Origin of the sequence: Undibacterium sp. Di24W (assembly GCF_049340325.1) — a bacterium.
In the GTDB taxonomy this organism is placed as follows: domain Bacteria; phylum Pseudomonadota; class Gammaproteobacteria; order Burkholderiales; family Burkholderiaceae_D; genus Undibacterium.
Map to the genome: position 1 here is coordinate 57672 of NZ_JBMPOP010000006.1, position 230686 is coordinate 288357.

Annotated in this window: 187 protein-coding genes and 1 pseudogene (2 of these 188 only partly in view); 109 read left to right on the forward strand and 79 right to left on the reverse strand. The window is 47.2% G+C overall.

The features are described from left to right. The 3 genes from ACO0KZ_RS13795 to ACO0KZ_RS13805 form a co-directional block, all read right to left on the reverse strand. A protein-coding gene (locus tag ACO0KZ_RS13795) for an SPFH domain-containing protein (RefSeq protein WP_422996155.1) crosses the window boundary here: on the reverse strand, window positions 1-1652 show its 5' portion. The gene continues 463 nt to the left of window position 1, outside the view; only the first 1652 of its 2115 coding nucleotides appear in the window; the start codon lies at window positions 1650-1652; the stop codon falls past the left edge of the window. Window positions 1653-1922: 270 nt separating this feature from the next. Next, window positions 1923-2393 (reverse strand): 2OG-Fe(II) oxygenase, encoded by a 471-nt coding sequence (locus ACO0KZ_RS13800; protein ID WP_422996157.1) that lies wholly within the window; start codon window positions 2391-2393, stop codon window positions 1923-1925. Between the two features lie 273 nt (window positions 2394-2666). After that, entirely contained in the window at window positions 2667-3377 is a 711-nt protein-coding gene (locus ACO0KZ_RS13805) for a hypothetical protein (RefSeq protein ID WP_422996159.1), read from the reverse strand. Window positions 3378-3692: 315 nt separating this feature from the next. On the opposite strand from ACO0KZ_RS13805, the gene ACO0KZ_RS13810 reads away from it, so the two are divergent. From ACO0KZ_RS13810 to ACO0KZ_RS13820, 3 genes are read left to right on the forward strand one after another with little or no spacing between them, the layout of a single operon-like run. After that, window positions 3693-4508, forward strand: a complete 816-nt coding sequence (locus ACO0KZ_RS13810) for a class I SAM-dependent methyltransferase (RefSeq protein ID WP_422996161.1) — start codon at window positions 3693-3695, stop codon at window positions 4506-4508. Between the two features lie 36 nt (window positions 4509-4544). Next, window positions 4545-5225 (forward strand): hypothetical protein, encoded by a 681-nt coding sequence (locus ACO0KZ_RS13815; RefSeq protein ID WP_422996163.1) that lies wholly within the window; start codon window positions 4545-4547, stop codon window positions 5223-5225. Window positions 5226-5260: 35 nt separating this feature from the next. Then, window positions 5261-5776, forward strand: a complete 516-nt coding sequence (locus tag ACO0KZ_RS13820; protein ID WP_422996165.1) for a GNAT family N-acetyltransferase — start codon at window positions 5261-5263, stop codon at window positions 5774-5776. A gap of 88 nt (window positions 5777-5864) precedes the next feature. Here the strand turns inward: ACO0KZ_RS13820 and ACO0KZ_RS13825 are convergent, their stop codons facing one another. Continuing rightward, a complete protein-coding gene (locus ACO0KZ_RS13825; protein WP_422996167.1) occupies window positions 5865-6500 on the reverse strand; it encodes a LysE family translocator in 636 nt (211 codons plus the stop codon). Between the two features lie 131 nt (window positions 6501-6631). Here ACO0KZ_RS13825 and ACO0KZ_RS13830 point away from each other — a divergent pair, with 131 nt between their 5' ends. Next, window positions 6632-7087, forward strand: a complete 456-nt coding sequence (locus ACO0KZ_RS13830; protein WP_422996169.1) for an Lrp/AsnC family transcriptional regulator — start codon at window positions 6632-6634, stop codon at window positions 7085-7087. Between the two features lie 117 nt (window positions 7088-7204). Here ACO0KZ_RS13830 and ACO0KZ_RS13835 read toward each other — a convergent pair whose 3' ends face one another. Further along, window positions 7205-8026, reverse strand: a complete 822-nt coding sequence (locus ACO0KZ_RS13835; RefSeq protein WP_422996171.1) for a substrate-binding periplasmic protein — start codon at window positions 8024-8026, stop codon at window positions 7205-7207. A gap of 463 nt (window positions 8027-8489) precedes the next feature. On the opposite strand from ACO0KZ_RS13835, the gene ACO0KZ_RS13840 reads away from it, so the two are divergent. The 7 genes from ACO0KZ_RS13840 (at window position 8490) to ACO0KZ_RS13870 (ending at window position 13383) form a co-directional block, all read left to right on the forward strand. Then, window positions 8490-9128, forward strand: a complete 639-nt coding sequence (locus tag ACO0KZ_RS13840) for a Vat family streptogramin A O-acetyltransferase (RefSeq protein ID WP_422996173.1) — start codon at window positions 8490-8492, stop codon at window positions 9126-9128. Window positions 9129-9193: 65 nt separating this feature from the next. Beyond that, window positions 9194-9592 carry an ACT domain-containing protein gene (locus ACO0KZ_RS13845; RefSeq protein WP_422996175.1) on the forward strand — a complete coding sequence of 133 codons (399 nt, stop codon included), beginning with the start codon at window positions 9194-9196 and terminating at the stop codon, window positions 9590-9592. A 96-nt stretch (window positions 9593-9688) separates the two neighbouring features. Continuing rightward, window positions 9689-10057 (forward strand): NINE protein, encoded by a 369-nt coding sequence (locus ACO0KZ_RS13850; protein ID WP_422996177.1) that lies wholly within the window; start codon window positions 9689-9691, stop codon window positions 10055-10057. Between the two features lie 71 nt (window positions 10058-10128). After that, window positions 10129-10626 carry a GNAT family N-acetyltransferase gene (locus tag ACO0KZ_RS13855; RefSeq protein WP_422996179.1) on the forward strand — a complete coding sequence of 166 codons (498 nt, stop codon included), beginning with the start codon at window positions 10129-10131 and terminating at the stop codon, window positions 10624-10626. A gap of 79 nt (window positions 10627-10705) precedes the next feature. Next, the gene (sugE, locus tag ACO0KZ_RS13860) at window positions 10706-11026 is read left to right on the forward strand and encodes a quaternary ammonium compound efflux SMR transporter SugE (RefSeq protein WP_422996181.1); all 321 of its coding nucleotides are present in this window, start codon (window positions 10706-10708) and stop codon (window positions 11024-11026) included. A 47-nt stretch (window positions 11027-11073) separates the two neighbouring features. Next, window positions 11074-11466: a VOC family protein gene (locus ACO0KZ_RS13865; RefSeq protein WP_422996183.1), complete on the forward strand. Its 393-nt coding sequence runs from the start codon at window positions 11074-11076 to the stop codon at window positions 11464-11466. Between the two features lie 330 nt (window positions 11467-11796). Beyond that, the gene (locus ACO0KZ_RS13870; RefSeq protein ID WP_422996185.1) at window positions 11797-13383 is read left to right on the forward strand and encodes a methyl-accepting chemotaxis protein; all 1587 of its coding nucleotides are present in this window, start codon (window positions 11797-11799) and stop codon (window positions 13381-13383) included. Between the two features lie 252 nt (window positions 13384-13635). On the opposite strand, the gene ACO0KZ_RS13875 is transcribed toward ACO0KZ_RS13870, so the two are convergent. The 7 genes from ACO0KZ_RS13875 to ACO0KZ_RS13905 form a co-directional block, all read right to left on the reverse strand. Next, a complete protein-coding gene (locus ACO0KZ_RS13875) occupies window positions 13636-14712 on the reverse strand; it encodes a branched-chain amino acid ABC transporter permease (RefSeq protein WP_422996186.1) in 1077 nt (358 codons plus the stop codon). A 51-nt stretch (window positions 14713-14763) separates the two neighbouring features. Continuing rightward, window positions 14764-15780 carry a branched-chain amino acid ABC transporter permease gene (locus tag ACO0KZ_RS13880; protein WP_422996187.1) on the reverse strand — a complete coding sequence of 339 codons (1017 nt, stop codon included), beginning with the start codon at window positions 15778-15780 and terminating at the stop codon, window positions 14764-14766. 312 nt (window positions 15781-16092) lie between these two features. Next, window positions 16093-16827 (reverse strand): ABC transporter ATP-binding protein, encoded by a 735-nt coding sequence (locus ACO0KZ_RS13885; protein ID WP_422996189.1) that lies wholly within the window; start codon window positions 16825-16827, stop codon window positions 16093-16095. Continuing rightward, window positions 16820-17608 (reverse strand): ABC transporter ATP-binding protein, encoded by a 789-nt coding sequence (locus ACO0KZ_RS13890; RefSeq protein ID WP_422996191.1) that lies wholly within the window; start codon window positions 17606-17608, stop codon window positions 16820-16822. The genes ACO0KZ_RS13885 and ACO0KZ_RS13890 overlap by 8 nt, the downstream gene beginning before the upstream one ends. 7 nt (window positions 17609-17615) lie before the next feature. Continuing rightward, window positions 17616-18848, reverse strand: coding sequence for a substrate-binding domain-containing protein (locus tag ACO0KZ_RS13895; RefSeq protein ID WP_422996193.1), 1233 nt, complete (start codon window positions 18846-18848; stop codon window positions 17616-17618). 45 nt (window positions 18849-18893) lie between these two features. Further along, complete coding sequence (locus ACO0KZ_RS13900) at window positions 18894-19766, reverse strand: alpha/beta fold hydrolase (protein WP_422996195.1); 873 nt, start codon at window positions 19764-19766, stop codon at window positions 18894-18896. A gap of 244 nt (window positions 19767-20010) precedes the next feature. Then, window positions 20011-22296, reverse strand: coding sequence for a TonB-dependent receptor (locus ACO0KZ_RS13905; protein ID WP_422996197.1), 2286 nt, complete (start codon window positions 22294-22296; stop codon window positions 20011-20013). Window positions 22297-22822: 526 nt separating this feature from the next. Here ACO0KZ_RS13905 and ACO0KZ_RS13910 point away from each other — a divergent pair. The 3 genes from ACO0KZ_RS13910 (at window position 22823) to pbpC (ending at window position 26871) form a co-directional block, all read left to right on the forward strand. Continuing rightward, window positions 22823-23725 carry a LysR family transcriptional regulator gene (locus ACO0KZ_RS13910; protein ID WP_422996199.1) on the forward strand — a complete coding sequence of 301 codons (903 nt, stop codon included), beginning with the start codon at window positions 22823-22825 and terminating at the stop codon, window positions 23723-23725. A gap of 125 nt (window positions 23726-23850) precedes the next feature. Then, on the forward strand, window positions 23851-24306 hold the full coding sequence (locus tag ACO0KZ_RS13915; RefSeq protein ID WP_422996201.1) for a hypothetical protein: 456 nt from the start codon (window positions 23851-23853) through the stop codon (window positions 24304-24306). Between the two features lie 156 nt (window positions 24307-24462). After that, window positions 24463-26871 carry a penicillin-binding protein 1C gene (pbpC, locus tag ACO0KZ_RS13920; RefSeq protein ID WP_422996203.1) on the forward strand — a complete coding sequence of 803 codons (2409 nt, stop codon included), beginning with the start codon at window positions 24463-24465 and terminating at the stop codon, window positions 26869-26871. 14 nt (window positions 26872-26885) lie between these two features. Here the strand turns inward: pbpC and ACO0KZ_RS13925 are convergent, their stop codons facing one another. Next, window positions 26886-27494, reverse strand: a complete 609-nt coding sequence (locus ACO0KZ_RS13925) for a hypothetical protein (RefSeq protein WP_422996205.1) — start codon at window positions 27492-27494, stop codon at window positions 26886-26888. Between the two features lie 192 nt (window positions 27495-27686). Between ACO0KZ_RS13925 and ACO0KZ_RS13930 the strand changes: the two genes are divergently transcribed. Beyond that, window positions 27687-28142, forward strand: a complete 456-nt coding sequence (locus tag ACO0KZ_RS13930; protein WP_422996207.1) for an FKBP-type peptidyl-prolyl cis-trans isomerase — start codon at window positions 27687-27689, stop codon at window positions 28140-28142. Between the two features lie 77 nt (window positions 28143-28219). On the opposite strand, the gene ACO0KZ_RS13935 is transcribed toward ACO0KZ_RS13930, so the two are convergent. Next, window positions 28220-28963 (reverse strand): helix-turn-helix domain-containing protein, encoded by a 744-nt coding sequence (locus tag ACO0KZ_RS13935; protein WP_422996209.1) that lies wholly within the window; start codon window positions 28961-28963, stop codon window positions 28220-28222. 188 nt (window positions 28964-29151) lie between these two features. On the opposite strand from ACO0KZ_RS13935, the gene ACO0KZ_RS13940 reads away from it, so the two are divergent. Then, complete coding sequence (locus ACO0KZ_RS13940; RefSeq protein ID WP_422996211.1) at window positions 29152-29907, forward strand: hypothetical protein; 756 nt, start codon at window positions 29152-29154, stop codon at window positions 29905-29907. On the opposite strand, the gene ACO0KZ_RS13945 is transcribed toward ACO0KZ_RS13940, so the two are convergent. Together ACO0KZ_RS13945 and ACO0KZ_RS13950 are read right to left on the reverse strand one after the other, a co-directional pair. Next, window positions 29904-30806, reverse strand: coding sequence for a DMT family transporter (locus ACO0KZ_RS13945; protein WP_422996213.1), 903 nt, complete (start codon window positions 30804-30806; stop codon window positions 29904-29906). The genes ACO0KZ_RS13940 and ACO0KZ_RS13945 overlap by 4 nt on opposite strands. Window positions 30807-30887: 81 nt before the next feature. Further along, window positions 30888-31955, reverse strand: a complete 1068-nt coding sequence (locus ACO0KZ_RS13950; protein ID WP_422996215.1) for an MBL fold metallo-hydrolase — start codon at window positions 31953-31955, stop codon at window positions 30888-30890. 211 nt (window positions 31956-32166) lie between these two features. On the opposite strand from ACO0KZ_RS13950, the gene ACO0KZ_RS13955 reads away from it, so the two are divergent. From ACO0KZ_RS13955 to ACO0KZ_RS14060, 22 genes are all read left to right on the forward strand, one after another. Next, window positions 32167-32568 (forward strand): MerR family transcriptional regulator, encoded by a 402-nt coding sequence (locus tag ACO0KZ_RS13955; protein ID WP_422996217.1) that lies wholly within the window; start codon window positions 32167-32169, stop codon window positions 32566-32568. A 209-nt stretch (window positions 32569-32777) separates the two neighbouring features. Further along, complete coding sequence (locus ACO0KZ_RS13960; protein ID WP_422996219.1) at window positions 32778-33962, forward strand: isovaleryl-CoA dehydrogenase; 1185 nt, start codon at window positions 32778-32780, stop codon at window positions 33960-33962. 208 nt (window positions 33963-34170) lie between these two features. Continuing rightward, window positions 34171-35937 carry a bifunctional isocitrate dehydrogenase kinase/phosphatase gene (aceK, locus tag ACO0KZ_RS13965; protein ID WP_422996221.1) on the forward strand — a complete coding sequence of 589 codons (1767 nt, stop codon included), beginning with the start codon at window positions 34171-34173 and terminating at the stop codon, window positions 35935-35937. A gap of 292 nt (window positions 35938-36229) precedes the next feature. After that, on the forward strand, window positions 36230-37426 hold the full coding sequence (locus ACO0KZ_RS13970; protein ID WP_422996223.1) for an acetyl-CoA C-acetyltransferase: 1197 nt from the start codon (window positions 36230-36232) through the stop codon (window positions 37424-37426). A gap of 253 nt (window positions 37427-37679) precedes the next feature. Beyond that, window positions 37680-38348: an SDR family oxidoreductase gene (locus ACO0KZ_RS13975; RefSeq protein ID WP_422996225.1), complete on the forward strand. Its 669-nt coding sequence runs from the start codon at window positions 37680-37682 to the stop codon at window positions 38346-38348. A 211-nt stretch (window positions 38349-38559) separates the two neighbouring features. After that, window positions 38560-39693, forward strand: coding sequence for an acyl-CoA dehydrogenase family protein (locus ACO0KZ_RS13980; protein ID WP_422996227.1), 1134 nt, complete (start codon window positions 38560-38562; stop codon window positions 39691-39693). Window positions 39694-39939: 246 nt separating this feature from the next. After that, on the forward strand, window positions 39940-40545 hold the full coding sequence (locus tag ACO0KZ_RS13985) for a 2-hydroxychromene-2-carboxylate isomerase (protein WP_422996229.1): 606 nt from the start codon (window positions 39940-39942) through the stop codon (window positions 40543-40545). Window positions 40546-40656: 111 nt separating this feature from the next. Next, the gene (locus ACO0KZ_RS13990) at window positions 40657-41055 is read left to right on the forward strand and encodes a rhodanese-like domain-containing protein (protein WP_422996231.1); all 399 of its coding nucleotides are present in this window, start codon (window positions 40657-40659) and stop codon (window positions 41053-41055) included. A 102-nt stretch (window positions 41056-41157) separates the two neighbouring features. Then, window positions 41158-41535 carry a YchJ family protein gene (locus ACO0KZ_RS13995; RefSeq protein ID WP_422996233.1) on the forward strand — a complete coding sequence of 126 codons (378 nt, stop codon included), beginning with the start codon at window positions 41158-41160 and terminating at the stop codon, window positions 41533-41535. 151 nt (window positions 41536-41686) lie between these two features. Beyond that, complete coding sequence (locus tag ACO0KZ_RS14000; protein ID WP_422996235.1) at window positions 41687-43309, forward strand: carboxyl transferase domain-containing protein; 1623 nt, start codon at window positions 41687-41689, stop codon at window positions 43307-43309. A 200-nt stretch (window positions 43310-43509) separates the two neighbouring features. Next, window positions 43510-44313 (forward strand): enoyl-CoA hydratase/isomerase family protein, encoded by an 804-nt coding sequence (locus tag ACO0KZ_RS14005; protein WP_422996237.1) that lies wholly within the window; start codon window positions 43510-43512, stop codon window positions 44311-44313. Between the two features lie 311 nt (window positions 44314-44624). Next, window positions 44625-45998, forward strand: a complete 1374-nt coding sequence (gene bioA / locus ACO0KZ_RS14010) for an adenosylmethionine--8-amino-7-oxononanoate transaminase (protein WP_422996239.1) — start codon at window positions 44625-44627, stop codon at window positions 45996-45998. Further along, on the forward strand, window positions 45995-47179 hold the full coding sequence (bioF, locus tag ACO0KZ_RS14015) for an 8-amino-7-oxononanoate synthase (RefSeq protein WP_422996241.1): 1185 nt from the start codon (window positions 45995-45997) through the stop codon (window positions 47177-47179). The genes bioA and bioF overlap by 4 nt, the downstream gene beginning before the upstream one ends. 232 nt (window positions 47180-47411) lie before the next feature. Then, window positions 47412-48098, forward strand: coding sequence for a dethiobiotin synthase (gene bioD, locus ACO0KZ_RS14020; protein ID WP_422996243.1), 687 nt, complete (start codon window positions 47412-47414; stop codon window positions 48096-48098). 20 nt (window positions 48099-48118) lie between these two features. Further along, the gene (gene bioB, locus ACO0KZ_RS14025) at window positions 48119-49165 is read left to right on the forward strand and encodes a biotin synthase BioB (RefSeq protein ID WP_422996624.1); all 1047 of its coding nucleotides are present in this window, start codon (window positions 48119-48121) and stop codon (window positions 49163-49165) included. 25 nt (window positions 49166-49190) lie between these two features. Further along, entirely contained in the window at window positions 49191-49424 is a 234-nt protein-coding gene (locus tag ACO0KZ_RS14030; RefSeq protein WP_422996245.1) for a hypothetical protein, read from the forward strand. Between the two features lie 23 nt (window positions 49425-49447). After that, complete coding sequence (locus ACO0KZ_RS14035; RefSeq protein ID WP_422996247.1) at window positions 49448-51442, forward strand: acetyl/propionyl/methylcrotonyl-CoA carboxylase subunit alpha; 1995 nt, start codon at window positions 49448-49450, stop codon at window positions 51440-51442. 57 nt (window positions 51443-51499) lie between these two features. Beyond that, the gene (locus ACO0KZ_RS14040; protein WP_422996249.1) at window positions 51500-51871 is read left to right on the forward strand and encodes an endonuclease domain-containing protein; all 372 of its coding nucleotides are present in this window, start codon (window positions 51500-51502) and stop codon (window positions 51869-51871) included. 160 nt (window positions 51872-52031) lie between these two features. Next, complete coding sequence (locus ACO0KZ_RS14045; RefSeq protein WP_422996251.1) at window positions 52032-52961, forward strand: 2-hydroxyacid dehydrogenase; 930 nt, start codon at window positions 52032-52034, stop codon at window positions 52959-52961. Between the two features lie 2 nt (window positions 52962-52963). Continuing rightward, entirely contained in the window at window positions 52964-53896 is a 933-nt protein-coding gene (locus tag ACO0KZ_RS14050; RefSeq protein WP_422996253.1) for a hydroxymethylglutaryl-CoA lyase, read from the forward strand. An 8-nt stretch (window positions 53897-53904) separates the two neighbouring features. Next, window positions 53905-54969 carry an acyltransferase family protein gene (locus tag ACO0KZ_RS14055; RefSeq protein ID WP_422996255.1) on the forward strand — a complete coding sequence of 355 codons (1065 nt, stop codon included), beginning with the start codon at window positions 53905-53907 and terminating at the stop codon, window positions 54967-54969. 144 nt (window positions 54970-55113) lie between these two features. Next, window positions 55114-55905 carry a TIGR00266 family protein gene (locus tag ACO0KZ_RS14060; protein ID WP_315486238.1) on the forward strand — a complete coding sequence of 264 codons (792 nt, stop codon included), beginning with the start codon at window positions 55114-55116 and terminating at the stop codon, window positions 55903-55905. Between the two features lie 95 nt (window positions 55906-56000). Here ACO0KZ_RS14060 and ACO0KZ_RS14065 read toward each other — a convergent pair whose 3' ends face one another. The 4 genes from ACO0KZ_RS14065 to ACO0KZ_RS14080 form a co-directional block, all read right to left on the reverse strand. Then, complete coding sequence (locus ACO0KZ_RS14065; protein ID WP_422996257.1) at window positions 56001-65105, reverse strand: DUF4347 domain-containing protein; 9105 nt, start codon at window positions 65103-65105, stop codon at window positions 56001-56003. Further along, the gene (locus ACO0KZ_RS14070; protein ID WP_422996259.1) at window positions 65102-65950 is read right to left on the reverse strand and encodes a sulfotransferase family protein; all 849 of its coding nucleotides are present in this window, start codon (window positions 65948-65950) and stop codon (window positions 65102-65104) included. The genes ACO0KZ_RS14065 and ACO0KZ_RS14070 overlap by 4 nt, the downstream gene beginning before the upstream one ends. Before the next feature lie 6 nt (window positions 65951-65956). After that, a complete protein-coding gene (gene cysC / locus ACO0KZ_RS14075; protein ID WP_422996261.1) occupies window positions 65957-66499 on the reverse strand; it encodes an adenylyl-sulfate kinase in 543 nt (180 codons plus the stop codon). A gap of 324 nt (window positions 66500-66823) precedes the next feature. Next, a complete protein-coding gene (locus ACO0KZ_RS14080; protein ID WP_422996263.1) occupies window positions 66824-67141 on the reverse strand; it encodes a DUF6916 family protein in 318 nt (105 codons plus the stop codon). A gap of 212 nt (window positions 67142-67353) precedes the next feature. Here ACO0KZ_RS14080 and ACO0KZ_RS14085 point away from each other — a divergent pair, with 212 nt between their 5' ends. From ACO0KZ_RS14085 to ACO0KZ_RS14105, 5 genes are all read left to right on the forward strand, one after another. After that, window positions 67354-67839, forward strand: a complete 486-nt coding sequence (locus ACO0KZ_RS14085) for a GNAT family N-acetyltransferase (protein WP_422996265.1) — start codon at window positions 67354-67356, stop codon at window positions 67837-67839. A 49-nt stretch (window positions 67840-67888) separates the two neighbouring features. After that, the gene (locus ACO0KZ_RS14090) at window positions 67889-68617 is read left to right on the forward strand and encodes an aspartyl/asparaginyl beta-hydroxylase domain-containing protein (protein ID WP_422996268.1); all 729 of its coding nucleotides are present in this window, start codon (window positions 67889-67891) and stop codon (window positions 68615-68617) included. A 204-nt stretch (window positions 68618-68821) separates the two neighbouring features. Further along, the gene (locus tag ACO0KZ_RS14095; RefSeq protein WP_422996270.1) at window positions 68822-69505 is read left to right on the forward strand and encodes a phage tail protein; all 684 of its coding nucleotides are present in this window, start codon (window positions 68822-68824) and stop codon (window positions 69503-69505) included. 257 nt (window positions 69506-69762) lie between these two features. Then, on the forward strand, window positions 69763-71907 hold the full coding sequence (locus ACO0KZ_RS14100) for a S41 family peptidase (RefSeq protein WP_422996272.1): 2145 nt from the start codon (window positions 69763-69765) through the stop codon (window positions 71905-71907). Between the two features lie 260 nt (window positions 71908-72167). Further along, window positions 72168-72782 (forward strand): DUF4124 domain-containing protein, encoded by a 615-nt coding sequence (locus tag ACO0KZ_RS14105; RefSeq protein WP_422996274.1) that lies wholly within the window; start codon window positions 72168-72170, stop codon window positions 72780-72782. 16 nt (window positions 72783-72798) lie between these two features. On the opposite strand, the gene gshA is transcribed toward ACO0KZ_RS14105, so the two are convergent. Then, the gene (gene gshA / locus ACO0KZ_RS14110) at window positions 72799-74394 is read right to left on the reverse strand and encodes a glutamate--cysteine ligase (protein ID WP_422996626.1); all 1596 of its coding nucleotides are present in this window, start codon (window positions 74392-74394) and stop codon (window positions 72799-72801) included. Between the two features lie 356 nt (window positions 74395-74750). Here gshA and ACO0KZ_RS14115 point away from each other — a divergent pair, with 356 nt between their 5' ends. Further along, window positions 74751-76031: an Hsp70 family protein gene (locus ACO0KZ_RS14115; protein WP_422996628.1), complete on the forward strand. Its 1281-nt coding sequence runs from the start codon at window positions 74751-74753 to the stop codon at window positions 76029-76031. A gap of 155 nt (window positions 76032-76186) precedes the next feature. After that, on the forward strand, window positions 76187-78412 hold the full coding sequence (locus ACO0KZ_RS14120) for a bifunctional diguanylate cyclase/phosphodiesterase (RefSeq protein ID WP_422996276.1): 2226 nt from the start codon (window positions 76187-76189) through the stop codon (window positions 78410-78412). 42 nt (window positions 78413-78454) lie between these two features. Here the strand turns inward: ACO0KZ_RS14120 and queC are convergent, their stop codons facing one another. The 3 genes from queC to ACO0KZ_RS14135 form a co-directional block, all read right to left on the reverse strand. Next, window positions 78455-79162 (reverse strand): 7-cyano-7-deazaguanine synthase QueC, encoded by a 708-nt coding sequence (gene queC / locus ACO0KZ_RS14125; protein ID WP_422996278.1) that lies wholly within the window; start codon window positions 79160-79162, stop codon window positions 78455-78457. A 137-nt stretch (window positions 79163-79299) separates the two neighbouring features. Continuing rightward, entirely contained in the window at window positions 79300-80076 is a 777-nt protein-coding gene (locus ACO0KZ_RS14130) for a DUF3108 domain-containing protein (RefSeq protein WP_422996280.1), read from the reverse strand. Then, window positions 80066-81190, reverse strand: a complete 1125-nt coding sequence (locus ACO0KZ_RS14135) for a DUF3108 domain-containing protein (protein ID WP_422996282.1) — start codon at window positions 81188-81190, stop codon at window positions 80066-80068. Before ACO0KZ_RS14135 ends, ACO0KZ_RS14130 begins: the two co-directional genes overlap by 11 nt. Window positions 81191-81320: 130 nt before the next feature. Here ACO0KZ_RS14135 and ACO0KZ_RS14140 point away from each other — a divergent pair, with 130 nt between their 5' ends. Beyond that, a complete protein-coding gene (locus tag ACO0KZ_RS14140) occupies window positions 81321-82178 on the forward strand; it encodes a PhaM family polyhydroxyalkanoate granule multifunctional regulatory protein (protein WP_422996284.1) in 858 nt (285 codons plus the stop codon). Window positions 82179-82302: 124 nt separating this feature from the next. Here ACO0KZ_RS14140 and ACO0KZ_RS14145 read toward each other — a convergent pair whose 3' ends face one another. Further along, window positions 82303-82839 carry a glutathione peroxidase gene (locus ACO0KZ_RS14145; RefSeq protein WP_422996630.1) on the reverse strand — a complete coding sequence of 179 codons (537 nt, stop codon included), beginning with the start codon at window positions 82837-82839 and terminating at the stop codon, window positions 82303-82305. Between the two features lie 160 nt (window positions 82840-82999). Between ACO0KZ_RS14145 and rfaE2 the strand changes: the two genes are divergently transcribed. After that, window positions 83000-83476 carry a D-glycero-beta-D-manno-heptose 1-phosphate adenylyltransferase gene (gene rfaE2 / locus ACO0KZ_RS14150; protein ID WP_422996286.1) on the forward strand — a complete coding sequence of 159 codons (477 nt, stop codon included), beginning with the start codon at window positions 83000-83002 and terminating at the stop codon, window positions 83474-83476. 67 nt (window positions 83477-83543) lie between these two features. Here rfaE2 and trmL read toward each other — a convergent pair whose 3' ends face one another. The 3 genes and pseudogenes from trmL to ACO0KZ_RS14165 form a co-directional block, all read right to left on the reverse strand. After that, entirely contained in the window at window positions 83544-84014 is a 471-nt protein-coding gene (gene trmL / locus ACO0KZ_RS14155; protein ID WP_314863746.1) for a tRNA (uridine(34)/cytosine(34)/5-carboxymethylaminomethyluridine(34)-2'-O)-methyltransferase TrmL, read from the reverse strand. Window positions 84015-84115: 101 nt separating this feature from the next. Continuing rightward, window positions 84116-84646, reverse strand: coding sequence for a ComF family protein (locus ACO0KZ_RS14160; protein ID WP_422996633.1), 531 nt, complete (start codon window positions 84644-84646; stop codon window positions 84116-84118). A gap of 9 nt (window positions 84647-84655) precedes the next feature. Further along, window positions 84656-84868 (reverse strand): annotated as a pseudogene (locus ACO0KZ_RS14165) (double zinc ribbon domain-containing protein); the annotation flags it as partial. A 202-nt stretch (window positions 84869-85070) separates the two neighbouring features. On the opposite strand from ACO0KZ_RS14165, the gene ACO0KZ_RS14170 reads away from it, so the two are divergent. The 7 genes from ACO0KZ_RS14170 (at window position 85071) to ACO0KZ_RS14200 (ending at window position 90981) form a co-directional block, all read left to right on the forward strand. Then, on the forward strand, window positions 85071-85997 hold the full coding sequence (locus ACO0KZ_RS14170; RefSeq protein ID WP_422996288.1) for a methyltransferase domain-containing protein: 927 nt from the start codon (window positions 85071-85073) through the stop codon (window positions 85995-85997). Window positions 85998-86231: 234 nt separating this feature from the next. Next, a complete protein-coding gene (gene coxB / locus ACO0KZ_RS14175) occupies window positions 86232-87422 on the forward strand; it encodes a cytochrome c oxidase subunit II (protein WP_422996290.1) in 1191 nt (396 codons plus the stop codon). 17 nt (window positions 87423-87439) lie between these two features. After that, entirely contained in the window at window positions 87440-89044 is a 1605-nt protein-coding gene (gene ctaD, locus ACO0KZ_RS14180; protein WP_422996292.1) for a cytochrome c oxidase subunit I, read from the forward strand. Between the two features lie 64 nt (window positions 89045-89108). Next, window positions 89109-89213, forward strand: coding sequence for a cytochrome oxidase small assembly protein (locus tag ACO0KZ_RS14185; protein WP_422996294.1), 105 nt, complete (start codon window positions 89109-89111; stop codon window positions 89211-89213). An 18-nt stretch (window positions 89214-89231) separates the two neighbouring features. Continuing rightward, on the forward strand, window positions 89232-89834 hold the full coding sequence (locus ACO0KZ_RS14190; RefSeq protein WP_422996296.1) for a cytochrome c oxidase assembly protein: 603 nt from the start codon (window positions 89232-89234) through the stop codon (window positions 89832-89834). Between the two features lie 14 nt (window positions 89835-89848). Next, window positions 89849-90064 (forward strand): DUF2970 domain-containing protein, encoded by a 216-nt coding sequence (locus ACO0KZ_RS14195; RefSeq protein WP_422996298.1) that lies wholly within the window; start codon window positions 89849-89851, stop codon window positions 90062-90064. Between the two features lie 56 nt (window positions 90065-90120). After that, on the forward strand, window positions 90121-90981 hold the full coding sequence (locus ACO0KZ_RS14200) for a cytochrome c oxidase subunit 3 (protein WP_422996300.1): 861 nt from the start codon (window positions 90121-90123) through the stop codon (window positions 90979-90981). Window positions 90982-91072: 91 nt separating this feature from the next. Here the strand turns inward: ACO0KZ_RS14200 and ACO0KZ_RS14205 are convergent, their stop codons facing one another. Next, window positions 91073-91273, reverse strand: coding sequence for a twin transmembrane helix small protein (locus tag ACO0KZ_RS14205; RefSeq protein ID WP_422996635.1), 201 nt, complete (start codon window positions 91271-91273; stop codon window positions 91073-91075). 32 nt (window positions 91274-91305) lie between these two features. Here ACO0KZ_RS14205 and ACO0KZ_RS14210 point away from each other — a divergent pair, with 32 nt between their 5' ends. Genes ACO0KZ_RS14210 through ACO0KZ_RS14230 form a run of 5 tightly spaced genes read left to right on the forward strand, consistent with a single transcriptional unit; the run spans window position 91306 to window position 95267 of the window. Continuing rightward, complete coding sequence (locus tag ACO0KZ_RS14210; RefSeq protein WP_422996302.1) at window positions 91306-92025, forward strand: SURF1 family protein; 720 nt, start codon at window positions 91306-91308, stop codon at window positions 92023-92025. 55 nt (window positions 92026-92080) lie between these two features. Beyond that, entirely contained in the window at window positions 92081-92602 is a 522-nt protein-coding gene (locus tag ACO0KZ_RS14215; protein WP_422996637.1) for an SCO family protein, read from the forward strand. Between the two features lie 60 nt (window positions 92603-92662). Further along, window positions 92663-93715, forward strand: coding sequence for a COX15/CtaA family protein (locus ACO0KZ_RS14220; protein WP_422996304.1), 1053 nt, complete (start codon window positions 92663-92665; stop codon window positions 93713-93715). A 51-nt stretch (window positions 93716-93766) separates the two neighbouring features. Next, on the forward strand, window positions 93767-94651 hold the full coding sequence (gene cyoE, locus ACO0KZ_RS14225; protein WP_422996306.1) for a heme o synthase: 885 nt from the start codon (window positions 93767-93769) through the stop codon (window positions 94649-94651). A 28-nt stretch (window positions 94652-94679) separates the two neighbouring features. Continuing rightward, window positions 94680-95267: an SCO family protein gene (locus ACO0KZ_RS14230; RefSeq protein WP_422996639.1), complete on the forward strand. Its 588-nt coding sequence runs from the start codon at window positions 94680-94682 to the stop codon at window positions 95265-95267. Window positions 95268-95367: 100 nt separating this feature from the next. Here ACO0KZ_RS14230 and rpoH read toward each other — a convergent pair whose 3' ends face one another. From rpoH to ftsY, 4 genes are all read right to left on the reverse strand, one after another. Continuing rightward, on the reverse strand, window positions 95368-96267 hold the full coding sequence (gene rpoH, locus ACO0KZ_RS14235; RefSeq protein ID WP_422996308.1) for an RNA polymerase sigma factor RpoH: 900 nt from the start codon (window positions 96265-96267) through the stop codon (window positions 95368-95370). A 231-nt stretch (window positions 96268-96498) separates the two neighbouring features. Further along, on the reverse strand, window positions 96499-97416 hold the full coding sequence (locus tag ACO0KZ_RS14240; protein WP_422996310.1) for a cell division protein FtsX: 918 nt from the start codon (window positions 97414-97416) through the stop codon (window positions 96499-96501). Window positions 97417-97444: 28 nt separating this feature from the next. Next, the gene (locus ACO0KZ_RS14245) at window positions 97445-98173 is read right to left on the reverse strand and encodes a cell division ATP-binding protein FtsE (protein WP_422996312.1); all 729 of its coding nucleotides are present in this window, start codon (window positions 98171-98173) and stop codon (window positions 97445-97447) included. Between the two features lie 45 nt (window positions 98174-98218). Beyond that, window positions 98219-99322 carry a signal recognition particle-docking protein FtsY gene (ftsY, locus tag ACO0KZ_RS14250; RefSeq protein WP_422996314.1) on the reverse strand — a complete coding sequence of 368 codons (1104 nt, stop codon included), beginning with the start codon at window positions 99320-99322 and terminating at the stop codon, window positions 98219-98221. A gap of 197 nt (window positions 99323-99519) precedes the next feature. Here ftsY and rsmD point away from each other — a divergent pair, with 197 nt between their 5' ends. The 3 genes from rsmD to ACO0KZ_RS14265 all read left to right on the forward strand — a co-directional run bounded on the left by rsmD (window position 99520) and on the right by ACO0KZ_RS14265 (window position 101082). Further along, window positions 99520-100215: a 16S rRNA (guanine(966)-N(2))-methyltransferase RsmD gene (gene rsmD / locus ACO0KZ_RS14255; protein WP_422996316.1), complete on the forward strand. Its 696-nt coding sequence runs from the start codon at window positions 99520-99522 to the stop codon at window positions 100213-100215. Between the two features lie 107 nt (window positions 100216-100322). After that, complete coding sequence (gene coaD / locus ACO0KZ_RS14260; protein WP_390211647.1) at window positions 100323-100811, forward strand: pantetheine-phosphate adenylyltransferase; 489 nt, start codon at window positions 100323-100325, stop codon at window positions 100809-100811. 10 nt (window positions 100812-100821) lie between these two features. Then, window positions 100822-101082, forward strand: a complete 261-nt coding sequence (locus tag ACO0KZ_RS14265) for a YfhL family 4Fe-4S dicluster ferredoxin (RefSeq protein WP_314862689.1) — start codon at window positions 100822-100824, stop codon at window positions 101080-101082. Window positions 101083-101120: 38 nt separating this feature from the next. Here the strand turns inward: ACO0KZ_RS14265 and ACO0KZ_RS14270 are convergent, their stop codons facing one another. Continuing rightward, the gene (locus ACO0KZ_RS14270; protein WP_422996319.1) at window positions 101121-102254 is read right to left on the reverse strand and encodes a DUF484 family protein; all 1134 of its coding nucleotides are present in this window, start codon (window positions 102252-102254) and stop codon (window positions 101121-101123) included. Window positions 102255-102361: 107 nt separating this feature from the next. On the opposite strand from ACO0KZ_RS14270, the gene ACO0KZ_RS14275 reads away from it, so the two are divergent. Both ACO0KZ_RS14275 and ACO0KZ_RS14280 read left to right on the forward strand, forming a co-directional pair. Next, window positions 102362-103144 carry a hypothetical protein gene (locus ACO0KZ_RS14275; protein ID WP_422996321.1) on the forward strand — a complete coding sequence of 261 codons (783 nt, stop codon included), beginning with the start codon at window positions 102362-102364 and terminating at the stop codon, window positions 103142-103144. A gap of 213 nt (window positions 103145-103357) precedes the next feature. Beyond that, entirely contained in the window at window positions 103358-103786 is a 429-nt protein-coding gene (locus ACO0KZ_RS14280; RefSeq protein WP_422996323.1) for a hypothetical protein, read from the forward strand. A 222-nt stretch (window positions 103787-104008) separates the two neighbouring features. Here ACO0KZ_RS14280 and ACO0KZ_RS14285 read toward each other — a convergent pair whose 3' ends face one another. Then, window positions 104009-105655 carry an NINE protein gene (locus ACO0KZ_RS14285; RefSeq protein ID WP_422996325.1) on the reverse strand — a complete coding sequence of 549 codons (1647 nt, stop codon included), beginning with the start codon at window positions 105653-105655 and terminating at the stop codon, window positions 104009-104011. Window positions 105656-105914: 259 nt separating this feature from the next. Between ACO0KZ_RS14285 and ACO0KZ_RS14290 the strand changes: the two genes are divergently transcribed. After that, window positions 105915-106091 (forward strand): hypothetical protein, encoded by a 177-nt coding sequence (locus ACO0KZ_RS14290; protein WP_422996327.1) that lies wholly within the window; start codon window positions 105915-105917, stop codon window positions 106089-106091. Window positions 106092-106343: 252 nt separating this feature from the next. Here the strand turns inward: ACO0KZ_RS14290 and ychF are convergent, their stop codons facing one another. After that, a complete protein-coding gene (gene ychF, locus ACO0KZ_RS14295) occupies window positions 106344-107435 on the reverse strand; it encodes a redox-regulated ATPase YchF (protein WP_422996329.1) in 1092 nt (363 codons plus the stop codon). A 135-nt stretch (window positions 107436-107570) separates the two neighbouring features. Continuing rightward, window positions 107571-108956 (reverse strand): MATE family efflux transporter, encoded by a 1386-nt coding sequence (locus tag ACO0KZ_RS14300; RefSeq protein ID WP_422996331.1) that lies wholly within the window; start codon window positions 108954-108956, stop codon window positions 107571-107573. A 194-nt stretch (window positions 108957-109150) separates the two neighbouring features. On the opposite strand from ACO0KZ_RS14300, the gene ACO0KZ_RS14305 reads away from it, so the two are divergent. The 4 genes from ACO0KZ_RS14305 to ACO0KZ_RS14320 all read left to right on the forward strand — a co-directional run bounded on the left by ACO0KZ_RS14305 (window position 109151) and on the right by ACO0KZ_RS14320 (window position 114422). Beyond that, complete coding sequence (locus ACO0KZ_RS14305; RefSeq protein WP_422996333.1) at window positions 109151-110110, forward strand: SPFH domain-containing protein; 960 nt, start codon at window positions 109151-109153, stop codon at window positions 110108-110110. Between the two features lie 167 nt (window positions 110111-110277). Further along, window positions 110278-110742 carry a hypothetical protein gene (locus ACO0KZ_RS14310; protein WP_422996335.1) on the forward strand — a complete coding sequence of 155 codons (465 nt, stop codon included), beginning with the start codon at window positions 110278-110280 and terminating at the stop codon, window positions 110740-110742. A gap of 36 nt (window positions 110743-110778) precedes the next feature. After that, window positions 110779-110973: a hypothetical protein gene (locus ACO0KZ_RS14315; protein ID WP_422996337.1), complete on the forward strand. Its 195-nt coding sequence runs from the start codon at window positions 110779-110781 to the stop codon at window positions 110971-110973. Between the two features lie 653 nt (window positions 110974-111626). After that, window positions 111627-114422, forward strand: coding sequence for a TonB-dependent receptor plug domain-containing protein (locus ACO0KZ_RS14320; protein WP_422996339.1), 2796 nt, complete (start codon window positions 111627-111629; stop codon window positions 114420-114422). A gap of 119 nt (window positions 114423-114541) precedes the next feature. Here ACO0KZ_RS14320 and pth read toward each other — a convergent pair whose 3' ends face one another. Further along, window positions 114542-115120 (reverse strand): aminoacyl-tRNA hydrolase, encoded by a 579-nt coding sequence (gene pth, locus ACO0KZ_RS14325; protein WP_422996341.1) that lies wholly within the window; start codon window positions 115118-115120, stop codon window positions 114542-114544. Between the two features lie 81 nt (window positions 115121-115201). Continuing rightward, a complete protein-coding gene (gene uvrA / locus ACO0KZ_RS14330; RefSeq protein WP_422996641.1) occupies window positions 115202-118069 on the reverse strand; it encodes an excinuclease ABC subunit UvrA in 2868 nt (955 codons plus the stop codon). A 370-nt stretch (window positions 118070-118439) separates the two neighbouring features. On the opposite strand from uvrA, the gene ACO0KZ_RS14335 reads away from it, so the two are divergent. Together ACO0KZ_RS14335 and ssb are read left to right on the forward strand one after the other, a co-directional pair. Continuing rightward, the gene (locus ACO0KZ_RS14335) at window positions 118440-119687 is read left to right on the forward strand and encodes an MFS transporter (RefSeq protein WP_422996343.1); all 1248 of its coding nucleotides are present in this window, start codon (window positions 118440-118442) and stop codon (window positions 119685-119687) included. Between the two features lie 117 nt (window positions 119688-119804). Then, window positions 119805-120317, forward strand: coding sequence for a single-stranded DNA-binding protein (ssb, locus tag ACO0KZ_RS14340; protein ID WP_422996345.1), 513 nt, complete (start codon window positions 119805-119807; stop codon window positions 120315-120317). Window positions 120318-120610: 293 nt separating this feature from the next. Here the strand turns inward: ssb and ACO0KZ_RS14345 are convergent, their stop codons facing one another. Then, on the reverse strand, window positions 120611-121036 hold the full coding sequence (locus ACO0KZ_RS14345) for a hypothetical protein (protein ID WP_422996347.1): 426 nt from the start codon (window positions 121034-121036) through the stop codon (window positions 120611-120613). Window positions 121037-121543: 507 nt separating this feature from the next. Further along, on the reverse strand, window positions 121544-121978 hold the full coding sequence (locus ACO0KZ_RS14350; protein ID WP_422996643.1) for an Lrp/AsnC family transcriptional regulator: 435 nt from the start codon (window positions 121976-121978) through the stop codon (window positions 121544-121546). A gap of 335 nt (window positions 121979-122313) precedes the next feature. On the opposite strand from ACO0KZ_RS14350, the gene ACO0KZ_RS14355 reads away from it, so the two are divergent. Both ACO0KZ_RS14355 and ACO0KZ_RS14360 read left to right on the forward strand, forming a co-directional pair. Next, the gene (locus tag ACO0KZ_RS14355) at window positions 122314-123387 is read left to right on the forward strand and encodes an ornithine cyclodeaminase (protein ID WP_422996645.1); all 1074 of its coding nucleotides are present in this window, start codon (window positions 122314-122316) and stop codon (window positions 123385-123387) included. Window positions 123388-123651: 264 nt separating this feature from the next. Then, window positions 123652-123978: a hypothetical protein gene (locus tag ACO0KZ_RS14360; protein WP_422996349.1), complete on the forward strand. Its 327-nt coding sequence runs from the start codon at window positions 123652-123654 to the stop codon at window positions 123976-123978. Between the two features lie 49 nt (window positions 123979-124027). Here the strand turns inward: ACO0KZ_RS14360 and ACO0KZ_RS14365 are convergent, their stop codons facing one another. Beyond that, window positions 124028-125224 carry a tetratricopeptide repeat protein gene (locus tag ACO0KZ_RS14365; protein ID WP_422996351.1) on the reverse strand — a complete coding sequence of 399 codons (1197 nt, stop codon included), beginning with the start codon at window positions 125222-125224 and terminating at the stop codon, window positions 124028-124030. Between the two features lie 273 nt (window positions 125225-125497). Between ACO0KZ_RS14365 and ACO0KZ_RS14370 the strand changes: the two genes are divergently transcribed. After that, on the forward strand, window positions 125498-127570 hold the full coding sequence (locus ACO0KZ_RS14370; protein ID WP_422996353.1) for an esterase-like activity of phytase family protein: 2073 nt from the start codon (window positions 125498-125500) through the stop codon (window positions 127568-127570). An 86-nt stretch (window positions 127571-127656) separates the two neighbouring features. Here ACO0KZ_RS14370 and ACO0KZ_RS14375 read toward each other — a convergent pair whose 3' ends face one another. Continuing rightward, a complete protein-coding gene (locus ACO0KZ_RS14375) occupies window positions 127657-128295 on the reverse strand; it encodes an NAD(P)-dependent oxidoreductase (RefSeq protein ID WP_422996355.1) in 639 nt (212 codons plus the stop codon). A 200-nt stretch (window positions 128296-128495) separates the two neighbouring features. Between ACO0KZ_RS14375 and ACO0KZ_RS14380 the strand changes: the two genes are divergently transcribed. After that, window positions 128496-129398: a LysR family transcriptional regulator gene (locus ACO0KZ_RS14380; RefSeq protein WP_422996357.1), complete on the forward strand. Its 903-nt coding sequence runs from the start codon at window positions 128496-128498 to the stop codon at window positions 129396-129398. Between the two features lie 90 nt (window positions 129399-129488). Here ACO0KZ_RS14380 and ACO0KZ_RS14385 read toward each other — a convergent pair whose 3' ends face one another. The 8 genes from ACO0KZ_RS14385 to ACO0KZ_RS14420 all read right to left on the reverse strand — a co-directional run bounded on the left by ACO0KZ_RS14385 (window position 129489) and on the right by ACO0KZ_RS14420 (window position 140803). Beyond that, window positions 129489-132374 carry a molybdopterin-dependent oxidoreductase gene (locus tag ACO0KZ_RS14385; RefSeq protein ID WP_422996359.1) on the reverse strand — a complete coding sequence of 962 codons (2886 nt, stop codon included), beginning with the start codon at window positions 132372-132374 and terminating at the stop codon, window positions 129489-129491. 15 nt (window positions 132375-132389) lie between these two features. After that, window positions 132390-132734: a nitrite reductase small subunit NirD gene (gene nirD, locus ACO0KZ_RS14390; RefSeq protein WP_422996361.1), complete on the reverse strand. Its 345-nt coding sequence runs from the start codon at window positions 132732-132734 to the stop codon at window positions 132390-132392. Between the two features lie 218 nt (window positions 132735-132952). Further along, on the reverse strand, window positions 132953-135382 hold the full coding sequence (nirB, locus tag ACO0KZ_RS14395; protein ID WP_422996363.1) for a nitrite reductase large subunit NirB: 2430 nt from the start codon (window positions 135380-135382) through the stop codon (window positions 132953-132955). 40 nt (window positions 135383-135422) lie between these two features. Further along, window positions 135423-136190 carry an ABC transporter ATP-binding protein gene (locus tag ACO0KZ_RS14400; RefSeq protein ID WP_422996647.1) on the reverse strand — a complete coding sequence of 256 codons (768 nt, stop codon included), beginning with the start codon at window positions 136188-136190 and terminating at the stop codon, window positions 135423-135425. A 107-nt stretch (window positions 136191-136297) separates the two neighbouring features. Continuing rightward, window positions 136298-137104 carry a nitrate ABC transporter permease gene (gene ntrB / locus ACO0KZ_RS14405; protein WP_422996649.1) on the reverse strand — a complete coding sequence of 269 codons (807 nt, stop codon included), beginning with the start codon at window positions 137102-137104 and terminating at the stop codon, window positions 136298-136300. Window positions 137105-137242: 138 nt separating this feature from the next. Then, window positions 137243-138439: a CmpA/NrtA family ABC transporter substrate-binding protein gene (locus ACO0KZ_RS14410; protein ID WP_422996651.1), complete on the reverse strand. Its 1197-nt coding sequence runs from the start codon at window positions 138437-138439 to the stop codon at window positions 137243-137245. A 494-nt stretch (window positions 138440-138933) separates the two neighbouring features. After that, on the reverse strand, window positions 138934-139530 hold the full coding sequence (locus tag ACO0KZ_RS14415) for an ANTAR domain-containing response regulator (RefSeq protein WP_315485874.1): 597 nt from the start codon (window positions 139528-139530) through the stop codon (window positions 138934-138936). 241 nt (window positions 139531-139771) lie between these two features. Continuing rightward, window positions 139772-140803 carry a DUF475 domain-containing protein gene (locus ACO0KZ_RS14420; protein WP_422996365.1) on the reverse strand — a complete coding sequence of 344 codons (1032 nt, stop codon included), beginning with the start codon at window positions 140801-140803 and terminating at the stop codon, window positions 139772-139774. 257 nt (window positions 140804-141060) lie between these two features. On the opposite strand from ACO0KZ_RS14420, the gene ACO0KZ_RS14425 reads away from it, so the two are divergent. Next, window positions 141061-141471 carry a hypothetical protein gene (locus ACO0KZ_RS14425; protein ID WP_422996367.1) on the forward strand — a complete coding sequence of 137 codons (411 nt, stop codon included), beginning with the start codon at window positions 141061-141063 and terminating at the stop codon, window positions 141469-141471. A gap of 141 nt (window positions 141472-141612) precedes the next feature. Here the strand turns inward: ACO0KZ_RS14425 and ACO0KZ_RS14430 are convergent, their stop codons facing one another. After that, window positions 141613-143154: a DUF4214 domain-containing protein gene (locus ACO0KZ_RS14430; protein ID WP_422996369.1), complete on the reverse strand. Its 1542-nt coding sequence runs from the start codon at window positions 143152-143154 to the stop codon at window positions 141613-141615. Window positions 143155-143497: 343 nt separating this feature from the next. On the opposite strand from ACO0KZ_RS14430, the gene ACO0KZ_RS14435 reads away from it, so the two are divergent. Continuing rightward, entirely contained in the window at window positions 143498-144211 is a 714-nt protein-coding gene (locus ACO0KZ_RS14435) for a transposase (protein ID WP_422996371.1), read from the forward strand. A 20-nt stretch (window positions 144212-144231) separates the two neighbouring features. On the opposite strand, the gene ACO0KZ_RS14440 is transcribed toward ACO0KZ_RS14435, so the two are convergent. Both ACO0KZ_RS14440 and ACO0KZ_RS14445 read right to left on the reverse strand, forming a co-directional pair. Next, a complete protein-coding gene (locus ACO0KZ_RS14440; protein WP_422996373.1) occupies window positions 144232-144942 on the reverse strand; it encodes a hypothetical protein in 711 nt (236 codons plus the stop codon). Window positions 144943-145101: 159 nt separating this feature from the next. After that, window positions 145102-145677 carry a YSC84-related protein gene (locus tag ACO0KZ_RS14445; protein WP_422996375.1) on the reverse strand — a complete coding sequence of 192 codons (576 nt, stop codon included), beginning with the start codon at window positions 145675-145677 and terminating at the stop codon, window positions 145102-145104. A 219-nt stretch (window positions 145678-145896) separates the two neighbouring features. Here ACO0KZ_RS14445 and ACO0KZ_RS14450 point away from each other — a divergent pair, with 219 nt between their 5' ends. Further along, on the forward strand, window positions 145897-147573 hold the full coding sequence (locus ACO0KZ_RS14450; protein WP_422996377.1) for an amidohydrolase: 1677 nt from the start codon (window positions 145897-145899) through the stop codon (window positions 147571-147573). 35 nt (window positions 147574-147608) lie between these two features. Here ACO0KZ_RS14450 and ACO0KZ_RS14455 read toward each other — a convergent pair whose 3' ends face one another. Both ACO0KZ_RS14455 and ACO0KZ_RS14460 read right to left on the reverse strand, forming a co-directional pair. Beyond that, window positions 147609-149111 carry a DUF3999 family protein gene (locus ACO0KZ_RS14455; RefSeq protein ID WP_422996379.1) on the reverse strand — a complete coding sequence of 501 codons (1503 nt, stop codon included), beginning with the start codon at window positions 149109-149111 and terminating at the stop codon, window positions 147609-147611. After that, window positions 149104-153042 (reverse strand): DUF2339 domain-containing protein, encoded by a 3939-nt coding sequence (locus ACO0KZ_RS14460; RefSeq protein WP_422996381.1) that lies wholly within the window; start codon window positions 153040-153042, stop codon window positions 149104-149106. The genes ACO0KZ_RS14455 and ACO0KZ_RS14460 overlap by 8 nt, the downstream gene beginning before the upstream one ends. Before the next feature lie 302 nt (window positions 153043-153344). Here ACO0KZ_RS14460 and ACO0KZ_RS14465 point away from each other — a divergent pair, with 302 nt between their 5' ends. Next, window positions 153345-154688, forward strand: a complete 1344-nt coding sequence (locus ACO0KZ_RS14465) for an acyltransferase family protein (RefSeq protein WP_422996383.1) — start codon at window positions 153345-153347, stop codon at window positions 154686-154688. 74 nt (window positions 154689-154762) lie between these two features. On the opposite strand, the gene ACO0KZ_RS14470 is transcribed toward ACO0KZ_RS14465, so the two are convergent. Beyond that, complete coding sequence (locus tag ACO0KZ_RS14470) at window positions 154763-155665, reverse strand: MipA/OmpV family protein (RefSeq protein WP_422996385.1); 903 nt, start codon at window positions 155663-155665, stop codon at window positions 154763-154765. Between the two features lie 250 nt (window positions 155666-155915). After that, on the reverse strand, window positions 155916-156314 hold the full coding sequence (arfB, locus tag ACO0KZ_RS14475; protein WP_422996387.1) for an alternative ribosome rescue aminoacyl-tRNA hydrolase ArfB: 399 nt from the start codon (window positions 156312-156314) through the stop codon (window positions 155916-155918). 188 nt (window positions 156315-156502) lie between these two features. On the opposite strand from arfB, the gene ACO0KZ_RS14480 reads away from it, so the two are divergent. Both ACO0KZ_RS14480 and ACO0KZ_RS14485 read left to right on the forward strand, forming a co-directional pair. Next, entirely contained in the window at window positions 156503-157864 is a 1362-nt protein-coding gene (locus ACO0KZ_RS14480) for a hypothetical protein (RefSeq protein ID WP_422996389.1), read from the forward strand. A 206-nt stretch (window positions 157865-158070) separates the two neighbouring features. After that, a complete protein-coding gene (locus tag ACO0KZ_RS14485) occupies window positions 158071-161706 on the forward strand; it encodes a two-component regulator propeller domain-containing protein (RefSeq protein WP_422996391.1) in 3636 nt (1211 codons plus the stop codon). Window positions 161707-161755: 49 nt separating this feature from the next. Here the strand turns inward: ACO0KZ_RS14485 and ACO0KZ_RS14490 are convergent, their stop codons facing one another. Together ACO0KZ_RS14490 and ACO0KZ_RS14495 are read right to left on the reverse strand one after the other, a co-directional pair. Beyond that, entirely contained in the window at window positions 161756-162151 is a 396-nt protein-coding gene (locus tag ACO0KZ_RS14490) for a VOC family protein (RefSeq protein ID WP_422996393.1), read from the reverse strand. 391 nt (window positions 162152-162542) lie between these two features. Further along, on the reverse strand, window positions 162543-163487 hold the full coding sequence (locus ACO0KZ_RS14495; RefSeq protein WP_422996395.1) for an NADP-dependent oxidoreductase: 945 nt from the start codon (window positions 163485-163487) through the stop codon (window positions 162543-162545). A gap of 166 nt (window positions 163488-163653) precedes the next feature. On the opposite strand from ACO0KZ_RS14495, the gene ACO0KZ_RS14500 reads away from it, so the two are divergent. Together ACO0KZ_RS14500 and ACO0KZ_RS14505 are read left to right on the forward strand one after the other, a co-directional pair. Further along, complete coding sequence (locus ACO0KZ_RS14500) at window positions 163654-164586, forward strand: LysR family transcriptional regulator (RefSeq protein WP_422996397.1); 933 nt, start codon at window positions 163654-163656, stop codon at window positions 164584-164586. 116 nt (window positions 164587-164702) lie between these two features. Beyond that, on the forward strand, window positions 164703-165455 hold the full coding sequence (locus ACO0KZ_RS14505; protein WP_422996399.1) for a hypothetical protein: 753 nt from the start codon (window positions 164703-164705) through the stop codon (window positions 165453-165455). 18 nt (window positions 165456-165473) lie between these two features. Here ACO0KZ_RS14505 and ACO0KZ_RS14510 read toward each other — a convergent pair whose 3' ends face one another. Beyond that, entirely contained in the window at window positions 165474-166562 is a 1089-nt protein-coding gene (locus ACO0KZ_RS14510; protein ID WP_422996401.1) for a helix-turn-helix domain-containing protein, read from the reverse strand. Between the two features lie 213 nt (window positions 166563-166775). On the opposite strand from ACO0KZ_RS14510, the gene ACO0KZ_RS14515 reads away from it, so the two are divergent. Continuing rightward, complete coding sequence (locus ACO0KZ_RS14515; RefSeq protein WP_422996403.1) at window positions 166776-168305, forward strand: amidohydrolase family protein; 1530 nt, start codon at window positions 166776-166778, stop codon at window positions 168303-168305. A gap of 110 nt (window positions 168306-168415) precedes the next feature. On the opposite strand, the gene ACO0KZ_RS14520 is transcribed toward ACO0KZ_RS14515, so the two are convergent. After that, window positions 168416-169537: a DUF4214 domain-containing protein gene (locus tag ACO0KZ_RS14520; RefSeq protein WP_422996405.1), complete on the reverse strand. Its 1122-nt coding sequence runs from the start codon at window positions 169535-169537 to the stop codon at window positions 168416-168418. A gap of 600 nt (window positions 169538-170137) precedes the next feature. Between ACO0KZ_RS14520 and ACO0KZ_RS14525 the strand changes: the two genes are divergently transcribed. The 3 genes from ACO0KZ_RS14525 (at window position 170138) to ACO0KZ_RS14535 (ending at window position 173099) form a co-directional block, all read left to right on the forward strand. Then, complete coding sequence (locus ACO0KZ_RS14525) at window positions 170138-170548, forward strand: hypothetical protein (RefSeq protein ID WP_422996407.1); 411 nt, start codon at window positions 170138-170140, stop codon at window positions 170546-170548. Then, entirely contained in the window at window positions 170545-171513 is a 969-nt protein-coding gene (locus tag ACO0KZ_RS14530; RefSeq protein WP_422996409.1) for a CapA family protein, read from the forward strand. The genes ACO0KZ_RS14525 and ACO0KZ_RS14530 overlap by 4 nt, the downstream gene beginning before the upstream one ends. Before the next feature lie 269 nt (window positions 171514-171782). Beyond that, entirely contained in the window at window positions 171783-173099 is a 1317-nt protein-coding gene (locus tag ACO0KZ_RS14535; RefSeq protein ID WP_422996411.1) for a M20 metallopeptidase family protein, read from the forward strand. A 318-nt stretch (window positions 173100-173417) separates the two neighbouring features. Here the strand turns inward: ACO0KZ_RS14535 and ACO0KZ_RS14540 are convergent, their stop codons facing one another. Then, entirely contained in the window at window positions 173418-174629 is a 1212-nt protein-coding gene (locus tag ACO0KZ_RS14540) for a serine hydrolase domain-containing protein (RefSeq protein WP_422996413.1), read from the reverse strand. Window positions 174630-174873: 244 nt separating this feature from the next. Here ACO0KZ_RS14540 and ACO0KZ_RS14545 point away from each other — a divergent pair, with 244 nt between their 5' ends. The 3 genes from ACO0KZ_RS14545 (at window position 174874) to ACO0KZ_RS14555 (ending at window position 179442) form a co-directional block, all read left to right on the forward strand. Next, the gene (locus tag ACO0KZ_RS14545) at window positions 174874-176046 is read left to right on the forward strand and encodes a WD40/YVTN/BNR-like repeat-containing protein (protein WP_422996415.1); all 1173 of its coding nucleotides are present in this window, start codon (window positions 174874-174876) and stop codon (window positions 176044-176046) included. A gap of 405 nt (window positions 176047-176451) precedes the next feature. Beyond that, window positions 176452-178515, forward strand: a complete 2064-nt coding sequence (locus tag ACO0KZ_RS14550; protein WP_422996417.1) for a bifunctional 2',3'-cyclic-nucleotide 2'-phosphodiesterase/3'-nucleotidase — start codon at window positions 176452-176454, stop codon at window positions 178513-178515. Between the two features lie 135 nt (window positions 178516-178650). After that, window positions 178651-179442 (forward strand): tetratricopeptide repeat protein, encoded by a 792-nt coding sequence (locus tag ACO0KZ_RS14555; protein ID WP_422996419.1) that lies wholly within the window; start codon window positions 178651-178653, stop codon window positions 179440-179442. 127 nt (window positions 179443-179569) lie between these two features. Here the strand turns inward: ACO0KZ_RS14555 and ACO0KZ_RS14560 are convergent, their stop codons facing one another. From ACO0KZ_RS14560 to ACO0KZ_RS14570, 3 genes are all read right to left on the reverse strand, one after another. Next, the gene (locus ACO0KZ_RS14560) at window positions 179570-179731 is read right to left on the reverse strand and encodes a hypothetical protein (protein WP_422996421.1); all 162 of its coding nucleotides are present in this window, start codon (window positions 179729-179731) and stop codon (window positions 179570-179572) included. Between the two features lie 15 nt (window positions 179732-179746). Beyond that, window positions 179747-180178: an EamA family transporter gene (locus ACO0KZ_RS14565; RefSeq protein ID WP_422996423.1), complete on the reverse strand. Its 432-nt coding sequence runs from the start codon at window positions 180176-180178 to the stop codon at window positions 179747-179749. A 102-nt stretch (window positions 180179-180280) separates the two neighbouring features. Continuing rightward, complete coding sequence (locus ACO0KZ_RS14570) at window positions 180281-180556, reverse strand: hypothetical protein (RefSeq protein ID WP_422996425.1); 276 nt, start codon at window positions 180554-180556, stop codon at window positions 180281-180283. A 675-nt stretch (window positions 180557-181231) separates the two neighbouring features. On the opposite strand from ACO0KZ_RS14570, the gene ACO0KZ_RS14575 reads away from it, so the two are divergent. The 4 genes from ACO0KZ_RS14575 to ACO0KZ_RS14590 all read left to right on the forward strand — a co-directional run bounded on the left by ACO0KZ_RS14575 (window position 181232) and on the right by ACO0KZ_RS14590 (window position 189532). Next, window positions 181232-185914, forward strand: a complete 4683-nt coding sequence (locus tag ACO0KZ_RS14575) for a glutamate synthase-related protein (RefSeq protein ID WP_422996427.1) — start codon at window positions 181232-181234, stop codon at window positions 185912-185914. A gap of 253 nt (window positions 185915-186167) precedes the next feature. Next, window positions 186168-187631, forward strand: a complete 1464-nt coding sequence (locus tag ACO0KZ_RS14580; RefSeq protein ID WP_422996429.1) for a glutamate synthase subunit beta — start codon at window positions 186168-186170, stop codon at window positions 187629-187631. 576 nt (window positions 187632-188207) lie between these two features. Further along, window positions 188208-189041, forward strand: a complete 834-nt coding sequence (locus tag ACO0KZ_RS14585; RefSeq protein ID WP_422996431.1) for a hypothetical protein — start codon at window positions 188208-188210, stop codon at window positions 189039-189041. 92 nt (window positions 189042-189133) lie between these two features. After that, window positions 189134-189532 (forward strand): hypothetical protein, encoded by a 399-nt coding sequence (locus ACO0KZ_RS14590; RefSeq protein ID WP_422996433.1) that lies wholly within the window; start codon window positions 189134-189136, stop codon window positions 189530-189532. Here the strand turns inward: ACO0KZ_RS14590 and ACO0KZ_RS14595 are convergent. The 6 genes from ACO0KZ_RS14595 to ACO0KZ_RS14620 form a co-directional block, all read right to left on the reverse strand. Next, the gene (locus ACO0KZ_RS14595) at window positions 189469-190662 is read right to left on the reverse strand and encodes an acetate/propionate family kinase (protein ID WP_422996435.1); all 1194 of its coding nucleotides are present in this window, start codon (window positions 190660-190662) and stop codon (window positions 189469-189471) included. The two genes, ACO0KZ_RS14590 and ACO0KZ_RS14595, sit on opposite strands and share 64 nt — an antisense overlap. A gap of 49 nt (window positions 190663-190711) precedes the next feature. Next, window positions 190712-192121 (reverse strand): bifunctional enoyl-CoA hydratase/phosphate acetyltransferase, encoded by a 1410-nt coding sequence (locus tag ACO0KZ_RS14600; RefSeq protein ID WP_422996437.1) that lies wholly within the window; start codon window positions 192119-192121, stop codon window positions 190712-190714. A 516-nt stretch (window positions 192122-192637) separates the two neighbouring features. Next, a complete protein-coding gene (locus ACO0KZ_RS14605; RefSeq protein ID WP_422996439.1) occupies window positions 192638-194518 on the reverse strand; it encodes a PHA/PHB synthase family protein in 1881 nt (626 codons plus the stop codon). A 13-nt stretch (window positions 194519-194531) separates the two neighbouring features. Next, window positions 194532-195335: an enoyl-ACP reductase FabI gene (fabI, locus tag ACO0KZ_RS14610; RefSeq protein ID WP_422996441.1), complete on the reverse strand. Its 804-nt coding sequence runs from the start codon at window positions 195333-195335 to the stop codon at window positions 194532-194534. Then, window positions 195332-196969: a PEP/pyruvate-binding domain-containing protein gene (locus ACO0KZ_RS14615; RefSeq protein ID WP_422996443.1), complete on the reverse strand. Its 1638-nt coding sequence runs from the start codon at window positions 196967-196969 to the stop codon at window positions 195332-195334. Before ACO0KZ_RS14615 ends, fabI begins: the two co-directional genes overlap by 4 nt. Further along, complete coding sequence (locus ACO0KZ_RS14620; protein WP_422996445.1) at window positions 196969-198918, reverse strand: phosphate transport regulator; 1950 nt, start codon at window positions 198916-198918, stop codon at window positions 196969-196971. Before ACO0KZ_RS14620 ends, ACO0KZ_RS14615 begins: the two co-directional genes overlap by 1 nt. Window positions 198919-199224: 306 nt before the next feature. Between ACO0KZ_RS14620 and ACO0KZ_RS14625 the strand changes: the two genes are divergently transcribed. After that, window positions 199225-199689, forward strand: coding sequence for a hypothetical protein (locus ACO0KZ_RS14625; RefSeq protein WP_422996447.1), 465 nt, complete (start codon window positions 199225-199227; stop codon window positions 199687-199689). A gap of 18 nt (window positions 199690-199707) precedes the next feature. Here the strand turns inward: ACO0KZ_RS14625 and ACO0KZ_RS14630 are convergent, their stop codons facing one another. From ACO0KZ_RS14630 to ACO0KZ_RS14640, 3 genes are read right to left on the reverse strand one after another with little or no spacing between them, the layout of a single operon-like run. Next, on the reverse strand, window positions 199708-201078 hold the full coding sequence (locus ACO0KZ_RS14630) for a hypothetical protein (RefSeq protein WP_422996449.1): 1371 nt from the start codon (window positions 201076-201078) through the stop codon (window positions 199708-199710). Window positions 201079-201096: 18 nt separating this feature from the next. Further along, on the reverse strand, window positions 201097-202041 hold the full coding sequence (locus ACO0KZ_RS14635) for an ABC transporter ATP-binding protein (protein ID WP_422996451.1): 945 nt from the start codon (window positions 202039-202041) through the stop codon (window positions 201097-201099). Continuing rightward, window positions 202031-202426, reverse strand: coding sequence for a GntR family transcriptional regulator (locus tag ACO0KZ_RS14640; protein ID WP_422996453.1), 396 nt, complete (start codon window positions 202424-202426; stop codon window positions 202031-202033). The genes ACO0KZ_RS14635 and ACO0KZ_RS14640 overlap by 11 nt, the downstream gene beginning before the upstream one ends. A gap of 888 nt (window positions 202427-203314) precedes the next feature. Between ACO0KZ_RS14640 and ACO0KZ_RS14645 the strand changes: the two genes are divergently transcribed. Both ACO0KZ_RS14645 and ACO0KZ_RS14650 read left to right on the forward strand, forming a co-directional pair. Then, entirely contained in the window at window positions 203315-204154 is an 840-nt protein-coding gene (locus ACO0KZ_RS14645; RefSeq protein ID WP_422996455.1) for a phosphate/phosphite/phosphonate ABC transporter substrate-binding protein, read from the forward strand. Between the two features lie 236 nt (window positions 204155-204390). Further along, window positions 204391-206079: a PAS domain S-box protein gene (locus tag ACO0KZ_RS14650; RefSeq protein WP_422996457.1), complete on the forward strand. Its 1689-nt coding sequence runs from the start codon at window positions 204391-204393 to the stop codon at window positions 206077-206079. Window positions 206080-206136: 57 nt separating this feature from the next. On the opposite strand, the gene lpdA is transcribed toward ACO0KZ_RS14650, so the two are convergent. The 4 genes from lpdA to ACO0KZ_RS14670 form a co-directional block, all read right to left on the reverse strand. Further along, window positions 206137-207546: a dihydrolipoyl dehydrogenase gene (gene lpdA / locus ACO0KZ_RS14655; RefSeq protein ID WP_422996654.1), complete on the reverse strand. Its 1410-nt coding sequence runs from the start codon at window positions 207544-207546 to the stop codon at window positions 206137-206139. A 213-nt stretch (window positions 207547-207759) separates the two neighbouring features. Further along, window positions 207760-209079 carry a dihydrolipoamide acetyltransferase family protein gene (locus ACO0KZ_RS14660; RefSeq protein WP_422996459.1) on the reverse strand — a complete coding sequence of 440 codons (1320 nt, stop codon included), beginning with the start codon at window positions 209077-209079 and terminating at the stop codon, window positions 207760-207762. A gap of 1 nt (window position 209080) precedes the next feature. Next, entirely contained in the window at window positions 209081-210118 is a 1038-nt protein-coding gene (locus ACO0KZ_RS14665) for an alpha-ketoacid dehydrogenase subunit beta (RefSeq protein WP_422996461.1), read from the reverse strand. A 3-nt stretch (window positions 210119-210121) separates the two neighbouring features. Next, window positions 210122-211354: a 3-methyl-2-oxobutanoate dehydrogenase (2-methylpropanoyl-transferring) subunit alpha gene (locus tag ACO0KZ_RS14670; RefSeq protein WP_422996463.1), complete on the reverse strand. Its 1233-nt coding sequence runs from the start codon at window positions 211352-211354 to the stop codon at window positions 210122-210124. A gap of 375 nt (window positions 211355-211729) precedes the next feature. On the opposite strand from ACO0KZ_RS14670, the gene ACO0KZ_RS14675 reads away from it, so the two are divergent. From ACO0KZ_RS14675 to ACO0KZ_RS14730, 12 genes are all read left to right on the forward strand, one after another. Then, on the forward strand, window positions 211730-212806 hold the full coding sequence (locus ACO0KZ_RS14675) for a response regulator (RefSeq protein WP_422996465.1): 1077 nt from the start codon (window positions 211730-211732) through the stop codon (window positions 212804-212806). Further along, entirely contained in the window at window positions 212803-213456 is a 654-nt protein-coding gene (locus ACO0KZ_RS14680; protein WP_422996467.1) for a response regulator, read from the forward strand. Before ACO0KZ_RS14675 ends, ACO0KZ_RS14680 begins: the two co-directional genes overlap by 4 nt. 240 nt (window positions 213457-213696) lie before the next feature. Further along, on the forward strand, window positions 213697-214116 hold the full coding sequence (locus ACO0KZ_RS14685) for a response regulator (RefSeq protein ID WP_422996469.1): 420 nt from the start codon (window positions 213697-213699) through the stop codon (window positions 214114-214116). Window positions 214117-214171: 55 nt separating this feature from the next. After that, window positions 214172-214453, forward strand: coding sequence for an STAS domain-containing protein (locus ACO0KZ_RS14690; protein WP_422996471.1), 282 nt, complete (start codon window positions 214172-214174; stop codon window positions 214451-214453). A gap of 269 nt (window positions 214454-214722) precedes the next feature. Next, window positions 214723-217830: a methyl-accepting chemotaxis protein gene (locus ACO0KZ_RS14695; protein ID WP_422996473.1), complete on the forward strand. Its 3108-nt coding sequence runs from the start codon at window positions 214723-214725 to the stop codon at window positions 217828-217830. A gap of 9 nt (window positions 217831-217839) precedes the next feature. Beyond that, window positions 217840-218427 carry a chemotaxis protein CheW gene (locus ACO0KZ_RS14700; RefSeq protein WP_422996475.1) on the forward strand — a complete coding sequence of 196 codons (588 nt, stop codon included), beginning with the start codon at window positions 217840-217842 and terminating at the stop codon, window positions 218425-218427. Window positions 218428-218481: 54 nt separating this feature from the next. After that, entirely contained in the window at window positions 218482-220602 is a 2121-nt protein-coding gene (locus tag ACO0KZ_RS14705; protein ID WP_422996477.1) for a putative bifunctional diguanylate cyclase/phosphodiesterase, read from the forward strand. 75 nt (window positions 220603-220677) lie between these two features. Continuing rightward, a complete protein-coding gene (locus ACO0KZ_RS14710) occupies window positions 220678-223251 on the forward strand; it encodes a histidine kinase dimerization/phosphoacceptor domain -containing protein (RefSeq protein ID WP_422996479.1) in 2574 nt (857 codons plus the stop codon). Beyond that, a complete protein-coding gene (locus ACO0KZ_RS14715; RefSeq protein ID WP_422996481.1) occupies window positions 223248-226118 on the forward strand; it encodes a PAS domain S-box protein in 2871 nt (956 codons plus the stop codon). Before ACO0KZ_RS14710 ends, ACO0KZ_RS14715 begins: the two co-directional genes overlap by 4 nt. Window positions 226119-226175: 57 nt before the next feature. Beyond that, window positions 226176-227663: a sensor histidine kinase gene (locus ACO0KZ_RS14720; protein WP_422996483.1), complete on the forward strand. Its 1488-nt coding sequence runs from the start codon at window positions 226176-226178 to the stop codon at window positions 227661-227663. Window positions 227664-227734: 71 nt separating this feature from the next. Next, window positions 227735-230548 (forward strand): response regulator, encoded by a 2814-nt coding sequence (locus ACO0KZ_RS14725; RefSeq protein WP_422996485.1) that lies wholly within the window; start codon window positions 227735-227737, stop codon window positions 230546-230548. A 65-nt stretch (window positions 230549-230613) separates the two neighbouring features. Further along, window positions 230614-230686, forward strand: the 5' portion of a protein-coding gene (locus tag ACO0KZ_RS14730; RefSeq protein WP_422996487.1) for a response regulator. It continues 350 nt past the right edge of the window; the window shows 73 of its 423 coding nt (coding positions 1-73); it begins with the start codon at window positions 230614-230616; its stop codon lies off the right edge, out of view.

The window sequence follows — 230686 nt, forward strand, 5'->3', positions numbered from 1 at the left end:
GATTGCGTGTCGGCGATCGCTTGGGCTTGCGCCAATTCCTTGCGTGCTACCTGCGCCAATTGCTGCGTTTTGAAAGTCACTTGTTCCTGCTCGGCGATCTTTCTGTCAGTCAGTGTCTTCATCAGGGCATCTGGTGGCGAGATATCACCGATGAGCGTATCAACCGCGACGACATTGTATTCGCGCAGGGCTTCAGCGATGCGGTTCTTGGCATCAGATTGACGTTGCGCGCGACCTTTTAAAAAGTCGATCACATCTGAACCTTGCGCTGTATTGCGGAAGTAATTGCCTATGGTCGGTTCCAATACTTGCGTGACCAGATTCGCCACATTACCAAAGCGCGCGATGACTTTTGGCGCATCGGTACGCGGGATGTGAATGATCTGCGACACGTCCAGATTAAAGGTGAAACCGTCCGAGCTACGCACTGTAATCGTCGACAAATTTTTATCCAAGTTATGCGCTTCAGTTTTACCCGTCGCCCAGTTTAAGACCACGTTGGCAGTTGGTACGCATTCGACTTTATGGGTGTATGGATTGATAGGATATTTGCCTGGATCGAGCGGCTCTACCCACACACCTTTCTGGCTTTTTCTAACCAGATTGCCGTGCTTAAAACTGTCGCCAGTGACGTCTTCTCCTTCGCCACCAACATAGGCGATGACGACACCAGCATTGGCAATAGGTACTTTAGTCATCTCGACGATCTCTACCGTCGCGAACATAGGATTGATAAAGTAACGACCGGCCAAAATGACTTGTTCTTGCAAGCCTTTATAGCCACCCGCATCGATAAACGCTTGTCCATGCTGGTACATATTGTGATTCGCGATTTCTTTACCCGCGATTTCACCAGTGTTAAGTGGTGCGCCTTCCTTGGTCGTGACAACACCTACCATATTGTCTGGAACGTCGATGACATTCACCGCTTTCACGCTGAACAGTCGCGGATTGATACGGTACTGACCATTTGGTACGACCGAGATTTGCGGGCCACGTTCACCGCCGCCGTTTAAGAAGGCCTGTGCATCCTGAAACATATTCGATTCAACATGACGCGCCAGCACGCGACCGTTCGGAATTGGCGAGCCGCCATGAGCTTCGACGATACCGATCTGATTTTTCTCGATAGACGTGACTGGTTCTTTGCTCACGCGGAATAGCAAAGTATTGATACGATACGAGCCCTCAGGTACTACTAAACCTTGCGGGCCACGTTGGCCACCACCGGATAAAAAGGCGCGGGCGTCCTGATACATATCGCAATCGACATGCTTACCGATGATGTCGCCGTCGTTCAAGGGACTACCATCACGTGATTCCACCATGCCGATGAAATTCTCAGGGATGATCGTTAATTCTGCATTCACAACTGTGTATTGCCACGGCCATAAAGCGTAGTGTACGCCAGACGCCAGGGTATCGACTTGGTCGCCCGCTTCGCCGTTTAAGGCCACGATTTTTCCTGGTGGCAGATCTTTGTGATCGCCCCATAGAACAAATTTCTTAGTTACCAGACCGATCATATTGTCGGGGATGATAATGACACCAAAAAACCAAAGTACACGCCGCCATGCAAGTACGAGTAACACCAACACCACTACCCATGTGTAGGACCAAGGCAATGCACCCACATTCTCAAAACCATTCATTTTATACTCCCTCAATTGGATGTTAACGAGACCGCCATCAGCCGTATCGAAATCAACAGAGATATTCTTTATGTCGTTTGTTGACCCTGCTGCAGCGACTAATGCAACGGTTCGTGTGAGCAGTATAGTAATTGAATGTTTTTCAACAATGGCAAATTTTTGAATTTTTAACCAGCCGGTTTTTGTTGATTAATTGCTTGATCAGGTATGCAGAATTGTGTGATCGAAAAAACTTTCGAGCTGGATCGGTGAAAGTTGATGCATGAATTCTTAAGCGTTTGCGCGCCGTCGAAACCAACCAGTTAGTGACATTCTGTCCCGCGTCGCTGGTAAGACCTCATGTAGCATCTCGGCCGATAGAAATACCACCATGCGGCAAGCTATTGGTGAAATGTCTTGCGTCGGACAATCTAGCGGATACAGGCGCAGAGCGCCGCCCTCGTCGGTTTGCCAGTGATCGTTCAGATAAATCACGATAGAAATAGTGCGGGCATCATCATTGTGAAAACGATCCACATGTTTGCTATACGACGCTCCGGGTGGGTAGAATGAAAAATGGCTCTCGTAGTTATCCAATCCTAAATACAAAGTTTGATTTAGTAAGACTCGTATCTGTTCCATCATCCCTAAATAGGCGTCACATGCAATCGATTGCCCGGCATGCAGCCAGGCGATTTGGTCGCTGCGTATTCTCGCTTGTAGAGTCGTTTGAGTACCTTGACCGACACGCGCGAGTGTCAAGACATTCATCTCACGTAAAGCGATGCACTCTGCCGCTAAGAGTGCATTGAGTTCTTTCGATAAAAAAAGATTGTGTTGTGACCAGCCATGTTGGACTAAGTTGTCGCACAGGGTGGTAAGCGCCGGACTGGAAAGAACGGGGGGACGTCCCCGATACAAGGTGAGTGAAATAAACTGCCTCTTTTAGGATTGAGATAATCGTGCATGTGCATCGTTTGACCCAAAAAAGAGGGGAGTTTTTTGTTCATAGTGGCTACAAAAAGTTTGACTCGGCTATTCACCCAGTAGCGCTAAAGTGTCCTGCCATTGTGCCATCCAAGGCATCAGAAATTCATGTTCCATGAATACGCGCTTCAGACGCGACATAGGTACCCGGTAATTGTCATTCAAACCTAGAGCTAACGTCACAGGATTCCATAACCATTTATTCTTTGCCGCTTTAGCACTGCTTTTAATGCGCGCACCTTCGTCGCCGAAAATTGCTTCGCCATTCATTAAAGCCACTTCGAAATTGATCTTCACCAAGCTAGCAAATGCGAGTATGGCCTGTTCTTTGATGATGCCTTTGTTCGACTCCACTATGATTGGCTTTTGCTCCTTGGCAGGCAGCGCGTCTTTCTTTATTTGTTCCAACAGACGGTTCAAATCTTTACGAAGAAAACGCAAATCGTCTAAGGGCGCGCGTATGCCGGGGGATGGTAACTGGATCGCGATCTTATCGGCATCTTTGGTCATGGTAATCAGCACGTCTGCGCTACCTGCGGCTAATCTTTGTGTGTCACCTTGAAAAAATATAGGCGCTGCATAACCGCCATTGGCATCACCGAATAATTCTGGAAACTGATCGTTATAGTCCAACCAAACATAGGGCGTAATACCGTATTCGATTAAGCTCGCTAAGCGCCATGCATTGCCAGTTTGCTCCTGTAGCCAAGTGCAGGCTTCTGCCAGCGTCGCGCGGTAGGCTAAGTCGGGATGGTTCATGGAAAGCTCTTAGAAGAAGTGAGAAGAAATACCTTGATTGGACATCCTCTTTGTCCTGCGGTATGAGAAGACGATTATAGGCTAGTGCAGAACGTTTGGATATGCTTATCGACGCTTAGGGCTGACATAACCGTCAAGCTCAAGTCAAGTTGCGTCAAAGTGTAAAGTTTCTAGAGAAAAAAAACAGTCAGAAGGCATAACAATAAAGCTATGCAGATATAAATTGCATTATGATGTCATTTGATTTCTTGCTAGCTGGGCACATCACAGTGCTATTGCTTCAATCAAACTTAGAAAAAACACAGAAGGATACACATGAAAAATTGGATTTACGCCGTATTGATGGCCACAGTCACCGCAGCCGCATTATCTAGTCCTGTGTACGCAGAAGATGCAGCATTAAAAGCGGCGGTGGCAGCACCTACCCGGAACAAAGATAATGCGACCCGTGATGCGGCGCGTCACCCTTATGAAACTTTGAGTTTCTTTGGAATTAAACCGACCATGACGGTCGTAGAATTAGTGCCTGAAGGTGGCTGGTACACCGAAATTTTGGCACCGTATTTGCGTGCGAATGGGTCTTTGATTGGTGCCGGTGATCCTTTGACGGAAGATCAAGAAGGTTTCTATACGCGTCTATTTAAGAAGCTGCTGGACTCGAATCCTGCGGTCTACGATAAAGTAAAGATGGGTGTGTTTCAACCATCAAAGAAGAAATTTGATTTTGCCAAAGATGGCAGTATCGATATGGTCTTGACTTTCCGCAATGTACACAATTGGGTGAATAAAGGCGATGAAGACGTACGTGCTGCTTTCAAGGCGGTTTTTGCCAGTCTGAAATCGGGTGGCGTATTTGGTGTGGTTGATCATCGTTTGCCGGCGGGTATGCGTCAGGCGCCGGATGCACGCGGTGGTTATGTACATGAATCTTATGTCATTCGTTTGGCGGAAGAAGCGGGTTTTAAATTGGCCGCCAAATCAGAAGTTAATGCTAACCCTAAAGATTTGGCGGATTATCACAATGGCGTCTGGTCTTTGCCGCCATCATTCGCAAATGGCGAGCACAATCGCGCTCGCTATGCGGCGATAGGCGAAAGTGATCGCATGACCTTGAAGTTCGTAAAACCTTAATCACCAATCAACCGACATCTTTATTTCACATAAAAAATGATCAAACAAAATTTATTAATTTCGCTGTTTGCTGTGTTGGCAGCCAGTGCAACTTTGACCAATGTCACTCAAGCGCAAACCACAGTCAAAGGTATGGAAACCGTCGGCGTAAAAATCGGTGACACACAAGCTGAGATGGAACTGGCATTAAAAAATGAAGGTTACTATTTTTGGCGTAAGAGTAACTTTAAGGCCGAAGCAGGTTTACCTGAGCGTATAGCCACCGCCCACTACAAGAAAGATGGTAGAAATTTAGAGCCTGATTTCTTAATGGTGGCATTTAGTTCGGTGACGTCTAAAGTCGTTGCGCTTAGTCGCAGTGAACGTTATAACGTGGAAGTTCTGGTTCCTGACCTAGTGAAAAATATGTCGGCGAAATATGGCACACCCGCCGCCGTGCGCGGTACTACCGAGGCCTCATGGGTAGAGAAACGTATTGGTAAAGACGCTACACCTTTGACGCAGTGCGAAGCGGCAGCGGGTTTGCAAATCAATTATGCTGCGACGATAGACAACTACGCCAACTGTAAACGTGCAGTGCGCTTGGCAATGAGTCCAGGATCAAAACCGCAAATCGTCTGGAGAATGACGCTTAATCTGGTCGATTTCGAGACCATGTATGATGAAGCTGTGCAATTAAGAAATGCTTTGAAAGACAAAGTCGATATCAAGCCTTAATGAATTAATTCGGCATTTTGAATTGTTGTGACCTTATGAAAATCCTGGGAACTTCCCGCTTGAGTTTGCGCCAAATGTCGGTCGATGATGCCGAGTTTATGTTGGCCTTACTCAACGATCCTTCTTGGTTGCGTTTTATCGGGGATCGTGGCGTTCGCACACTCGAGGATGCGCGCGATTATATTCTGCAGGGGGCGATGGCCAACTATGCGCGATTCGGCTATGGTTTCTATGTGGTCGAATTGAAGGACGCAGGAATCGCGATTGGCATGTGCGGCTTGGCAAAGCGCGATTACCTTGAGCACGCCGATCTCGGCTTTGCCTTTTTGCCCGCTTATTGGGGGCAAGGATATGCGTTTGAAGCTGCCGCCGCGACCCTACACTATGCGAAGCAGCAATTGCATTTGCCTCGCATTTTGGCAACGACTCGCCTAGACAATTTATCCTCTTCCAAATTGCTGGAAAAGTTAGGCATGCGTTTGGATAAGATCATCATGCATCCAGACGGAGACCGGGAATTGAAGTTGTATGAGATTGATTTGACCTCGTGAGCTATTTGTACGCGATCGCTAATTGGCTTACCTATGCACCGAGCTCGGCACGCAAAAAGCACACAACTTAGCGGCAACTAAGCGGCAACTAAGCGCGCATCAAACCGCTATACAAAGTTAAGATGGCGGCAGCGATCAATAAGACGCCGATACCTTTTGCCAATATCGCGTTGGTGCGTGGTTTGTTTGCCAAAACATGCTGTGCCTGTACTGCCATGATCGCGACAGTACCGTACACGATGAGTTGCGTACCTGCCGTAATGAGTGACAAGACGCTGGTTTGTATCCATATCGAATCGCCATCACGTCGTATGAATTGTGGAAAGATAGCGAGCATGAAGATGTAGGCTTTGGGATTGAGCATACAAGTTGCAACGGCTCCCATAAAACTCTTTTGCAAATTCGCGGTACCATGTCTTGCATCAAGGCTGGCCAAGGCATTGACTTGAATTAAGCCCCAGCCTAACCAGGCAACATAGGCAGCTCCGGCGATGAGCATGGTATGGTAAGCCCAGGGAATCAAAGTAAGGACGGCGCTGACGCCTGTCGCCCCTATGATCATATGGAAAATGCCGCCTACCATCGTGCCAGCCACTGCCGCGAAGCCAGCACGATAACCACCTTTCATGCTACTACCCATCACGTAAGCCATATCCATCCCGGGTAAAATAATGACGCCGGAGATGACTAAAAAATACAGCCACAGATTGCTCGTTCCGCTCATGTAATTTCCTTTCGTTCAGTCTAGAGTTTGAGCGGTCTATGTTAGAGTGCCATGCAGCAGAGCACCATGCGAAGTTGAAGGTTTTAGATTTAGAACTCCGACATAATCGAAAGTCTTTTGAGAGGTTTGCTTTGAAGTTTGAAATTGACAGCTATGACCGGAAAATTCTTGCGCTTTTGCAAAGCGATGCACGCTTGAGTTTTTCTGAAATTGGGCGACGCATACATCTGACTTCACCAGCGGTCGCAGAGCGCGTCAGGCGCCTGGAGGAAGCACAAATACTGCAAGGCTTTACTTCACGCTTGAATTTACGCGCCCTTGGTTATAGTTTTGAAGCGCTAATTCATATCACCGTTGATTCGCATGCGGCGCTTGATCAATGGACGCAACAACATCCTGAGGTTCTGGGTTTGTATGCAACTACCGGAGAGCAATGTGCGATGATGCGGGTGGCGGTAGTGGCACCAGAACATCTTCAGAGTCTGATCCTATCGTTAGGGAAAATCGGGAAGACACAAACCTCGATTGTGCTTTCAACGCAATGTGCCGACCGTGAGATAGTGCCAGCGGATCAAATTACATGGTAGTGATTCTGTTATCTTAATTACCTGCTGAGAATGGCGTACCACTATAAAGTAAAATAGGTACTAACCAGATCGTAATCAATCGAATATCCTGACGATCCATAAAGATTCTTGCCTGAATTAGTTGAGTACTTTGATCAGTTTTGTTAGTTCGCCGGTTTTGAATCCTCGTTTAATGGCAGCATCAATTTGTTGCATCTCTTTTTCAAATTGACCTTTGGCGCTGGCAAAATGAATGGTGTCATAAAACATGGGTGTTTTGGACACGTAAAACGTTTTGCCTAATAATTCTGGGTCGCGCAAGTCGGGAATATAAGTTTGGTGTAGATACGTCAAGAATTGTTCCTGTTTATCAAATTGAACTAATCCCCACAGCAATACATCGGAGCGTTTCGCGATGAGTTTTCTGAAGCGTGCGGACGCTTGCGCTGAGTCTTCATCGATCTTGAATATTTTATTTTTCGCTAGTTCAAACTCCATACCATGACTGACACCTCGTTCGATACTGACTGTTTTGTTCTTTAAATCCGCTACCGAGTTTAATGGAATTTGTGGTTCACCATACGCGATCGCCCAGATACGTGAACTCAATACGGTTTCGGAATAGCGATAACGGGTAAGACGCTCGGGAGATTTGGAAAAACCCCAGATGATGCCTTTGCCATCCAGTGTCATTTGCTTTGCACGATTCCAGGGCACGGAGACAGCCATTAAGCGCATGTCCGTGTTTTCTGCTAAATAGTGCAGAACATTGCGCAAGCCCACGCCGACTGGCTGCAGTCGGCCTTTGGCGTCTAATTGTTCTTGCACATACACGGTGATGATAGGGGTTGCTGTTGTCTTATTTTCTTCCGTACTTACAGTATCTGCAATCAAGGCATAGACGTCTTTCATCATGCTGCAAGAGCAGATTAGACAAAGTGCAGTAAGAAAACGTTTCATATATCATTCCCTAGCTAGCGCAAGAAGATATTATCCTAAGTTGAACACCACTGAAAGCAGATTTTATTTGTGTTTTCAAGGCTTATCCTGGCAAAGCAGCGGCCTCTCATTGTTGTTATTTTAGACACTTAAGTGAAGTCTTATCTGGATAGATTAGGCATCCTTAGCCATTCAGATGTGGCGTTAAGCTTGCGGTAAGCTCTTCCTCGCCTCTTTGTATGCGTTTGGTATTATGATGATAAGCAGCGTAGAGTAGGGATATAGCGAGTGCAGGTGCTTTGAGCTAAGTCAGGATTTTGACTAATTCGATTTACTTTATAAGTCAGTTCACTCTAGAAACTTGGCACCTGTTTATTGGGCGCGCAAAACGTTCGACGCTCTCGGTGGCTAAATTTTTCTTATAACTCTTTTTGATCTTGATAGTAAAATTCGATAAACAGCTAATGTTCGCTAGGAGTTCAATTTGTTTGGTCCTGATCCTCTCAACCCACATCCTATGCCGGGTTTTCCACAAGTTTGCTTTATAAAAAACAAGATTCAAAATCCCGCAATTATTGTGGGTGACTACACCTATTATGATGATCCCGATGGCGCGGAAAACTTTGAACGCAATGTGCTTTATCATTTTCCTTTTATCGGCGATAAACTCGTGATCGGAAAGTTTTGTGCAATTGCACGCGGTGTCCGGTTCATTATGAATGGTGCTAATCATCCTATGTCTGGCTTCTCTACTTATCCCTTTTACATATTTGGTGGTGGCTGGGAGGCGGCCGCACCTGAGGCAGGCGAGTTGCCGTTTAAGGGGGATACCTTGATCGGCAATGATGTTTGGATAGGTTACGATAGTCTCATTATGCCGGGTGTGAAAATCGGCGATGGCGCTATCATTTCTTCGCGCTCCGTGGTGACGCGTGATGTCGCAGCTTACACTGTCGTTGGTGGTAATCCGGCGCAGCCTATTAAACAAAGATTCGATGCCGACGTGGTTGTCCAATTACTGAATATTGCGTGGTGGAATTGGCCTGTGCAGAAAATTAGCCAACATTTAAAGGCGATTACTGCAGGTGATATTGCAGCGCTCAAGCAGGCGGCGCTTTCTTAAATGACGTCGAGTGTTTGAAAATTTTTGTAAAGTGGGCGGCACAGTGATATTCACAGTGGAAGTATATGATGGCAATTTCTGATCTAAATGTGCTGTTAAAAAACATGAGCCCTGAGTTGAATGAGGGGCAGTATGTTTTTGTGAGCTTGCCGTTGAATTCTGATGTACCTTGGAGTCAAACCATAGCGGCTATCCGCGAGCAAGAGGGGTGGTCTATTGTATTGGAGGTTAGTCTCGCTCAGCGCTTGGGGTTTGCTTCCGACTACTTATGTTCTTGGATTACCTTGAACGTGAATTCAGACTTAGCGGCAATAGGTTTGACTGCCGCATTTTCTACTGCGCTAGGACAGGCTGGAATTAGCTGCAATGTCGTCGCAGGCAAGCAGCATGATCATATTTTTGTACCTAGTCATCAGGCGCAGCTGGCGATGGAATGTCTGTCGCAATTGCAGCGATCTTCATAGCTCAACTGCGATATTGGATCTGCTTAACTAAGTAACTCGTAGTTGTACCAACATAACACTGACACGCAGTCGTACTTAATTTGTTAAGGATAAGAAATGACTGAAACTGGTTTCAACAGTAATGCCAAAACATGTGATGAAAAATACTGTATGGATTGTGGTTCGCTGATTAAATTGAAAGCCGAGATCTGCCCAAAATGTGGTGTGCGCCAAATGGCCGCGCCCGTATCGAGTAATATTGGTGCGGTGGCACCGAATGGTAAAAGCAAAATTGCGGCAGCCTTATTCGCGATATTTCTAGGTTGGATGGGGGCGCATAAATTCTATCTGGGAAGTGTGGGGTGGGGTGTCGTCTACCTGCTCTTCTTCTGGACAGGGATTCCTGCATTCGTCAGTTTTATTGAATTTATTCTACTGTTGACCATGAGTGACGAGGCTTTCAATCAGAAGTATGGACAGCTTTGAATTGGTTCAATTTTTATTTTTAGACTTGGAAACGACTTGTTGCAACGATGACTCAGCTTAAAATTCGGCAAATGCAGGCATCAGATTTTGACAGCGTGATGTTGATACAGGCGGCATGCTATTCAGGGGATATTCCTGAATCGCGCAACTCTTTGCAGGCGAAGTTCGATGCCAGCTCCGAGACTTGTTTGATTGCCCAATGTGAAGATCAGGTTCTCGCTTACTTGTTTGCTTTGCCTTGGCTGTCGACCGCGCCGCCAAGTTTGAACGCCAGTACTTGCCACCTTCCGGTTAATCCAGATTGCTTGTATTTGCACGACTTGTCAGTCTCGCCCCATCTTCGAAACACAGGAGCTGGAGCTGCTTTGGTCAGGATGTTTTTTGAATTGCAGCAGCAAGCAGGATTACCTTCCGCTTGCCTAGTTGCCGTACAAAACTCGGCGCCATTTTGGCGTCGCTTTGGATTTGAAGTGACTCAGGGCGATGCTGTCTTGGCGGAAAAACTCGCCAGTTACGGTGCCGATGCCCGCTTTATGCAACGGCAAGCAACGCTAACTCCCGTGATGTAAACTAGTACGGTGGGGACGACCTCACTGTGGGCAAACTTCATCGGGGACGACCCCAGTTCTAAATCGATAAAGGATAGTCATGAATTGGTTAATTCTGGTGGTAGCAGGTTTGTTTGAAGTCGCGTGGGCTATAGGGTTGAAGTACACAGAAGGATTCACTCGATTCTGGCCTAGCGTGATGACCGGAATGGCGATGCTAATCAGCGTGGGATTACTCGGCATTGCAATGAAGGGGCTACCGGTAGGCACAGCCTATGCTGTTTGGGTGGGCGTCGGTGCGGTCGGCACCGCCTTGTTCGGTATAGTCTTATTCGCTGAGCCAGCGAATGCAGGGCGTCTCGTCAGTTTATTGCTCATCGTTGCCGGTATCGTCGGACTGAAGTTGAGTACACCACATTAGTGCGTCTGAAACGCTCATTTTTCCAGTACACCTCAGGGACGCAAACCATGCAATTACTCGCCATTCACCATGTTGCCATTATTTGCTCGAACTATGCGGTGTCGCGTCAATTCTATGTCGAGCAATTAGGTTTAAAAGTGTTGGCAGAGCATTTTCGTGCAGAGCGACAGTCGATGAAATGCGATCTTGCATTACCTGATGGCAGTCAGGTCGAATTGTTTTCATTTCCTAGTGCTCCACCACGCCCATCTTATCCAGAAGCGCGTGGCCTGCGTCATCTGGCTTTTGCGGTGACTGATGTGTTAGCATGGAAATCCAATTTAGAAGCTCACGGGATCGCGGTTGAACCCATTCGTATTGATGAGTTTACAGGACAAAAATTCACCTTCTTTGCTGATCCTGATGGTTTGCCGCTGGAGTTGTACGAATCAAAAAAATAGATTTATTTTTTTTCTGGTGTAGTAAGCTTAAGGCAGTTTTGTCGAACAAAATCAATGAAAGGCCAATGATGGCAAATACGCCTCCTTCTAAGCCGCTATCAGCTTTAGATCAAAATTCACGGATTACATACTGAGGGGCGATACCGTCGACGAACAATGTTCATTGTAGTTGATCTTCGTAAAATGATTGTGTCTAATGAGCAGAACAACATACTCAATACAAGCTTGACGAATAAAACACAAAGCGGCGCTAGTCAATCATAAAAATGATAGCTAAAACGCACATATCAATAGAAAATTTCTTTCGGATTTTCCATTTGGGAGCTCAACATGAACATCAAAAATCTAAAAATTGGTCAAAAGTTGGGCCTTAGCTTCGTAGCTATAATTACTTTGCTATTGGTTATTTCAATGGTGTCCTTAATGGGCGTGAATCATTTCGTTGATGATCTTAATTTGATCAACAAGGATAGGTATCCCAAAATCCAATTGGCTCACACTATCAAAGATGAGCTTAACGAAACCGCCCGAAACCTTCGCAATCTTCTATTGTTGAAGGATCCCGAGATTTTAAAGGGTGAATACGCGAATATAGAAGAGAGCAGTAAGGTCATAAGTGCGTCCCTAGACAAATTAGATACGATGATTACTTCTGAAAAAGGCCGGGAAAATTTAAAAAATTTGACTGCAGTTAGGGGAAACTTTCTTCAGGCTAGAAATAGATTCTTAGCCTTGACCAAAGAGGGCAAGAATGAAGAGGCTTTGGCCTTATTGATTAGTGAAGTACGTCCAGTTCAGTTAAAGTATTTCGAGGTATTGGATCAATTGATCGCCTATCAGCAACAACTCATGGCAGAAGCTGAAGGTGCGTCAGAAGCTTACGCAACGAGCCAACGCCGTACGATGATAGGCGTATCAGCACTGGCTATCGTGTTGTCTATGTTGTTCGCCGTTCTAATAACCCGGGCTATTACACGGCCACTACATACAGCCGTTGATTTGGCTCGCCGTGTGGCGGATGGTGATTTGACGGCAACGGTTGAGGTTGAATCCAAAGATGAAATCGGTCAATTGATGTTAGCCCTGAATCAAATGAGTGAGAGTTTGATCAATATTGTGAGCCAGGTGCGCGCTGGAACCGACACCATAGCAAGCGGTTCAAGTCAAATCGCTACTGGTAATTTAGATCTGTCGACCCGCACCGAAGAACAAGCCAGCTCATTGGAAGAAACTGCGTCTTCGATGGAAGAGTTAACCAGTACCGTAAAACAAAATGCTGACAATGCACGTCAGGCCAATAAATTGGCGAGTTCGGCTTCTGATGTCGCTGTGCGCGGTGGTGGTGTCGTTTCACAAGTCGTCACTACCATGGGCTCGATCAATGAGTCTTCAAAAAAAATCGTCGACATTATTAGCGTCATTGACGGTATCGCTTTCCAGACCAATATTTTGGCATTGAATGCCGCGGTGGAAGCGGCACGCGCTGGTGAACAAGGTCGTGGTTTCGCTGTCGTCGCTTCAGAGGTTCGCACCTTGGCGCAACGCTCCGCTGCCGCAGCGAAAGAAATCAAATTCTTGATTGATGATTCCGTTGCAAAAGTCGCCGAGGGTAGTCGTTTGGTTGCTTCCGCCGGTAGCACGATGGATGAGATCGTTACAAGCGTGCAACGTGTCAGTGACGTGATTAGTGAAATCACTGCAGCGAGCAATGAACAAACCGCGGGGATAGAGCAAATCAATACCGCTATAGTACAAATGGATGAAGGCATACAGCAAAACGCTTCTTTGGTTGAAGAAGCAGCCGCTGCCGCAGAAACTTTGCAAGATCAGGCACACAAACTAGCCGATGTTGTTAGTGTCTTTAAGCTCAAATCCAACCAGAAAGCCGCTTTAATCCATCTCCCTATTCTTGGGTAATCGGAAGTATTGCCAATCCGATTGATCCTTTGGCATTGCCTGACGCTAGCTTAGTTATATTGGCGTGTGTGTCGCTTGAAACGTCGAATTAAGTTTCGTCTCTATGCTCGGCGCTAAACTCGAAAAAAAGTCTGGTTTTGTGCAACAAATCTGAAAACCATTTTGTGTACAGCCTCTTATTGCAAAAATTAAAAGGACTCATTTTCTCTTGAATCTTGTGAGTAATTTGTCGCGCAAACTTGCTTTGTCGCGCTACTTTTTCTGATTGTTCCGCAGTTTTCCCACGATACCCGTCGGAAAAAAGTAGACCGACAAAATAAACAGCACACCCAGCCATAGCATCCATCGGTCTGGATGAAAGATTTGCGCGAGTAACGGGTAGTCGACCAAGGCTTCAGAGCCTTGCGCCATCACATTCTTGAGATAGTTCTGCGCAATGATAAAAAGCGCTGCGCCTACTACCGCGCCGTACAGCGTCCCCATGCCGCCGATTACCACGATCAATAGGATGTCTGTCATGACTTCAAATCCCAGCATGGTCTTCGGCCCCACATAGCGTAACCATAAGGCCATTAAGGCTCCTGCCAGAGCCGCCACTAAAGCGGCGAGGCAGTTGGCTAATACACGGTACAAAACCGTACGATAGCCAAGCGCTTCGGCGCGAAATTCATTTTCACGTATCGCTTGTAAGACCCGACCGAAGGGCGAATTGACGACGCGCAGTAGGAATAAGAACAAAAGCAGGCAAGCAAAAAATACGATGTAGTAAGTGATGACTTTTCCGTCTACGGTGCGACCAAAAACATCACTTTCAAATAACTGAAAACCTGGCGTCAATAGCTCAGGTACACGGAAAGTCTTACCATCTTCGCCGCCAGTGAAGTCAGACAACTGCGAGGCCAATACCGCGAAAGAGGACGCAACCGCTAAGGTAATCATAGAATAGAAAATTGCTCTGACACGCAGTGCAAACAAACCGATCAGCAATGCCAGTAGCAGTGTCAATAACAGAGCCAAGATGACGCCCACAAAAATCCAGCTCCAACTAGGATTCTGGCTCGCCAGTGCCAAACCTACGCCATAAGCACCAATGCCAAAGAACATAGTGTGAGCGAAGGAAACAATGCCGGTGTAGCCTAGCAGTAAGTCGTAAGATGCGACTAATATGATATAGACACAGATGGTCGCTGCGGTATTTAATGGACGAGCGCCACTCGTGATGAACGGCGCAGTCAGCAGCCCCAAGAAAATCAAAATTAGTAAGCTCGATAAAACGCGGCTGCGCGGTTGATCATCGGAGAGTAATTGGCGAAACAGAGGGGTGGTCATAGGTCTTGTCTTGGTTATTTATCTTGAGCGTAATCGGAAAAAATAGATGGCCTAAGCACCGCGTCGACCGACGGAATACAGACCGGCAGGTCGCCATAGCAAGATGGCCATCATCAACACAATATTCGATATCAAGGCAAATTTAGGTAGCAAAAAGCCAGCGTAATTACTGACCAGCGCCATCAGCAAGGCGCCGATAAAACAACCGCCGACAGAACCAAGTCCACCGATGATGACCACGATAAATACCATTACCATGATTTCGCTCCCCATCGTTGTCGTCAAAGTTTCTTTGTACAAGCCCCACATCACACCACCTAATCCGGCCAACGCAGATCCAGCTGCAAACACGGCGACGAAAAGGCGACGTATGCGATAGCCCAGTGCTTCGACCATTTCACCGTTTTCTACACCAGCGCGTATCAATAAACCGAGCTTGCTACGATTTAGAATAAGAAACATGGCGGCGAAAACGCTCAGGCCAACGACGACGGCGATGAGACGATATTTTTCAACGGCCGCATCGCCGATAAATATCGCACCACGCAAACTTTCAGGCAGGGGCAGGGGGATTTGTTCCGCGCCCCAGATTACCCCCAGCAATTGCTCCGCAACGATCATGCCGCCCATAGTGATTAGGATTTGTTTGAGATGCTGCCCATACACAGGCATGATGATTAGCCGCTCAAACGCCCAACCAATGATGGCAGTAACCAGCATAGCAACGAACATGGCTAAACCAAGTACGGCCAGATTCATCCCCAAGGAGTCAATTTCCAGCCAACTTTTGAGCGGAATCAGCACCATGGTTGCAGCGTAGGCACCGACTGCGACAAACGCACCATGACCAAAGTTAAGTACGTCCATCAAACCAAAGACCAGCGTTAAACCACTCGCCATAATGAAAATCATCATTCCCATCGCGAGTCCCGCGATGGTTAAGGTGAGCCAAGTCGGAAAGCTGGCAACTAAGGGCAGCATGATCAGTGCCAGAGCCGGGACTAGCAATAGAGGTGCCAGGTCACGCGGTGTTTTGGGTAAGCTATTGCTTGCTTCAATATTATTCATTTCAAGTCCTAATTCTTCTTGTCGCTAATTCCCGTGCGCAGGCCGGGGGTGTCCCGGCAGCCACATACTTTCTTTGCTTCGCCAAAGAAAGTATGCAAAGAAAGGCGACCGCGCTACGCCGCCCTTCGGGTTCCCAATTGTGCATGACAAAAAATGGGAAGTGTCTACAACTCGCTTCGCTCAGACAAAGACACTTCTTTTTCCATTTTCTGTCACGCACAATTGGCGGCGCAGGAGCGGAAATTCCGAGATATCAACCGATACTGCCATACTCGAGTCATAACAAAAGAGATAAAATCAAACGCAAATACTTCACTGATGACTCGCCAACGACAAACCCAATAACTTCTGCTGCAATTCTTCATCCTCAGCCAACTCACGCATGCTACCTGCATGAACGATACGCCCGTCATCCATCACTGAGACGGTATCGCCCAGATTGCGCACGAAACTAAAATTTTGTTCGACTAGCAAGATCGTCGTGTTGTTTGCCTTGAGTTCTTGAAAGGCGGCGATCAGACTCTGGATGATGGCGGGGGCCAGGCCTTTGGTTGGCTCATCGACTAGTAATAACTTACGTGGTTCTATGATGGCGCGAGCGATAGCCACCATTTGCTTTTGTCCACCTGAGAGATTACCCGCCGGATAGTTCCAAAATTTTTTCAAAGCAGGAAAAAAACCGAAAATCCATTCCAGTCGTGCCGTATCCATAGGGCCATTTCTTGCCGCTAAATGGAGGTTTTCTTTCACCGTTAAATCAGAAAAAATCGCCATGCTTTCGGGCACATAAGCGATACCCGTTTGAGCGATGTCTGGCGTGGTTTTGCTGGTAATGGCTTCGCCATCAAAAACGATCTTGCCGCTACTGGCATGCCATAGACCCATGATGGTTCTTAGCGTAGTAGTTTTGCCAGCACCATTGCGACCTAGCAGGACAGATAATTGGCCGCGAGGCACAATCAAATCGACACCTTGCAAGATATGGTATTCGGCAATGTGGGTATGCACGCCTTCTAAGCTGAGTAGTGCAGGAGCCGGATTATTCATGAGCGACTCCCGTACCTAGATAGGCTTCTTGAACAATGGCTGATGCCATGACTTCGACTGGATCGCCATCCGCCACGAGCGTGCCATTATGTAAGACGATGATGCGATCGGCTAAAGTGCGTACCACATCCATTTTATGCTCTACCAAGAGTATGGTTTTTTTGTTGTCGTTTTTCACTTCTTGTATCAAGTCGAGTACTACAGGCACCTCATCGATACTCATACCCGCAGTTGGCTCGTCGAACATCATCACGTCGGGTTCTAATGCCAGCAATAACGCTACTTCAAGTTTGCGCTTATCGCCATGCGATAAGTTGATGACCTTATCTTGGCGACGATCAGCTAATGCCACCCGTTGCAGATAGTGCTCGGCACGCTCGATTAGCTCTTTATGGCCAGACCACAAGGAAAAAATATTGAAACCGATGCCAGCGCGACTTTGCACCGCTAGCCGCACATTTTCTATCACTGATAAATGCGGAAATAAATTCGTGAGTTGGAAAGCCCTGCCTATGCCTGCTCGCGCGCGTTTTGCCGCGCCTAGCGCAGTGATATCTTTACCTGCTAAATGCACACTACCTGAACTAGCGCTTAACTGACCAGAGATTAAGTTGAAATAGGTAGTTTTGCCTGCACCGTTAGGGCCGACTATAACGGTTAATGTCCCGGGATAGAAATCGGCACTGACTTGATTGACCGCGACATGGCCGCCAAAGCGTATGCTCAAGTCACGGGTGCACAAAGAGGGTGCAAGCAAGGAAGGCGTAATAGCTTTTTGCATGAAAGTCTTATCGCTTATTTTTGACAGGGACAGGGATTTCACTGGCAGGAATTTCTCGTACTAGCTCTAACAAATCCCATTCATTCTTTTGATCTTTCTTGATCTTGAAGTGATACATGGATTGCAGTGCTTGATGATCTTCCTTACGGAAACTCATTTTGCCTTTGGGGGTTTCAAATTCCATACCCTCCATGGTGGTGATCAATTTTTCAGTATTAGTTGATTGTGCTTTGCTTAAAGCCGTATAGACTGCACTCGCCGCCGCAAAACCACCTGCCGTGAAAAAATCGGGTGGCGCTTTAAAGCGTTTATTATGTTCAGCGACTAACCAGTCATTCATCTTGTTTTTTGGAAAATCATAGTAGTAATAAATCGTGCCTTGTGTGCCGACATAGGACTTCCATAGCTTCATGACGGGCAAAATATTTCCACCTGGAGCCAAATTGATGCCGAAGCGCTCTGGCTTTAAGTCTGCTAATTTATTCATTGGGCTAGGACCTGCCCAAACAATTTGTAAGATGCGTGGTTCTGGTTTATTTTTTAGCGCATCAAAAATTCTTTGTGCTGGTGCTGTGAAGTCAGTACTGGTTTGTGCTGCATATTCTTCGTGCACCACTTTAGCTTTGGAACCGGCAGTCGCTAAGGCTTCTTTTGCGGCTTTCACGGCATCGCGTCCAAAGGCATAGTCTTGCGCTAAAAAGGCGATACTGCCCCCAGATTTAATGGTGCTTGCGGCGGCTAACGCATCCTGCATAGAATTGCGACTGGTGCGGAAGATATAGCGATTCCATTTGTCGCCAGTAATCGCATCTGCAACCGCCGGCTCGACAATCAAAATCTTTTTGTATTCTTCTGCGACGGGGAGCATGGCAAGCGCGGAGCCTGACGAGGTGGTGCCAACAGCGATATCCACCTTGTCATCACCATAGGCTTCCGCTAACAAGGTGCGCCCCATATCGGGCTTGCTTTGATCGTCTTTGATAATGACTTTGATCTTCTTGCCATTGATCTCCATCTTGCCGCCGGTCATATATTCCAAACCCATCATGAAGCCGGTTTCGGTTTCTTTGGCGTAGGCTTCTAAGGCGCCGGTTTTTCCTGCAATGAGCGCGATCTTGATATCTTGTGCCAAAGCAGCACTGCTATTGAGGCAACTACCTAGAAACAGGCTCAGCAGGCCAAGGCTGATAGCGGTGCGTCTGTGCTTTTGTATTTCGATTTGTGTAGATTTGGTTTGCATGGCGTCTCCTGCGATTTGGTTTTTTCTACAAATGGAGTGTTTAACTTATTCCACCTGATTTAAGAATTTTTGTATGGCTGATTTTGCTTCCGTTTCGGTGAGCATGGGGGCATGGCCTATTCCTGGCACTTCTACATATTGCAAATGGGGCGCAACGCTTAGCATATAGCTGGCCTGTTCTTGTTCCAATAAATCAGAAATCGCACCACGTACCAAGAGGCAAGGACGTTTCTTCGTCAGGCGGCGAAATGCCCATTTTGAGATCCAGGAGCTGGCTTTGAGTTTGCCCGTTTTTAGTGGTGTCGCGATCAGGGGATCATACTGCAATTCCAATTTCCCTACTGCGTTCTGTGCGAATGCGCGGTGCGCCCATTTGTCCCATTCTTGCTCACTATTATTGGGAAACGCGGATTGATTGATCTCACGGATGTAATTTCTGGCTTGCTCCCAGTTGGCGCAGTCGCTGCCTTCGCCAGCGTAAGAGGCAATGCGATTCAAGCCTTTTTGTGACAGTACTGGTCCCACATCATTCAAGATCGATGCGGCGATTAGATTGGATTTACGTAATGCCAGAGTCATGGTGATCAAGCCGCCCATGGAGGTTCCAATGAAAACAGCACGACGAATGCCCAGGGCTTGCGCCAGACTTATGACATCCGCTGCATACACCATAGGATGATAGTGGCTGACTTTTTTGGCATGTTGTGAGCGGCCACGTCCGCGTACATCTAGCGCTAATACTCGGCGGCCTTGTTGCGCTATCCAAGGTGCGAGCTCGTCGAAATCAGAGGAGTTGCGGGTTAAACCGTGTATGCAGATTACAGGTAATTTGGACGTAGGCGTGAGCGCAGTATAGTCGCGTGCATACAGACGCAGACCGTCCTTGCTCTCAAAATAGATTTCTTTAAAATCGCTCACGATGTTTCAGCCCTGGTGGAGTTATTGTTACGTGTTGGTGATATTAGTGAGTGTCACGATATCGCACCACGAGTTCACCTGCACTCGCTACATTTTGCTAAAATTTCTAAAAAAGGCGACCAACTCAGTTTGAGCTGGTCGCTAAAGTTTCTAAAGCACATTGTGACAATGAGGCGGCGGATGCATACCAGATCTGCCCCTCATTTAAGCTTTAGAAAAAAGTTAGCCAAGGTGACGCTGTTATTTAGAAGCGATAATCCAAAGTCAAAGTGTAAGTGCGCGGATTGCCGTAGAAAGCGGTAGTGCTGCCTTCACCTAAGGTTGGGAATAAATAACCAGCGACTTTGTAGCGAGCATCATTCAGATTCTTGCCATGGAGACCTACACGTACCGCATTATCAGAACGGGTCCATACCAAACTTGCGTCCCACAATTTATAGCTGTCTTGATCAAGGATGGGTGTTGGTGTTTCGAATTGATAAGTTTTACCACGAAATGCCAAACTGCTGCTTAAGGATAGCTTGCCTGAATGACCCATCACTGGCATAGACCAATCATAGTTCGCGCGCAGGCTGGCAGTTTGTTTCGGTGTATTTTGAAACACACGTAATGAAGCGACGTCGATGTTGCCTGCACCAATGTACTTGGTGTATTTAGCGTCGATGTAGCTCAGCATCCCAGACAAGCTAAATGCGTCCGTAACACGCGCCGTTGCTTCAATTTCTATGCCGTCGATTTTCGCTTTACCCGCATTGGTAGTTACGCCAGCGAAGCTATCGTCTTTACCGTCGCCGTTCGTATCAATCGCCACTGAGCCTGGAATTTGCACATCTTGATAGTCGCTGTGGAATACGGCGACATTCGTGAATATACTATTATTAGCGAATGCGGATTTGAGTCCAAGTTCAAACGTACTGATTTTTTCTGGCAAGAAGCCTTGTTTGGCTTTGGCTAAGCTGAGTTTTGATCCTACCAAATTCATACGTGGATCAAAACCACCACCTTTAAAGCCTTCGGTCCAGGAGGCATATACATTTTGATCTGCGCTTGCTTTCCAGCTGGCGGAAATACGCGGCGTGAATTTTTTGTCTTCACGGTTCAGATCAGATTTGCTTAAATTCGTATCGGTTCTGAATAACACAGCTGATGGATTGCCCATGCCTGGCGAGCCGGCTGTGCCGAGATAGATTTGGCGCATGATACTGGCTTCGCGCTTGTCTACTGTGTAGCGACCACCGACCGATACACTAAATTCTTTACTCAGATCGAAACTGGCATCGGCGAAGGCGGCCCATGCTTTGGTATCAATATCGCCTTCAGTGAAAGTAGACGTACCGAGCAAACGTACATCAAATTTATTGTAGGCATTGGCGTCAATGTAATACAAGCCCGCTACGCCTTGCATTGATTTGCCAGTGTAGGTCAATTGGAATTCTTGACTGAACTGTTTGTTTTTGTAGAGCGCAGGCACGTCAAAATCGACCGTGCTTAAAGAATCGAAATCGATAGGGGCAAAGGATTTGTCATGACGTGATGCTGTGACGGATTTGAACATCAAGTCCGGTTCGATTTGGTATTCGACTAAAGCGGAGACACCTGATTGCGTTACTTGTTGCTTATGCCCGAGCACTGTGTTTAGGTTAGCGCGAGTGTCGTAGACATTGCTGAGTATAGGTGCGCCTGTGATTTTGCCGACGGTCAGGCGATGACCGTGTTTTGCATTGGAATCGTCTTGGCTTGTGTCGGCTGAGATGCGAATGAACAGCGCGCTATTCGGCATGAATTCTGCGCTTAAACGTGCAGCAGAAATGTCTTTGTTGTAGTTATCTTCACCCGTAGTGAAATCCTTACCAAAACCATTGCGTTTGAATTTGGCCAAAGTGCCGCCGACACGCACGGTGTCGGAGATTGGTGTGCTGGCTGTGAACACACCATCCATCTGACCATAGCTACCGACGGATGCTTTGAGACGCATATCCGTATTGGGTCCCATCTTACGGGTGACATATTTCACTGCACCACCGATGGTATTGCGACCATACAATGTGCCTTGCGGGCCGCGCAATACTTCAATGCGCTCTACGTCGTAGATGTCGGCTACCGCGCCTTGTGGTCGTGCCAGATAAATATCATCGAGATAGATCCCTACACCAGATTCAAAGCCGGCCAGTGGATCTTGCTGACCCACGCCACGAATGAACGAGGTCAAAGTGGAATTAGTACCACGTGATGCACTCAGTGTGGTGTTGGGCAAAGTCAATGCTAAACCGGTGATATCGGCGATACCATTTTTGGCAATTTGGTCTGCACTATATGCAGTCACGGACACAGGAACGTCTTGCAAAGTTTCTTCACGACGACGTGCACTGACGACCACTTTAGCGATCTGCGTGTCGTCGGTGGCTTTTGCTGTTGTCTCGTTAGATTGTGCGTGTGCATAGCCTAAGCCACTGCCGTAAATAGCAAAAATGGCGGCCGCCGAGCGGCTGAGTAGGACGAGCTTGCGCTGTGATTTTTTTGATGTAGTCATGATAGTCTCCAGGGTTGTCGATATTTTGTATTCGATCAAACCGAAGCTTGCAAAGCGGTTGCAATGGGCGGCTTATCGAAGTGGTCTTGCGGTAGTCTTGTAAGGTGCTTTTGTTTCCGGTGGTTTGCATAAGTATCAGCAACAGCACGGATTGCAGTGTGTCTGAATTCAAAGTGCTTAGAAAGTCGAGTAACTGCCCACTCACTGTGCATAAATGCACATACGTGTCTTTTCTTTATTGAAATGTCGATTCTCAGGGCTAAATACCGAGTTTCACCAGAATTAGCTCAAAATTCGCGCCAAAATTGTGCATTGCAGCGCAAATGATGCACGTGGTAAGTGCGCAACAAACTGATCAATGCGCCAATTCGGCGCATTTTCAACTTAATGAAAAGGTAATTTCTGCTAAAAAAAGGGCATTTGCTAAACTTATGTGCTTTGATGCACAATGAAGCTGTTCCGTTCGTGAAAGCGACTGTTTGTTCAGTCCGCCAAGATGACGTGCAATCGATGAACCTGGAGTGCTATGACTACCCTGCCTGAATGGACGGATTTACGTTACTTTTTAGAATTGGCACGCTCCGGCACTTTGTCCGGAACCTCGCGCCGACTTTCAGTTGAGCATACAACGGTCGCACGTAGGATAGATCGCTTAGAAGAGCAACTTGGTGCGACCCTGTTTGATCGCAGTCGCGAAGGCTATCAACTCACAGAAATGGGGCAAGCTTTATTGCCGCATGCTGAGGCGATGGAGAGTGCAGTTACCGCGGCGCAGGACGAACTAACGGGTGCACAGATTTCGGTGCGCGGCATAGTGCGTTTAGGTGTGCCGGAAATTTTTGGCTCGCGCATCGTAGCGCCCGCCTTGGTCGAGTTATTGCAAGCGCATCAGGATCTCAGTGTCGATCTGCTGTTGTTACCGCGTTTTGCCAACCTCGCCAATCGTGAAGCCGATCTTGGTGTCATGCTCGATCCGCCCAGCACCGGGCGGTATATGGTGACTCGTCTCGCTAGTTTTCGTATGTATATTTATGGTGCGCCTTCCTATTTAGCCCAGCATCCCCCGATCAAAGAACACGCCGATTTGATCAAACATGATTTTGTCGATTATGTGCAAGATCGACTCGCGAGTAGTGGTTTGAACTACATGGGTGAACTGGGTTTTACCCCGCATCGGCGCATGTGTTGTACTAGTCTCGCAGCACAATGCGAAGCGGCTGCTTTAGGCTTAGGTTTGATTTTGGCACCACCTTACGCGGTGCCCAATGATGGTCGCTTAGTCCGTGTCTTAGAGAGTAAATTTTATGCAGAACGTTCGTTTTGTTTAGTCGCACCAACCGATTTATATCGTTTGCAGAGGGTACGGGTGGTGTGGAATCTGTTACGCGATGTCGCTGAGAAAAATCCTGCCTTATTTATTATTCCTTGAAAGCCTAATCAACTTGAGGTCTAAACGAGGAAGTAGATTTAAATTATCATCACGCTTAACAATTGATAAAATCTATTGCACTTTGTGTGTAAAATTTAGCCTATTCTTTCTTTAACAAACACTAAATGAAACAAGCATATTTTTTACCCCCAAAGCAGTCTGGTGGCATCAGTCTATTGATGACTGCTGTGCTCATGATGGGGATCGCACTCATAGGCATAAGCTGTTTATATTACCTGCGTTTTTCCCAATGGCCTATGCAAGCAAGCTTTAGTCGCTGGAGTCAATCACTAGGCATCATTGAGAAAGAAGTCAAGAAGAGCGCAGGGCTGGTGTCGAATGGCGACAATCCAGTACCATTTGGAGACGGACTACGTAAATGCAAAATTAACGGCAAAATCGTATATTCAAATGTCGACTGTCTCGATAGTAATGCCACGACTCGTGCGGTTCAATTGCAAGATAACCGAGGTTTTTCGTCACCACCCAGTCCACCAAAAGACTCGGGATTAACGGTGAATTCGGGACCGACCCTGCAAGAAAAGATGATATCTAAGGCGACAGATAAGGCGGCTAAATGACGCGGCTAAATAAGCTGGGTTCATCATAGGCTCAGTTTTTACAATTTCAATCCGGCACATTAGCTCTACCTGTTTGTAGCATTTGTTCATGCCACACAGAATCGCATCTATGTGTCTACAATGTACTTTCTTAATTCATATTAGACCGTAATTCTCATGGCACTATTTTCGTCGTCTGCGTTAAGTGCCCGATTCTTACAGGGGATGAGTTGGTGTCGTCGTCATCCATTACGAGCTAGCCTTGCATCGGCACTCTGTCTGTTGCTGTTGTTTGATCAATTTTTCCCACCGCCAATTCCTGTGGATGCGCCCGGTCTAGTGGTTGTGGCGCGGGATGGAACACCTCTGCGTGGTTGGCCTGATGCCGATGGTATGTGGCGGTTTCCGGTGACGCCTGACCAAGTTTCACCGAAATATCTGGATGCTTTGTTGACCTATGAAGATCGTTGGTTCTACTGGCATCCCGGTGTGAATCCTTTAGCCTTGGGACGCGCTGCCTGGCAGTGGTTGCGGCATGGTGAAATTATTTCGGGTGGATCAACTTTAACGATGCAGGCGGCGCGCGCGATAGAGCCAGTGCCGCATAGTTTATCGGGAAAATTACGACAAATCTTGCGGGCGATACAGTTGGAACTACGCCTTTCCAAGCGCGAGATATTGACGCTTTATCTGAATCACGCACCAATGGGCGGTATCGTCGAAGGTGTCGAGATGGCGAGTCGTAGTTATTTGGGGAAGAGCGCGACCCAATTGTCGTCGGCCGAAGCGGCATTGCTGGTGGTCTTACCTCAGGCACCTTCACGCTTACGTCCTGACCGCCATCCCGAATTAGCGCAAAAATTTCGCGATAAAGTCTTGCGACGCATGGCGCACTTGAAGCATTGGAGCACTGCGGAAGTAGAAGATGCCCTGATAGAGCGAGTCGGCGCTAATCCGCCCCGCGCAGCCTGGTTGGCACCACTGGCCGCCGAGCGCCTGCATCAGGCGGCACGGCGCGATCGCGCATCGGTTCGTGGATCTGTCAGTGCTTTGGGTAAGACTTCAATTGAAGCGACTGTCGTTCGTTCTACTCTGGATCGCGAAGTCCAAACTATGTTGGAACGTATGCTGTCGGATAAAGTTGGGCAACTACCGCGTTTCGTTTCTATGGCGGCTTTGGTGATGGACAGCAAAACGATGGAAGTATTGGGTTACGCAGGCTCGGCGGACTTCTCTGATGCGCGGCGTTTTAATCATGTGGACATGGTGCGCGGCATTCGTTCTCCCGGATCAACACTAAAACCCTTTCTATATGCAATGGCTTTGGACGACGGCATTATTCACTCGGAGAGTTTGCTGGCGGATACGCCTCAATCATTCAGTGGCTATGATCCTGGCAATTTCCAAGCAAATTTTTCTGGTCCTGTCAGTGTGTCCGAAGCTTTGCAGCGTTCTTTGAATGTGCCCGCAGTCGATATCTTAGACAGAATCGGTGCGACCCGTTTCACAGCACGTTTATCGAGCGCCGGTTTGCGTCTACGATTGCCTAAAAATGCAGAGCCGAATCTGAGCGTGATATTGGGTGGCGCGGGAACCAGTTTAGAAGAATTAGTTGGCGCTTACAGGTCGTTGGCGATGGGAGGTATGGCCGGCACGCCAAGGATTACGCCCGATGCTCCAGTGCGGGAAGCGCGCATGATGAGCGCTGGTGCCGCATTCATTATTCGAAATATTCTAGAAAGTGGCGGCCATCCTGATCAACCCTTTGTCGAAGCCGATAATAGTGGCGTCCGCTTAGCTTGGAAGACCGGCACCAGTTATGGTTTTCGTGACGCTTGGGCGGTGGGCGTCAGCGGGCGATATACCTTGGGCGTGTGGATAGGTCGACCAGATGGCACGCCGAATCCGGGCTTTTTTGGTGCTAATGTTGCTGCGCCATTACTGCATCAAATCGCATTGGCTTTGCCGCGTAGCGAACCGTTGACTCAGGTGCGGCCCAAAGATGTCGGTGTTGCTCAAATTTGCTGGCCTTTGGGCGTAGCCGCTAACAATACAGCTGCCGAGCATTGTCATCAGAAGCGAAGTGCATGGGTGCTGCGCGACACGATACCGCCGACCCTACCAGACCGACTGCGCGCGCGCAGTTTGGTGGAGACTATATGGACTGATCCGATAAGTCACTTACGCACGACGCCAGCCTGCCATCCACAAGCGACCCAACGCGAAGTGGCTCGTTGGCCCGCGTTGTTAGAAGCGTGGTTGACGCCGCAACAAAAAATGGAATTAGGATTGGTTCCATGGTCGCCTGATTGCCCCCAAATTAATAGCGTTGGTAGTATCCGTCTGATGGGTTTACAACAGGGCAGTCGCTTACGGACAGTGCCAGGCAAGAACGACATACAAGTGACCCTGGATGCGGTCGGCGGTAGTGGTCAACATTACTGGTTGCTAGATGGCAGGCAAGTTGCGTTGGGCCAGAAAAAACGCCAAACATTTATCATTAGTACTGCTGGTGCGCATAGCATCACTGTTATCGATGCGGCGGGACACGTTGCGAGCCTTAGTTTTACTGTCGATAAGAAGTAGTGAAACTCCCCTTTTTACGCTACCAGTTTATGTGCAATGATGTCTGAGGCGCGTGTTGACATGCTCACCGACCGACTGATTTTTTTACTTAATATTTCTAAGTAATGGGTCTGTGTCTTCAGCGAAAAGCCAGAAGAGTAAGGATTCATAAAGCCATGTTTGCAAGCGACGGCAATCTCAGCTTGGTGCCCACGTTGCTGTAGATTTTTTACGACTTGATCGACTTGAAATGCTGCTTCGTGCTGCGCGAAAACAAAATGTGTAGAGCCGTGACTTTGCAAGTCTAAGTAGTTGCGAATCCGTGAGCCATAAAATAGCGTTGCTGTGCGCAATTGCGATGCACGACTTGCACTTTCCATCCACCATGCACTCGCGCCTACACTGAAGCCAATAACATGCTGTAATTGGGTTTGCTCTTCAACGATAGTTCGGATTTTTTTTGCGTAAGCCGCCACACCGCCGCTTGCCAGAAAAGCCTGGTAGGCCTGTTGCTCCGTTTGGACTTGAAAGCCTTCTTCGAATGGGCTAACGATCAGGCAGGGCGTATTGAGTTGGCGACTTAAACTAGCAATGGCTGGGGTATTTCCAAAGACGTCGGTGGCGATTAAAACGGTGGTGCGCATTGCAGCTAAATTCAGCCAAGGCTGAAGTGAAAACAAAAAGAGGGCGCAGAGTAGCTGACATCAATGCAAAAGGCAAGTTGGATTTAGTATTGAACGTTCTTGGACCTAGCATTTGAGGCTGTATAATCGCGCTTTTTAGCACGTAGGTTTTGCACACAGTGTGCAAACGTCTATTCAGAGAGTAAAAATAGTATGAAATTTTCTTGGTTGTTGGTGATGGGTTTGTGTGTGTTGAGTTTGAGTGGATGCCAGCGTAGCGATGGGCCCGCTGAGCAGGAAAATTTGGCGCGCGGCTCAGCGCAGGTTCACGAATTAAAAATGATAGATGAAGTGTTGGGCGGCGGCACTGAGGCCCGAACGGGAAATGCGGTGACGGTTCATTACACTGGCTGGTTATACGATGTGCGCCTTGCTAACTTGCAAGGGAAGAAATTTGATAGCTCACTAGATCGTGGTACGCCCTTCACTTTTACCCTAGGCGCTCAACAAGTGATTAAGGGATGGGATGTTGGCGTAGCGGGGATGCGTGTAGGTGGTAAACGTCGCTTGATTATTCCTAGCGAAATGGCCTACGGTAGTGGTGGTCGTGGCCCGATTCCTGATAATGCGGCTTTGGTATTTGAGGTCTTGCTGGTTGATGTGAAATAGGGACCATATTCGTTTGTTTAGACTTTAAAGGCTGATCAGGTATGAGCTAATACTGATCAGCCTTTTTTATAAGTAAATTATTTTTTGCGTAGTTTCGCAAAATCGTCTGGTTCCCAAGCACGCATCGCCATCAACAATCCTATGCCTTCGCGTTTTTTTAAAGGTGATTGCAAACTCTCAGCATGCAGCTCTGCGAAGCGGCGTTTTAATTGACGTAACTCCGTTTGTAACTTCATGGCGGCGGCCTCCGTGAGCATGCCATGGGTAAAAATAAAATTCTCTTTGGCTTGATGAAAATGCGCATCCAAAAAGTCAGGCAAGCCTTCTTTCTTAAAGTAGGTTTTGATCGGCCCCTGTGGCAGCCAGTCAAAGTCGCGGCTGATATTGAGACGTATGCGATTGCCGGGTAGTAAACTGATCAAGCCGAGCTGATCAAGCTTCAGTAATTTTTTAAGGCAATTCATTTCGCCTAATTCATACACTTGCAGCATGTCTTGCATACTCCAGTGATTGATAGCGCACACCGCAACCAGCAATAACTGATTATCTGAGACCAATTCTTTTTCTTGCAAAGCCGTCAGCGTGCTCAATTTTTCCTGAGCCAGGCTGGCTTCCTGTGTTAATTCAGCCAGACTAAAACCCAGATAGTGACCGATCTGAATTACGCGCTCTAAACTGATCATCGTGTCGCTGCTGTCTGCGAACAAACGTTTTATACTGGCTTCTGACAATTCCAAAGCCTGTGCCAAATCGCGATAGGTTTTCCCTTGCAATTTGAGCTGGTGCTTAATGGTTTTGAGGAGTTGTGTGATTTCTGTCATGGGCGTAAAAGATCGTGTTTGTAGATGCGTTTGAGTATCTGCTTAGCCTTCATCTTAAGGCAAAAATCGTTCATGAAGTATCACTAAGTGCAACTTTTCTTTGAAAATATCACCACTTTGTCTAATTTTCTGTCCCTAGAAAGACGGTTCGTGCATGCTGCGCTTCCAGATTTCTTTTTTTGAAGATCATGATGAAGCCAGTACAAAAATTTATCCCTGCTATCTTTGTTTTGTTTTTGTTCGGGGCATTTGTGTGGCACGGTCCGATTGCGCAACTGAGTGATTATCATGCGTTTGCCGATCAGACCATTTTGGGTGTTATCCCGCACGCGATCGATGTGTTGAGTAATCTGGCCTTTGTGGGCGTTGGCCTGTTCGGTTTGTCGATCGCTTTGTCCAATTTTCCCTTAGCTGATCGAAGCATGTCGTATTGGGCGTATTGGAGCTTTTTTGTCTGGATCTTGGTTACTAGCCTTGGCTCAGCGTTTTATCACTGGGCACCTGATGATCAACGCCTATTTTGGGATCGATTGCCCATTGCTTTGGCATGTGCTTCTTTATTAGCGGCTGTGCGTGCCGATCTTGTGCCGGGTATGAGCCGGCGAACGGCTTTGCTTGAACTGAGTATCTTTCTTGGCTGTGCGATTTTTTCGGTAGGCTGGTGGCAGCAGACTGCGGACTTGCGTTGGTATTTGCTGTTGCAGATTTCGACTTTGTGCTTAATCCCTATTTGGCAGTTCGTTTATGCCGCGCCTATGCGCCAGCGCCGTTTATTCGGTGGTGCGATTATGTTGTATGTTTTGGCGAAGATCTGTGAATGCTTAGACCACACCATCTTGCTGCATTTGGGATTGATTAGTGGGCATAGCCTGAAACATATTTTGGCGGCGCTGGCCGCTGCGTGGATCGCGTGGTCTTGGCGAAAAGTGCATCGAATCACTTAGCTGGTTTTTGCGCGATTCGTCAATGACACGCCAGCTATCACCAATAGGCCGCCGACCACCATAGAAATTAAAATTGGCTCGTTCAACATCAAGGTACTCAGGCCCACGCCGAACACAGGCACCAAATTATTGAACACCGCGGTGCGTGCCGGGCCTATGGTTTTGACACCCTCGTAGTACCAGACGAATCCAATGACGGTACCGAAGATGCCGAGGAAAGCGATGGCGCTGAGCACTTGCCAACTGAGTTTGTTAGTGTCGAGTAGAGGTAGTTGGTTGACTGCTCCGATTGAGAGTAAGAGTAAGCCCCAAAGCGACGCATAGGTGGTAGCGGCTATCGGGCTTAAGCCTTTCAGCGCTTGTTTGCCCAATATGGTGTAGGCCGTCCAGGAACATACGCCACCCAACATGAAGAGTTCACCCGCGCCCATCGAACTTGAAACGTCGTGCATCACATTGACTAGGTCGCCGCGTGTGATAACAATCGCTGCGCCGACAAAGGCGATTGCAATACCCAGCCACTTTATAGAACCCAAGCGCTCTTTAAATATGGCCGCCATGCTCAGGGCTGTGACAATCGGACTGAGTGAAACAAATAAGGCGCTACGTCCAGCCGGCATGCGTTCCAGCGCCGCGAGAAAGCAAATGTTATAGAGGAAAATACCGGTAGCGCCTAAACCAAAAGTGGCGAACCACTGTTGGCGCGATAATCTCGGTAGACCACCTTCCACTTTCCATGCCAACAGGACTAAAAATACACAGGCCACAATGAAGCGTCCAGCGGCGGCAATCATGTGAGGAATCGCTTGTGAGACGATGCGACCTGCGATAAACGTTCCGCCCCAAAATAAAGCGACACATACCAATTTCAGGTAGACAGAGCGTGGTACTTTATTCATGGGCAAGGCAAACGCTTATGTAGTTAGATATCAATGGTAAATTTGGGTTTGGTTACGGTTGATGTTGATCACTTAGATTGATCAGACGCTACACACAAATCGATAGACATCGTCATCACCTAATATCCGTTTCAGTTTTCCCTCAAACCAAAGATGATGGCAATGCGCCAGTGCTTCCCCCAAAGCAAAAGTGAGCTGGTGTGCATCGAGCGGTCGTTTGAACATGATCGGTACGATATCGTTCGCTGATAGCGGCGTCGTACAAGCATCCAAGACTTCTTGCAACCGTTCCGTGTGGTGGTCACGTAATTGTTGGATGCGGATATGAATGCCGGTAAAAGGTTTACCATGTGATGGCAGCACTAAAACATCGTCAGGTAAGTCGGCATATTTTTCTAAAGAATCCAGATATTGCTTGACTGGATTCGCTTCCGGCTCTGCGGCAAAGACCGAGACATTGGTTGAAATACGTGGTAGCACCATGTCGCCTGAGATCAGGCAATTTAAGGCAGCGCAACACAAGGAGACGTGTTCGGGAGAGTGTCCAAAACCAGTAATAATTCGCCATGCGTGTTGACCAATCGTGATGCTATGCCCATCTTGCAGGCGGTGGTACGAAGTCGGTACGGTTGGCACTAGGCGCGTGTAATAGGTTTTACGCTCTTGAATTTTGTCCTGCATCTCGACAGTCACCATGCCATGTTTGCGGAAGTGCGGAAACATTGCGGAGCCATCGACACCCGGCAAACCGGCCGACATCATGCGTGCAAATGCATACTCACCGGTACTCATATAGAGTGGGGCATTCCACATAGTACATAGCCAATCTGCGCTGCCCACATGGTCAGGATGGCAGTGTGTTGCGATCACACGTACGATGGGCAAGCCTTTGAGATGTGTGGCAAATAAGATTTCCCATGCATCGCGGGTGGCATCGCTGTTGATGCCACAATCGACCACGGTCCAGCCGTGCGCAATTCCGGTGTCAGTTGCGTACTCATCTTCAAGCAACCACAAATTGATGTGATTAAGTGCAAACGGTAAGTCCATTCTGATCCACAACACACCCGGTGCAATTTCTATCGTTTGACCCGCTTCTGGTAGTTTGTCATTGAGCGGGTAATGCAATGCTTGTTCTTGATGATTCATGGCTATGTGTATGTGGCACAACAGAGTATTGCTGTTGATTTTTGGGGAGTGTTTGTAAATTGACGTTTACGTTAACTGCGTTTCAGGTAAGATTCTAAGTTCAAAACGCAATTGATGTTGGTGAAATCGCGATTTTCACGAGAATTCACTGGCTTTTTTTGAGTGTTATTAAGGCAATTTTCTTGTTACGCTTACAGAAAAAATTTTAGCAATGGCAACTTACACAATTACCGAATTAGCAAAAGAATTCGATATTACGCCCCGTGCAATTCGCTTTTACGAGGATCAGGGATTGATCAGCCCAAGCCGCGAAGGCCCAAGCGGGCGCAATCGCGTGTACTCGGCACGTGAGCGCACACACCTGAAACTAACCCTGCGGGGCAAGCGTTTGGGCTTAAGCTTGTCAGAAATTAAGCATTTGGTGACGATGTATGACTCACCTAAAGATACAGAGGTCCAGCTTAAGAGCTTCCTCGAAGTCCTGGCCAAACACCGTGCTTCTCTAGAGCAACAAAGAGAAGATATTGAAGTCATGCTCGACGAGATCACCGCGCATGAAGAAGAAAGCCAGCGTTTGTTGGAAATTGTTAATAAAGCAAAAGTAAACGGATAAGAAATAGTTTGAATTGACGTTTACGTTAACGTCAATTAGAAGTATCATTTTTGACTTACGCAAAATGGGCTTTTAATTCGTTTTGCCAACTCTTTCGACATTCAGGCGGGCATATAATCTCAAGCTCACTTTCTACCGAGTTTTAGTAGAACGAGCGAGTCACAGCTGCTTGAAGTCATATCATCATTACTACCTAGATTGGGGACATTATGTTGCACTTACCAGGTTTAACGTTTGATCATGGCGAAGACATCGCCGCTTTGCGCGAAGCAGTTCAGCAATTTGCTGCTGCGGAAATCGCACCATTGGCTGCGGAGATGGATAGAACCGACCAATTTCCTATGCATCTGTGGAAAAAAATCGGTGAAATGGGTTTGCATGGCATGACGGTGTCCGAAGAATACGGCGGCGCCAATATGGGCTACTTGGCGCATATCATCGCCATGGAAGAAATTTCTCGCGCTTCCGCTTCCGTTGGTTTGTCTTACGGTGCGCATTCCAATCTGTGCGTCAATCAAATTAATCGTAATGGTAATGCTGAGCAAAAAGCAAAATATCTACCAAAACTGATTTCTGGCGATCACGTCGGTGCGCTCGCGATGTCTGAGCCGAATGCCGGTTCTGACGTCGTCAGCATGAAGTTACGCGCTGATTTGAAGGGTGATCGTTACGTTTTGAACGGCTCCAAAATGTGGATTACCAATGGTCCTGATGCGGATACCTTGGTGGTGTACGCAAAGACCGATCTGGAAGCAGGCCCACGCGGCATGACTGCTTTCATCATTGAAAAAGGTTACAAAGGTTTTAGCATTGCGCAAAAACTCGACAAGCTCGGCATGCGCGGTTCTCATACTGGCGAATTAGTATTCCAAGATTGCGAAGTGCCAGTAGAAAACGTGTTGGGCGGCGTAGGCAAAGGCGTTAACGTTTTGATGTCGGGTCTCGATTTTGAGCGCACCGTTTTATCTGGCGGCCCACTCGGCATCATGCAAGCCTGTATGGATGAAGTGGTTCCTTATATTCATGACCGCAAACAATTCGGTCAAGCCATTGGTGAATTCCAATTGATGCAAGGCAAACTCGCCGATATGTATTCCACCATGATGGCCTGCAAAGCTTACGTTTATGCAGTCGGTCAAGCCTGTGACCGTGCCAAAACACCAGAAGCCGTGCGTGCTCTACGTAAAGATGCCGCTGGAGCGATTTTGTACTCTGCAGAAAAAGCGACTTGGATGGCGGGTGAAGCAATTCAAACTTTGGGCGGTAACGGTTATATCAATGAATACCCAGTCGGTCGCTTGTGGCGCGATGCGAAGTTGTATGAGATTGGTGCCGGCACGAGTGAGATTCGCCGTATGCTCATTGGTCGCGAATTGTTCGCCGAAACTCTTTGAAATCGATATATCCGATTCTCCGGTGCATTCCGTTGTTGCCGGTCCTCGCAATATCGACATATTGCTGCGGGCGGCGCCTAGGACTGCATCCGGATAATCGAATATCTCGACATCAAAGTGCCGAGAATTAGTTGTACGCAATTCTGAAAATCGTTGAACTCGGTTCCTTGCGAGTTTGTGTTGAGAGGTTTTGAAACGGTTAACGCTGATGCCCCAAATCGCCTTTCCTAAATTGTTGTCTTCGCAAATTGCATTCGACATTGCAAGGACCATACTCGACGGTTTTGATAAGCATTACCGCTTGTTTCGTGCGACGACGCAGATGGCGAAACAGCGTTTTGAACGCGGTGATTGGAAAGCTGCACAAGAAGATGCGCGTGAACGGATTGCTTACTACGATAAGCGCGCTAAGGAATGTGTCCAGATTCTGGAAGATGAATACGACAGCGATGATCTGACCGATGAAGTTTGGCGCGAAGTGAAGTTACATTACATGGGTTTGTTGATCGATCATTTGCGTCCCGAGTTGGCAGAGACTTTCTTCAACACCGTCTGCACCAAGCTCTTGCACCGTACTTACTTTCACAACGACTTCATTTTTGTGCGGCCCGCTACGGCAACTGATTACATCGAACGTGATGATACCCCAGCGACCTATCGCGTCTACTATCCCGCAGCCGACGGTTTGAGCTTTAGTCTGAAACGCATCGTTACCAATTTTCAGTTACAAACACCGTTCGCACATCTCGATGCCGATCTGGCGAAAGTGGAAGCGTGCTTGTTAGAACAATTTGGAGATATGCGCTTTGAGCCGAACCATCAATTTCAAGTCTTAGCTAGCCTTTTCTTCCGCAACAAAGCTGCCTATATCATCGGCAAGAGTATCAACGGCAATCAAGAAATGCCTTTCGTGATCCCTATTATTCACAATAAAAATCGTGAATTGATTTTGGATACGGTGCTGTTCGATAACATGCACATTACGGTCTTGTTCTCGTTCACACGTGCCTATTTCATGGTCGACATGGATGTGCCATCGGCCTATGTGCAATTCATACGCAGCATCTTGCCGCGTAAGCCACGCAGTGAGATTTACACCATGTTGGGCTTGCAAAAGCACGGCAAAAATTTGTTCTATCGCGATTTCTTACATCACCTCAAATACTCATCTGACATCATCGAGGCTGCGCCTGGTATTCGCGGGCTTGTGATGTTGGTGTTCGCATTGCCATCGTTCCCCTACGTCTTCAAGTTAATCAAAGATAGCTTCCCGCCGCCAAAGGAAACCACTAAAGCTTTGATCAAAGAGAAGTATCAACTGGTTAAAAATCATGATCGCGTTGGTCGCTTGGCGGATACTTTAGAGTATTCCGACGTGGCGTTCCCACGTGCACGTTTTTCCGAAGATCTGTTAGCGGAAATACGTCGTTACGCACCGTCGATCTTGGAAGTGAGCGATGAAGAAGTGATTGTCAAGCATCTGTACATCGAACGCCGCATGACACCTTTGAATATCTGGCTGACAGAAGCAGAGCAAAAGGGGGATGACGCTGCGCTGGAGCATGCGATAGTCGAGTACGGCAATGCGATTAAAGAATTAGTCGGTGCGAATATTTTCCCCGGCGATATGCTGTACAAAAACTTCGGCGTAACGCGTCATAAACGTGTCGTTTTCTATGACTACGATGAGATCGAAACGATCGTCGATTGTAATTTCAGAACGATCCCTTTGCCACGCAACGAAGAAGATGAAATGTCAGCCGAGCCTTGGTATCCAATCGGGAAGTACGATGTATTTCCAGAGCAGTTCGGCACCTTCTTATTGGGCAACGCCAAGGTCAAACAGTATTTTATGAAACACCATGCCGACTTGTTGACTGCGAAGTATTGGCAAGATCGGAAAGAGCGAATAGTGAAGGGTAAGGTGGATGATGTTTTTCCTTACCCGCAAAGTATTCGATTTGAGGGCGGCTGACGAAATCCCGCCCCAGCGTTGTTGTGCCGTCTTGCCGTGCATGCGCACTGTCTTCGACGACACGCCTAGCTGGGACGCGATTGCGTCAGCCTCTTGAAGCAGAGATCTAGTAGGAAGACCGTGTGAGTATTAAGTCCCCGCCCCTTCAAGGGGCGGGTTAGGGAGGGGATGGGTTTCATTCGAGTGAAGAATATCGACAATTTGTCGATCGAAACCCATCCCCATCCCGACCTTCCCCTTTAAGGGGGAAGGAGAAATGCAAAAATCGTTATCAATAATTTTGGAGAAAACCATGAATGATCCTATCGTAATCGTCGGCGCAGCTCGCACTCCTATGGGCGCGTTTCAAAGTGATTTCGCGTCTTTGACTGCGAGCCAATTAGGTGCAGTGGCGATCAAAGCAGCAGTCGAACGTGCAGGCCTTAAGCCAGAGTTGGTCGAAGAAGTTTTGTTCGGTAACTGCTTGATGGCAGGCCAAGGTCAAGCACCAGCGCGCCAAGCTTTGTTGGCTGCGGGTTTGCCATTTTCGACTGGTGCGGTCACTTTATCTAAGATGTGCGGTTCGGCGATGAAAGCGACCATGATGGCCTATGATTCCTTGCTCGCTGGCAGCAACGACGTGCTTGTCACTGGCGGTATGGAATCGATGACAAATGCCCCATACATCATTCCAAAAGCACGCGGCGGCTATCGTATCGGTCACGGCACGATCATGGATCACATGATGCTCGATGGTTTGGAAGATGCGTATAATCGTGACGAGAAAGGAGGAGGTCGCAGCATGGGCACATTTGCAGAAGATTGCTCTGCGAAATACGGCTTCACACGTGAAGCACAAGACGCATTTGCGATCGCCTCCGTAACACGCGCACAAAACGCAGCGAGCAGCGGCGCATTTTCTTGGGAAATTGCTCCTGTGACGGTATCAGGTCGCGGTGGCGATGTCGTGATCGATAAAGATGAAGGCCCATTGAAAGCCAAGCTCGACAAGATTCCTAATTTGAAGCCTGCATTCAAAAAAGACGGCACGATCACGGCGGCATCCTCTTCTTCCATTAATGATGGTGCAGCAGCATTGGTTTTGATGCGCGAATCCAAAGCCAAAGAATTGGGTTTAACTCCTATCGCCAAAATCTTGGGTCATGCAACCCATGCACAAGAACCAGGTTGGTTCACGACAGCACCAGTCGGTTCTATCGAAAAGCTCTACAAAAAAATCGGCTGGACGACAGCGGATGTCGACTTGTTCGAAGTCAACGAAGCATTTGCCGCGGTGCCAATGGCAGCGATGCATGACCTCGGCATCTCTCATGACAAGATGAATGTTCACGGTGGAGCTTGTGCATTAGGTCATCCAATCGGCGCATCCGGTGCACGTATCATCGTTACCCTGATCGGCGCTTTGAAAGCACGTGGCGGCAAACGTGGTGTGGCGTCTTTGTGCATCGGTGGCGGTGAAGCGACTGCGATGGCGATTGAGTTAGTGTAAGCGGCATTAGCTTTTTTCGGGTAGAGCCGTAAAAAAGGCAGATCTCAGCGTCCCCTCCCCTTCAAGGGGAGGGCTAGGGTGGGGATGGGGTTTTGATCAGTGATCTGAGAAGTATTGTCACCGAAACCCATCCCCATCCCGACCTTCCCCTTGAAGAGGAAGGAGTGAACTGAGTGCACATAACTATCGATGGAACAAATAATGGCGCGAAGATAGCGCCTTTTTAGAAGAAGTAGAAAACGGAGTAAAAGCAATGCCAACAGCCTTAATCATCGGAGCCTCACGCGGTATAGGTCACGAATTTGCGCAGCAATACAAAGCAGCTGGTTGGCGTGTGATCGCTACTGCACGCAAGTCCGATGACCTCGCGCAATTGACCGCCCATGGTTGTGAAACGATGCCTTTAGACGTGAATAGTTTAAATGATTGCGCCGGTCTAGCTTGGCGTCTCGACGATGAAAAGATCGATGTCGCGATTTTGAACGCAGGTGTCTTTGGCAGCAGAACAAATGGTTTGCAATCGCCACAGCAAGAAGAGTTTGATCAGGTGATGCACACCAATGTGTTAGCAGCAATGCGCTTACTGCCTTTGGTATTGCCGATGGTGGAAAATGCCGGCGGTAAATTAGCTGTTTTGTCCTCACGCATGGGTTCCATCGGTTTGCGCGAAAACAATGTGGCATGGCTGTATCGCGCCAGTAAAGCGGCCTTGAATTCCGTATTGAAAGATGCCTCACTTAGTACGAAAAAAGCGACATGCATTGCCTTCCATCCGGGTTGGGTACAAACGGACATGGGTGGCGCAGGTGCCGAGATCAGCGTCGATGTCAGCGTTGCTAGCATGCGTGAAGTGATCGCAAATAGTAGCCGTGCGCAGAATGGACAGTTTTTGAGTTATGACGGATCGCAATTGGATTGGTAATTGAAGTAAACCCCTCAACGCCGAGACGCAGAGGCACTGAGGAACACCTTAAAAGAGAGGTTTTCTCTATTTTCGATCTTCTCTGCGGTGTAGCATGGAATTTCAGCAGTATCGCTGCGCTCCTGCGAAACGGTTCGCTCTTGCAAGAGCGAACTCCTTCCTCAGAGTGTCGGCGTTGAGCGGTTTTAAAAAAATACAAATAGGCAAAAAAATGCAACTAACATCAGAACACGAAATGATCCGCGACGCGGTGCGCAGCTTTGTGCAAGAGCGCATTACGCCAAACGCCCCACGTTGGGATAAAGAACATCATTTTCCTGCCGAGGAATTGAAAGAGCTCGCAGCGATGGGCGCCTATGGTGTGGCGGTGCCAGAAGAATTGGGCGGCGCAGGTATGGATTATTTGTCTCTGGCATTAGTGCTGGAAGAGATCGCTGCCGGTGATGGTGGAACCTCGACGGTCGTATCAGTGAATAACTGCCCTGTTTGCAGCATAGGCATGATGTACGCGAATGCCGCGCAAAAAGAACAATGGCTGCGTCCACTCGCACAAGGCGAGATGTTAGGTGCGTTCTGCTTAACAGAACCGCATGCGGGCAGTGACGCTTCCGATTTGCGTACTACCGCAAAACGCGAAGGCGATGAATACGTCTTGAATGGCGTGAAGCAATTCATCACCAGCGGCAAACATGCAGATGTGGCAATCGTGATGGCGGTGACCGATAAAGCCGCAGGCAAAAAAGGGATCAGCGCGTTTTGGGTCGATACCAAAACGCCCGGCTATATCGTTGCCAGCCTCGAACATAAAATGGGCCAGCACTCTTCTGACACCGCACAGATCTTATTTGAAAACTGCCGCATCCCTGCCGCCAATCTAATCGGTGAAGAAGGTATGGGCTACAAGATTGCGTTGTCTGGATTAGAAGGCGGCCGCATCGGTATCGCTTCGCAATCCGTCGGTATGGCACGTGCTGCATTCGAAGCAGCTTTGGCTTATGCGAAAGATCGTCGCACGTTTGGTAAAGCAATCTTTGAACACCAAGCCGTGCAATTTCGCTTGGCCGATATGGCGACGCAAATTGAAGCCGCCCGCCAATTGATCTGGCATGCAGCGAGTATGAAAGATGCGGGTAAGCCATGTTTGAAAGAAGCAGCGATGGCGAAATTGTTTGCTTCTGAGATGGCAGAAAAAGTGTGCTCCGATGCGATTCAGATTCATGGTGGTTATGGCTATGTGAGTGATTTCCCAGTTGAGCGTATCTACCGCGACGTACGTGTGTGTCAGATCTATGAAGGTAGCTCGGACATTCAGAAGATTTTGATTGGTCGTGGGTTGTTGGATTAGGTGTTTTTGAACGACTTTATGGGTGGCCCGTGAAGTTAAAGATCGCGTGAAATTAATTGACTGTCATTCCTGCGAAGGCAGGAATCCAGTGTCGTTCGTGAAGCAAAAGACAAGTTGAATAATTGCCACCTGAATCTGACGTCGCTAGATTCCCGCCTACGCGGGAATGACAGAAACGACGAGCACGGTACAAAAATTAAGCTGCAATAGATCATGAAGTGTGTGTGAATTGATAAAGGAGCTGTAATGAGCAATCGCATCGAATACTGGTTTGACTACGTGTCACCTTACGCCTATCTGACCACGCAAGTGATAGAAGAACTTGCCGCAAAATATGGTCGCGAGATCGATTGGAAGCCGATGTTGTTGGGTGTCGTGTTCAAGACCACCAACTCCAGCCCATTGACGATGCGCCCGCCGATGATGGCGAGCTATCACAAGCAAGATATGTTACGTTCAGCCCGCTATGCGGGTTTACCCTTTGTCTTGCCAGAACCATTTCCTATCAATACCCAAAACACGGCACGCGTTTGTTTATGGATGAAAGAAGTCGCACCTGAACGTGTTGGTGAATTCACGCGCGGGGTAACGAAAGCTTACTTCTCCGGCCCTGCGGGATTGAATGATATTGCGTGGTTAGCAGAATACGTAAATCAAATGGGCTTAGATGGCGCAGCGGCCGCAGCAGCATGTAGAGACGAACGATACAAGGCGCAGTTGAATGCGGCTTGTGAAGAAGCCGTCAGCAAAGGCGTGTTCGGCGCACCTTGGGTGATTGTCGATGGCGAACCGTTCTGGGGTAATGATAGGTTGCCGCAATTAGAGAAATGGTTGGCGACAGGCGGGTTTTAATTTTGTAGGGCGGGTGCAACCCGCGCCGCCAGCACTTTGAGCAACAGAGCAGCGCGGGTTGCACCCGCCCTACGAGAACGAGCCAACCTAAGAAACGAGATTGGAAGAGACATGAAAAAAGGCTACAAACAATTAGTCGACGAAGCAAACGCGCAGATCAAAACCTATAGCGTAGCCGAAGCGCAGGCGAAGCTAGGCGATCCGCAAGTGCAATTCATCGACGTGCGCGATATTCGAGAGCTCGAAAGAGAAGGCATCGTCCCTGGCGCATTCCACGCACCACGCGGCATGATCGAATTTTGGGTCGACCCAGATTCGCCTTACTTCAAACCGGTGTTTGGCGAGAACAAAGAATTCATCCTGTTCTGCGCAGCTGGCTGGCGCAGTGCTTTGACGACTAAGACGGTGCAAGACATGGGTTTGGAAAATGTCGCGCACATCGATGGCGGCTTCGGTGCATGGAAGGCCGCGGGTGCGCCTACGGCGGTGAAAGAAAGTAAGAAGACGTAATTGAACACAGTGACAAATGTAGGGCGGGTGCAACCCGCGCCGCCCGACGCTTGAACGACAGCGCGGGTTGCACCCGCCCAACAAAAAATGATTAGGTAAAGTGTGAGTAAAACAATCTGCCCCTGTGGCTCAAACAAAGATTTCGAGCAATGCTGCCAACGCTACATCAGCGGTGCAGAGTTCGCACCAACAGCAGAAGCCCTGATGCGTTCGCGCTACACCGCTTATACGCTTAACGATGAAGCGTATCTGCGAGCAACTTGGGATGAGCGTACTTGCCCCAAAGAACGCATCGTTGACGGCGGTGCATCGAAGTGGTTAGGTTTAGAAGTGAAGAAACATGAAGCACAAGAAAAAGAGGCGATGGTGGAGTTTGTCGCCCGTTACAAAATTGGTGGCAAAGCCCATCGCTTGCACGAGAAGAGTCGGTTCGTGAAGTTTGATGGCAAATGGTTTTATGTTGATGGAATTTACGAATGAAAACCGCTCAACACAGAGACACTGAGATACGGAGAAAACCAGGAGAAAGACGAAACTTTTGTTTTTCTCTGTGTACCTCTGTGTCTCCGTGCCTCTGTGTTGAGAGGTTTAAAAAATTGAGCAATTGCGTAATACGTAATCTGGAAAAATTATGACAACCCTAGAATCCAAATTAAATCCTCGCTCTGAGGACTTCAAAGCCAACGCTGCGGCGATGCAATTGATCGTTGATGATCTCAAAGAAAAAGTCGCCAAGATCGCGCTGGGCGGCGGTGAGGAAGCGCGCCAAAAGCATCTCGGTCGCGGCAAATTATTGCCACGTGATCGTGTGCAAAACTTGCTTGATCCAGGTACACCTTTCCTAGAGTTTTCCCAGCTCGCTGCCTTCAATATGTATAAAGAGAAGAACGATGCGGATGCTGCACCGAGTGCGGGTGTCATCACAGGTATCGGTCGCGTTGCTGGACAAGAATGTGTGATCGTGTGTAACGATGCGACGGTGAAGGGCGGTACCTATTATCCGCTCACGGTCAAAAAACATTTACGCGCGCAAGAAATTGCCGAGCAAAATAACTTGCCTTGTATTTATTTGGTGGATAGCGGCGGTGCGAATTTGCCGAATCAAGAAGACGTATTTCCAGATCGTGATCACTTCGGTCGCATCTTCTATAACCAAGCGAATATGTCAGCCAAAGGTATTCCGCAAATCGCCGTAGTGATGGGTTCTTGTACCGCCGGTGGTGCGTATGTGCCAGCGATGAGTGATGAATCCATCATCGTTAAGAACCAAGGCACAATTTTCCTCGGCGGCCCTCCCTTGGTGAAAGCGGCAACGGGCGAAGTGGTCAGTGCGGAAGACTTGGGTGGTGGCGATGTCCATACACGTTTGTCGGGTGTGGTCGATCATTTGGCGCAAAACGATACGCATGCCCTCGCGATGGCGCGTCAAATCGTGTCGAACTTGAATCGTCAAAAACCACAAACGGTGGTCATGAAAGCCGTGGAGGAACCGAAGTTTCCTGCGAGCGAATTGTATGGTGTGATTCCGGTCGATACCCGTAAGCCTTTCGATGTGCGCGAAGTGATTGCGCGTGTGGTGGACGGTAGCCATTTCGATGAATTCAAGGCGCGCTATGGCACGACTTTGGTGTGCGGTTTTGCGCATATCCATGGCATGCCAGTTGGCATCATCGCCAACAACGGTATTTTGTTTTCTGAATCCGCATTGAAGGGCACACACTTCATCGAACTGTGCTGCCAGCGTAAGATTCCACTGATATTTTTGCAAAACATCACCGGCTTTATGGTCGGACGCAAATACGAAAACGAAGGCATTGCCCGCAATGGTGCCAAGATGGTGACCGCAGTTGCGACCGCCAATGTGCCGAAGTTCACAGTCATTATTGGCGGTAGTTTTGGTGCGGGTAATTACGGTATGTGCGGCCGCGCTTACTCTCCACGTTTTATGTGGATGTGGCCAAATGCCCGTATCTCGGTTATGGGTGGCGAGCAAGCAGCCAGCGTGTTGGCGACTGTACGCCGCGATGGTATCGAAGGCAAAGGCGGTAGCTGGAGTGCGGAGGAAGAGGCCGCATTCAAACAACCAATCAAAGACCAATACGAACATCAAGGCCATCCTTACTATGCGTCTGCACGATTGTGGGACGACGGTGTGATTGACCCTGCGGATACACGTATGGTGTTGGGACTCGGTCTAAGTGCGGCTTTGAATGCGCCGATTCCTGACGCAAAATTCGGTATTTTTAGGATGTGATTTTTTTGCCGCAGAGGCGCGGAGTACGCAGAGTTTTTTGCTTGTCATTCCCGCGAAGGCGGGAATCCAGCGACTTGAAGACGTAAGACACTGGATCCCTGCCTTCGCAGGGATGACGCTTCAGTTTTCGGTATTGATTTGAATCTTAACTCTGCGTTCTCTGCGCCTCTGCGGCAAAGCCTTTAAATGAAAGTGTAACCATGTACCAAACCCTCACCCTAACTAGTGACAACAAAGTCGCCACAGTCACTTTAAATCGCCCAGACGTTCGCAATGCGTTTAACGAAACGACGATTGCCGAGATTACGCAAGTGTTTAATGAATTAAGTAGCAATAACAGTATTCGTGCGATTGTGTTGGCGGCGAATGGCCCGGCGTTTTGCGCGGGCGCTGATCTTAATTGGATGAAGAAGATGGCGGACTACACGCATGCTGAAAATCTCGCCGATGCGGGGCAACTAGCAGCGATGTTGGCAGCGATTTATACCTGCAGCAAGCCAGTGGTTGCGCAGGTGCAGGGCGATTGCTATGCCGGCGGTATGGGCTTGGTGGCGGCGTGTGACGTTATCGTCTCCGTCGATACGGCGCAATTTTGTTTGAGCGAAGTCAAGTTAGGATTGATTCCCGCGACGATTTCGCCGTATGTGATTAAGGCCATGGGTGAAAATGCCGCACGTCGTTATTTCCTGACTGCAGAGCGTTTCGACGCGGCGCAAGCCCTGCGCATAGGTTTTGTGCATGAAGTGGTCGGAGCAGATGCGCTAACAGCGAAAGTGGCCGAAATCGTCAAAGCACTAGTAACCAACAGCCCGAATGCGGTCGCCCAAGCTAAGGTATTAGTGCGTGAGGTCGGCGGTCGTGAAATTACACCTGCGTTGATTGCGAATACCGTAGAAGCCATCGCCGTGATCCGCGCCTCCGAAGAAGGGCGTGAAGGAGTGCGCTCTTTCTTAGAGAAGCGCAAGCCAAGCTGGCTCAGTTGGGCAAGAATTGATCACGTATAATGGCGGGTTAAGTGATTTTGCTCCCTTCTCCCGCAAGCGGGAGAAGGGTTGGGGATGAGGGTGGTCAAGGTTTCCGCAAGGCAAGCGAAGTACTAGCATTGCGGACTCTGAATCCCCCTCACCCTAACCCTCTCCCGCTTCCGGGAGAAGGGATGAAAAGCAAATTCGTAGGGCGGGTGCAACCCGCGCCGCATGACAGTCGAACAACAGCGCGGGTTGCACCCGCCCTACAAAAAATGAAACAAATGGATACCGGATCAATTCCGGTATGAAAGCAAGATTAGTGTATTTGGTTTAGTTTAGGAACAAAGTTGACCGCAGTGAATACCGAATTGAAAACACCGAGTAATTCATGGGTAGAGCGTAGCCTGCAAAGCGTGTGGCATCCGTGCACCCAAATGCAGCATCACGAGACCATGCCACTCATTCCTGTCAGTCATGGCCGTGGTGCCTGGTTGGTCGATATGGATGGCAAGCGCTATTTAGATGGCATCAGTTCGTGGTGGGTGAATTTGTTTGGTCACGCTAATCCGCGCATCAACGCGGCATTAAAAGAACAGCTCGATCAATTGGAACATGCGATGTTGGCAGGCTTTACGCATGAGCCAGTGATTCGTTTATCGGAAAAACTGTCAGCCTTAACGGGCGGTGTACTCGGTCATAGTTTTTACGCGTCGGACGGTGCGTCGGCGACGGAAATCGCCTTGAAGATGAGTTTTCATTTTTGGCGCAATCAAGGTCAAACTGAAAAACAAGAATTTATTTGCCTCAAAGGCAGTTACCACGGCGAGACCATCGGCGCTTTAGCAGTCACCGACGTCGCATTATTCCGCGATGCCTACGGCCCTATGATACGCAATGCGCATGTCGTGGCGTCGCCCGATGCACGTCAGGCGCTTGATGGCGAAACCGCGATCGATGTCGCACGACGTGCCGCCGCTGATATGGAACGCTGCTTGCAAGAACGCGCAGGTAAAATTGCCGCGGTGATTTTGGAACCTTTAGTGCAGTGCGCGACAGGTTTTGCGATGCACGACCCTGAATATTTGCGTTTAGTCCGTGCGCTCTGCGATCAATATCAAGTTCATCTGATTGCTGATGAAATTGCGGTAGGCTGTGGCCGTAGTGGTACTTTCTTCGCGTGCGAAAATGCGCAAATCTGGCCTGACTTTGTGTGTCTTTCTAAGGGCATCAGTGGCGGTTACTTGCCATTGTCTTTGGTGATGACACGCGATGACATTTACCAAGGTTTTTATCACACCGATGTGCGTCGCGGGTTTTTGCATTCGCATTCCTATACTGGCAATCCTTTAGCTTGTCGTGCAGCCTTGGCGACCTTAGAAATTTTTGAGTCTGACGATGTGTTGGTGCAAAATCGCGTGAAGGCTGAAGCGATCACGCAAGCATTGCAGCCACTAGCGCAACACGCTCAAGTCAAACATTTCCGCCAACAAGGCATGATGTGGGCTTTCGATGCTGTGTTTGATGGAACGAAAGACGAACAAGCGGCGAGGACTTTCTCTCGCCGTTTCTTCACGCAGGCTTTGCAGGAAGAATTATTATTACGCCCAATCGGCAACACGGTGTATTTGATGCCGCCGTATATTTTGAATCAAGAAGAAATAAGTTTAGTTGGCGATCGCATGCTGAAAGTCTTCAACCAAGTCATGGGAGCAGCAGCGTGATTTTGCTCGATCAAATCCAGAATGAATTAGCAGCTTTAGATAGCAAGAGTCTGCGTCGTCGCCGTCGTCATGCAGAGAGCCCAAGTGCACCGCGTGTCAAAGTGGATGGTCGCGATATGCTGGCGTTTTGTAGTAATGATTATCTTGGTCTGGCGGCGCATCCTAAGATCGTCGCCGCCTTGCAAGAAGGTGCGGATTTATATGGCGTCGGTAGTGGTGCCTCACATTTAATCAGCGGCCACAGCCGCGCCCATGCTTTGCTTGAAGAACGTTTGGCTGAGTTTGTCTCGCCCCATCTTCATCAAGCACGTGCCTTGTATTTCTGCACGGGCTATATGGCCAATCTCGCGGTATTGGCGGGCTTGGCGGCGGTATCTGGAAAAGACACGGAATTGTTTTCCGAATCCTTGAATCATGCGTCATTGATTGATGGCGCTAAACTCTCGCGTGCGAAGTTGCATGTTTTTCCGCACGGTGATGTCGCACACTTACGAACGCTATTACAGGCATCGACTGCAGCGACCAAGGTTGTCGTCAGCGATAGCGTCTTTAGTATGGATGGCAATCTGGCACCAGTGCCCGAATTACTTGCGGTGTGCGAAGAATTTAATGCATGGTTGGTCATTGATGATGCACACGGTTTTGGTGCCTTAGGTGCCAATGGTCGCGGGGTTTTAGAGCATTACAATTTATGCTCTCCTAATTTGGTGTACATGGGAACATTGGGCAAGTCCGCTGGTGTCGGCGGTGCCTTCGTTGCCGCGCATGAGGATGTCATTGAATGGCTGGTCAATAAAGCCCGTCCGTATATCTATACCACGGCAGCACCACCGGCTTTGGCACATGCTTTACTGACGAGCTTGGATATCATTCAAGGCGAAGAAGGACAAGCGCGACGCGCTCATTTGCAAGCTTTGATTGCGCAGTTACGCCGTGATTTGAAGCTGAAGCGTTGGACTTTGATGCCATCGGATACCGCGGTGCAGCCTATCGTGATTGGTGACAATGCCGAAAGTTTACAAGCCGCAGCGACTTTGTACGAGCAAGGATTTTGGGTGCCTGCGATACGACCACCGACAGTGCCGGTAGGAACGGCACGTCTGCGCATTACTTTGTCTGCTGCGCATACTAGTGAAGATTTGGCTTTGTTGATTGATGCTGTGAATCGGCTAGAAGTTTGAGATCTTAAAGTTCCCTCTCCCGCAAGCGGGAGAGGGCTAGGGTGAGGGGCGCTCAGAGAGTGCATAGTTATTCTGATGTGCGTGATAAAGAATCATTGAACTAATTTGGACCACCCTCATCCCCGGCCCTTCTCCCGCTTGCGGGGGAAGGGAGAGAAGATACAGCACGGATTGCATCAGCGCCACTAGAGTGACGATGTAAGAAGTATTTTTGAAGAACGAAGTTTAAAAAATGCAAACCAGAAAAAACGATTATTTCATCACAGGCACCGACACAGAAATCGGCAAGACCTTCACCACGTCCGCTTTGTTGCGCGCCTTTGCAAAGCAGGGCAATTCGACGCTAGGGCTGAAACCGATAGCCTCGGGTGCCGAGGAAATCGATGGTGTTTTACATAATGAAGATGTCGATAGTTTAGTCGCGGCATCCAGCGTCAAAGCGCCACAGGAAATCGTTGTACCGTACTTAATGCGAACACCAGCAGCACCGCATATCGTTGCCGCGGTAGAAAACGTGAAGATGGATGTGCAGCACATTGCAAGTTGCTATCAACAAGCGCAGCAATTGGCAGACGTGGTCTTAGTCGAAGGTGTAGGTGGATTTTGTGTGCCTTTAGATGATGAAACCACTACCGTCGACTTGGCGCAGCGTTTGACCTTGCCGGTCATTTTGGTGGTTGGCATGCGTCTCGGTTGTATTAACCATGCACTATTGACGGCACAAGCAATCAACGCGAGTGGGCTACGTTTGGCGGGTTGGGTGGCGAATACGGTTGATACAGACATGAAGTTTTTTGAAGAGAATGTGCAGACGCTGAAACAGCGTTTAGGTGCACCTTGCCTAGCTGTGATGCCTCGTTTAGCGGTCAATGAGTTTGAGCAAGCGAGCCAGTATTTAGATTTGAATTTATTGAAGTGAAGGAAATGAACATGGAACACATGGAGCAAGCGGTCGATAACGCAAAAGCTAAAGAGACAGTGCAAGGCATACAGTTTCACGCACCAGTGAAAGCCATCGAAGCGGAAACCTGGCCGGTTGACGATGTGATGGCATTGTTTGATTTGCCTTTCAATGATTTGATGTTCAAGGCACAGGTTTTGCATAGAGAAAATTTTCCGAATGCCGATGTGGAACTGGCGACTTTACTGTCGATTAAGACCGGTGGATGCGAAGAAGATTGTGGCTACTGCCCACAAGCAGCGCGCTACGATACCGGCGTTGAAGCGAAGAAGTTGATGGACGTGCGTGAAGTCTTGAATGCAGCCAAAGCGGCGCGCGAAAGTGGCGCAACTCGCTTCTGCATGGGCGCAGCATGGCGTTCGCCAAAAGATCGTGACATGGAAAAAGTCGAAATCATGGTACGTGAAGTCAAAGCCATGGGTTTAGAAACTTGCGCGACCTTGGGCATGCTCAAAGAAGAGCAAGCGCAGCGTTTGAAAGATGCTGGCCTCGATTACTACAACCACAATCTCGATACCGCACCTGAGTTTTACGATAACGTGATTTCTACACGAGACTATCAAGATCGTCTCGATACGCTGGGTCACGTGCGTACCGCAGGCTTAAAAGTATGCTGTGGAGGCATCGTTGGCATGGGCGAAACGCGTCGTCAACGTGCAGGCTTAATCGCGCAACTAGCGAATTTGAATCCTTACCCAGAGTCAGTACCGGTGAATCATTTGGTGCAAGTTGAAGGTACACCTTTGCATGGCCTTGACCCACTCGATCCTTTGGAATTCGTACGCACCATCGCCGTCGCACGCATTACGATGCCGAAAGCACGTGTGCGTCTATCCGCAGGCCGTCGTCAAATGGGCGAAGCGGTACAAGCGATGTGTTTCTTGGCTGGTGCGAATTCGATTTTCTACGGCGATAAATTGTTGACGACCGATAATCCGGAAGCCGAAGACGACAAGGTTTTGTTAGAAAAGCTGGGTTTGAAGACGCGTGGTGTGGTGGAGAAAAAAGTGGGTAGTTGTAGTTAAGTTGCCTGATTTTTTGAGGATTGAAATGAGTTTCAAAGTCTATGAAATCGTTAGATTAATCGCAATTAACAATGGTGATTTACTTCTGTCTGACGCCTTCAATAATCGGCCTCCGAAAGTAGGCGACATAGCGACGATTCTTGAAATTTATAGTGATCCACCAGGATTTGAATTGGAATGTAGCGACGAAGCAGGTAACACAGTATGGCTACTCGGTTTTCAAGAAAAAGATGTTCAACTCGAGCTTGTTAATATTTGAATTAAAAGAGAAAGATCAAAATCATGTTTAGCAAAATCCTCATCGCCAATCGTGGCGAAATTGCTTGCCGTGTTGCGGCGACTGCTCGTCGCATGGGTATTAAAACGGTGGCGGTGTATTCCGAAGCCGATGCCAATGCCAAGCACGTGGCGGTGTGTGATGAAGCGGTCTTGATTGGCCCAGCGCCAGCGAAAGAAAGTTATCTGCGCGCCGATAAAATTATCGAGGTCGCGTTGGCGACCGGCGCACAAGCGATCCATCCTGGCTATGGCTTCTTGTCTGAGAACAGTGAATTTGCAAATGCCTGCGCCAAAGCGGGCATCGCATTTATTGGCCCACCAGCGTCTGCGATTGAAGCGATGGGTAGTAAGTCTGCAGCGAAATCCTTGATGGAAAAAGCCAATGTACCTTTGGTGCCCGGCTATCACGGTGATAACCAAGATCCAGATTTCTTGCAAACCGAAGCAGATCGTATCGGTTATCCCGTATTGTTAAAAGCCAGTGCTGGTGGCGGTGGTAAAGGCATGCGCGTGATTGAGAAGTCGGCTGATTTCAAAGATGGTCTGGCCTCTTGCAAACGTGAAGCGATCAATTCTTTTGGCGACGATAAAGTCCTTGCTGAAAAATATTTGCAGCGTCCACGCCATATCGAGATTCAAGTATTTGCGGATACCCACGGCAATTGCGTGTATCTGTTTGAGCGCGATTGCTCAGTGCAGCGTCGTCATCAAAAAGTATTAGAAGAAGCCCCAGCGCCTGGCATGACCGCTGAACGTCGTGCAGCGATGGGCGAGGCCGCGGTCGCAGCAGCAGAGGCGGTTGGTTATGTTGGTGCAGGTACAGTCGAGTTTATCGCCAATCAAGACGGTTCTTTCTACTTCATGGAAATGAATACGCGCTTGCAGGTCGAGCATCCAGTGACTGAAATGATCACTGGTACAGATCTGGTCGAATGGCAATTGCGCGTAGCCGCTGGCGAGAAACTACCTTTGCAACAATCTGAATTGCAAATTCACGGGCACGCCATCGAAGCACGTGTATATGCAGAGAATCCAGAAAAAGGTTTCTTGCCATCCATCGGTACCTTGCGTCATGCACGTACACCAAGCGCCGTCAATTTCGAACTCGGTGGTTCACCAGATCCGGCATCATTCAGGATAGATAGTGGCGTACGCGAAGGCGATACGATTTCCCCTTTCTACGATCCTATGATTGCGAAGATGATCGTGTGGGGCAAAGACAGAACAGAAGCCTTGGCGCGCATGGCGCAAGCCCTGTCGCAGTACCAAATCGTCGGCTTGCATTCGAATATCGCTTTCTTATCACGTTTGATTACGAGCCAAGCGTTCTCGACTGCGGATTTGGATACCGGTTTGATTGAGCGTAATCAAGACGCTTTATTTCCGACGCCAGCACCAGCGAGTCTGAACGCCTTGTCTTTCGCCGCAGTGGCATTGATTAGGGCAGAAAATACGGGGGGCAGCGATCCTTGGCAAAGCAATCAAGGCTGGCGTATGAATACGCAAATGCAACGTGGTTTGCAATTTGTGGAAGAACATCAAACGCACGCAGTGCAAGTGACTTACACGAATGATGCCTGGGTAATTGCAGCGAATGGTACTAGCCAATCGGTACGACTGGTACATCAACAAGAAAATGACTATGTGTTGGCAATCGCTGATCAAACTGTGACCTCGACGGTAGTGCGCGATGGCGAACATTTCCACGTCTTTAGTCAAGGTGTGCACACTGATTTGCATTACAACGACGTATTGGCGCATGCTGGTGAAGCCGAAGCAGAAGGTGGACGATTGACAGCACCAATGCCAGGCAAGATCGTTGCCGTAGTGGTGAAGAATGGCCAAGAAGTGAAAAAAGGCGAAGCGCTATTGATCATGGAAGCGATGAAGATGGAACACACGATCTCAGCGCCGCATGATGGTGTAGTGGAAGAGGTCTTGTATGCGGTGGGTGATCAAGTGACTGAAGGTGCGCCTTTGTTGAATTTTAAACAGTAATGATTGTAGAACCCCTCTCCCGCGAGCGGGAGAAGGGAATAAAAAGCGAAGGCGATAATGGAAAACATTTCTCCCCACCATCCGCAACAGACTCCCGAAGATCTGAAAGCGTATGCACGAGAAATGCGTAAAAAAATGCCAGATGCAGAGCAACTGCTTTGGTTTTTACTTAGAAATAGAAGAATGGCGGGAGCCAAGTTCCGCAGACAGCACGCAATAGGTCGTTATATTCTTGACTTTTATTGTGTAGAAAAGAAGCTAGCGATAGAGCTAGATGGTGGTCAACATATTGAGCAACAGACTTATGATCAACATCGCGATGCATATTTAAAGCAACAAGGAATTGAAGTTCTGCGATTTTGGAATAACCAAATGCTGTTAGAAACCGAGGCGGTCCTTGAAGTGATTTATTCAAAGATCGCCATATAACCCCCTCGTCTTCAAGCGGCAATATTTAAAAGCATGGCAGTCTCGTAGGGCGGGTGCAACCCGCGCTGCTCAGGTACTCAAAAGTTTGGCGGCGCGGCTTGCACCCGCCCTACAATTTGGTTTAATCGTTCAAATGTTTCTCTAAATTGGCAGACAAAAAATGAACATAATTTATTACGCAGCAGGTGCCAATCCTGAAGTTTGGTTAAACGCTTTCCACCGCTATCTGCCCGATGCGACAATCCGGATTTGGGAAGAAGGCGATAACGCGCCAGCCGATTATGCGCTCGTGTGGAAACCACCCGCAGCCATGCTGCGAGGACGTACCGACCTGAAAGCGATTTTTAATTTGGGCGCTGGTGTCGATGCGATTTTGCAGCTGGGTGATAATTTACCGCAAGGCGTGCCCTTGATCCGTGTCGACGATGCCGGCATGGGTGTGCAAATGGCGGAGTATGTTAGTCACGCGGTGCTACGCCACTTCCGCCGCTTTGATGAATATGATGCGCTGCAAGCGGATAAGCAATGGCGACCATTACCACCTCATCGTAAAGAAGATTTTAGTATTGGTGTTTTAGGGCTCGGTGTTCTCGGACATTGCATCATTGATGGTTTGCGTAGTTTTGGTTTTCCTCTGCTAGGTTGGAGTCGTTCGGCGAAGCAGATAGTCGGTGTACAGTGCTTTCATGGCGACGATGGCTTGGACGCTTTCTTAAGTCAAACCAAAGTCTTGGTCTTGATTTTGCCATTGACCAAAGAGACCGAAAACTTGATGGATAAAGCCAAGCTGGCAAAGTTAAAACAAGGTGCGTATATCGTGAATGTTGCCCGTGGTGCGCATATCGTAGAAGACGATTTATTGGCGTTGATACAGCAAGGTCATATCGCCGGTGCGACACTCGACGTGTTCCGTGAAGAGCCCTTACCGCCTACGCATCCATTTTGGAACGAAAAACGCATCCACATCACGCCACACATTTCTGCATTGACTGTGCGCGAGGAAAGCGCGAAACAAATTGCGCATAAGATAGCCGCATTGCAGCGCGGAGAATCCGTTGTCGGCGTAGTTGATCAAAGTAAGGGATATTAAGAATGAACACACAAATGAACGCACAAGCAAGCTTACCAAAACAAGTCAAGATCGTTGAAGTTGGCCCACGTGATGGACTGCAAAATGAAAAAGAAACGATTCCTGCGGAAGTTAAAATTGAGCTAGTGAATCGTTTGACACAAGCAGGTTTTGTGAACATCGAAGCGGCCTCCTTTGTCTCGCCAAAATGGGTGCCGCAAATGGCAACTTCGACCGAAGTGATGGCTGGCATTACGCGCAAAGCGGGCATCATCTATTCCGCGTTGACACCGAATATGAAGGGCTTCGAAGCGGCCTTGGCTGCGGGTGCAGATGAAGTCGTGATCTTTAGTTCGGCGTCCGAGGCCTTTGCGCAAAAGAATATCAATTGTTCGATCGCGGAATCGATAGAGCGTTTCCGCGATGTCGCAGCGGCAGCGAAACAACATGGCCTGCGTTTGCGCGGCAGTATTAGTTGCGCCTTTGGTTGTCCCTATCAAGGTGAGGTCACGCCAGAGCAAGTTGCCGATGTAGTGAAACTGATGCGCGACTTGGGCTGCGATGAAATCGATATCGCCGATACCATAGGCGTCGGCACACCGCGTCATGTGCAAACGGTGATGCAACGCGTCGCACAAGAATTTCCTATCGCGCAAATTTCTGGCCATTTTCATGACACCTATGGCCAGGCATTAGCGAATATTTATGCCAGCATGGAAGTCGGCGTCAGTATTTTCCATTCTTCAGTTGCTGGTCTCGGCGGTTGCCCTTACGCCAAGGGTGCGACTGGCAATGTCTCGACAGAAGATGTGCTGTTCATGATGCAGGGATTGGGCGTGGAAACTGGCATTGATCTCAATGCCGTGGTGGATGCGGGTCAATTTATTTCTCAACATTTGGGACGCAAAGCGGTCAGTCGCGCGGGTAATGCGATTGCCGCGAAACGTCTTGCCTAAAACTTGGTGTGCTAAAGATTTTTTCTTCCGCTCCTACTTTGGGTGAGCTCGCTGTCGGTAAAGACAATAATTTCAATTTATTGCGCTTGCTGGCGGCGTTTGCTGTTTTAATCAGTCATAGCTTTGCCATGCTCGGTCACCCCGAGCCTTTTGCTGCGAGTGTTGGTAAGAATCTGGGCGCGATGGCGGTTGACGTATTCTTTGTGACCAGCGGGTTTTTAGTCTGTGCGAGTTTGATGCGTAGCCGAAATGCACTCGATTATTTACGGGCGCGCGCATTTCGAATTTTCCCTGCCTTGTGGATGATGCTGGTGTTCAGCGTTTTTGTATTGGGCGCTTGCTTTAGTCGGCTTGACTTCGCGAGTTATCTGCAGGAGACCCAGACATGGCGTTATTTTCTAAAAAATGCGGTCTTGATGGGTGGCGTGGAATTCTACTTGCCAGGCTTGTTTGAACAAAACCATCTGAAAGGCATAGTGAACGGCTCTTTGTGGAGCATGATCTATGAGTTGAGTATGTATGTTTTGTTGCTGCTTGCTTGCACAGCCTATTTTTATGTGGCGAAATATCGCACGCATGCATTAGCCTTAACCGTTGCGCTCGCGATGTTTTTGTGCGCTTGGTTTGTAGCTGATCGCTTTTATTTTTTAGAGCATTTTCAGTTGTTACGATTTGTCTGGTTCTTTTTTATTGCCAGTACTTTTTATTGGATTCGTTATCGTTTGCCGATGTCGGGAACAATCATAGCCATGATCGTTGCTTCTGCTTTGATCGCTTTGTGTATCAGTGGCCATGCGTTTTTGATTGTGTATTACCTGGCTTTACCCTATGTGATTTTCTACTTGGCCTATGTGCCAGCTGGAAAAATCCGCGCATTTAATCGCTTCGGCGACTATTCTTATGGCGTATATTTATACGCTTTCCCCCTACAACAAGCTTTGCTTGTTAGCTACTCTGGCTGGACTGTTGCCGCGCTTGTCATCGGCGCCGGCGCTTTGACTTTAGTATGTGCTATCTGCTCGTGGCACTGGCTAGAACAGCCTGTTTTGGCATTGCGCATACGTTCTCACTAAGCACGCCTCTGCGGTATTCATAGAAAATTTTTACCGGAGAAATTTTCTAATTTCTCAGAAAATACTCGTTAAAATGCTCAGCACTTTCTGCAGTCTTTCAAAGTTTCCGCAGAATTTTTTTAATCAAGAATAGAGGGACTCATCATGGCAATGGATGTAATCGATTATCAAATTTTTGGCGACGACATGCAATTCGTAGAGATCGAACTCGATCCGCGCGAGGCTGTGGTGGGTGAAGCTGGTTCTATGTTTTACATGGAAGATCAGATTCAGATGGAAACCATCTTTGGTGATGGTTCCGCTTCGCAGGGTGGCATTTTAGGTTCTTTGTTAGGCGCTGGAAAACGACTGGTCACGGGTGAATCTTTGTTCACCACGGTGTATACAAATGAAGGCAATGTAAAGCGCAAGGTCGCGTTTGGCGCACCTTATCCAGGCCGAATTATTCCTATGCATTTGGATCAATTAGGCGGTACCTTGCTGTGTCAAAAAGATGCCTTTTTATGTGCGGCAAAAGGTGTCTCACTGGGCATCGCATTTCAAAAACGCCTTGGCGCTGGCTTCTTTGGTGGCGAAGGTTTCATCTTGCAAAAATTAGAGGGCGATGGACTTGCCTTTGTACATGCTGGTGGTGCTTTGATCGCCAAAGATTTGCAGCCTGGTGAAACTTTGCGGGTCGATACTGGTTGCGTCGTCGCATTCACTAGCAATGTGGATTACGATATTCAATTTGTTGGCGGCGTAAAAACCGCTCTGTTCGGGGGCGAAGGTATTTTCTTCACGACATTACGCGGGCCCGGCAGAGTCTGGCTGCAGTCTTTACCATTAGCACGTATGGCGAACAGAATAGTGGGAGCTTCGAAAATCGGCGGTAGTCGTGGGGGTGAAGAAGGCTCGGTGTTAGGTGGCTTAGGTAATTTGTTTGAGCGGAACTAAAATTAATGCGTAATGTGTAGTGCGTATTAAAAAAGGCTGGTGCATTAGAAGCACCAGCCTTTTTCAATTGAGAACCTTGCTAGTTTGTGTTCCTATTACAGGATAAACGTCTGCTGCACCCCCGTGATGACAGCTTCAACAGGAGGCCCAAATACGGTGTTGATTTCATTGATGGATTGTGTAGCGTGCAAGCTATCTAAGGTTTTTTGTAAGCTGTCGTCATAGCCATTGAGCTTGTTCATCAACAATTGCGCAGCACGGTAGGCCGGGTCGCTGTCGAGTGCCGCTATCGGATTGGTCGCAGTGCCGAACTGTTTTACAAATTCCAGCCCCACATCAATACGATTGAGTAAAGCGTTTTGACGTGCGGTCGCCGCCAGGTACTCCGCATTGGTCAGCAATTTGCTATCAAGCGCTGAAACTAAATTGATCGTGATTGTCGACAGCGCAAACTCTGACAACATATCGGAACGACTTTGTCCGCCGTTGATCTTGCTCGTCCAGTAGCTGATTCCTTGGGCATCCCCCGCATTGCCTAATCCTTTCAAATAAATCGTCTCAACGAACGCTTTGTTATCCAGTTTTGCGTAGTCGGTAAAGTAACGTGAGACGCTAGTAAAGGCTTTGGCGATATCAGCCATACCTTTACCTTGCGCCATTTCTTTCAACCAGTAGTTCAATCCATCCTGATCCGGGGCACGGTTGTAGAGCAGTGCATATAAGGCCGCAATCTTCTCGCTGTTCGTGTGTAACGCCATGTCTTGTTGTACAGGGTGCGCCACGGAGGCCGCGTTGTTCTTCAGGCTATTGCCCGAGAGATCGACGATATCGCTAGTTTTGAGGTCGGCATTGATCGTCAAACTGCCATCGCCCGCTACTTTGTTGACAATGACTTGGTAGGTATTGTCATTGAGCAGGGTGACCTGGCTGATCTGTCCCCGAGCACTGCCGGTGCTGATTAATTTGAAGTCGCTCAGATCGACATTCTTAACGGTGTTACTAAACTTGAGCGTAAATGCGACCGTGCCGGCATTGCGTGGAGCATAGTCGGTGACCGCCGCGGTATTGAGCGTGAGCGACGTTGTGCTTATCAAACCAGGACCACCCGGGTCGCTGATTTTCCCATTCACAATCCCGTCCGCATCAAACTCACCACCGTCCTGTAGTTTGAAGTTGATGATCACGCCTTGAGTGTCGCTTATGATGCTGTCGGCGATATTGACCCATTGCCCGACTTTATTTTGTTTCCAATACCCGTTCACGACCGCACCTGGTTCTAAGAAGATACTTAGATTGGCGGTACCACTAGCCGGTAGTTTGTCGATCGTGAATGCCAGTAGGCCATAGGGTAATTTAAGTCCGTTAGTCAAGTTCGCCGGTGTTGATATGGTCTTGACTGCAGTCTGTACCATTCCTACCGTTGACATTAAGGTGACGTAGGAGGGCTTGCCATTCGGTTGCTCCGCCCAGATCAGTGAACTGACATTGCTCTGCTGGCTGTCGGCAATGCCATCGCCATTGCCATCGCCCTTGCCCACACCGTTACGGTTGGGTACTTGTTCCTCTATCCCTTGAGCAATACCATCACCATCATCATCGCTATTGCTACTATTGGTATTACCAGCTAGGTTGTTGATGCTAAAGGGCTGTACCACTTCACGGCTACTATTACCTGCCAAGTCAGTGACCCTGACTTTCAGAGTATTTGACCCCGTCAGTGTCTGATTTGGTAAACTCCAGCTGGTGCTACCCAATGCTGTTGCTGCATTGATCCAATTGGCGCCATTATCCAGCGAAATCTGTACGGTTTCTCCCGCCTGCAAACCGGCAGTGAGGGTGCCCAAAATGGTCTGCTCGCTAATCGTGGTGATGAAGTCAGCACCGCTAACGCCATCGTCATTATTCAGACGGACTGAGCCGATAGCTGTAGTCGGTGCCGTATGATCTACCTGATACAACTGCCCGGTAAAGCCGCCGTTGAGTGGCAAGGTGGAAGTATCCACAATACCTGTACCACTGCCCTTGAGATTCAGACCCAAGGTACCATCGCCTGTAAGGCCAGTGATCCTGACGCTATAGTTAGAAGGATCGAGCTGGGTGACACTGCTGATGGTGCCTGCCACCGTCCCCGTAGTCGCCAAAGCAAAGGCTGCTGCATTGACGCCGCTGACAGATTCACTGAAAGTGACCTTGTAATCTACCGTCGCTAGACTGGTGTTTTCAGGCTGGATACGGGCTATGCTGGTAGCAATCGGCGCAACATTATCACCAACAGCGATAGTGAAACTCTTCTCATAGGCGGAACCGGTTACATCCGTAGCGCGGACAAAGATGGTGTAATTGCCCGGTGTCATGCCCACAGGATTCTTCGCCACTAGGCTATTACCCGAGATGCTGAACTTGCTATTGTCCTTATCATTCGTACCATTGCCTGCCACCAGAGTGAACGCTGCAGTATCGCCGGGGTTGGGGTCTGTGGCCGTTAGGGTGCCAACACTGGTGTTGGCAGCAGAGCCTTGCTGTATCGCCGCATTCGATAGCGTGATATTGGTCGGGGCAGCATTGACACCTGTTGCAATCACGGTGGTGGTGTTGTTCAATACGGCCGAGGCGATACCATCATTGGCGCTGATAGTAAAGGTCGTGGTTTCTGTTCCTCCAACCGATGCACGGCCAGCCGCCGGCTGGAATACCAGGCCACGGATGGCGGCTTCTACTGCCGCCGGGCTACCGGCAGCACGCGTATAGGTAAGCCCCCCATCGGCGGTCGAGAAGCCTGTGGTTGCCAATGAAGCAGCAGTAAAGGTACCTTTGGCGGCGACATCAAGGGTGATGATGATGGTTTCGGAAGCACCCACGTCAGGATCGGTGATGGTGACAGTCGCAAAAGGAGAAACCGTGGTGGTTTCGGTCACTGCCTGGCCAGCGACAACACCGCCAATGAGGGGAGCGACGTTGTTGCCGGTGACGGTAATGAAGTTACCAAACAGATCAGCGATGACGACAGCAGTAGCGGCACCGGTATTCCAGTCTTCCAGCATGCCAATGTTGTAGGTGGTGCTGTCACTGGAAGCGGTGCCATCCTTGTTCAACCTCAATGCCAGTTGCGCCTTGTCATTGGCACTCATGGTCATGGTGAAGCTGGTGTTGGACGTGATGTCGACATTCGGCGTATTAGTCAGCGTGTAGTTAAAGGCTCCCTGGCCGAGGAAACGGATGCGGTTGGCGGTGATGTCGTTGTTGGCTCCTGTCAGCGACAGGAAGTTGTTACCTGTCACCACCAGCACACCAGTGGCGACGTTGTAGGTGGCGGATGTCACCGTTGGTGCCACCACATTGGTGACGGTAATGCCATTACCCGTCAGGTCGGCAATGACGACAGCGGCATCGGCACCGGCGTCCCAGTCTTCGGCAGCAATGAGGTTGTACGTATTGACACTGGTGGAGCTGGTGCCATTCTTGTTCATGATGAGGTTGGCACCCAGCCTGTCTGCCGCACTCAGGGTCAGTGTGAAGGACGTGGCGGAGGTGACCTCGACATTGCTGGTGGTGGTGAGGGTATAGCTGGCACCGCCTTCGCCTTGAAGGCTAAATTTATTGGCGATGATGTCGTTGTTTGCCCCTGTCAAACCGGTTAGGCCAGTACCTGTGACGGTCAGTACACCGGTGCTGGCGTTGTAGACCGAGGAGGTGATGGTCGGCACGGCGACATTGGAGACGGTAATCGGGGCCGTGGTGACAGCAATGTTGCCACCGGTAATGACGCTGTCCCAGTCATCGGCAGCGGCCAGATTGTAAGTCGTACCACCTGTTGATGTCGTGCCGTTTTTGTTGAACAGTGCTTCAACAGCAGCCTGATCTGCACCGGCGAGCGTCACCGCAAAGCTGGTGGCGGAAGTGACCTCGACATTGCCGGTCGTAGAGAGCGTGCGGGTGGCTGCGCCTTCGCCCCTGATAGTGAGAGCGGAGACGGTGATGTCATTAGTCGCACCAAGTGTGCTGACGAGACCTGTGCCAGTGACGGTCAGGACGTGGGTGTTGACGTCGTAGGTGGCAGAGGTGATCGTTGGAACGGCGACATTGCTGACGGTGACGGCATTGCCTGTCAGGTCGGCACTCGATGTGGTGGTGGCGTCCCAGGATGCAGCAGCAGCCAGGTTGAAGGTGGTGGCATCAGCAGCGGTGGTGCCAGTCTTGTTCAATAGGCCATTGACGGCGAGTTTGTCGGCGGCGTTCAAGGTCACGGCAAAGGCGGTACTGCTGCTGGCGGTGACGTTTGCGGTGGTTAAGGTATACGAACCACCAGCCTGACCGACCAAGGATAACTTCGATACGTCGATAGTGTCGCCACCAACGATGTTGACAGCTGTGACACTCAAAATACCCGACGCTGCATCATAGGTGGAGCTGATGATGCTAGGCGCAGCATTGGAGACTGTAATGCCGTTGCCAGTCAGATCCTGGATGTTGCCGCCAGTGATGACGCTGTTCCAGTCGTCGGCAACCGCTAGGTTATAAGTCGTGCTGCTGACGGAGGAAGTGCCGTTCTTGTTCAGTATGGCATTGACACCACCGATATCTGCACCCGCGAGTGTGACGGTAAAGCTGGTGGCGGAGGTGACTTCAACGTTACCCGTGGTGGAAAGGGTGTAGGTCGCACCGCCTTCACCTGTGATGGTGAGCTTGGACATCGTGACGTCATTGGTCGCACCGATGGTCTTGACGAGGTTGGTGCCAGTGACTGCCAAGATGTTGGTGGTGCCGTCATACGTCGCTGAGGTGACCGTCGGTGCCGTGACGTTCGATACGGTCACGGCATTGCCGGTCAGGTCAGCACTCGATGTGGTGGTGGCGTTCCAGGAAGCAGCAGCGGCTAGGTTAAAGGTGGTGGTATCCACCGCAGCCGTACCGTTGTTGTTCAAAATGCCGTTGATAGCCAGTTTGTCGGTAGCATTCAGGGTGACAGCAAAAGCAGTAGAACTGCTGGCAGTGACGTTGGCGGTGGTCAGGGTGTAAGAACCTGCCTGCCCCGTCAGAGAAAGCTTGGAGACATCAATGGTGTCGCCACCGACGATGTTGACAGCGGAGACGGATAAAATGCCAGTCGCTGCATCATAGGTAGCGCTGATGATGCTAGGTGCAGCATTGGTAACGGTAATGCCGTTGCCAGTTAAATCCTGGATATTGCCACCGGTGATGACGCTGTTCCAGTCGTCGGCAGCGGCGATATTGTAGGTGGTGCTACTGACAGCAGAGGTACCATTTTTATTCAATAAGGCGTCGACACCACCGATATCCGCACCACTAAGGGTAAATGTGAAGCTGGTGGCGGAAGTGACTTCGACATTGCCGGTGGTGGAGAGAGTGTAAGTTGCACCGCCTTCACCAGTGATCGTCAGCTTGGAAATGGTGACGTCATTGGTGGCACCGATAGTTTTAACCAGGTTGGTGCCAGTGACGGTGAAGACGTGGGTGTTACCATTGTAAGTCGCGGACGTGATTGTTGGTGCTGTGACGTTCGATACTGTCACGGCATTGCCGGTCAGGTCAGCACCCGATGCTGTGGTCTGATCCCAGGAAGCGGCAGCGGCCAGGTTGAAGGTGGTGGTGTCCACCGCCGTTGTGCCATTGTTGTTCAATATGCCGTTGATAGCGAGTTTGTCGACAGCATTGAGCGTGACAGCAAAGGCGGTCGAACTGCTGGCGGTGACATTGGGGGTGGTTAATGTGTAGGAACCAGCCTGACCAGTGATGGACAGCTTGGAGACATCAATGGTGTCTCCGCCAACGATGTTGACGGCAGACACGCTGAGGATGCCGGTTGCCGCATCGTAGGTGGAACTCAGGATACTTGGAGCAGCATTGGAGACGGTGATGCCGTTGCCGGTTAAATCAGCAATATTACCGCCGGTGATGGCGCTGTTCCAGTCGTCGGCTGCGGCGATGTTATAGGTGGTGGAACTGCTGGCAGAAGCAGTACCGTTCTTGTTGAGCAGACTATCAACAGCTGCGATGTCAGTACCGGCCAGGGTGAAGGTGAAGCTGGTGTCTGATGTGACTTCGACGTTGCCGGTGGTGGACAGTGTACGAGTGGCACCACCTTCACCAGTGATGGTCAGCTTGGAAATGGTGATGTCGTTCGTGGCACCGATGGTCTTGACCAGATTGGTACCAGTGATAGTGAAGACATGTGTTGTGCCATCGTAGGTTGCTGAGGTGATTGTTGGGGCTGTGACATTCGATACTGTCACGCCATTACCTGTCAGGTCCGCAGTCGCATTGATTGTGGTATCCCAACCAGCCGCCGCAGAGAGATTAAATGTTGTCGTATCAACTGCCGTTGTGCCGTTATTGTTCAGCACACCATTCACCGCCAGCTTGTCTGTTGCATTCAGGGTCACTGCGAATGCAGTTGAACTGGTAGCTGTGACGTTTGTGGTCGTCAGTGTATATGACCCAGCCTGGCCAGTGACGGAAAGTTTGGACACATCAATGGTGTCACCATTAGCCAGATTAGTACCGGTGACAGACAAAATACCTGTGCTAGCATCATAGGCCGCAGAGGTGATTGTTGGCGAAACGACATTCGATACAGTAATGCCGTTACCTGTCAGATCGGCGATATTGAGCGCCGCATCAGCGCCATTGGCCCAGTCATCCGCTGCCGCCAGATTGTAAGTCGTGCCGCCTACTGACTGTGTACCATTATTATTGAGCAGGGTACGCAAGCCAGCTTTATCGGTAGCCGATAGTACGAGAGTGAAACTGGTGTCAGAAGTGATTTCTACGTTGGCCGTATCGGTCAACGCATAGGTGCTGCCACCTTGACCGGTCAGGGTAAACTTATTGGCGATAATATCGTTGGCAGCGCCAGCGCGATGGGTAAACCCGGTGCCGGTGACGACCAGCGTACCTGTGCTGGCATCATAAGTCGCTGAGGTGACAATAGGTGCAGCAACCGTTGCAGTGATGCCGTTGCCAGTCAGGTCGGCAACGACCACCGCCGGATCGGCACCGGCTGCCCAGTCTTCGGCGGCGGCCAGGTTATAAGTGGTGCCACCGGTGGAACTGGCACCATTTTTGTTGATGATCTGATTGACGCCAGATTTGTCGGTCGCGCTCAGAAGCAGCGTAAACGTTGTGTCTGAGGTGATTTCTACATTTGCTGTGTTGGTTAGCGTATAGGTCGAACCACCTTCGCCAGTCATGGTGAATTTGTTGGCGACGATGTCGTCTGTTCCTCCATTATTCAGGTGAGTGAAGCCCGTTCCGGTTACCACCAGGCTTCCCGTGCTGGCATTGTAGGTGGCGGAAGTAATGGTCGGCACCTGAACATTACTGACGGTAATGAAGTTGTTGACAATATCTTTAATGTCGCCCCCCGTGATGACGGTGTTCCAATCATCAGCACCTTTTACGAGGTATAGGGAAGAGGCAGACGTTGGGAGAGTGCCGTTTTTGTTAATGTATTGGTTGAGGCCAGCCTTGTCAGCAGCGCTCAGGATGAGTGTAAAGGAAGTAGCAGACGTGATGTCCACATCTGAGGTATCAGTCAGCACATAGGTGACGTTGCCCTCGCCGCGTATAGATATTTTGTTGGCAGTGATGTCGTTGTTTGAACCAATGGCCCGGACCAGATTTGTGCCAGTAACAATGAGTGTGCCTGTGTTGGCGTCATAGGTGGCAGACTCGAGCGTCGGCGCTGTGACATTGGAGACGGTCACGACGTTGCCGATCAAATCAGCTGAGGCGGCGGCGGTCACATCCCAGTTGGCCGCAGCTGCCAGATTGAAAGTAGTGGCACCGGTCGCAGATGTAGTTCCGTTGTTGTTCAGTATGCCATTGACCGCAATCTTGTCGGTGGCACTAAGCGTGACTGAAAACGCCGAGCTACTGCTGGCAGTAACGTTTGGCGTGGTTAAAGTATAGGTCCCACCTTGCCCGGTGAGCGAGAGTTTGGATACATCAATTGTGCCACCATTGGTAATACCGCTACCGGTAACAGACAAAACGCCAGTGTTCGCGTCATAGGTCGCGCTAGTAATAGATGTACCTGGTTGTATGTTGGTTAGTGCAAGATCATCCATCGTAAAATAGCGCACGTTACCACCGCTACCAGAGGAGGTTATTTTTAGTGTCGCAATGTTAGTCAGGCCCGAAAACGTTAGCACTTGAGTTTGCGTTGCCGTGAAAGCAAAGTTTTGCGTTGACCCAACTTGTGAACCGCTGCTGTCATAGCCCTTGAATATCAGAGTCTGTGCATAGTTCGATTGAATCTTCACCCCACCGGCTGAAAATACCTGCCCGCCCTGGAAAGACAAGGTGACCATCGTTTCTGTCTGGCTGTTTGTAAAGTCAATGTTTACATAACCGCCTGAAGGATCGGCATACACGCCTGTATTTAAACCGTCAATGCGTAATACATAAGCTGCATCCCCTGCAACTTTATATGTGACATCTTTCGTAGAGTTGGCCGTTCCACCAGTGTTGGTGAAATTTGCCGAGCCACTAGTGAAAATTACGGTGGCAGAAGCAATGTTCAATACGCTCGAGTACAGATCAGCAAGCCCTGGGCTAACGGCAGGCTGTGTCTCAATATGGCCAGTCTTGACCTCCAGATCCCAGTCACCATGAAGTTTGGCGCTTCCTGTCGTATTGTTGGAAGCGGCGACATCTGCTCCGGTCGCAATAGCCAACTGATTGATGAATGTCTGGCCTGTTCCGGCAGCTATATCGCAACCGTACAACATGATGTCCCCATCCTTGTTCAGGCTCTGACCTATGGCCTGCAGTTGCGCGGTATGGGAATTAATGTTGTCTTTGTCCAGAAACAGTGTTCCCAAGTTGATTGAAGCTTCTTTGCCATGCGAGATGATGTGGATCGCATCGATATTGCTACGCCCCGCTAAAATTTCTGTAATTTGGCTTAATCCATCTAGGTTTGCGTTGATGACATGAACTTCTTTTCCTACACCTATGCCCTCAAGCAACAGCGCTACGTCACCGACATTGCTCTCAATAAAGACGATTTCTGTGCGGGTAGATGCATTTGGAGGAAAAGTTTGCTTACCTAACAAAGGGTCATGAATAATACTTAGCGCTGTGGCATCGATTGTAGGAATATCCAGATTTGGCGCATGTTTCTGATCCCGAGAGCGAATGTAAAGATTGGCTGCTAGCTTGGAAATATCGGTCTTCATACTGCGTTTTCCTTTTCATTAGTCTTTGGGGCGATCACATTGGCTGTAGTACCACTCGGGTCATTCCAGAAACTCATCTTCGAGTATTTTTCAAATAAATCCGGCGGAAGTATAGTGCGTCTTTCGGTGTGTTCAATCTTGGGTTTGACCCTGTGCAGACCAGGTAAACCAAGCTGTAAGTCGAAGTCGGGCGCATCGTATTCGAGATGATCAAAATCATGTTGGAATAAGGGCTGGTCGATAAACTCATAGAGCAAAGTGATGACTTTTTCTGGTGCTTGCGTCAATAAATCATAGTCGATCACCAACAGCGATTTTGCATGCTCACCATAGAAAGCTTCGCGTAATGCTGACCAGGCGAAACCGACAAGCTGGTCATGCTGTGCTAAACCTTCGCAACGTTGATAAACGGTGCTGCGAGCCATATTGGTCCCAAATAGTTTGGTATTTTCGTAAGGATTACTACGAAACTTGCGTTCTATGCTGTCCATAACCCAGGCCACATTGCGGACACATGCGATGACCTTTGCATTAGGAAACAAATCAATTATCAAAGGGAGTCTTGCACCCCACATGCGGTTAGTATCAAAAATCACATTTTTTTCCAAGTCACGCTTGTAATAGCCATCGAATAAGCCACGTATCAAGTCTTGCCTTTGCTCATTATCGACTTGGCTAGAGAACTCAGTTCCTGCACTTACTTGCGTGATGATGTTGTTGACAAAAGCACCTACTGGGCTGCTCATGCCTGCTTGAAAACTTGGGTTTTGGCGTAAGATCGCAGCAAGTAAAGTTGAACCTGCCCGGGGTAAACCCGAGATAAAGTGGTATTTGGCCTGTTTCATATTTCTTTATACTTTCAAAAATGCATTAAGTTGTTCAATTGCGGCCGTTACTTCTGTTTCACTTGTGTCTATCACGCAATTCGCTAAAGTGGGCGCTTCGTAAGGCGCTGACACACCAGTCATTTGTATGTCACAATTAAGCTTAGCCTTTGCATATAAACCCTTCGGATCTCGCTGTTGGCAAATATGCAGCGGAGTTGATATATAACACTCTATAAACCTGTCATTTCCAACAATTTCCCGGGCCACAGCGCGTCCACGTGCGCTAGGCGATACTAAGGAAACGATGGCCATAATGCCGTTTGCGTTTAGTAAGCTAGCCAACTCTGCGGCCCTTCGACTCTGTTCTTCTCTGTCTGCAAAACTAAAACCAAGATCATTGGAAAGCCCTTTTCTTAGCTCGTCACCGTCGAGTACGCAAACTGCATATCCTTGACTTCTCAAGTTGCTTGCTAAAGCTTCTGCCAGCGTCGTCTTTCCTGCCCCCGACAAACCGGTTAGCCACCAAGTTAAGGATTGAGTGTTTTGTAGAGAGTCTAAAGTTTTCATGCTACCAAGTTCGGGAATTGTTATTTTCTAAAAACTGCTCATAAACCTAAGAGTTTAAAATGAAGGACGGTGCGTCATGCGCACCGTCCTGGTCATTTAAACTCTTGCCTAAACTATGACAGCGAGTCAACTCAATTGTCTTTTCGGGCAACATTTTTTTGATAAGCACAAAATGTAATATGTATTTTACGCAAATTTCATGCCAATGCTTGCATGCGGTTTTGTTTATTGCTCAATCAAAATGACGTGTAAATTACATGTAATAATATTTTTTATGTCGTATTTACATGTTATGTTTGCAAAAATTTGACCAGGTTTAGCTTTTTAATTAAATAAGACTTGGTAAAAAGAGAGTGGTTCATTATTGACTGTTACTGGTTGTTTCTCGGGCGGTAAAACAGGCGCCACGGACCAAAAATGTCTTCCCAACTTTGGGTGATCAAAATAGTAATTGTCTTGTGCCAAGATAGGACTTGATGGTGCGGAAAAAATCAAAACCATAGGCGCGCGATACCCAGCTGGGAGGCCAGGACGATCTATCTCTGCCGCTTCCAATAGTCGCAACTCGACCGTCCCAACGGAGGTATGTACGATAAAGCTGCTATGAATAAGGGTTTGCATGTGCATAAAACTTAAGGGCATGAAATCTCCGTAAAGGTATTGATTATCGAAGTGTAGTTAGCGTTCGATGCTAACAAAAACAAGCGTAAATTGTGTGAATAAGTTACCTTTTTTTACATAGTAAAGCAAGCGATATGCCATAGTGGTATCGATGTTTTTGAACTTGCAAACAATGGGAATGCTATTTGCTTAATAGGTTCTATTTTTCTATTGAATTGAATGGAGCTTTGTATTTGTTAGATCTGATATCGCCACTGGCTATGCGTTTGGTTCATTCCGAAGACCAAAATTTTTTGGATGTGCTGTTCCGCGATAGGCGTCCCGACTTACTTGCTTTACCTTTACCTCCGAATGCGCTGACACAAATGATTTCGATGCAGCAGATGAGTCAATCGGAGGGAGTGAAATGGTCTTACCCCTCCGCACAAGACTGGGTGTTGTGTTGGGGGCAAGACGCGATAGGGCGTTTGATTGTCGATGTGGGTGCGGATGTACGATTGATCGATATTGCAGTGCTGTCTTCATGGCGCAAGCGTGGCATTGCCACCCATGTTCTTAAGGCATTGCAAGTCCATGCTGCAGGCATCGATAAATCGATTAGTCTAGCCGTGCAATGCGACAACCAGATCGCGCGCCGTGTATACCAAAAAGCGGGTTTTGTGCTGCGAAGTAGCGATAGCTTATTCGATCAAATGATCTGGCAACCTGCAGAGACCTGATAGCGATGCAAGGTCGACTATAAAATTAAGAGCGAAAAAGAGTTCATTTATGTCAGTCTGTTCTTACCTGAAACTACCGTTTTCATTTGATATTGCAAAACTGAAGCGGGATTTGGCTCTCGCTACCCAATCGCCTTGGATCAGTCATTTCAATACACGTGCTTATGAAAATGACTGGGCATGTATTCCATTGCGATCTGTGGGTGGGGCTATCGAACACATTTTGCCGATTGAGAGTGAAGACTTTCAAGATACGGAGATCCTCAAGCAGTGCACTTACTTTCAAGAAGTGATCGCACAATTTGCCTGTGAAAAAACCTCGATACGGCTGATGTCATTGGCCGCAGGTGGTGTCATTAAGGAGCATAGGGATGTGGGTGCTTGTCTGGAGGATGGCATTACCCGTTTGCATATTCCCATACAAACCTCGGCGCAAGTCTTGTTCTTGATCGACCATGAACCAGTACATTTTTCTGCGGGCGACACTTGGTATTTAAATGCCAGTTGTTTACACGGCGTGCGCAATGATAGCCAGCAAGCTCGCATCCATTTAATGATGGATTGTGTGAGCAACGACTGGCTACAAGATCTGTTTAGTCTAGCGGGTTGGTGCGCTCGCCCACCCTCGCTATATGGCGATCCTACCATCCACGATGACAATGTGATTGAGGTCATTGCTCGCTTGCGCGAGGCGGCGCATCCGACTGGTTTGAGCTTGGCTGATAAGCTCGAGGGTATTTACTTGAATTCGCGTGAGCACATAGCTAGAAAACATTGAATAAACTCATTGGCATAACATTTGCTTGATACAAAATGCTACTGAAATTAAAATTTTAAGTAGTATTGAAAAATAATTAAATATAGGATTAAATTTCTACTTATATTTTCTATTTTAAAAAATAGATGTAGTTGATTTGTTGAAAAGCGAAACTAGTCTGGTCACACTTTTGTTCTTGTTGTACTAACACACTGAGGAGATAAAATGGATGCATTTATGGGCACTGTATTAGCAGTGGCATTTAACTACCCACCGCGTGGATGGGTGTTTTGCAATGGGCAAACTGTACCCATCCAGCAAAATTCCGCGATGTTCGCTTTGCTGGGAACCATGTATGGCGGCGATGGACAAAACACTTTCGGCATACCTGACTTACGCGGGCGCGTAGTCGTTGGCTCTCAAGCGCAAGGTCCGGGCTTGGCGAATGTGGTCCAAGGTGAGAAGGCAGGATCGAATAATACGACTGTGATCGCCAATGGTACTGTTACTATTACTTTGGGCTTGGCGAATTTGCCAGCGCATAACCATCCCGCTACTTTGAATCCAGCAGGATTAACTGGCCAAACATCTATTTCTGTCGGAACAGGAGCAGCGGTCGCTGGAACTGGTTTAGTTGCGCAACAAGGTAGTCTATTAACGAGTACGGCCGGCGGCGGTACTTCAGCTGCAATTTACTTACCTGCCGGTACCGCGCAAACAGCCCCTGTTACTTTGGGGGGCGTGACAACAACGGTGGGAGGAAGCGCTAGTGTGACAACAGGAAATACAGGTACAGGCACACCATTGACTGTGCCTGTCGTTACTCAGGCAACTGTTTCCAACATGCAACCCTATTTGGGATTGAACTACATCATTGCGATGCAGGGCATTTTCCCCTCAAGGAACTAAGCTTCAACTTTCCTATTTAGCCGTACTCTTCACAGCCGGATTGTTCAAAGCAGTCCGGTTTTTTTTCGTTGTTTTTGTGGGGGATAGCTTTTTCTAAGCACGCAAAAAAAGTAGTACCCTCGGTTCCGTGCTGTTAAACTTAAAAATTGTTATTTGGCCATCTACTGATCGAACTTCGTTCAACTCTACATGAGTGACACATAGGCCATTATTCGTCAGGCAGTAAGTTGGTGATGAGTTTAAAAACGGAAACAACAATGAATCAATTAAAATTAAGTCGCTTAGCGCAAATTGTCGGGTGGTTATTTCTCATGCAGTTGAGCGCGTGTGGCGGTAACGAAAATCAAGGTGTCAATACAATTAATACTGCACAAGTGGGCGCTCCTATGCAGGCGGCACCAACCGCTGGTGACGTGCAGGTATTTCCTGGCGCACGCGCCAATTACAGCATTACCATTTTAAGCGTGGGATATATCGTCACCGATATCGTAGGTAATGGCGGCAGCGTAACGGTTAAAGATAAAAAGGTTTTGAAGTTCGCCGATGTCACCATGAATCTGGAAATCGCTGATCTTGCCAACACCATTGCATCCAATGATTTGACCGCATTGATTGACTTGTACACGGCTTTTTTTAATCGAGTGCCGGACGCGGATGGACTCTCTTATTGGATTAAACAATATAAAGCCGGTGTGAGCTTAGATCAGATATCCAATAATTTTTATGCCGCAGCTATTCAGTATTCAGCACAAACTGGCTATTCGAACACGATGACACCGCAGGAGTTTGTACTAGTGATATACAAAAATGTGTTGGGGCGCTCTGGGGCAACAGCACCGCCAAATGAGGACGTCAATTATTGGGTCGCGCAACTGGCAAAAGGCACATCCAAAGGTGCCATGATACGTAGCATGTTGACCGCGGCACGTGGATTTTATAACGACGCGACATGGAGCTGGGTCCCTAACTTACTAGACAATAAAATGCGTGTTGGTCAAACTTTCGCTGTGAACCAAGGCTTAAATTATATTAGTCCGGACGAGTCTATTGTCAAAACGATGGCAATCGCGGCTGCCGTTACACCAACGAGCAAAGCAACTGCGGAGAGTATGATTCCAGTTAAGGATTTGAAATTCACTTTGAACTCTCCTCCTACCTACGGAAATTTGTCAGGTATATGCACGCCCGATGTGGAAAAAACTTGGGCTCGGGGCCATCTAGATGATGTCTACCTTTGGTACAACCAAATTGCCGAAGTGCCTGCGAGTGCCTTTCCAAACGCACCATCGTATTTTGATGCGTTGTTAGTACGCACAAAAGATCGCTTTAGTTTTACTTCGGAGCAAGGTGAAATTGATGACTTTTTCCAGTCTGGTGTAAGTTTTAGTTATGGCTATTCATTGCAACGCTATGGCACAAGACTGCGAGTATTGTTCGTTGAACCAGGCTCTCCGGCAGACAGGGCGGGTATTAAGCGTGGAACGACACTAGCAAAAGTCGACAATACTTCATTAGAGCAACCGGCAAATGATGTGCAATTCCTCGCTTTATATCCAAGCAAGGTAGAGACCCATACCTTTGAGTTAATGGATGTGGGTGCTTCCGCGCCACGCACCGTTTCGATGACTTCTGCGTCAATAACGCAGTCGCCAGTTTTAACTTCGAAAGTGGTCAATGATGCTGGAAAAAAGTTTGGATACTTGGTCTTTAATGATCATATCAGGACGGCCGAACAGCCCCTGATCGATGCGATGAACTCGTTTAAGCAAGCACGTGTCGACGAGTTGGTCTTGGACGTGCGTTATAACGGAGGCGGTTACCTGTACATTGCGAACGAGTTGGCGTCGATGATAGGTGGATCAAAGACGGTTGGAAATGTTTTTGAGCAATTGTTGTACAACGACAAGTATCCAGCGAGATCGGAAGCGTCAACGACCTGGTTTTACCAATTAAGTACAACAAGTCGCTTGTTGCCACAATTAAATCTGAAACGCGTGTTTGTATTGACCAGTGGTCGAACTTGTTCTGCCAGTGAATCTATAATTAATGGACTCTCTCCCTTTATGGAAGTTATTTTGATTGGTGAAAACACCTGCGGTAAACCGTATGGCTTTGTACAAACGAATAACTGTAAAACGGCGTACTTTGCGATTTCATTTTCTGGCGTAAATGCTAAAGGCGAGGGTGATTATGTGAATGGATTTGCGCCTAGATGTAAAGTTGCGGATGACCTTGACCACGTCTTGGGTGATATTGGTGAGAAACGTTTGGCTGCCGCAACCAGTTATGCGAAGACCGGTGTCTGTCCTGCTGAGATAGGCATTGGGAACGTGCCAGCAGCTCCACCCGAGATCGGCGAGCGAGATCCTTATCCTTGGCGACGTATTCGCCTCGTAAAGTAAAATAAGTCAAAAAATGCCAATGAGAATTGGCATTTTTTTAGCTGACAGTAGTACATTGTTTCCCGCTAACGCTTCATTTGACTAAATTGAAAGAAGAACGCTCCTATTGCTCAAAGTAAATGATGCCTTTCTTTAGTAGCGTTATGCGCTAGTTCTATACTTGGGAAAAATCTCCAACTCATTCAATCGTGGTAAATTTAGCACTTCAGGACATCGATTTCAAATAGCCAAGTCGATTTGAAAACTACTAAGACTTTCCAGTGAAACATAACTCGTATCCATTATTGTTGTTGCTTTGTGTGCTCTCTATAGACGAAGCTAGTGCTGATATTTTCCGTTGCGTAAATGCACAAGGAAAATTAGTCACGTCGGATAGACCAATACCCGAGTGTGCAAATCGCGCGGTAAAAGTCTATAACAATAATGGAAATTTTAAGAGTGAAATTGCGGCTCCACTCTCGTCTGAAGAAAAGAAGCGACTCGAGTTAGAAGCGGAAAAGAGAAAAGCGCAACAACTAGTGGATGAAGAGAGAATGCGTGAAGAGCGTTATTTGCTCGCTCATTATCAAGAAGAAGCTGATATTCAGACTGCGCGCAAACGGGCTGTCGATGCACTTTTAGAAAAAAAACGACTGGCGAATGAACAACTGCAAGGATTGGGTCAGATTCTCGCTAGTTTGCAACTTGAATTGAAAAATTCAAAAAAATCCTCGAAAGAATCTGAATCTATGCGACTTAGAGCAGACGATTTAAGTACCAGTATCAATAGTAGTCGTAATGCAATGATGTTCTATGATCAGGAAATCGCGCGTACTAATCAAGAATACGACCAAACTTTGCAGCGTTACCGTCTGGTCGTCAGAAAGCCGAAATAATCCTTACCCAATCCAATTACAAACCGTCGCAACAAATTTGACTTGAAGTGCGAGAACGGTAGTCTTCAATAAACTCATCAAAACTCCCGCTCTGTGACTGTTCCATCTGCGCCTGCTGTGCTAATGAACTGCGCGTCAATTCTTCAAAATACACAGCATCTTGTTCAGACAATGGGCGCGCTTTAAATTGTTCAGCAAAATAGTGACTTTGTTTAAGCGCAAACTGATTAAATGAGCCTTGTTCTTCACGAATAGCAGCTAATACCCGAGCCGATGGCGTGAGGTCAGGGTCGCGCAATTTGTCTAATTGCGCTTGCAGACTTTGTTGATGCTCATTCGTTTCAGTTTGCTTGTCCAGTAATGCAGCGAGTGGTGCTATTTGCTCGATGATCTGCTCACCCCATTGTCTGAGGCTGACAGACGTACCCTGATTTTGTAGCATTAAGCCTGGTGTGCGGCCTTGTTTGACGGTTAACGCAAAATTACTTAGATTTTCTTCACCTTCAGCTTCATTCGTCAAAGCACTGTCGTTCAAGGCGCAGAATAAGAGGAAGGCGTCAAGAAAACGCGATGTCTTTAGATTGATTCCCAATGCTTCGAAAGGGTCAACATCCATGCAGCGTACTTCTATGTATTGCACGCCGCGTGCACATAAAGCCTCTACGGGGCGTTCCCCCAATTTGATGACACGCTTTGGACGTATCGTCGCATAAAACTCGTTTTCAATTTGCAAGACATTGGCGTTGATCTGCATCCACTCACCGTCTTTTTTGATTCCTAATTCTTCATAAGGTCGGTGCGGTTTCCTGACCGCCAAGGACAGGCTACGCATGTAGTCAAGCAAGTTATTGTAGGGCGGGACTAAGCCATCTTGGACATTGTTCTGATAGCCGAGATCGCTCATGCGCAGACTAGTCGCATACGGCAAAAACAAAGTGTCTTCAGACAGAGTTTCTAAGTCGTGTTGACGGCCGCGTAAAAAGTTTTTTGATAGCGCTGGAGACGCACCGAACAAATACATGAGTAGCCAGCTGTAACGATGAAAATTACGGATTAATGCAACATAACTCTCAGATTGATAATCACGTTCAGAGCGCGTATCGCCGTCCTCCTTTTTGAGCAGTTTCCACAAGTCCTCTGACAAAGAATAATTGTAGTGTATGCCAGCGATGCATTGCATACTTTTGCCATAGCGCAGCGCTAAACCGCGGCGATAAACGTGTTTGATCATGCCTATGTGGGAGCTGCCGTACCAAGCGATAGGAATGTCTTTTTCCTGCGGGAGTTCACAAGGCATAGAGTTATTCCACAGCATCTGTGCCCCAAAACGGGAGTAGCTAAAGCGGTGGATCAGATCTAATTTGTCGAGCGCGATAGAAATATCTTGTTCTGCAGGCGTGATAAATTCTAGCAAGGATTCTGAATAGTCAGTCGTAATCAATGGATGCGTTAATGCTGATCCCAGTTCGACAGGATGTGGCGTCAACATCAATTTGCCATCTGTATCGACCCGCAATGTCTCTCGTTCAATGCCACGCAAACCTTTTGCTAAAAGCGGTAAGTGAGCATTGGTGTCGAGTAATTGCAGGCGCTGTTTGAGCAAATCACTAATTAAACTTTTCAAGGGAAACATCCTTCGTGAGTACTGTATTTCGTCGTCCGAAATAACTAAGGTAGATAGCATAGCCGAAATTTGGAAAACGCATATTGATGTAATGTTTTTTGCGTTAGCTTTGAGGGCGGTATTGTGAGTTTCATAGATACCAGTCAATTATTTCAGTAGGATGAAATGACGCCCTATTTACATCAACTTTATAGGTACTTAGTTGCAGATGTGCAGCAAGCCAAATTGACCATGTGGTTGAAAAGGAAATATGGTGCTACTAGGTAGAAAGCATTTAAAGCTTACAGGTGACGCGGCAAGTAGTTTAAGATCTCGCCTGGATGGAATTTTTAGATAGGCTAGTGATGAATGTAGTGTGTGGTGTTGATTTTGGAACTTCAAATTCGACCGTTGGATTTGCTGACGGTCAACAGGTTCAGTTATTAAATCTCGAGGACGGTAAAGCAACTTTGCCCTCGGTCATTTTTTTTAACGCAGACCTAGATGAAGTCAATTATGGACGTGCAGCCTTGTCTGCGTATCTAGATGGCTATGAAGGACGCTTAATGCGATCCATGAAAAGCCTATTGGGCACTAGTCTGATTGATGGGCAAACTGAAGTAATGGGGCGTCGCTTACCCTATAAGCAATTATTAACGCAATATATTGCAGAGTTAAAACGACGTGCTGAATTGGCAGCACAGACACCGTTGGAGCAAGCGGTCTTTGGTCGTCCAGTACATTTTATTGACGATAGCCAAAGTGCGGATCAGTTGGCTGAACAAACTTTGCGTGAAATCGCCCAAGCAGTCGGCTTTAAAGAAATTTCTTTTCAGTTTGAGCCTATCGCTGCGGCATTGGATTATGAGTCGCGTATTGAAAAGGAGGAACTGGTTTTAGTGGTCGACATTGGTGGTGGTACCGCCGATTTTTCTGTCATTCGTTTATCGCCAGAACGTCGGGAAAAAATCGACCGGCATGAAGATATTTTAAGCAATACGGGCGTTCATATCGGTGGTACCGATTTTGATAAATATCTCAGTCTGCAACAGTTGATGCCACGCCTTGGGATGGGCGGGCGACTTAGCAATGGTATAGAAATGCCGTCGGCGAATTATTTTAATTTGGCGACTTGGCACACTATCAATTTGATTTACTCACAAAAAGTGGTGCGTGAGATACACGATATTTGTCGAGATATTAATGATGCGACTTTGCGTTATCGTTGTGAATGCTTGCTCAATTTGATTGAGCAAAGAGATGGACATTGGTTGGCACTAAAAGCGGAGCAGGCAAAAATCTTGTTGAGTGATGAGGCGAGTATTTCAGTCGAATTAGAACGGTTACGCAGTAAAACCAGGCCAGAGCACAAGACCGAGTTATTGGTAATGACACAAGAGCATTTGCAGTTGGCAATTGCGCCCTTGTTCCATCAGCTAAATCAAACTATTGCTGAAGCAATAAGCAATGCAAATATAAAAAATGAGCAAATTGACACGGTCTTTTTTACGGGTGGTGCAAGTGGTGTTCGAGGCTTACGAGAAGATCTGAATCGACTAATGCCTAAGGCGAAATTAGTCCAGGGTGATGTGTTTGGTAGCATTGGAGCTGGCTTAGCATGGGATGCTCATCGGCGTTATGCTTAATGCATTGTTTCGGCGAGATCCTATTGTAGAAAAGCCTGATTAATTTTCTATTTGTGTTGTAAAGTCGTTCTGATTTTGTTGTTGCACGGCAAAGTAGTTGCTATATACTGGTTGCACTTTGTTTCAGCGAGTTTCCAACACAATTTGGGGGCGACATGCCAGAAAATCTGGAGGATGACGAGATATTTATCGAGGAAGACCTTGATAACGACGTCTTGGGAAATATCGCACAGCGAACTTGGAAAATCGCGATCGTCGACGATGATGAAGACGTGCATCGGGCCACAGAATTTTCACTGCTTGACGTCAAAATCCTGAATCGCCGCCTTGAGTTTATTCATACTTATTCTAAAGCAGAAACACATGAACGATTCGCAGTCGAGTCAGACATCGCCGTAGTATTGCTCGATGTCGTGATGGAGACTGAGCATGCGGGTTTAGATTTAGTTTGTTATATTCGTGATGATCTAAAATGGCGAGATACTCGGATTATTTTACGAACCGGTCAGCCCGGTTACGCGCCTGAAGAAGACGCGATACGTGATTACGACATCAACGACTACAAAACAAAAAACGAATTAACTCGCAAAAAATTATTGACGGCGTTGACCGCTGCTATTCGTTCTTACGATCAGTTACGCACGATTGAAGCGAGCCGACGAGGCTTGCATCAAATCATTACTTCTAGTGCTGCATTTTCGATGCAAGACGGAATTGAAGGTTTTGCCTCTGGGGTCATTACACAGATTGCGGCATTGTGCGGTGTTCCCTCTGAAGGCTTGTTATGCGCCCAGTGTGACGAAGCCCTACAGTTCGACAATAGTTTCCGCTATAGCGTCATTGCCTCGGCCGGACATTATCGAAACTTAATGAATAGACCGATTGACGAAATTGATAACCCTGTCATTCGGGATGCTTTGCGCCGAGCCTTGTCCGAACGTGTGTCTTTGTTCGAAGAGGATAACATGACTTTGTATTTTTCGGGACGAGGTAAGCGTGCGATTGCTGCTTTCATAGAATTGCCTTATGCGCTGACAGCGATCGATCAACAGTTGCTCGAAATATTTTGCTTTAATTTGGGCGTTTGTTTGGATAATCTCGGCTTGGTTAGCCAATTAAAAAACTATGCATTTCGCGACCAGTTGCTGATGCTACCAAATCGACTGAAATTTATTGAACAGCTAGATGCCTCGATAGAAAATGCGACCCCAGATCAATTATTGGTTTTAATTGATATTGATGATTTTGCAGAAATTAATGATGTTCTGGGTCACCGATATGGTGATTTATTGCTGCGTGCGGTGGCGAATCGATTACAGCTTGCTTTGGGCAGTCAAGTTTTTTTAGCCCGCATTGGAGGTGATGTCTTTGGTCTACTTGGCAATCGCTTCGCTTTAACACCAGAAAAATTGCAAAAAATATTTGAGGCACCATTCATTATTGATGACTCTTCGCATACTGTCTCCATGTCTATGGGACTCGTCGCTTTAGATTCGTATTCCCAGTCGGGTGCCGATGTATTGAAAGACGCAAGTATTGCGCTAAAACGCACTAAGGGTTATCAACGCGGTTCACACACTTTGTTCACCCGTGAAATGGGGGTGGAGATTCGTGAGCGTGCCTTGCTAATGCAGCATTTGCATAAAGCATTTGATGCTGAACGTTTGTTTTTAATGTATCAACCGCAAATTTCTTTGAGTGACCGTAAAGTAGTAGGGTTTGAAGCGCTTTTGCGCTGGCGTACTGATGAAGGACAAATGATCTCGCCTACTGATTTTATTCCTTTGGCTGAGCATTCTGGTCTAATCATTAGCTTAGGCGCTTGGGTTTTACGTACGGCCTGCTACACGATGGCGCAATTATTGGAGAAAGGTTATTCCTTAGATCGTATGGCAGTGAATGTGTCGGTGATTCAATTTCGCCAACCTGACTTCATCGAACTCGTAAAGCGAGCCTTGCATGATAGCGGCTTAGCGCCGCATTACCTTGAACTGGAAATCACTGAGTCCGTGACCATGAATGGCACTGGTATGTTTGAAGAGGCATTAAATGGCTTGAAATCGATAGGCGTGCAAATTGCCATTGATGACTTTGGTACTGGTTTTTCTTCACTCAGTTACCTAGATAAGTTACCCGTGGACCGCCTGAAAATAGACCGTGCTTTTGTCATGCAAATTGATACCCAGGCGGGGCCAAGAATCGCTGAGTTGATAACCCAATTGGGTAAAAAGCTTGGTTTGAGTGTTATCGCTGAAGGTATAGAGACCGACACCCACTTTGACGTCTTGCGTAAAATGGGTTGCGAGGAGGGGCAGGGCTTTCTCATTGCCCGACCTATGCTCGATAACGCAATAGAACCATGGCTCGCGAGTTGGAAGTAGTAGCGATTGTACTATTTGGCTAAGTGCCGAAGGCAACGGCTTCTATTTAGTTCGTACGTATTCGATATAGCCTTTTGCACGCAAATCGCAAGCTGGGCAAGTGCCACATCCATGTCCCCAAACATGTAAAGCGCCACGCTCGCCGAGATAGCAGGTATGTGTATCTTGTCGGATTAGTTCGATTAAAGCCTCGCCGCCTAGTTGTTCCGCGAGACGCCAGGATTGCGCTTTGTCTATCCACATTAATGGCGTCTCAATATTCAGGCGACTTGCCATACCGAGATTGATGGCCACCTGTAATGCTTTCATGCTGTCGTCACGGCAATCGGGATAACCCGAAAAATCAGTCTCGCACATTCCACCTACCAGAACTTCTAATTGCCTGCGGTAGGCAAGGGTCGCTGCGGTCAGCATAAACATCAAATTACGACCAGGTACAAACGTATTTGGTAGACCATTTTCTTGCATTTCTATAGCGATATTTTCCGTCATCGCGGTGTGCGACAGTTGTGAGATTAAGGACAAATCAATGATGTGGTCTTCACCCAATTTGCGATCCCACGCCGACGATAATCGGCGTAACTTTTGTAGTAAGTGTGGACGCATGCTCAACTCTATAGCATGTCGCTGTCCATAATCAAAACCTATGGTTTCAACATAATCATAACGTTCCAACGCCCATGCCAAGCAGGTAGTTGAATCTTGTCCTCCACTGAATAAAACTAAAGCACGTTTGGATAAATTTTTCATAGCAATAATGGACGATTCGGGTAATGAGCAAATAAGGAATGAATGAAGTAAGAAATTATTCAGATCGGTTGGCTTTTGTAGCGCGTTTGTTTAAACAAATCAGCCTCTGTTATCTGCCAAAAACCGACCATATTATTTCATTCCTTTTTGATGGAGACAATTTTTTGTTCAACTTGATCACCATTAGCATCATGAAAGCTGATACGAACGGGATAATAGTCGAGTGAGGTCGCCAGCCAGATTTCTATTTGCTGACTTTTGGCATCAGGCGGTGGTGCTTTTTGAATGTGTAGTACTTCTAGTTCTCCTAGCGCCGTTTGGATTTTTTTAATCTCGATTAATTTAAAGACCCAGGGATCTGCGTCACGTAATCCTGCTACGAACATCTTCCACTCGTGCCCGGCTTGTAAAGAATCGCTAGCGCTTCTGGCTAATGCAACTAACTGCCAGGTTGCACTCAGACGGTCTTGTTCACCACCTTTGATTGGGTAGCTCAGGTCAGAATCAGAAAAGCTAATTATTTTAGTTTGACGATCAAATGTGGTGCTAGCCTCATCGCGACGGAAACGTTTTTCTAGAAACTTTTCTGGTGCTAATCCAAATTGATCGATGTTGCCAGTGCTACTGGTTTTTAGAATTTTCCCGAAGATAGCCACACTGGTTTCTGAGCTGAGACGATAGGTCTTTGCCGCTCCGGTATTCTCTTTGACTTGCCAACTCACCTTAGCTTCGCCACTCACAGGAATGCCTTTTTGGCTCGATTTTACAGCGTAAATTAATTCTGCAGAAGGTGCCAGATTGAGAGTTTTTGCATGCGCGGATACTGGGCTAATCACGTCGGTAATGCACAGTGCTAGCAATGCTAGAGCCACTGACTTCGCTAACTTCGAAAGCGTCTTTGATTTATTTATCATCGTTGATAACTCGGTTCTTAAATTCGGTAACGATTTGATCTGTTACCGTGCCATTGCTTTCTGTATTCCTGATTTGTACTGGATACCAACTCAGGGAAGGTGCCAACCAAATATCTAACCTAGAGTTATAGGCGCCCGGGCGTGGCGGTCGAACGATATGTATCGTTTTTAGTTTGCGGTTGGCTGGGACTAGCTTACTTTCGATCTCTTCTTCTTCAATCACTTGAAACAAGAACTCATTTGCATCGCGACCCTCCGCTACTTGCACTTTAAATTCGCGGCCTGGTGCGAATTGCGCTGGATTTCCGTTTCCTATTGCTGCCAACTGCAACAATAGACTAGCCGCATCTTGCGCCCCGTCTTGCATGGGGATTGTTTTGTTGCTGGCAGAAAAAGTAATCGTCTTTTCAAAATGATTGAAGTGAATTGCCGTTGCTGCTTTTGTTTTTCTCTCATCGGTGCTGGTTCCAGGCATTAGTCCAAATGGGCCGATTTCACCCTCACTGCTGAGGGTATATAGATTAAAAGTCGTTACGATTAAATTCACACCTACTTCCAGCTTAAGACTGTATATATTGTTATAGACCTGCCAGGATAAAGTAGCAACGCCTCTGGTTGGGGTGTCGTTGACCTTGGTGTGAGTGACATCCAGACGCATTTCAATAGAACTCGGTATTCGTACCACCAGCTTACTCGCCGTATTGTCGTTTATTGCATGAGTGCTGACGGCTTTTTCTTCGATTGCTGTGATCGTCTCCTGGAGTATGTCTTCTGGTTTGATATCTCTTGTAGCTAGTGGCTCCGGCGCTATTTCTTTAGTTTTTGGAGTAGGGATACTACGACTTTTTTTCGGAATAGCTCTTGTTGGTTCTGCTGGCGATTTCGTTGTTGTTTTCGTTATTGTCAGGTCACTGTCGTTTGCTGCTACGTTAGTTGGACGCAGATTAACCTGAATCGACGGATTAGATTTTTGTGGTGCCTGTGGTGTCCAGTCTTTCCAGATCGCGGATTCGAAGAACAGAACGTGAAGTAAGACGGTCGCAAGCGAAAAAACCACAGTTTTACGCTTGATTGCATGTTTTAATTGCTGAAATAGAGAAAAGACTTTTGCCATAACGCTAGTGTAATCGTTCTGACCTATTCTTGCGACAGGTGCAGACTAATCACGCACGGGTGTTAGAGTGTCGATTGCGTTGAGGCGCCTGTTCAGGGTGGTAAGTATTTATTCGTAGAAAGGAAATAATATGCAGAATCCATTTCAGCAAAATAGTGCAGGCAATATGGGCGGTATGAATGACCCCTTGGGATTTGTAAAAAAGTTATGGGGCGATATGCAATTGCCCGGAATGGTAACGCCAACGCTTTCCGTAGATGAATTGGACAAGCAGATCAAGGATTTAAAGACGGTTGAGTCCTGGCTCACCGTGAATATGAATATGCTAAAGGGTACGATACAAGCACTAGAGGTTCAGCGCGCTACCATTTCTGCCTTGAAAACTATGGGCGAGAGCTTTGCACAGGCGACGTCACATAGAGAAAACACTACAACGACTCCGTTTGCTTCGCAGTGGCCCATGCCAGAAACGGCGACAAGTACTAAAACGACCACTAAACAGGCTGTACCTGAACCAGCTGTGGAAGATGAAATGGATGAGGAAGAGCATGATGGCGATGATGTAAATACGGACGAATCGACAGCCGCGCCAGAATCTGAAGTAAGCTCATCTGATAAAGAAGCCGAAGCAAAGCAAACCGCAACCAAGTCAGAAGCGGGTAGTTTCAGTAACCCTGCGGCATGGTGGACAGTATTGCAAGACCAATTCAAACAAGCTTTACATCATGCTATGAAGGATGATGTGGTTGCAAAAACAATTGAGCCGGCTAAGTCAACTAAGCCAGCCAGCACTAAAGCAAGAACTCATACTTCGACAGGAGCTAAGCCTGCTGCGTCAGTCAAGAGTAAGTCTAGTAGCAAAGGAGTTGCAACTAAGGCTGAAACCAAGACTGCGGTTAAAAGAACCACGAGAACTGTTGCGAAGGCAAGCCCAGCTAGCAAAGCCAGAGCGAAGCCAGCTTCAACACGGAAGCCCAAACTCACATAATGTAGCCGCATGTCGTGTGACTAGCGTTTGATTTTGGCTAGACACCGAGAACCAGAGAAACAACATGCTTTGCGCTAACCCAAATGGGCACCTCAAAGCGTGTTGTGCATCTGGTCATTGTGAATTACTTACCCAGCGCTTTCTCAATCTCAGCAACGAGGCCCTTATTTTCTGGCGTGGTAGTGCTGGCATAAGAGGCCAATACTTTACCGTTACGATCGATTAAGTATTTGTAGAAATTCCACTTGGGTGTTGTGCCCGTGGCTTTGATTAGCTGTGCATAAAATGGATTAACATCGCTGCCCTGCACGGATGATTTAGCAAACATTGGGAATTTCACGCCATAGGTATTAAAACAAAAATCAGCGATTTCCTTACTGCTGCCCGGCTCTTGTTTACCGAAGTCATTGGAGGGAAAACCGAGTACTACTAAACCACGTTCGGCATATTTAGCGTATAGCGCTTCCAGGCCTTCGTACTGTTTGGTGAATCCGCAGTAACTAGCTGTATTGACGACCAATGTTACTTTGCCTTTGTATTGGCACAGATTTTGAGGTGCTTCGTCTTGCAGACGATTAAAACTGTGTTTCAGAATATCGGGACATGCAGCATCTTCGGCAAATGCCTGACCCGGATTGAACATAAATGCAGTTGTGAGCATGAACGACATGCCAGCTATTTTTTTTGAAAATGACATAATAGTCCCCCGAAATAAGAAGAAAATCATCTTAACGTACTTTGCTGTTTAACGCTTGTGGCGTTACAGTGGTGAACTTTTGAATATTCTGCAATCACCTCGCTCGCTTTTTCTTTTTAAATCTATGCCTCATTTTGAAAATAAGATTTGTAGTTCTGCCCATCTCGCTGAGAAACTCTCCCTGCTAACCCATCCAGTAGTGCTGACGAATGGGGTATTTGACCTTTTGCATCGTGGTCATGTCACCTATCTGGCGCAAGCTAAAGCACTCGGTGGCTCATTGGTTGTGGCGGTGAATACTGACGCTTCTGTGCGACGATTGGGTAAAGGCGAGGAGCGGCCTATCAATACTTGCGCAGACCGCTTGGCTGTGCTGGCCGCATTGGAATCAGTTGATCTGGTCTTGTCTTTTGATGAGGACACCGCTTTGCAGGTAGTGAATCTTGTGAGGCCGGATATCTACGTAAAAGGCGGCGATTATGATATGAAGGCGATTCCTGAAGGGCAGGCTGTATTGGCTTACGGTGGGCAGGTACGTGCGATCGATTTCGAACATGATAGATCCACTACGAAAACGCTGCAAAAACTGCGCCAAACATAAGCCTGATTACCCTGTACGCTTAGTAGAATTTGTGACTATTTTTCTATGGGGCGCGGAAAATTTCTGTTTAGCTACCTCCAGCGAAATCATTTTGCCGCCAAGCCTCATATACCACAATCGCTACAGTATTCGATAAATTCAAGCTGCGATTGTCTGGGCGCATCGGTAACCGTATTCGTTGGGGGTTGGGGAAGGATTCGCGTAAGCTAGGTGCTAGTCCACGAGTTTCAGCGCCGAATACAAAATAGTCGCCTGGCAAGAATTGTGCGTCGGCGAAACTTGAGGAACCGTGTGTCGTGAGCGCAAACATGCGCTCATTTGCTGGCCGTTCTGACTCTAAAAAAGCGTCCCAATTCTTGTGTACTTTCATGCGCGCATATTCGTGGTAATCCAATCCAGCCCGTTTTAATTTGCTGTCCTCGAGCGGGAAGCCGAGCGGCTCGATTAAGTGCAATTGCACACCGGCGTTGGCGCACAGCCGAATAATATTGCCCGTGTTGGGAGGGATTTCTGGTTCGACTAAAACGACATTAAACAAGGTGGTTCCTCTTTTTGCTTGGTTGAGCTCGAAATCATAACGCAAAGCTGCGGCCATGTATGAATCCTTGGCGCTATTTAAAATCCAAACCCAATTTCAAACTAAAGCCAAATAGTGCGCGCGAATACGAAATTGGTCACTTTGTTCGCACCAAAGCGTTTTAGCACTTTGGCAGCCTCGTTTAAGGTCGTGCCTGTCGTAATAACATCATCAACGATGGCGACGTGCCTGCCTCGTATCAGACTGCACATCTCAGGATTAACCGTGAAGGCATTTTTTACGTTCTTGTGCCTAGCGTCCGGGTGCAAGCTGCTTTGTTGAAGCGTGTCGCGTAAACGCAGCAAAAGATTGTACCGAACGGGGATGCCCAAGTCATTGCCTAGCGGTCTCGCGATTTCTAAAGATTGATTAAAGCCCCTCGCTGCCAAACGCTGTGCACCCAAGGGTATTGGGCAAATCAGATCGGGCAGGGCTTCTTGAGACATGTAGCTGATTTGGTTCCTTAACTCTTTTGCGAAGGCTTTTGCCAATCCTAGTCGATGTCCAAATTTGAGTGCGAGCACCAAATGATCGATTGGAGGTTTGTAATTGCAGGCGACGATAGTGCGATCAAAGTACGGTCGTTTTTTCAAGCATTCGCCACATAACTGCTTTGGCACAGACGTTGGGATCGGTATCGCACAACAGGGGCAGCGATAGCTTTGATTCTGAAAAAAATCTTTTTGACATGGCGCGCAGACTAGGTTTTCACTTTGACCTTGACAAATGGCGCAGTAGTTCGGAAGTAGCTGTTGGAGTAGCGTTCTCCATAAGATATTGTCGAATCCGAGATGGTAGGCGTTGCGAAATGGCATACTTAGTTTGATAGTGGGAGGAATTTGAGCGTGCAATTTAAATGCACGACTTGTACCTTTTGTCTATTGCGGCGCTTGATTGCATTTAATGAAAAATAAAAATTCCCCCTACTCAATCATGCGAAATAAGCGCTGAGCGGTTAGACTAAACACTTTATTGCTTTCTGAGTTTGGTGTGACTTTAGCATGCCAATTTTGAATTATGCTTAGTGCGCCTATCGATTTGCCTTTAGTCCGTCGTTTGTTTGCAACGCCTCAGCGTGTGCAAGGTTCGCAATTTTTACGAAGAGAAATTGCTAGCCGCATGCGCGAGAAATTGGAGCTAGTAAAGATCGAGGCTGCCACAGTCCTCGACGCGGGATGTTCTGATGGCGTTGATCTACCTTTGTTATCTGCCCGGTTCCCGCAAGCGCAGATTTTAGGCCTGGACGGTTCCTTGCCTGCTTTGTTATGTGGCCAGCCAGCACAAATCAACGTATCCCAAAAAAGTGTGACGCAGGGCCTAAGTCAAATGCTGGAAAAGCTGATTCCGGATTTTTTTCGAAGTAAGCCTAATATCCATTTGATATGCGGTAACTTTGCGCAACCTAGCTTGAAAAAAAATAGTCTGGATGTGCTGTGGTCCAATTTGGCATTGCACTGGCATCCTCAACCCGATTTGGTCTTGAGTGAATGGATGGGGTTGCTCCGTGTGAACGGTCTGGTGATGTTTTCTAGCTTTGGACCGGACACAATGATAGAACTACGCCAAGCATTTTCTGTCGTGGATGATTTTCCACATACTTTGCCGTTTGTGGATATGCATGACCTCGGCGATATGCTAGTGCAGGCAGGATTCGCTACGCCAGTGATGGATGTTGAAAGGATTACGTTGCGCTACCAAGACGTGCGGCAATTGTTTGCAGATGTGCGCGCCTTAGGTGGCAATCCGTTGTTAAGTAGGCGTAAGGGACTGTTGGGGCGCAAAGGTTTTGCTAAGGTGGTAACCGAACTCGAAAAAAATCGAGGTGCGGATGGCCGGATCCCACTTAGTTTTGAAATCGTTTTTGGCCATGCCTTTAAGCCTCAGCCTAAGAGACTCGCAACCGGCGAGTCAATTATCCGCCTCGATTTTCCCAAGAGAAACTAAACCTCAAATTGTTAAGTTGTTAAATTAGCTAATAAATGTCTTTATTGAAGGGTTTGCAAACAGTGCTTTGTGCTAGCAGATTTGGCGACTGTCAATATGATTTTGCTTAGGCGAACCGTGATTTCTTCTTGATATAGCGCAGCTTTACGCTTTATACTCTCGCAGTTGTGGAAGTTGCCAGCGTTTTTCTTGAGCAACTTCTGTTGAAAATTCTAATAGGTTTTTGGGGAAATCATGAAACATGCTATGCGATTAAAGTCGAGAACGCTGGGTGCCTCTTTGGTGCTGGGTGCTTCGCTTTTGGCTGCTGGGATGCCAGCTTGGGCAGTAAAAGATAGCCCAGGTGGTCCTGCCGTCAAGCAGTTAAACCTGCAAACACCCGTGACACAAATCGCGGAGCAGATATATTCCATCCATAACCTCATGCTGTATATCTGCTTGGCGATTTTCGTCGCAGTATTTGGTGTGATGTTTTACTCCATTTTGAAACATCGTAAGTCCTTGGGTCACAAGCCTGCGACTTTCCATGAAAGTACCACGGTTGAGATTTTGTGGACTATCGTGCCTTTCTTCATTGTTATTGGCATGGCGTTGCCTGCAACCAAAACAGTGGTGGCGATGAAGGATACTGCGAATGCAGATATCACGATTAAAGCGACAGGCATGCAGTGGAAATGGGGCTACGATTACCTCAAAGGCGAAGGCGAAGGCATTTCTTTCTTGTCTACCTTAGCAACGCCACGCAGCCAAGTAGGCGCGCCAGGCTTAGCACCTACCGAAGCACGCAGCGTTAACTACTTGTTGGAAGTGGATAACGAAGTCGTTGTTCCGGTTAATAAAAAGGTGCGCATTATCACTACCGCGAATGACGTTATTCACGGCTGGACTATCCCAGCTTTCGGTGTAAAACAAGATGCGATCCCAGGTTTTGTTCGTGATACTTGGTTTAAGGCAGAAAAAATCGGTACTTATCGCGGTCAATGCGTTGAGCTATGCGGTAAAGAACATGCTTTCATGCCTATCGTTGTGAAAGTGGTCTCTGATGCAGATTACACAGCATGGGTTGATGGCAAGAAAAAAGAAATGGCCGCGAAAGCCGATGATCCAAGCAAAGTTTGGACAGTAGATGAATTGAAACAACGTGGTGAAAGCGTTTACGCCGCCAATTGCGTTGCTTGTCACCAAGCCAATGGTAAAGGTGTTCCAGGTGCGTTCCCAGCGTTAGATGGCTCTGCGGTGGTAACTGGTCCTAAAGCAGCCCAAGTAGATATCTTGTTGAACGGTATTCGTGGCATGCCTGCTTGGAAAGCTACTTTGTCAGATACAGAAATTGCAGCGGTAATTACTTATAGCCGTAATAGCTGGTCGAATAAGTCCGCCGAAAATATCGTCCAGCCAGCCGAAGTTTTGGCTGCGCGTAAGTAATTGAACAGGAGATAGAGATGAGTAATACAGTAGCTGATCACGCACACGATCACTCTCATGGTCACGATGACCACGCCCACGATCATCCACATGGCTGGCGTCGTTATTTGTTCGCGACTAACCACAAAGACATCGGTAACTTGTATTTGTGGTTCGCGTTTTCAATGTTGATGCTTGGTGGTGTAATGGCGCTGGCAATTCGTAGTGAATTGTTCCAGCCAGGTCTGCAGTTAATGCAGCCAGAATTCTTTAATCAGTTGACGACCATGCATGGTTTGATCATGGTGTTTGGCGCGATTATGCCGGCTTTCGTTGGATTTGCTAACTGGATGATTCCTTTGCAAATCGGCGCATCCGATATGGCATTTGCACGTATGAATAACTTCTCCTTCTGGTTGATGCCGCCTGCGGCTCTTCTGTTGGCTGGATCTTTCTTTGTTCCTGGCGGCGCAACTGCTGCTGGCTGGACTTTGTACGCACCATTATCGACGCAAATGGGACCTGGTATGGATATGGCGATTTTCGCTGTACATATCATGGGTGCTTCTTCCATCATGGGCTCGATCAACATCATTACAACGATTTTGAACATGCGCGCTCCTGGCATGACTTTGATGAAGATGCCAATGTTCTGCTGGACTTGGTTAATTACTGCTTACTTGTTGATCGCTGTTATGCCAGTTTTGGCAGGTGCGATTACTATGACTTTGACTGACCGTCATTTCGGTACTTCTTTCTTTAATGCAGCTGGTGGCGGTGATCCAGTGATGTATCAACATATTTTCTGGTTCTTCGGACATCCAGAGGTGTACATCATGATTTTGCCAGCCTTCGGTATTGTTTCTCAAATCATCCCAGCATTTGCACGTAAGCCTTTGTTTGGTTATGCATCCATGGTGTATGCAACAGCTTCCATCGCGATTTTGTCCTTTATCGTTTGGGCACATCACATGTTTACAACTGGTATGCCAGTCACGGCGCAGTTGTTCTTCATGTACGCAACGATGTTGATTTCTATTCCAACAGGCGTGAAAGTGTTTAACTGGATCGCAACGATGTGGAAAGGTTCGATGACTTTCGAAACGCCGATGTTGTTCGCGGTTGGTTTCATCTTCGTATTTACTATGGGTGGTTTTACTGGTTTGATTTTGGCTGTAACGCCTATCGATATCCAGTTGCAGGATACTTACTATGTTGTGGCTCACTTCCATTATGTTTTGGTGGCAGGTTCCTTGTTCGCCTTGTTCGCTGGTTTCTACTACTGGGGACCAAAATGGACAGGTTTCATGTATAACGAAACTCGTGGTAAAGCACATTTTTGGTTGTCTTTGATTTTCTTCAATATCACTTTCTTCCCTATGCACTTCTTGGGATTAGCTGGTATGCCACGTCGTTATGCCGATTATCCAGCGCAGTTCACCGACTTCAATCAGATCGCTTCTATTGGCGCGTTTGGCTTCGGTTTGATGCAGGTGTATTTCATCTTGTTCGTGGTGATTCCATCGATCAAAGGTGGTAAGCCAGCTGATGCAAAACCATGGGAAGGCGCTGAAGGTTTGGAGTGGACAGTACCAAGTCCAGCACCATTCCACACGTTTGAAGAACCACCCATAGTCAAATAATTGACGCAGTAAGCCCTAAGTAATCAATGAAACTAAGCCCGGCGCAAGCCGGGGTAGCTAGAAAATGAAAAACCAAAAGAAAAGTAATCTCACCACAGCATTGATTTTGGCATCGGTCGTGCTGGTGTTTTTCATCGGTATCATTGTCAAGCAAGCTTTGTTTCGTTGAGGCTAAATTGGAATACGCATGTCGGATGATCTAAAACAGGAAATTAAACCAGCAGCACTCGAAGACCAGACTGAAAATAAAAAACTGAATTTCTTGATGTTAAAGAAGTTGTTGGTTATTGCGGTTGTGATGTTTGGTTTTGGTTATGCCTTGATTCCGATTTACAAGCAGATTTGTGAAATTACTGGTATCAATATCTTGACGCCAAAAGACATATCTGCTGATGCGGTAGTGAATTCTCAAGTTGATAAAAGCCGTTTGATTACTATTGAGTTTGATGCGAATACCCAAGGCCCATGGCGTTTTCGGCCTACGGTGTCTAGTTTGCAGGTGCATCCTGGTGAAATGGCGCAAGTGGTGTATGAAGTCGTGAACAAGCAGTCCTATAAAATGGATGCTCAGGCGATTCCAAGTTACGCACCACAGCAGGCAGCAGCATTTTTCAAGAAGATGGAATGTTTTTGTTTTAAGCAGCAAACTTTAGAAGCAAATGAAGCACGTCAAATGCCCGTATCGTTTTTTATTGATCCTGCATTGCCAAAAGATGTGAAGACTATTACCTTGTCTTATACTTTTTTTGAGGTTGGCCTACAGCCAGCGGCTGGTAAAACTGGACAATAAAAAACGGGTAAAAGATGGATGACTTAAAGCAGGCAACAAAACGCAAGGCGTCATTTTTAGCAACGATGAAAGCGGTGCTTTGGTCGTTTTTAGGAATCCGCAAGCGAAGTGCTTATGAAAGGGATGCAGCACAGTTGAATCCTGTTCATGTCATCATTGCAGGTTTGCTAGGCGCAGCGATTTTTATTACGATTCTAATTGTGATCGTAAAACAGGTCGTAGCTAAGTAAAAAATAGTTAATATTAGTTAATAATTGAGTTTAAAAAATTGTATCGGGAGATGGAAATGAGTTCTCATAACGCTAGTGCACCGTACTACTTCGTGCCAGGTCCTTCACAGTGGCCAGTATTAGGCGGCATTACTTTACTGCTGACTATGCTTGGCGCGTCCGCTTGGGTTAATGGCGCAACTTGGGGTGCCTATTTGAATTTTGCAGGTATTTTCCTGACCTTAGTGGTTTTGTACAAATGGTTTGGTGACGCAATCGCTGAATCAGAAGGTGGTAAATATAGTGCTCGCATTGATACTTCCTTCCGTTGGAGTATGAGTTGGTTCATCTTCTCCGAAGTGATGTTCTTTGGTGCATTCTTCGGCGCATTGTTCTATGCACGCAGCATCTCTATGCCGTGGTTGGCGGATCTGGATCACAAAGTTTTGTGGCCTGATTTTGCTGCGCACTGGGGGAATATTGGACCTGCAGGCACCATAGAAGCGTTTAAAACGATGGGACCGTTCCCTATCCCAACGATCAATACAGCATTGTTGTTAACTTCTGGCGTAACTTTGACTTTGTCACATCATGCATTACGTGAAGGCAAGCGTCCACAAACTTCGTTTTGGTTATTTGCAACGATCTTGTTAGGTGCAATCTTCATGGGTTTCCAAGCCTATGAATATATGCACGCGTACAGCGAATTGAATTTAAAACTGACATCCGGGATTTATGGTTCAACTTTTTACATGTTGACCGGATTCCACGGTTTCCATGTAACTATGGGTGCGATTATGTTGTCGGTGGTTTTATATCGCCACATGAAAGGCCACTTTACAGCAGACCATCATTTTGCGTTTGAAGGCGCAGCTTGGTACTGGCACTTTGTTGACGTGGTCTGGCTCGGTTTGTATGTTGTTGTTTATTGGCTCTAATTGATGGTTGTAATTACTGGCTATAATGATTAGAGGTAATTAAACAAAAAGCCGCACTCAGTGCGGCTTTTTGTTCATAGAGACTTTAGTCTTAGCGTATGCCTGTCGGTTGTATTAAGCCAAAGTGATGCGCGATCAGGATCAGGATAAACAGGCTGATCGAGAAGCCCACGCGAAAAGCCAGGGCTTTCACTGTGCGGTTGCTCTTACCTTTATCTTTCATTAAGTAGACTAAAGCTGAGCCCAGACTGACAAGTATCAGTAAGAAGGCTATGGCGACTAGGATTTTCATATTCATCACTTTTCTGCAAAAGTCTTATTGTAATGCTTAAGTCTATTTTGATCCGCATCTTGCCTTTTGTCATGACCGCTTTGTTGTGTGCTTTGGGTATATCTTTGGGTAACTGGCAAACCAGACGTGCGGAGGAAAAAGAAGTGCTGGCGCAGCTCATTCAGGAACAAATGCGTAGGCCCGCGGAAATTCTTACTAAAAGTAGTGTACTCGCCGACTTGCCGGCGTTTCAACGTTTAAAGTTACGTGGTCAATTTGTTAGTGGCTGGCCTTTGTATCTCGATAATCGCCCACTACATGGTGTAGCCGGTTTTTATGTATTAATGCCATTCAAGTTGCAAGATAGTGATGTCACCATCTTGGTCGCGCGTGGTTGGCGTCAGCGCAATCCTGCAGAACGAACTAAAATGCCGGAGTTGCTCACCAACGAGGGACCGATGGAACTTGAAGGTGTTATTCGCGATCATTTAGATCGCACTATGCAACTTGGGCAAAGTGAGATTCTAAAGGCCGGCGCAATTATTCAAAGTTTGTCTTTGGTCGACCTGCGCAAGCAAAGTGGTCTAAAAATAGTAGATAAAGTGCTTGAGCAAACCTCTGATATGAACGATGGTCTGGTGCGTGATTGGCCTAAACCTTCAGTAGGATCAGATAAGCATAGAGCGTATGCATTTCAATGGTATGGGTTGGCACTAATGGCGGCCATCTTTTTTGTAGTGACAGGAATTCGTCGTGGAAAACGTAGACAATAGAAAAACAGCAGGTCGTTGGAAATTATTTGCCGTGCTCGCCGTGTGCGCAGCACCTATGATCGCGTCCTACTTTACTTATTATGTAATTAAACCAACTGACAAGAACAATTACGGAACGATTATCGATCCGCGTCAGTATCCTATGCCTGAACTCAATATGACGAACGAGGAAGGCGCAAAGCCTTCGGCCTTAAGTGAACTAAAAGGCAAATGGCTGATGGTACAGGTTGATGGTGGAAGTTGTGCTGAGGTGTGCCAGAGAAAGCTACTCGAAATGCGACAGCTGCGTTTGGCGCAAGGTAAAGCGATGGATCGGATAGAGCGGGTTTGGTTAATCACTGATACCCAAACAGTTGATGCGCAAATAAAACCTGGTATCGCTGGCACCTATCTATTGCGCACTGACCGTGCAGCCTTGGAGAAATGGCTACCTACAGAAAGCGGCTCACAAATTCAAGACCATATTTATCTGATAGATCCTTTGGGTAATTTGATGATGCGCTTTCCTAAAGATGCGGATCCAAACAAAGTTAAGAAAGATATTGGCAAATTGCTCAAAGCTTCAGCCATCGGTTAGACGTTTAGTTGCCTTTTTTATCTACCAACGTCTCACTAACTGCACCTCTCTCGACTGAATATGTTTATCCAACTCGCTATTTATGGACTATTGATTGCATTGTTTCCACTGGCTATAGTCTGGGCATCCAAAGACAGCAATAAATACCGCAAGCTGATTGCTGTGACTTTGTTCCTTACTTTTGATTTGATTGTGTTTGGCGCCTTTACGCGTCTGACGGACTCCGGTTTGGGCTGCCCAGACTGGCCAGGTTGCTATGGTCAAGCTAATCCATTTCAGGCACACACTGAGATTAAGGCAGCGGAAGCATTAATGCCCACCGGCCCGGTGACTGTGATGAAGGCTTGGATAGAAATGATACATCGCTATTTGGCGATGTGCGTTGGCGTCTTGATTACCGCCCAGTTGATCATCGCTTGGTGGCGTCGTTCCAGCTTACGCCATTCGCCTTGGCTGGCAACGGTATTGTTTGTATTGGTTCTGGTGCAAGGTGCTTTTGGTAAATGGACCGTCACAATGAAGCTGCAACCGATTATTGTGACTATTCACTTACTGCTGGCATTGACCTTGTTATCGCTGTTAGTTTGGGCTTGGATGCGAGAATCACCCAAAGCAGAAATTATCGTCAGACCATGGCTGAAAACTCTGATTCCAGTAGTGTTTTTAGTGCTCCTGATGCAGATCGCATTAGGCGGTTGGGTTAGTACCAACTATGCAGCACTGGCTTGTCATGATTACCCATCTTGCAATGGCGAGGTGATACCCGAGTTAGATTTTGAACATGCTTATGTCTTATGGCGTGAACTGGGGAAAACCGCCAGCGGTGATTATTTACCTCATTCTGCGTTAGTGACTATACAATGGGTGCATCGTAGCTTTGCCTGGATAGTTTTTTTGAGTTTGGGCTTGACGGCATTCTTGTGTCGTAAGCATGCTACTTTAAGAACTAATAGCAATGCAATCTTGGCTGTACTCTTTGTGCAGTTTTTGAGTGGCGTAGCAACGGTTTATTTTTCATGGCCTTTATCGATAGCGGTTTTGCATAATGCAGGCGCTGCCTTACTTGTGCTGTTACTGAGCATGTTAAACTATCGTGTTCGCACGAGCACTTGATACGCTACGCTCAATTTTAATTCTTAATCGCCGTCCCCCCATTGCATCTACATGACTAAGCCCAGCACTGTGAGTAATCGCTTTCTTCAATATATCGCCTTAACTAAACCTAGGGTGACCCAACTCGCTGTGTTTTGTGCGGTGATCGGCATGTTTCTGGCAACGCCGACTCTTCCAGACTGGAAAGTAGTTGTTGTTGCAACGATAGGCATATGGCTACTCGCAGGTGCCGCTTTTGCCGTGAACTGTCTGGTAGAACGCGAGATTGATGCACGTATGGCGCGCACGGCACGTCGTCCTAGTGCTCAAGGTGAGTTGAGCACCAAGCAAATTGTGATTTTTTCAGCAATCATAGGTGGTGCAGGCATGTGGGTGCTATACGCACTGGTGAACCCTTTGACAATGTGGTTGACCTTCGTCACTTTCGTTGGATACGCGGTGATTTATACGATTATTCTAAAGCCCGCAACACCACAGAATATCGTGATTGGCGGTTTATCCGGTGCTATGCCACCAGCGCTAGGTTGGGCTGCAATTGCCAATGAAGTCCCGATGCAAGCTTGGTTGCTAGTGTTGATTATATTTGTCTGGACGCCACCACATTTTTGGGCATTGGCGATGTATCGCCGTGATGATTACGCTAAATCGGGTTTGCCCATGCTGCCGATTACGCACGGTATGGAATTTACCCGCTTTCATGTTTGGTTGTACACCATTGCTTTATTCGCGACAACATTGTTGCCTTATGCCGCAAAGATGAGTGGCCTGATCTATCTGGTGAGTGCGGTGATTTTGGGATTGGCGTTCTTATGGTACGCGTGGCGGATTTATCGCCATTATGATGATGTATTGGCACGCAAGACTTTCACTTTTTCTATCGTTTATTTGTCCTTGCTGTTTGTCGCACTTCTGGTCGACCACTACATAAAGCTTTAATATGAAAACAATTTTGTTCTCTCGTTTGATGCGTCGTGGCTTATTGGCCTTGTCCCTCTTGTCAGTGCTTGGTCTTGTTGCATGCGGCAAGACTGAAACAGCAGAAAAATTCATTAATACTGATTTGACGGGCTTACCCTACGGTAAGGAGTTCACGCTCACCGACCAAAATGGCAAAACACGCACTTTGCAAGATTTCAAAGGTAGAGCGGTTGTTTTGTTTTTTGGCTATACGCAATGTCCAGATGTCTGTCCTACCACTATGTTTGACATGGCGAAAGTGATGACGCAGTTGGGGCCATTGTCCGACAAGGTGCAAGTGCTTTTCGTAACAGTTGATCCGGAGCGCGATACGCAAGCTTTACTGGCTGCTTATGTGCCCAATTTTGATAAGCGCTTCTTAGGTCTATACGGCGATGCAGCGGCGACGGCGAAAGTAGCCAAGGAATTCAAAGTGTTTTATCAAAAGAGTGCAGGTAGTACGCCAGAGAACTATTCCATGGATCATACGGCAGCTAGTTATGTGTTTGATCCAGAAGGTCGTATTCGCCTCTATGTTCAATATGGTCAAAAACCAGAAGCGATCGTGCATGATCTGAAAATTTTACTGAAATAAGTAAGTTACTCAAAACAGTTAGAGCAAAGAAAAAGGCACTCAAAATAAATTGAGTGCCTTTTTTATTGTGCTTGAGAGTAGATACTAAATTGCTTGAGCCTTACGCATAGCTACTCAAGGAACTCTTCATTTTTTTCAAAGCTGCGCTTTCGATTTGGCGTATGCGTTCTGCGGATACGCCGTATTCATCAGCCAAGTCATGCAAGGTTGCGCCAGAACCATCGTCATTTTGTAACCAGCGTGACTCAATGATATGACGTGAACGTGGATCCAGTTTGGATAATGCCGCTTCCAAACCTTCGCTTTGCAAGCGATCATACTGTTGGGCTTCAATGACACGGGTTGGCTCTTCTGCTTCTGTTTTCAAGTAAGCGATAGGCGCGAATTTTTCATCTTCGTCATCGCTGGAGCCATCTAAAGCAACATCGCGACCAGACAGACGCATTTCCATTTCGATCACATCTTCACGCTTGACATCTAGTTTACTAGCTAATTTGTCAATCTGAGAAGGCGTCATGGAATCCAGACCTTCTTTGTTTGAGCGCAAATTAAAGAACAACTTGCGTTGTGCTTTCGTGGTAGCGACTTTGACTAAGCGCCAGTTTTTCAAGATGTATTCATGCATTTCGGCTTTGATCCAATGCATAGCATAAGACACCAAGCGTACACCTTGGTCAGGATCGAAACGTTTGACCGCTTTCATCAAACCGATGTTACCTTCCTGAATCAAGTCGGCATGCGGTAAGCCATAACCTAAGTAACCACGCGCGATAGAGACTACCAGACGCAAGTGCGACATAACTAATTGTTGCGCGGCGTTTAGGTCATTCTGTAACTTCAATTTTGTCGCAAGATCAATTTCTTCTTCGTGCGACAACATAGGCAAACGATTGACGGCAGAGATATAGGCATCAATATTGCCCAGCGTGCCAGTGAAACCCAGTGCTAAAGCCGTGCTGTCCGAAGAATGCAAAAAGCCTTGTGCTGATGTTTGTGTCATGTTTCCTCCTGATATCAAATCAGATTATTCCGTAAAGCGGTACCAAAAATTATTTTTCGATACGTTCAAGTTCTAATATTAGCACTCAATCGGGATGAGTGCTAATAATCTGTTTGTTTTGTCGAATTTCAAGGGGCAATGTATAAAAAGTCTAATTTTTTACTGAGGACTAATGATTTTTTTGATCATTAAAAATGCCAATAATTAGGGAGTGACACTAAATAATTGAAATTATTGTGGAATTTTAGAGAGCTGACGTCGCACAGACAAATAAGCACCACACAGCCCCAAAATTTTGCTGATGGCGATCAGACCCAAGCTGGGCAAGATCCCAAGCGGGCTGAGATGAAATTCAGATGCATACAATTTCGCAAATTCTGCGATGGCTTGGTTTAAGGGCTGTAAAGACAGGGCAACTAGGCTCAATGCAAGCCCACCTGCCAATACACCGAGCATCGCGCCAGTATAGTAATAAGGCTTATGAATGAAACTGTTGGTCGCGCCTAACATACGGCTTACGCTGATTTCGGCTTGATGCGAAAGTACCTGCAAGCGTGTTGCATTAAACACCACCACGATCACCACGACCGCTAAGGTACCTGCCAGAAATAACAACACCATCTGCAAAACTTGCAAGAGTGCAGCCAAACGCTTGACCCATTCGGAATCAACTTGCACAACGTCAATGTTATCCAATCCGCGCAAGGAGGTGGTGAGTTGATCTGCTTTATTGCTATCGGCATTGGCTAAAGACAGCACATAAGCGTCAGGCAGGGGATTGCCACCCAAAGTTGCCAACACTTCCGCCAGACTATTTGTGCCTTCCATGGCGGCCAGTGCTTTGTCTTTTGGGACAAATTTCACTTTGGCGCTAACTTTGAGGTCTTTCAGTACATTCTTAATTGGCGTCGCCATTGCTGCTGCATCAACACTGGCCAAATCAGGTTTCAAAAACACACTGATCTCAGGTTCTATCGAAAGTTGTGAGGCGACTGGACGTATATTTTCTAATACGGTTAAACCCGCGATAGGCAGAGACAATGCTATCGCGACCACCAGCACATTAAACAAAAAGTTGCCTGGTGCTGCCCGTAAATGGGTAAAAGCGGCGCGTAAGGCATAGGCATGTTGACGAAACCAGTTGGTCATAATGAAGTTTTATCCTTACCAATCTTAATCAGATCGTTGATGTCAACGAAGCTGCGTTTGCGGCTGTTGCCACGGTTGAAGCTGAAGGCACGACGGCAGAAGTCCAGGAGTCAGTGACCTCACCTTTACTCAAATAAATAACGCGGTTTGCCTGCTCCAGAAATTGTTCATCGTGGCTGGAAATAATGCAGGTTACACCTGAGCGTTGAAAGGCCTTTAGTGCATTGATGACAATCACCGCATTCTCACGATCCAAATAGGCAGTTGGTTCATCGGCGAGGATGATTTGTGGGCGATTAACAATGGCACGGGCGATGGCGACACGTTGCTGTTCGCCGCCAGATAGGGAAAGCGGCGAAGCATCAGCTTTGTCTTGAATGTTCAAACGCTCCAGCGCTGCGTAGGCACGGGTTTCTGCATTCGCCACCGATTCGCCCACCACGACCATAGGTAACATCACATTGGCCAATACGCTACGATCCAGTAGAAGACCTTGTCCTTGCAAAATCAGACCGAGCTTGCGACGTAAGTAAGGCAGGCTGCCGCTTTTCAATTTGCTGATGCTTTGACCGTTCATCAAGACCAAGCCGCTGCTAGGTCTTTCTAGGCCTGCGATCATTTTGAGTACGGTAGACTTACCTGCCCCGGAGGGGCCTGCTAAGAAAACTAATTCGCCATCGCCAATAGAAAACGAGACATCGCGCAAGGCATAAATGTCATGGGCATAGGCTTTCGATACATGTTGAAATTCAATCATCGCGATCTAACTCTCTATTTACATCGTCACTACGCAGTTATTTGCTTAGTTGAGCAAAGCATCTACAAATTCTTGTGCATCGAACGCCTGCAAATCTTCAATTTGTTCACCAACGCCAATGAAATACACAGGAATCGGTCGTGTTTTGGCAATGGCGGCCAATACGCCACCTTTGGCAGTGCCATCTAATTTCGTGATAATCAAGCCGGTCAATTGTAATGCGTCGTCGAAAGCTTTCACCTGTGCCAAGGCGTTTTGCCCAGTATTGCCATCAATGACTAGCAAGACTTCTTGCGGCGCACCTTCCATACCTTTGGCGATTACCCGCTTAATCTTTTTCAGTTCTTCCATTAAATGCAACTGTGTCGGTAAGCGCCCAGCGGTATCGACCATGACTACATTGGTAGCACGCGCTTTGGCGGAAGCTACCGCGTCAAATGCCACTGCAGCCGGATCACCAGACTCCTGCGCAATGACGGTAATATTATTGCGCTCACCCCAGACCATTAACTGTTCGCGGGCGGCAGCGCGGAAAGTGTCGCCCGCCGCTAAGACCACGGATTGATTATGTACTTGCATATGCTTGGCAAGCTTGCCGATGGTGGTGGTTTTACCTGCGCCATTGACACCCGCAATCATCATGACTAATGGTTGGTAACGACCGAGTTCAAACGGCTTCTGTAGTGGCAATAGCAAGTCGAGTAATAAGACTTTTAATGCCGCTTTGACTTGTTCCGCTTCGGTTAATTTTTCTTCTCTGACTTTGCGTTTTAAGTTGTCTAACAAATGCTGGGTGGCTTCCACGCCAGCATCGGAGGTCAGTAATGCTGCTTCTAACTCTTCATACAAATCGTCATCGATTTTGGCGCCGATGAACAACGTTGTTAAATTAGACGAGGTTTTTGCCAGGCCTTGTTTTAATCGTGCTATCCAAGACAGTTTAGCGGGCGCTGCCGGCGATGCCGTTTCGGGCACAGCCTCCACGCTTACTTGGTGCGCCACGTTGTTTCGAGTTGGCTCAATTGCAGCTTCGTTGGAAATAGACTGTTGGTTTGTTGTGTCACTGATTCCCTGTTTAATTTCTTCGACTTCAGGGTTGGCAGTGATGACGACTGGCTCAGGTGTTTTTTTTCTGAAAAAGCTAAACATGGATCCGTGTTGACTCAAAAAGATAAGTGTTGAGATAATTCGCGGGCAGCGGCATTTGGCTTTTGTTAAGCTTATCAAATGCTTATGTCAAACCAGAAAAATTGGCAAAGAACGCCATAGAATGACAGTCCTGCTGCGAAAAACCTTTAGAATGCTGCCATTCTAACAGAGCACACCGACGATTTTTCGCAGCCACTATGAATCACAACAAGAATCGCCCTAAACCGCCAACGTCCTCGGTGAGTCTATCGGCTAAGCCTACTAATAAGCGAGCCAATCATAGCCAGGCTAGCCATCAAGTCCGTATTATCGGCGGTGACTGGAAGCGTACGCCTCTGACGGTGGTCAGCGCTGATGGTTTGCGTCCGACTCCTGATCGGGTGCGCGAGACGGTATTTAATTGGTTGAACCATGTGTTTAATAGCCAGTGGGGGCGCATAGCTTGCCTCGATATGTTCGCTGGTAGTGGTGCTTTGGGCTTTGAAGCGGCGAGCCGTGGTGCCGCTAAAGTGACTATGTTTGAAGCGTTTACCCCTGCTTTCAAACAATTGGAACAAACTAAAGCAAAGTTAAAAGCAGAACAGATTAGCTTGCAGCGTGGTGACGCTTTGCTATTGGCTAAACAACTGGTTTCGCGCGGTGAGAAATTTGATCTGATATTTCTTGATCCACCGTTTAACTTAGGTTACCTAGAAAGAATTATGCCCCATTGCGGGGACCTGTTAACGGATGATGGTGTTTTGTATGTGGAATCTGAACAGGCGCTAGACGTACAGGACACCGTCGGCGTGCCCTCATGGTGTATCGGATGGCAAGTCTTGCGTCAAGATAAGGCGGGTAGCGTGTACTTTCATTTGTTGCAACGCAACACTGAGTCCGGTGAAGCGGATTAAAATCTGGGATAATGCGCATCTAAAATTAAATGCTAGGTCTGCCGACGGGCGTCAATTGTCGCTAAGAACCTGGTAAAAAATCGCACACTACACACCAAGGAAAAAAAATGGTTACAGCTGTTTATCCAGGAACTTTTGATCCGCTTACGCGTGGCCATGAAGACTTGGTACGTCGAGCCTCAGGATTGTTTGACACCTTGATAGTCGGTGTTGCCGACAGCAAAAATAAGAAACCCTTTTTCTCACTCGAAGAACGCCTCAGCATCGCGAACGAAGTCCTGGGGCATTATCCTAATGTTCGGGTGGAAAGTTTTTCTGGTTTGCTGAAAGACTTTGTGCGTAAGAATGATGCGCGGGTGATTGTGCGTGGTTTGCGCGCTGTTTCTGACTTTGAATACGAATTTCAAATGGCGGGCATGAATCGCTATTTATTGCCGGATGTCGAAACGATGTTCTTGACGCCCTCGGATCAATATCAATTTATTTCCGGCACTATCGTGCGTGAGATTGCGCAGTTTGGTGGGGACGTTTCAAAATTTGTATTTCCTTCAGTCGATGCATGGTTGAAGAAGAAAATCACCGAACAAAATAAGTAACAAAGACAATATGGCGCTACTAATTACCGATGATTGCATCAATTGTGATGTATGTGAACCTGAATGCCCTAATGAAGCGATTTATATGGGCCCAGAAATTTATGAAATCGATCCCAATAAATGCACGGAGTGTGTCGGCCATTATGATGAGCCGCAATGTCAACAAGTCTGCCCCGTCAGTTGCATTCCGTTTAATCCAGCTTGGCGCGAGACCAAAGAGCAATTGATGGCGAAATACGAAACGCTACAAGCTGCTGCAAAAAAAGTTTGAAGCTTGGAGCTTCAAACGGAATCAATCACTGGACAGAATTAATCTTCCAGCGATTCGCATACGCGATTTCGTCCTTGATCTTTCGCGCTATACAAAGCCCGGTCAGCGCGCAGTAATAAAGTCTGCGCCGCGTTTTCAATTTCTCCCAGATTATGATCATCCGATAGCGTTGCAATACCTATCGATAAAGTGACGTCACATAATCCTGTCATGCTTAATATGAACGCCTTCTCGGCCACGCTTTTTCGTATCCGTTCTGCGACATGTTTAGCGTCGCTATGACTGGCGTTGACCAGTAGTACTATAAATTCTTCACCGCCAAATCGTCCCAAAGTGTCACTTAAACGTAGCTCAGCTTTGATGCGTTTTGCTGTCTCTTTTAAGACTTCGTCACCACCGTGATGACCGTGTACATCATTAATTTTTTTGAAGTGATCGATGTCCAGATACATGCAAGAAATGCCGTAATGCTGACGACGCGCACGCGCGATTTCTTCCAACATGCGCTGTTCTACATGGCGGCGATTGCTGACGTTGGTTAAGGCATCGGTTAAACCGATTTGCGTCAGGCGTTCGCTATTAATGACATTTTCAAGACAGATCGCGATGATGGAACCAAGCCGCTCGATAAAGTCAGTACCCATATCGCTGACAAACCGGTCAGGATTGCTACTGCCTACATTTAAGCTGCCTAACAATTTGCTTTGCCGAATTAATGGAATGACCGCGATACTAATTGGTTGTTCAGCGCAAGGCGCAAACAACTTAGCGTGTTGTGCTTTGTCATAGGCACCGAGTACGGGCTTTCTCAAGGGTTTATTGTTGAGACGTAGTTCGGTTTCACTTTGTACGAAAAGAAGAAAAGGGAATTCCGCACTATCAATTTTTAGATCTGCCAGCATTTCTTGCAGATTATGTTGAGAATTGAGTAGGGATAAAGTCACTTGATCGAGCTCACAGATTTCTGCCAGAGTGACAAAAATATGCCCAATTAATTCACGAAAACTATGAGCGCCTATGAGTTGTAAATCTAGCGTCTGATGGCGAGACAGAATCTCTTGATTGTGGCGCGCTTCTGCCAACAAATCACTCAACTGAGCGCGTACCACTTCGATTTCGTGTTGCATAGGATCGCCGTGTTGACTGGCCGTGAAGGTAAGTGACTTATCCATGGAATCTCTCGCGAGCAGGGGTTCAAGTAAAAGCTTTTTTGCAACAATTTTGTTACTGTATCATAGCCCGTCTACGATTAACAAAAACTCACATTTTTTTACATGCTATGAATGCTTTTGTTTTGTCGACCAGTCTGCTGTGCGCTCTTTGTTTGAGTACGCCATTGGTTTTTACTGTACAGCAATCACCTGTCACAGTGCCCATCGAAGAGGGTACAGCTGTCGTTAAGTCGGGACAAAAGCATACGCAGACAGTTCAGGTGAGTGGTATGAAGGATCAAGATTGGAAGCCTTATCGCCAAATGTTGAATGGTTTGAATGCATTTGAGCGTCACCACGCTTTGGCGCCTGAGACGAAGTTGCGTTTTATTGTCAGACCCCAAGTTGAAGGTCTCGCGTTGGCAGATATCCGCCTCAAGATTGTCGGCGATACGATACAAGTTCCCATTGTATTGGCTGCGAACGGTAGCTTCGAATTGCCCCGCAATCAGAAGGCGGCAGACGAAAATGCCGATCTGGTCTTGAATCAAAAACAGAATTGGGTGCGATGGAATTTGTTGGCGCTACGTACGTCGAGCTTATCCACACATCAGCGTCGCATCGGTGACCTGCGCTTAACTTGTGAAGTATTTGCCGCCATGGAAAATATAGAAAAATTGCGCAGAGAGTTCAATTTGCGTGGTGTTACCGCAGACAATTTATGCGAGTCGCCGCGTTTGAATTGGACCTTTTATGAAAATCAAGGCTTGAAAAGCGCCAGAATTTTTAACGAATCTCGTTCAGAAGTTTTACCGTTGAGTAGTGACCACCGAGGATTTACGGTTAATTTGTTTGATCGGGCATGGGGTGATAATGCGTTGATTGAGCTTGAGTTTGCAGTGGAGGAATGAGGTTGTAGAATTTATACATTTACTTAAGCGAGATAATTTGAAAAGCTGGCTTGAGAAGTACTAATCGTAAAGGTTCCCTAATAGTTCGGATTAGTGCAATATTTTTTTCGAATTAGTGATGTTAGTGCTGACCATTTTGATTCTCATCATGTTCAAATTAGGTGTACGGGTCTAAAGGTGAACAAAGATCTCCGTATGCACAGAAAGGTTCCTATGAGTGCGTTTAACCACTTAGTTCGCTTACAAAAAGCACGTGAAAAAATTGCATCTGGTGCCTTACGCGCAGCGTATAAAATGCTAGCTCCTCTAATTGAGAAAAACTGCGCAGACGCAATCTATTTGTATTCTACGTTTAGTTTTTATCGGAAAGAGAGCAGTGAAGAGTTCGAGAAGCGAAGAATTCGCCTTTTGGAGCAAGCTACAAATCTGGGATATGCTAAAGCGGCATGTGATCTTGCCTACTGTTTTAAATATGGAAATTCAGTAGATCAAAACCTTGAAAAAGCTTCCCTTCTCTTTAAGTTTGCTGCTGAAGCGGGTGACTCACATGCAAAGCTAGAACATGGATTAGATCTTTTTTTTTGGATCAAATGGAATTGTTCAAAACAAAACGACCGGGTTGATGTTGGTTCAGCAAGCTAGGGATGAAAGTGTGGAAGAGACGGTCCTTTATTTGGAACACGGGCTTAAGCCTTAACTTTGAAAATCGGCGTAGGGATTTAGGTGGGGTACCCATTAGCCCCTAGGTAGTCATGTGGTCGAGCCAAATACTCGCAAATCATCGCAAATCATCGCAAATCATCGCAAATCATCGCAATAAATTTATTACAGACCACATGCCTGTTTCAAAATATTACCTTGCGATTAATTTTTAAACTTAATACTAGTACTCGCATTGTTAAGCACAGGTTTATTGGTGTCTAGTCGCGATAGCAATGTCCATGCGACTACCCTATAATAGTTGTTGTCGGCTTCCACACTAGTAACCAAATAGGCGACTTTTAGACCATCGGCTGATCCGGTTAATACAAACTGTTCAGCGGGCGCGTTGTTAATCGTTAGTTTGGTGACGCTGCCGATTAATTGCGCGTTTTTAACTTCGTTTTGCATACTCTTTTGGACTACCCTTGTGTAGTCGCTCAAAGTAAATTTTTTCTCGAAATCAATTCTTGAATCTTTTAAAATAATTAGATAGTTTTCTTCCCGCATTTGAGCGGCACCCAATACTGCCTCAGCTAATAGGCTATCATTTCTCGACCAACTATTGGGTACGTCGACACTGACGCTAAGGTCATTGCTCTGCAAAGTCTTAGTCGCTTTACCTGCTGCCGCTTGAGCTGAGTTGTCTGTATTGGTGGCTGGAATACCGTTGCGACACTTCGGTTCACGGAAGCGATCATTGAGTGTTCCACCCATGCATGACCACGTGATCTCGCCATTTTTTTCGCTAGGGCTCAGGATTAAAGTATTGCTTTCTTTTAGGCTGTCAATGTTGAAAACAACTTCTATGTTTGCGTTTTCCTTTAGTTTGATAGAGGCGATAAATTCGCTACTAATATTATCTGGCAGCGCGGCACTTGCGTTATTGTTAGGGATCGTTTTTGCTTGTTTAATGTAGGCAGTGACTTTATCGCGAGTGCTATTGACCAATGGCATAGCCCCATTAATTTTCGCCCGCACGGTATAGTCGTGATATGCAGGTAATGCAACCGCTGCAAGAATGCCAATCATAGCGATAAACAGAAAAACTGCCACCACCATTATCACCACGGTAGCGCTGCCAGAACGCGCAACTTGTCCGTATTTTCGGTTCCATTTTTCTTGAGGGGTAAGCAAAAATACCAGAGCTTCAATCACCGAAATAATGCTAGGAATCAAGGTGCCCCAAAATATGATGTAGAAAATTCCCCACCATTGACCAAGATAAAAACGATGCACGCCAAGGCCACCTAATAGGAAAGATAAAATGACAGCGGTGAATTTATCTTTACTCACATAGGCCATTTTAGGCGTTAAGCAGTGTGGGCATTTGGCGAGTTCGGGATTAATACTCTTGCCGCATTTATAGCAATAATGCGGCGCATTTTTTTCTACCTGCACCGTGTCGCGGTTTGTATTGCTGAGCCGGGCTTCGGTGACTGGTGGTGCTTGCACGTTATGCAAGTTAGGTGAATTCTGTGAATTCTGTGAATTCTGTGAATTAGGTGGAGGGGTGTTGCTCGCTAGCGTTGGTGTCACAGTCGTCGCGGCAGAAGCGCTGGTCGGCGCTGAAGTTTTTGTGCTCGCAACGAGTTCACATGTGCCACCCGCTTCGAGAATGATCTTCCGGTATTTTTCGGCTAGCGCTGGTTCCACATCCGCTTTAATCAAACAGCGTGAACGACTCAACATTTTCTCAATAAGAGCACTATCTTTTTTGAATGCTAGCGCTAAGTTTTGTACCAAAGTGGCTACTGTAACATTGGCCTGTGGCTGGCCAAGTAAAAAGACATCCAAACGCGATTCGTGCATGTTTTGACCGCTCCGATTTAAATTAAAGGATTGTTTTGGTTCTGGTTTTACGCACCGAAGCAGCGGCCAAAGTGCATCTAATTTTGCAGAGGTATTTTCTCTGGCTATTTGCGCAAATGCCCAAAATAAGCAGTGAGTTTGGCATCGCAAAATTCTAACATGCCCTACTATACGGATATCATCCCGTTTTCGCAAAAGTAGGTGATTTTGAAATTATTTGAAATATTCTCAGAAATTTGCGCGATTTTTAGATCGGAATGTGACTTTTCTGCGCTTTTTCGAGCTATTGACTGTGTATATACGTGTCTTAGCGCTGGGTGTGGTGGAATATTCCGAAGTAACGGCTGATCGCAATGAAGTTGTGGTGGCTGCTTATCGATCCCACGCGTACAGCATGGAAGAAGTCGCTGCTTATTTTTTAATGCGCATTACATGACGTTTAGTCGTGTGGTGAGGGGGCTGAGGAGAAATAAGTTGAATGGAGTATCTTAAAGCCACTCCAAATTTTGTATTAAGTTAGCCCTTACTTGCACTTCGGCTTCTTTGTAAACTGCTTCAACTCTATAGCCATCAAGGACAACTATAAACGCTGCGTAAAATACAAAAGGCCACGTAAACGCGGCCTTTTGTCAAAATTTGTGCGACTTAGGAGTTACTTAGTGTTAGCTAGAAATTGCTTAGACGCCGCTTAAACATTGAACAAGAAATTCAACACATCGCCGTCTTTCACCACATATTCTTTACCCTCAGCACGCATTTTTCCAGCTTCTTTCGCGCCAGCTTCGCCTTTGTGGGCAATGTAATCATCAAAAGCGATGGTTTGTGCGCGAATGAAGCCGCGTTCGAAGTCGGTGTGGATCACGCCAGCTGCTTGTGGTGCTGTGTCACCTACATGAATCGTCCAAGCGCGTACTTCTTTGACACCCGCCGTGAAGTAAGTTTGTAGGCCTAAGAGTTTGAAGGCAGCGCGGATCAGACGATCCAAGCCGGGTTCTTCCATGCCCATGTCGGCTAGAAATTCTGTTTTGTCGGCGTCTTCCAGATCGGCGATCTCCGATTCAATTGACGCACAAATGGCGACGATAGGCGCGTTCTGGGATGCCGCGTAAGTGGTTAATTGATCGAGCAAAGGATTGTTCGTGAAGCCATGATCCGAAACGTTGGCTACATACATGGCTGGTTTTGCTGTGATCAGGCACATTGTCTTGATCAACGCCATTTCTTCTTTGTCTAAGCCCATGGCGCGCACAGGTTTTGCCTCGTTTAGGCCTGGCATGATTTTTTCAAGCAGGGCCACCAGTTTCACGGCGTCTTTGTCACCTGAACGTGCTTTTTTGTTCTCGCGATGGATAGCTTTTTCTACCGCGCCCATGTCGGCGAGACAGAGTTCGGTTTGTATGACTTCGATATCATCAAGTGGGCTGACTTTACCAGCAACGTGAATCACGTTGTCATCTTCGAAGCAACGTACTACGTTCACAATCGCATCTGTTTCGCGGATGTGTGCCAAGAATTGGTTGCCCAAACCTTCGCCTTTTGACGCGCCTGCAACCAAACCGGCGATGTCAACAAATTCAACGATAGCGTTTTGTACGCGCTCGGGTTTAACGATGTCGGACAATTGTTTTAGACGTGGATCTGGCACTTCTACCACGCCAACGTTTGGTTCAATAGTACAGAAAGGGTAGTTTTCTGCGGGAATGCCTGCTTTTGTCAAAGCATTAAAAAGAGTAGATTTGCCGACGTTAGGCAGGCCGACGATACCGCATTGAAGACTCATGATGAACTTTACTTAGAAAAAACTGAGCTGACTCAGATGTAAACGAAACAGAATTGAAACAAAACTTCAGAGAAATTTTGAAATAAGTCGCCATTTTACACCAGTGCCTATTGAAAAGACCTATTCGTGCAAGCGTCAAGCTGGTTTGTGCGTGTCGTAGGCGATCTTAGCGACAGATAACCGATGCAGGAAAATCCCCAATAAAATTGCAGCAACGGTAAGACCGAGTACTAAGCCTATCCAAAAACCAGCCGCCTCCATTGGTTGTGCCGGGCTCCAAGGGAACCAACTCGGTGACAAACCCAGAATGGCGCCAATTGGCAATGCAAAGCCATAAAACGCCATGATGTGAATAAACATAGGAACGCGCGTCACTTTATAACCGCGTAAGGCACAGGATAGCGTCACTTGTGCTGCATCTGAGAGCTGAAAAATTGCTGCAAGTAATAGGAGATTAGCAGCGACTGTTTGTACCGCCGGATCGGAGGTGTAAGCTGCCGCGACCTGGTGCCGGAACAAGGTCATCAAAGTGGCAGAAACTACGGCAAATATGAGCGATACACTAACACCGGTCCAAGAAATGAATCGCGCTTTGACGACATCTTTTTCGCCCAGTGTTTGACTAACCCGCGTCGTCAATGCAATACCTAAACTCATCGGTATCATAAAGACTAGTGAAGAAAAATTTAAGGCTATCTGATTGGCTGAAATGGCAACGACTCCAAAACGTGCCACCAGCAGGCCAACAGCGCAGAAGGCGGATACTTCGGCAAAATAGGTGACGCCGATTGGTAAACCTATGCGTAACATTGAGCGAATTTCGCTCCATTTGGGCGCCTCTCTGTGAGTGAACGGAAAGGTCTGTTTATAAGCCGCTGCCCTATGTGTCCACCATATCATCGCAGCCAGCATTAGCCACATGCCAATACCAGTAGCAATCGCACAACCTGTTGAGCCTAATTGCGGGAATCCCCATTTGCCATAAATAAACAACCAATTAACAACGATATTAAAAGCCAAGCCCATTAGCGCAATCACCATAACCGGTTTAGTGTGGTTTAAGCTGGTGGTGTAACTATACAAGGCACGGTACATCGCGAACGCAGGCATTCCTATGCTGATGACCCGAACAAATTCTGTTGCTTTGGCTTGTACGAACGGTTCGAGCTGAAGATAGTCAAAAACGATAGTAGAGAGATTTAGTAAGATACAGGCAACAGTGCCAACACCTAAACCCATCCACATAGCCTGGCGCATGATGTGTGGCACTTTGTCTAGTGCTGCAGCGCCCACTTCATGGGCGACTACAGCATTGACGGAAATCATCACACCCATCACTGTCACTAAAATAATGGACCAGAGCGAAGCCCCAAGCGCCACAGCAGCCAGATCTTGCGCGCTAAGATGTCCGGTCATTGCAACATCGGCAACGGACATGCCAACAGTCGCCAATTGTCCAATCAGGACTGGCCAAGCGATTTGCCAAAGTTGGGCAACTTCGGTGCGTATTTCGGTTTTCATTGATGAGAAAGGCGGACTTTTAGATTGGTTCGTATCTTACCTGAAGCGTCAAAAATGGTGGTTGTTGTGGTTTTTTAAATTTTGATAAATCTGCTTGACAACTCGATCCTATGATCCTAAAGTGATATCACTTTGATTTCACCATGTTTTTGACCACATGCTAGTAAATTGAAATTAATCCATAGGAGAAAAGAATGGAAACAGTAAAAGAAGTTTCTGCAAATGCGGAAAATAAATCGCTTATAAAAAAAGAAGAAAAGAAGTTGGCCATGCGTGAGTTTGGTTATGCATCAATAGATGGCTACGCGATGATTGCACTAGGCTTCTTATTGATTGTTGGCGGGATTTATGCTTTTGTTACTTTGTTAATGGAAGGCCAGCAGCCAGCGGTGAGTGCTGTGTTGCTGCGATTCGTTGTTATCGCGTTTGGTATCTTGATTTTGACCGGGTTGTACATGTTGCAGCCGAATGAGGCCGCTTTACTCTCTTTGTTTGGGAAATACAAAGGAACTGATCGCAGTGAAGGACTGCGTTGGGCCAATCCTTTGTTTAGCAAACGCAAATTAAGTCTGCGCGCTCGGACCTTAAACACGCCTCCATTAAAAGTGAATGACAAGCGTGGAAATCCAGTGGAAATTGGTGCGGCTATCGTCTGGCGCGTGGAAGAAACCTCATTGGCGATCTATAACGTTGAAGATTTTGAGCGTTTCGTTAATGTGCAGGCAGAAGCCGCACTCCGCCATTTGGCATCGCAATATGCCTATGATGATGGTGAAGATCTGAGCGAAGGTGAAACTACCTTGCGCGCTGGTATGGACGTGGTGGCGGACGCGATGCGTCAGGAATTACATAATCGATTCATTGCTGCTGGTATTGATGTCGAGGACGCAAAACTCACCCATTTAGCCTATGCACAAGAAATTGCACAAGTAATGTTACGCCGTCAGCAAGCTGAAGCAATCATCAGTGCCCGTAAAAAAATCGTGCACGGTGCAGTGAGTATGGTGGAAGAGGCTTTGCTTGGTTTGTCAGAAAGAAAAATTGTCGAACTCGACGATGAACGTAAGGCCGCTATGGTCAGTAATTTGCTGGTGGTTTTGTGTTCGGATAAAGATACCCAGCCCGTGATTAACACCGGCACTCTGTATAATTGAGAGGGAGCGAATGACGAATAGCATTTTGCCTGTGATTTTGATTGTATTTGTTGCGATCCTAGTGCAAAGAAATCAAAAAAGAAGAAAGTAAATTCGTCTGCCGTCGCTATAAACATCGGTAAACGATTAATGAATAAAATTAGAAAGTGATTACTGTGAATCAAGTCATGCAAACCAAATATCAAACGCGTCAATGGGTGGCTTTGTTGTGGATCATGCTGCCACTATTAACCTTGGGTGTGAGTATCTTTGATGGGCGAAATTTAGCGGTTACTCAATTGCTACAAAGCTTGTTGTTGATTGCTGTGATTAATTTGCTGGTCTTGGGCATTTTTGGCCATCTCACCATCAAAATAAATGAGCATGATTTGCAATGGCAGTTTGGTATTTTCGGTTGGCCGAAATGGCAATTGAAATTTTCTGAGATCGCTCACGTTGAAGTATGTCAAACCATGTGGTTCGAAGGCAAAGGTATACGTTTTACCCGTGAAGGTATGTTGTACAACGCAGCTGGCAAGGGTGCTGTACGTATAACGAAAGCTGACGGCAAAAAAATCCGCATTGGTAGCGCTGAACCTGAAGTTTTGTGCGCTCAAATCAGTGCTCAGTTGAGTCAGCAACCAAAAACTTAATTCAATACGACATCCTTAAAGCAATCTAGATGGACTATGGCAAGCCCAGGTAAAAAATCATTCCCTTTGCGTATTGATCCCGCTCTCTGGAGCGAGATCGAACGCATGGCTGCGCAAGAGTTGCGCAGTGCAAACGCGCAAGTGGAATATCTGTTACGCCAGGCTTTGTTGCAAAGGGGGAGGAAAATATCTGACGTCGGGGAGCAGGGAAGCATAATAGATCAAGAGTAGTTTGGGTGTTTGTACCAACTGTCCTCACAATCAAAGGCGGCGAAGAGATACTTACTTTGAGTTTTGCGCCGCGCCATGTCTCGCCATTCCCGCGAAGGCAAGAATCCTGTGGTTTAAACGCCTAAAGACGCTGAATCTCTGCTTACGCAGGGACGAAATCACCTTGTTTTGACTTGACGTAATTGAACGGCATTGCCGCTTACAAGTGACTTTGCGCCTATTTTGATCTTGTCGCTTTAATGTTTTCTTTTGGCCGAGCGAGATTTTTTGCTGGCCGAGATCGGATTAATCGTGCACGGCTTACGTAACTAATCTTTCTCTTCTTTTTTATATTTTTTCGCAGTCATCCATGTAGATAAATTGATCGTGGCAAAAATCAAGAAAACCCTTAAGAACTTATCCGTAATACCACTTTTAATACTCTTTTGAAATTAAATTTTCATTTTTGCAATGAATTTTGCATCGTTTACGCATCACTTTCCCAATAAAGGAAAAAGATGTTTAGGCAAAATATGTAAAATTCTTGTATTATTGCAAGCTGAATTAACTAAATAATGAAAATAATATTTCAGAAATAGATGGGCAGGGGGGGAAGTGTTTTGCCCTGTTATATCCAAGTAAGTAATTTTTTTCAATAACACAAGAGAGAAAACATGAAACTCAAACAGATGACCAAAGCTTTGGTCGCGGTCGGCGTGGTTAACACACTGGTAGCGTTCACACCTGCGTTTGCACAACAAGCCCCAGAAAAAGTTCAACGAATTGAAATCACTGGTTCCAGTATTAAGCGTACTAACCAAGAGACGTCTGCTTCTGTGCAGGTATTGACGCGTGAAGATATCGAACGTTCTGGCGCTACGACAGCTTTGGGCATTTTGGTGGATTCCGTTGCGGTAAGTACTAGCTTGAACGCAGCGTCTAGCTCTTCAGGCAGCTTTGCAACGGGTGCGTCGGCGGTTGGAATGCGTGGCTTAGGCAAAGTGGCTACTTTGGTTTTGGTGAATGGTCGTCGTATCGCGCCTTACGGTTTGTCTGACGGCGCACAAGATAATTTCACGGATTTGAACGCTATTGCTTCAGATTCTATTGACCGTATTGAGATTTTGAAAGATGGCGCATCCGCTATCTACGGTTCTGACGCGATCGCAGGTGTTATCAACATTATTCTGCGTAAGAATTTCCAAGGTGGTCAGGTCAAAGCTGGTTATACCACGACAGAGAATTTGTCTGACCGTCGTACCCGTAACGTTAATGCGATTTATGGCTACGGTGACGTTGCCAAAGATGGTTTCAACACTTACTTGACTATTGAAGGCAACAAGCGCGATGGTTATACAACGGGTGAATTGCGCAATCAGTACCCAGAATGGCACCGTTTGACACCAGGCCGTTCTACTTGGGATGCGAAGAGTACCTTCTCTCCAACAGGGAACTATTTCCTGAGCAGCACAAATATCGTAGCGGCACCTGGTTGCCCTGCAGGTGATATCGATCCAGTTGATAAACAATGTAAGTTTGATATTTTGCCGTACAGTGGTCAGACAACCAACAGCGAACGCTATGCTTTAGCGAGCAACACGCGTTTCAAAATTGGTTCCGACATCGATGCAAACTTCGAAGTCACTTACTCCAATTCTTTCGATTCTTACATCTTGACGCCGCTAAATGCTAGCAATGGTTCTACGACCACTGCTAGCAGTATCTGGTACAACGTGTACGGCGCCAAAATGGTCGGTCCATTCACTTATCCGAAATTGCCAGTCGGTCATCCAAGCAATCCATATACAACGCCAGTGGAATACCGCGCTCGTTTGATGGACACAGGCAATGGTTTTAACTTCAACAAAACTAACTCCGATCAATATCGTGCGATGTTGGCATTGGAAGGTACTTTGGGTAACTATGACTGGAAATCAGCTTTCGGTCATATGGAATCTTCAGCAGACAAAGCCACTCGTGCTGTAAGCGCAAAAGGCTATACGGATGCGATCATCAACAAGACATACGTCTTCGGTAAGCAAAATGACCGCGCATTGTTAGAAACGATGTTCCCAATTCGTACGACTAAGGGTAAATCTTCGATCACTTTCTTAGACGGTACTTTGACTGGCGAATTGATGCAACTGCCAGCCGGTCCATTGTCTTTCGCGGTGGGTGGTGATATTCGTCATGAAGCTTATCAAATGAAGAGCTCTGACAATGTTTTGAATGGTGAGTTGGTTGGTATTTTCGGCTTGCAAGTTAAAGATGCGCGTAATCAATACTCGATCTTTTCTGAAGCGACTATCCCTGTTGTGAAAAGCGTTGAGGTTAGTGCTGCGTTGCGTGCTGATAAACAAGGCGATTTCGATGCGCATATTTCTCCAAAACTGGGCTTGCGTTACACAGTAACTGATAGTTTGTTGGTACGTGCAACGGCATCTGGTGGCTTCCGCGCACCGAACATCGTTGAATCCGGTAACGGTTTAGGTCGTAGTTCAGTTGCAACGGGTGTTAATGACTTGCGTCGTTGCCCTATCGCGACAGACTTAAACAATCTGATCCAAAACAACCCAGCAGCAACGACAGCAGACAAAGCTTTAGCTAACGGCTACCGTTCAAATGATTGTTCAGCAGGCTTGCCAAGTTTTGTATCTTCAAATCCAAATTTGAAGCCAGAAACCTCCCGTTCTTACACTATGGGTCTGGTGTTTGCACCGACTAAACAATGGTCTTTTGGTATCGATTACTACAATATCGAACGTAAAGATGAAATTGGTACCCGTTCAACGGTTGATATCTTGAAAGGCGAAGCTACTTTACCTGCTGGTCAATTACTGCGCGTAGATAACACGGCGACAGATAACGAATTCTTGGCTTTGGTGAAAAAGTATGCGCCTGCAAACACGATTACTTTCCAAAACATCGGAAAATTGGGCTTAGTGTATAACCCATATGTAAACACAGGTAAAACTCGTGCTTCTGGTTTCGATTTTGATGCTAGAACAAGTTTCAAGTTTGACGGTGTTGGCACTTTGCGTCTGAATCTCGAAGGTGCTTACGAGTTGAACTACCAAACCTACAGCGTTGCTGATGCTAAATGGAATAAAAACTTGAGCGGTACTTACGATCGTGGCGGTCAAATGTCTGGGAAAGTGACTGCAGCCATGAAGACAGGTAACTGGGATAATGCTGTGATCGTTAACTACACTAGTGGCTACAGCGCAAATAGCTTGTCATCTCCAACTTACTGCGCAACGCAAAAAGTAGCAGCTGAGTACTTGGCAACTTGTGAACGTATTGATGCTGGTATCACGACCAACTACAGCTTGACTTACACTGGTTTCAAAAACACTAGACTCAATTTCTTCGTGAATAATGTGTTCGGTGCAGAGAATCCAACTAGCTGGCGCGATGGTTGGGCTCCAAACTTCCGTACTTTCTATGTGAACGGTACTTACAAGTTCTAATTAGAGCGGTGTTTGAGATTTGAACAGAGTGCGAGCTTTGTTCGATACAAAAAAAACCGGTCGCACATTTTGTGCGACCGGTTTTTTTATGTTCAAATCGGTGAAAATTTGGATAAAAATTACTTTGTAATCGTATGCAATTTCGTCATCGCGTCAGCAAATTCGCCCTTGATCAGCATGGGAATAATCTCCAAGCCGCGCGCAATAGATTCATCGATTAAGGGGTGCTCTTCTTTACGTGGTCTATGTAAAACGAAGTCAGCCACGCCTTGTTGTAAATTCAAAGTACGTGGATGACCTATGCCAATACGCATACGCCAATAGTCCTGCGTGCCGAGTGCTGCGGTGATGTCTTTGAGGCCGTTGTGTCCACCAGACGAGCCACCTTTTTTGAGCTTAGCGAGACCGGGTGCGATGTCGAGTTCATCATGCACGACCAAGATTTGCTCTGGGGTGATTTTATAAAATCGGCAGATCGCGCCGACAGATTGCCCGGATCGGTTCATAAAAGTTTGCGGCTGCAATAGCCAGACTTCTTCACCTGCAATGCGTGTTTTAGCGACCAAGGCATTGAAGTTTTTATCGCGTTGCAAGCTGCTGCCAGCGAGTTGATCGACTAGCCAGAAACCTGCGTTGTGGCGGGTTTGTTCATATTCAGGGCCGGGGTTGCCTAGCCCTACGATTAGTTTGATGCTCATAACAATTTGAATAAATTTTGATTTTGAAGCTCCCTCTCCCGCTAGCGGGAGAGGGAGCTTTTGCTAGGTGCGATATGGCCTTTACTTCTTCTTCAACAATGGCAGCAAATAATGCCCAGTCACACTATGCTCATTGGCCGCCACATCTTCCGGCGTGCCACTTGCAATAATGCGACCACCACCAGCACCGCCTTCTGGTCCCATATCAACAATCCAATCCGCGGTTTTAATTACGTCCAGATTGTGTTCAATGATGACCACGGTATTGCCTTGATCACGCAAGCGGTGAATAACTTTCAACAACAAAGCGATATCGTGAAAATGCAAGCCTGTCGTTGGTTCATCCAAAATATACAAGGTGCGACCCGTATCGCGTTTCGATAATTCCAAAGACAATTTCACGCGTTGTGCTTCACCACCAGAAAGCGTGGTTGCACTTTGACCGAGTCGAATATAACCGAGTCCCACGTCCAACAGGGTTTGCAATTTACGTGCAATTAAAGGCACAGGCTTGAAGAACTCATGTGCATCTTCAACCGTCATCGCCAAGATTTCGTTGATGTTCTTGCCCTTGTATTGGACTTCCAAAGTTTCTCGGTTGTAGCGTTTGCCATGACATACATCGCAAGGTACGTACACATCGGGTAAAAAATGCATTTCGACCTTAATCACGCCATCGCCCTGGCAAGCTTCGCAGCGTCCGCCTTTGACGTTGAATGAGAAGCGACCAGCGCTATAGCCACGTTCTTTGGCGACAGGCACTGTCGCAAACAAATCGCGAATCGGTGTGAACAGGCCGGTATAGGTGGCTGGATTAGAGCGCGGTGTACGACCAATTGGTGCTTGATCGACCGCAATGACTTTGTCAAAATGTTCTAAGCCGCTGATACTTTCAAATGCCGCTGGTTCGGTTTGTGAACCATACAAATGACGCGAAGCAGCGAGGTATAAAGTATCGTTGACCAAAGTCGATTTGCCCGAGCCAGAAACGCCGGTGACGCAAGTCAGTAAACCGACGGGCAACTTCATCGTGACTTTTTTCAAGTTGTTGCCAGTCGCGCCTGCGATCACGAATTGTTTTTCCGGATTAAAGGCCGCGCGTTTTTTCGGTACTTCAATTTCTAAAGCGCCGGATAAATATTGGGCAGTCAAGGATCGCTTGCTTTGCATGATATCGTCGAGCGAACCTTGGGCGATGATTTCGCCACCATGCACACCCGCACCGAGACCCATGTCAACGATAAAGTCGGCGCAACGGATTGCGTCCTCATCATGCTCAACCACCAGCACGCTATTGCCGATATCCCGTAAATGTTTGAGCGTACCGATTAAGCGGTCATTGTCGCGTTGATGTAAACCGATAGAAGGTTCATCCAAAACATACATCACACCTGTCAAGCCAGAACCGATTTGTGAGGCGAGGCGAATCCGCTGTGCTTCTCCGCCCGACAAAGTATCGGCGCTGCGATCGAGTGATAAATAGTCGAGACCGACATTGTTTAAAAATGTCAGGCGTGAGCTGATTTCTTTAATAATGCGATCCGCAATGTCGCGCTTCGATCCGGTGAGCTTTAACTTGCCGAAAAACTCCATCCCCTCACGTAAAGGCATCGCACTGATTTCATAAATCGCACGTTCTTGTTTTCCCATGCCGACTTTGACAAAACGGGCTTCGACACGCAAACGTGCACCGTGGCAAGACGGGCATTCTTTCTCATTGATGAACTTCGCCAGCTCTTCCTTCACCGCCATTGAATCGGTCTCGCGGTAGCGCCTTTGTAGATTGGTGACGACGCCTTCAAAGGTATGTTCCTTGACGACGGTTCGACCTTTTTCATTGATGTAAGTGAACGGTATGCTTTGTTTGCCAGAGCCATACAGAACGACTTGTTGTGCGGCTTCGGGCAATTGTTCAAACGGCACATCCAGATCAAAATCGTAGAAGGCCGCCAGATTTGACAGCATCTGGAAATAGAATTGATTGCGTCTGTCCCAGCCTTTGACCGCGCCACTTGCTAAGGATAAATTGGGGAAAGCCACGATGCGTTTTGGATCAAAGAATTCGATATGACCGAGACCATCACATTCAGGGCAAGCACCCATAGGATTATTGAATGAGAATAAACGTGGTTCTAATTCTTGCAAACTATAGCCACAAGTCGGGCAGGCAAATTTATTTGAGAACAATTGCTCATGACCGCTATCCATATCCACTACCAAAGCACGACCTTCGGCGATGCGCAGACAGGTTTCAAACGTTTCCGCTAAGCGTTGCTTAATTTCGGCTTTGACTTTGACGCGGTCAACCACCACATCAATGGTGTGTTTTTCGGTTTTCTTGAGTTTCGGCAAATCATCGACATCATAGATCTTCGCTTCATGGGTGCCGCTTTGCACGCGGAAACGTACAAAGCCCTGCGCCTGCATTGCTTCGAATAAATCGACGTGCTCGCCTTTGCGATTCGATATCACAGGCGCCAAAATCATCAGCTTACTGTCTTCCGGCATCGCTAGCACCGCATCGACCATTTGCGAAACCGATTGTGCTGCCAAAGGATTTTCTGGATGGTCGGGACAATAAGGCGTGCCGACACGCGCATACAGTAAACGCAGGTAATCGTGAATTTCGGTGACGGTACCGACTGTCGAGCGTGGATTGTGAGAAGTCGCTTTTTGCTCGATAGAAATCGCTGGCGACAAGCCTTCGATCAAATCGACATCCGGCTTTTCCATCAATTGCAAAAACTGGCGCGCGTACGCTGATAAGGATTCCACATAGCGTCGCTGACCTTCTGCATACAAGGTATCAAACGCCAGCGAGGATTTGCCTGAGCCTGATAAGCCGGTAATCACGACCAGCTTATTGCGTGGCAGATCAATGCTGATATTTTTCAGATTATGTGTACGCGCACCACGAACCCGGATCGCATCCTTTTTGGGGAGCGGCATGTCCACGAGATCGAATTCGATTTCTGCGGGCGCGGACTTCAGGGCTTTCTTAGTTTTGCTAGTGGTCATGAAACAATTCCTGCGAATGAAAAAATTCTAAGTGCAAAAAAGAGAAGAATATTTATTCAATTCATGACTATTCCCATTTTTTGAAACAGGATTTAATCTCAGTCAATCGAACAAACGCAATTCAAAGCCGCAATTCGAAATGAAAAGCGAGCAACCTGATACTATAACGGGTTTTCAAAAATAAGCGCGTGTGTCGAATCAAATTGTCCCGAGAATCATGGTCAGCGACGCAGACACTCAGTGATTGCCTGAATTTTGCTGTATTTTTTGCTGTATTAGTCTTATGAATAGCGTAACACCTATGAGCTCACAACCGCTCGCTTCCACATTAGTCTCAAGCAAGATGTCGTCTTCCGAAATTCGGGCTGGCGCGTCCTTGGCATCCATCTTTGCCTTACGCATGTTCGGCTTGTTTTTGCTTTTGCCGATTTTTGCGATTCATGCCAAAACACTGCCGGATGGCGATAATACGGCCTTGGTCGGCATGGCAATGGGGATTTATGGATTGACTCAAGCTTGTCTGCAGATCCTGTTCGGTATGGCATCGGATAAGTATGGTCGTAAGCCGGTGATTATCCTTGGGCTGATTTTATTCGCGGTGGGTGCTGTGATCGCTGCCATGTCGCATAGCGTCATGGGGATTTTGATTGGTCGTGCAGTGCAGGGCGCTGGCGCGATTTCTGCGGCGATTACCGCGTTACTTGCTGACACCACACGAGAAGAACACCGTACCAAGGCGATGGCGATGGTAGGCGGCTCTATCGGTATCAGTTTTGCCTTGTCTCTGGTGTTAGCACCCGTTTTGTATCAACGCATAGGTATGGACGGTATTTTTATTTTGACCGCGATCATGGCGATTGCGGCGATAGGCGTTGTGACATGGATTACGCCAGATGCACCGTCAATGCCAACTGTGAAAGTGCCATTGATTGATGTATTGAAAAATCCTGAATTGATGCGTTTGAATTTAGGCGTGTTCGTCTTACACCTAAGCCAGGTCGCCATGTTTGTCGTGGTTCCATCCGCTTTGGTGCAATATGCGCATCTACCGCTCGATAAACACTGGGAGGTCTATTTGCCGGTTGTGTTTGGTTCTTTCTTTGTGATGCTGTTAGCGATCATGCGCGGCGAACGCAGTGGCAAAATGAAGCAGATTTTTGTCTGGTCGATTGCCTTACTGATGCTGGTGCAATTGGGTTTTTGGGGCTTCCTGGAAAATGCCACCATGCTGATCGCGATGCTATTTGCTTTCTTTCTTGCGTTCAATATTTTGGAAGCGAGTCAGCCTTCTTTGGTTTCCCGTCTAGCGCCACCTTCAGCGAAAGGTGCGGCGCTTGGCGTGTATAACACTTTGCAAGCGCTGGGTTTGGCTTGTGGGGGCTTTGTTGGTGGTTGGATGAAGCAACACATAAGTGCTAGTTCGGTGTTTATATTTACTGCAGTTTTGTCTTTAATCTGGCTTATAATCGCAAGCCGGATGCCGGAATTGCCCAAGCGCGCCAGCAAACCGGATTCTGCAAGTTCTGGCGACATCGCTAGTACGGTCTAGTCAACATTTACAGAAACGCAGTAAGCAAATTTGTCCTCCTGTATGGAAAGCATTTTTGATCTATTGAAACACGCGAGTTACGTTGATAAATTATTTTAGAGTGTAGGAGACTTATAAATGGCATCACTAAATAAAGTTCTGATTATTGGTAATCTGGGACGTGATCCAGAAACACGCTACATGCCAAGTGGCGATGCAATGACCACCATTGCAGTAGCAACCACAGAATCGTGGAAAGACAAGCAAACCGGTGAAAAGAAAGAAGCGACCGAATGGCATCGTGTGACTTTCTTTGGCAAATTGGCAGAAATCGCCGGCCAATACCTGAAAAAGGGTTCACAGGTTTACATTGAAGGTAGTTTGCGTACACGTAAGTACACCGACAAAGATGGCGTAGAAAAATACGCTACGGATATTCGGGCCGATGAGATGAAAATGCTAGGCAGTCGTCAGGGCATGGGCGGCGGCGGTGGCGCTCCTATGGATGATGATGGTTACGGCGGCGGTGCTCCAGCACAACGCCCTCAGCAACAGCAAGCTTACAGCGCGCCAGTACAACAACCACGTCAGGCTCCGGCTCAGCGCCCAGCACCGAATTTCTCGGACATGGATGACGATATTCCGTTCTGACACCCAGCTGGTATATAAACTGTAAATTGTCATAAACCAGTTCCACGCATGACGTGGAACTGGTTTTTTTTCGACATTTTTAGAAGCTTGATGATTTTTTTAATCAAGAAATATCAAAATGCCAGAAATGATTCATTGCTTTGCCACCAAGCTTAGGCTACGTTGTTCTTTCCTGGCAGCGTTTCATAGTCACTTAAGGAAAGTGCGTTCCTGTGAAATTTGAAGCGACGGATGAGGCTCTGGTTTGTGCCAAAGAATGAGATAAATCCATAAAGCCAAAGTACAGCCAACTATTATTTTTCAAATTTGTTGGTTTCAACATCAAAAACAGTATCGGGTATGCGCATGTCTGGGGCAATGGTATCTGGCGGTTCCTCAGGCGCGATCGTGTTGAACCACAGATTCATTTTGCTATTGGCAGTCATGCCACTATCAGCCGTTAACCTATCATTATGTCCTTGCAATGCTTTTCTTTCCAGGTCTCTTATTGCTTCATTTGCAGTAATTGTCGAAACATTTTTTTGTGCCCCATTACGACCTGCAGGCGTATATGTTTTTAAGAGACGTTCGCGACGTCTTTGCTCTTCGGCCTGCTTCAGTTCTTTCTGCCGCCGTGCTTCGATGCGTTCCAGGCTTGCCAATACTTCTGGCGTACGTTTGAGAGCGAGTTTGGGTTGTCCCGCCAACTCCAATCCGAATAATTTTTTAATAAAACTCACGATAGATCCTAATTGAATGAGATTGAATGCGACGAATTACTAGTCGCTAGCAGCTATTGTTATAAGTTCAATTGGCTAATAAGCAAAAGCTGTGCCTGTTCGTAATCTTATTTGTGTGAGTGGTACTTTATGAAGAGCTTATTTAGTCAAGGTGTGGAAGTAAGAGCTTATCGAGATAGTCGGTAAGCCGTACTTAGCTTGCAATGAATCAGTTGACTATGAGCACTGTTTCTTTAGATTACAAAATTCGATCAAAACTTCAAGGTCTTTTTGGGATAGTTTTGAACAGGAATAGGTAATTCGCACTACTTGTATATAGGCAAGCAAGAATTGATCACGGAGAGAGAGAGTGTAATTTCGTCTGACTTTTGAGCGTCAAACTGCTTATAGTCGCCAAAAAATTTTACATGTAAATTGCCATGATCTACTTGGTGAGAATTGATATTGATGACGCAAGGCCTGAAGTTGTTCGTGCTTTATTGATACTCCTTAGAGTTGCTTGATAATCTAGGATTTATTAGCTGTTCGATAAGTCTGTAAATGGATACTCGTTTCAGTGTTTTGTATCGCTTTGATCAGGCGTATACGCTCTAGTACACTCGACAATTCGGAGAGATTAGATGCACGCAGGCTGGCCAACAAATCCCAGCGTCCGTTCGTATCGTGAATTTCTTCTATGCCTGGCTCGCCTAGCAGCGAGGCGATCACGGCGCGGGTTTCATTACCTTCGACGGCAATGCTGATCCAGGCATGAATTTCATTTTGTCGCGCATCAGGACGCAAACGAACCGTATAGCCGACGATAATGCCGTCATCCTCGAGTCTGGTGATGCGATTATTGACCGTGCCACGTGAGACTTTGAGTTTATGTGCCAGATTGGCGATGCTCAGGCGCGCATTGGTGCGGAGCAAGCTGATTAATTGTTGGTCTAGGGCGTCCATTTTGATCATTTCGTCATTTTGGTGTGTCATTTTGGCAGAAATTTGACGATATTGGTACATTTTTGCTGATTCTGTTTAACACAGATCTTCCGTAAGATTCTCCCATCAAGTTTTTTTAAAGAACTTACGCAAAGTTGTTGCAGCGAGATTTACCGAATCTGAGTGAACAAAAACGAAGATTCCGAGTGTAAAAATGCTTTGATCGCTACCGGCTGGTTGTAGAAATTTTGCGCAAGTTCTCATTAGTAATTAATAAACTAACGGAGACCATCATGACAAGCACCAAACAAAACCTGAATTCAAGTAGCACACAAACTGTTACGCCACGCCGTGCGGTGACGCAATATCTCAGCGCAGAACGTGTTGCCGAGATCATTAATAAGCGAGGTATCGGCGCTTGCATTACCGGTGTTGCGTCCTATATCAATCAAGATTTTTTACGTTGGAATTCCTTCGATAAATGTGCCCGCGTTGCTAATCATTCTGACGTCGGTGTCATCGAATTGATGCCGATCGCAGATGATAAATCTTATGCCTTCAAATATGTGAACGGCCACCCAAGCAACCACCGATTCAATCTGCCTACCGTGATGGCATTTGGCGTGTTGGCTGATGTAGAAACAGGTGTGCCTGAGTTGGTCAGTGAATTGACTTTAACCACAGCAATCCGCACTGCTGCGATGTCTGCAGTAGCGGCGCGTGCATTAGCACGTGATAACTGCAAAACGATGGCGATCATCGGTAACGGTGCACAAAGTGACTTTCAGGCTTTGGCCTTTCATCATTTACTCGGCGTTGAGATGTTTCACTTGTTCGATATCGATAGTGCCGCTACGGACAAATTAGAAGCGAATCTGGCAAAAATGGGTTTGCAAACTAAGCGCTTCAATAGCACCAAAGAAGCCGTAAAAGGTGTGGACATTATCACGACGGTGACAGCAGATAAAACCAATGCCACCATAATCACGCCTGACATGATTGAACCAGGTATGCACATTAATGGCGTCGGTGGCGATTGCCCAGGCAAGACTGAATTGCATGCGGATGTATTGCGCAAGGGACCGGTGTTCTGTGAGTTCGAACCTCAGTCACGTATCGAAGGCGATATGCAACAAATGCCTGCTGACTTCCCAGTGACTGAATTGTGGACAGTATTGTCAGGCAAAGTTGTTGGTCGCAGCACTCCTGAGCAAGTGACGATTTTTGATTCGGTTGGTTTTGCCTTGGAAGATTATTCTGCTTTACGTTACATGCGCGATGCCGCAGTTGAGTTGGGTATGGGCGAGACTTTGTCCTTGATACCCGCTATGGCGGACCCAAAGAACCTGTTCGGTTTCATTGGTGACAATAAAGGCCCAACAGCGACCTTGAATGTTGCTACTCGTACTAATGCTGCGTTTGTGTCATAAAATTAAAAAGAAGCTACTACCTTAATATTTAAAAATTATTATCAACTGCAGTAGCCTAAGTACCATTAAGAGCCTGATTTTTAGAAAAAAATCAGGCTTTTTTTCGTTTTAAGCAAAAATAATCGAAAAAAATTAAAAAAAACCGAAACTTGTAAGAATTTGTGTCAACCAGCTTGTCGTGACTAGCGTTTTTTCCCTAACAGCATCTTTGTCACAGAATGAAATGACAACGTGAAAAGACAGAGACATTAAGGGAGTTATAAAATGATTTACGAAATCTTAGTTCGCCCATCGTACAACAAGTTGATGACATCCGATCATTTGATCTGGGTTGATAGTCAGATGCCAACACGCTTCTTTGAGCAATGGTTGCGTGATCACGCTTTGCTAGATGGCAGCGGACGTTCCCCTGTAGTGCGTTGGGGTATCGTACAGACCCAACGTCCAGCGCATTTTCAATTAGCAACACAAGAGCATGAATTGACTCAGCGCATCGCGGAGTTGATGAGTGGTGCAGCACACTTGGGTGAGTTGCCGTTGTCTGCACGTGACACCGCGCAAATAAAGACACCAGTATTTTTGGCTGCTTAAGTAGATGAATTTAGTTGAAAAGCTCCGTCGATAACTCGACGGAGCTTTTTTACTGTCGCCGCAGTGAATTCAAACGATCTGACTTGGCAGAATATAAAGCAAAGTCTTTTTGCGTCGTACTATTTGCTTTTGCAAGATCGAACTCTTGCTGAGCTGCGTCTAGTTCGCCAAGCCGGAAATGGGCTAGCCCAAGCCAGAAGTGAAATTCGTGGTAATCGGGGGCGCGTTTGAGTTCTCTTTGGAAAAGAAACTTTGCTTGCTGAAATTCATTTCTCTCCATCGCTTTCAAGCCCAAATTGAAGAAATGAAAAGGGGGAAAGGGTTGTTTGTTAAGTAAGGACTCATTTAACAGGCTTGCTTCCGCGTCGCGCCCCAACATTTCTAAGGTCTGTACCATGTTTGACGTCGCCACCAAACTGTCAGGATCAGTCTTTAGCGCCATTTCAAGTGCTCGATAAGCATCTAGATATTGTTTTTGGCGCATATAGATGACGCCCAAAGTATTGTAAGAATATGAAAATTGTGGATCGGCTATGATCGCTTCTTTGGCCCACCAATAGGCTTGATCTGTTTGATTGCGCACCAGTGATTCGGCCGCACGATTATTCATATACATAGCGATAATCGTGTTCTCTTCCAGATCTACTGTGCGTTGACTCGCGGTGTCTTGCGGCGGTAAAAAGTCGATCGTCATTTGGTAGTTTTGATCCAAATGATTTTTTTCATCGAAACGCTTTTTACCCAGCACCACATTCACATGACCGCTAGCAAAGTATAGTCCGCCGCTACGGCTCCAATCTTCTTTAGTAATCACCTTTTGGTATTGCACTGATAGTCCCATTTCTTTGGCTAAGGCAGCTGTCATGATGACCAGCGACAGACAATTACCTGAACGCGCGGCGAAGGCTTCGCTGGCGGTGCGGGTATAGGATGAATCGTATTCAAGACGTAATTGCGCCTTACTATATAAAGCATTAAAAAGGGCTCTTTGGTGACTGGTTGAGCGCAGTTGACTTACGATTTCGGTAGCGATGAATTGCTGCATCGCCTTATCTGCGACAAAAATATCATTTGCTTTAATCGGATTAGTATTTGACACAAACAAATCGTCACGAAACAGGTTTTGCGGAACCTGCGTTATGGTAGGTGTCGCTGCGCAAGCAGTGAGCGTCAGCAATAAAATAGCGAGAGCACATGCTGATTTGAAGAACGGCGGGACACGGTAAAGTTTCTTTTCATTCATCATCGTTTCCTTATCACTCACGAAGCACGCTGGGCTTATTTTGCCGCTTCAGTATTTGGTCGCTATTAGACTTGTACAGCCTTGGAGCACCGACATTCAGAATAGTTTCCTTAGCTGGTTAGAGCAAATTTTTTAGCTATCAATCTATCCTAATCCCGACAAAAAGCGTGCTTGGCAATTTGTATTTGTCATACCTTAGTCATATTCGCCAGTTACATTCCTGCACTTTATCTAAGTTTCTGCTGTACGTGTTTGAATTTAAGTGATTTGGGGAAAATGATGCGGAATAGAGCGATAACGGGTCTCACAATCTTAGCAGCAGCGGCCGCTTTGCTAGCATGTGGCGATAGTAATAATGTAGATCAAAAAGTGGTTCCTGCGCCAGTATCAGGTGTGTTCTTAGATGCTGCGGTGGAGGGCTTGGAATACGCTGCCAACGGTGCGGCAAAGCAAAGCACTAGCGCTAGTGGTGGCTTCACTTGCCTGAATGGCGAAACCGTCGCCTTTAACGTAGGCGGTATTAATTTAGGCTCAGGTGCTTGCAGTGCCACTATTACACCTTTAACTCTAGCTGGTAGCGATAAGATCAGAGATGATAAAGTAGTCAATCGTTTGTTGGCATTGCAATTACTGGACACCGATAACGATCCTGCGAACGGCATACAAATTTCATCCGCCGTGAAGACCGCTTTGACGACGCAAAGCCTTGATTTCAACTTAGCACCAGCGGCATTTAATACTGCAATGAGTGCCGTGTTGGCGAAGCTGCCAGCCAACTATCAAAGTCGCTCAGTAGACAACGATAGACGCATTTTGGTGAGTGAACATTTTGAAGATACTTTGGCCTCAAGAATGGCGACTCCCTTTGTTGAAACAATCACGCAGACCAATACCTTAGGCAGCGTTAGCGCCAGCATTACGCGTTACCAAATTCAAGCGGCAGACTCTTTCTTTGTCCCTTATGAAGGGAGTATCGCTGCGATTAAAGCCGATTTTCCTAAAGGCTTTTTGCCGTCTTATGGTTCTGGTTTGACGTTTAAAGGTAAAGCTGCAGACGGTAGTCTTGAATTTTATGGCATTACAGATCGTGGTCCAAATGGCGATGGCCCTAAAGTACCAAATGCGATGATGACAGCAGGCGCTACTGGTACTAGCGATGGAAAGTTTTTCCCATCGCCCAGCTTCACCCCGTCGATAGGTGTGATCTCTGTTGGAAAAACGGGCGCGGTCTTGAAATCCAGTATGCCGATTAAATTCTCCAGCACGATTAATGCTTCTGGTCTCCCAATCGCAGCAGGTAAAGTAGGTTCTTCCGGCGAAGTACCTTTGACCGATGCTGTCAAGTATGAAGCTGGTAGTAAAGCGGTATTCAGCGATTACGGTTTGGATACCGAATCCATTGTATTGGATAGCGCACGCAATGCATTGTGGGTATCAGATGAGTATGGGCCTTTCATTTTGAAGATCGACATCAATACCGGTATTATTCTTAAAAAATATCAGCCTGGCACGGGTGCAGCTGACTTGCCCGCCGTATTGTTGAAACGTCGCGCCAATCGCGGTATGGAAGGCTTAAGTCTGGAGATCGCTAGTGGCAAGTTGCATGGCTTTATACAGAGTCCTTTGGACGATGGCAAGGCGAATTACATCGTACCAGGCGCAACAGCTGCCAGTAGCGAAAGCATCAAAGATTACGCCAAATTTAATCGTTGGGTAGAGTTTGATCCGACTACCGAAACCACTAAACTTTATGCCTACCCTTTAGATGCCAGCCTTTATTCAGGCGGTAAAACTGGTGGTGCAAAATTAGGTGATTTGGTGTCCTTAGGTAACGGCAAATTTATTGTGATTGAACAAGGTGCTGGCGTAGATGGCAAAGTATTCAATCGCCTGATGCTGGTGCAAATTCCGACTAACGCCACAGACATCGCAACAATCGGCACTGATTTGGAGAAAAGCAGCATGACTGGCGCCGCCGTGAATGCCGCTAATTACGCTAACGTGGTAACTTTGAAGAAAACCTTATTGTTTGATTTGAACGGTGCTGGCTGGTTGGCAGAAAAAGCTGAAGGTTTAGCATTGGTGGATGAGAATACTTTGGCTTTGGTCAATGACGATGATTTTGGTTTGAAAACCATAGTCCAAACCGCCGCTGGCGTGAACGTTGACGGTGCAGATATTACTAAATGTACGGTGGACATGGCTGGTGCTTTGACAACGACTAGCTCAGCGACTGGCTGTACAGCAGGCAATAGCACGCGCATCACTCGCGGCGCGGACAGCGAACGACCGAATCGTTTATGGTTGATTAAGTTCACTAAAAAATTGAACGACTTTATAGTGCCGTAATTTAGTTCACATGTTCGTTTCAAAAATCCGCTGAACCGTTCAGCGGATTTTTTTTGTGGAAATGCAGCAATCGCGAATACTCGGGTTTAATAAGCGACAGAAAAACGTTGCTTGGAGAATTGCGCTTGCTCTAATTCATCGATCATAGCAAGCGCATAGTCTTCTACCGAAATATGGCTCTTCCCATCAGCATCGAACAACATCTGATCCTGACCCAAACGGAATTGCCCAGTGCGCACACCCGGCGCGATGACTGCCGCTGGGCTCAACATAGTCCAGTTTAGTTTTTGTTCTTCTCGCAGTAAATACAAGGCTTGACGTGCACCCTCTGCCGTTGCTTTGTATTCAGCAGGAAAACTTGGTGTATCTATTGCCTGAATGCCGGGAGCCACTTCTAATGATCCAGCGCCACCGACAACCAGTAAACGAAGTGAATTGCAACTTTTTGCCGCAGCGATAATATTCTTAATGCCAGCAAGATAATAGGCATAGGTATCGCTCTGTGCATGACCGCTAAAAGCGCTGATGACAGCATCAAATCCTGACAGTTGCTGCGTAAGCTGATTGAGATTTTGCACATCGCTGGCTAAGGCACGCAGTGCCGTATGAGCTGATAATTTTTCTGGATGACCGACCAAGGCCGTGACCTGATGACCGCGTGATAATAACTCCTGAAGTAAAGCTGAGCCGATAAAACCACTGGCGCCTATAAGTGCAACGTTCATAATAAACTCCTTCAATTCGTTGGTGTGTTAAAAAGTGGCTGAATAACTAAAATACGAAACGAAGTATGCACCCATTAATTGACTAGATAAATACGCTAATCTAGAATTCATTGTTCTCATATTTCTAACAATGGTTTTCTTGAAATCATGCCTTACTATGTCGGATTCAGTGAGTCTTAATGTACTAGAGGAAGATATACATGGCCAAATTGGATCAGATCGATCTCAATGCTTTATGCATTTTTGATGCTGTAGTGGAAGCAGGTAGCTTTACCGGTGCAGCGGATCGTCTGGGTGTCGCCAAAGCGAAGATCAGTGTGCAGATAGGGCGATTGGAAAAGCAATTAGGTAGCTCGCTATTTACCCGTACGACACGTCAAATAAATTTGACCGAGGAAGGGCGAACTTTGCATGAACAATGCCAGCCTTACTTGATAGGATTGCGTGATGCTTTAACCCAGGTTGGTAGTGCGCAAAGTGAACTGACTGGCGTCTTGCGGATCTCTGCTAGTGTGATGCATGCGGCACAATCCGTGGCGCCAGCATTGGCACAATTTGCTAAGCTGCACCCACATTTGCGCATTGACTTACGCACTAACGACAGGATTGTTGATCTGGTGGCGGATGGTATCGATCTCTCGTTTCGCATGGGCTGGTTGCGCGATTCTTCACAACGAGCGATCAAAATAGGTGACTTCAAACAATGTGTTTTAGCTGCTCCAGCGTATTTGAAAAAATGGGGTACGCCTCAGCATCCAGAAGATTTACGCGAGCACGAATGGGTAGCGTTGTCGCTATTGCCGACCCCATTAACCTGGAAATTCGTCGACAACAAATCAGATAGCTGTACAGTCCATATGAAGTCACGGTTGCACGTTGATTCGCCCAGCTCGCTATTGGCCTTATTGCAGCAGGGCGTTGGCATTTCAGTTATAGAAGAAATGAGTGCACAAGCTTCAATAAAAAATGGAAAATTACGGCAAATTTTGACAGATTGGTCGCTACCCTCTGGAGGGATTTATGCGGTGTTGCCGCCTGGGCGTCATGTGCCTGCGAAAGTCAGAGCTTTCATTGATTTTTATCGTGATTTTATGTTGCCGTGATTATTTATAGATTCTTCCATCGAGAAACTTCTCTTGTAAGCACGCATCACAACGAGGCTTGAATTTTTCGAGATGCTCCTATCGATGTTCCTATAGATGGTCCGATATTTTACTGATTAATTTACTGCTATCTTGGATGCCGACAATCGGCCTTTGTAAAATCATTTGTTTGATCTCTGGCACGCAAGAACCGCAATTGGTGCCGCATCGCAGGCGCTGCTTTAGGTGTTGCAGAACGTCTTTTTTTGTATCGCTGAAATGTTCATTTAGTTTTTTGATCTCGCTTTGAATTTGACGCTCTCCCACATTCAGGCAAGTACAAATAATTTTGTCTCTGACCATGTTGACATCTTGCGTTGGCGGAGCTTCGTTCAGTAATAAGGATTTGGTTTGTTGAATACTTGTTTGATCATCTATTAGCACTCTTAACCAATGTTCTGCGCTTATATCGCCCGCTAAAGCGATCGCTTGCAATGTGCTGCCATATTCGTTCTGACCTAATAATAAATGTCTTGAATTCCCGCGTTTTTTATCATCGTAACGTAGCACGGCCGCACCATGTATTCCCATCAGGCATTCGATTTGTTCAGTGATGTCGTGATCTACTGCTGAGGTATGAGCCGCTCGAAATAACAGACCTTGTTTATCACGACCAAACGGGACGCAGCTGGCGTAAGCGAATTTTCCATAGAACTGACGCAAACCTTGTTGAATGCTGAGAATTTTTGCTTCATCAAGCCAAGCAATCACCAGAAATTGCCATGGACATTCTGCTTTCACAATTTTGACCGCGGTGTGTTTCAATTCTGGTTGCTTAGAGTCAGGGTCTATCGTTGGGTTGCATAGTGTATTGACGCCATAGCTAGTATGTTCTTTATTTGTTTCGTTACTCACAGCTCCTGACACAAATTCCTCACCCCAGTGCATGGCGATAAAGGCCTGTCCTGCTTTTAGAGTGTCACTAGCGCTGGCGATCAGTCTTTGCATACCGCGTCCATTGCTCACTTCGACCAGATCACCATTTTTAATAAAGCGTCGCTCCATATCCTGAGCCGCCATCTCGATTACCGGCTCAGCTGCATGCGCGAATAATTGTGCCACCGTGCCAGTGCGACTCATGCCATGCCAATGATCGCGTAAGCGTCCCGTAGTCAACGCAAATGGATAGCGAGGATTGGTTTTTTCCACGGTAGGCATGTACCGCGTATTAACAAAGCGGGCGCGACCATTAACAGTAGCGAATTGATGATCTTCATACAGGCGTGCTTTTCCTGTGCTTGCACCAGTGTGATATGGCCACTGTTGCGGACCCTGTGTTTGCAAAATGTCGTAACTTAAACCGGTGATATCAAGATCGCGTCCGCTGGTCGTTGCTCGGTGTTCGTTCCAGATTTCTTCTGGAGAAGCGTAAGAAAAAAAGGGTGCTGATTTGTTTAACTTCAAGGCTAATTTTTGTGCAAATTGCGCCGCGATTTCCCAATCATGTCTGGCTTCACCCGGCGCATCGATGGCGGCATTAACACGTGAGATGCGGCGCTCTGAATTAGTCACCGTGCCAGACTTCTCTGACCAAGTTGATGCAGGCAATAAAATATCTGCGTATGGCACGGTCGCGGTGCTGGCGTAGGCATCTTGCACAATCACCAGTTCCGCCTTCAGTAGGGCTTCGCGGATTAGATTTTGATCGGGCATGGATTGCGCGGGATTGGTGCAGACTATCCAAAGTAGTTTGATGTCGCCTTGCCGTACGGCTTCGAATAATTCAACCGCCGTTTTTCCAGGCTGCGCAGGTACATTGTCTACGCCCCACAAAGCGGCGACTTCAGCGCGATGGTCGGGATTACTTAAGTCACGATGCCCAGACAATAGATTGGCCATGCCACCGACTTCGCGGCCGCCCATTGCATTCGGTTGGCCGGTCAGTGAAAATGGCCCTGCGCCGGGGTTGCCTATTTGTCCAGTCGCAAGGTGTAGATTGATGAGGGCGGCATTTTTTGCAGTACCTGCGGCGGATTGATTCAGGCCCTGGCAATATAAGGACAGCGCCGCTTTTGCTTGACCGAACCATTGCGCTGCTTGATGTAAGTCTAGTTCCTTAATGCCACAGATTTGCGCCACCATGGTCGGTGTGAAATCGCGTACCGTTTTCTTTAGCTCAGCAAAACCATCCGTGTGTTGAGTAATAAAGTTATGGTCGAGCGTATCGTCCCATAGGCAAAGATGTAAGAGCCCATTGAAAAGAGCGACGTCGGTGCCGGGCAAAATAGCCAGATGTAGATCTGCATCGCGCGCGGTATCCGTGCGTCGAGGATCTACCACGATCATTTTTAAGTTGGGATTTTTTTCACGCGCACGTTCGATGCGACGATACAAGATGGGGTGCGCAAATGCAGTGTTAGAGCCTGCAATGAACAAGAGATCGGTATGATCGATATCCTCATAACTGCAAGGTGGCGCATCGGAGCCTAAAGTCTGTTTATAGCCCGCTACTGCGCTCGACATACAGAGACGTGAATTGCTGTCGATGTTATTCGTGCCTATCAAACCCTTGGCGAGCTTATTGAAGACGTAATAGTCTTCTGTCAGTAGCTGACCCGAGATATAAAATCCTACGCTGTCAGGGCCGTGTTCTTTTATCGTTGCAGCGAATTTGTCAACCATGCTATCGAGACAGCTATCCCAGTCTATGCGTTGTCTGGTTTGCGTGCGATCGGTGCGCGATTCTGGATACAGCGCACGTACCTGCTGTTGCAATAGTGGTTTGGCGCTCAGATGTAGGTTGCTACCTTTGCTGCACAGTTTGCCGAAGTTCGCTGGATGATCAGGATCGCCGCGCACGCCGGTGACTTGTACACCGTCGGATTCTATAATCACACCACACCCGACACCGCAATAGCAGCAGGTGGATTTGGTTTCTAGCGTAGCCGCGATATCAAGCACATTAGCTACTTTGGTTTCGCGCATAGTGTCATTCATGATTTCCTAAATCGCTTAAGTTTCGACTGCAAGCGTCAACAATTCATTCGTGTCGAGAAAGACCTGATCGGCTTCAACTTTGACACTGAATTTTTGGGTGCAGCCTTCGTCCGGAGACACCGCGCAACCAGTCGGCAATTCTATGTTCCAGTTATGCAAAGGGCAAGCGACTTTCTCACCAAAGACGATGCCTTGCGATAAGGGGCCGCCTTTGTGAGGACATTTATCTAAGAGTGCAAAAATTTTGTCCTCGGTATTTCTGAAAATCGCTACATCAGTTTTCGCTTGCCGTTTTACGACACGCGCACCGAGGACTGGAATGTCGTCTACGCTACAGATGTTTTGCCATTCTTGGGACATGGTTTTTCCTTTGTTTTCAATGTGTTTTGATCAGCCAATTTAATGTAGGGCGGGTGCAACCCGCGCGGCTCAGATGCTTGATGGGCTCGTGGCGTGGGTTTCACTCGCCCTACGTTGCTGCCGTGCTTTAATTAAACCCATCTCCACCCTAGCCCTCCCCTTGAAGGGGAGGGAAGGTTCATCGCGTTTCATGGTTGCATCAATACTTTGGCTTCAACTCATCCACCAATTCTCTCAAACTGCCGTGTATCAACTTGCGCCTTCTCCGGTTCATGCCAAGGATCAGCCTCGCCTTCTAGTGAGAATAATAAGCGTTGATACAGCTCTTCACGTCGCACAGAATTTTCAAGAATCTGTTGTTTTACATAGTCGAGACCAGCACGGGCAATGTAGTGCACAGTGCGCTCTAGGTACCAGCCTTCCTCTCGATACAGCTGTAAGAAAGCACCTGTGTATTCCATCACTTCTTGATGCGTCTTGAGCTTGACCAGAAATTGAGCGACTTCGGTTTTGATGCCGCCATTGCCGCCCACATACACTTCCCAACCTGAATCGACTCCGATCACACCGACGTCTTTGATGCCAGCTTCGGCGCAATTACGCGGACAGCCAGAGACAGCGAGTTTGACTTTGTGCGGCGCGTACATGCGTGCTAGTTCGCGCTCTAATTGCTGCCCCATTAAGGTGGAATTTTGCGTGCCGAAGCGACACCACTCGCTGCCGACGCAAGTCTTTACTGTGCGCAGACCTTTGGCGTAGGCGAGGCCGGACGGCATGCCCAGATCTTGCCAGACCGCGCGTAAGTCTTCTTTCTTCACACCGAGTAAATCAATACGTTGGCCACCAGTTACTTTCACTGTTGGGATATTGAATTTGTCGACCACGTCGGCAATTCTGCGCAGTTCAGAAGCATTAGTTTCGCCGCCCCACATACGTGGAATCACCGAGTAAGTGCCATCTTTTTGGATATTCGCATGCGAGCGCTCATTGATGTAACGTGATTGCGGATCATCCACCGCTTCTTTCGGCCACGTCGAAAGCAGGTAGTAGTTCAAAGCAGGGCGGCAACTTGCGCAACCATTTGGTGTGCGCCAATCCATGAATTGTTGAACCGACGCTACGGTCAACAAATGATTGATTTTGATCGCTTCACGTACCGCATGATGCGAGTGGTCCGTGCATGAACACATGGCCTTGGCTTTGGGTGTCGCCGAATAATCACCACCCGCCGTGAACATGATGATCTGCTCCACTAAGCCAGTACACGAACCGCAGGATGCGGACGCCTTGGTGTGTTTGCGCACATCTTCTAAAGTAAATAAGCCTTTTTCTTTAATTGCTTTGACGATCGTGCCTTTACACACGCCATTGCAACCACAGACTTCGGCGGTGTCTGGCATCGAAGCAGCTTTGGTATGGCCTTCGTGGCCGACGTCACCCGTGTTCGATTCCCCAAACATGAGTGAATCACGTATCTCCGCGATGTTTTTTCCTTCGCGCAGTAGCTTGAAATACCAACTGCCATCAACCGTGTCGCCATACAAGCAAGCCCCGATCAGTTTGTCGTCTTTCAGCACTAGTTTTTTATAGACGCCGCCAATAGGGTCAGACAAGATGATTTCTTCGGTATCTTTACCGCCCGAGAAATCACCAGCCGAAAACAGATCGATGCCAGTGACTTTGAGTTTGGTGGACGTGACCGAACCTTGATAACGGCCGATGCCAAAATTCGCCAAATGATTGGCGCAGACCTTGGCCATTTCGAACAAAGGTGCAACCAAGCCATACACGGTGCCGCGATGATTCACACATTCGCCAACCGCATAAATGCGCGGATCATAAGTTTGCATGGTGTCATTCACGATCAGACCGCGATTGCAATACAGTCCTGCCGATTCCGCTAGAGCGGTATTTGGACGGATGCCGACTGCCATCACCACGAGCTGGGTAGGAATTTCTAGGCCATCCGAAAAACGGATGGCTTTCACATGACCGTTTTCATCGCCTAGTAGCGCTTCAGTGTTTTTTTCCAAAAGAAAATTCAGGCCACGATCTTCTAGAGATTTTTGTAGCATCTTGCCAGCAGTCAGGTCGAGTTGTCTGTCCATCAGCCACGCGGGTAAATGCACGACCGAAACGTTCATGCCTCGCATCTTCAAACCGTTAGCCGCTTCTAAGCCGAGCAGGCCGCCCCCAATCACGACGGCATGCGTGTGTTTTTCGGCTGCAGCGATCATGGCATTGGTGTCGTGGATGTCGCGATAGGCAATTACACCTTGTAAATCTTTGCCCGGTACTGGCAACATGAATGGTGTAGAGCCGGTGGCGATCAATAATCTATCGTATTCTGTTTCCATGCCATCTTCGGCGATCACCACACGTTTATAGCGATCAATTTTGACGATCTTTTTACCCAGATGCAGGGTGATATTATTATCGGCATACCAGTCAACATCATTGAGCATGATGTCTTTAATTGTTTGCTCGCCCGCTAAAACGGGTGACAACAAAATACGATTGTAGTTGGCGTAAGGCTCAGCGCCAAAGACCGTGATGTCGTACAAATCTGGCGCAATCTTCAGCAATTCCTCGAGGGTGCGCACGCCTGCCATTCCATTGCCGACCATGACGAGTTTGAGTTTTTTCATAATTTTTTCTCTTGGATATTCGGGGTCTTGTGGGAGCGAATTAAGCAACTTCTTTGCTCGGATGCGATTGGCGATGATATAAAAATTCCAGCACCGCGCTGCGATATTTAGCGTACTGCGCGTCATTCGCCAGAGCGACTCGTTCGCGTGGTCGCGCTAATTCTACGGACAAGACTTCGCCTATGGTGGCGGCAGGGCCATTGGTCAGCATCACGATCTTGTCAGATAACAGTACAGCTTCATCTACATCATGGGTCACCATCACGACCGTTGATTGCGTTTTGGCGACGATCTTGAGTAGCTCATCTTGCAAGTGAGCGCGGGTTAATGCATCGAGTGCACCGAACGGTTCATCCATCAATAAAACTTTGGGCTCGATCGCTAAAGCACGGGCGATGCCGACACGTTGTTTCATGCCGCCTGAAATTTCGTGGGGACGTTTTTTGTCGGCAGCGCTCAAACCTACTAAAGCTAGGGCATTGCGAGTGCGGTTGATGAGTTCTGCTTTTGATTCCGTGGATGAGAACACACGCTCTACCGCAAGATAGATATTTTCAAAACAGTTTAACCAAGGTAGTAAAGAATGATTTTGGAATACCACGCCACGTTCAGGAGAGGGCCCAGAGATCTCGCGATTGGCGCACAATAGCGTGCCTGAGGTCGCGTTGGTTAAGCCTGCAATTAAATTCAAGAGTGTCGATTTGCCGCAGCCTGAGTGACCAATCAAGGTAATGAATTCACCTTTGGCGATCTGTAGATTAATATCGCGCAGAGCGTGGAAGCTGCCTTTTTTTGTGTCGAAGCGCATCTCTACATTTTGAATCTCTATGTATTTTCGCTCACTCGCTTTGTCAACTGCAATAGCCTGCGAGGTGATCGGAGTTGTTGTCGAATTTTCCATGAGTTGTGTCATCACTAGGCTCCAGTCTCTTCATAAGTAAAGGCACGTGCTACTGCGACCAAAATTTGTTCCAGAATCAATCCGACAAAACCAATCACGACAATCGCGATAATGATGTGCGGTACATTCAAGTTATTCCATTCATCCCATACCCAAAAGCCGATACCGACACCCCCTGTTAGCATTTCCGCCGCCACGATCACTAACCACGCGGTGCCGATTGCCAGACGTACGCCAGTTAACATATAGGGCAATACGCTAGGCAATAAGATGCGCGTTAGGATCTTCCATTCGGATAGGTTTAATACCCGAGCCACATTCATATAATCTTGCGGCACACGTTGTACACCGATAGCAGTGTTGATCACCATAGGCCAGATTGAACAAATGAAAATTGACCAGATGGCTGCCGGGTGAGCTGCCTTGAAAACGAGCAAGCCGATTGGTAACCATGCTAAAGGCGAGACTGGTTTCAGGAGGCTGATGATGGGGTTAAACATGCCCGCCATAAAGCTGAAGCGACCTATCATAAAGCCGAGCGGAATGCCGATGACGGCTGCAAGACCAAAGCCTACCGCGACCCGTTTTAAAGACGCATAAATATTCCAGCCTATGCCTTGATCGTTCGGGCCATTTTGATAGAAAGGATCTGAAAATAGTTTGATCGCTTCTTGCAGGGTGACCCAAGGCGAGGGGAGAGAGGTATTTTTCTCAGCGATGATAGCCCAGATTAAAACCAGCAAAGCCAACCCCAAAAATTGCGGCAGTATTTTTAAAGCCAAGGCTTTCAGTTTGAGGGAGAATGCAGAAGGCGTCGCCATCTTGGTTTCTTTCTTTCGTGATTTCTCAGGTGCAGGTAAGGACGCTGCCTGTGCCGTTGGTGCAGCTTTACTCTTATCGGTCACGCTGGCATCCGGGCTGGCGGTATAAGTCGAGAGCACGCTAGTCATAAGAGTTCCTTAAGCCTTGATCTTAAATGAGGCTGCATAAGCGGCAGGATTTTGCCCATCCCACAACGTGCCATCGATCAGCTTACTCTTACGCATCACATCTTTCGGTACACTGACTTTCGCCATCGCAGCACCGTCTTTATAAATATCGATACGATTAACCGCCTTTGCCACACCCAGATAATCTGGATCGGTTTTTAATAAACCCCAACGCTTGTGCTGAGTCAGGAACCACATACCGTCTGACAAGTAAGGGAAATTCACCGCACCATCATTGAAAAACTTCATGTAGTGAGGATCATCCCAAGTCTTGCCTAAACCATTTTGATAGCGGCCCATGATGCGTTGATTGATGACGTCTACCGAGGTATTGACATAAGATTTTTCGGCGATAATTTCCGCCATCTTTTGTTTATTCATTAGTGAGGCATCAATCCAGCGACTAGCTTCTAAAATCGCGGCCACCATTGCACGTGCAGTGTTCGGATATTTTTGTGAGAACTCGGAGGTGCAACCTAATACTTTCTCAGGATGATCGCGCCAGATATCTTGGGTCGTGGCAGCTGTAATGCCAATACCATCGACTACCGCTCTGTGATTCCACGGCTCACCCACGCAATAGCCGTCCATGTTGTCGACGCGCATATTGGCAACCATTTGCGGTGGCGGTACGGTGATGACTTTGGCTTCTTTCATTGGATTGATGCCATGCGCCGCTAGCCAGTAGTACAGCCACATAGCGTGAGTGCCAGTAGGGAAGGTTTGGGCGAAGGTATATTCACGTTTTTCACGTGCCATTAATTTGGCGAGACCAGCGCCATCGACCGCGCCTTTGTCGGCAAGTTTCTTCGACAAAGTGATGGCTTGACCGTTATTGTTTAGCGTCATCAAGATATTCATATCTTTTTTCGGACCCCCTATGCCGAGCTGCACGCCATATACCAGGCCATACAAGACATGCGCGGCATCGAGTTCGCTGTTGACCAATTTGTCACGCACGCTGGCCCAGGAGGATTCCTTGGTCGGAATAATTTTGATGCCGTATTTTTTATCAAAGCCCATGACTGAAGCGATCACCACGGAGGCGCAATCGGTCAAAGGAATAAAGCCGATTTTGACTTCTTCTTTTTCTGGCTTATCGGAGCCAGCGGCCCACGCGCCACTGATTCCTGTGCCTAGGCCTAACATGCTACTTGCTGCAAGCATGCCAGCGCCTTGTATGAGATTTCGACGTGACGGGTCATGTGCAGTCGTACTTGTGTTGGCAGGAGATGTTTCATCGAGGGCACCTGTTTCGTTTGAGTGGTTGACTTGCTTATTCATGGTTTCGCTCCAGCGTGTTGGTCTTTACAAAGCATGATCAAAACGAAAAAAGACGTCTTGCTACCCGGCTCGTTTGAGCAGGTAGGAAGACGCCTTTGTCTTTTCGGAAGTAATGACTAAGTCAACGAGCGTTGCAAGATTGTCTTTGCATTGCCTGTACTACTTAATTGGTCCTTCCTGAGAAATTTACCGCCGTTAGCAAATTTCTGTATGTACCGATGGGGTACTTGATCTTGTAGTTGCAATTACTGTGCCAACTGGTCTTATCGCTTGTTCGCCTTGCGCTTGCCAAGATCGTGCTGGTAAAAAAGACTTTTTGCACTGATTTGGAATCCAATTTGGTGCAATGCACTAAAAACGATCAGGCTTAAGTGGATTTAACCTAACAGATCCGCGACATCTAAAATGCGTTGCGCTAGGTCGACTAATTTGAGGTTTTTTTCCATCGCTTGCTTACGTAGCTTTTGATAGGCTTCGTTTTCGCTTAGGCGATGACGTTCCATTAGTAATCCTTTAGCGCGCTCTATGGTTTTACGTTCGGCTAGTTTGGTTTTGGTATCGGATAATTCCGAGCGCAGTTTTTGATCGGCGTTAAAGCGCGCTACCGCGACCTCTAGTACGGGTTTTACTCTATCGACTTGTAAGCCCGCTACAACATAGGCGGAGACACCAGCGGCCATTGCGGCTTCTAGTTGTGAGGGATTGCCGTCTTCTGTGAACAGGACGATAGGGCGTGGTGCATCGCGACTGACAATGACTAATTCTTCTAAGACATCTCTGGCGTCCGACTCGGCATCGATGATAATCAGGTCAGGCTGCAATTGAGTCAGCCTGTCAATCAGATACATATCACCGGGGATGGAGGCAATAATGTTATAGCCAGCTTGCAGCAAACCTATTCGTAAAGCGCGCGAGCGTGCCATTTGCAACTGCATCGCGGGATCTTGATCATGGGTATCCTCCGACACCGGCATCACGGTATTGATGACGACGATCTTCAGGTTAGGCGCATGAGGTTGAGACAAACAGGGCTCCAAAACTATGTGCGAAATTACATCGTCGAATCGGCTTGCCTTTGCCGGGCAAGGACTATCAATGTGATCCGCAATATGAAAATAAAATGTCGAATAAGGATTGTATGCTGCTACTTTCGGCTAACACACAAACTAGTCATGCAATATTCGAGCCACCTTATTTTGGGGTGCCGTGCTTCTCCTATTGACCTAATTTACGGTGTTGGATAGATGACCATAGAGATGCAACAATAAACGCAATGCCGATCAATCCGGTAAAAATTTCTGGTATGTGATATTTCATACTGGCGAACATGATTAAGGCCAAAATGCCTATCGCATAATGCGCGCCGTGTTCTAGATATACATATTCTTCCAAAGTGCCCTGACGCACCAGATACACGGTCATAGAGCGCACAAAGAATGCACCTATGGCCAAGCCCAGCATGATGATGACGACATCATTGGTAATGGCAAAGGCACCGATCACGCCGTCGAACGAAAATGACGCATCGAGTACTTCTAAATACAAGAAGCCGCCTATACCACCGCTTTTCACCACGGCACCAATGTCGATATCGGTGGATTCTTCTTTTTCCAAAAGGTCACTAATAAAATCGACCCATACATAGGTCACCACGCCCCATATGCCAGCCAGCAGCACGGCAAATTGTTGTGTCTCATCGACCATGCTCACACTCGCTATGACGACAAGTAAGGCGATCAATACAGGAATAGATCCGATAGTCCCAAATGAAGACATTTTTTCTTCTATGTTTCCGAGCCAGTGCATCTCTTTTTTCTCATCGAATAAGAAGTTCAAAAACACCAGTAATAGAAACACACCACCAAAAGCGGCCACTTCCGCATGATGACTGACCAGATGCGTAGAAAAAGCTTTGGGATTGTTGATCGCCAGATCCCAGACTTCCAGTATGCCGAGATCCGCTGCCTGTGCCACGATTACTAGGGGAAACACTAGGCGCATACCAAATACGGCAATGACGATACCGACTGTTAGAAATAATTTCTGCCAAAAAGCATCCCAATTCTTTAATACGGACGCATTCACTACCGCATTATCGAAGGAGAGTGATATTTCCAAGATCGCTAGAATTGAGGCGATACCAAGCGCAGTCAGCGCTGCATTGATGCCACCATGGGTATAACCCCAGTAAGCGGCAAGAGCTAATAGAACGATAGAGATCAGGATAGATACTTTGAAATGCTTCATGGGATTCCGATAAGGCCGTGTGTGTGTGTGTCAATTGGTGTGGCGGCGAGATGATGTATTTTTCATATCGACTGCTAGACCTATGTTTACGATGTAAAAATGGCCCTGTTACCTGAGTTTAACCGATAGTTTGGTCAAGATCTAAAATTGCCTCACAAAACCATGCGTTAGATTGTGAGCCAAACTTCACACAAACTTCATCTTTGCTTCACTTGGTCTCTTCAAACTACATGCTTTCAATTTCATCGGAAGTCATTATGAAAACTGCAGAGGCAACAAGAGTCATGTTAATCAATCCGCCACACACACCGATTGGTAGTCGCATACCCAATTTGCAATTGCCCCCATTAGGTATGTTGAATGTTGGTAAGTTTCTAGAGAAAACCGGTTTCGATGTGATGCTGCTCGATGCTGAATATGGTCACATGTCTTTGTTCGACATTGTGCGTGCTTGCAGAAAGTGGGCGCCGCAGTATGTGATTTTGGGGAAATCTGGCGCTACTTCGGCGCATGCTACAGTAGTGTTACTGTGTGCCATGTTGAAGTTCTTTATGCCGAATTTGGTGATTAGGTATCTTAGCGTGTATCCACCATATCGCTATGAGCAAGCCTTATATGAAGGCACACTTATCGATATTGGAAAATTTGACGAGGTGGAACACGCGTGAGATAAATCTAAGGATTAAGCAAAGTTAATTCTTATGAATGCTCTGCTTTTAAACGGAGAGGCTGAATGCGCAAGCAGTGCCGATGCAAACAAAAGAGGGCACGCATTGCGTGCCCTCTTGGTCATTGCATCCCGTATGAAATTAGCGGGTGATGCTGAGTTTCGTTGCTACGGTAGTGACGCCTTCGGCCTCTGTTTTAGCGGGCAGTCCGCGTAGATTGCTATCGGCGATATACCAGGTGTAGCTGGTGGTGTTTGCACCGTTGCTATTATTGGTTAGCTGCATTTTGCATGCAGTGAATGTGCCGGCTGGTACGCTGACAGATTCGGTTCCTAAGAAAGTAAGGCTTTCAGTGGTGCTTGGCATACTGATAGTTTTGCCAGCGATTTCTTGTGTGTTGCTATACGTTTGTACGTAGGCTTGATTCAGTGGCAAGGAAAACGGCGATTTTTGCGGAGGCGTCATAACCGTCGTGACTACATAATTCGTCGTGGTATTGAGTTTTACCGTGAGGATAGAGCCGTAGGTGATGTACTCATTGTTGTTGACTGCCACATAGGACTTTAATTGGCTAGTTACGCCAGCACTGAGACCCGTTAACTGTAAGGAATCCATAACAATTTCTTGCACCGTATTGTCTTTGAAATTGACGGTCCCGTTGGGAGTATAAGTCGTTGTAAATGATTCGGTTGTGCCAGTTGCGCGTAGGGTAGACGCCATTTCCATTTTGTATACAACGCCTTGTTTATACAGGTCGCTATTGTAGCAATCTCTGGAATCGCCCTTACCTGAGCCTGTCGGCGTTGTCGCTAACAAACTGAAGTTATTGTCCTTGATGTTTATCAGCGTCTTGGCATTACTCGTATTGCTAGCAGTTACCATAGCAGCTATGGCAATGCCTTTACTGATGCTGTCGTTGGGGTCGGCGTAACCTAAACCCTGCTCGATGGCAAAGTAAGAACCCACCGCAATTTTATTGTCTAGGAGTTGCGGTACCCAGCCCCAAGTTGCGTCGCCAGCAAATCCATGTGCCGCATTGAGCATGGTCGTGACCAATGAACCTTTGCTTGCTTTACCAGAATTGAGTTCTCCCGCCCAAAAATTGATATCGGCATCTGGTGGCGCTGTATTACCAGTACGACCCAACACATTTTTATAAATAATTTTTACAAATTCGGCATTGCTCATGGTCGCAGAATAGCCTGTCAATGTCGGATACTGTACCGCTGCAGCATAAAAATTATTAGCTAGTTGGTCGACCGTCATGCCAGCTTTCATCTGTTGTATCCAATAGCCGAGACCATCAGCATCTGGCACGCGATTGAAGAAGGCGATATAGAGTTCGATCAACGTGCGCAGATTGTTGGCTGAGAGCACTTTAGACTGCTCGCCAATCGCCAGGTTGACTGTCATATCTGAGAATTTCAAACTGGCATCGATCGCCACAGCAACATTCGCTGTCTTGCCGGATAAATCGCGCACTTCAAATCCAGTGGCGGTCCGAGTGATTAAATAGTTATTGCGAGAACCAGAAAAAGTAATAGCTGGTGCGGGCGCCATGGGTGCCGCTTGAAATATCGGCGCAGCGCTATCGTGCGTTGATTCACCACCACATGCAGCGAGAAATACACCTAGGAGAGAGACTATTAATCGTGTTGGCAGTGGATGACGGGTAGAACGCATAGCGAATATTCCTTAATGAGTCAGATGGATCGGCGGTGGATTTGGCCCAATGCAAATAGGCTTCTTTCAACCTAGTTGGTGAAATGTGTTGCACTAAAGGCAAAGAAAATAGGCATTGTAATAGAAAAGCCAAGTAAAAATACCACTTTGAAAATTTTTTTACGTTAAGCCGTGTTGTGATTCGAGTTCGGCGACCTGTTTTCGAGTTTCGCTTGCGTTTGGAGTATTGTGATGGGTTTGCGATGGGCGGAATCGTTCTCAATCAGTTTGCCTTGTTGTCACTATGAATCCTAGCTTTCCTCTACAATGTCCCCATTAAATTTACACTACGCTAATCCAGATCATGGCAAGACTCCCCCGTTTAGTAATTCCCCATCAGGCACATCACATTACCCAAGCTGGTATCGACAGCAAGATTATTTTTGTCGACTCGGCGGATTATGTTGTCTTCATTGATTGGTTAAAAGCGGCGGCGAAACAATTCAACGTCCAGATTCATGCCTATACCATTTTGCCTGATCGCCTACATTTGCTGGCGACACCATGTGATGAAATAGGATTAGGCAAAATGATGCAATGGTTGGGGCGCTATTACGTTCCCTATTTCAATGCCAAATACAAACGCAGCGGTTTGTTGTGGCAGGGAAGATTTAAAGCGACGGTATTAGAAGCGTCTCACTATTTTCTGCCGTGCTGTGTGATGATAGAAGAAATGGCGGTGCGTCAACATTTAGTCGCGGAACCCAATAGTTATCCTTGGTCTAGTTGTCAGCACCATTTGGGTATCCGCGTCGATCCTGTGGTGGCGGATCATGCGATGTATTGGGGCTTAGGGAATACGCCTTTTCAACGCGAAGCAGCGTATCGAGATTTGCTGGAAAAAGGTCTGTCTTCCAGCCACCTCAAGGCAATTAACGATGCCACCAATAAGGCATGGGTATTGGGCTCAGAACAATTTAAGTTAGAAATGGCGAAGTTGACTGAACGCAGAGTCGAGCCAGCATCGCGTGGGCGACCACGGAAGAAAGCTGTGGTCGCTACCTCAAACGCATCATAAATAAAATTGGATAAATTTATTTATTCGCCCACCAACTGCACCGCATCAATGACCTTGTAGCCACGCTCTAAATTATTTGCCAAAGTGACTTTAACCGCCTTAGCTTTGTAGTTGGTTTTCTCAAAGCTACGAACGTACCAGGTGCGACTTCCACGGTTGTCACGTTTCTGATCGCTGATACCTTCCCAAACAGTATTCCATTTGCCATCCGTGCTTTGCAGTTCTATCTTACTGATCGCTTCAACGCCGTCACCACCTTCAAATACCACGCGTACTTCGGTTGCAGCTACGGGTTTTTCGTAGCTTAATTCCAGCCAATCAAAACCGATATCCTGATTATTATTCGTCCAATCTTTACCGTCGACAGGGCCTTTGGCATTCGTTGCCAGATTCGATGAGGATGGGCCAGAGCCATCTTTCTCGCCGAAAGTTGAACTAGCTTTGGCATCACGTGCCCATTGCGCCTTACTATCGTTGATGTATTGGTCTTCCATCTTGGCATAGTCCATCAAGGCTTTCTTCTTTGCCATTTCTTGTTGCTCAGGTGTTTCTTCAGCCGGTTCTTGGCTTGCTTTCGGTGCAGGTGTAGCAGCAGTTGGGGCATTGACAACAGCGCTAGCACTGGCGACTGCAGTTGCGTCAGGCGTTTTTTTATTACAGCCAACCACGATCAGGCAGCTGATCGCTAATAATGCAGATAACAAAGAAGACATGTTTGCGGATTTTTTCATGGGATAGTCAATCAAAAAGTAAAAACTAAAAATAATGTTGCAACATCATCGGAAGAAGAATGCGATTTTATGTGATATGGTTTTTCTATTACGTAAGCAAATGTAAATCCGGTGCCAGAAACCATCGAATCTTCACACCCAAAGTCATTCTCCGATACATTAGTTTAGCTCGTCGTCTTTGTAGAACTTGGTGCCTTTGATTGTCGCCTGAAGTGCCAAGCCTGCCTCTGTGATCTGATAAATGGTCATGCCCGCAACAGCAACTTCGCCGCCAACTGCAGCTCCTTTATCACCTGCTTTGGCAGCCGCATCCGCATGTGCGCCTAGTTCCCAACCAGAATTCACAAATTGCTCGAACGCGCTTTGCGAATGAAAGATAAAGATGGTACGCACATCTTTGACACCTGCGCCAAGACCGATGCCTGCTTCTGCCATACGCATATAGGTTTGCTTACCATTACGATCTTTAGCGATGCCATAGCCACCGCTAAAACTCGCGATCAACAAATTGACGTTGGCCGTGCTGAACACAGCAGTACCATAAGCAGCGTCGACTTTAGCTTTTGCTTCAGGTTTGGTTTTGTACAGTGAAACCAAGGCATTGTCCCTCATTGTTTGCACGGCTTGCCGTTTTTCGCCCGGGTTATTTCCTTGCGTGGTCGCACATCCAGCCAAAATACCAAGTGCTAAAATGCCAGTGAAAAGACGGCGACTTACTGAGCTAATTTGGATCATTTTTTTTGCTTTCGAATAGTGAGTAAAAAGAGAGTACAACTACAATGTGCAAATATAACGCACGTGAACAAAGTCTTTTGAACCAGTTGAGTGCTGGCCTAGCGCAAACTTTTCCAATGGGGTATAAGTGGGCTTAGGTTTTCTTCCTCTGGCGTACAGTAGCACATCATAGAATCAAATGGTCTACGTAAGAACTAATGACTTCGTCTAGGAATTAATATGAAAATTATGTCGTTTAACTTGCTTCTTATGGCGGCGTTCTTTTGCAGTACGCATGCAAGTGCTCAAAAGCCGGCGGCTGACGTGATCATACAAAACGCTAAAGTATGGACGGTTGATCCCGCTCAACCTCAAGCGCAAGCATTGGCGATAATGGGCGACAAGATCGTCGCGGTCGGCACTAATCAACAAGTGATACTTTGGCGCGGCAAACAAACGAAACTGATTGACGCACATAGCAAGCTCGTGCTGCCAGGTTTTAATGATGCGCATGTTCATTTTGCTGACGGTGGTAATTCGCTGTCCGAAGTCGCGTTAAAAGACGCAAGCTCTCCGCAAGAATTTGTCCGTCGTATTGCTGCACATTCCGCCACCTTACCGCAAGGTGAATGGCTGATAGGTGGCAATTGGGATGATCAGGCGTTTAGCACACCTGAGTTACCGACCCGACAAATGCTTGATGCGGTCACGCCAGAGCGACCCGTATTCGTGACACGTTACGATGGTCACATGGCAGTAGCAAATTCTCTGGTGTTGAAATTGGCAGGCATAGATAGGAATACGCCAGATCCAATCGGAGGTGAAATCGTGCGAGATCGAGAGGGTAATCCCACTGGTTTGCTGAGAGATGCGGCGATGGATAAAGTATTCGCAGTCATGCCAGAGCCAAGCACGGAAAAACGGCTGCGCACGATTCGGTCTGGTATGCAATTTGCGGCGCAGATGGGTGTGACCAGTTTGCAAGACATGAATCCTCCGTATGCCGATATTGCCGCCTATGCAATCTTAGCAGAAAGCGGTGAGTTAACTTCTCGTATGTATCTTGCACCTATGCTTTTGCAAGGTGAGGACATCATTAAAATTGGGATACGACGCGCATTCGGGTCCGACTATTTACGTTTGGGGGCTTTAAAGGCTTATTCGGATGGCTCACTAGGCTCTAGCACCGCGTATTTTCATGAAGCTTATCTGGATGCGCCGCACACTCGAGGTTTGCTTGCCGCCGAAATGCAACCTATAGAAGGGATGCGCGAGCGTATGATTAAAGCTGATAAAGCTGGATTGCAATTGTGTATTCATGCGATTGGTGATGATGGTGTATCAGCGATTTTAGATTTGTTTGAAGATGTGGTGAAGGAGAACGGTTCGCGTGACCGGCGTTTTCGTATCGAGCACGCACAGCATTTGGCGCAAAAAGATTTTGCGCGTTTCGCGGCACTTGGTGTGATCGCTTCAGTGCAACCCTATCACGCGATTGATGATGGTCGCTTTGTCGATAAACGCATAGGCCATGATCGCGCTAGCCGCACCTATGCCTTTCGTAGTTTTCTCGATCATGGCGTCAAGTTGGCGATAGGCACTGATTGGACGGTTGCGCCGCTCGACCCTATGAGTACGATTCATGCCGCAGTCACGCGTGCCACGATTGATGGACAGTTTCCACAAGGCTGGCGTCCAGAACAGAAATTAACCGTCGCTGAAGTAGTGCATGCCTACACCATGGGCTCTGCTTATGCTGAATTTCAAGAGCATGTGAAAGGTAGCGTCACCGTCGGCAAATTGGCCGACATTGTGATTTTGTCTCAGGATATTTTTAAAATCGCTCCCGAACAAATTAAAGATGTCAAAATTGAGAAAACCATGGTGGGAGGCAAGCTCTTGTATCAACGTAAGTGAAGTCAGGCAGTACCTCCAATGAACATAGATTTAATTCACTTGTTCTCTTTATCAATATTACGCAATAGGGACCAGACCATCGCACCTAGTACGGCTAAGGCTGCAATCAATGCGGCCCATAACCAATATCGTTTTTGTGCACCTTCAGATTTGTCTGGTGCTGGTGTTTTGATGGGACTGCTGACAGCACTTGGTTCCGCTGCAGCTGTCGGCATGCTTACTTCAGCAAAAGCTAATGCGGTATCGGGCAGATTCACTTTGGGCATCAGTGTATTGAGGTCCAAGGCGGTGCCTTCTTTTGCGTTGGCTGAAAATTCTATGCGATACGGTGCATCGCCGCGCGCTAGAAACGCCAGGTTACGACTCAATGACCCTAATGAAATGGTGGGAGCTAGCGTGCCTAAGCTTTTTACGCCTGCAGGAATTTGCAAACGGATTTTGTTGAGACTATAACCGCCTAAAGACAGCTCTTCGGTGCTGATTTCTCCGGCAGGAAGTTCCAAGCGATAAGCGTTGACATCGCCGAGAAAGAGCTCTTGTGTTGTTGGGGATGTTGCCATCTGTTTTTGGTGGCGCAGTACATATAGCGGATTGCGGAAATGGCGATGTTCCAGACTCTGTGATGTTGATGCTGGAAGTTCGCCAAAAATTTGTACTTTAGCTAGCGTATTTTGTTCTTGTAAATGTAGTCGTAGACTATCAATCGGCGTGTTTTTTGGCACGTGGTATTCGCAAGAATTCGCATTACATTGATATGCTTGGAAAGGTGCTGTCCACTGCATCTTTGGCGGGACCAGCTCTTGTTCTTGAGTATCTATATCGATGGCCAAAATCTGTGGAAAAGTTAGGGATTGCTGTGCGCTTGTTTGCAAACTTAAACGCAAATATTTTGCTTTACAGTGTTCAAGATTTAAAGATAGTTTTTGTATTTCTTGGCCCTGATGCCGTAGTTGTACAAGTTGTTCGACGCCACCCACGTGAATCCAATTTTTAAAATCCTCACTCGCATCAATTCTTAAGGGTACGATACCTTGAAAATCTTTGTCGATGTAGACTCTGGCTTGGACTAAACGAGCGGCTGGATTCAACTTGGTGGCATCAATAATCCATGAGCGGACGGAAGTGGTTGCATTTCCTGTTGGAGTGAATTTGCTTTGTCCGATTAAACTGCCATCGGATTGACGCAGGATGTCGGGTACGATAACTTCCTTGTCTTTCCCAACGTCTTTTGATCTAGCTAGTACGGGAAAAAATGGCAGCGTATGGCTTTCTATCTTTAAGATTTCTGTTGCGCTGTCTAGCCAGGCATAGTTCAAGAAATCGCCTTTAGCATTTCGTATCTTCAGGTCGGATAACTGGCTGTTCGCACTTCGCGGATAGAGTGACATTGGTATCCGTACCGCGTAATACGGCAGGGATTTTTCGGTGCTGGTCGGAAGTCCAATAATGACATCGTCGTTGACTGGCAGTGCACATGCACCGCCAACGAACATCACTACACCTGTGCATGCGCTGACAAGAAGTGAACGCTTAAGCATGATTGTTTCTCCCGCTATCTGTCACGTTCTCCGCAGCTTCGTTCACTGTCTCACGCGCGGCTTTCGACTTAACCGGTACTGGTGCAAAATAGCCGACCACCAAGAAGGCAATACCGACCCCTATGAAAGACACCATCCGATACAGATCACCGCGACCCGCCAGTTCAATCGCAAATAATTTCAAGGCTACGATGCCGAGTAAGACTACACCCGCAATCCACACGGTGCGGGAAGCGCGGCGATTGCCAAATAACATAAGGCCAACGCCGCACAGTGCCCAGGCAATCGACACAGAGGCTTGTGCCAGACGCGATGCAAATAGCGTTTCAAAGTCCCATGGGATACTGCCAAAGTGGTGTACCGAGCGTAATACTATCCCTGTTAATAAAGCCAAGCTGGTCATGGCCAAGACACCGTATGCATGTGGCTTTGGTAGTTTCACTTTGGCGCCTTCTGGCAGGTGCTGCCACCATCCATAAAGACTCAACAGTATGATGAACTGTGCCAGCTCTAAGGGGTTGAGTACGGGCAGATAGGGTAGGGGTGATGCATTGCCAGCCGACAATATATTGCTGATCCAGCACCAGATCAAAAGATAGAGTGCAATCGGCGTGCAAGCTTCTTGCAAATATATGGTGCGATATTGTGAAACCGGCCAGCGCTGCGCGAAGAATCGACTTCCCAATCCAAACAGTGTTAATGCCGGTGCCAGTATCCATGCCAATAAAACCCAACTCGAGGTCGACTCACTTAACATGCTAAATTGTCCGCGCAATTCGGCGGAGATGATAAACAACGCTAACCACAGACCTAGTATGTGTAGCCATGCCAAAAGGCGCGGGTGCGCAGTATAAAACTTCGCTTGCTGTTTCAAAGCAAACCAATGCCAGATAAAGGCACAGGGCCAGGCAAGAATGCCCCACGAACTTGAAGGTAAAAAGGTGGCTAAGCTACCTGTCATGCCAAGATCGGCAGCGTAGATAAACAGACCTAAACTGACTGCACTTAATAGACCCATAGGCCGCCAGTCTCGCCATTTTGCCAATATCAATAAGAGCGCAGCGGTGACTATACCTATCGCAATATCGGCATTAGGGAGGACTGCGGGTAATTGCCATTGCGTGAAGGCAGACGCGGTTTCTGCTAGCCAGGCCATCAACCACCACGCTAAGCCCCACAGTACTGGCAACCATAGCATTACTGCCTGATTGCACCAGGGATTTAGCCAAGCGCGGAAATTGGCGTTACTGTCATTCAGATTCGTGTCGGCATTTTGCGGCTTGTTTGATACAGATAACTCCCGCAACACCGCCAGAAAGCGTTGTGCTTCAACACGAATCTGATCACCACTCCACCATCCCGAGACTGCTAAAGATAAGGCAGCAAAGAAACCTAGATTCATAAACGGCGCAGTCGCATAACTATGGCGATGAGCAATGAAAAGCAGTGCGCTGAAAGCTTGCATCATCAGCGCGAAGGTCGCCAAAGGTGCATGCGACATATGTAATGCGCCTGCCAAAATGAGGCTGGCGGTCAAAGGCCAGATCGCCGCTGCTTGTGGCAAAGTCAATGCAAAGAGCATGGCGATATGCAGCAAGCTAAAGGCGCTGATTAAGGCCACGCTATTGAATACGGACCATGACGGCGGGATACCTTGCATTTCTGACTCGCGCTTGCGACGCAGCATGTGACGTCCTGCATTAAAGAGTATAGAGGTCGCGATGATCACGGCTGCTAGCATGCCGCGCCAACCATCTTGTAAGAAGCTTTGTTGCTCCGCATTGCCGTTGACATGCAAAGTCATCATGAAACTAATTAGGGAGAATGCTTGCATCGTCGCTGCAATCGGCCGTAATGCAGGTAATTGACGACGTATTCCTTGATCCGAGACCAGCAGTGCCAGCGCGGCGCAAGTCGCTGCCGCAAAAGTAGGGCGCAGCAAAAGCCAGGGTAAAAGAGTCAACGCCGCAATGCCTAGCCAAGGCAGGCCAGCCGCACCCGCCGATTCCCAGCGGGCTATGTTTTCTTGCGAACGACGCAAATGCATTGCCCACATACTTAAGGCGCTCAAACCCAATAACACTGGACCGAGCAAGGAACCCTCTAACAAGGCTTGCTCAGGTAAAGCATTGATACTGATTGCATTAAGTAATTTGATCGTGGCTCCTGCGATAACGACAAAGGCAAATGCACGTGCATAAGGTCGGTCCTGTCGTGTGCCCAACCAAAACATACCCGCACCCTCTACTGCCCATGCGGCGCTAGTCCAAGTACCTTCTAAGCCCAAGGGAATGGCGAGCGTGGCAAAAATGGCTGCAACGATGACATAGGCTTCTGCTAATAATGCCAAACCTTGTTTTTCTTTGGAGAAGATGAGGCGGCCTAATAACAAATAAAAGAATGCGACCGCTAACGCCGAAAACGCAGCGCCGAATTCCGTGTGCTGTACTAATAAATATTGCAAACCAAAAGCGGTAATCGGGTTGCCAAATACCAGCGCGCTGTCAACTCGACCAACGATTTTTATGCCCGCAAGTGGATTGCCAGCTTGTTGGGCTAAGTCGGCTGTATGACGCGCTTCCGATAAAGTACGGCGCGCAAACAACACACCGATTAGAGCAAATAGGACGAAGAAGAAAATGAGGAAGGGCTGTACCAAAGCGTAGTCGCTATCAGCATAAAATTTGTTAGCCCAGCCTATTGATAGAGTAAAGGTGCCAACAAAAGCGATCACATTCAGGACGCGCCAAGCGTTGAACCAGGCAACTAGGAAGATGCCGACATCAAGTATCGCCAGATAAGTAAATAGACCGAGAGGACGATTCGTGCCTGTCGACGTCAAGATAGGCGCAGCAAAGCCCTCCAAGGCCGCGATAATCGCTAATGCCGGTGCTCTTTGCAAGACCGCCAGCGCAGCACTCAGTACCGATATGGCGAATAAAAAAGCAAAGCCGATTTCGGGTGCTATCAAGGCATGAACTTTGAGCGCCGACAATATGGTGAGATAAAACACACCGATCGCCATCCCTTGCAGACTCAACGCATAGTCGCGTCGTTTGTTACGTAATCTCCATCCTAATCCTAACAAGACAAGACCCGTCAGCGCCACGCCAACATAGCGCAATTCGACCGGTACTGTCACACGTTCCGCCGTGTAGCGTAGTAAGAAAGCAAGTCCAAGGAATAGAATGAGGACGCCCACTTTCACCAGAATATTTCCACCATAGATAAAATCAGCGATGGGCTGGGGCAAACTTTCTCGGAAAGTTTTGCTCGGTGGCGGAGCTAATTTTCTTGCTACTGGCTTGACTGGTGGTGCTTCGATGGTAGGCGTGGCAATGGTGTTGAAAGTGATCGGCGTCGGCACCGCAACGTTGCTTACAGCTTGTTCGTTTACTAGTTCTAGCGCTAACTCTGGCGTTTGGGGAACCAGGCTTAGGTCGTTCGCAGTTTCTACCCCGATGGTGAGATCAGATTTGGCACGTGCAATTGCCGCTTGCATGACACTGTTTAATTCTGGTTCTTGATTGCTATGAAGTTGGGTGCTTTGATTTTGAGTGTCGACTGGCGTTGTGGTCGTTGTAGTTACTCTAACGGTAGTCTCTGCTTGCGTTGAAGTTTCGGTGACGATGTTGGCTGCTGTTTGTACCTCATCGTTACTACTGGAAGAGCGGTAGGCACGTAACTCCTCCTCTAAGGACTTTATTTTTTGCTCAAGGCTTGAGATCTTTTTTCGTAGTTCATTGAGTGCCGCTGCTGCTTGTTCATGGAGGGTCTGGTTGGTTTTTTTGAGTGTATCAAAGCGCATGCTCAAATTGATTTGCACGACTAGGCCAAAGATTGCGCCACACACGGTATAGATAAATGCCATGCCCGAGCCGCCGACGCCTAAACCCAAAGCCAAACCAATCAATGCGCCTATCCACCACATACCCTGTCCTCTCAAAGATGACTCAAAGTCAATGAAAGAACTGTAAGTAGTATTTGAGTTTTTTACAAGAGAAAAAAACAGTCTGTCACGAACCCTGTATCGACTTGGATTAATTTAAGTGAATACGGGATGGCCTCAGTGCCTCTCTCAAATTGAATGAGCGTGGATGAATCCGGTTCACCCCAGCCTATCAACAGTTCGCCACAAATGTCTAGCTTGTAATATGACATATTTGTACCATGCGTCCTAGGTTCTCAAATTCATTCTTATAAGATCTTAGTCAACGATAAAGGGCGATCACAATGCAGCTTCAAAACAGTAGCAAGAGCAATGTCACCGACACCTTCAGTACTGTCAGTTATGACCTATCAAACCGCCGTAATGATCTGGAATTGCTGCGTATCGTGGCTTTATTTATTCTGATTTTTTACCATACCGGCATGCTATATGTCAGTGGTTGGGGTTTTCATTACAAGAGTGAGTACCAAAGCGAAATGGTGGCAAACTGGATGTTGCTGGTCAATCCTTGGCGCATGTCTTTGCTGTGGCTAATTTCTGGTGTCGCATTGCGTCATGCCTTGCATAAATACGGCGCATGGCACAGCTTGCAGCAGCGTTGTGTGCGTTTGCTCTTGCCACTATTATTTGGCGTGCTAGTCGTGGTGCCGCCGCAGTTGTATATAGAAATGGCGGGCAAAGCACAACTGCCTTCGGACTTGAGCTATTGGGATTTTTACCAGGCTTTTTGGCATCTGAAGGATCCACTCTTTGCTCAATACAAAAGCGGCATTTTGCCGCATATGGATGTGAATCATCTGTGGTACTTGCGTGAATTGTGGAAATTTTCTTTATTGCTGATTGTGGTGCATTTTTTCTGGAAAAGCTTGAGCCTTAGGTTTCCGCTTGCCATTGCTTCTGTAGAAAATCGAATGAAGCATGTCTTTGCAATGAGCTGGCAGGGTGCGGCTTATAGTGGGTTGTTGATTGCTGCTCTGGTCGTTTTAGATATTGTTCATCTTGACGACCGCAACAACACAGGATTCTTATTCCTGCTAGCCGGTTATGCGCTGGCATCGACCAGCTCTTTTTGGCAGCACGTGTTTGAGAATCGTAAAGGATATCTGATCGCGGCAGGCGTTTTTTATGTGCTATTGCTGTGTGTGTATAATTTTTTGGCCTTGGTACCTGAACGTAATGCCTGGCCGTGGGTAGACCCGGTATCAGCCATAGTCTATAGGTCGTACGGCGGTTTTTGCATTATGGCAGCGCTTGGGTATGCCAGGTATTTTGGCGAACAATTTCAGCAATTTTCGCAACGTTGGAGTGAAGCTGTATTGCCGGTTTATGTCGTGCATCAAAGTCTGATTTTGATTGCCGCCTACTGCTTAAAACCCTACACAGTCGGTGCATGGTTAGAGCCAATTTTAGTCATTACTTTCACCTGTGTTACAAGCTGTCTGATTTACTACGTGGTAGCACGCATTAATATTTTGAGAGTTTGCTTTGGCTTGAAATGGAAATTGACTAAACAGCTTGCTGTATCAGGTACTTTGGAAAGGAATCAGAGAGAGCAATTTGGACAAAAATTGCGTAAGGGTTTGGCCTATATTTTATTGGTGCCGCTGGCTCTGAAATTGATATTGTAGGGAATTGTTCGTGACGATGGAAGGGAATTTACTATGCGCTTCCCAAAATACAGGAAGCGCAATCCCGACTTAATTTATTCAAACTCAGGGCGATCCGAACGCATCCAAGTATAGGTTAATCCGAACAACACTGAAGGTGATGTTTTGCGTTTTACCAAAGGACTATTTTCATTCGCTGCGCCTACGACGCTATCTAAACGGACGCCGCTAAATACGCGGAAATTATTGGTGTAACTATGCGAAATAAAGGCAGACATGCGCCATGAGATCAACCCCTGCTTAGCTTGATATGCGCCGCGATCTGGGAGTACTTGATCCGGGCGAACTTGGTAGAAAGTTTCAGCCATTTGGCGGTTACCAAAGACTGCTGATAAACCAGTGCTATAGCGCCAGCCGCCGAAGGCACGTCGCTCAAATTCAATTTCTGGCTCCAGTGTGTAGCCTTTGCGTTTAAAGCTATTGCTTAAATCAAAAACCGCACGTAACGGTAATTCAAAACGCCACCGACCATTCGCTTCTGGATCACTCAGATTCCATTTGAAACGAGGGCCAAATTCAATCAAATTACCGAGTCTTTCCATGCCGCGACGAGCAGCGATTTTATCTGAACTGGAGCCAAGTGCACCGGCAAATCCGACATCAAATTCAAAACGTGGCGTCTTGATTGCACGGTAACCAGTATTGCCACGATCTATACGAAAGTGTTCACCGCGATATAAAAAATAGGGTACTGCCAGTACTCGATTCACGTAAGTATCCGACCCAGGATAGGCTTGTTGGCTTAAAGCGAATGCGGATACGCCTAATTCCCAAAGAGGTAAAGGTTCAACATCTTTCACTAAAGTTGTTTTTTGAGCTTGTTCGCCCGACTCTGCTGCTGAGTTTGCCAGTTCCTGCGCATGGCTCGTCAATGCGAGCAATCCTCCAGCCACTAGGATTAGCAATGAAGTGGTGGTTTTAGTTGATTTTTTGAGCATTGGAAGGCCTTCAAAAGCTTTGAAATGATAAAAGTTTAGGAAGTGTAACGCAGCTAATAAAAAAATGCTTTCGAAGTAAAGCGTCGGTGAAAAGATCATGGTCGATTTGATCGAAGCACGACGTATCAAGGCAATTCAGGATGCATGAGCGTGACAAATTGACCCTGAAATTTTTGGCGGAAGACTGCGGTCCTTTAGATTGGTACTCCCTTAATCAATTCATTTTCATGTTGAATCCCAAAGCGAATTTCTAATTTTCCCGTACTTTTCCGCGCAATTCCTTTCGCATTCCATGAGTACTTTTGCTATCTAGTCGTTTGCGTTGTGAGCTTCGCGTGGGGCGTGTTGCACGCCGGATCTTGGGTAGTATCGCCGCTTTGGCTATGATTTCCTGCAGGCGTTGCAAGCCATCATTGCGATTTTGTTCTTGACTGCGTGATTGCTGTGCTTTGAGAATGATCACACCTTCTTTGCTAATCCGTTGATCGCGCGAAGTGAGCAAGCGTTCTTTGACGGCGTCAGCTAAGGACGAACGTGCAATGTCGAAACGCAAATGAATTGCGTTGGAGACTTTATTCACGTTTTGACCACCGGGGCCTTGAGCGCGAATCGCAGTAAATTCGACTTCGTTCGGATCGATGAGATTCATAAAAAGGTGCGACCGCAGGCTGAGCTAAAGTGAAAATGGGGAGGAGTCGACATGATAACTGAGATCTTCTTAATTTCATCCATGATTGAGGTAACTATGTGGCTCATATTTCTGGGGGAGTTCTAGTTCCTTTAATGCTAAGATCAGGAAAAAATTTTTAACGCATGATGTATCCTTGGAGTTGCTGTATGTCTATCAAAATAATATTGTGTGTGTTTGTATCTTTGGCTTTTGTCGGTATGCGCGGTGAGGTCAATGCTCAGGCGCTTCATCCTCAAGTGAGTAATGCAGAAACGCTAAAATTCCTCAAGCAATTTGAGCAGGTAGACGAGAGTCAAATACAAGCATGGAAAACCTTTACCGATGCGCAGACTGGCCGGATCAATCAAATTCCGGGCGCTTTAGAAACGTGGGTACAAGCAGCGAATAAGAAAGAAACTTGTAAAGTGTATGCGGCCACTTTTGTGGAATCAGGCAAATCACCATGGTGGGAAAAAGCCGGCAACTACGTCAATTGGGACGGCAGTTGCGTCAATGGTTATGCGTCTGGAATTGGGCGTGAATTCACTTTAGAAGAAGGCGAACTATCCGCCTGGTTGGCCGACTACCACGCTGAAAAAAAACCGCCAAAATACTATTTTGTTACGAATTACAACAGACAAACGATAGAGTTTAAAGCTGTGGCTCATCCCTTGTATGCTAGTTTGCAGTATGTACTCAACGAGGGTAATGCGGGTAAGCAGCTTGCGGTGAATTATTCGGTGTTGAATATGGCAGAGAACCGACTTTACCGAAGAGATGGAGTGGTCGGTGTTGATCAAGTCTCAAAGTCACTGTTGCTACCGAATAGAAATAGTTACGCAGTGGTACAAAGTACCAATCCTATGGCGGCATTTTCTTACCATACCAGTGTCACCGACAAGTGGGACCGCGTGGGCTACTCGATCGTCAATCATAACAATGGTATCGAGCGAAAAATCGTGCAGATGTTCAATCCTACACCCACGCAAAACGTCGAGGTGACTCTGCCAGCAAGCTATATTGGGCACCTGAAAAATGTGGATGCAAAAATCAATAGTAACTTGACTGCAGGTGAGCGCACACTGCAACAAGCCTTCGCGGCGATTCGTCAATATCAAGCCAGGGTCTGCCAAGGAACGGTTAAAGTGGAATTTATGGATAGCGCTGTTTATGGCCGCGTTTGTCTTGCAAATGGTGAGCTTAGCGTTTTTAACGATCTGATTTCCACTGCGTTGGAACAACAAAAACAAGCTCACGATCAGGCCCGAATTGAGATAGCCCGCAGAAAACAAGCAATGCCCAACTCACAGCCAGCACAAATCGCGGCAAAAAGTGTTAGTACAAAAAAAATAGCGACTAGCCTTCAACAATTTGCTGATGAAGTGGAAAAATCCAGCCAGCGCACAAGCGATTTCGCTCATTTAACAATGAACGCTCAACCATTGATGATTATTGAGCAAAGTGGCAATACACACAGCAAAGTCAATTGCGTTTTGACGGCGAATATCGTGCAGTGTAGTAAGCGTTAAAAGTTTGATTTATAAACCTATAAGCTAGTCCTAAAGATGCAACTGAATTAATTTGATTTCTGTTGTAAAAAGACAGTTTTATTGTTTCGCTTGTTATAAGCATGGGCTTGAACAGGGGAAAGTGTTGACAGTGAGTAACTCACTTGGCAAAGTAGATTGCACATGGATACTGGCAACATGGCGTGTTATTTTGATCAGGTGACTTCTTGCAAAATCTCAACAAAAATACGGTCGAACGAATGGGCCTCGCAGGCATTTTGTGCGCCCTTTTGTTGTTGTTCCCTTTTTTCTCGCTCGCGGCATCCACTTCTGAATTGCGTTTTCAACGATTTTCTTCACTAGGAACCGATCAACTCTCCACTTTGTCATTACTGCAGGATAAACAAGGCTTTATTTGGATAGGTACCAACAATGCTGGTTTGTATCGCTTTAATGGATATCAAAGCGACAAATACCAAAGCGATGCGAGCAATTTGGCGAGTTTGCCACATGACCGGATATCGGCTCTATTTGAGGACAGGGACGGGCAAATTTGGGTTGGAACCCAAAATGGCTTGGCTCGATTTAATGCCGAAACCAATAACTTCACGCGCTTTACCCCAAGTACGGGTGTCAATAATCAACGCATCATCAAATCGATAGTCGCTGACGGTAAAACTGGTTTCTGGCTAGCGACTTGGGGTGGTTTGCAACATTTTGATCCTGCCACCGGCAGTTTTACTTTGTATTCACATGATCCTGCTCGACCTGAAAGCTTAGCCAGCAATGATTTAAATGCGATCGCTGTCGATCCACGCGGCGGCGTCTGGGCGGGCACGTGGCCTGCCGGGATTGACTATCTGGCACCTGGCGCAAAGAGCTTTCAGCATTATCGAATTGATGATGAGAACGCGCCAGATTCTAAATTGAATATTGTGCGCTCTATGTATCTAGATCCACAGCATAACTTATGGATAGGCACAGAAAATGGTGTGGTGCTATGGAATAGTGAAAGTCCTTGGTCAAGCCGGCGCCGTTTAGATACGCCAGCTAGTCGTGTCAACAATATTTACGCTGACCGACATGGTGTAGTGTGGGCGGCTACTTTATCCGCCGGCCTATTACGCTGGAATGCTGGCACCAAACAATTCACACAGTTCGTAAAGCAAGCGATTGATCCCTACAGTCTGCCTTCAGATGATGTACGGGCAATTTTGCACGACCGTGGTGGCATGCTATGGGTCGCCACGTTAACAGATGGTATCGCAATTACGAATCTGAATAGCAGTGGCTTTCGGCGCATTATTCCGTTTGACGCGGACGCTCAAAATCCCAGACCCAATAATTCTATAGGACGCATCGTTGGCGCACCTGAGGGGAAATTATGGTTGGCGAATAATAGTGGACTGGCTTTATTTGATCCCAGCAATGGCAATGTAGTTAAGCAATTTCGTGCCGATAAAAAACGTGCCACTGCGCTGAGTAATGATCTGGTCTATAGCCTACACCAACAAACAAACGGACCACTTTGGGTAGGCACCTCAGTCGGTCTAAATCGGCTCGACTCCCCCGATGGTGTGTTTACTGTAATGCATTTTGGGAGCATCGCCGATGATTACATTAATGTGATTGCCGCTGGTGATACTGGGATTTTGTGGCTGGGAACGGGTAACAGTTTAATTCGCTATGACACTGGTACAGGTACGCATCGTAAATTTATTTCTGACCCAGCTGATCCTGATAGCCGCAGTGCGAAAGGGACTTCCACTATCTTGCAAGATAGTCGAGGCCGATTATGGGCAGGCGCTGAATGGGTGGGGGGCGGACTTGATTTGCTTGACCAAAAGACGGGTAAGTTCCGACATTTTCGACATGATGCCAAGAACCCTTCCAGTATTAGTGCGGATAATATTTCCTCCCTGCACGAGGACGCTAAAGGTCGCATTTGGGTCGGTGCGGTGAATGGTTTAAATCAAGTCATCATCGATCTGGATGGCAGCATACGATTCCAACATTTTTCTGCAAAAGACAGTGTAGGTGCAGCTAAAATTGTGGCGATAGAAAGTGATTTGCAGGGCAAGCTCTGGCTCAGTACAGTCAATGGTTTGATTCGTTTTGATCCTGATGCAGCGAAGGTTGAAACGTATACCGCCAGTGATGGTTTGTCGGATAGTTTTTCTGGTGCGTCTTTTCGCGATGATAAGGGTATCTTGTACTTTGGTGGGACTAAGGGTATGAGTGCGGTATATCCGGAATTAGTGAAGCGTGTTTCAACACCGCCACAAATTGCGATTACCGATATCAGTGTATTTAATCGTTCGCTCAAAACCGGAAAAATTCCCTCAGGAGTAAGCCTATCGGGCTCTATCACTGCGCCAAAGTCACTACGCATAGAACAGCAGGAGTCGGTTTTTTCGCTGGAATTCGCCGCTTTGCATTTTACCAATCCTGCACTGAATCGATATGCCTACCATCTCGAAGGATTTGATCGAGATTGGGTAGAGGTTGATGCAGAGCATCGTAATGCAACTTATACCAATTTGAACCCTGGAGATTATATTTTTCAAGTCAAAGCAAGCAATGATGCAGGTCTTTGGGGCGATAGTTTTGCTAGCGTGAAGATCGCGATTCCACCTAAGTATTGGCAAACTACCTGGTTTCAATGGCTCGCTTTTTTTCTAACTTTAGGACTGCTGTTTGGCATCTATCGCTGGCGAGTGGCGCATTTGACCCGTGATCAAATCCGCTTGGAAGGGTTGGTGGCAGTGCGCTTGCAAGAGCTGATTGCACAGCAACAAGTCAACCGCGACAGCGCACAGCGTATGCAAGCGATCTTGCAAAATGCGGCAGATGCGATTTTGACGACAGACAAGAACTGGACTATAGAATCATGTAATCGTGCTGGCCTGCAATTATTCGGATGGAATGAAACTGAAATCAAAGGAGTTTCGTTTATCAAACTGTGCTGTGAAGACGTGACACCGCTTTTGTTGCAGCACACAGGCAGTCCAGATTTTAAACAAAAAGGGCATAGCGAGTTGGAGTTGCAGCAAGTCCGTGCGGACGGCACGCCATTTTCGGCAGAATTATCATTGAGTGGTTTTACTGATGCAGGCGAAAGAAAATTTATTTTGATCGTGCGCGATATTACGGAACAAAAACGCGTCGAGCGCATGAAGACTCAGTTTGTCTCCACCGTTAGTCATGAGCTGCGTACACCGCTCACCGCAATTCGCGGTAGTCTTGGCTTGATGGTGGGCGGCGTGACGGGAGAATTGCCGGCTGCGGCTGCCAAGCTTGGGCAGATCGCATTGAATAATGCCGAGCGCTTAGCGCGTCTTATCAACGATTTGCTCGACATGCAAAAAATCGAAGCGAATATGATGGATTTTGATTTTCAGCGTTTGCCCTTATCAGGACTGATTGCTGATGTATTGGAATCGAATCAGGCATTTGCGCAGAAACTGGGAGTCTCTCTGCTGTTAGACAGCGATATTCCTAATCTCGCTTTAAAAGTAGATACAGATCGTTTTGCGCAGGTGATGGCAAATCTGATGTCGAATGCATGCAAGTATTCACCTGAAGGTGGAACGGTTAAGTTGCGGCTCATACAACTAGATAATGGGCATATTAAAATTCAAGTAGAGGACCGCGGCCCAGGCATTTCTGCGAGTTTTTTTGATCGCATTTTTCAGAAATTCTCACAAGCAGATGCCTCGGACACGCGCGCAAAAGATGGTACCGGCTTGGGCTTAACGATCGCCAAAGAACTGGTAGAAAAGATGGAAGGGCAAATAGGTTTTAATGCAAATCCGCTCGGTGGTACGATATTTTTTGTTGAATTTCCGTCATACCCACTTTAGGCAGAAAAGAGAGATAAATAGAATATAGGTAACATGCCTTATTTTCGGATTATTTACGCCCAATTAAATCCCATTTGTTTCCATATAAATCCAAAAATACCACCACAGTGCCATACACTTCTTCGCGCGGCTTTTCGGTGAAAGTTACACCATGCGATTGTAAATGCGCGTGCGTTTCCCAGAAATCATCTGTCTCCAAAAATAGAAATACCCGGCCTCCGGTCTGATCGCCAACATGTGCCAGTTGCTCAGGTGTGGATGCTTTGGCGAGCAGTAGTTTCGCTCCAGTCGTTGCGGTTGGAGCGACTACCAACCAGCGTTTATCAGGACTGATTTGTCTATCCTCGATTAGTTCGAAGCGTAGCACTTGAGTAAAATAAGTGAGCGCTTCGTCATACTCACGGACTAGAAAGCTGATGTTGGCGATGTTTGTTTTGCTGGTCATGGTCGTTGATTAGGATTGTTGTAGTTAAAATTTGTGTATCGCTAGATTACCTGAAAACAAAAATCTCTTAGGCCTCGAGCAAGAGGATACAGGTCAGTAAGTGCAGCGTACAAGGAAATGCAGGGCGGGTGCAGCCCGTGCCGCCAGCACTATGAGTACCTGAGCAGCGCGGGTTGCACCCGCCCTACGAATCTGCCATTCAGTTAAGGATTCAACGCTCAAAACCCTTCAACGCCGAGACATTGAGGCGCTGAAAAAACGAATGGAGAGGAAGCAAGAGCGCTCCAAGGTTTTCTCTGCGCTTCTCTGCGTCTCGGCGTCTCAGCGTTGAGGGGTTTTATTTCTCAACTTAATTTATGGCGCTAACCCACTTATAGATTCACTGATAGATTCACTCACTAACCTGTATCACAATCTTGCCACGTGTTCTACCCGACTCACTCTTAGCATGCGCTGCAGCGATATCTTTGAGTGCATACACACTGTCGATAATGATCTGAATTTTACCTGCGTCAATCAATTCTGCCAAAGCTTGCAATTGCGTAGCGCTGGGTTGTACGAAGCAAAACAGAGGAGTAGCTCCAACTAGTGCTGCAGCTTCGTCAGAAGGCTGTGAAATGATCGATATCAGACGACCACCGCGTTTTAAGGTTTTCCATGACTTGTCTTGTATCTCACCACCCATGGTGTCGAACACCACATCGATATCACGCAAAGTAGAGAAGTCGTTTTGCGTGTAGTCGATCACCTCATCCGCACCCAAGGCTTTGACTAGTTCCACGTTTTTTGTCGAGGTCGTCGTGATTACATAGGCACCACGCAATTTGGCTAGCTGAATCGCGAAAGTGCCAACACCGCCGGCACCTGCATGGATTAAAACGCGTTCGCCTGCTTGTACATTCGCGCCTTCATATAAAGACTGCCAGGCAGTTAAGGCGACCAGCGGTACAGCGGCCGCTTGTTGCCAATTGATGCTGGTGGGCTTGGCTGCGATTTCATTGGCACGTACGGCAATGTATTCGGCATATGCGCCATCACGACCTATGTCGGGACGCGCATAGACGGCAGCGCCCAAGTTCCAGTTTCTGACATCGCTACCGACTGCGACGATTTCACCGGCGAAATCCCAGCCCAAGGTCAATGGGAAAGTATGTGGAAGAAAATCCTTTAAATAGCCTTCACGTACTTTCCAATCAACCGGGTTGATACTACTTGCATGGATTTTGACCAAGACCTCGTCGGCCTTGATGACGGGCATAGGTGCGTCTTCGTAAGCCAAGACTTCGGCATTACCAAATTGATGAATACGGACAGCTTTGTGTGTGTTTTGCATCATGTTCTCCTTATGAGGGATAGATATTTGTTTTTTGAAAAAGTGAAGATCAATTCACGGTGAAAACAGTTTACGCCCGATTTTTTGTTTGATAAATGGGGTGTAATTCACATTATTTGTTACACTATGTAATTAAGTATACGTTTTTGAAAAGAATATAGAGTCGCTTATGGTGCGCATTACCCGTGATTTTGATCCCGTACAACTAGGTTCGATAGAGTTGTTCTGCAAAGCGGCCGAGCTTGGTAGTTTTACTTTGGCCGCGCAGACTTTGGGCTTAACGCCTGCGGCGGTGAGCCGATCGATCGCGCGTCTTGAAGCGCGTTTGCAAGTGAAATTATTTGCCCGCACGACGAGGCGGATTCGTCTGACCAATGAAGGTCAACTGTATTACGAACAATGTACGCAGGCCCTAACGCAAATACGAGAAACGGAACGCACGCTGAGCGGGAAACATAGTGATCCGAGTGGCATTTTGCGCGTCAGCGCGCCGACTACCTATAGCCATCATCGTTTGCTACCCATCATGCCGCGTTTTTTTGAACGCTATCCACGCATTAAGATTGAGTTCAATATTTCTAATCGCAATATCGATTTTGTTGAAGACGGCTATGACATCGCGATTCGTCTTGGCACCCCAGAAGATTCTCGTTTGGTGGCGCGCAAGTTAGAGGACGCGAAACGCGGCATTTTCGTTTCGCCCACTTATCTCGCGCAATACGGTACACCGCAGACGCCGGAGGATTTGCAACAGCATCGGTGCCTGCAATTTTTATTGCCCAGTACGGGGCGCCCATTTCCATGGTTGGTGACTATCAATGGTCAAGAACAAGAATACGCGTTCACATCTAGTATCAGCGTGACCGACGATGTATTAGGCTGTGTCAGCTTGGCGAAAAGCGGTGGTGGGATTTGTCAGAGTTTTCGATACATCGTGGAAGAGGATGTGCGACAAGGGCGCCTAGTCGAGATCTTGCAAGATTACACGCATGGACAAACTCGATCGTATTCCATGGTGTATCCGCAAAATCGCTTGATGTCAGCCACCGTGCGTGCTTTTGTGGATTTTGTACTGCAAGAGATCTCATTAAAAAATAGATAGCTAAAAGCGCATCGTTAGTTGGAAAGATATCCAACGCTATTTATAGCTTGTGAAGTTGAAATAAACGTTTTTGCCCCAAGCTCATACCTCGGTGCTAATACTTGAAGGAACTCAGCATGGCAATCTGGAAAGCAGATCTCAGTAACGAACTCGGCCAAATCGAAAACGCGATGGTACGTGTGTCGGAAAACACCGTGAAGCCCATGCTCAGCGAATCCATTGCCATGGCGAGTGAACATCTCGATCAAGTCGTTGATAGAGCCAGTAGCAGTTTGAATCAAGTGGTAGAACACGCTGGCAAGCAACTCAATGAAAGCATCGATCGCTTATCGTCCGAAGTGCATAATCACCGCTCCATCACCAAAGACGACATCAAAGAACTCATAGAATTCGCTACCGTTCGTATGGGCGATATGCTCGATCAACGCATTTCGGCATTGAAGGATGAAACTTCAAATTTGATCAATGAAAAAACTCAGATGCTAAGGCAAGAATTAGAAGAAGCGGCGATCCGCAGTCGCAAGACCATGTATACCAATGCTGCGATTTCTATAGGTGCTGCGATATCGATGGCGGTCGTCGGTTTCCTGTACAAAAAAGTCTCGCTCGATCAACTCGACTTGCTCTCCGTGTTTAGAATTGCCTTGTTGTCGCTGTCAGTCGGCTCAGGTATCGCGAGCGTACTGAAGATCATTCAGCATTGGCGCAGTATGAGTGAAGCGAAGAAAAATACCACGACGGTGGTAATTAGCTATCTGGGCGTGTTGCGCCCCAATGGTGCGTTTGGCTTATTTGTCTTGAGTTTGATTTTATTATTGGGGTGGGGTGGTTTGCTGCATATGCCGAAGTTTTTGCATTTGGGATCATGAGTGCTTTAATGCTAAGTTCTAGTAAGTGGAATTTGAAGCTTGGGACAAATTTGCTTCCCGAAAACCCGAAGGTGACAAACCCGTCACCCGCAAAAACTCTTTATTAAAATTCGATTTACTACTAAATCCCGACTCCTGCATGATCTCAATGACTGTCATCTCAGGCGCTTCGATCAAGAGGCGCTGGGCTTCGCGGATGCGTTGGTCGTTGAGGTAGACCGAGAAACTTTTGCCGTAAATTTGATTGATCGCATTCGATAGCTGGCGTGCCGGCACTTGTAGTTTTTTGGCGGCTTGCGGCAGCGTGATGCCAAATTCTCGTTTGTGCAGTTGTTCGGTTTTGACCAAACCTTCCCATCGTTGAAATAGTGCCTGCGCCACATCGGGCGCGATGGTTGGTGCGGCGACTTGCAGGGTTTGCTCTCCCAATTGGTACATCCATTCTAGCCAGTCGCTGCGTTTGAGAGCCGCTAACATGATGCTGGTATTGATGGAGAAGAAAGCAATACTGGCGACTAGGAGGGAAATAGAGTCGCGTAATGCGACGCCGGTTTGCATTTCCAGATTCACGGCAATTTCTAGCAGGATGTTAACTAGCGCTAGCAACATCAGACTCATTAGCCAGCGATAAGCCGGCGTCGCGTAGCCTCCAAGGTGAGCAAGCGCTTGCTGGCCAGATCGCATTTGTGCCGCAATCAGAGTAGTGTAGACGATGAAGCTGGTAAGGATGGCGACATCGATAAAGGCTCTGAGTGGTTTGGCTTGACTAAGTAGGATGAAGATTGTGGCGCCGAGGCCGAAGTGCCAAAGATCACTTTTTAAAAATCGAGAATCTTGTCGGCGCACACACAAGAAATACACATAGAGGCAAGGGCCGAGCAACATTGCGAATAGGGGGCGGGTGAAAGCAAAAACTGCAGAATGCCCGTTAAGTATGGCTGCGAGTGCAATACTTTGATGTGCGTAGAGCAGACAATTTAAACCCAAAAGCCGTTTTGGGATGGGACGCATGGCAGTCATGGCTAGCAATTGTGCTGCCAATAACAGGCACAAGACGGCGTTGGCGATTTGTAGGTGGCTGACGATGGATGGCATGTTTGTCATCATAAACGATGTTTTGACCTAGAGCCAAAAAATGCTTGGATGATAAGTCGTTTTCGCTAGGGCTATTCAATTCAATATATGTTTTACAATTAAATCGTCAATGGTGGCGATGTGAACGTCCTTAAACACGCTTTCCAGCGTCCTTCATCGCGTTTTAGGTCGAAGATTTGGTTTTGCTCGACGACACTGAAGTCCTTACCAGTCCAAAAGGATTTTATGATGTTTTCTGAATTTATCGTTTCTCCTCGTTTCCTTGTTGTGTCCAGTTTGCTAATGTCTTTACTGTCGCCTACCGCTCAGGCAGATAGCTTATTGATTAAGCAAGTTCGCATTATTAATAGTGTGAGCGACGGTCAAGCCAAAATCTCCAAAGTCAGCGATGTATTAATCCGTGATGGCAAGATTCAGGCGATCGCACCAAATTTGAGTAGGCATGCAAGCAAGGCAACAGCTCAGATTGATGGTCGTGGCCGCTTCCTGATTCCTGGTCTTATTGATAGCCATGTGCATCTCGATGGTGTGCCAGGCTATGCCGGTGATGATTCAAAAGATGCCGCAATGTTGCAAGAGGCTAGGGCACAGATGCCACGTAGTTACGCCTATTTTGGGTTCACGACGGTGTTAGACCTGACTGGCGATGCAGGCTTTATCGCGAAATGGAATGCGCAACCCGCCGGCCCGCAGGCACATTTTTGTACGCCAGTCACGATCCCCAACGGTTATCCAGCGTCATGGATGGATAAGGATTTGCAGTTTCAAGTACCTGCAACTAAGTATATGTTGTTCGACCCCGCGCAGCCGAATGTCTATCCAGCCAACTTCAAAACCGACGACCACACCCCGCAAGCCGTGGTGAACGCCGCGAAACAAGACGGAGCCAATTGCATCAAAGTTTTCTATGAAACTGGGTTTGGCCCGAAAAAGAATCTGCCCGTGCCATCGGTTGCATTGATACAGGAAGTCGTCAAACAAGCTAAGCACCTGAAAATGCCAGTGTATTTGCATGGCAATTCTCAAGCATCTTACGAATTTGCGCTAAAAGCAGGTGTTACGACTTTGGTGCATGGCATGTGGCATGAAGCCAAGAACGTAGAACAATTTGCCAACCAAACTCGACTCAAACAGATTGCCGATGAGATTGCTCAAGCTGGTATTTCTGTGCAGCCAACGATGCAAGTTTTGTACGGCGAGCATGAAGAATTGAATCCAGACTTTTTTAAAAATCCAATGGTGGCGCAAGCGATTCCGCAGCGATTGATGGCTTGGTATCAAACCGACGCAGGGCAATGGATGAAAAATATTTTGGCCGAAGATTTTGAGCCGGCGACAAAAACGCCAGCAGAGTTATATCAATCCGTAAAGACCATGTATCAGAAACCGCTTTCCACGGTTCGTCGCATGACGGCGGAATTACATCAGCAAGGCGCCAAGATGTTGTTTGGCAGCGATACACCCAGCGGCCCGTTTTACACCCAATTTCCAGGCATTAATGGTCGATGGGAAATGGATAGATGGCTGGAAGCGGGAATGAGCTTGCCTGAATTGTTTAGCGCCTTAACCATGAAAAACGCCCGGGCATTGGGCTTGGAAAAAACGATAGGCAGCGTGGAAGTGGGCAAACAAGCAGATCTGCTACTACTGACTACTAATCCGCTGCTTGATGTGCGTGCTTACGACACGATAGAGCAGGTCATCTTGCGTGGGAAAGCGCATCAGCGCGCGGTGTTGTCGGCGCAGTCACATTAGAGGTAGCGAACAGTAGTGCGAAGTTCTAACATTTTTGTCCGGAATAGAAACTTTTTCCGAGTGCAAGAATGTTAGAGCCAAGCGCATTGTTCTTTTGACCTAATGTGAATTTATGTACCCCAGTCGATATATTCAATGCCATTCTGAATTTGACCAATAATTTGCGCCTGATTTTCTGCACTTTCGCTGAAACTAGCGAGCACTTCAGCACGAGAAAATGAGCCGCTATATAATTTATCGCTCCAATAATTGAAACCACCCACATCAGGTGCGCGATGCAAGACGTTTTGATACAGTGTCGTTATAAATGCTGCGTCTGTTGGGAAGCTACCATACATTGAGCGAAATTCGTCAGAGCGATAAAATTCAGCAGCGACTTTCGTCAGGCTCATACCATCATCCAATTTTTCTATCCAGTATCCCAACCCCTTTAAATCAGGTTGGCGATTGAACGCGGCTTGATATAAACGATAAGCTTGACCAGCGGCGCCATCAATATCAAACGCTAACGCATAATCATTAAAGAGCAGACGTTCTACTTGCGATACGCTATCAACACCATCGTCACCAAATTTATCTTTGATGACAAAATTGTTAAGGCTGCCGCTAATCGAGTATTCATCAATGTTTCCCGACATGACGAGGAAATCCAAACCGCTACCGCCGTTAATATAGTCATTACCAGGACTATTTTTTATCGTGTCGCTGCCGGCATAGCCATAGATGTTATCGTCCCCTGTGCTGCCGCGCAGATAATCACTAGTGTTGGTGCCATAGACGTTCGACCCAGCGACTGTGCTCGCTTGTAAGCCAATCACATAGTCAGTGGCGCCGTAGGAAAGATTGGTGACTCGCAGATAGAAATCGCCATGGGAATAGCCGCCAGTATAGTTAAAAGCAATGCGACCATCGGTATCGATATTGGCAAAGCTGGTATCGATGCCACTTAAAGGAACGCCGTAGCTATCAGTAATAACAAGCTTAATGCCACTGTAAGTAGCACGCCAATCATTCGAGGCGCTATAGTTATTTGTCGCATCGGTTGATATAACAATAGAGTAATTTCCCGGGCCATCGAGATTCAGTTGATACCAGTCAGTCAGGTCATTTGCAGACAATTTGCCGAACGACACCATACCACGTTGCACCTGAAAATTAGAGCTAAGGCCAGTAGAATCAAAGCCCTTGGTTCTCTCGTCGAAATAACTGCCGTCACCATTTACGTATGCCATATCAAACTCCAATCGTTCCGAATTCTTGAATTTATATTGAGTGCCACTACGATCTGCGTCTACCCAATTTTTTAATGTCTAACTATCCACTTTAAATTTGAGAGCAAACTTGAATTTAGCCCTTGTCGTCTTAACGTCTGTCGATCCATGCGCGATGACAGATTTGTTAAATATGTTTAAATCTTTAGGTTTGCATATGTTGTGTAATAGCTGACCGTGCTCAGACGCAGTCCCGAAGCGATGCCAAAAAAATAGTCAAACATTAGGTCGTTGCTTAATACAAACCCAAACTTTTGTCGAAGGTGGGCGCAGCGCAGAAAACTCAGATGATGGTTTAAAGTAAGTCTTGTTCGAGATAGCGTGGCTTGACGCAAGATGATTCAGACGCTATGTGCATATTAATTTGAAGCCTTGAATAAAAGGATTAACTTGGCAATACTGTGGAACTATTTGTCAACGCACACTATCCAACTGATATATGAACACTTATATGCAGACTTTAAGTAATCCTTCGTCAGCCCCCTTTCCTAGTGTTTTATTTGCGTTTCATTTCGGATTTTGTACACCATGTTTAAAGCTCATTCACAACTCAGACTCAAAATGAAGAATATCATCGTCTTGCCCCTGCTCTTTTGTACTTGCTCCGCCATTGCCCAAGAAACGCTCTGCGTCATTAAGGTTTCTGGCACGGAAAACACAGTAAACATTAAAGCGACCCAAGATCCTTACGCTTTGAGTACGCTTGATCTGGAGGGTGGTTTTCGGTTTAGCGGACAAGTTTTGCAAGACGCAGTAACGAAACAAAGTAAACTGAAAACCTTTACGTATCACGAGTCCAAAGATCGTTATGTTCTGATACATGCAAGTGAAAACAAGCTAGACTCAGAGAGCTGCACCAACGCAAAAAATGTGACGCAAGAATTCGGCCTGCAAAGAGTGTATTCGCATAAATATGAACGCGAGTTGAGTTTTAGCTGCAAAACTATTTGTGCCGCAGGAGTGTCGCAATGAATCGCACCTTTTCTCCAATAAAACAACTTTCTTTGGCGCTCATTTTCAGCACGGCTTTCATCTGTAATGCGTATGCGCAAAAGCAAGATGTGCGTATGTTATTTGTCGGAGATCTCATGCTCGATGAGTTACCCGGAAAAGTCATCGCACAAGGCAAAAATCCATTCGCGGCTTTTCAAAAACAATTCAAACAGGCAGATCTGAGCTTTGGTAATTTGGAATGTGTGGTGGGTTTGAACGGGAAAAAGGAAGATAAGCCATTTACCTTTTTGGCCCACCCTAGGGTTCTCAAGACCGTCAAAGCGCATTTCTCGGCTGTGTCTTTAGCCAATAATCATAGCGGTGATTTCGGCCCTAAAGCCTTTGATACGATGTTGGGCTTATTGGAAAAGGAAAAGATTCCTTACTTTGGTGGTGGCCGTGATTTGCGTTCTGCGCATGCGCCCTATATGGTCGAGAAGAATGGGCACAAAATTGCTATTTTGGGCTATGACAATTTCTTTCCGCGCAGTTTTGAAGCTTTAGAAGATAGACCCGGTGTGGCGTGGGCCGATGCCGATCAAGTGGCTTTTGATATTCGCAATGCGAAAGAAAAACTTGGCGCCGATATCGTCATTACCTATCCACATTGGGGCTGGGAGCACGAGCCTCAGGCTTCAAAACATCAAGAAGAGTTAGCGCGCTTTATGATAGATGCGGGTGCCGATGCTGTCGTCGGCGGACATCCGCATGTGACGCAAAATATCGATATTTACAAAGGCAAACCAATCTTCTATAGCTTGGGCAATTTTGTGTTTAACGGTTTTAATTCTGAAGAGTCGCAAACGGGTTGGGCCTTAGAATTAGTTTTTGATGCCAATAAAAAAATCACCTGGACTATTCATGTCGCTAAACTCGATAAAAATGGTATTCCCAAATATGCCGGTGTTTTGACGCAACAAGCAATCGATAAAATTCTTAAGTAATGGTGGGCAATCTGCTTGGATATTCGCAAGGCTTCGAGTTAATGTTTGGACATTCAGGATCAAGAGCTGACATCAAATTTTACGACAGCACGCTGTGCTAAATTTGTCGAATCTAGACGGCCAGATCAGACGTACTGAATTAAAGAAGCGTGTTGGTATTGCTACAAAATACTAATAAAACACGGGTCAGGGCTTGGTTTCGTTGTAAGGTATGCCACCGTAGTTTGTAATCTGCGACTGTCATCTAATTTTCCATGAAGGAAGAACTCATGCATGCTCGATTCATTGCTTATCCTATTGCCTATCTTATCGGTACGCTGTTTTCTGGCGCTGTAATGGCGGATGACTTGTTCGATTACTATAAACGTCTGCATGCCAATCCGGAATTGTCGCATTTTGAAATCAACACATCTGCGAACTTAGCTGCGGAGTTGCGTAAAGTTGGCTATCAAGTGACAGAGCGCGTTGGAAAATATGCTGACGGCAGTCGTGCTTATGGTGTCGTGGCTGTATTAGAAAATGGTTCCGGACCTCGCTTACTGATACGCGCCGATATGGATGCATTACCGATCGTGGAAGAAACCGGTTTGCCTTACGCTAGTAAAGTGATTGCGAAGAATCTTGCTGGACAAGAGGTGGGAGTCATGCATGCTTGTGGTCATGATGTTCATGTGACGACTTTGCTTGGCACTGCGCGTGAACTGGCAGCCCGTCGTAACGAATGGCACGGTACTGTGGTGTTAGTGGGACAGCCGTCCGAAGAAACTTTAGATGGTGCGCAAGCATTGTTGCGTGATGGGCTGTATCAACGCTTCGGTCGTCCCGACATGGCACTTGCCATGCACGATTCTCCTGGGCTGGCGACAGGTCAGGTTGGTGTCTATTCTGGTGCGACTCATGCTGCAGTCACTTCGATTGATGTGACGATCCGCGGTATTGGCGGACACGGTGCTGCACCACATCGCGGTAAAGACCCGATAGTGATGGCAGCCCAATTTATCAATCAGATACAAACGATTGTTAGCCGTAATCAAGATCCTATGAATTCCGCTGTAGTTACGGTCGGCAGTATCCACGGCGGCACTAAACGCAATATCATTCCCGACGAGGTCAAACTTGAGCTGACGACCCGCGCTAGTAGCGACGCCGCCATGAAAATCATCGTAGACGGCATACATCGTGCAGCCGAAGGTGTCGCGGTTAGTAACGGCCTTGCAGAAGACCGCAAGCCTATCGTCAAAATCATCGAATCGGAAACAGGACCCAGCAATATCAATAATCCTGCGCTGGCAGCTCGCGTCAAAAAAGCGATTTCTGGTGCACTAGGTGCCGACAAAGTTACCGATGGTTTTGGCATTATGGGGAGCGAAGATTTCGCCCAATACAGTCTACCGCCTGAACGTACGATTCCAACGGTGCTGTTTATTTTGGGTGTGATCGATCCAGAACTATTGGCCAAAGCCAGTGCAGGTAAGGCTTACGTCCCTGGCACGCATACCAGCAAATTCGCACCGATGGCAGAAGCGTCTTTGAAAGTGGGCGTGAAAGCCATGACCGCGGCAGCGATAGACTTATTGCAAAAGTAGCGGCTGCGGGAGTTCGCAGATGTATTTTGCAATTGTCCGCAAGTAAAAACACTAGAGGTCTAATAAGGTCTAGCAACGCCACAATATTTGCACGTATCGTTGCGAGACTGCGGTTTTGTTTGTAGTGATTACCTCCGATATGATGGTCATCAAGTTTGAAGTGCCTATTGGTCAGATCAAATCAGATCAAATCAGATCAAATCAGATCGGATCAGATCAAATCGAAGCCAATACAAGTTATCACGATAATGTGCGAGGGTTTCGTTTGACTACTGGACTGCCAGTGGCTAATGCTTGACCCACGCTGTAGGACGAAATTTAAGGTGAGTTAGCTGTTTTAAGCGAGTCCCAGCCATACGCGCTTTCCACTCGGTCCGCAAGCTGATTAATCAGTGACATGCCACTTTCACTGTTGGTCATCACCACTAAGCCATAACCTTTTCGGATATGCCCAATCGCCCAAGTGCGGTAGCCCCAATTGGCACCGCTATGGGAAAAATACCATCCATTGTTGCGTTGGCTGATAGACCACCCTATGCCAAATCGACCCACACTGACAGGCGTGATCATCTCGCGTGCCGATTGTTGCGTAAGTAGGCTCTCCTCTTTTCCTAGTAGGGCATTTTGCATGGCGATGATCACTTTCGTTAAGTCAGTCGGCGTCGTCCACAAACCAGAGGTGGCGAGTTCAGGATAAACATGCCATGGCGCGGTATAGCGTTGTCCCGCCTCATCATGAGCAAGTGCGGCATTAGGATTGTCTTCTAGTTTTTTTGCCTGCACATAGCTGCTGTCATTCATCGCAAGTGGCGTTAGCATAGTCGCCTGCATTAACTCCGCGAAGGGGCGACCACTAATATCACTCATCGCCAATTGCATATAGGTCACTCCGCCACCGGAGTATTTGGAAACTTGATAGGGTGCTTGCGTGAAGAAGATTTTACCCACATTGGATGGTGGTTTTCCCTCTAAAATTTGCTCTGTCGTCGGCAGTGTCGCATCGGGTTCGTATCCAGGGAAACCAAAACCGTCAGCAGCCCCCGAGGTATGACTAAACAGGGATCGTGCCGTAATCACTTGATTGGGAAAGGATGGATTCACGGGTATGCGCAAGGTTTTGAAATACGTATTGACGTCAGTATCGAGATTGAGTTTGCCTTCTTGAACCATGCGCATGGCCGCCATTGCGGTAATCGGTTTGCTAATTGACGCGGCTTGAAAGCGGGTTTGCAAATTTAAGGCTTTGCCAGTTTGTGCATCACTCACGCCATAGGTCTTAGCCCAATGCAGCTTAAAATCTTTGATCACCGCGATACTCATACCGGGTACATGGAGTTTTTCCATCAATTGTTCCACGCTAAGCTTGTCAAGTTCGCGGTCCCCATCCTTTTGCGGCGCTTCTATCATGCTGATCATGGCCTTTACATTTTCTTGCGCCAATACCGGATTGCTTTGCAAAGCGATGGCGAACAGCACGCCCATCGACAAAATAGCTTGTGTAGGTTTTGGGCGTAAAGTCGGTGACGGCATGAAAAATTTCCTTTTGATTTTGGAAGTGAGGAGGCTAGTATAAATCGAAATCGCCAATCATCTATAAGGCATTGGCCTTTAATGGAATTGCTTTCATTGCAACTTAAATACATTCAACGTAAAATGAAAGTTCATCATTCAACTTGGTTCTCAGGCTCAAATTCAAATTGAGCAATTGATAAAGCCAGACAGTGTACCGAATTACCTTTGTCGTCGCGTCGACATTCTCTTTGGATCATAAAATATGAAACTCAAGACCATCACTTTCGCTCTGGCTTTACTCACTGGTGTCAGCGCATGCGCAACTCGTCAATCGACGGAGACTATCAGCTTGCCGCTGCAAGAAACACAGGGCTCGCAGTGGTTCAAATTGCCGACAGTCGCCTTTCAAGGCAAACAAGATGATGTGTTTTTCGTCAATACGGATCTCGGTTTTTACGCGAACGGTCAAGGAAAAATCTATAGAACCACAGACGGAGGCATCACATGGAATCTGGTACTTGATAAACCCGGAACGTATTTTCGGGCGTTGGGAATGGTTGACGCCAAACATGGGTATGCGGGCAATATCGGTATCGAGTATTTCCCCGGTGTGACCGATGAAACACCTTTGTACGAAACGAATGATGGTGGCAGCACATGGCAGGCAGTACAAGGTCTGCCTGGGAAGCCAATGAAAGGAATTTGCGCGATCGATATCTTAAAGACACAGTTCATCAATGCCGGTGTGTTAGATCAGCGCACCGTGATTCATGCAGGTGGTCGAGTCGGTAGCCCTGCGCAATTATTGCGTTCGCTCGATGGCGGAAAATCATGGACGCAGATTGATATGAGTCCTTGGGTTTCCATGATCGTCGACGTAAAATTTTTCGATGAAATGAATGGTGTTGTGTTTGCCGGTAGCGATCCACAAGTGGCGAATTCGCATGCACAAATTGTTGCAACTCATGATGGTGGCAAAACATGGAATAAGGTCTACGAGTCTAAACGTCAATACGAACTGACCTGGAAAGGCAGCTTCCCGAGTCGAGATGTGGGTTATGCGACCATACAAAACTACAATCCAGATAAAGCCGAAGACCAACGCTATATCGTCAAAACCGTCGATGGTGGCAAGACATGGATAGAAATGCCACTCGTCAAAGATTTTGCCGTCAGAGAATTCGGCGTAGGCTTTGCCAATGTGAATCTAGGTTGGGTCGGCACCACCAAAGGCGGCTTTGAAACACGCGATGGCGGACTAACGTGGAAGCCTGTTAACTTGGGGCGTTACGTCAACAAGATTCGTATATTGCCAGACGATAAAGGCAGTTTTAATGCCTATGCGATTGGTGCTGACGTATTCAAATTTGGCATAGCGCCCGCAGCTTTACCAAGCACAAAACCAGCGCCTGATGTTGCGGTTGGTAAGCCTTAAGCGATCAGTTTATACCCTTAGAAGAACATCGCATTGGCGTCTTGGATGAAGCGTAAATTGAACACATTCATTCAAGACTTAATGACATATTTGAGACCTCAGCATGACCGTAGCGAACGGTCGAAGTGCATTCGAGAAGCGCTCAGTGTGCGTAGGGATCGGTCTATGCAAGATCGATTATCAGCTCCAATAAACACATTCAAAATTAACGATGACTTGCAATGCTTGTGGCAATCCTCAAGTCTAGGGCACATTGTTTTTAAGAGTGGACAACATAGGCATGTATCGGCTTATTGCTTGCTCGGATGTCTTCGTATTCGGAAGAGTATAAGTTCGTTTTTCCATGTCATCACCATGTCACCGACACTTCGCATAATCGCGTCATTCTATTTTTTCGAGGTTGACATGTCTTTCCCAAAACGTTTTTCTCCTTTGTTTCAATCTCTACCTAAATTACTGCCACTGGCTGCCGCATTAGCATTAACTGCTTGCGGTTCGTCTATCAAAACCGACACGCCAATCGCACCAGCGGTGCCTATTGGTTCTACTGCAGACCTCGCACTTTTGGAAACGACAGATATTCACACGAATGTGATGAGTTACGACTACTTCAAATTAGCGGAAGACAAAAGCTTAGGTTTGGAGCGCACTGCGACGTTGATTAAAGCTGCTCGTGCAGAGGTCGCTAACTCCTTGTTGTTTGATAATGGCGATGCGATCCAAGGAACGGCGATGGCCGATTACCAAGCGGTGATTAGTCCAATTAATTGCGATACACCGTTGGCATTGCATAAGGTGATGAATAGCCTAGGCTACGATGCCGCCGGAGTGGGCAATCATGAATTCAATTATGGCTTGCCATTCTTGGCGCAGGTCACTAATAACAAATTTAATGTTGATGGCATGCCCGCCGTCGCTGATCAAAAAACTTGTGCCGGTCCAAAGTATCCGCAAGTGTTAGCGAATATATTGTCCAGCAAAGACAAAGCACCATTGTTCCAGCCCTACACCATTTTGAATCGCACGATTAAAGTCGTCACGCCTGATGGTAAAACCATGGACGCGCCGATTAAGGTTGGTGTCATAGCCTTCACGCCGCCAACCATTATGAGCTGGGACAAGCGTTGGTTAGACGGCAAAGTGTATAGCGACGGCATCAAAGAAGTTGCTACCAAATATGTGCCGGAAATGCGTGCTAAAGGTGCGGATCTGGTGGTCGCTATCTCGCACGGTGGCTTGGATAATTCGCCATACTTACCATCGATGGAAAACGGTAACTATTATTTGGCGCAAGTGCCAGGGATAGACGCGATGTTGATTGGTCACTCGCATCAAGTGTTCCCTGATGCAACGTCGACCAGTGCACAGTTCAATTTACCTGGCGTTGATAAAGTCAAAGGTTTGGTCAATGGCGTACCGACCGTGATGGCAAATTTCTGGGGAAAACATCTCGGTGTGATCAAAATGAATTTGTCGTTTGATGGTAAGACTTGGGTCGTCAACAAAGACAAAACTAAGGTGGAAGCGCGTTCAACTAAAAACGCAGATGGCACTTTCGTTGCGGCAGATCCTAGCGTCGCTCCATTGATCGCAACTGAACATCAGGCCACTATCGCTTATGTCAAAACACCCGTCGGTACGACTGATTTCAACATGAACAGTTATTTTGCCGATGTCGGTGACGTCTCAGCGATCGAAGTCGTGAATCAAGCACAGGCAGACTACGTCAGCACGTATGTGAAAGCGAACTTGCCACAATTCGCGAGTTTGCCAGTGTTATCGATTAGCGCACCGTTCAAGAGCGGTTTTGCAGGTGGTGGCGACTTTACCGATGTGGCAGCAGGTAATGTCGCGATTAACAATGCAGCGGATTTGTATCTATATCCGAATACGATTTATGCGGTGAAAGTGACAGGCCAAGATATTAAAAACTGGTTGGAAACAGCAGCGACTCGCTTCAACAAAGTTGACCCAGCAGTGACGACCGAACAAGCCTTGATTTCCGACTTCCCTGGTTATAACTTCGATATGTTCACTTCGCCTGATATTAAGTATGAAATTGACGTCACGCAGAATTTGAAATCACGCATTAAGAACCTGACATACAAAGGTGCACCGATTTCCTTAACGCAGGAATTCATTGTCGCTACAAACAACTATCGTGCAAGCGGTGGTGGTAACTTCCCAGGCATCGATGGTACGAAAACGATCTATGCTTCACCAGATGCCAATCGCGATGTCTTGATTAGCTACATCAAAACACAAAAAGCCTTGAAATTGGTGACCAATGGTTCTGATCGTAGTTGGTCGTTCACTAAAGTTAACACCGCTGGGCCTGTGACGTTCAAATCGGCACAAAACAAACTGAGCGTGGCGCAAGCTGCAGGTATTAATAATTTGTCGGTACTGCGCGCTGACGATGGTTCAGGCAAGGCTTTATCGGTATATCAAATCGATCTGTCTAAATAAGCGCTAGTGTTGAGCTAGTCAGCGAGTCAGCTAGTAGTTTCTAAAGAAAATCGACGTCTGCTGGCGTCGATTTTTCTTATTTTGAGCATCGTAATGTGTTCGTACCATTGGTAGTAAAAATAGGTGGAATTGGTAATGCTTTTAAGAAGTTTTTTGATGCGTAGTGGTCGCAAAACCCCTTGGTTGTTCGGCCTGGTAATTGTCATGCTCTGTGCATTAGCGTTCAGTGCTTGGCAGTGGCAAATTTATCGCAAGAATCAAGAACAAATCGGCATGCAAGAAATTGATCGTTGGCGTATGCAAGCGATGGCAGGCCAGGTTGCCCAAGCTATACCGCAACTCAAACATGCTGCTAACGAAAACAATGTCACTGCGCAGCGCGCTTTGGCAGAAGTCTTACTGCACAAACTTGAAACGGCACAAGAAGGCGCACGATATGCCGAGCAAGCCGCTGTTGCAGGCGATGTCGCGGCGCAGTATATGCTAGGTAAAGCGTATTTTGATGGCAGCGCTACGGCGACGGGCGCACCCGATATGGCTAAAGCACGCCATTGGTTGGAGCTGGCAGCAGAGAATCAACATGCGCCAGCCATGTATTTGTTAGGGCTCATGTATAAAAGTGGTTACGCTGGCAGAGTCGATTACATCCTGTCGGTGAAGTGGCTGGCTCGCGCTGTACAGTTGCATCATGCAGAGGCCATGTTCATGTTGGCGAATGCTTACCACGATGGTCAAGGTGTGACGCGAGATCAAAAACAAGCACTGCGTTTATATCAAGCTGCAGCTGAGAAAGAAAATCCGCAGGCGGCACAGGTGTTGGCGATGGCCTATCGTGATGGGACTTTAGGTTTGAAACAAGATAAAAATGAAAGCGAACAAATGTTGCGAGAGGTCGCGCATATACTCAGTCATCCAGATCACCAATAATTTGTGGTGCAAGCTGAGATGTTTTTTCACGAACTGCGTGATTTGCGCTGAGTATTTTCAAGCACCTGATTTATCACGTTTCGCGAAACAGCCTAGGCTTGGCCGTATTGTTGGGCCGCAAGCGAAGTCAGTTCATTTGAAGAAAACTAGTGGCAGCACGAAGCTCACGATGGACAATGCCGCCCAGCTTAGTAATACCCCAAAAGCCGAAGATCATAATCAGAGTCGCGACCGCAACTAAGTAGGGATCACTTCTCAGTGAGCTCAGGAATGAGGATGTGTTATTCATGGGCACACTGGTGCTTCAGCGCTTGATTGCCAGGAGGAGTACGCCTGCTGCCACCATGCCGATACCAGCCCACTCTCGCAGTGAAGGGCGCTCGCCCAAAAAGGTAAACGCAAAAATGGCAACGAGCACAAGGCTGAACTTGTCGACGGGCGCAACCTGTGAAGCCTTTCCAATCTGGAGCGCGCGGAAGTAGCAAACCCATGAAGCCCCAGTTGCGAGAGCTGACAGGATGAGGAAGAGCCAAGTTCGTGGCTTCAATTCGAAAGGATTGCTCCACTTGTCCGCAAACCAAACGAAGGCACCCAGAACAAACACGATGATTACCGTGCGCACCAATGTTGCAAGGTCGGAATCAACGCCCTGGATTCCGATCTTGGCGAAGATTGCCGTCAAGGCAGCGAATACTGCTGAGAGCGCAGCCCAGAAGAACCAGTCAGCAGAGGTCATGTTGTGTGGGCCTGACGTTTGACGTGAGGGGCCGCCGTAGCGGCAAAGCCGCGAAGGAAACCCACAAGCGCAGCTTGTGGGCGGTCCCACTCGACGGAATTGTTAGGCCGCGGTTGCATTCTCGGCCCGCCAAAGAACGAATGAGCCTTCCATTGCAGCAGAAGCCTCGATGATGACCTTAAATGTTGCGTCGGATTTGTAGCCCTTTACGTACTCGCTGAAGCCATCGAAGAAAAGTTCTTTGCTTCCGACTGCATCATTTGGAATGCGAAGCAAGTTTTCTTGGTTTCCAACATACCAATAAGGAAAGGGAAGGAACTCATCTTCGATGCGGATAGCAATCAGATCAATTTCGCCCCAAGCGACGGATTGCTTCACATCCCCTTCAAAGTACAACTGAACTCCCTGCTCGTTGTAGATGACCGAAATGGGTGAAGAAGGCTGATTACTGGGAGGTGCACTTGTGGAACGTGTGCCACTGCTCTCGGACTTTGTGAAGAGACGCTGAAAGAATCGGAGCATTTCGTAAGGCCTAACTTGTTTTAAAGTGAAAAACCCAACGTTAACACATTCTTAAATTTTCATCAACAAAGTTCCAAATCTCTCAAAACCCGCACCACGCCTTGCTCTTTTTTGTTATACCTGTCCCGTAGCAGGTATAACAGAGGGGGCAAAAGAGGCTTTCGCATTTGATCACTGTCACACTTTCCTGGAGTGGTGTGGGCGTGCTAAGGATTTGCTCAATCGCTTTGCTCCTTCATGACCACTTCTCGCAAGATTTAAGGTCCGCGTCTCGTCACTACCTTGTATTTCATAGGGTTCCTAACTAGTTATAATATTTACTCCGTCCCCATTAAAAAATATCTAAAAATAAGACCAGTTTTTATAAACTCTGACCCTATTTATTCTTGTTGTGAAATCTTTTGCGCTGCACTATTCTTGAGCCCAAGTTTGATTTTTTTATTGTCGATTGGGTGATTTCCAAAACTTTATTTGGAATTATTCAGCAAGCAGATTGAGGTACTTCGGTATCACGGAGAGTAGGAGAAAGCTATGCAAGCACAAGGTTTATACGATCCAAGTAATGAAAAAGACGCCTGTGGTGTCGGTTTTATTGCGCATATCAAGGGTAAGAAGACACATGCCATCGTTGAACAGGGCTTGTTGATTCTGAAAAATCTCGATCATCGGGGCGCGGTCGGTGCTGATGCCTTGATGGGCGATGGTGCGGGTGTCTTGATTCAGATTCCTGATCAGTACTATCGCGAAGAGATGGCCAAGCAGGGTGTGGAATTGCCGCCGCCGGGCGAATATGGCGTGGGCATGATCTTTTTGCCTAAAGAACATGCTTCCCGTTTGGCTTGCGAACAAGAGATCGAACGCGCAGTGCGCGCTGAAGGTCAGGTTGTCCTTGGCTGGCGCGATGTGCCAGTGGATACCGAAATGCCGATGTCGCCCACCGTGCGCGAAAAAGAGCCGGTGATACGCCAGATCTTTATCGGTCGTGGTCCTGACATCATGGTGACCGATGCTTTGGAACGTAAGCTCTACGTGATCCGTAAATCCGCAGTGCATGCGATCGAGGCTTTGCACCTCTTGCATGGTAAAGAATATTTCGTACCGTCGATGTCGGCGCGTACGATCGTCTACAAAGGTTTGCTGTTGGCTGATCAAGTCGGCGTCTACTACAAAGACTTGCAAGACGAACGTTGCGTCTCGGCTTTGGCGTTGGTGCATCAACGCTTCTCCACCAATACTTTCCCAGAATGGCCCTTGGCTCACCCATACCGCATGATTGCGCATAACGGTGAGATCAATACGGTTAAAGGTAACTTCAACTGGATGCGTGCTCGTGAAGGCGTCATGAAGTCAGCAGTGTTGGGCGACGATTTACAAAAACTGTATCCGCTGATTTTTGAAGGTCAGTCTGATACAGCGAGTTTTGATAACGCGCTCGAACTCTTAGTGATGGCGGGTTATCCAATTGCCCAAGCCATGATGATGATGATTCCAGAAGCTTGGGAAAATCACACAATGATGGACGACAACCGTCGTGCTTTCTACGAATATCACGCCGCGATGATGGAGCCATGGGATGGTCCAGCAGCGATGGCATTTACTGACGGTCGCCAAATCGGTGGCACTTTGGATCGCAATGGTTTGCGTCCTGCGCGTTACATCATCACTGACGATGACTTGGTCGTGATGGCGTCCGAATCTGGCGTGTTGCCGATTCCAGAAGCACGCATCATCAAAAAATGGCGTCTGCAACCAGGTAAGATGTTCTTGATCGACTTGGAAGCCGGTCGCATCATTGACGACAAAGAAATCAAAGATACTTATTCCAATGCCAAGCCCTACAAGCAGTGGATTAATTCCGTGCGTATCAAACTCAATTCACTCAAAGGTGAAGAAGACAATACGCCAGAAGCAGCTTCCTTATTAGACAGACAGCAAGCATTCGGTTACACACAGGAAGACATCAAATTCTTGATGGAGCCAATGGCGGTATCCGGCGAAGAAGCAATCGGCTCTATGGGTAACGACTCCTCCTTAGCGGTGATGTCGAATAAACTCAAGCCACTGTATAACTACTTCAAACAATTGTTCGCGCAAGTGACGAATCCACCGATCGATCCGATTCGTGAAGCGATGGTCATGTCACTGGTGTCTTTCATCGGACCAAAACCGAATTTGCTCGACACGAACAACATCAATCCACCGATGCGTTTGGAAGTGTCACAACCAGTTTTAGATTTCGCCGATATCGCTAAATTGCGTAACATCAGTGCGAACACTGGCGGTAAATTCAAATCCTACGAACTCGATATTTGTTATCCAGTCGCATGGGGTAAAGACGGTATCGAGGCGCGCTTGGCATCTATCTGTGCAGAAGTTGTCGACGCGGTGAAATCCGGTCACAACATCATGATCATCACAGATCGCAAGATGGATGCGAACTTTGTCGCGATCCCAGCTTTGTTGGCTACTTCTACCGTGCATCAACATTTGGTCAGCAAGGGCTTGCGCACTACGACAGGATTGGTGGTCGAAACTGGTTCAGCTCGTGAAACACATCACTTCGCCTTGTTGGCAGGCTATGGCGCAGAAGCCGTGCATCCTTACTTAGCGATGCAGACACTCGCTGATATGGCGAATAAGCTCAAAGATGTGGACGCAGAAAAAGCCATCTACAACTACACCAAAGCCATCGGCAAAGGCTTGCATAAAGTCATGTCGAAAATGGGTATTTCGACTTATATGTCTTACTGCGGCGCGCAGATTTTTGAAGCCGTGGGTTTGAACAAATCTTTGGTCGACAAATATTTTAAAGGTACAGCGTCAAATGTCGAAGGCATAGGCGTTTTTGAAGTCGCGGAAGAAGCTTTGCGTTTGCACAAAGCGGCGTTCGGCAATGATCCAGTCTTAGCGAATGCACTCGATGCGGGTGGCGAATATGCCTTCCGTATCCGTGGTGAAGATCACATGTGGACGCCAGATTCGATTGCGAAACTCCAGCATTCCACACGTTCGAACAACTTTAATTCCTACAAAGAATACGCACAGATCATCAACGATCAATCTAAGCGTCACATGACTTTGCGTGGTTTGTTTGAGTTCAAGATTGATCCTAGCAAAGCGATTCCGCTGGATCAGGTAGAGCCAGCCAAGGACATCGTCAAACGCTTTGCGACTGGCGCGATGTCTATGGGTTCTATCAGTACCGAAGCGCATGCGACTTTGGCGATTGCGATGAACCGCATCGGTGGTAAATCGAATACCGGTGAAGGTGGCGAAGATCCAGCGCGTTACACACAAGAGCTAAAAGGCATCCCGATCAAGCAAGGCGCGACCATGGCCTCCGTGATTGGCGCTGAAAATGTCGAAGTCGATATTCCTTTGCAAGACGGCGATTCTTTGCGTTCACGTATTAAACAAGTCGCGTCTGGTCGCTTTGGTGTGACTGCAGAATACTTAAGCTCTGCGGATCAGATTCAGATCAAGATGGCACAAGGCGCGAAGCCAGGTGAGGGTGGTCAGTTGCCAGGTCATAAGGTGTCAGATTACATCGCGAAATTGCGTTTCTCTGTACCAGGTGTGGGCTTGATTTCTCCACCACCGCATCACGATATTTATTCCATCGAAGATTTGGCGCAATTGATTCATGATTTGAAAAACGTCAATCCACGTGCATCGATTTCTGTGAAATTGGTGTCTGAAGTTGGCGTCGGTACGATTGCCGCGGGTGTGACTAAAGCGAAATCCGATCACATCGTGATCGCAGGTCATGACGGTGGTACAGGTGCATCGCCTTTGTCATCAGTCAAACATGCAGGCACACCGTGGGAACTCGGTTTGTCTGAAACCCAGCAAACTTTAGTCTTGAATGGTTTGCGTGGTCGTGTCCGTGTACAGGCTGACGGTCAGATGAAAACCGGTCGTGACGTCGTGATCGCCGCGATGTTGGGTGCCGACGAAATCGGTTTTGCGACAGCACCGTTGGTAGTCGAAGGCTGCATCATGATGCGTAAGTGTCATTTGAATACATGCCCAGTTGGCGTCGCGACACAAGATCCAGAATTGCGTAAGAAGTTTTCTGGTAAGCCTGAGTATGTCGTGAACTATTTCTTCTTCGTTGCTGAAGAAGCGCGTCAAATCATGGCGCAACTCGGTATCCGTACTTATGACGAACTGATCGGTCGTGTTGACCTCTTGGATAAATCCAAAGCGATCACACACTGGAAAGCCAAGGGCTTGGATTTCAGCCGTATCTTCCATCAAGTGGATGCAAGCGAAGAAGTCGCGATCCGCCATGTTGAAGAACAAGATCACGGCTTAGACAAAGCCTTGGATAACAAGCTGATCGCACAAGCGAAGTTGGCTTTGGAAACAGGCGAGAAGGTGTCCTTCATCCAGCCTATCAAAAACTTGAATCGTACAGTCGGTGCGATGTTGTCCGGTGAAGTGGCGAAGCGTTACGGTCATGCTGGTTTGCCAGACGATACGATCCATATCCAGTTGCAAGGTACAGCAGGTCAATCCGCAGGCGCATTCTTAGCTCGCGGTGTGACGTTGGATCTGGTTGGTGAAGGTAACGATTACGTCGGTAAAGGTTTATCCGGTGGTCGCATCATAATTCGTCCAAACACAGAATTCCGCGGCTGGGCAGTGGATAACATCATCTGCGGTAATACCGTTTTGTACGGTGCGATTGCGGGTGAAGCTTTTATTAATGGTGTCGCGGGTGAACGTTTTGCGGTGCGTAATTCCGGTGCTTTAGCAGTTATCGAAGGCACAGGTGATCATGGCTGCGAATACATGACAGGCGGCACAGTCGTGGTCCTCGGCGCAACAGGTCGTAACTTCGCGGCGGGTATGTCAGGTGGTATCGCTTACGTCTACGATCCAGATGGTGAGTTTGCACCTAAATGCAATATGTCTATGGTGAGTTTGGAGCCTGTCTTGGCAGGTGACGAACAAGAAAAAACGATTCCGAAATCACAGTGGCACGCCAAGACTCGCGGCGCTGAACCAGAGACAGACGAAGCGATTTTGCGTAATGCGATCGAGCGTCATTTCAAACACACAGGCAGCACGCGTTCACGTAACTTGCTGGACGACTGGGCGCGTAGCCGAGCCAAGTTCGTCAAGGTATTCCCGCATGAATACAAGCGTGCTTTGGGTGAGATGTATGCGGCTAAACAGGCTGAAGTGAAATTGGAAAAAGCGGCTTAAGGAATCGAGGTTTGGGTAGCGCTCCCTCTCCCGCAGGCGGGAGAGGGTTGGGGTGAGGGTGATTCAGATTAGCGAAATGAATGTTTCACGATGATTGGTTCGAATTTGAGAACTCATAATCCAACGAAATTTCTCGTTAATCTACCTCCCTCATCCCCAACCCTTCTCCCGCCAGCGGGAGAAGGGAGCAAGAATCGTTGAGTTGAAAAAGTTAAAACACGCGCATTGCGCCTAGCTAGATTGAGGTTTTATCATGGGAAAAGTAACAGGTTTTATGGAATACCAGCGCTTGCAAGAAGCGAGCGAAGCGCCGAAGGCGCGTTTGAAGCACTACAAAGAATTTTTGATGCATCTGGATGATGGTCAAGCCAAAATCCAAGCAGCACGTTGCATGGACTGCGGCATCCCGTTTTGTAACAACGGCTGCCCAGTCAATAACATCATCCCAGACTGGAATGATCTGACTTACAACGGCAATTACCAACAAGCCTTGGAAGTGCTGCACTCGACGAATAACTTCCCTGAGTTCACAGGAAGAATTTGCCCGGCACCTTGCGAATCCGCTTGTACACTCGGTATCAACGAACTGCCAGTCGGCATTAAGTCGATTGAGCATTTCATCATCGATAAAGGCTGGGAAAATGGTTGGGTCACACCACAAATTCCTGCAAACAAAACAGGTAAAAAAGTCGCCATCGTTGGCTCAGGTCCAGCAGGTTTGGCCGCAGCTCAGCAGTTGGCTCGCGCTGGTCATGACGTGACCGTGTTTGAAAAGAATGATCGCGTCGGTGGCTTGCTGCGTTATGGTATTCCTGATTTTAAAATGGAAAAATCACACATCGACCGCCGCGTTGAACAAATGCAAGCAGAAGGAGTGACTTTCCGCACTAGCGTTTTGGTTGGTAAAGATTTTCCAGCTACGATTACTAACTGGGCGAAAGAAACCGTCTCTCCAGACGATTTGAAAAAAGATTTTGATGCCGTGATCGTAGCAGGTGGTGCAGAAGTGCCACGTGATTTACCAGTGCCAGGTCGCGAACTCAAAGGTGTACATTTTGCGATGGACTTTTTACCATTGCAGAATAAGGTGAATGCAGGAGACAAGATCAAAGACCAATTGTCCGCTAGTGGCAAACATGTCGTGGTCATAGGTGGTGGCGATACAGGTTCCGATTGCGTCGGCACCTCCAATCGTCACGGCGCAAAATCAGTCGCGCAATTCGAACTGATGCCACAACCACCAGAAACAGAAAACAAGCCGCTAGTCTGGCCATACTGGCCAACCAAATTGCGCACCTCTTCCTCGCACGAAGAAGGCTGTGATCGCGATTGGGCAGTGGCGACAAAACGCCTAGAAGGCAAGGGCGGCAAAGTAGAAAAACTGATCGCCTGCCGCGTTGAATGGAAAGACGGCAAGATGTCCGAAGTGCCAGATTCTGAATTCGAAATGAAAGCCGACTTGGTTCTATTGGCGATGGGCTTCGTCTCACCAGTCGCTCAAGTCTTAGACGCCTTCGGTGTCGACAAAGACGCACGTGGCAACGCACGCGCAACGACTGATGGCGAAGGCTGCTACAAAACCAATGTAGAAAAAGTCTACGCAGCAGGCGACATGCGCCGTGGTCAATCACTGGTCGTATGGGCGATCCGCGAAGGCCGTCAATGTGCGCGTGAAGTGGATATGTTCTTGATGGGCGAATCAGTTTTACCGCGTTGATTTTTTTGCGATGAATTGAAGTCGTAAAGCGTTTTTTGAGTAGCACCATGTTGTTTAAGGTTTCCCTCCAATGTATTCATTCGTGAATGTATTGGAGGGTTTTTTTATGGGCGATGCATTTTTCACTTAAGACGCCGATGGAAAGAAAAAGCGCGATGGATGTCGATTTACTTTTGGCAATGGCGCAAATTGGTTTGAGAATTTGCTTGAAGATTGAGATGGCGGTTGATGCTATCTTCATTTTTTTGTTATCGGATGGGATTAGGTCGAAATTTTTAGTTTTGAAAAAGGCGTTAGTTATATCTTGTCTCTGCATGTTCGGCTAAATGCAATTTTCACAGACCTGGAAAAACAAACTTCGTATTCAGCTTGCATGCGGCCTATTTAAAAGCACAAATCTAATTTATACAGACCATGTAACCTGCATCTTCTGTCGATTTGGGTAAACCTTGTTTTTACTGGGTATAAGCGTTTTCAACCCAATCTTATGTGAGTTTGGAAAGAGTTGAAACAAATTGCTTTATTTTTGATGTCCGGTTATCTTTTCAGCTTCTTAAATTACGTTAGGTGCCATAGGTGACGATTTCTCCTGACTCACAAGGCTGGTACTCGTTTGAGCGCGACATAGATCCCGAAGTCGCCGAGCAGCTCAAGCGGGTTGGCAAAATTTCGAAGCTTTCGTTAAAAAAGATTCCTCTTGTCACGGTCAAACAAGCACGCCGTCTTTCAGGCCTTCACATCGATAGCCTTTGGCTTTGGTGCGACGTCACTCGCCGCGCCATGCGACAGATTATTCAGACCCCTGGTCTTCGGGAGCTAGATGTTCTTTGCATCAAAGGACCCGGCGTGTTGGGCAACTTTCGCAAAGCAGAATCCCTAGAGATCTTCCGAGCGAATCACTACATGACCGAGGCCGATCTCCTGGAGGTCACGGAATGCGCTCAGCTCATGCAACTCGGCGCGCAAGGAGCCGAGCTTTCTTCAACTTCTTTAGCGGCAATCTTAGGGCTGCCAAATCTGACTTCTCTAGACCTAGAGTCCACCCGATTCAATGACAACATGGCAAAGAAGGTTAGCCGCTCCAAGACTATCGAGTCACTTGATATTGGAGCAACGCGCATCACTGGTGTTGGCTTGGAGCATCTTTCGCAGATGAGTCAGCTTCGATCCATTGACCTGTGGGCTACTGAAGTTAAAGAGGTTGATCTGCAGTTCCTGCTAGACATGCCAAAGCTTGAGTACGCGTCTTTTGGAAACCACGAAGACTTACCGCAGCTAGACGCAGAAAAGGTATGTGGTCTTATCCTTGAATCGCCCAGCCTCAAGCGAGTTTGGTTAGACGGAATTCGCCTTAATGCAGCCCAACAGGAAGCACTTGAAGCGAAACTCGTGTCTCTGCGAATCACATAACCCAGCGATGGCGCCTAACTCTTCAATCGAGAGGCGACACCCGGCAAGCCTGGTGTCGCCTCTCATCTTAAACGTTTGCCACCGAAAAAACCATGCGCTTCCTATATCCATGCGATCCATTTAATAAAAAGAAACCTGACGAGGCTTACGAAGAAGACTTTCTGGCGGCACAAGCTGCTGGGTTGTCGTGCTCGCTTTATTCCGCTGAAGATTTTGAACAAGGTGAATTTAGCCATGTAGGGCGGGTGCAACCCGCGCGGTATATCGGTCGATCAAACCATACACATTGGATAGGCGGCGCGGGTTGCACCCGCCCTACAGAAGAGCAACTCGATTCAACGATTTCTTCGCTTCAGAATCTGGAAGTGGGATGCACGGTTGAACGGGCGAAGTCAGGTCTGAACATCCCCACTCAATCCAAAGACGATCAAACCAAGAGCTTTGCCGCTGCACTCGCCGCAACTCTTCCTTCATCAGTTGGGACTAAATAAATCTCGACAGCACTGCTGCTCAGATGCAGGGCGGCGATTTTGCTGCCGTTTTCGCTGCGGTTTTTTTCTTCATCGATTTGCACCCCTAAGTAGTGAAGTCGCTTGCACACGTCCTCACGCAATTGGCTATCGTGCTCGCCAATGCCGCCAGTGAAAGCAAGGACATCGATGCCGCCTATGGTGGCGATCATGGCGCCAATTTCGCGCACTACGCGATAAGTAAATAGGCGTATCGCCAAAGCGGCGTCCGGTGCATCGCTTTGACGTAGTGAGCGCATATCCGCCGAGATGTTAGACACACCGAGTAAGCCACTTTGTGAATACAGAAGACGTTGAACGTCTTGCTGAGTCCATCCTTGCGCTAGTAAGTGCAATATCACACCCGGATCGATCGAGCCGCTGCGGGTGCCCATCATCAATCCGTCTAGGGCAGAAAATCCCATACTGGTGGCCTGACTTTTGCCTGCCAGCGCGGCGCATAGGCTTGCACCGTTTCCTAAATGCGCCATCACCGTGCGTCCATTGGCGCGCTGCGAATGACGCTGCAATGCCTCCATCACATAGTGATACGATAAGCCATGAAAGCCATAGCGCCGCACGCCTTCTTGTGACAGCGATTTTGGAATTGCAAACAGATATTCTTCCTCAGGCACATCCGCATGAAACGCGGTATCAAAGCAAGCCACTTGGGGGACATCAGGAAATGTCTGCGCAAACATCTCAATGCCGGCAAGATTGTGCGGCTGATGTAAGGGCGCTAGTGGACAAAGGCTACGTAATTGTTCGAGGCGCTGTTCATCGACGATGATGGCTTCTCGAAAAAAGCTGCCACCATGCACCACGCGGTGGGCGATGCCTAGAATTTTTGTGCCCTGTGTTTTTTCCTCGAACAGGTTTTGTAGGGCGTGCAGTGCGGTTTGAAACCGTATCGTCGTGCTGGCGTCTTTTGGTACGTTTAAGGCAAAGCGGGCGGTCTCATCCTCCTTGCGCCAACTCAAGAAAACCTCGCCCCCGGTTTGCAGTCCTTCTACCATGCCAGTAATCAGCGCCGACTCTATCTGTTTCGCATGAATCGGATAGAGCGCGAATTTGATACTCGATGATCCAGCATTAATCGTTAAAATCGACACTTTGACTCCAGAATTTAAGCACATGATTAGTAAGTAAAAAAATCAGCGATTAAGGCTGTACCAAGCGATTATGATGCGCGACCAGTTTTGCCAGCAGGGCAGAGGCAATCCGCACATGCGCACCATCGGCACGGCTGGTTAATGCAATCGGTAACTTGGCACCTAAGACGATGCCGGACGCCGTTGCGCCAGCGAGATATTCCAATTGCTTACTGAGCATATTTCCTGATTCGAGATCTGGTACGACTAAAATATCGGCATCACCCGCTACTGACGAAACGATGTGCTTGATGTGGGCTGAATGGTTCGAGATCGCATTGTCAAACGCCAAAGGTCCGTCTACGATGCCGCCCGAGATTTGGCCGCGTTGCGCCATCTTGCAAAGCGCCGCTGCATCGATGGTGGAGGGGATATTCGGATTAATGGTTTCGACCGCCGAAAGGATTGCCACTTTCGGTGTCTCAACGCCCATCATTTTTACGAAGTTGATGGCATTTTGGATGATGTCGGTTTTGTCATTGAGCGTAGGAGCGATGTTCAAGGCGGCATCCGTGATATAGAGAGGTTTGTAATAGGTAGGAACCTCAAATCGGAAAATATGCGACATGCGTCGATTGGTGCGCAAGGCGGGTGTCGAGACGATGGCGTGAATTAATTCATCGGTGTGCAAACTGCCTTTCATGAGCGCTTCTATGTCTTTATTGACTGCCAATTCTGCTGCGCGCGCTGCGGCTGCATGGCTATGGGGAGCTGATTCGATGTCCACACCTTGCAAATCGATGCCCGCCATTTCAGCGATTTCGCGTATCTTCATTTCTGGTCCGATCAGGATAGGGTCGATCAAACCATACTGCGCTGCTTCGATCGCACCTTTTAAGGACTCGACATCGCAAGGATGGACGATACCGCAGCGAACCGCGCTCATGTCACTGCCCAATTGAATCAGTGATTTGAGATGCGCTTGTGGATCGAATAATTGGATTTGTGGCGCATGAATACGTGGCCGGCTGACTTTCTGCGTCGGTGCTAATACTCTTGCTAAGCCATGTAAAACACTGACGCCTTTTTGATTGGAAACATCACATTCGAGATCCACGCGTTTTTTTTCATCATCTTTGGCAGTGACGGTAACGGTGACTGTCAGGGTGTCGCCGACCCGCACTGGCTTGGTGAAATGTAGCGCCTGTTCAAGATAGATCGTACCTGGCCCCGGGAATACCGTGCCCAGTAAAGCGGAGATTAAAGAGCCGCCCCACATGCCATGGGCGATCACACCATGAAACAGGGTGGCATCGGCATAGGTCGAATCCAGATGGGCGGGATTCGTATCACCGGATACCGCAGCAAAGGCGCGGATGTCGTCTAAGGTTAATGTTCGCACCGTGCGTGCGGACTGACCTAGGGTGATTTCATCATACGTTACGTTTTCTATCGATTCTTGCAAAGCGCTCGTCATCATTGTCGTATTCCTTGTTGTCACTGTTTGTTTGAAGATCTTGAATGTCGTTTGTTGGTAAAGAGCGGGGGATTCCCCATATCTTTTGCTTCTACTACTTCTTTTTTGAAGCTGCAGTACTTGAGCTTCAAAATCATCTATTGCTCGTCATACCGGACTTGATTACATTGCTGTCCGGAATAATTTTCTTGACAGTTTTATTTTGTCGCTCCCTTCTCCCGCAAGCGGGAGAAGGGCCGGGGATGAGGGAATGTCAGATTAGATCAACGATATTTAGAAAATCTAAACCACGCCATCTCCTCACCACTTAGTCGTATGAAACGGCAATGCAGCTTCTGAACTACCCTCACCCTAGCCCTCTCCCGCTTGCGGGAGAGGGAATATTTACGCCTTCCACCTATCGGTCTTTTTCAAGTCTGGCATGACGCTTAAGTTAATTTCTGTCTCTCAAAATGTAGTCACTTCCTTGAAATCGGGTAAAAAACTATGGGCAAACCTCAGTAGAAAAAAGGACGATTGTTAATCCGCATATCGCTTCATCACATATTCACCCGGCGCATCCATCAGATCCTGATCGGGTGCGATGGTTTTGGAGGCAATCTGTCCATGCGAATGCGTGCTTAACCACTGGTGCATGGCGTTCCACCAAGAGCCTTCTTGGGTCGGTGTGGTCGTGCTCCATACATTTGGCTCTATCCATCGATGTCCCGCTTCCACGCTAGCGATTTGATAGCTGCGTTTTGGATGTCCAGGTTCAGACACAATTCCCGCATTGTGACCGCCAGAGGCTAAAATGAAGGTCGTCGCCGTGTTGGTCAGCAGGTGAATTTTGTATACTGAGTGCCAAGGCGATACATGATCTTTGGTGGTGCCGACGACCAAGAGTGGCGCTTGAATATCCATCAATGCAATCACTTTACCATTCACGCGAAAATGGCCGTGCGCGAAATCGTTATTGAGAAACAGTGATTGCAAATACTCTCCATGCATACGTTCAGGAAGGCGCGTGACATCGGCGTTCCAGCTCATCATGTCATTGCCAACGTCACTCTGTCCGAGCAGATAACGGCGAGTGTTTTTTGACCACAGCAAATCTCTTGCATGCAGAAATTGGAATGACGCCGCCATTTGCTTGCCTGTGAGAAAACCTGTTCTCGCCATCGACTCACGCAAATTCTTGATCTGATCCGCATCGATGTAGACACCCAATTCGCCAGGCTCACTAAAGTCGGTTTGCGCTGCTAGTAGGGTGATGCTTGCAAAATTAGGTGCTTGCAGCATTTCTGGGCGTGCTGATCTGATATCTGGATTCGCTAACGCAGCCGCTGCCATTGCCAGGAATGTGCCGCCGAGGCAGTAGCCAAGCGCGTGTATTTGATCAGATTTGGCGGCTGTTTTTACCGCAATCATGGCGTCGATCACACCTGCATTGAGATAGTCATCAATGTCCAGATGGCGATCAGTCTCATCGGGATTTTTCCACGAAATCATAAACACGGTGTGACCTTGATTGACCAGAAAGGCCACCATTGAGTTCTCTGGCGATAAATCCAAAATGTAATACTTCATGATGCAAGATGGCACGATCAAAATCGGTTCTTTGTACACTTTTTGCGTGGTCGGCGCGTATTGAATGAGTTCGATCAGATGATTGCGAAAAACAATCTTCCCTTTTGTCGTGGCGACATCTTGGCCGACTTTAAAGTCGAGCTCGGCGATCTCATCTGGTGCAGTGCGCGCATGTTTGGCATGTAGCTGCATCGCATCCATGGTAAAGCTGCGCCAGCCTTCAAGCAAGCTCAGTCCCTGCGATTCTAGACTTTTCTTATGGACTTCTGGATTCGTCAACAGCCAATTGGATGGCGAGAGCGCGTCGTAAGTTTGACGATTGAAAAAATCAATTAGATGCGCATTGTGCTTGTTCACACCATCGACTTTAGCAAGATCCGTTAAGAGAGATTCGCCCGCTTTGAAACTGTTTTTGATCGTATTGAATGGCCATTGATTCCAACTGTCATCGCTAAAGCGCAAGTCGTGATCCACCGGTTTTTTAGGAAGAGCATCTGGAGCGCTGTTTGGTGCTGACAAGTCTGCTGGAGTCAGCAGTGAAGTTGCTGAAGTCATCGCTTGCTTGAATAGCTTGTACTGTCGACCAGGTGACGCTGCTAAATGTAACGCCCAGTCGGCATAGGCTAAGGACAAGGCGATAGGCGAGACACCGGCTGTGATTTTGCGGATCTGTTCGTGGATAGTGGCATCGAGTATGTCGCCAATATCTGCCGGTGTTGTTGTTGCCACTGTTTTTGCAACGACGGTATCAGTATCAGTTGCAGTTGCGGTTGGCGTCTTGCCCGCAGCATTGACCCGCTTTGTTGAATTGGTTCTTGTCGTGGTTTTCATCAGATCATCTTTCTTAGGCCACCGCGTGGCATCCAGCGTCTACATAAATGGTTTGCCCGGTCATGCCAGATGCTGCATCGCTTAACAAAAAGCTTGATAGTTGAGCGATTTCATCAAGGGTGACTAAACGTCCCAAGGGCGCTTTGTCTTTCGCATGCTGCATCAAGGAATCAAACTCTTCGATGCCAGAAGCGGCGCGTGTCAAAATCGGGCCTGGCGAGACGGCATGTACGCGGATGTTTTTCGAGCCCAAGTCAAGCGCCATATATCTCACCATCGATTCCAGTGCTGCTTTCACTGGCCCCATCAAACCGTAGTGAGGAACAGCCGCAACCGCACCGACATAACTCATGGTCACGAAACTTCCGCCGTCGGGCATATGCGGAACACACAATTTCGCCAACTCAGCAAACGAATGACAGGACACTTCTAAAGCACGCGAAAAACCACCAATGGAGCTATCGATGACCGAGCCATGTAAGTCAGTCAATGGTGCCCACGCAATCGAGTGCACCACAAAATCAAGATGACCGAGGTGGGCAACTGCCTGGTCTACCAAGTTCTGCAATTCACCTTCTTTTTCTATGTCACAGGTGATCAATGGCACACCTAATGCGCGGGTCAGTGGCTCGACATAAGTGACCGCTTTTTGGTTCAGACAAGAGGTGACGATTTGTGCCCCTTGAGCATGTGCTGCGCGCGCGCAACCGTAGGCGATACTATGTTCGTTCGCCAGCCCCAGTATTAGTCCTTTTTTGCCTGCTAAGCCTAGATTGCTCAGTGTCGTGTTCAGTGTCGTGTTCATTGTTGTGTTCATTTGTTGTGTTTCTTTCTGGCGTGATGGTGTTCTGCAAATTGAGATCGAAGTTGGCGCAGGCGTTCTAACAATGCTTCATCCATGACGCGTACAGACTCGACGGCACCCGCATACACAGTTCCTTGATTGCCATCGACGGTAATGACATCACCTTCATGAAATTCTTGATCGCCAAAATAGAGCGTGCGGGTAGCTTCGTCGATGTGTAGTTGCTCGCAGCCGACCAGACAGATTTTGCCTAATTGCCTAGCCACCACTGCCGCATGCGAGGTTCTGGCGCCGCGTTGTGTCAGCAGTCCTTCAGCCAGATCGAGGGCGGCGATATCGTTGGTTTCTGCATCCTGACGCACCAGAATAATTGGCACGCCAGCGCTGTGTCGATTCGCGGCACGTTCGCCATCGAGCGCGATTTCACCAGTGGCGATACCAGGGCAGGCAGGTGCGCCGTGAGCAAGAACGCTGCTCTCCGCTTGCGTTGTTGCATTCGACACGAGTTGCACCACACTCAATTGGGATTCGTCGAGATGGGCGGTGCGTTCGTGTGCGGTGTCGAGATCGATGATTTTTTGATCGAATAGGTCGAGCGCGATGCGGGCAGTCGCCAAAGCAGAGCGTTTTCCTGAACGTGTTTGTAGAATATGCAGCACGCCATCTTGCACGGTAAATTCGAAATCTTGCATGTCGCTGAACTCATACTCCAAAGCCTGCGTTGCGTTCTGCAATTGTTCCCAAGCTTCGGGTGCGATCGCGGCTAAGACTTGATGACCGTGTGCATTGCGACGTCCTGAGACGACGTCTTCGCCTTGTGCGTTGGCTAAAAAGTCTATCCACAGTTCGGCTTCGCCGTTGGTCGGATTGCGTGTGAAACCAACGCCTGCACCTGAGTGCCCGCCCGTGTTGCCAAACACCATACTTTGTATCGTCACTGCGGTGCCGATGGCATCATCGATTTGATTGAGGCGGCGATATTCTTGCGCTTTTTCCGCATGCCATGAGTTAAACACGGCACGTACTGCGCCACTTAATTGCTCGTTGACGTTTTGGGGAAATGGTTTGCCGACTGCGTTTTGATAGAGCGCCAAATACTGTTTGCTCAACGCACGCAATTGTTCAAAGTCTAGCTCTCGCTCATCTTGTCCCTGACACAAATCTTGCAGGGCGTTTTCAAACACGGTGGCGGAAATCCCGGCAACGACTTCGCCGTAGCTGGCGATTAAGCGACGATAGGCGTCCCATACCAGTCGTGGATTGCCACTTTGTCGAAGCAAACCTGGCAGCGTGTCATCACACAGACCGATGTTTAGTAGGGTTTCCATCATGCCAGGCATGGAGACCGGCGCACCCGAGCGTACCGATACGATCAAGGGATTGCGCGTGTCACCAAAAGTCTGCGCTGTGGCTTGCTGCAGGCTGGGTAAGCCCAAGGCAAACAAAGGCAAAATGCACTCTTCAGGACTCTGCGTGTAGTGCGTGCCTATCACTAAGGCGGGCGGAATCGGTAATCCTATTTGTGCCATTCTCAGCAGGTTATAGGCTTTCGAGCCCATGTGATTGCGATCTGCCTTATGTTGGTGAGACGCATTGTCGGTCGCAACCAGATAAAAATGCTTAGGCCAAAACGAGTTTGATTTCATCACTTCACTCCTGTTTTCGTTAATACCAATTGACGTAAGGCATAGCCAGCTGCTAACAAATGGTCGGAGGCCTTTTCTAAGGCATTCACCAACTCATTCGCAATCATTAAGGACGCTGCCGATGCATGTAGATGGCGAATGATCTCGACCCGCGCCTGACGGGAGAGGTCATCGCAAATGCGTTCCGCTCTTAACATGCGCCAGATGGTTTGTAAGAATTGATCGCTATCCACATCATTCGCGTTGTCACTCAGATGGCGGGCAATCTCAATTGCTTTGATTTGATCTTGGATTGCTGCCAAGGTGGTATTGGCCAATTGACGTGCGTAGTCTAAAACTGGTGTAGGTAGCCCCGTCAAAGGCGGTACTAAACTGAGCGAATACGTGAACATCGCTTCTTCCAAGGCGTCGGCGATATCGTCTGCCTTGTCGAGAATGCCGAGCACTGGCCCCCAACGTTCTTGGCGCTCGGCTCTGACGCGTGCTTCCATTAACTGATGGTCAGCTTGACGTTCCCATTTCTTGGCGCGATTCACTTGCTGCTGCATTTGCTCAAGTGGAATGCGAGTTCCAGCATCAAACGTATCGCATAGCGAAAACGCTAAGGCATGGCAGTAAGCGGCGTGCTCTGCCAACAAATCAAATTCAAAAGTACGGTTGCGTAATATGCGCGCCAATAAAATTCTGGCTTCGTCGGCGATGAGTGCCTGCGGCTGCTTTTGTTGCAGCATCACGCTAGACATACGCAAGAGCTCTGCCAGATAGTTAGACGCCGCGCTTTCACCCAACACATCGTCTAAGCGATCACCGACACGAAAGGCTTCATTGTCGACATCCTGCATCGCCTTGTAGATCAACTGTTCTCCACCTGCCATCAACCAGCCCATGTGCCCAAATTGTTCTTTGGCTGCATGACGCAGTAATTCTTGCACCTGTGATTTGGCGATAAACTTTTCTAAGCGTTTGCGGGCGCGATTCCAATCAATCACAAAGACAATTTGCGCGGCCAAGGCTTCTAGTCCAGCCAGCAATACTTCACTGTCGCCGCTCAGCATTGCGTTGCCTAATTGGTAGGGCTTGCCAGCGTTTAAACCATCTGAGGTTTTGGGCTCAAACACATGCCATGAAAACCCGATATCTTCGAGTAACTGTTTAAAAAAGTTAAATCGTCCTTTGTGCAAATCGGAGTAAGTGAGCTGTAAGGATTCTGGTAGAACTTCAATCACCAACACATGCACATCATTGGTGCCGATATCATTCTGTATCAGCAATCGATCGCCATCACGTGTGACAGCGGTGTCTAAACCCGGATGTGAAAATTTTAAAGGCGCAGTGCGATGCAGTCCACGCATAAAGGCTTTGATATAAGTCTGATCGGTAGACTCGATTTGCCAGACATGCGCGCCATCGATGGTTTCTGTTGCGATCTCGCTAGACAAACTATTGAGCTCTTTGTGAAGATCCATCACAAAAAGATGAAAGCTATCACCGGCTTTTCTATCACCATGCGTCAACGAGCGCAAAAAGGCTGAGCTTATTCCCTCGGATTCGGCATTTTGTTTAATTTGGCTCAGCCAATACTCGCGGCGCTCAAGAAAAGTATTCGATTGTTCGGACGACTCGTCACACATTGGTCGCGCCATGACATTGATATCCTCTGACAGCGCTAACAGCAATTGCGGCTGCTCAGGGAACACGAGAGTATCATCATCGAAGTAGGCCGATTTCACGACACCTTGCAGCCACTTTTCATCATGTAAGCCTAGCTTGGCTAACTCGCGGCTCCAATCCATATTCGGTGCTGTAGGGCTGTGCGCATGTTGCTCAGCGGACTGCAAAATACTGAGATATAGCTTCAATCGATCATTGGCCGCTAGAGCAGCTTTGATCCAGGTCGGCATCAGCAAAGACTTCTGACCAAGCGAAGCGACTACTTTGTCCTTCAACATCGGCATTCCCCTTAGAAATATGAAAGTAGGGGAAAGATAATTTGCTAATGTGTCAGGTAAATGACAACTTTAAATGACGCGAAGCTTCTTCAACTGAGTTTGCGGTGGATCAAATGTCGTGCGGTATCGCCTATGCATATGATCCATTTAGTGAGCTTTCCCTTAATGGAAATATGTCTGTGACTGGATTGAAAACTGTATTGTCGGCAGCTTCTGTATTTCATTAGCAATTGGAAAATTCGTATTTACTTCAAGGGAAAAGGCTTTAAGATGCTATGTATATTTTGTAGATGAGAAGGAATGAAAATGCGCTTTCAAAAACATAGTTTAAAGGGTGTGTGTTTAGGATTATTGCTAGCTGGTAGCGTGTGTGCGCAAGAAACGACTAAAGTGACGGCACTGCAGCCGCTCGACTCGCAAGAAGCTAAGAAATTAAAAACACCTTATGAATTTCGCATCGCTAGTTTTGCGCAAGACGAAGGTTCGTATGGGAGTGGAGCCTTGGTATTGTTGGTCAGCAATGATACCAACACGGCAGTTATCAATTTACAAGGCGTTCGTACTGAATTGAAGGCGATGCAAAGTGTGGCAACACCAAGCTGCGTGACGGGCGCGACACGCCAGCAGATTTATGCCAAAGACCAGTTGCGTTTGACGGTGAAATTTAAATTGAAAGCGGGCGAAGAGGCTTGTTGGGCCGAAGGATTGGTGTCTATTCGTACCGATAAACACACCAATCGCTATTTGGTCAAAGGGGTTAGTGGGCTGTAAAGGTAGCAAAGTTTGCTGTCATAAATAGGCAAGTAAGCGCTCACGAGTCCAGAGTTTATTGGCGTAGATTAAAGCGACTATGCCTATCCCGACGACGCACAAGACATAAGTTGTGTTCATGGTGAAGACCGCAGCCGTAATTGGGTTCTGTTGCTGCACATAAAAGTAGAGAGCGGCAACCGATGTCACCAATAAGCACATCATAAACAAATAGAAAAAACTACGACCTGGTTTTTTGCTGCCACGGATGACCAAGCCAATGCAGAATGCACTGATTAATTCAATGACTAATATGGCGATGTTGTACAACGATACTGATTCCGTACGATTCAATGTCATCGGTGTTGAAAAAAACATTTTCGAGCCAAGTAAGACAAGGAATAGGATGATAGCCCAGCACCCGTAATACATCACACTAGAGATCAGTAAATGATTGGCGATGCGCGCTTGCTGAAAGTGTTTTGGCAGCAGTAGAAAACGCCAATGCAAATCCTTTACCACGATGTAAGAGCTGGAACATGCAGCAATCATTACCAAGAACAGCAGGTGCGGTAAAGTCACTGATGCCTGCCAATCGACGATGAGCATAGAGCTAATAAACAGGCACCAAAATAGACCCATATTTTTCATTATTTTTCCTGATGTTGCTAGTCCATCTTTCTTTTCGAGGGCGTTAATCGATCCAAGCTCGGTGAACCGCAAATAGAAGTGGCGCAAGTTGCTGATGATTCCTAACTCTTTTACTTTTAGAAATAGCGTTTTTCCTTTTTGTGCCGGTGGTTTTTCCCAGTACAGCAATGTGGCAACAGCGAGTATAGGCCACGCCAACATGGCGGGCAAATGCCACTCAAAGGACGCATTTATCCACTGCTTAGTCCCCAAGTAGAAGCTGATGTAAGCCAAATACGCTGCGAATGCTAGGAGTAGCAAATAACATCGCTTATTCAAATAATGATTGAATGCCAGCGGTAAAGAAAAACCGCCCGCCAGTGCCAATGACGCCATCGCCAACAAGGCACTCGTGGGAAGCAAACTCTGATGGCTTAACTCCAACGACGTAATCACACAACACAGCACAATCAGGCTTAAGGAGGTACGCGTTAAGATCGCTCGCTGCCAGCCATGCCATAAACTGACTGGCGTTTGCATGTGATAGAAAACTCGTGCACCGGAGAGCATCACGCGACCCCATTTCAGCCCGCTCACCAGTAAACTAAACAGGCAAACACCAGTAAAAACGGAAGCATAAAATGACCAGTGTTTGTCATCTTTGTTCAGCAACAGCAGGCTGTAGACGATCACGAGTAGCGTCAGGAAAAAATTTGAAATATAGCTCGTAGCGCTCCGCTCATACCAAAATTGCGTTGCGTTCGGTTCTGATTTTGACATGGCTTGCGTTTTCATGATTCAAGAATTCAAGGCGATGAAAAGATCATCGAGACCATTGATAGACGGTGCTGTAATGATGTCGTCGATGTTAAATTTAGTCTCTGGGTTTCTCTTTAGCCAGTCATTTAAATGGCGTATGTCGACGATACATTCCTCTCGATTTTCGGCAATACACAGCGATTGTGGTAGGTCGAATATCGACCTTGGCAAGATTCGAACAAACTCCAAAACCGCATCCCATTCTTCAAATAACTGTATTCTGCCATCGCGCATGAAGGCAACATGAGACACTACACGTTCTAAGTCGCTCAATAAATGGCTGGAGATAAGAATGGTAGGAGCGTATTCGGCGCTGCTGTCCGGCATAGCATTCTTATCGATAGAGTCAGCAAAGATTGGTCGTTCATCTTGAAACAAGGAGCGCATGAAATCGCGTCTTGTCAAAGGATCGAGGCTAGATACTGGCTCATCCAAAATAACTAAATCTGGTTGATGCGCGAGCGCGAGCACCACCGCCAATTTTTGTTGATCGCCTCCCGATAGTTGACTTACTTCGCGTCCCATAGGCAGACGCAAGCGCAGCGCCAATTCGATGGCACGTCGTTCGCGCCATTTTGGATAGGCTTGTCCTATCATCTTGATATGCCTTTCAACGGTCAACCAAGGAAATAAATCGGCGGACTGTGCTACAAAGCCAAGTCGTTCGCGTATCGTATCGTCCATTTCTAATACCGGCGTATTGAAAAGGCGTACTTCGCCTTGCTGCGGCTTATGTAATCCGACCAGACAACGCAATAGCGTCGATTTACCGCAGCCGTTGGCGCCAATGAGACCCACCACTGCGCCATGAGGGATCGCTAGATTGACGTCTTGCAATATCGATTTGAAACTATAAGAAAAATGCAGGTTTTCGCAGGTAATCGCGAATGGCTTGGCGGCTGATGCTGTGGTCTTAGTCTGCATTTTTTCTACTCTCGTTCTCTATTGTTTTTAATGCCTGCTCAAATAATTTCAGTGCTTGCGTCTTTTCCAGACCAAGTTGATGAGCCACTTGGGCTGCGCTCAACATCGAAGGCATGGCTAGATTAGTTTTGTCTTTTGCCGTATTGCGCCGCTCTGCAATCACCATGCCGACCCCACGCATGCGCACTAATACACCTTCGATCTCCAACATGTTGTAGGCCTTGCTGACAGTCATAGGATTAATCGCATGCTGCATAGCGACCGTCCGCACCGAAGGCAATGTGTCACCTGAGCGCAACTGCCCACTGGCAATAAAACGCCTTACCTGATCGATGATCTGGCGAAATATGGGTGTGCTACTGGAAGGGTGGATATCGTAATTCATTGCGAATTAGTGTATCACTACGATAATACGCAACGCAAGTGAAGATTGTTGGGCGAGCAAATAGAAATTACTCGGTGAGTGCCTTGTGTTAGACGAAATATGAAACGAGACTATTGTTTGCGATGTCGCGGCTCGGTTGGTGTCTTGTTGACTGAGAACGCTCAACCTTCTAAAGCCCAATATTCCACGATAATGACTTTGACGCCCTAGACTTGCATACCGACGTGCTTTTCTTATTGCATTGCACATTGATTTAGTACTGAACTTTTGTGAAACATCAATCCTTGTTGAAGGATTGATATGAATTGATTGCGCCAACGACATTTTTGAAGTCAATCAGGCAATTTTTAACAAATTACTTGCCAAGTCGCTTCCTTAATTTAATACTCTCAAGACAAACTCGCTTTAGCGCATTGCGCAATCGATTTGCATGCTTACTAAACCCATAGCATCGTTCTTGCAGCAATAGCAGAGTCGCAAGAAAGAGGAAATCGTGATTAGCCTCTCGTTTTTATTGCTAAACTTTCTAAAGACGAGGATGCTCATGATCTAAGCGCATAAATTTTAACGATTAGTAGAAGCGCCTGGAGGCGAGTGATAGTTCGACTAGGTGCGCCAACGAAGAAACAAGGGCTGAAGGCGTCGTCAGCGCGAGTTGTAAAACAGCAGGGCTGCACAGTTGCAGTTGTCCAAAACCAGCTTTCAATTAATGGCAAAGCTAAGGTTTCATCGACAGTAGCAGCGATGCATTGCACAAGGTCGATTTACCCAAATAGGCAAGTGTATTTCGCGTTATCTGGCCAAAGCTATATGCAGTTTGTAAATACGGAAAAATCGTATCCTAAGTAGTTAATCAGTGTAGGCATTTTACTGAAATATGAGGATGAAATGACTAAGTGTAAGTCTCGGATTTCGCTAATGTTTTTTGTGTGTATGTCGATGTTTTTTACCTCGAATGTAGCTCGTGCAGAAACATTTAAAGTCTATGTGGTGCCTCAGTATAACCCCTCCCAATTACATGCCGAATGGACACCACTATTAAATCGAATCTCGCATGACACTGGGATTACACTTCAGCTAGTGATGATGTCTAGTATTCCGAAATTCGAAAAAAGTCTATTGCGTGGAGATCCTGATATAGCGTTGGTGAATCCCTACCATGCGGTGATGGCAAAAGCTGCCAAGGGCTATCTCCCATTTTTAAAAGACGCAAAGCCGCTAAGCGGAATTCTGTTAGTTCGCAAAGATAGCCCCTATCAGACTTTGCAGGATTTGGAGGGTAAAGAAATAGGATTTCCAGCGCCTAACGCATTTGGTGCATCTTTGTTTATGCGTGCATTACTAAGCGACGCCAAAGTCTCTTATCGCGAAAAATATCTTAATACGCATGGCAATGTCTATCGTAATATTTTGAACGGTGGTGTCGCTGCCGGCGGCGGTGTGAACAATACTTTGAATGATGAAAACCCAGATGTAAAAGGGGCTTTACGTATTTTGTATCAAACACCGCTCAGCGCATCTCACCCTTTGGTGGCGCATCCGCGTGTTCCACCGAAAATTGTCCAAACTATTCTATCCGCATTCTTGGCCTTGAAAAACGATGCTACGGGGGAAGGATTGTTAAAAGAAGTACGCATTCCGAATCCTGTGATGGCAAATTACGACAGCGATTATCTGCCTTTGGAAAAACTGAAGATTGATAAATATGTGCTTGTCGAAAAAGATTAGGACACAAAACAGCAGGATAGATCGGTTTATCCGCATGCAAAGATAATAGGAAGTCGGGCCTTAATATGCTGAGAAAATGGTTATCTTTTTTTGTTGACAGACGTTGGCTGCCGCATCGACTTTCTTCGCAAATTTTATTTTTTGTCGGCGCTTCGGTGTTACTGATCTCGCTTTTTTTTGGCAGCTTTTTTTCGATTTACTCTTTACATCGATCGAGAGCATTGATTGATGACCAGATGTTGTTCCTAACAAAAAATGTATCCTCGGTAGCGGCGAATCATGTGTTAACTTCTGATCTGTTAGCACTGGAAGAAATTTTATTATTGAATGCTAGCTTCTCTTACGTTGAGTCGATCACGATCCTCGATGCAAACTACAAAACTTTGTTAAAAGCGCTGAAGACTAAGCAAGGTTCAAGAATCGTATATGAGATTTCCCAACAAAAACCCATGGTGCTGGATCAGCCTTTGGTTGTTGATGAGGTCGCAGGAAGTGAAAGAAAGGAGCTTGCATTCTGGGTCTTGCCACATAAAGACCTGATGATCTGGCATCAGATTGGTGACGGTAGTGCTGTGGGGTATGTCGGAGTTGAGTATTCTCTTGATCTGTTAAAGGAAACAACTGCAAGTCTATTAGTCATTACCTTTCTGGCTGTTGGCTTCACCTCGATCCTGGTGATGGTGCTGCTATGGCTATGGATGCGCGTGCCGATGCGATTCTTGCAAGAAATCACGGCGTTTGCGACGGTCTCCGAAATACGGTCCGGTCGTCAGTTACCGGTGTATCAAAAAACTCATGAAATCTATGAATTGAGTCGCGCTCTAAATCAGTTTTCGATCATGATTCGATCACATGAGCGAAATTTATTGGATCGAATGGCGCAAAATCAGGCGATTTTGGAGAATCTGGCAGACGGCATTGTCGTTACTGAGTCAAATGGTGAAATACGCTCTTGTAATTTTGCATTAACTAAGATTTTTGGGTATGAAGCGATTGAATTGGTTGGGAAGAATATTTCTATTTTGATGCCCGAACCGATTGCCGGTCAACATGACGGACACATGGCAAACTATGGACGAACCGGAAGTTCCAAAATAATCGGGGTTGGTCGAGAAGTCGAAGCTAAACGCAAAGACGGCACGGTTTTCCCCGCTGATTTGGCGATTTCAAAATGCCGCGATAGAGATGACACGATTTTTATCGGCGTGCTAAGGGATATTTCTGAACGAAGAAAACTTGACCGTCTGAAGTCTGAGTTTGTATCAACAGTGAGTCACGAATTAAGAACGCCATTAACCTCTATTCACGGCTCGCTCAAATTAGTTGTGGCTGGCGTTACAGGTGAATTGAATCCAGAAGCAAAAAAAATGGTCGGCTTGGCGCAAAAAAATAGTGAACGCTTGATCTTGCTGATTAATGATTTGTTAGACATGGAAAAGCTCGTCGCGGGTAAGATGGAAATGAAAATTAGCCGTGTCGATATTGTCAGCGTGCTCAATCAATCGGTTGCCGATAATACGGCCTATGCGGATAAATATGAGGTGACATTAAGACTGCAATCTTTGCCTGACGCGGCCCACGTGTCAGGTGATCCGGCTCGTATTGCTCAGGTATTAGCCAATCTTTTCTCGAATGCTGCGAAGTTTTCTGGTCAGTCGAAAGTAGTCGATGTGCGAGCAATTTTCAACTCAGATTCAACCATAATCGAGGTGGAAGATCATGGAGATGGGATAGCAGAAGATTTCAAAGATAAGATTTTTAGTGCCTTTGCACAAGCAAGTAGCGGTAATACGCGGCAACAAGGTGGTACAGGTTTAGGCTTGAAAATTAGCAAAGTACTGGTTGAAGCAATGGGAGGCGAGATCGGATTTCGTACCCAGCAGGGCGTCGGGACGGTATTTTGGTTTTCATTGAAAAATGCTTGAAGCTCTAAATAGACTCAAGTCATATTGTCATGTATGACTTGAGCTATAGGGTGGCGCTTAAATATGTAAAGCATGTCCCAAGGCACGCAGAGCTGCTTCTTGAACCGCCTCTCCCAGAGTAGGATGAGAGTGAATAGTGCCAGCCACATCTTCTAAAGTTGAACCCATTTCCAAAGACAAGCCAAACGCCGCACTCAGTTCGGAGACACCTTTACCTACCGCTTGCCAACCGACGATTAAGTGATTGTCCTTACGAGCAACGACACGCACAAAACCTTCACTCGACTCCAAAGTCATAGAGCGACCATTGGCGGCGAATGGGAACATGGCGGTGATGTGTTCTATGCCGGCAGCTTGTGCTTCTTGCGGTGATTTGCCGACCACGACTAATTCTGGATCGGTGAAGCACACGCCAGGTATCGAGGCAGGCGTGAAATGACGACGTTTACCGGCAATAATTTCTGCCACCATTTCGCCTTGTGCCATGGCGCGATGTGCGAGCATCGGTTCGCCCGCTACGTCGCCGATCGCCCACACGTCACGCATGGACGTACGGCATTGATCGTCAATTTTGATGGCGCGGCCGTTCATGTCTAACATCAGACTTTCTAATCCAAAACCTTGTGTACGTGGACGGCGTCCAACGGCGACTAAGACTTTGTCGCAGGCTAGTTCAGATTCTTCACCGGCCGCATTTTTTACACGCACGGCATCGCCTGTTGCATTCAAACCTTGTACTGTCAAACCGAGATGCACTTCCACACCCAATTGTTTGAGTGCAGTCTTCACGACCTTGGTCAGGTCTTCGTCATAGGCTGGCAAGATGCGATCTAAGGATTCGACTACGGCCACTTCTGCGCCGAGTTTGCGATACGCGATACCGAGTTCCAAACCGATGTAGCCGCCGCCGACGACGACTAATTTTTTAGGGATTTCAGTGGGAGATAATGCCTCTGTCGAGCTGACGACTTTTCCACTACCAGAACCAAACGGCATGAAAGGAAGCTCTACTGGCGTTGAACCGGAAGCGATCAATAGATGTTGGCAAGTGATGCGTGATACTTCTTTGCCGTCTTGCATGACCGCTACGGTTTTACCATCAAGAATCTGCGCCCAGCCTTTGACGACTTGCGCGCCGTTTTTCTTAAGTAATGCGCCAACGCCTGTGGTTAAGCGTTTAACGATGCCATCTTTCCAGCTGACAGTTTGTGTGATGTTGATGCTGGGATTGCTGACCTGTATGCCGATAGACGAACCATGTGAATAATGTTTGGCTTTTTCAAATTCCTCGGCAGCGTGGATGAGCGCTTTGGAAGGAATGCAGCCGATGTTAAGGCAAGTGCCGCCGAGTTGGTCGCCTTCGATCAAAATGGTGGCGATACCCAATTGCGCAGCGCGGATGGCTGCGATGTAACCGCCAGGGCCACCGCCGATGACGACTAGGGTTGTGGATTGTGTTTGCATGATGTGTTCCGAAATTAGTATTGTCTGAATTCTGTAATGTCACACTCCCTTCTCCCGCAAGCGGGAGAAGGGTCGGGGATGAGGGGGCTTGGAAGTACCGTGAATTGGAAAAATACGAGCGGTTTCACGTCTTTCTATATTCCTCTTTTTTTTGCGACACACATTTCTGAATCTCCCTCACCCCAACCCTCTCCCGCTTGCGGGAGAGGGAGCTATCTAATCAATAAACAGCGTAGCCGGACATTCCAAATAGCCGCGTATGGTTTGAATAAACTGCGCCGCATCCATGCCATCGACCACGCGATGATCGAATGAGGAGGACAGATTCATCATCTTACGAGCGACGACTTGACCATTACGTATCATTGGACGTTCCACCATTTTGTTTACGCCGATGATTGCTACCTCAGGTGAATTGATGACGGGTGTCGACACGATGCCGCCTAATGCACCTAGACTGGAAATCGTAATCGTTGAGCCCGACAATTCTTCGCGCGTCGCTTTACCTATGCGTGCAGCTTCAGCGAGGCGTCCCATCTCATTCGCATTGCCCCACAAATCACGTGCTTCGGCGTGACGAACGACCGGTACCATCAAGCCCGCTGGGGTTTGTGCTGCGATACCTAAATGGACGGCGGCAAATTGCGTGACGACACCGGCTTCATCATCGTAACGCGCATTAATTTGCGGATAGTCGCGTACCGCTAATACGACAGCGCGCATCAAGAGTGGCAACAAGCTCAGTTTGCCACGCTCTTTGCCCCATTTCTGATTGAGCTGTGTACGTAGCGCTTCTAGTTCGGTGACATCGACTTCTTCGACGTAAGAGAAATGCGGAATGCGACGTTTGGCATCCTGCATTTTTTGCGCGATTTTGCGACGCAGGCCGATGACGGGAATTGCAGTTTCTTCGTGCAGTTCACGATAGCTGTTACCGCCAGAAGCAATCGGTGCAGATCCGCGCGCGACGTAGGCATCTAAATCGTCTTGCGTGATGCGACCCGCTGCACCCGTGCCCGGAACGAATTGCAATTCCACACCAAGATCCCAAGCGCGACGACGTACTGCGGGTGAGGCGATAGGTTTTTCACCATTGGCGCGTGCTGCGCTTGGAACGCTGCTGCTGGTTTTCGCTACCGAGGCAGCTGCTGCCGCTGCAGGCGCGTTTGCAGGTGTTGCTGTTGGTGCAGCTGGTTTCTCAGCAACTGTTGCAGGGGCAGGGGCGGCAGCAGCCGGTGCAGCTTTCGTCGGAGCTGGTGCTGGTGAGAATGCATTCGCATCCACATTGCCCGCACCTTCAACTTCAATACGAATCAATTCGGATCCAACCGCCATCACTTGACCAGCGGCACCACCAAGCGCGATGACCTTGCCATGCACTGGGCTAGGAATTTCGATAGTGGCTTTGTCCGTCATGACATCCGCCATGACCTGATCTTCGGTGATCATGTCGCCGACTTTGACATTCCACGCGACCAATTCAACTTCTGCAATACCTTCGCCGATATCCGGCATTTTAATGACATGAATACCCATCTTATTTCTCCATCGCACGTTTGAATGCCGCGGCAACGCGGGCTGGACCAGGGAAGTAATCCCACTCTTGCGCATGCGGGTAGGGTGTATCCCAACCAGTGACGCGCTCGATAGGGGCTTCGAGATGGTAGAAACAATGTTCCTGTACTAGTGCGGTCAATTCAGCTCCAAAGCCGCTTGTGCGCGTGGCTTCATGCACGACCACGCAACGACCTGTCTTTTTCACCGAGGCTAAAATAGTTGGCAAATCTAAAGGCCAAATGCTACGTAAATCAATGATTTCGGCATCGACGCCACTTTCTGCCGTTGCTGCTTCGGATACCCACACCATGGTGCCGTACGTTAACACCGTCAGGTCTTTACCTTCGCGGAATACAGATGCCGATTCCAATGGCACGGTGTAATAACCCTCAGGCACATCGCCCATGGGATGCTTGGACCAGGGAACAACGGGTTGATCATGGTGACCATTAAACGGACCGTTATAAATACGTTTTGGTTCTAAGAAAATGACGGGATCGTTGTTTTCAATCGAGGCAATCAACAAACCTTTGGCGTCATAAGGATTAGACGGCATCACGGTGCGCAAACCGCATACATGGGTGAATACCGCTTCCGGACTTTGGCTATGCGTTTGTCCTCCATAGATACCCCCACCGCAAGGCGTACGTATGGTCAGCGGTGCGATGAAATCACCGGCAGAGCGGAAACGTAAACGAGCCGCTTCCGACACGATTTGATCGTACGCGGGATAAATATAATCAGCAAATTGAATTTCGATTACTGGACGCAAACCGTATGCGCCCATGCCGACCGCTGCGCCAACGATACCACTTTCAGAAATTGGCGCATCAAACACACGCGATTTGCCGTACTTCTTTTGCAGACCTTCGGTGCAACGGAACACGCCACCGAAATAACCTACGTCTTGCCCGAACACCACCACATTGTCATCACGCTCTAACATCACATCCATCGCTGAACGCAGCGCTTGGATCATGGTCATGGGCGTGGATTTTCCTCTTACATCTTCAGTCATTTTTTAGATCCCCAATTGTTGGCGTTGCTGACGCAAATGCTCAGGCATGTGCTCATAGATGTCCTCAAACATTTCTGCCGGACTAAATACATGGTTGTCTGCCAGAGAGCCAAATTTTTCAGCTTCTTTCTGTGCAGCGATCACCATCGCCTCTAATTCTTTTTGGGTATCCTCATGCTCTTGTTCGGACCATGCTCCTTGATTGATTAAATATTGTTTCAAACGAGCGATAGGATCGCCCAAAGGGAAGTGAGTCGCATCATCCAAAGGACGATATTTTGATGGATCATCCGAAGTTGAGTGGGGACCTGCACGATAGGTGACCCATTCAATCAGTGTAGGACCGAGATTGCTACGCGCACGTTCTGCCGCCCATTTGGATGCCGCATAGACAGCGAGGAAATCATTACCATCGACACGTAAAGCAGCAATGCCGCAACCGACGCCGCGCGCTGCGAAGGTCGTGTTCTCGCCACCAGCAATCGCTTGGAAAGTGGAAATCGCCCATTGATTATTTACCACATTCAAGATCACCGGTGCGTGATACACGTGCGCGAACGTCAACGCCGTATCGAAGTCCGCTTCTGCAGTCGCACCATCACCGATCCATGCCGACGCGATCTTAGTATCGTTCTTAATTGCCGATGCCATAGCCCAGCCGACCGCTTGAATGTATTGCGTCGCCAGATTGCCAGAAATCGAAAAGAAGCCGGCTTCACGGATTGAATACATGACCGGTAACTGGCGTCCCTTCAACGGGTCGCCTTCGTTCGACATCAGTTGGCAAATCAAACCATGCAAAGGCACATCACGTGCCATCAGAATACTTTGCTGGCGATAGGTGGGAAAACACATATCGTCACGATTCAAAGCCATCGCTTGCGCCGCACCAATCGCTTCTTCACCCAAGCTTTGCATGTAGAAGGACATTTTCTTTTGACGCTGCGCGATCAGCATACGCGAATCGAACACGCGCGTTTTCATCATCGCCCGCATTCCCGCGCGCAAAGTTTCTATGCTGATGTCCGGTACCCAAGGGCCGACCGCATTGCCCTGCTCATCCAGCACGCGTATCAGCGAATACGCCATATCTCGCGTATCGACCGGTGTCACATCGATCGGCGGTCGACGTACTTCACCTGCTGGCGACAGTCGCAAATAAGAAAAGTCGGTAGTTTGGCCGGGGCGGCCAGTGGGCTCCGGTACGTGTAAACGTAACGGTTCTGTTTGTGGCATGTAAGTCTCCTTGCCCAATTGTGTTGAGCAACGTTAATCATATTTTCACCGCATCGTGTGGTAGGACGCGGCTCGTCTCTTTATTAATGAGCGCATTTCTTTTGGAATGGCGCTAATCGAAAGCCTTATCACTTTCTGGTGCAAAGTATCCACAAATCACTCCGGCTTGGCAAGCTACTATGTATAGGCTGTGTGACTTTTTTTGATTCGTGCACTAAGCCAGTTATTGGCTCGGGGGAAATGCTGAAATTAACCTAAATAAGACAAATTTTTAGAATTAAATTGTTGTTATTTGGAAAGTTGTGCTATGGTAATTTTGCAAGATTTTCCCTAGTTCTTATTGATAACATTCGTAAAAGTTTTTTTGGATATTGAATGACAGTTCCTAAGAATGCCGCCAAAGTTCTAATTGTTGAGGACGAAAGTATTGTTGCCCTAGATATGGAGCAGCAATTAAGGAGCTTTGGGTACATTGTGGTTGCCTGCGCGTCGACGGGACAACAAGCAATTAACCTGGTGAGGGAAATGGCACCCGATGTTGTCTTGATGGATATCCAATTGGTCGGAGAAATGGACGGTATTGCGGCCGCAAAAATCATTGGAGCCGATTTACATACGCCAGTGGTATTTATCACCTCATTCGATGCGAAAGAGATCATTGATCGTGCCAAACTGAGTCAGCCATACGGTTTTATTTTGAAACCATTTACTGCGCGTGAACTTCCCCTCATCATCGATATGGCAATCTACAAACACCAAGCCGAGACTAAATTACGTCACAGCATGGAGCAATTACAAACTTTATCGCGCCGTGTTTTGCAGGTACAAGAGTCGGAACGCCGGCGTATCGCGATTGAATTACATGACGAGCTTGGACAATCGTTAACCGCGATCAAAATTAATTTGCAAAGTGCAGAACTATTCAAAGATCAAAATCCTGCGGAGTTGAATGCGGAGAATATTCGAATCGTTGAAGATGCGATTCAGCAGATTCGACGTATTTCTTTAGCACTCAGACCTTCGATGCTTGATGATCTTGGCCTGGCGTCTGCGATACGCTGGTTAGCAGATCAAACTGCGACACGCACGGGTCTTGATGTTCGCTTTCAATTTGCGCCTCAGGCTGTCAGGTTTCTACCAGAGATCGAAACCGCCTGTTTTAGGATCGTTCAGGAAGCACTGACGAATATTGCGAAGTACGCTAATGCGGATGAAGTCCTCATCGAATTACGCCATGATGGTGAACATCTGCACCTCGGTGTTGCTGACAATGGTCAAGGCTTCGACACTGCTGTCATGCAAAAAAACGCGACGCAGGGCAAGAGTATCGGCATACTAGGCATGCAGGAACGTGCCATGCTGATTGGTGGGAAACTTACGATAGACTCTGCGATTGGACAAGGATGTCAGATAACGCTGCAATGCCCATTGGAATTGGTGCTACCAACATGAGGTTGCCTGTAAAGGTCATATTGGCCGATGATCACACTTTGGTTCGAGCTGGCTTGCGCAAGTTGTTAGAAGCCATGTGTCACGTTGAGGTGATAGGAGAAGCTGCAGATGGCACGGCAGTGCTTGAAATGGCACACCGTTTGCAGCCAGAGATCATCTTGATGGACATTGCTATGCCTGGCGTTAACGGCTTAGAGGCAACAATGCGCCTTAAACAAGACTTGCCGCATATCCAAATCATTATTTTGTCCATGCATCAAAATGAAGAGTACGTAAAACAGGCCTTGAGACATGGAGCTGCTGCGTATTTATTGAAAGATGCCGCCACCACGGAGCTCGAATTAGCGATCAATACGGTACTGAAGAACGAAATTTATTTGAGTCCGGCGATTACCAAAGGCGTGATGGTTGACTATGTGCAAAGGTTGCGCAGTGAAAACGCTGTCGATGAAGTGTTGACGCCACGTCAACGCGAAGTGCTCAAAATGTTGGCGCAAGGTCAGAGCAGTAAAGAAATTGCACGCCTGTTGACGCTTTCTATCAAAACGGTAGACACGCATCGCAGCCAATTGATGAAACAGCTAGACATCCACGAAGTCACTGGTTTGGTGCGTTACGCTATACGCGTTGGTCTGATCACGTCAGACTAAAAAACAAATCTTTGTAGCGATGACGATTCAAAGTGAAACTTTGATCGCAATTCAACTTGTTGGTAAATTCTCTTCCCTCTATTGTCTTTTTGGAAATCGGGTGTTTCTCTGCGCGGACTCAGGTATTGACCTGATATCTAATCATGCTGGTTGGCAATAACATGACTTGTTACCGAGCCATACAACGGCTTGGTGCATGGGTGACTCATCATCCCGAAAACTACATGAACTGCACAAATTATGTCATTGAAAGTTCTCATTGTTGATAATAATGACCTGTTCCTCGGGGTAGTTCGTAAGCTGTTGGCGCGTTTTAATGAGGTTTTCGTCATTGGGGAAGCGAGCGATGGTGAAGAGGCTTTGATAAAAGCGGAAGCGCTCAAACCTGATGTCATCCTGTTAGATATTGCTATGCCAAAGAAGACAGGCTTGGAAGTAGCCTTGGAACTCAAAAAATGGGTACAAGCGCCAGCGATTTTGTTTGTCACCATGCACGAGGTCGCGGTGTATGGCGATATTGCAAAGAGTCATGGTGCGCTCGGCGTAGTTGCGAAAGCGGATTTGGTCAACCATTTATTACCTTGGATACAAAATTTAGTTGATCAGAAAAATGCGGTGAAGTTCGATGGGAAATTTGTCACACCAGATCAAGTTTCTTAGTTGGATGTTTCCTTAAAACACAGAGTTACAAACAGAAATCGTCAAAGGACTGCACATGGAATCCTATACCGTCAGTGGTGAACTCTCAATTTATACAGCGTCGAACGAAAAGCAAAGTCTGTTGGCATTTCTACAAAGTGCGGATGAGCTAGAAGTGAATTTGTCACAGGTGAGTGAGTTTGACACGGCTGGATTACAGGTTTTGATTGTACTGAAACAGGCGGCGATTCAACACCAAAAAACACTACATTATGTGATGCATAGCAAAGCGGTGCTGGATGTTCTAGAGATGACTAATATGACAGGCATATTTGGTGATCAGGTGGTATTAACCTGATTTAGGTCGTCGTCTTTGTCACGCTGCTGAAAGTTATTCACAATATCGTTAAGCTTGGGAAGTCGTCATGAGTCTCGAAGATGAAATGGGCGTCGCACTCGACACATTTATAGTGGGAAGCCGCGAGTTACTGTAAGACATGGAAGATGGATTGCTTGGCCTGGAGCATGATGAGCAGCCAGCAGATACTATCGCTGCGATTCTTCATGCGGTTCATGCCATTTTTCAGATAGCGACTGATCTAGATTTAGAAAAAGGAGATTTTTTGCGTGAGACAAGAAACGATACAACTGGTGCAAAGTACGTGGAAAGACGTCGCTAAGATTTCACCTCAAGCTGCCGAGTTATTCTATAAAAATCTCTTTCAGGCTGATCCTAGTTTGCAACGCCTATTCAAAGGTGACATGCAGGCTCAAGGCCAAAAGCTCATGCAGATGATAGGCGCGGCAGTAGGGAAACTCGACGATTTAAACAGTCTCATACCGATCTTGCAATCACTAGGGAAGCGTCACGCTAAGTATGGCGTTCGTGATGGACATTACCAAATCGTCGGTGCTGCATTACTCAAGACTTTAGGTCAAGGCTTGGGTGCTGCTTTTACGCCTCAAGTAAAAGCAGCGTGGAGCGAAGTTTATGGCGTCATGGCACAAGTCATGATGCAAGCAGCAAGCAACAACAACATGCAAAGGAAATGGATCATGAATTTGAGTAATTTTAAGATTGGTATGCGCCTGTATATAGGATTTGGAGCGTTATTAACAATTCTTCTCGGGATTAGCTTGTTTGGCATCTCGGAAACTAAAAAGCTCGATGCAACTATCCAAAAAATTGGCGATAAAGACTTCAAGAAAGCCGATTATGCTTATCAAGCCTTGGTTTATTCTCGGGCAAACGCGACACGTGCTACCGAATTAGTCGCTACCGCCGACAAAAATCATATCAATACCGCCAAGGAGAGAATAGGTTTTAACCGCGCGAAAGTCACCGAGGCCTTAGATAAGCTCGAACCGCTGCTCTATACCCCTGAAGGTAAGGCTTTGTTTGCTGAAATAAAAAGGACCCGCACGGCTTATAAGGATGTCTTGGATAGGATAATTAGATTGGTTGATGACGGTAAGCGAGCAGAGGCAGAAAATCTGGTTTTTGGCGAATTACGTCAAGATTTTACTGTGCTAAATAAAGCTTTAGAAGACATGGTGGAGTCGCAACGAAAACTGATTATCAGCGGTGCAGACGAAGCTGAAAGTTCAGCGGCAAGTGCATTTAAGATCACGATAGCTATCTTAGTGCTGGCAATCGCGGTGGGGATTTTGCTGGCTTATTTGATCACGCGTTCCATCATAGTACCCATCGAGCGCGCCGTTAATGTGGCGCGTAGCTTGGGCAATGGACGTTTTGATGAAGATCTGGGGAGCATAGGCAATGACGAAGTAGGTCAGTTGTTAGAAGCACTCGGTCAAACCCAAGAAAAATTGCGCGAAGCCGATGCCGCAGCTGGTTTTAATGCCCGCTTACGCACGGCATTGGAATCCGTATCGAGTAGCGTCATGATTGCTGATGCAGGCAATAATGTGATTTTTATGAATGCATCGGTCAGTACCATGTTGTCCACTGCAGAGAATGATATCCGCAAAGATCTTCCTAACTTTGCTACCAGCAAAGTCATGGGTAGTAATATCGATATTTTCCATAAAAATCCCGCCCATCAACGCGACATGCTAGCGCGTTTGCGCGACACTTATCGTACACAGATTACCGTGGGTGGCCGCATATTTGGACTCATCGCTACACCGATCGTCGATAAGGCCGGTGTGCGCCAAGGTACCGTCGTCGAGTGGGCTGACAAGACCTTGGAGATTGCAGCGCGTGAGGTAGAACTTAAGCTGGGAGCAGAAAATACTCGCATCAAAAATGCATTAGACAAATGCACCACCAATGTCATGATTGCCGATGTCAACAACCACATCATCTACATGAACGAAACTGTGACCGAGATGATGCAGCGTAATGAGTCTGAGTTACGTAAGGTTCTGCCTAACTTTAATTCACGTCAATTGATCGGCGAAAACATCGACGTTTTCCACAAAAATCCCGCCCATCAACGCAATATGTTGGCAGCGTTAAAGACGACTTACCGCACCCAAATTCAAGTCGGCAATCTGCACTTTGGTTTAATTGCAAACCCTATCATTGACGCGAATGGTGAGCGAGTTGGTACCGTGGTGGAGTGGGCAGATCGTACCGCGGAAGTAAATGTTGAGAAAGAAGTTGGCAACATCGTTGAAGGTGCGGTGATGGGTAATTTTACGTCCCGCCTCAATGAAGAAGGAAAGACAGGCTTTTTCGCAAAGCTGAGCAAGGACATCAATCGCTTAATGGAAACCAGTGAAGTCGGCCTAAATGAAGTGTTACGTGTTTTGGCGGCTTTGGCACAAGGTGACTTGACTCAGACTATCGATAAAGACTATGCAGGAACATTCGGTGAACTCAAAACCGCCAGCAATGAAACGGTTGATAAGCTTGCCAGTATCGTCATGGATGTGATCAATGCTACCGACGCATTGTCTAACGCATCAGAACAAGTGAGTGCCACGTCCCAAGCATTATCTCAAGCGGCGAGTGAGCAAGCTGCCAGCGTAGAAGAAACCAGCGCCAGCATAGAAGAGATGGCAGCAGGTATTAATCAAAATGCAGAAAATGCCAAGATTACCGATGGCATCGCGGGCAAGGCATCCAAGGAGGCTATCGAAGGCGGTGAGGCGGTCAAGAAGACGGTCACCGCGATGAAGGATATCGCTTCAAAAATTGGCATTATCGACGACATCGCCTATCAAACCAATATGCTGGCATTGAACGCGGCGATCGAAGCAGCACGCGCGGGTGAGCATGGTAAGGGATTTGCTGTGGTCGCGGCGGAAGTTCGTAAATTAGCTGAACGTAGTCAAATTGCCGCCAAAGAGATCGGTGACTTAGCGAGTGGTAGCGTCAAGATGGCGGAGCGTGCGGGCGACCTGATTGACGAGATCGTGCCGGGGATTGGACGCACTTCTGATTTGGTGCAAGAAATTGCCGCGGCATCGCAAGAACAGTCTGTCGGTGTTGGACAGATCAATACCGCGATGAATCAAATGAATCAAATCACGCAGACGAATGCGTCTTCCAGTGAAGAGTTGGCTGCGACTGCCGAGGAGATGACTAGTCAAGCAGAGCAACTATTAGAGCTGGTTGGTTTCTTCCAGTTGGAACAAAACAATAGTAGCAAATTGCGTCAACCAGCGTATGAAGGTAAGGCAGAAAAACGCAGTGCAGGCACTTCGAGAAAAAACAAAACAGTGTCAGTTTCCAGTGTTGATAATGCGAAATTTGAGCGATTCTAGGTGAACGCTATGCAAGCAAATTTGAATGTTGAAAAAAAAGAAGCCCCGACTGGATTAGCTCTCAGTGAGACCCAAAAGCAATCAAGCACGGGGCAGTACCTGACCTTTCTTTTGAGTGGGGAGGTGTATGCCTTGGGCATACTGAATATCAAGGAGATCATTCAGTATGGCGATCTGACTGAGGTGCCAATGATGCCAAGCTTTATTCGCGGTGTGATCAATTTGCGCGGCAAAGTCGTTCCTGTGGTTGACTTGGCGGTGCGCTTTGGCAAGGGAGAAACGGCTGTTTCGCGTCGTACTAGCATCATCATTATTGAGATGATGCAAACAGATATAGCGGGTCAGTTTGAAGCCCAAAGCTTGGGGATTATGGTGGATGCTGTGAATGAGGTCATCGATATCGCCGCTGCAGACATCGAGCCTCCTCCCACTTTTGGCGCGAAACTACGACCAGACTTTATCAGTGGCATGGCGAAGCAGTTAGGACGATTTATCATTCTGTTGAATTTGGAGACTGTCCTATCGATTCAAGAACTATCGTCAATTGGTCAGTCGGTGCACGCGCTGGGTGGTGAAGTGGAGATAGGCGGTAACTGAGTTTTCTTTAGTCAGATTTAGTAAGTAAGATCCTTACTCATAATTTTGGTGATCATGTTGGAAAATTCGACAAAATTGTCCTTGGAACCCTTGATTAAGCCACGAATTTTAATTGTGGAGGATGAGGCCATCGTCGCTCGTGATATCCGGGTGCAATTGCAGGAATTGGGTTACGACCCAGTTGGCATTGCAACCAATGCGCAGCAGGCGATCTCTTTTGCAGGAGAGTTACGACCCAATCTGATTTTGATGGATATTCAATTGTCGGGAGAGGGGGATGGTATTTATGCGGCGCAGGAAATTCGACGACTTTTTGGGCTGCCAGTCGTTTTTGTGACTTCGTTCACCGCTGATGAAGTCTTGCAGCGGGCAAAGTTGATTGAGCCGTATGGTTACGTATTGAAACCCTTTACCCAAAGAGATTTGCGGACCGTCATCGAGATGGCATTGTTTAAATTCAATGCCGATCTAAAACAGCAAGAGGCGGCCTCACATACGCAAGCCATACTCGACAATATGGTCGATGGGGTGATTACCATCAATGCGCGCGGACAGATGGCGTCGTATAACCAAGCAGCAGCAAAAATTTTTGGTTACACCGCTGATGAGGCGATTGGTCAAAATGTTTCTCTCTTGATGCCTCCTCAAGATAAGCTGCAGCATGACAGCTATCTTGATCGCTATCACACCACAGGCGAGGCAAGAATGTTGGGGTTGCCACGCGAGGTCGAAGGCCAAAGAAAAGACGGTAGTTTATTTCCTATGAGCCTGGCAGTATCGCAAATCACGCGTGGAGGGATGCCGGTCTATATTGGTTTGATCCGTGACTTAACATTGCATCATCTCAATATGGAAGAGATCCGGCGCTTAGCCTTCTATGACCCGCTAACGCAATTGCCGAACCGTCGTTTATTGATTGATCGACTCAGTCAAGCCATGATTAATGCGAGTAGGACGGGGCAGCATGGTGCATTAATGTTTCTCGATCTAGATCATTTTAAAATGCTCAATGACCGACTAGGGCATCAATTTGGTGATCAATTGCTCCAGCAAGTGGCAATACGTCTCACCAACTGTGCGAGAGAGGGCAATACCGTTGCACGTATCGGTGGCGATGAATTCGTCATTTTGATGGAGTCGCTTAGCAGCCGTGATTTTGAAGCAGCGACGGAAGCGAAGGTTGTCGCTAGTGGGATCTTAACGGCATTAAGTCAACCTTATCAACTGAACGAGCACGTGTATCACAGCACACCAAGTATCGGGATTGTCTTATTCATGCAAGACTCGGAAGGGATAGACGAAATTTTCAAAAAAGCCGATGTGGCAATGTATCAGGCGAAAAACGCTGGTCGAAATAGCATACGGTTTTTTGATCCCAACATGCAGGAAACAGCGGCCGCCTATATGGAGCTAGAAAATGATTTGCGTAATGGCATTGCAAATCATGAATTTTTGCTGCATTACCAGATACAGGTGAAGGCGGGATTAAAATATGATGATGCGCCGATTATCAATGGTGTTGAGGCGCTCGTCCGTTGGCATCATCCAAAGCGGGGCATGGTGTCACCAGCTGATTTTATTCCTATAGCCGAAAGCAGTGGCTTGATCCTACCGATTGGACAATGGGTACTGGAGACAGCCTGTCGGCAGCTAGTCGCGTGGGAAAATACGCCAGCCGCGGCGGACTGGAGTATCGCTGTCAATGTCAGCGCGCTTCAATTTGCGCAAACGGATTTCGTCACGCAAGTAGAGCACGTCTTAGCCATCACGGGTGCCAATCCTAAGTTACTGAAATTGGAGCTGACCGAAAGTATGTTGGCTGACAATGTCGATGAAATTATCGTAAAAATGAATGCGTTACGCGCGCATGGTGTCAGTTTTTCTTTAGATGATTTCGGCACTGGTTATTCATCCTTGAGTTATCTTAAACGACTGCCACTCTCTCAATTAAAAATTGATCAATCGTTTGTGCGCGATATTTTGACAGACCCCAGCGATGCCGTTATCGCACATACGATTGTTGCCTTGGCTCATAGCTTGGGTCTAAAAGTGATTGCAGAAGGTGTTGAGACGCAAGCGCAACGAGATGCTCTGGCGGAAATGGGGTGCAATGCTTATCAGGGATATTTGTTTGGTCGTCCTGTACCAGCGACAAAGTTGGCAATCGAGGGATGACATGATGAGCTCGCAAATCATTATAAAAATCTCGGATGGCGCATCGTCTACCCAAGCAAACATATCGGATGATGCATGATGAATTCGCGCTTAGATCGATACTTTCCTCGTCCACGCTGGCATTCTATCAGTACGCGGATTACTTTGATTACGCTCCTTGTTTGCGTCCTTGGGTGGGTATTGCTCACATTTGCGAGTCTTCGTTTTCTCTCCGGTCAACTTGCAGAAAAAATGGGTTTGCAACAATTTTCTTCGGCAACATTAATTGCCGCGCAAGTTGATAGTCAGCTCAATTCTTTATTGAATCGTCTTGAAGGCGTGTCAGCTGACATAGGTGAAATTGGTTTGGATCAATCCTCCACCCTTCAAGCTACGCTAAATAATAATTCTCATCTTCTCGACCAATTTAGTGCTGGTGTATTTGTGATGAGTATGGATCAGCAGTTACTTGCATCACTTCAAAAAGATAACGATAAACGCTTGCCAATTCAAATTGTGGAGAGTATTGCATCGGTGTCGAGTCCGACTTTCAGCAAAGTGCTTGATCCTTTTGTCGATGAGCCCTCTGGAAGGATGATGACAGCGATTGTGATACCAATTCATAGCAAAGATGGTCAAGTCCTTGGCGTTGTGGCGGGGCTAATCAATCTTGATGCGCCGAGTATGTTTGACTATTTTTCGAACGTGCATTACGGGGAAACTGGCTACTATGTCTTGGTTGCGCCAAAGTCCCGACGCATTATCGCTACGACCGACCCAAAAAGAAGAATGGAGCAATTGCCCGCTTTGGGCGTGAACCCAGCAATCGATCAATTTGTTGACGGTGTAGAAGGCTCTCGTCAACTCATAAACCCGAAAGGTGAGCATGTGTTGAGCTCAATGAAAAGAGTCAATACTGCAGGCTGGCTGATCGTCGTTTCGACGCCAATTACAGAGGCCTTCTCCATCATCGGTCAGATCAAACAACGCGTTCTACTCTACTCTGCTTTCATTACGTTGATCACTGGCTCTTTTTTGCTATGGGTGATACGTAAACAACTAGAACCTTTGTCGCTTGCCAATGAGGTGGTGATCGCTCAGTCGCAGCATTTCAACACTAACATAGAAATACCCGTAATCAGTCAAGACGAAATCGGAAAATTGGTCACCGATTTTAACAACTTACTTACAATATTGCGTGAGCGCGATACCGCTTTGGTTTGGAGTGAAAAGCGCTTCCGGGCAATTTTTGATGCGGAGCCTGAATGTGTCAAGTTGGTGAAGGCAAATGGCAAGCTGCTCGACATGAATGCTGCTGGACTCAAGATGCTGGAAGCCGATTCAGTTGATCAAGTGAAAACCATTGGTTTGACCACATTTATTGCTGAAGAATATCGATCAAAATTTGCGACCTTGTTTGACGATGTCATCCACGGTAAAACCGGGTCCTTGATCTTTGAAGCGAAAGGCTTACAAGGTTCGCGTCGGTGGTTAGAAAGTCACGCGATTCCCTTTCAGAACCCCGAAGATGGCGAGAATATGATGTTGGCGGTGACCCGCGATATTACGCAACAAAAGCAGGCGCAAATGGATTTGCTGGAAAGCGAATTCAGGTGGAAGTTTGCTATTGAAGGCAGTGGAGATGGCTTGTGGGACTGGAATATCGCAGATAACTCCGTATATTTCAGTCGTCGTTGGAAGGAGATGCTAGGTTTTACTGAGGACGAGGTAAAAAATACTCTAGAAGAATGGTCGAGTCGCGTCCATCCTGAAGATATGAAAATGGTGACGCAAGATATGAGTTTGCATCTTGATGGCGAGACTGCTTTATACAGGAATATTCATAGGGTTTTGTGCAAGAGTGGTGAGTGGAAGTGGATACTGGACCGCGGTGTGGTCGTCGAGCGAGATGAAGGTGGCAAGGCAATTCGCATGATAGGCACGCACGCGGACATTTCCGAACAACGCGCTACGCAAGAGGCGCTTCAAGTTTCGCTAAAAGAAAAAGTTGGACTGCTTAATGAGGTACATCATCGCGTTAAAAACAACTTGCAAGTGATTACCAGCTTGCTACGACTGGAGTCGGGACGTAGCGACGATAGTGAAACGAAAAATGTTCTTAATGATATGCAGGCACGTATCCGTTCGATGGCATTGCTGCATGAGTCACTCTATCGTTCTGGGATTTTTGCTTCGGCTGATTTAGGCGCCTATCTGAGAGAACTTGCCACCCATGCATTTCGCGCGCAAGTCAATCGCACGGGCATACATCTGCATTTGGAATTGGAGACAGTCACAGTCAGTATGGATCAAGCAACGCCATGTGGTTTGATGGTCAATGAATTAATTTCGAATAGTCTCAAACATGCCTTTTCTGGACGGCCGGATGGAGAAATTCGTCTGACGTTGCAGCGTCTCGGCGTCGAGGGACAAGTGCGATTGCGCATTAGTGATAATGGCATCGGTATGCCAGACGATCTAGATATGCGCAGTGAACGATCTCTAGGCTTGCGATTGGTTAAGGATCTCGCTAGTCAAATGCAGGGTAAGCTGGAAACCTGCTACCAGCCAAACACCGTATTTACGGTGATGTTTATTCCAGACTTACCACAACCAACGACGACTATTAATGCGCCTAACTCGACGGTGCGACCAAGAGAATTTGTATGAAAATAATGAATTGGCAAAGTCTGTCGACGCGTTTGATGTTGACCTCGATGCTCATTATCGTTTCCTCGATTTGGGGGGTAGCGGTTTATGTTAGCAATATTGTGCAAGCGGACATGCTGCATTCTCTTGAGGCGCAGCAATTCTCCACTTTGACCGTACTTGCAGCGCAGATGGATGATGCGATTAAATTTCGCGCCCAGTCGATAGAAAAAGTCGCTGCGGCGATTACAGCAGACATGCTGCATGATCCACGAAAAATGCAGGCATATTTAGATTCGTCGGTCGTGCTTGACGTGATTTTTAATGCTGGTGCTTTCATAACGACTATCGATGGCGTTGTGAATGCTTCCGTTCCTACGTCCTTGAAACGCATCGGTGTGAGTTACGCGGATCGTGACTATTTTCTCGCTGCCATGGAGGGCAAGTCATCGATTAGTAAACCGATAATGGGCAAAGTTTTGGGCACACCTGTTTTTGTGATGGCAACCCCGATACGTGATGTTGAAGGAAAAGTCATCGGTGTATTGGGCGGTGTTACCAATCTCGCACAATCGAGTTTTCTCGACCCGATTTCACACCATAAGTACGGAAAGTCTGGAGACTATGCATTGATTACTCCTTTGCATAAGCTGGTGATCACTTCTACCGATCAACGCTTAATTATGCGTGCGGCCGATAATAGGCATCCTCTATTTTTGCGTTACCTGGACGCTTACGAGGGGTCTGGCTTGCTGGTCGATCAGTTTGGCGCCGAAATGTTAAGTTCCTCCAAGCGTATCCCTGCTGCAAATTGGATATTGATGGCGGAACTCCCAACCAAGGAGGCTTTTTCTTCAATCGAATTGATGAAAGAGCGGACGATCTGGGCTGCGGTTCTATTGAGTTTTATGGTAACTGGCTTAGTTTTTGTGATTATTCGACATCAACTCAAGCCCATGTTGGAGGCAACCAGCACGCTTGCGAGATTGCGTGTTGAGGATAGTTTTCCTGACGCTTTGGCCGAAACCAAAGATGATGAGATTGGCGCGTTGATAGGCGGGTTCAATCGTCTTTTACTCGCGTTGCGAGAACGTGATGCGAGTTTGCGTGTCAGTGAAGAAAATTTATCCATTACTCTCGAATCCATAGGCGACGCCGTGATTGCCACAGATGCGCGAGGCAACATTACGCGTATGAACAAAACCGCATGTCGACTAACGGCATGGACCTTAAGTGATGCGCAAGGTCAATCTTTAAGTACGGTGTTTAATATTATTAATGCCCAAACCCGTTTGCCTTGCGTCAATCCTGTGCAATTAGTGATGGAACACGGCAAGGTGGTCGGGTTGGCGAATCATACAGCTTTAATTTCACGCGACGGTAGTGAATATCAAATCTCCGATAGTGCGGCGCCAATACTTGATAACAAGGGCATGATTGTTGGCGTCGTGCTCGTGTTTAGTGATGTCACCGCCCAATATCAAGTCCAAGAAGACTTGCAAAGAACAGGAGAAATGTTACGTCAAACGGGGGAATTGGCAAAAGTCGGTGGCTGGCAATTGGATTTGCTCACCAAAGACTTAAGATGGACGCCAGAAACTTTCCGCATTGCTGAGGTGACACCCCCTAACGAACCCCCTCTTGAGGACGGAATTAATCTCTTTGCGCCAGAGGCCCAACCTGTCATCACTGACGCGCTGCAACAGACGATGACGACAGGCGAACCCTACGATCTGGAGTTGCCGATTATTACGGCTAATGGAAATCATAAATGGGTGCGCACCCAAGGGTTCGCCGTTTGGCACGATGAAAAAATCGTCAAATTACGCGGTACCTTTCAAGACATATCCGAACGTTATTTGGCGGATATCAAATTACGCGAAGTCGAACAGCGTTTTCGTGACTTAGTCGAATCCACCGATGGTATCGTGTGGGAGGCGGACGCGAAGACCTTCGCATTTAATTCCGTGAGTAAAAATGCAGAACGCATATTGGGTTTTCCTGTGAGCGATTGGTTAGTCCCGGGATTTTGGGTGAGTCGAGTCTACGAAGAAGATAGGGAATATGCGGTCAATTATTGCGCGGCTTGTACTGGTCGCTTGGAAAATCATGATTTTGAATATCGCTTCGTGGCGCGAGATGGGAACTTGATTTGGCTAAGAGACATCGTCAAAGTTGTGGCGGAAGAAGGCAAGCCGAAGTGGTTGCGCGGCCTGATGATCGACATTACAGCGAAAAAGAAAGAGCAAGACATACTTAGAGATACGCTGCGCGAGAAAACTTCATTATTAAATGAAGTTCACCACCGAGTGAAAAATAATCTACAGGTGATCACTAGTCTGCTTCGCCTGGAGTCTGGTCGTAGCAATCAGGAAAACACCAAGACAGTTTTGAATGAAATGCAGGGTCGGATTCGATCGATGGCTTTGTTGCATGAAACCTTGTATCGCTCTGGTATTTTTGCCTCGGCAGATTTGGCGCATTATCTAAAAGAGTTGGCCACGCAGGCATTTCGTTCTCATATCAATTCAAATGGTGGCGCGGTCAGACTCGAACTCGATTTGCATTCGGTTCACGTTAGTATGGACCAGGCAACACCTTGTGGCTTGATCGTCAATGAGCTCATTTCCAACTCTCTAAAACACGCATTTTCTGGTGAACTTGGTGGCGTGGTGAAACTTAGTTTATTGCCACAACCTGAAACTAAGTCCGTCTGCATCATGGTATCTGATGACGGCATAGGATTACCGAGCGATTTCGCTCAACGTCGGGAGCTGTCTTTGGGGTTGCAATTAGTCGATGATCTAGTGGCCCAAATCGGTGGCGTATTGAGTATAGAGACTGGTCATGGGTGTAAGTTTTCTATTAATTTTAATTGTGATGAATAAGACGACTATTGAAGTACGCGGTCAACAACGCGTTAGCGAAGTAATCTAAGGATGGTTATGATAAACATCGACGTGAACTTAAATAAAGCGACGAATAAACGCATCTTGTTGGTCGATGATGATCAGGCGCTTTGCAGCTTTATTGGCCTGCAGTTAGCGCGATTTGGTCATGACTTGATCGCAACTGCTGATAGTGGTGAAGACGCGATACTAATCGCTAGTCGAATTCACCCCGATCTTATTATTATGGACATTCATCTCAATGGCGAGATGGACGGGATTGCGGCCGCCAATGCGATTCATGCGGTTTCTGATATTCCTATCGTGTTTCTAACCGCCCTGTGCACGGATGATTTGCTACATCGCGCTAAAACCGCTGACACTTTCGCGTATGTTTTGAAGCCCATTAATGAGCGTGAATTGCGTGTTGTGATTGAAATGGCGTTCTATAAACACGAGGTGCAAGCCAAGTTAAAACGCAGTCAAAGTTTTAATCGATCTATTCTTAATTCTGTGAATGCCGAGATTGCAGTCATTGATGCAGATGGAGTAATTATTGCGGTCAACCGTGCCTGGAGAGATTTTGCAAACTGTGAATCTGCTTCGGCCTGTTCAGAGGAAATGATAGCTACAAATTATGGGGTCGGCACGAATTATTTAAGTGTCTGTCCATCGGAAAAGGGGGGCGGCGAAGGCGCTGAGAATAACGTCCGTAAAGGGATACAGTCCGTTTTAGACCGAAGCTTGTCGAGCTTTGATCTGGAGTATCCCTGCCATTCACCGCAGAAAAAACGTTGGTTTCACATGAGTGTAACACCGTTTGAAAACGGCGAAGGAGGGGCAGTTATTTCTCATATGGATATTAGCGCCAGAAAACAAGTTGAGGCAGATCTGCGTGTCGCATTACAAGAGAAAAATGTATTGATTAAAGAAGTTCATCATCGAGTAAAGAACAATCTGCAAGTAGTAACGAGTTTGTTGCGCCTTGAAGCAGCCCGAGCCCACAAGAATGAGGCTAAAACTGTTTTGGACAATATGCAAAACAGAATTCAAACTTTGGCTCTCATGCATGAATTTCTCTATCGACAAAGTCAATTTTCTTCTGTTGATTTGAGCTCGTACTTAAGAGAGTTGAGTGTGCTGAGCTTTCGCACTATGCATCAGGAAAAAGATATGGTGAGCTTGGCGTTTGATCTGAACGGCTTTCTTGTGACTATTGATCAGGCGACATGCTGTGGTCTGATTGTGAATGAATTGATCTCAAATAGTTTGAAGCACGCTTTTCCAGGTGGACGAACAGGACAGATCAGCGTGCGTTTGCGAACAACCGACATACAAGATCAATTGCTGCTGAGTGTCCACGATAATGGAGTGGGACTTTCCCCCGACTTTGCGGAAAAACGACAACACGCTTTGGGATTGGAATTGGTGACTAGTTTGGCGCAACAAATAGGGGGGGAATTGCAAATCGAGCAGAGTGTTGGACTATCGTTCTCGGTATGTTTTATAGCCTCATTGGATGTGCGTGAATTGCAGAGTGCCTGAGCCTTTGCGAGGCTGAATGGATTATTGATAGTCATGAGGATTGCGGTAAATAAATTTACTAAGCGAATAAGATGCCTAAAGAATTAATCTCAAAAGTAGATGCGGCTGGCGCGAGAATATTCATCGTTGAGGATGAGTCTATCGTCGCGCGCGATATTCGCCAGCAGCTGGAAAGCTTCGGCTATCAGGTTGTTGGGCACAGCCGGACTGCGGAACAGGCCTTAATTGAAATAGAGCAGGTCAAGCCGTCGCTGATTTTGATGGATATTATGTTGGGCGGCGCAATCGATGGGATTCAAGCTGCGACTATCATTCGTGCAGGCTTGGGACCACCTGTTGTGTTTGTCAGTGCATTTAATGCTGATGAAGTGATTGAGCGAGCGAAGTTAACTGAGCCTTACGGCTATATTATTAAACCATTTTCAGGCCGGGAACTGCGTACTACAGTGGAGATGGCATTATATAAATATCACACAGAAGCGTTACTTCGTGAACGAGAATTTCAACTAACGCAGACTTTTGAAACTTCTCCTATCTGTATGGCTTTGATCGCGATGGATGGGAATATTATCCGAGTAAATAATTCTTTATGTAATTTGTTAGGGCAGGACAAAATTGAGACGCACGAGATTGATGTTGATCAACTGTTTCCTAATAACTCTGAGGTCATCAAAGCTAATATGGTCTCATTGCAAGAGAGCGATAGGCCGACGATTCGATTTGAACTTTCTTTAAAGCACCAAAATGGTCTTATTGTGTGTTTGCAATGCTATCTTAATATCGTCAAGAATCGACAGAATACACCTATCCATTTTGTCCTGAAGTGCCAAGATATTTCTGAAAAAAAATACGCCGAAAATCAATTGATTAAATTCAGATCGGCCATAGAGCAAAGCACACAGCACATCTTCATCACCGATAAAGACGCAAAAATTGAGTATGTGAATGCGGCGATGCTAAAGGTTTATGGTTATACATCGGAAGAGATAGTCGGCCAGCATCCTCAAATGTTTAGTGCGGGGGAAGACAATGCAGATAGTTTTGCTGACATGTGGAGCAAGCTTGCGCAGACCGAGGTGTGGACTGGCGAGTTGAGTAATCAACGAAAAGACGGTAGTCAGTTGATCACAGCCGCCATCGTAAGCCCATTGCGTGCTGAAGACGGCCTTATTAGTCAGTATGTGTGGGTGCAAACCGATATTACGCAACAGCGCCAATTAAATGCGGAGCTCGATAAGCATCGTTATCGAATGGAAGAAATGGTGATGAGTCGCACTCGCGCCTTGGAGAAAGCGAGCGAGGTTGCTGAAGCAGCGAATAAGGCTAAGAGTGCGTTCATTGCGAACATGAGTCATGAAATTCGTACACCGATGAATGGTGTATTAGGAATGACTTACCTCGCGCTCAACGCTACTAACGATCCAAAGATTCGTGATTATCTTCAGAAGATCGAAATTTCGGGACAGCACTTGTTGCACATCGTTGATGACATCTTGGATTTTTCAAAAATAGAAGCGGGAAAGTTGGCATTAGAGTCGCTTGATTTTTCACTGGACTTACTGTTGGCCGAAATGAAAACGATGTTGGGTGGCAAGGTCGCTGGGCGCGATTTGACTTTGCGATTTGATATCGACGCAGCTGTACCCAAACAAGTCTGTGGAGACCCTTACCGACTAAAGCAGATCCTGCTTAATTACACCAATAATGCGATTAAATTTACTGAGCGAGGCGAGATCAATTTATTCGTTCGACTTCTCAATTGCACTGCAAGCGGTTGGTTACTGCGATTCGAAGTGGAGGACACAGGAATAGGCATGAGCAAGGATCAGCAAACAAAATTGTTCAAATCGTTCGAGCAAGTCGATAGTACGATGACCAGAAAGTATGGCGGTACCGGATTGGGCTTGGTCATTTGCAAAGAACTCGCTACCTTGATGGGAGGCGAAGTTGGTGTTTTGAGTACGCCAGGCATTGGAAGTACCTTCTGGTTCACTGCCCATCTTCAACACCCAAGTGAGACTAGATTGTCTGACCGAACGCCCGTCGATCGTCGCACGGCAGCCGCGCGCTTGAAACAGTTGAATCAAGAAAGGACGCCTTTGCGGATTTTAGTGGTCGAAGATAACGAGTTCAATTTGCAAATCGCGACTGAATTGCTGGAGGAGGTCGATTGCTGCGTTATCTGCGCCGAAAATGGGCAGGTCGCGGTTGATCTTTTAAGGCTTGAAATGGTCGATTGTGTGTTAATGGATATTCAAATGCCAGTCATGGGCGGCTTAGAGGCTAGTCGAATTTTACGTAGTGACGAACGCTTTTCCGCTCTGCCAATTATTGCTATTACAGCTAATGCGATGCATCAAGATAGATTGCAATGTTTGTCATCAGGCATGAGCGATTTTATTGCTAAGCCGTTCGCACCTGAACTCTTTTATGCAACCATCTTGCGATGGTTCGATAAAGATTTTTTAAATTCTCGCGCTAGTTTTGATGATGTGAAAGTTCAAGCTGAGTCATGCGGGGCCGGTGAGATGGCAGAGATGGATGATATTGATTTTTCTGTTCTGGCAGGACATTTTCCAACTGCACCGCAAAAAATATTGATTTATGCAGACAAGTTTGTGAACTCGGCGCGTAAAGGCTTGCTTGATCTTGAAGCGGCAAAAACTAGTCAAGACATGGAGCAAATGGCAGCTTTGGGTCACAGTTTGAAATCAAGCGCCAGGACGGTGGGGGCGAATGGTTTTGCCGACCTCTGCCACGCGTTGGAAGGACTGAAGGGTAGCCAAAAGAAAATTGAGGCGGAACGCATCGTTGATCAATTGCCTTTGATTCTGCGTCGTATTGAGCAGCAGGTTGATAGGTATAGGCAAAGTGTTTCGACTTAGAGTTGAGAAAACCTTGATCCAACTTTGGATAAGGAAAACGATTTTAAATAGAGGAGAGGTACGATATGGTGGGTGTCAATAGCGGGTCTTTTGCAGACAATGATTTTTGTGCTTTGGTGGTTGATGATGACGAATTTC

Bases quoted from the DNA above. Each gene is read 5' to 3' on its own strand.
- ACO0KZ_RS13805 (WP_422996159.1), bottom strand. From the start codon at position 3,377: ATGAACCATCCCGACTTAGCCTACCGCGCGACGCTGGCAGAAGCCTGC.
- ACO0KZ_RS13810 (WP_422996161.1), top strand. From the start codon at position 3,693: ATGAAAAATTGGATTTACGCCGTATTGATGGCCACAGTCACCGCAGCC.
- ACO0KZ_RS13815 (WP_422996163.1), top strand. From the start codon at position 4,545: ATGATCAAACAAAATTTATTAATTTCGCTGTTTGCTGTGTTGGCAGCC.
- ACO0KZ_RS13820 (WP_422996165.1), top strand. From the start codon at position 5,261: ATGAAAATCCTGGGAACTTCCCGCTTGAGTTTGCGCCAAATGTCGGTC.
- ACO0KZ_RS13825 (WP_422996167.1), bottom strand. From the start codon at position 6,500: ATGAGCGGAACGAGCAATCTGTGGCTGTATTTTTTAGTCATCTCCGGC.
- ACO0KZ_RS13835 (WP_422996171.1), bottom strand. From the start codon at position 8,026: ATGAAACGTTTTCTTACTGCACTTTGTCTAATCTGCTCTTGCAGCATG.
- ACO0KZ_RS13845 (WP_422996175.1), top strand. From the start codon at position 9,194: ATGATGGCAATTTCTGATCTAAATGTGCTGTTAAAAAACATGAGCCCT.
- ACO0KZ_RS13850 (WP_422996177.1), top strand. From the start codon at position 9,689: ATGACTGAAACTGGTTTCAACAGTAATGCCAAAACATGTGATGAAAAA.
- ACO0KZ_RS13855 (WP_422996179.1), top strand. From the start codon at position 10,129: ATGCAGGCATCAGATTTTGACAGCGTGATGTTGATACAGGCGGCATGC.
- sugE (WP_422996181.1), top strand. From the start codon at position 10,706: ATGAATTGGTTAATTCTGGTGGTAGCAGGTTTGTTTGAAGTCGCGTGG.
- ACO0KZ_RS13865 (WP_422996183.1), top strand. From the start codon at position 11,074: ATGCAATTACTCGCCATTCACCATGTTGCCATTATTTGCTCGAACTAT.
- ACO0KZ_RS13870 (WP_422996185.1), top strand. From the start codon at position 11,797: ATGAACATCAAAAATCTAAAAATTGGTCAAAAGTTGGGCCTTAGCTTC.
- ACO0KZ_RS13875 (WP_422996186.1), bottom strand. From the start codon at position 14,712: ATGACCACCCCTCTGTTTCGCCAATTACTCTCCGATGATCAACCGCGC.
- ACO0KZ_RS13880 (WP_422996187.1), bottom strand. From the start codon at position 15,780: ATGAATAATATTGAAGCAAGCAATAGCTTACCCAAAACACCGCGTGAC.
- ACO0KZ_RS13885 (WP_422996189.1), bottom strand. From the start codon at position 16,827: ATGAATAATCCGGCTCCTGCACTACTCAGCTTAGAAGGCGTGCATACC.
- ACO0KZ_RS13890 (WP_422996191.1), bottom strand. From the start codon at position 17,608: ATGCAAAAAGCTATTACGCCTTCCTTGCTTGCACCCTCTTTGTGCACC.
- ACO0KZ_RS13895 (WP_422996193.1), bottom strand. From the start codon at position 18,848: ATGCAAACCAAATCTACACAAATCGAAATACAAAAGCACAGACGCACC.
- ACO0KZ_RS13905 (WP_422996197.1), bottom strand. From the start codon at position 22,296: ATGACTACATCAAAAAAATCACAGCGCAAGCTCGTCCTACTCAGCCGC.
- ACO0KZ_RS13910 (WP_422996199.1), top strand. From the start codon at position 22,823: ATGACTACCCTGCCTGAATGGACGGATTTACGTTACTTTTTAGAATTG.
- ACO0KZ_RS13915 (WP_422996201.1), top strand. From the start codon at position 23,851: ATGAAACAAGCATATTTTTTACCCCCAAAGCAGTCTGGTGGCATCAGT.
- pbpC (WP_422996203.1), top strand. From the start codon at position 24,463: ATGGCACTATTTTCGTCGTCTGCGTTAAGTGCCCGATTCTTACAGGGG.
- ACO0KZ_RS13925 (WP_422996205.1), bottom strand. From the start codon at position 27,494: ATGCGCACCACCGTTTTAATCGCCACCGACGTCTTTGGAAATACCCCA.
- ACO0KZ_RS13930 (WP_422996207.1), top strand. From the start codon at position 27,687: ATGAAATTTTCTTGGTTGTTGGTGATGGGTTTGTGTGTGTTGAGTTTG.
- ACO0KZ_RS13935 (WP_422996209.1), bottom strand. From the start codon at position 28,963: ATGACAGAAATCACACAACTCCTCAAAACCATTAAGCACCAGCTCAAA.
- ACO0KZ_RS13940 (WP_422996211.1), top strand. From the start codon at position 29,152: ATGATGAAGCCAGTACAAAAATTTATCCCTGCTATCTTTGTTTTGTTT.
- ACO0KZ_RS13945 (WP_422996213.1), bottom strand. From the start codon at position 30,806: ATGAATAAAGTACCACGCTCTGTCTACCTGAAATTGGTATGTGTCGCT.
- ACO0KZ_RS13950 (WP_422996215.1), bottom strand. From the start codon at position 31,955: ATGAATCATCAAGAACAAGCATTGCATTACCCGCTCAATGACAAACTA.
- ACO0KZ_RS13955 (WP_422996217.1), top strand. From the start codon at position 32,167: ATGGCAACTTACACAATTACCGAATTAGCAAAAGAATTCGATATTACG.
- ACO0KZ_RS13960 (WP_422996219.1), top strand. From the start codon at position 32,778: ATGTTGCACTTACCAGGTTTAACGTTTGATCATGGCGAAGACATCGCC.
- aceK (WP_422996221.1), top strand. From the start codon at position 34,171: ATGCCCCAAATCGCCTTTCCTAAATTGTTGTCTTCGCAAATTGCATTC.
- ACO0KZ_RS13970 (WP_422996223.1), top strand. From the start codon at position 36,230: ATGAATGATCCTATCGTAATCGTCGGCGCAGCTCGCACTCCTATGGGC.
- ACO0KZ_RS13975 (WP_422996225.1), top strand. From the start codon at position 37,680: ATGCCAACAGCCTTAATCATCGGAGCCTCACGCGGTATAGGTCACGAA.
- ACO0KZ_RS13980 (WP_422996227.1), top strand. From the start codon at position 38,560: ATGCAACTAACATCAGAACACGAAATGATCCGCGACGCGGTGCGCAGC.
- ACO0KZ_RS13985 (WP_422996229.1), top strand. From the start codon at position 39,940: ATGAGCAATCGCATCGAATACTGGTTTGACTACGTGTCACCTTACGCC.
- ACO0KZ_RS13990 (WP_422996231.1), top strand. From the start codon at position 40,657: ATGAAAAAAGGCTACAAACAATTAGTCGACGAAGCAAACGCGCAGATC.
- ACO0KZ_RS14000 (WP_422996235.1), top strand. From the start codon at position 41,687: ATGACAACCCTAGAATCCAAATTAAATCCTCGCTCTGAGGACTTCAAA.
- ACO0KZ_RS14005 (WP_422996237.1), top strand. From the start codon at position 43,510: ATGTACCAAACCCTCACCCTAACTAGTGACAACAAAGTCGCCACAGTC.
- bioD (WP_422996243.1), top strand. From the start codon at position 47,412: ATGCAAACCAGAAAAAACGATTATTTCATCACAGGCACCGACACAGAA.
- bioB (WP_422996624.1), top strand. From the start codon at position 48,119: ATGGAGCAAGCGGTCGATAACGCAAAAGCTAAAGAGACAGTGCAAGGC.
- ACO0KZ_RS14030 (WP_422996245.1), top strand. From the start codon at position 49,191: ATGAGTTTCAAAGTCTATGAAATCGTTAGATTAATCGCAATTAACAAT.
- ACO0KZ_RS14035 (WP_422996247.1), top strand. From the start codon at position 49,448: ATGTTTAGCAAAATCCTCATCGCCAATCGTGGCGAAATTGCTTGCCGT.
- ACO0KZ_RS14040 (WP_422996249.1), top strand. From the start codon at position 51,500: ATGGAAAACATTTCTCCCCACCATCCGCAACAGACTCCCGAAGATCTG.
- ACO0KZ_RS14045 (WP_422996251.1), top strand. From the start codon at position 52,032: ATGAACATAATTTATTACGCAGCAGGTGCCAATCCTGAAGTTTGGTTA.
- ACO0KZ_RS14050 (WP_422996253.1), top strand. From the start codon at position 52,964: ATGAACACACAAATGAACGCACAAGCAAGCTTACCAAAACAAGTCAAG.
- ACO0KZ_RS14060 (WP_315486238.1), top strand. From the start codon at position 55,114: ATGGCAATGGATGTAATCGATTATCAAATTTTTGGCGACGACATGCAA.
- ACO0KZ_RS14065 (WP_422996257.1), bottom strand. From the start codon at position 65,105: ATGAAGACCGATATTTCCAAGCTAGCAGCCAATCTTTACATTCGCTCT.
- ACO0KZ_RS14070 (WP_422996259.1), bottom strand. From the start codon at position 65,950: ATGAAACAGGCCAAATACCACTTTATCTCGGGTTTACCCCGGGCAGGT.
- cysC (WP_422996261.1), bottom strand. From the start codon at position 66,499: ATGAAAACTTTAGACTCTCTACAAAACACTCAATCCTTAACTTGGTGG.
- ACO0KZ_RS14080 (WP_422996263.1), bottom strand. From the start codon at position 67,141: ATGCCCTTAAGTTTTATGCACATGCAAACCCTTATTCATAGCAGCTTT.
- ACO0KZ_RS14090 (WP_422996268.1), top strand. From the start codon at position 67,889: ATGTCAGTCTGTTCTTACCTGAAACTACCGTTTTCATTTGATATTGCA.
- ACO0KZ_RS14095 (WP_422996270.1), top strand. From the start codon at position 68,822: ATGGATGCATTTATGGGCACTGTATTAGCAGTGGCATTTAACTACCCA.
- ACO0KZ_RS14100 (WP_422996272.1), top strand. From the start codon at position 69,763: ATGAATCAATTAAAATTAAGTCGCTTAGCGCAAATTGTCGGGTGGTTA.
- ACO0KZ_RS14115 (WP_422996628.1), top strand. From the start codon at position 74,751: ATGAATGTAGTGTGTGGTGTTGATTTTGGAACTTCAAATTCGACCGTT.
- ACO0KZ_RS14120 (WP_422996276.1), top strand. From the start codon at position 76,187: ATGCCAGAAAATCTGGAGGATGACGAGATATTTATCGAGGAAGACCTT.
- queC (WP_422996278.1), bottom strand. From the start codon at position 79,162: ATGAAAAATTTATCCAAACGTGCTTTAGTTTTATTCAGTGGAGGACAA.
- ACO0KZ_RS14130 (WP_422996280.1), bottom strand. From the start codon at position 80,076: ATGATAAATAAATCAAAGACGCTTTCGAAGTTAGCGAAGTCAGTGGCT.
- ACO0KZ_RS14135 (WP_422996282.1), bottom strand. From the start codon at position 81,190: ATGGCAAAAGTCTTTTCTCTATTTCAGCAATTAAAACATGCAATCAAG.
- ACO0KZ_RS14140 (WP_422996284.1), top strand. From the start codon at position 81,321: ATGCAGAATCCATTTCAGCAAAATAGTGCAGGCAATATGGGCGGTATG.
- ACO0KZ_RS14145 (WP_422996630.1), bottom strand. From the start codon at position 82,839: ATGCTCACAACTGCATTTATGTTCAATCCGGGTCAGGCATTTGCCGAA.
- rfaE2 (WP_422996286.1), top strand. From the start codon at position 83,000: ATGCCTCATTTTGAAAATAAGATTTGTAGTTCTGCCCATCTCGCTGAG.
- ACO0KZ_RS14170 (WP_422996288.1), top strand. From the start codon at position 85,071: ATGCTTAGTGCGCCTATCGATTTGCCTTTAGTCCGTCGTTTGTTTGCA.
- coxB (WP_422996290.1), top strand. From the start codon at position 86,232: ATGAAACATGCTATGCGATTAAAGTCGAGAACGCTGGGTGCCTCTTTG.
- ctaD (WP_422996292.1), top strand. From the start codon at position 87,440: ATGAGTAATACAGTAGCTGATCACGCACACGATCACTCTCATGGTCAC.
- ACO0KZ_RS14185 (WP_422996294.1), top strand. From the start codon at position 89,109: ATGAAAAACCAAAAGAAAAGTAATCTCACCACAGCATTGATTTTGGCA.
- ACO0KZ_RS14190 (WP_422996296.1), top strand. From the start codon at position 89,232: ATGTCGGATGATCTAAAACAGGAAATTAAACCAGCAGCACTCGAAGAC.
- ACO0KZ_RS14195 (WP_422996298.1), top strand. From the start codon at position 89,849: ATGGATGACTTAAAGCAGGCAACAAAACGCAAGGCGTCATTTTTAGCA.
- ACO0KZ_RS14200 (WP_422996300.1), top strand. From the start codon at position 90,121: ATGAGTTCTCATAACGCTAGTGCACCGTACTACTTCGTGCCAGGTCCT.
- ACO0KZ_RS14205 (WP_422996635.1), bottom strand. From the start codon at position 91,273: ATGAAAATCCTAGTCGCCATAGCCTTCTTACTGATACTTGTCAGTCTG.
- ACO0KZ_RS14210 (WP_422996302.1), top strand. From the start codon at position 91,306: ATGCTTAAGTCTATTTTGATCCGCATCTTGCCTTTTGTCATGACCGCT.
- ACO0KZ_RS14215 (WP_422996637.1), top strand. From the start codon at position 92,081: ATGATCGCGTCCTACTTTACTTATTATGTAATTAAACCAACTGACAAG.
- ACO0KZ_RS14220 (WP_422996304.1), top strand. From the start codon at position 92,663: ATGTTTATCCAACTCGCTATTTATGGACTATTGATTGCATTGTTTCCA.
- cyoE (WP_422996306.1), top strand. From the start codon at position 93,767: ATGACTAAGCCCAGCACTGTGAGTAATCGCTTTCTTCAATATATCGCC.
- ACO0KZ_RS14230 (WP_422996639.1), top strand. From the start codon at position 94,680: ATGCGTCGTGGCTTATTGGCCTTGTCCCTCTTGTCAGTGCTTGGTCTT.
- rpoH (WP_422996308.1), bottom strand. From the start codon at position 96,267: ATGACACAAACATCAGCACAAGGCTTTTTGCATTCTTCGGACAGCACG.
- ACO0KZ_RS14240 (WP_422996310.1), bottom strand. From the start codon at position 97,416: ATGACCAACTGGTTTCGTCAACATGCCTATGCCTTACGCGCCGCTTTT.
- ACO0KZ_RS14245 (WP_422996312.1), bottom strand. From the start codon at position 98,173: ATGATTGAATTTCAACATGTATCGAAAGCCTATGCCCATGACATTTAT.
- ftsY (WP_422996314.1), bottom strand. From the start codon at position 99,322: ATGTTTAGCTTTTTCAGAAAAAAAACACCTGAGCCAGTCGTCATCACT.
- rsmD (WP_422996316.1), top strand. From the start codon at position 99,520: ATGAATCACAACAAGAATCGCCCTAAACCGCCAACGTCCTCGGTGAGT.
- coaD (WP_390211647.1), top strand. From the start codon at position 100,323: ATGGTTACAGCTGTTTATCCAGGAACTTTTGATCCGCTTACGCGTGGC.
- ACO0KZ_RS14265 (WP_314862689.1), top strand. From the start codon at position 100,822: ATGGCGCTACTAATTACCGATGATTGCATCAATTGTGATGTATGTGAA.
- ACO0KZ_RS14270 (WP_422996319.1), bottom strand. From the start codon at position 102,254: ATGGATAAGTCACTTACCTTCACGGCCAGTCAACACGGCGATCCTATG.
- ACO0KZ_RS14275 (WP_422996321.1), top strand. From the start codon at position 102,362: ATGAATGCTTTTGTTTTGTCGACCAGTCTGCTGTGCGCTCTTTGTTTG.
- ACO0KZ_RS14280 (WP_422996323.1), top strand. From the start codon at position 103,358: ATGAGTGCGTTTAACCACTTAGTTCGCTTACAAAAAGCACGTGAAAAA.
- ACO0KZ_RS14285 (WP_422996325.1), bottom strand. From the start codon at position 105,655: ATGCACGAATCGCGTTTGGATGTCTTTTTACTTGGCCAGCCACAGGCC.
- ychF (WP_422996329.1), bottom strand. From the start codon at position 107,435: ATGAGTCTTCAATGCGGTATCGTCGGCCTGCCTAACGTCGGCAAATCT.
- ACO0KZ_RS14300 (WP_422996331.1), bottom strand. From the start codon at position 108,956: ATGAAAACCGAAATACGCACCGAAGTTGCCCAACTTTGGCAAATCGCT.
- ACO0KZ_RS14305 (WP_422996333.1), top strand. From the start codon at position 109,151: ATGGAAACAGTAAAAGAAGTTTCTGCAAATGCGGAAAATAAATCGCTT.
- ACO0KZ_RS14310 (WP_422996335.1), top strand. From the start codon at position 110,278: ATGCAAACCAAATATCAAACGCGTCAATGGGTGGCTTTGTTGTGGATC.
- ACO0KZ_RS14315 (WP_422996337.1), top strand. From the start codon at position 110,779: ATGGCAAGCCCAGGTAAAAAATCATTCCCTTTGCGTATTGATCCCGCT.
- ACO0KZ_RS14320 (WP_422996339.1), top strand. From the start codon at position 111,627: ATGAAACTCAAACAGATGACCAAAGCTTTGGTCGCGGTCGGCGTGGTT.
- pth (WP_422996341.1), bottom strand. From the start codon at position 115,120: ATGAGCATCAAACTAATCGTAGGGCTAGGCAACCCCGGCCCTGAATAT.
- uvrA (WP_422996641.1), bottom strand. From the start codon at position 118,069: ATGCCGCTCCCCAAAAAGGATGCGATCCGGGTTCGTGGTGCGCGTACA.
- ACO0KZ_RS14335 (WP_422996343.1), top strand. From the start codon at position 118,440: ATGAGCTCACAACCGCTCGCTTCCACATTAGTCTCAAGCAAGATGTCG.
- ssb (WP_422996345.1), top strand. From the start codon at position 119,805: ATGGCATCACTAAATAAAGTTCTGATTATTGGTAATCTGGGACGTGAT.
- ACO0KZ_RS14350 (WP_422996643.1), bottom strand. From the start codon at position 121,978: ATGGACGCCCTAGACCAACAATTAATCAGCTTGCTCCGCACCAATGCG.
- ACO0KZ_RS14360 (WP_422996349.1), top strand. From the start codon at position 123,652: ATGATTTACGAAATCTTAGTTCGCCCATCGTACAACAAGTTGATGACA.
- ACO0KZ_RS14365 (WP_422996351.1), bottom strand. From the start codon at position 125,224: ATGATGAATGAAAAGAAACTTTACCGTGTCCCGCCGTTCTTCAAATCA.
- ACO0KZ_RS14370 (WP_422996353.1), top strand. From the start codon at position 125,498: ATGATGCGGAATAGAGCGATAACGGGTCTCACAATCTTAGCAGCAGCG.
- ACO0KZ_RS14375 (WP_422996355.1), bottom strand. From the start codon at position 128,295: ATGAACGTTGCACTTATAGGCGCCAGTGGTTTTATCGGCTCAGCTTTA.
- ACO0KZ_RS14380 (WP_422996357.1), top strand. From the start codon at position 128,496: ATGGCCAAATTGGATCAGATCGATCTCAATGCTTTATGCATTTTTGAT.
- ACO0KZ_RS14385 (WP_422996359.1), bottom strand. From the start codon at position 132,374: ATGAATGACACTATGCGCGAAACCAAAGTAGCTAATGTGCTTGATATC.
- nirD (WP_422996361.1), bottom strand. From the start codon at position 132,734: ATGTCCCAAGAATGGCAAAACATCTGTAGCGTAGACGACATTCCAGTC.
- nirB (WP_422996363.1), bottom strand. From the start codon at position 135,382: ATGAAAAAACTCAAACTCGTCATGGTCGGCAATGGAATGGCAGGCGTG.
- ACO0KZ_RS14400 (WP_422996647.1), bottom strand. From the start codon at position 136,190: ATGCGCTTCGACACAAAAAAAGGCAGCTTCCACGCTCTGCGCGATATT.
- ntrB (WP_422996649.1), bottom strand. From the start codon at position 137,104: ATGGCGACGCCTTCTGCATTCTCCCTCAAACTGAAAGCCTTGGCTTTA.
- ACO0KZ_RS14410 (WP_422996651.1), bottom strand. From the start codon at position 138,439: ATGCTTGCAGCAAGTAGCATGTTAGGCCTAGGCACAGGAATCAGTGGC.
- ACO0KZ_RS14415 (WP_315485874.1), bottom strand. From the start codon at position 139,530: ATGCCGGTGTCGGAGGATACCCATGATCAAGATCCCGCGATGCAGTTG.
- ACO0KZ_RS14420 (WP_422996365.1), bottom strand. From the start codon at position 140,803: ATGAAGCATTTCAAAGTATCTATCCTGATCTCTATCGTTCTATTAGCT.
- ACO0KZ_RS14425 (WP_422996367.1), top strand. From the start codon at position 141,061: ATGAAAACTGCAGAGGCAACAAGAGTCATGTTAATCAATCCGCCACAC.
- ACO0KZ_RS14430 (WP_422996369.1), bottom strand. From the start codon at position 143,154: ATGCGTTCTACCCGTCATCCACTGCCAACACGATTAATAGTCTCTCTC.
- ACO0KZ_RS14435 (WP_422996371.1), top strand. From the start codon at position 143,498: ATGGCAAGACTCCCCCGTTTAGTAATTCCCCATCAGGCACATCACATT.
- ACO0KZ_RS14440 (WP_422996373.1), bottom strand. From the start codon at position 144,942: ATGAAAAAATCCGCAAACATGTCTTCTTTGTTATCTGCATTATTAGCG.
- ACO0KZ_RS14445 (WP_422996375.1), bottom strand. From the start codon at position 145,677: ATGATCCAAATTAGCTCAGTAAGTCGCCGTCTTTTCACTGGCATTTTA.
- ACO0KZ_RS14450 (WP_422996377.1), top strand. From the start codon at position 145,897: ATGAAAATTATGTCGTTTAACTTGCTTCTTATGGCGGCGTTCTTTTGC.
- ACO0KZ_RS14455 (WP_422996379.1), bottom strand. From the start codon at position 149,111: ATGCTTAAGCGTTCACTTCTTGTCAGCGCATGCACAGGTGTAGTGATG.
- ACO0KZ_RS14460 (WP_422996381.1), bottom strand. From the start codon at position 153,042: ATGTGGTGGATAGGCGCATTGATTGGTTTGGCTTTGGGTTTAGGCGTC.
- ACO0KZ_RS14465 (WP_422996383.1), top strand. From the start codon at position 153,345: ATGCAGCTTCAAAACAGTAGCAAGAGCAATGTCACCGACACCTTCAGT.
- ACO0KZ_RS14470 (WP_422996385.1), bottom strand. From the start codon at position 155,665: ATGCTCAAAAAATCAACTAAAACCACCACTTCATTGCTAATCCTAGTG.
- arfB (WP_422996387.1), bottom strand. From the start codon at position 156,314: ATGAATCTCATCGATCCGAACGAAGTCGAATTTACTGCGATTCGCGCT.
- ACO0KZ_RS14480 (WP_422996389.1), top strand. From the start codon at position 156,503: ATGTCTATCAAAATAATATTGTGTGTGTTTGTATCTTTGGCTTTTGTC.
- ACO0KZ_RS14490 (WP_422996393.1), bottom strand. From the start codon at position 162,151: ATGACCAGCAAAACAAACATCGCCAACATCAGCTTTCTAGTCCGTGAG.
- ACO0KZ_RS14495 (WP_422996395.1), bottom strand. From the start codon at position 163,487: ATGATGCAAAACACACACAAAGCTGTCCGTATTCATCAATTTGGTAAT.
- ACO0KZ_RS14500 (WP_422996397.1), top strand. From the start codon at position 163,654: ATGGTGCGCATTACCCGTGATTTTGATCCCGTACAACTAGGTTCGATA.
- ACO0KZ_RS14505 (WP_422996399.1), top strand. From the start codon at position 164,703: ATGGCAATCTGGAAAGCAGATCTCAGTAACGAACTCGGCCAAATCGAA.
- ACO0KZ_RS14510 (WP_422996401.1), bottom strand. From the start codon at position 166,562: ATGATGACAAACATGCCATCCATCGTCAGCCACCTACAAATCGCCAAC.
- ACO0KZ_RS14515 (WP_422996403.1), top strand. From the start codon at position 166,776: ATGATGTTTTCTGAATTTATCGTTTCTCCTCGTTTCCTTGTTGTGTCC.
- ACO0KZ_RS14520 (WP_422996405.1), bottom strand. From the start codon at position 169,537: ATGGCATACGTAAATGGTGACGGCAGTTATTTCGACGAGAGAACCAAG.
- ACO0KZ_RS14525 (WP_422996407.1), top strand. From the start codon at position 170,138: ATGAAGAATATCATCGTCTTGCCCCTGCTCTTTTGTACTTGCTCCGCC.
- ACO0KZ_RS14530 (WP_422996409.1), top strand. From the start codon at position 170,545: ATGAATCGCACCTTTTCTCCAATAAAACAACTTTCTTTGGCGCTCATT.
- ACO0KZ_RS14535 (WP_422996411.1), top strand. From the start codon at position 171,783: ATGCATGCTCGATTCATTGCTTATCCTATTGCCTATCTTATCGGTACG.
- ACO0KZ_RS14540 (WP_422996413.1), bottom strand. From the start codon at position 174,629: ATGCCGTCACCGACTTTACGCCCAAAACCTACACAAGCTATTTTGTCG.
- ACO0KZ_RS14545 (WP_422996415.1), top strand. From the start codon at position 174,874: ATGAAACTCAAGACCATCACTTTCGCTCTGGCTTTACTCACTGGTGTC.
- ACO0KZ_RS14550 (WP_422996417.1), top strand. From the start codon at position 176,452: ATGTCTTTCCCAAAACGTTTTTCTCCTTTGTTTCAATCTCTACCTAAA.
- ACO0KZ_RS14555 (WP_422996419.1), top strand. From the start codon at position 178,651: ATGCTTTTAAGAAGTTTTTTGATGCGTAGTGGTCGCAAAACCCCTTGG.
- ACO0KZ_RS14560 (WP_422996421.1), bottom strand. From the start codon at position 179,731: ATGAATAACACATCCTCATTCCTGAGCTCACTGAGAAGTGATCCCTAC.
- ACO0KZ_RS14565 (WP_422996423.1), bottom strand. From the start codon at position 180,178: ATGACCTCTGCTGACTGGTTCTTCTGGGCTGCGCTCTCAGCAGTATTC.
- ACO0KZ_RS14575 (WP_422996427.1), top strand. From the start codon at position 181,232: ATGCAAGCACAAGGTTTATACGATCCAAGTAATGAAAAAGACGCCTGT.
- ACO0KZ_RS14580 (WP_422996429.1), top strand. From the start codon at position 186,168: ATGGGAAAAGTAACAGGTTTTATGGAATACCAGCGCTTGCAAGAAGCG.
- ACO0KZ_RS14590 (WP_422996433.1), top strand. From the start codon at position 189,134: ATGCGCTTCCTATATCCATGCGATCCATTTAATAAAAAGAAACCTGAC.
- ACO0KZ_RS14600 (WP_422996437.1), bottom strand. From the start codon at position 192,121: ATGATGACGAGCGCTTTGCAAGAATCGATAGAAAACGTAACGTATGAT.
- ACO0KZ_RS14605 (WP_422996439.1), bottom strand. From the start codon at position 194,518: ATGAAAACCACGACAAGAACCAATTCAACAAAGCGGGTCAATGCTGCG.
- fabI (WP_422996441.1), bottom strand. From the start codon at position 195,335: ATGAACACAACAATGAACACGACACTGAACACGACACTGAGCAATCTA.
- ACO0KZ_RS14615 (WP_422996443.1), bottom strand. From the start codon at position 196,969: ATGAAATCAAACTCGTTTTGGCCTAAGCATTTTTATCTGGTTGCGACC.
- ACO0KZ_RS14620 (WP_422996445.1), bottom strand. From the start codon at position 198,918: ATGTTGAAGGACAAAGTAGTCGCTTCGCTTGGTCAGAAGTCTTTGCTG.
- ACO0KZ_RS14625 (WP_422996447.1), top strand. From the start codon at position 199,225: ATGCGCTTTCAAAAACATAGTTTAAAGGGTGTGTGTTTAGGATTATTG.
- ACO0KZ_RS14630 (WP_422996449.1), bottom strand. From the start codon at position 201,078: ATGTCAAAATCAGAACCGAACGCAACGCAATTTTGGTATGAGCGGAGC.
- ACO0KZ_RS14635 (WP_422996451.1), bottom strand. From the start codon at position 202,041: ATGCAGACTAAGACCACAGCATCAGCCGCCAAGCCATTCGCGATTACC.
- ACO0KZ_RS14640 (WP_422996453.1), bottom strand. From the start codon at position 202,426: ATGAATTACGATATCCACCCTTCCAGTAGCACACCCATATTTCGCCAG.
- ACO0KZ_RS14645 (WP_422996455.1), top strand. From the start codon at position 203,315: ATGACTAAGTGTAAGTCTCGGATTTCGCTAATGTTTTTTGTGTGTATG.
- ACO0KZ_RS14650 (WP_422996457.1), top strand. From the start codon at position 204,391: ATGTTGTTCCTAACAAAAAATGTATCCTCGGTAGCGGCGAATCATGTG.
- ACO0KZ_RS14660 (WP_422996459.1), bottom strand. From the start codon at position 209,079: ATGGGTATTCATGTCATTAAAATGCCGGATATCGGCGAAGGTATTGCA.
- ACO0KZ_RS14665 (WP_422996461.1), bottom strand. From the start codon at position 210,118: ATGACTGAAGATGTAAGAGGAAAATCCACGCCCATGACCATGATCCAA.
- ACO0KZ_RS14670 (WP_422996463.1), bottom strand. From the start codon at position 211,354: ATGCCACAAACAGAACCGTTACGTTTACACGTACCGGAGCCCACTGGC.
- ACO0KZ_RS14675 (WP_422996465.1), top strand. From the start codon at position 211,730: ATGACAGTTCCTAAGAATGCCGCCAAAGTTCTAATTGTTGAGGACGAA.
- ACO0KZ_RS14680 (WP_422996467.1), top strand. From the start codon at position 212,803: ATGAGGTTGCCTGTAAAGGTCATATTGGCCGATGATCACACTTTGGTT.
- ACO0KZ_RS14685 (WP_422996469.1), top strand. From the start codon at position 213,697: ATGTCATTGAAAGTTCTCATTGTTGATAATAATGACCTGTTCCTCGGG.
- ACO0KZ_RS14690 (WP_422996471.1), top strand. From the start codon at position 214,172: ATGGAATCCTATACCGTCAGTGGTGAACTCTCAATTTATACAGCGTCG.
- ACO0KZ_RS14700 (WP_422996475.1), top strand. From the start codon at position 217,840: ATGCAAGCAAATTTGAATGTTGAAAAAAAAGAAGCCCCGACTGGATTA.
- ACO0KZ_RS14705 (WP_422996477.1), top strand. From the start codon at position 218,482: ATGTTGGAAAATTCGACAAAATTGTCCTTGGAACCCTTGATTAAGCCA.
- ACO0KZ_RS14710 (WP_422996479.1), top strand. From the start codon at position 220,678: ATGATGAATTCGCGCTTAGATCGATACTTTCCTCGTCCACGCTGGCAT.
- ACO0KZ_RS14715 (WP_422996481.1), top strand. From the start codon at position 223,248: ATGAAAATAATGAATTGGCAAAGTCTGTCGACGCGTTTGATGTTGACC.
- ACO0KZ_RS14720 (WP_422996483.1), top strand. From the start codon at position 226,176: ATGATAAACATCGACGTGAACTTAAATAAAGCGACGAATAAACGCATC.
- ACO0KZ_RS14725 (WP_422996485.1), top strand. From the start codon at position 227,735: ATGCCTAAAGAATTAATCTCAAAAGTAGATGCGGCTGGCGCGAGAATA.